Origin of the sequence: Pseudomonas sp. KU26590 (assembly GCF_026153515.1) — a bacterium.
In the GTDB taxonomy this organism is placed as follows: Bacteria; Pseudomonadota; Gammaproteobacteria; order Pseudomonadales; family Pseudomonadaceae; genus Aquipseudomonas.
Genome location: NZ_CP110644.1, coordinates 1264469 through 1495154, shown reverse-complemented (window position 1 = coordinate 1495154; position 230686 = coordinate 1264469). Strand labels below are relative to the sequence as shown.

The window sequence follows — 230686 nt, the reverse complement described above, 5'->3', positions numbered from 1 at the left end:
AGCCGGGGCGCATCATTTTGCGCACGCGCTTGAACCCGCCGTGGGCGGAAATTCAGGTTGAGGACAACGGCATCGGCATGCCGGAAAGCGTGCGCAAGCGCACCTTCGAGCCGTTTTTCACCACCAAGGAAATCGGCCAGGGCACCGGACTCGGGCTTTCGGTGTCGTATTTCATCATCACTAACAACCACAAAGGCCAGATGGAAGTGCATTCCACGCCAGGCCAGGGCACCTGCTTCACCTTGCGCCTGCCGCTGGTGGACAATTCGATAGATATGCCTGCACCACAGGTCATTGGTCAGAACGACCGGGAGTAGAACCATGGGATTTCGCTTGTCGAAAATTTACACGCGCACGGGTGACACCGGCGAAACGGGCTTGGGCGACGGCCGTCGGGTGCCGAAGGATCATCCGCGGGTCGAGGCCATCGGGGAAGCCGACTCACTGAACAGTGAGGTCGGCGTGTTGCTGGCGGGCCTGAGCACGGCAGTCGCGACTCATCCTGCGCTGCAGGAAGTCATCGACGTGCTGGCGCCGTGTCAGCATCGGTTGTTCGACCTGGGCGGCGAGCTGGCGATGCCGGAATATCAGGCGTTGAATGCGGCGGAGATCGAGCGTCTGGAGACGGCGATCGACCACTGGAATGAGGAGCTGGGGCCGCTGGAGAATTTCATTCTGCCGGGCGGCTCGACGCTGATCGCCCAGGCCCACGTCTGCCGGAGCCTGGCGCGTACGGCGGAGCGACGCTGTCAGCACCTGAACGCGGTTGAGCCACTGGCAGGGTTCGGGCTGGCGTACATCAATCGGCTGTCGGATTTGCTGTTTGTCGCGGCACGGATCATTGCCCGGCGCGAGGGGGTGGCGGAGATTTTGTGGGAGCCTGCGAAGAAGCAGCAGTGATCGCACAGAACGGTGCCTGTCGGATTCACGACGGAAGATGGACACCGCTTCTGTAGGAGCCGTCGGGGTGGCGCTCCACCTTGCTGGCGAACCGGGCATATCAATACCGGCAATGGGACTGAACGGACGCTTTCGCCAGCAAGCCGACTCCTACTGAATTGTGTTCGCTGCAGATAATGGGAATTGTCGAAATCCACTGTAGGAGCGCGCTTGCCCGCGAACGCGATCAGCCTGTGGCATCGATTTCGCGGACTCACCGCGTTCGCCAGCAAGCCGGCTCCTATGGAATTGTATCCGCCGCAGATAATGGGAATTGTCGAAATCCACTGTAGGAGCGCGCTTGCCCGCGAACGCAATCAGGCTGTGGCATCGATTTCGCTGACTCACCGCGTTCGCCAGCAAGCCGGCTCCTACAGGGTTAACGGTATTGTTAACTCTGCGGCCAGAACGCGCGAATTCCGGCCACACCCTGCGCACCACATTCCCACGCTTGCTGGCAAGCCGTCGGCCCTACCCCGCCCAGCAGATACACCGGCTTGCTGAAGCCCTCGATCATCTCGCGGGCCTTCTCCCAACCCAACGGCTGTGCATCGGGGTGGCTTTGTGTCGGCAGCACAGGCGAGAGCGTGACGAAATCCACGCCCATCTGCTCGGCCAGACTCAGCTCTTCGGCGTTGTGACACGAGGCCGCCAGCCAGCGGTCTTCAGGAAACGGACGGCCCTTGCTGGCGTACTTGCGCAGCTGTTCGCTGGTCAGGTGCCAGCCCGCCGCCGGAAAGTCACCCAGCCATTCGCGCGGCCCCTTGAGCATCAACTGCGCCTTGCCCGCGCACAGCCCAACGGCATCAACCGCGACGTCGCGGTATTTCGGGTCGTACATGTTCGGTGCCCGCAGTTGAACCATCTTGATCCCGCCAGCCACTGCCATGCGGATACCGCGCAGCAATTCCGGCGTTTCCAGATCGTCCGGAGTAATCAGGTATTCACCCGGCAAACGCGCGGCGGCCACGATCGGCCGATTCGCTGCCGGAAATTCATACTCGGCCAGTTCCCGCTGCGATACCCAGGCCAGCGGTTGCCCTTCAACGCCATGAGGCTCTCCGGTGAAGGATGAGACTTCCCAGACGTCCAGCAACACCTGCTTGTCCGGGTAGTCGTGTTTGATCTTGATCAGCGGACGCGCCGCTGTCACGACGATGCCCAGCTCTTCGTGCAGCTCGCGGGCCAGCGCTGCTTCGACCGATTCATCAGCCTCGACCTTCCCGCCAGGAAACTCCCACAACCCGCCCTGATGCTGTTTGTCGGCGCGGCGGGCGATGAGGATCTTGCCGTCGGTGCCACGGATAACCGCCGCGGCCACATGGATGCGTTTCACGTTCAACCTTCCTCCAGACCCGCTTTCTGCCAGCGCTTGAACTCAGGCCACTGATAAATCGTTTCGACGTAGGCCGCTGCGTCTGCCGGAAGCTCGACGCGATAGGTACGAAAGCGCACGGCGACCGGTGCGAAGAACGCATCGACGATGCCCGGCGTGCCGAACAGGAAACCCTCGCCCACACCCGACACCGCGCGGCATTCACGCCACAGCGCAACCAGGCGTTCGATGTCTGCCTGAGCTTCGACGGCGATGACTTCCAGCGCCTCGTCCTGACGCAAATCCATGGGCAAACGCGAGCGCAGTCCGACAAAGCCGCTGTGCATTTGCGCGCACGCTGACCGGGCCTGAGCGCGGGCGGCGACATCCGCAGGCCACAGACCTGCATCGGGGAAGCGCTCCGCCAGGTACTCACAGATCGCCAGCGAATCGACGATGGTGCCGTGCTCGCACTTCAGCGCAGGGACTTTACCGGTCGGCGAATGCTCCAGAATCAGGCGCGTAGTGTCAGCCTGATTCAGGCGAATCACCTGATCGGTGAATGCCTCGCCGGTCAGCGCAAGCGCCAGCCACGGACGCAGCGACCAGGAGGAATAACGTTTGTCGCCGATGATCAGGTGCAGGCTCATGTCTTGGCTCCGTTGAAACCGGTGGACTGGCTCGTGACTCAGGTGCGGTATTCCGCGTTGATCTTCACGTATTCGTGCGAAAGGTCAGTGGTCCAGATGGTTTCGCTGCAATCACCACGGCCCAGCTCGATGCGGATGGTGATTTCTTCCTGCGCCATCACCAGCGAGCCTTGCTCCTCAGTGTAGGTGCTGGCGCGGCTGCCTTTGCTGGCGATGCACACGTCACCCAGAAACACGTCGATCTTGCTGACGTCGAGGTTGGGCACACCGGCACGACCCACGGCGGCAAGGATCCGGCCCCAGTTCGGGTCCGACGCGAACAGCGCGGTTTTGATCAGCGGCGAGTGGGCCACGGTGTAACCGACGTCCAGGCATTCCTGATGATTGCCGCCGCCGTTGACTTCAACGGTCACGAACTTGGTCGCGCCCTCGCCGTCACGAACGATGGCCTGAGCGACGTCCATGCAGACTTCGAAGACCGCTTTTTTCAGCGCCTCGAACAGCGGGCCCTTGGCCTCGGTCACCGCCGGCAGGCCGGCCTGGCCGGTGGCGATCAGCATGCAGCAGTCGTTGGTCGACGTGTCGCCATCGATGGTGATGCGGTTGAACGACTTGTTGGCGCCGTCGCGAATCAGATCCTGAAGCACGCTCGGCGCCACCTTGGCGTCGGTGGCGATGTAGCCCAGCATGGTCGCCATGTTCGGACGAATCATGCCGGCGCCTTTGCTGATGCCGGTCACGGTGACGGTCACGCCATCAAGCACAAACTGACGGCTCGCGCCCTTGGGCAGCGTATCGGTGGTCATGATCCCGGTGGCGGCCGCGGCCCAGTTATCGACGGACAAATCATCCAGCGCCGCCTGCAGCGCGCCTTCGACCTTCTCGACGGGCAACGGCTCGCCGATCACGCCAGTCGAAAACGGCAGCACCGCGCTGGCGTCGACCCCGGTGATCTCGGCCAGCTTCGCGCAGGTGCGCTCTGCAGCCGCCAGGCCTGGTTCGCCGGTGCCGGCATTGGCGTTCCCGGTGTTGGTCAGCAAATAACGCACGGAGCCTTGCACGCGTTGTTTGGCGAGGATCACCGGCGCAGCGCAAAACGCGTTGAGGGTGAACACGCCCGCGACACTGGAGCCTTCGGCGCAGCGCATGACCACGACATCTTTGCGCCCCGGGCGCTTGATGCCGGCGGAAGCGATGCCGAGTTCAAAACCGGGAACCGGGTGCAGCGTCGGCAAAGGACCAAGACCAACAGCCATGAAGTGCGCTCCTTGAAAAACAGTCACGCCATGCGGCATTGCCGACACGGCTCGATTGATTGAAAAACGCCGCGACGGCTGGGCCGGTCGCGGCGTGATTTTACAGTTCAGCTACAGCCTGTCGCGGTGGGCGACTCAGCTGATCTGGCCGTGACAGTGCTTGAATTTCTTGCCTGAACCACACCAGCACAATTCGTTGCGACCCAGCTTCTGGTCGTTGCGAACCGGCGACAGCGCTGAAGCAGCGGCTACCGCCACGTCTTCACCCTCTTCAGCGAGCAGATCCGGCTGATCGAGGCCCGGCGCTTCGGGGTGCTGGAACTGCATGCGCTGCGCCAGCTCCTCGGCTTCGCGGCGCAGACGCGCCTCTTCGTCGGCCGGATCTTCGCGGCGAACCTGAACGTGGGACAGCACACGAATGGCATCGCGCTTGATCGAATCGAGCAGCTCCTGGAACAGGGCAAACGACTCGCGCTTGTATTCCTGCTTCGGGTTCTTCTGAGCGTAACCGCGCAGGTGGATACCGTGACGCAGGTGATCCATGGTCGACAGGTGGTCTTTCCACAAGTCGTCCAGCACGCGCAGGAGAATCTGCTTCTCGAACGTGCGCAGCGCCTCGGCACTGGCCTGGTCTTCTTTCTCGTTGTAGGACGCCAGAATCGCTTCCATCAACTTCGGACGCAGGGTGTCCTCGTTCAGGTGATCGTCTTCGTCGAGCCACTGCTGGATTGGCAGCTTCACGCCGAAATCGGTGCTCAGCGCGGCTTCCAGACCGGAGACGTTCCACTGCTCAGGCAACGACTGCGGCGGGATGTGCGCGGTGATGGTGGCGTCGAGGACTTCTTCGCGGAACTCGGCAATGGTGTCACCAATGTTGGTCGCAGCCAGCAGGCTGTTACGCATGTGGTAAATCACTTTACGCTGTTCGTTGGAAACGTCGTCGAACTCGAGCAGCTGCTTGCGGATGTCGAAGTTGCGGCCTTCGACCTTGCGCTGCGCTTTTTCGATCGCGTTGGTCACCATGCGGTGCTCGATCGCTTCGCCGGACTGCATGCCCAGCGCTTTCATGAAGTTCTTCACCCGGTCAGAGGCGAAGATGCGCATCAGGCTGTCTTCCAGCGACAGGTAGAAACGGCTCGAACCAGTGTCACCCTGACGACCGGCACGACCTCGCAGCTGGTTGTCGATACGACGGGATTCGTGGCGCTCGGAAGCGATCACGTGCAGACCACCCGCTTCGATCACTTGCTGATGGCGCTTCTGCCAGTCGGCCTTGATCTGCGCGATCTGCTCAGGGGTCGGGTCTTCCAGGCTGGCGACTTCGACTTCCCAGTTACCGCCCAGCAGAATGTCAGTACCGCGACCGGCCATGTTGGTGGCGATGGTCAGTGCACCCGGACGACCGGCCTGGGCAATGATTTCAGCTTCTTTTTCGTGGAACTTGGCGTTCAGAACCTTGTGCTCGATGCCTTCCTGCACCAGCAGGCGGGACATGTGCTCCGAGGTTTCGATCGTCGCTGTACCCACCAGCACCGGACGTTGCTCGGCCAGACAGGCTTTGATGTCGGTGATGATCGCCAAGTACTTCTCTTCGGCGGTCAGGTACACGAGGTCGTTGAAGTCTTTGCGCGCCAACGGCTTGTTCGGCGGAATGACCATCACGGCCAGGGCGTAGATCTGGTGGAATTCGAACGCTTCGGTGTCCGCCGTACCGGTCATGCCGGACAGCTTGTTGTAGAGACGGAAGTAGTTCTGGAAGGTGGTCGAGGCCAGGGTCTGGCTCTCGGCCTGAATGTTCAGAACTTCCTTCGCTTCGATGGCCTGGTGCAGGCCTTCGGACAGACGACGACCCGGCATGGTACGGCCGGTGTGCTCGTCGACCAGCAGGATCTGGCCGTCCTGAACGATGTATTCGACGTTGCGATGGAACAGCTTGTGGGCACGCAGACCGGCATAAACGTGGGTCAGCAGACCGAGGTTATGCGCGGAGTACAGGCTCTCGCCTTCCGCCAGCAAGCCGACTTCGGTGAGCATTTCTTCGATGAACTGGTGACCGGACTCGTTCAGCTCCACCTGACGGGACTTCTCGTCGATGGAGAAGTGACCCTGTTTGGTGACAACGCCTTCCACTTCCTCGATGTGCTGCTCGAGCTTGGGGATCAGCTTGTTGATTTCGGTGTAGAGCTTGGAGCTGTCTTCGGCCTGGCCGGAGATGATCAGCGGGGTACGGGCCTCGTCGATGAGGATCGAGTCGACTTCGTCGATCACGGCGAAATTCAGTTCACGCTGGAATTTGTCTTCCAGGCTGAACGCCATGTTGTCGCGCAGGTAATCGAAACCGAATTCGTTGTTGGTGCCGTAGGTGATGTCGGAGGCGTAGGCGGCGCGCTTCTCTTCCGGCGGCTGGAAAGGCGTAACTACGCCTACGGTCAGACCGAGGAATTCATACAGCGGGCGCATCCAGTTGGCGTCACGACGGGCCAGGTAGTCGTTCACCGTGACCACGTGCACGCCTTTGCCGGACAGTGCGTTGAGGTAGACCGCGAGGGTCGCGACGAGGGTCTTACCTTCGCCGGTCCGCATCTCGGCGATCATGCCTTCGTGCAGTGTCATGCCGCCGATCAGCTGGACGTCGAAGTGACGCATGCCCATGACGCGTTTACCCGCCTCGCGGCAGACCGCGAAGGCTTCGGGCAAGAGCTGGTCGAGGGTCTCACCTTTGGCTATGCGGGCCTTCAACTCGTCGGTCTTGGCGCGCAGCTGTTCGTCCGAGAGGGCGAGCATTTGCTCTTCGAAGCTGTTGACGACCTGGACCGTCTTGAGCATGCGCTTCACTTCGCGCTCGTTCTTGCTTCCGAAAAGTTTTTTTAACAAAGGTGCAAACATATCGAAAGGATCTTCCACACATAGGGATGGAGGGCGGCCCCGTGAGTCGCCCGAGCAGCCCTGATGGCCGCATGCGAACGAGCATTCTACCCGGAAATGGTGGTGAGGAAAGTGGCGTTATTCCACGATGCTGGCACAGCAATGTTACGGGGCAGAAGTACAATAGGGTCATTTCCCGTGACTTCAACCCATGCGCGTAAGAAGTTTTATTAATGTTTTTTCATGATCGCGCGGCGCATTTGCACCCGGGACGCCTGACGCAAAGGTGCTTCAACCGATTCTGCTAAGATCACGCCCTGGCAACACAAGGCACCCCATCATGGCATTTCGTCCCCTCCCCGCTCGCGTACCGGCTGTCCTTCTGCGCGAATCCCGGCCGCTCAAAGCCATCTTCAACCACGCCCAACGCCTCGCGCACTTGCAGCGCCTGCTGGAAAGCCAGTTGCAACCCGCAGCCCGCGAGCACTGCCACGTGGCGTCATGGCGCGAAGGCACGCTGCTGCTCATCGTCACCGACGGCCACTGGGCCACACGACTGCGTTATCAACAGAAGCGTTTGCAACGGCAACTGGTCGCGTTTACGGAATTCGCCAACCTCACCCGCCTGCAACTAAAGGTTCAGCCTGCAAGGACGCATCGTATCGCGGCCGGGCATACGCGCGATCTTTCCGTTGCAGCGGCCGAGACCATAACAGCCACGGCGGAAGGCATCACCGACCCGAAACTGCGTGCCGCGCTTGAGCGGCTGGCGGCGCATGCGGTGTCGAAGAAGGCTGGGGAATCCTAAGCTCAGAAAATGGCGGCGCTCGCACTGGCCCCTTCCCGGCTAAAGCCGGTCCTACATGAACACCGCGTGCGGTCAGTAGGACCGACTCCACCTGTAGGACCGGCTTCAGCCGGGAAGCCTTTGATCTGCTTAAACGCGCGTTTGATCTTGATCTTCATACGCAAGAGGTTCAGTCACCGCCAAACGCGACTTGGGTGCAGGCTGAACGCAGGTCTCGCGCAGTGGGCCGAGCCGCATGGATGCGGCGAGAGCGCCGTCAGGGCATGGATGCCCGTTCGGCGCGGGCCCACGGAGCGAGACCGGAGTGAAGGAACCCGACGAAGTCGGGCCAAACCATGAGCAAAGCGTTTTTGGTTACTTTTGGCTGGGCCGGCAATCCGGGCGCTCTTGCCAAAAGTGACCCGCCGTAAAGGCGGAACCATAATTTCAGCAAACACAAAATACGGATATGTACGCTAGCTAATTCAACGATCCGTAAATCGCTCTCGCGACCGTCGAAACGTTACCCACAAAAAAGGCCACCCGAAGGTGGCCTGAAAACATCAAAAACTAGGAAGAAGAGACTGTCTACACCGCCGCAACAGGGCGCATGTAAGAGATCGGTGCAGTGCTGGCATCTTCGAAGGTCACAACTTCCCAAGCGTCTTCCTGAGCGATCAACGCACGAAGCAAACGATTGTTCAGACCGTGTCCCGACTTGAAGCCCTGATACTCGCCGATCAGACTGTTACCCAACAGATACAGGTCACCGATGGCATCCAGAATCTTGTGCTTCACGAACTCGTCTTCATAACGAAGACCGTCCTCGTTCAACACGCCGTCCTTGTCCACGACGATCGCGTTTTCAACGCTGCCGCCCAGAGCCAGGTTGTGCTTACGCAGATATTCGATGTCTTTCATGAAACCGAATGTCCGCGCACGGCTCACTTCTTTAACGAACGAAGTGCTGGAAAAATCCACACAAGCCGTCTGTGTACGGTTCTTCAGATAAGGGTGATCGAAATCGATCTCGAACCCTACCTTGAACCCTTCAAACGGTAAGAACTTGGCGGACTTGCCGTCTTCTTCTACGCACACTTCTTTAAGTATGCGGATGAATTTCTTCGGTGCGTCCTGTTCTTCCAGGCCAGCCGATTGAATCAGGAATACGAAGGGACCTGCGCTGCCGTCCATGATTGGAACTTCGGAGGCAGAAAGTTCAACGTAGGCGTTATCGATGCCAAGGCCAGCCATGGCCGACAGCAAGTGCTCGACCGTATCGACCTTCACGTCGCCATTGAACAGCGTCGTGGAGAGCGTGGTATCACCCACATTCAACGCGTGAGCGTTGATCTGGACCACCGGCTCAAGGTCGGTACGGAAAAACACAATGCCAGCGTTCACAGGTGCTGGTTTGAGGGTCAGGTAAACCTTCTCCCCCGAGTGCAGGCCGATACCTGTGGCACGGATAATATTTTTCAGGGTGCGTTGTTTAATCATGGCATTGGCCGCTTCAGCGCGTATCGCGAATTAGTATCAACAAAGGCTGGCGATGATAGCAGACCCCGCCTTTGCTGAACACCAATCACCCTTATACCCCTGATAGAACCCATTAATCAGCCTGACGACGCAGGAACGCTGGAATGTCCAGGTAATCCAGATCGTCATGCGGATTCATCTTCGCCGCGGCTGTTGCGCCCGCGTGTGCCTGATTGCGCATCACGGTTGGACGGTCCAGATCGCGGTAGTTGACCGAAGGCAGCTCCTGGCGTGCGGCGTGTTGCTGCGCAGGTGCGGCTTGAGCGGTCTGCATGGTGTTGTCGATGACCTTCACAGGCTTCTCGATCTTTGCACCCAGGCCAGTGGCAACTACAGTTACGTGCAGCTCGTCGCGCATGTCCGGATCGATAACGGTACCGACCTTGACCATGGCGTGCTCGGAGGCGAACGCTTCGATGATGCTACCCACGTCGGAGTACTCACCCAGAGACAGGTCAGGACCGGCGGTGATGTTGACCAGAATGCCGCGAGCACCTTGCAGGTTCACGTCTTCGAGCAACGGGTTGCGGATCGCCGCTTCAGTGGCTTCACGCGCACGGTTCGGACCGCTGGCGCAGCCAGTGCCCATCATCGCCATGCCCATTTCGGACATCACGGTGCGTACGTCGGCGAAGTCGACGTTGATCATGCCCGGGCGCTTGATGATGTCGGAGATACCGCGAACGGCACCGGCCAGTACATCGTCAGCCTTGGCGAAAGCCGACAGCAGGCTGGCGTCTTTACCCAAGATAGTCAGCAGCTTCTCGTTGGGAATGGTGATCAACGAGTCGACGCTTTCGGACAGCGCGCGGATGCCTTCATCGGCGATCTGCATGCGCTTGCGGCCTTCGAACGGGAACGGACGCGTCACGACCGCAACGGTCAGAATGCCCATTTCCTTGGCCACTTCGGCAATGATCGGTGCAGCACCGGTACCGGTACCGCCGCCCATGCCGGTGGTGATGAAGACCATGTTGGTGCCTTGCAGCACTTCAGCGATGCGCTCGCGGTCTTCCAGTGCAGCCTGACGGCCGACTTCAGGATTTGCACCTGCGCCCAGGCCTTTGGTGACGCCGGTACCCAATTGCAGAATGGTACGTGCGCCAATGTTTTTCAGGGCCTGAGCATCGGTGTTGGCGCAGATGAACTCGACGCCTTCGATGTTGCTCTTGACCATGTGATTGACTGCGTTGCCGCCGCCACCACCAACGCCGATAACTTTAATTACCGGGCTTTGTGGGATGTTGTCTACGAGCTCGAACATGTTCCCTCTCCTTCAGTTCTCTAGTTTTATGTCGCCTGTTGCCTGCCTACCACTTTTTGAATCTTAGAAATTCCCCTGAACCCAGCGCTTGAGACGCTCTAACACTGGAGCCTTCGGTTCATCGCTATAACTGCTACCGGAGCCGGAAAGGCCGGACAGCGAGATGCCGTCAGACTGCTTTTGCAGTCCGTACAGCAACAGGCCGACGCCGGTTGAGTAAATCGGGTTGCGAACGACGTCCGCGAGCCCTTTGACGCTGTGCGGCACGCCGAGGCGGACCGGCATGTGGAAGATCTCTTCGGCCAGTTCGACCGCGCCTTCCATTTTCGAGGTGCCACCGGTCAGCACGATGCCGGCCGGGATCAAGTCTTCGTAGCCGCTGCGACGCAGCTCGGCCTGGATCAGGGTGAACAGCTCGTCATAGCGCGGCTCGACCACTTCGGCGAGGGCCTGACGGGACAGTTCACGGGGCGGACGATCGCCGACGCTTGGCACTTTGATGGTTTCGCCGGCGCCAGCCAGTTTGGCCAGGGCGCAGGCGTAGCGGATCTTGATTTCTTCGGCGTACTGGGTCGGTGTACGCAGCGCCATGGCGATGTCGTTGGTGACCTGGTCGCCGGCAATCGGGATCACCGCCGTGTGACGGATCGCGCCTTCGGTGAAGATCGCGATGTCGGTGGTGCCGCCGCCGATGTCCACCAGGCACACGCCCAGTTCTTTCTCATCGTCGGTCAGCACCGAGTAAGCCGAAGCCAGTTGCTCGAGGATGATGTCGTCGACTTCGAGGCCACAGCGGCGCACGCACTTCTCAATGTTCTGAGCGGCGTTCACCGCGCAGGTGACGACGTGAACCTTGGCTTCCAGACGCACGCCCGACATGCCCAGTGGCTCGCGAACGCCTTCCTGGTTATCGATGACGTAGTCCTGCGGCAGGGTGTGCAGCACGCGCTGGTCAGCCGGGATCGCCACGGCCTGGGCAGCGTCGAGCACGCGCTCAAGGTCGGCCGCGCTTACTTCGCGGTCGCGAATCGCCACGATGCCGTGGGAGTTCAGGCTGCGGATGTGGTTGCCCGCGACGCCGACGAACGCCGAGTGAATGCGGCAACCGGCCATCAGCTGCGCTTCTTCTACGGCGCGCTGGATCGATTGCACGGTGGATTCGATATTCACCACCACGCCCTTCTTCAGGCCGCGGGACGGGTGAGTGCCGATACCGACGATTTCCAGCGTGCCATCAGCCGCGACTTCGCCTACCAGCGCCACCACCTTGGAGGTGCCGATATCCAATCCGACGATCATTTTGCCGCTTTGCACGTTTGCCATGGGTCCTGCCTCTTATCAATTCTTCGCGACGGCGGGTTTGTCCGTCGTTGGCGCTGCTGCCTGTTCGCGCCAACCAACGGCCAGGCCGTTGTTGTAACGAAGGTCGACTCGCGCAATGTTCGTGATCTGGTCTTTCAGTGTCTTGTCGTAGATGGCGATAAAGCGGCGCATCTTCTCAAGCAGATTGCCTCGTCCCAGCAGCAGCTCCAGGCCTGGGCCTGCAGTGCCTGCGCCGGTGGTCAGAAACCAGCTGCCTCGCTCACGCAGTTCCAGGCGAGCGATGGAGAACCCCAACGGGCGCAACATCTGGCTCAGGACCTGGTACTGCTGCATCACCTGCTGTTGAGCCCGTTGAGGCCCGAACAACTGCGGAAGGTGTTCGTAGTTGGCCAGTTCACGCGGGGTGAATGCCTGACCCTGGTTGTTCAGCAGGGATTGATCGCCCCAGCGCGCAACCGGTAGTTGTTCTTCCAGCCGGATCACCACCTGATCCGGCCAGACGCGGCGGACCTCGGCGTGGGCGATCCACGGCATTTGCTCAAGCTCGGTGCGCATGCCGGCCAGGTCGACGTTGAAAAAGCTCGTCGCCACATACGGCGCAATGCGCTGCTGCACGGCCTGCTGGCTGATGTAGCTCAGGTCGCCCTGAACGTTGATCCGCGAGATCGGACGGTCGGCGTACGGCAACAGACGCTGGGCGGCTTCGTACGTCCCGAACCCCAGCACGACCAACAACACCGGCCACATCAGGCTGCGCAGGAAACCGAAGTTCGGCCGCGGCATGCGCGACGACATGGGCTCCTTGGCAACCATGCGGCTGGCACCACGCGGCACCGGCTTGTTGCGGCCGGCGGCGGATTGCTGATGACGAACCGTTGCGCCATGCATGATTTACCCTCGCACCTGGACGCTGTCGGCCAGAATCGCTAACACCAACTGTTGAAAATCGAGCCCGGCCGCGCGTGCAGCCATGGGCACAAGGCTGTGGTCGGTCATGCCGGGCACGGTGTTGACTTCCAGGAGCCAGAATTTGCCGTCGGCGTCCTGCATGACATCGGTGCGCGCCCAGCCGGCAATGCCGACCGCTTCACAGGCCCGAGCCGTGAGTGCCTTGAGTTCATCTTCTTTGGCTGCATCGAGGCCGCACGGGATCCGGTACTGGGTATCGGAAGCCAGGTATTTGGCGTCGTAGTCGTAAAAACTGTGGGGAGTACCCAGACCGATGGGAGGCAAGACCTGCCCACGCAGAGAGGCGATGGTGAACTCCGGACCTTCAATCCATTGCTCGACCAACACTTGCGAATCGTAGGTACGGGCGGCGTTCCAGGCGGCGATCAATTCGTCGACGCCGGTCACCTTGGCCATACCGATACTGGAACCTTCATGGGCGGGTTTGACGATCAAAGGAAAGCCCAGTTCCGTCGCCGCAGAAATACAATCCGCCTCACTGCACAGCACGGCATGGCGCGGCGTCGGCAAGCCGAGACTCTGCCAGACCTGCTTGGTGCGCAGCTTGTCCATCGCCAGCGCCGAAGCGAGGACGCCGCTGCCGGTGTAGGGGATTTCCAGGCATTCCAGCAGACCTTGCATGGTGCCGTCTTCGCCGCCACGACCGTGCAGCACGATGAACGCGCGATCGATTTTTTCGCTGACCAGCCGCTGCAGGAAATCCTCGCCCACGTCGATACCGAACGCGTCGACGCCTGCGCTTTGCAGGGCTTCAAGCACTGCACCGCCGGATTTCAGGGAAACCTCCCGCTCCGCGCTCTTGCCGCCGAACAGCACGGCGACGCGACCGAAGCCTTTTGGCTCCAGCGTCGAGAACAGGGCGGACTGCAGGGCGGCTGTCATTTCAGCTTACCTTCGGTTGAGGCCACGATGGCACCGGTGAACAGCGGGCTTTTCAGCAATTGCGGTGCGAGCCCGCCGATGTCGCCGGCGCCCTGGCACAGCAGGATGTCGCCAGCGCGCAGCAGCGGTTTGACCAGCGGTGCCAGCTCGACGCCACGCTCGATGTAGATCGGGTCAAGCTGACCACGCTGACGAATGCTGTGGGCCAACTGACGGCTGTCCGCACCCGGAATCGGTTCTTCACCGGCCGGATAGACTTCCATCAGCAACAGCACGTTGGCCTCGTTGAGGACCTGCACGAAGTCGTCGTACAGATCGCGGGTGCGGCTGTAGCGGTGCGGCTGGTAGACCATGACCAGACGACGGTCCGGCCAGCCACCGCGAACGGCATTGATCACGGCAGCCACTTCACGCGGGTGATGACCGTAGTCGTCGACCAGCATGACGTTGCCGCCTTCGACTGGCAGTTCGCCGTATACCTGGAAGCGACGGCCAACGCCCTGGAAGCCCGACAGCCCCTGAACGATGGCTTCGTCTGACACGCCCTCGTCAGTGGCGATGGCGATGGTTGCCAACGAGTTCAGCACGTTGTGCTTACCCGGCATGTTGACGGACACGTCCAGCGGATCGCGATCGCGGCGCAGCACGGTGAAGTGAGTGCGCATGCCATCCTGACGCACGTTAATCGCGCGCACGTCGGCGGCGTCATCGAAGCCGTAGGTCATGATCGGGCGCTTGACCGAAGGCAGGATGTCGCGCACCACCGGGTCGTCGATGCAGACCACCGCCAGACCGTAGAACGGCAGGTTGTGCAGGAATTCGACGAAGGTCTTCTTCAGTTTGTTGAAGTCACCTTCGTAGGTCGCCATGTGGTCGGCGTCGATGTTGGTGACCACGGCCACCATCGGCTGCAGGTGCAGGAAACTGGCGTCGCTTTCGTCGGCTTCGGCGATCAGGTAACGGCTGGTACCGAGCTGAGCGTTGGTGCCGGCAGCGTTAAGGCGGCCGCCGATCACGAAGGTCGGATCAAGGCCACCTGCCGCGAACACCGAAGCGATCAGGCTGGTGGTCGTGGTTTTGCCGTGGGTACCGGCGACCGCGATGCCATGGCGATAGCGCATCAGCTCGGCCAGCATTTCAGCGCGTGGCACCACAGGAATACGACGTTCAAGGGCCGTTGCCACTTCCGGGTTGGAGGTATTCACAGCGCTGGACACCACCAGCACGTCAGCCGTCGAGGCGTTCTCGGCGCGGTGGCCGATGAATATCTGCGCGCCAAACGACTCGAGACGCTCGGTCACCGGCGACGCCTTGAGGTCGGAACCGGACACGTCATAGCCCAGGTTCAGCAACACTTCGGCAATACCGCACATCCCCACGCCGCCGATGCCCACGAAGTGGATACGACGGATGCGGCGCATTTCCGGCTGTGGCATGGCGCGTTGATTCTCAACCATGGGCCACCTCCAGGCAGATGTCGACGACGGTGTTGGTGGCGTCAGGCTTGGCCAGTTGGCGAGCCGTGACGGCCATACGGTTCAATTGTTCGGGTTGCATCAAAACCTCTTTCAGGCGAGCGGCCATCTCGGCGGCGCCAGTTGTCGCTTGCGGCATGACGAAGGCAGCGCCCTCGCGAGCCAGATATTCGGCGTTGCGCGACTGGTGATCGTCGATCGCGTGGGGCAAAGGCACCAGCAACGACGGCAGCCCGGCAGCCGCCAGTTCACTGACGGTCAACGCACCTGCGCGGCAGACCACCAGATCCGCCCAGCCATAGGCTTGGGCCATGTCTTTGATGAAGGGGGCGACCTGCGCCTCGACACCGGCGGCGCGGTAACGCTCGGCGGTGACTTCATCGTGATGCTTGCCGGCCTGATGAAACACTTCAGGGCGGATATCGGCAGGCACTTGCGCCAGGGCTTCTGGCAGCAATTTATTCAGCGGCTCGGCACCCAGGCTTCCGCCCAGCACCAGCAAACGCGGCCGGCGACCGATCAGCGTCTGACGCGGCGTCTCGAAAAACAACTCGGCGCGCACCGGGTTACCGGTGGTGCGACGCTTGGCCGACGCGGCGAACGTCTGCGGGAACGCTTCACAGACCCGCGCGGCGAATGAAGCCAGGCTGCGATTGGCTGTGCCCGCCACGGCGTTTTGCTCGTGGATGATCAGCGGCACGCCAGCCAGCTTCGCCGCCAGACCGCCAGGGCCTGTCACGTAGCCACCAAAGCCGACGACGCAGACCGGCTTCAATTCACCCACGATCTTGCGCGCCTGCAACAACGCCTTGATCAACATGAACGGCGCCTTGAGCAACGACAGCCGGCCCTTGCCGCGCAAACCGGTGACGTTGATCAGGTGCAGCTTCAAACCTGCGGCGGGCACCAGTTCGTTCTCGATGCCGCGTGGTGTGCCCAGCCAATGCACGGTGTAACCGCGGGCCTGGAACTCACGGGCGCAGGCCAGCGCCGGGAACACGTGTCCGCCGGTGCCGCCCGCCATGATCAAAACGTTACCGGCGGCCATGGGTCGGCTCCTCGGCAAAGTCGCTTTCCTGGAACTCGGCCTCTTCACTGCCCATGTTGTTGCGCGATTCCCACTCGATGCGCAGCAACAGACCCAGGCTGGCGCAGCAGATGATCAACGAACTGCCGCCGTAGCTGAGGAACGGCAGGGTCAGGCCCTTGGTCGGCAGCAAACCGACGTTCACGCCGATGTTGATCAGGAACTGACCAATCCACAGGAAGGCCAGGCCGTACGCGGTGTACGCGGCGAAGAACTGCTTGGCGCGCTCGGCCCACATGCCGATGTACATCGCCCGGATACTGACGAACACGAACAGCGCGACCGTGGCGAGGGAACCCACCACGCCCAGCTCTTCGGCCAGTACCGAGAACACGAAGTCGGTGTGTGCTTCCGGCAGGTAGAACTGCTTCTGCACGCTGTTGCCGAGGCCGACGCCGAACCATTCGCCACGACCGAAGGCGATCAGCGCCTGGGTCAGCTGGTAGCCGGAACCGAATTGATCGGACCACGGGTCGGTGAAGGTAATCAGGCGCGCCATCCGGTAAGGCTGCGCCTGGACCAGAACGAACACTGCCGCAACCGCCAGGGCCACCATTAAACTGAAACGAAACAGACCGACGCCGCCGAGGAACAGCATCGCCGCCGCCGCGCCCATCATCACGACCGTGGCGCCGAAGTCCGGCTCCATCAGCAGCAGGCCAGCCATCGGCAGCAACACAATGAACGGCTTGAAGAAGCCCATCCAGCTTTCGCGCACTTCCTGCTGGCGACGAATCAGGTAACCGGCCAGGAAGATCACCACGAACACTTTGGCGATTTCCGACGGCTGCACGTTGAACATGCCGAAGCCGATCCAGCGCATCGACCCGTTCACCTCACGCCCGATCCCGGGCACGATCACCGCAATCAACAGGCCGAACGCGCCGATCAGCATCAACCAGCCCAGGCGCTGCCAGGTGGCAACCGGCACCATCATGGTCGCGACGCAGGCGATCAGACCGAGCACCAGATAGATCAGGTGACGGGTCATCATGTACAGCGCGTTGCCCGACTGCACTGCAGCCACTTCCGACGACGCGGAAGTGATCATCACCAGGCCCAGGCCCAGCAACGCGAGGCAACCGGCGAGCATCGGGAAATCGACGTCAACACCACGGCCGCTGATGATCGGCGACGGGTACGGCTTGATCACGCCAAAAATCATGACAAGTCCCCCACGGCCCGGGCGAACAGTTGTCCGCGCTCTTCGAAATTCTTGAACATGTCCAGGCTTGCGCAAGCAGGCGACAGCAACACGGCGTCCCCTTCCTGCGCGATATCAGCAGCACGTTGCACGGCTTCTTCCAATGTAGTGACGCGTACCAGAGGCACCGAATCGCCGAAGGTCGCAGCAAGCAAATCCGCATCGCGGCCCAGCAGAACGACGGCGCGACAATGGGCGGCAACCGGGGCTTTCAGCGGGGTGAAATCCGCGCCCTTGCCATCGCCGCCGGCAATCAGCACCAGCTTGCCGTCGATGTCGGCACCAAGACCTTCAATCGCTGCCAGCGCGGCGCCGACGTTGGTCGCTTTAGAGTCGTCGTAGTAATTCACGCCGTTGAGCTCACGCAGCCATTGGCAGCGATGAACCAGACCGGCAAATGTCTTGAGGCTGGCAAGCATGGCGTCAAACGGCAGACCCACCGCATGACCCAGCGCCAGCGCAGCCAGGGCGTTGGCCTGATTGTGGCCGCCGCGGATTTTCAGCTCCCGGACCGGCATCAGGTTGTCGAACTGGAAGGCCAGATGCTTCTCGCCGTTCTCTTCGCGCACGCCGAAGCCGTTTCTGTCGGGCTTGTTCAAACCGAAGGTCCAGCACGGCACGCCTTCGCCGATCAAAGGGCGGCTCAACGCGTCCTGACGATTGACCACCACCTGCCGCGCGCCACGGAAGATCCGGTGCTTGGCCAGGTGATAGGCCGGCAGGCCGCTGTAACGGTCCATGTGGTCTTCACTGATATTGAGCACGGTCGCCACTTCAGCGCCGAGCTGATCGGTGGTTTCCAGCTGGAAGCTCGAGAGCTCCATCACATACAGCTCAACGTCGTCGCTGAGCAGATCCAGCGCCGGCGTGCCAAGGTTGCCGCCCACCGCGACCCGCTTGCCCGCTGCCGCCGCCATCTCGCCCACCAGCGTGGTGACCGTGCTTTTTGCGTTCGAGCCGCTGATGGCCACGATGGGCGCTTTGGCATTGCGAGCGAACAGCTCGATGTCGCCGGACAGCTTAACGCCGCGCATCGCAGCCTGCTGCAGGGCCGGGGTCGCCAGCGCCAGACCGGGGCTGACGTACAGCTCATCGGCGCGGCACAGAAACTCAACGTCCAGTTCACCACAGCGCACTTCGACCTGCGGGTAGTCACGGCGCAATGTCGCGAGTTCTGGCGGATGCTCCCGCGTATCGGCGACAGCAAACGACACACCCCGGTTCGCCAGGAAGCGAACCAGGGACATGCCGCTCTTGCCGAGGCCGACAACGATGCGGAAGTGGTCAGAAGCGATCAGTGACACTCGTTCTACCTCAGTTTCAACGTGGCAAGGCCGACCAACACCAGAATCACGGTGATGATCCAGAAACGGACGATCACGCGCGGCTCGGGCCAGCCCTTGAGTTCAAAGTGGTGATGGATGGGCGCCATGCGGAAAACGCGGCGGCCGGTTAACTTAAAGGATGCGACCTGAATGACGACTGACAGGGTTTCCATTACGAAGACGCCGCCCATAATGAACAGGACGATTTCCTGACGGACGATCACCGCAATGGTGCCCAATGCCGCGCCCAGTGCCAGTGCACCGACATCGCCCATGAAGACCTGAGCCGGGTAGGTGTTGAACCAGAGGAATCCCAGACCTGCCCCGATCAACGCGCCACAGAACACGATCAATTCGCCCGCGCCCGGCACGTAAGGGATCAGCAGGTATTCCGCGAATTTCACGTTACCCGACAGGTAGCAGAAGATCCCCAGCGCGCCGCCGACCATCACGGTGGGCATGATCGCCAGACCGTCCAGGCCGTCCGTGAGGTTCACTGCGTTGCTGGAGCCGACGATCACGAAGTAGGTCAGCACGACGAAGCCAATGCCCAGCGGGATACTGAAGTCTTTGAGCATCGGGATCAGCAGCGTGGTTTCCACCGGCGATTGCGCAGTCATATAAAGGAAGATCGCTGCGCCCAGGCCGAACACCGATTGCCAGAAGTATTTCCAGCGGCTCGGCAGCCCGCGGGAGTTCTTCTCGATCACCTTGCGGTAGTCGTCGACCCAACCGATGGCGCCGAACAGCAGCGTGACAATCAGCACGACCCACACGTAACGGTTGCTCAGATCGGCCCACAACAAAGTGGCGATGCCGATTGCAGACAGAATCAGCGCGCCACCCATGGTCGGCGTGCCGGACTTGGAGAGGTGCGATTGGGGTCCGTCGTTGCGCACGGATTGGCCGATCTGCCTGCTCTGCAAGGCGCGGATCATCCAGGGGCCCAGGCACAGGGAAAGTGACAGTGCAGTGAGCACGCCAAGGATCCCGCGCAGGGTCAGGTACTGAAAGACCGCGAAGCCTTTGTAGAACTGTTGCAGATACTCGGCCAGCAGCAGCAGCATTAATGTTTCTCCAGGCGTGTTCCGCATAAAGCCGCTACGACGTTTTCCATCGCAGCGCTGCGTGAACCTTTAATCAAAATGGTGGTGTTTTTATCGTGCTCGGCGCCGAGCGCTTCGATCAGCTCGGCCTGAGTTTCAAAATGGCGGGCATCCTGCCCGAAAGCCTTGACCGCATGGGCCATCAACGGACCGACGGCATACAGCGCGTCGACTTTGCCGACCGCGTATTCGCCGACATCGCGATGGCCCTGCTCCGCCCAGGCGCCCAGCTCGCCGATATCGCCCAGCACCAGAACCTTGCGGCCCGGGAAACCGGTGAGGATATCGGTTGCGGCCGCCACGGACGTGGGGTTGGCGTTGTAAGTGTCATCAATGACGCGCATGCCGTTCGGCGCCAGTTGCGCGACGGTGCGGCCTTTGACCGGCTGTACGTTGTCGAGCCCGGCGACGATGCCCGGCAGCGATACATCCAGCGCGTGGGCAGCAGCAGCAGCGGCCAATGCGTTGGCAACGTTGTGCGTGCCCAGCAGATTCAATTGCACCGGTGCGGAGCCGTTCGGGGTGTTCAACGTGAACGCCGGGCAGCCACGCGCATCAATGCCCAGGTCGCTGGCATAGAAGTCGGCATGACTGTTTTTAAGCGCGAAACTCAACACCTTGCGTGCGCCGGCACGGGCCACCCAGATGTCGAACGCCTTGTCGTCGAGGTTCAACACCGCCACGCCGCGAGCGTCCAGGCCTTCGATGATCTCGCCCTTGGCTTCGACGATCTTCTCCGGGCCGCCAAACTCGCCCACGTGGGCAGTGCCGGCATTGGTCAGAACACAAACATGGGGCTTGGCCAGGCTGACCGTGAAAGCGATCTCGCCCACACGGGATGCGCCCAGCTCGATGACGGCAGCGTCGAATTCCGGCGCCAGTTCCAGCAGCGTCAGCGGGACGCCCAATTCGTTGTTCAGGTTGCCGCGCGTCGCCAACACAGGACCGCGCGTGCGCAGGATGCTCGCGAGCATTTCCTTCACGGTGGTCTTGCCGCTGGAACCGGTGATCGCGGCGACCGGCTTGTCCATAAAGGCATTGCGGTTCAGCGCGCCTAGTTGCGCGAGGGCTTTGCGAGTGTCGGTGACGATCAATTGCGGCAACGCACTGCCCGCAACCTCGCGCTCAACCAACGCGGCGACTGCGCCTTTGGCAGCGACTTGATCGAGGTAGTCGTGACCGTCGAAGCGCGGGCCGGTCAGCGCCACGAACAATTGGCCGGGTGTGATCGCGCGGCTGTCGATGCTGACACCGGAAAAACTGCAGTCATGGCCCACACGGCGCGCGTCGAGCGGCACGAGCAGTTCGCTGAACGAAAGCGGCTTAAGCATGTGCGGCCTCCCAGGCGTCGAGCGCGTTGGTGGCTTCTTCCAGATCGGAAAACGGCTGACGCTGTCCGTTCATTTCCTGGTAATCCTCATGGCCCTTGCCGGCCAGCACGATTACATCGGCAGCGGACGCCTGGGCGATGATCTGCGCGATGGCCTGACCGCGCCCGGCAACGAAATCGACTGCGTTAGCCGAGACGAATCCAGCACGGATGTCATCAAAAATACGAGCCGGGTCTTCGCTGCGCGGGTTGTCGTCGGTGACCAGCACTTTGTCGGCCAGACGCTCGACCACTTCGGCCATCAGCGGACGCTTGCCGCGATCACGATCGCCGCCGCAGCCGAACAGGCAGGTCAGTTGACCTTTTGCGTGTGGGCGCAACGCGGCGAGCACTTTTTCCAGGGCGTCAGGGGTGTGGGCGTAATCGACCACCACCAGCGGACGCGAGCCACCGCCCAGACGCTGCATCCGGCCAGCAGGGCCTTCCAGCGTCGGCAGTACTTTCAAAATGTCGTCCAGCGGGTAATCAAGACCCATCAACGCGCCGACCGCAGCCAGCACGTTGCTCAGGTTGAAACGGCCCAGCAGGCTGCTGCGCAAGGCATGACTGCCCTGAGGCGTTACCAAGGTCGCGCGTACGCCATCGTCATCGAAATGCGCATCGCGGCAGAACAGGTAAGCGCTGCTGTCTTCCTGGCTGTAGGTAATCAGACGCGAAGCGTGCGGCGCAGCGGCCAGCTGACGACCAAACCCGTCGTCGAGATTGACCACACGGCAGCGCAGGTCATTCCAGGCAAACAGCTTGGCCTTGGCGGCAGCGTAGGCCTCCATGGTGCCGTGGTAATCGAGATGATCGCGGGACAGATTGGTCATCACCGCCACGTCGAAAGCCAGCGCGGTAACCCGACCCTGATCCAGCCCGTGGGACGAGACTTCCATGGCAACCGCTTTGGCCCCGGCCCTTTTCAGGTCGTACAGGGTCGATTGCACGGAGATCGGATCCGGCGTCGTGTGAATGCCGCTTTTCAGCTCGCTATAGAAGCCGGTGCCCAGCGTGCCGATGATACCGCAGTGCTGCCCGAGCTTGTCCAGCGCCTGGGCCACCAGTTGAGTCACGCTGGTTTTGCCGTTGGTGCCGGTCACGCCGATCAGGTTCAGGTTGCGGCTCGGGTCGCCATAAAAGCGCCCGGCGAGGTCGGACAGCTGTGCTGCCAGGCCCTTGACCGGCATCATCGGGATGTCGGTGATCGGCAGCACCTTGGCGCCTTCGGCTTCATAGGCGATGGCCGCCGCGCCGTGTGCAATGGCGTCGGTGATGTGCTCACGGCCGTCGACCTTGAGGCCCGGAATCGCCAGAAACAGATCACCCGGACGCACCTTGCGGCTGTCCAGGGTCAGTTCGCGAATCAACAGATCGCGGTTGCACTGCGCAAACAGTTTGCTCAAATTCAAAGACATCAGCCACGCCCTCCCTTGACTGGGGCGGCGGCGGGCACAGCGTTGGCTTGCTGTTCAGGCGGAACCGGCGCGAGGTTGTCCGGGCGCACGTTCATCAAACGCAGCGTGCCCGACATGACCTTGCTGAAGACTGGAGCGGAAACCAGACCACCGAAGTAACCGCCCTTGCTCGGCTCATCGATGACCACAACGATCGCGTAACGCGGGTTGCTCATCGGGCCGAAACCGGCGAACAGCGAACGGTAGGAGTTTTCGGCGTAGCCCTTGGTGCCCACGGAGGTTTTCCGCGCAGTACCGGACTTGCCCGCCACGTGATACGACGGAACCCGCGCACGGTAAACGCCGCGCGGGTCTTCGATCACTTGCTGCAACATGCCCTGCACGGTCTTGGCCGTTGCTTCCGGAATAGCCTGCACCGATTCGGCGGGCGTGTCGGTCTTCAGAATGGTCAGCGGGACGATCTTGCCGTTGTTGGCCAGTGCCGCGTAAGCGTGCACCAGCTGCAGCGCCGTCACCGACAGACCGTAGCCGTAGGACAGCGTTGCGGTTTCAGCCTTGCGCCACTCGCGATAGTTCGGCAGGTTGCCGACGCGCTCGCCCGGGAAGCCGAGGCCGGTGTATTGGCCCAGGCCTACGCGCTGCATGGCGTGGAAAATCGCTTCGCCACCCACGTCGAACGCCACTTTACTCATGCCGACGTTACTGGAGTTGATCAGGATGCCGGTCAGGTCGAGGATCGGGCCTTCGGTTTTGGTCACGTCACGGATGGTGTATTTGCCGATCTGCAACGTGCCCGGGTACACCTCGACCTTGTCGCTCGGTTTCCAGCGACCGCTTTCCAGCGCGGCGGTCATGGAGATCGGCTTCATGGTCGAACCCGGCTCGAACACGTCGATGATCGCGCGGTTGCGCATCGCAGCCGGCACCATGGTGCGACGGTTGTTCGGGTTGTAGGTCGGCTGGTTGACCATCGCCAGCACTTCGCCGGTTTTCACGTCCATGATCACCAGGCTGCCGGCCTTGGCGTCGTTTTCCTGGATGGCGTTGCGCAGCTCGCGGGTTGCCAGGTATTGCAGGCGAAGGTCAATAGACAAAGCCAAGGTCTTGCCGGCCTTGGCGTTTTTCTTCACTTGCAGGTCTTTGATCATCCTGCCGCGCCGGTCCTTGATAACCTGCCGCTTGCCGGGGACACCGGCGAGCCAGTCTTCGTACGCCAGTTCCACGCCTTCACGGCCGTGATCATCGAGGTCGGTAAAGCCGACCATGTGAGCGGTGACATCGCCCGCAGGGTAGAAACGTCGAAATTCTTCCTTGCCGTACACACCCGGGACTTTCAAATCGAGTACCGACTGACCCTGTTCCGGGGTCAGGCCACGGACCAGATAGATGAATTCTTTGCTTGCCTGCTCATTGAGGCGATCCGTCAGCGCCTTGGGATCCTGCCCCAGAGCCTGCGCAAGCTGGACCCACTTGGTCTTGTCGGCCTGCATTTCGGACGGGTTCGCCCAAATGGTGGTGACCGGCGTACTGACGGCAAGGGGCTCACCGTTGCGGTCGGTGATCAGACCACGGTGGGCAGGAATCGAAACGGTACGCAAGCTGCGCGCATCGCCCTGTTCGATCAGGAAACGATGGTCGATTACTTGCAGGTCGACGATGCGGTAGCAGATCGCGATGACCATGACCGACAGCAGGCCGACTACGACACGGAACCGCCACGGGTAGAGCGCCCCTTCGAGTTTCATCATGGCGACACCATCCGGATGTCGGCGGCGTTCGGGATGCGCATTTTCAGCTGTTCGGTGGCCAGGGCTTCGATACGGCTGTGGGCAGTCCAGGTGCTTTGCTCAAGAATCAGACGGCCCCACTCGGCCTGCGCCTTGTCGCGCACGCTGAGTTCCCCGTAAAGGGAGTTGAGCAGCTGGCGGTTCCAGTGCGCGCTGTAGGCCACACCGATCGCCGAAACCAGCACGGCAACGTACAGCAGCAGCATAAAGAAGCTGCCGCCCGGCAGAGGTTTGAAGAACCCGCGGCTCATCGGAGTTTCTCCGCGACGCGCATGACGGCGCTGCGCGAACGCGGATTGGCGCGGGTTTCGTCATCAGACGCGAATTGCGCCTTGCCGATCAGCTTGACAAGCGGCTCGAAAGCCTGATGACGGATCGGCAGGTTGCGCGGCAGGTTGTCGGCTTCGCCCTTGACCAGCTTGCGCATGAACAATTTGACGATGCGGTCTTCTAGCGAATGGAAGCTGATGACCACCAGACGCCCGCCGACTTCGAGGGCTTCCAGTGCAGCCTCAAGGCCTGCTTCCAGATCACCCAGTTCGTTGTTGACGTGAATGCGCAGGCCCTGGAAGGCGCGGGTCGCAGGGTTCTTGCCCTTCTCCCACGCCGGGTTGGCGACTTTCAGCACTTCGGCCAGATCGCCGGTGCGCTCGAACGGTTGAGTCTCACGGCGGGCCACGACGGCACCGGCCATACGGCGGGAAAAACGCTCTTCGCCGTATTCTTTAAAAACGCGGGCGATTTCTTCGGCCGGTGCGGTGTTGACGAACTCGGCTGCGCTGACGCCGCGGGACGGGTCCATGCGCATGTCCAGAGGGCCATCGTTCATGAAACTGAAGCCGCGCTCGGGGTCGTCCAGTTGGGGCGACGAAACACCGAGATCAAGCAGGATGCCGCTGACCTTGCCTGCCAGACCGCGCTCTTGGGCTTCGGCGCCGAGTTCAGCAAAGCTGCGCTGCACAATGACAAAGCGGCCGTCTTCGGCCGCCAGCGTTTGCCCGGTGGCAATCGCTTGGGGGTCTTTATCGAATCCGAGAAGCCGACCCTCCGGCCCCAGGTTCTGCAATATAAGGCGGCTATGTCCGCCACGCCCAAAGGTGCCATCCAGATAGCAGCCATCGGCGCGCACCGCGAGAGCCTCGACGGCTTCTTCGAGCAGTACGGTGATGTGGGTAAAGCCGCTATTCGTAGTCACAGGATCAAATCACGCAGTTCATCGGGCATCGCACCCGGTTTTTGAATGGCCGCAAGGTCCGCATCAGCAAGTGCGTTCCAGGCGTCCTCATCCCACAGTTGAAACTTGTTGAGCTGGCCTACCAGCATCACTCGCTTATCGAGCTTGGCGTATTCACGCAAACGTGGCGGCACCAGGAAACGCCCACTGCCGTCCAGCTCCAGATCCACCGCATTACCGATCAACAGCCGCTGCAGACGACGGTTTTCTTCACGGAATGTGGCGAGCTCGCGCAGCTTGGCCTCAATCAGCTCCCACTCGGGAAGCGGATAGATGCACAAGCACGGGTCGACGGTATCAATGGTGACGATCATCTGGCCGGCGCTACGCGAATCCAACTCGTCACGGTACCGGCTCGGCATAGCGAGACGGCCCTTTGCGTCGAGATTGATTGCGTTTGCACCACGGAACACAGGCGCGATCTCCAAATATTATCTTTTTGCGGTCAAAAAACCCACTTCACGCCACTTTCCGCCACTTGCGCACACTATAGGAATGCGCCCACCACACCGTCAAGGCGACTTCACGAGGAAAACCCTTATAGGACGGATATTTAGGAGCACTTACGAAGGAGATGTGGCGGATTTCGGATCGGTCCTACGGATATTTCCTAGGACGAACAAACGGATGGCGTTCGAAGTTAAAGTGATTTGTAAGGTTTAAGATTTTTTTGGTATTACCAGAGGGGATAAATCGTACAAACGAGGGGGAGAAAAGGAGGTGGAGAGTCGATCTGTAAGCCGGGTTCTGTCGAGGACAGTCATTCCTCTACGATGGCCGTCACCGGACATCTTTAGCAACCTACCCGGTTCCAGCGCGGGCCACGCCTTGGAACCCTATTTGGTCTTGCTCCGAGTGGGGTTTACCTAGCCACGAACTGTTGCCAGACGTGCGGTGCGCTCTTACCGCACCTTTTCACCCTTACCGGCACCGAAGTGCTTAGGCGGTTATTTTCTGTGGCACTTTCCGTAGGCTCACGCCCCCCAGGCGTTACCTGGCACTCCGCCCTATGGAGCCCGGACTTTCCTCCCCCCTTCATTGCAGAACAATGAAAGGCAGCGACTGTCCAATCGACTCTCCGCCGCCAAGGTTAATGGGACGACGGCTCAAGAACAAGCTTTAATCGGGTTTCCGGCCATTTGCCACGCTGCCCGCGACATCCCGTCACACGCCTTTCTGTTTATCCAGCGCCACCTGATAAAGCAGGTTCTTGCGTACGCCGGTGATTTCCGCAGCCAGTGCGGCGGCACGCTTGAGGGGCATTTCCTCCAGCAGCAGATCGAGCACCCGCCGCGCTTCGGCGCCAATCACATCCTCGCCTTCGGGCTCGCTCCAGCCCGCCACGAGCACCACGCACTCGCCGCGCTGCTGATTACTGTCGCCCTCAACGAAGGCGCGCAGCTCGGAGAGCGGTAGCCCCTTGAGGGTTTCGAACGTTTTCGTCAACTCGCGTCCGAGCAACGCGGGACGGTCCGGGCCGAAGATCTCTTCCATGTCCTGAAGGCATTCGAGAATGCGATGGGGCGCTTCATAGAAGATAAGCGTGCGCGGTTCTTCTTTGACGAGTTCGAGCCGCGCCTTTCGGCCCACCGACTTGGCCGGCAAGAAGCCTTCGAAGATAAAGCGGTCTGACGGCAACCCCGCCGCCGAGAGCGCCGCGATCAAGGCGCAGGCGCCCGGGACCGGGATGACTTGAATACCTGCTGCCCGGGCCTGACGCACCAGATGGTAGCCAGGGTCGGAAATGAGCGGCGTGCCGGCATCGGAGATCAGCGCAACGTTATCGCCGGCCAGCAGGCGCGTGATGAAACGGCTGCCCTCCTCGCGCTCATTGTGCTCATGACAGGCAGCCAACGGCGTCGGAATGCCAAAGTGCTGCATCAGCCGTAACGAGTGGCGGGTATCCTCGGCGGCAATCAGCGAAACATCGCGCAGCACCTTCAAGGCACGGGCGCTGATGTCATCCAGGTTGCCGATCGGCGTGGCCACCACATAAAGCGAGCCTGTAGTGGAATTCGAAGCACCCGGAGCAGTCAAAGCGCACACCTCATGTTGTGTAAAAGCCTGCATTGTACAGGCTGCGGCCGACAAAACAGGATGTCGCACCCCGTGAGTCCAGAAAAGCAGCTCGAACGCCAGCAACAGGGCAGCGACTGCGCGACAGTCCGACTCAGGTCAACCGACGCGCCTGGAGACGATCAATATCGCCGCTTTAACGCCTTCAACGTCGCGCCCCGGCCAGTGCTTGGGTACACTTCCACGCTAATTTGCTCGAGTATCAGGAACAAACACATGATCGCTTGCCTGCGGCTGTTCTCTGCCCTCTGCCTGGCTGCCCTCTTGGCTGCCTGTGCCGGTTCGCCCTCCTCCAGCCTTGGCGAATTGCCACGCTCCCCCGATGCCAGCATCGAACAACTGCTCGAACAGGCGGCTGCGGCGAAGTCGCCTGATCAGGCAGCGTTGCTGAAACTGACGGCGGCCGACCTGGCAGCGCGCCAGAACAACCCGAGCCGCGCGGCGAGCATCCTTGAGCAGGTGCAGATGGACCAGCTCAAGACTGACAAACAGATCTACGCCAACACCCTGTCCGCCGAACTGGCATTGGGTCGCAGCCAGCCGAAAGCCGCGCTGACCGCTCTCAACCATCCAAGCATGCAGCATCTGGGCGAAATGCCGGTTGACCTGCAAACCCGCGCTCACACCGTTCGCGCCCGGGCGTTTGAGGCAGACGGCCAGACCCTCGCAGCCGCGAGCGAGCGCGTGTTCATGGGCCCGTTGCTGCAAGGCGACGCCCTGAACGCCAACAACGACGCTATCTGGACGCTGGTTGCCGCGCTGCCACCCGAGCAGCAGCAAAGCTCGGCCAACGATGACATGGGCGGCTGGCTGAGCTTGGCCCGCGCGGTCAAGGGCGCCGGCACGCTGGAACAGCAGCAGGCGGCCATCGACAACTGGAAAGCGCAGAACCCGCAGCACCCGGCGACACGTCAGCTGCCGACTGCCCTCGCGCAGTTGCGTGACCTGAAGAGCCAGCCGTTGACCAAGATCGCGTTGCTGCTGCCGCAGGACGGTCCTCTCGCCTCGGTCTCCCGCGCTCTGCGTGACGGCTTCATGGCGGCGAACTATCAAGCTCAGCAGGCCGGCGAGAAGCCACCTGCGATCGAAGTGTTCGACAGTTCCCGCGTGACCTCGATGGACGCCTTTTATGCGCAAGCCAAGGCGGCCGGCGTGCAACTGGTGGTCGGTCCGTTGGAGAAGCCGCTGGTTAAACAGCTGAGCGCTCGCCCTCAATTGCCGATTACCACGCTGGCGCTGAATTACAGTGATTCCGGCACTCAAGGCCCTGCCGAGCTGTTCCAGTTTGGGCTCGCCGCTGAAGACGAAGCCCGGGAAGTGGCGCGTCGTGCCTGGGCCGATGGCAAGCGCAGTGCGGTTGCCATGGTGCCGAAGGGCGAATGGGGTGATCGCGTGCTCGAGGCCTTCCGTCAAAGCTGGCAGGCCAAAGGTGGCACCTTGCTGGGTGCTGAGCGCATCGATCAGCCGGTCGCACTCGCTCAACAGGTCGCCGATCTGTTCCAACTGCGCAACAGCGAAGGCCGCGCCCAGCGCGTGCAAAGCGCCACTGGCACGCAGATGGCCGCTCAGCCTTCCCGTCGCCAGGACGTGGACTTCATGTTCCTCGCTGCAACGCCTCAACAGGCTCAGCAGATCAAACCGACCATGGTCTTCCAGTACGCTGGCGATGTTCCGGTCTATGCCACTTCGCACCTGTTCACCAACAGCGGCGACCCGGCGATGTACAACGACCTTAACGGCGTGCGCTTCTGCGAAACCCCGTGGTTGCTGAACGCCAACGACCCGCTGCGCCAGCAAGTGACCGCTCAATGGCCACAAGCCTCCGGCAGCCTTGGCCGTCTCTACGCCATGGGCATCGACGCGTACCGTCTGGCGCCGCGACTGACTCAGCTGAAAACCTTGCCTGAAAGCCGCATCGACGGCCTGTCCGGCAGCCTGGCGATCGGTCAGGGCCAACGCATCGAGCGTCAGCTGCCATGGGCAGAGTTTGTGGATGGCAAGGTTCAGCGCCTGCCGGACACCGCGCCTTGACCTCAGGCACCACCCGTCAAACTGCAGGGCGCGAGGCCGAAGCCTACGCCCTGCGTCACCTGCAACAGCATGGATTGCAGCTGATTACCCGTAACTGGTCATGCAAACGCGGCGAGCTTGATCTGGTCATGCTCGACGGCGATACAGTAGTATTCGTCGAAGTTCGGTATCGTCGCCACGCCGGTTGGGGTGGCGCGCTGGAAAGCGTCGATTTTCGCAAGCAGGAAAAGCTCACACTGGCGGCTCAATCCTTTCTGCAAAGCGAGGTGCGCTGGGCCGATTCACCGTGTCGCTTCGACGTCGTCGCGATCAATGGCGACCCTGGCACATCACCCGCGCTGAACTGGCTGACGAATGCGTTCGATTGCTGAAGATTCAGCACCCCCATGGGATTTGCAGCGTAAGATCAGCCGCTTTCTCTTTGCAGGACCGGCCTTAGCTTTGTAGGACCGGCTTTAGCTTTGTAGGACCGGCTTTAGCCGGGAAGCTTCTGCTGTCGCGCTTTATCCCTTACCAACCAACGAACCACACTGGCTCTTTTGCTCTTTGCTTTGCGGGCTGCACAGTTTTGTGCCGGGACGCCGATGACTTATCGGACGCCGCCCCGACCAGCCGCCCCTATTAAGGTTTTCATAGATGGACATGCAATCCCGAATTCGCCAGCTTTTTCAGGCCAGCATCGACACCAAGCAACAGGCGATGGATGTTGTTGCACCCCACATCGAGCAAGCCAGCCAAGTGATGGTCAACGCCCTGCTCAACGAGGGCAAGATGCTCGCCTGCGGTAATGGCGGTTCGGCTGGCGATGCCCAGCACTTTTCCTCGGAGCTGCTCAACCGGTTCGAACGCGAGCGACCGAGCTTGCCCGCCATCGCACTGACCACCGACACCTCCACCATCACCTCCATCGCCAACGACTACAGCTACAACGAAATTTTCTCCAAACAGATTCGTGCGCTGGGTCAACCGGGCGATGTGCTGCTGGCGATTTCCACCAGCGGCAATTCGGCGAACATTATTCAGGCCATCCAGGCCGCACATGATCGTGAAATGATTGTCGTAGCCTTGACCGGTCGCGATGGCGGCGACGTTGCGTCGTTGCTGTTGCCGGAGGACGTCGAAATCCGCGTCCCGGCAAAAGTCACCGCACGTATTCAGGAAGTCCACCTGCTGGCGATCCACTGCCTTTGCGACTTGATCGACAGCCAACTGTTCGGGAGTGAAGAATGATATCCAAACGTCTTAGCCTGCTGGCCCTGACGCTCTGCCTGGGCATCAGCGGATGCAGCTCGGTGATCAACGCCAGCCGCGAAGCGCCGATCGATGATGATCGCGGTACACGCACCTTCGGCAGCAAGATCGACGACTCACTGATCGAGACCAAGGTCTCGGTCAACATCGCCAAGGCCAGCCCTGATCTGGACAACGCCTCGCACATCGTCGTGACCAGCTTCAACGGCATCGTCCTGCTGGCAGGCCAGACCCCACGCGCCGACCTCAAGCAACTGGCGGAGCAAACCGCCAGCCAGGTGCAGAAGGTCAAGAAGGTCAACAACGAGCTGCAGGTCACCGGTCCGTCCTCGATGCTGGCGCGCAGCAATGACGCCTGGCTGACGAGCAAGATCAAAACCGAGATGCTCACCGACAGCGCCATCCCGGGCTCGCGCATCAAGGTCGTGACTGAAAACGGCATCGTCTACCTGCTGGGCCTGCTGACCCAGGCAGAAGCCACCCGCGCCACCAACCTGGTGCAAGGCGTCGGCGGCGTGCAGAAGATCGTGAAGCTGTTTGAGTACATCGACTGACGGTGTGGCAAGAGCCAAACGGCGCACACAAAAAAGGCGATCCCTCGGGATCGCCTTTTTTATTACCGCAGAAACGACTTACTTGACCACTTTCAGACTCGGCCGGCCCGTAGGGCGTGGTGGCTCGTCGTTCGGTGGCGGCATGTCGTCTTCGACGTCCAGACCTTCGTCTTCGTCCACAGCGGGCTCCAGGTCGAAGACCATGCCCTGCCCGTTCTCGCGGGCATAAATGCCCATGATTGCGGCAATCGGCACGTACAGGCTGTGGGGAACGCCACCGAAGCGGCCTTCGAAACTCACCGCGTCGTTGTCCATGTGCAGATGGCGAATGGCGCTCGGTGAAATGTTCAGAACGATCTGCCCGTCATTGGCAAAGCCTTGCGGGACTTGCACCGCCGGGTACTCGGCATTGACGAGTACGTGCGGTGTGCAATCGTTATCCACGATCCACTCATACAAAGCGCGGATCAGATAAGGGCGACTGGAGTTCATCTAACGGCTCCTAAGGCCTTAGCGCATATCGCGTTCGACACCAGACAGACTTGCCTGAAATGCCTCACGCGCAAATTGGCGCTCCATATAATCAAGCAGCGGCTTGGCGGGCCGCGGCAATTCGATACCCAGAATCGGCAGGCGCCAGAGTATGGGCAATAGACAGCAGTCGACCAGACTTTGCTCGTCGCTCAGGAAAAAAGGCTTATCCGCGAACAACGGCGACACGCCGGTCAGACTTTCGCGCAGCTCCTTGCGCGCCTGAACACGTGCGGCTTCTTTGCTGCGCGGGTCCAGAATCAGGTCCACCAGACCGCACCAGTCGCGCTGAATCCGGTGGATCAGCAAGCGGCTGTTGGCACGCGCCACCGGATAGACCGGGAGCAGCGGCGGATGGGGATAACGTTCGTCCAGGTATTCCATTACCACCGTCGACTCGTACAACGCCAGGTCACGATCGACCAGGGTTGGCACGCTGCCGTACGGATTCACCTCGATCAATTTGGGCGGGTGACGGCCCGCGACAACTTCAATGATCTCGGCGCTGACACCTTTCTCGGCGAGCACAATGCGCACGCGATGGGAATAGTGGTCGGCGGGGTCGGAGTAACAGGCCAACCGATTGGTCACGCCCATGGCGGTCCTCCTCGCTTGTAGATATTCAAAAAGCAGAAATACGGATGCGCCGCGAGGGCGCTTTCGGCGACGTCCACGATGATCGGGTGTTCAACGCGGGCGACAAGATAGCTCATTTACTCAAGGTAGATTCTGCAATCTTCAGCCCGCCACTATACCTGCTCTCCCCTCACTACCTGAAACAGCGCAGCGGCAGGTGGCCAAGACACGCGAATCAGACGTCCGCTCAGCGGATGTCTTTCCAGAATTCGCGCTTGAGCAGGTAGGCCAGGATGAACAGCACGGCGAGGTAAAGCAGCACGTAGGCGCCGATACGCTGGTGCTGCAGTTTGTCCGGGTTTGCCGAATAAGCGAGGAAGGTGACGAGGCTCTTCACCTTCTGGTTGAACTGTTCTTCGGTCAGCGTGCCGGTGTTGGGCATGACGATCAGTCGATCGCACGTCTGATGGGTCACCGGGGAGCCAGTCAGCGGATCGAACTGTTTTTTGCCGTCTTCGACACGCTGAATCTGCTGGCAGCCGAGCCTCTGACGCCCCTGAAGGCCTTCCAGCACGTTAGGCATGCCCACGTTGGGGGAAACCTTATTGTTCACGCCCCAAGGCCGTGCCGGGTCCTCATAGAACGAACGCAGGTAGCCATAGAGCCAGTCAGTCCCGCGAACGCGCGCGACGAGAGTCAGATCGGGCGGCGCGGCGCCGAACCAGGTTTTCGCATCCGCTGGCTGCATGCCGATGGTCATGTGATCGCCGATCTTCGCCCCGGCAGGCGCCAGCTTCTCCAGCATCAGCTCGTGGGAGATACCGAGATCGTCAGCAACGCGCTCGTAGCGCTGGAACTTGGCGCTGTGGCAACCCATGCAGTAATCGACGAATGTCCGGGCGCCATCCTGCAGAGCCGCCTTGTCCGAGACATCGATGTCGACGCTTTGCAGGTCCGCGCCGTGCTCATCGGCGAACGACAAGGCCGGCAACAGGGCAATGAGCAAGACAGCGAGCAGCATTTTCATCAGCTCGTCACCCTGTCCGGCACCGGCTTCGTCCGCTCCATTCGGGTGTAGAACGGCATCAAGATGAAGTAGGCGAAATACGTGAAGGTGCAGACCTGCGACAGCAATGCACGATCGGAGCTCGGCGGCAGTACGCCCAACACCCCGAGCGTCACGAAGGACACGCAAAACAGCAACAACCCCAGACGGCTCAGCCAGCCCTTGTAGCGCATCGATTTGACCGGGCTGCGGTCAAGCCACGGCAGCACGAACAGTACGGCGATGGCTGCGCCCATGGCCATGACGCCGAGAAGTTTGTCCGGGATGGCGCGCAAGATCGCGTAGAACGGCGTGAAGTACCAGACCGGCGCAATGTGCTCAGGGGTCTTGAGGGCGTTGGCCTGCTCGAAGTTGGGTTTCTCGAGGAAGTAGCCGCCCATCTCCGGGAAGAAAAACACCACCGAACAGAAGATGAACAGAAACACCACGACGCCGAGCAGATCCTTGACCGTGTAGTACGGGTGAAAAGGAATACCGTCCAGGGGTTTGCCGTTTTCATCCTTGTACTTATTGATGTCGACGCCGTCGGGGTTGTTCGAGCCCACTTCATGCAGCGCCAGAATATGCAGCACCACAAGCCCGACGATCACGATTGGCAAGGCGACCACGTGCAGCGCGAAGAAGCGATTGAGGGTGATGCCCGAGATCAGGTAATCGCCGCGAATCCACTGCGCGAGGTCGTCGCCGATAACGGGAATGGCGCCGAACAGCGAAATGATCACCTGAGCGCCCCAGTACGACATCTGCCCCCAGGGCAGCAGGTAGCCCGTGAACGCCTCCGCCATAAGCGCCAGATAAATCAGCATGCCGAAGATCCACACCAGCTCGCGCGGCTTCTGATACGAGCCGTACAGCAGCCCGCGAAACATGTGCAGGTAGATGACGATAAAGAACGCCGACGCGCCGGTCGAATGCAACAGCCGCAGGATCGAGCCGTATTCGACGTCACGCATGATGGACTCGACCGAGGCAAAGGCTCCCTCAGCCGTGGGCGTGTAACTCATCGTCAGCCAGATGCCCGTGAGGATCTGGTTGACCAGCACCAGCAGCGCCAGCGCACCGAAAATATAGAAGAAATTAAGGTTCTTGGGCGCGTGGTACTTGCTGAGATGATTTTCCCACAGTGAAGTCGCGGGAAGGCGTGCATTGATCCAGCCCATGAACTTGCTCATCACCCTTTCTCCTGATCGACGCCAATGACGATGACTGAGTCCGACTCGTAAGAATGCGGCGGCACGGGCAGATTCAGCGGTGCGGGCTGAGACTTATAGACACGTCCGGCCAGGTCGTACCTGGAGCCGTGGCAGGGGCAGAAATAACCGCCGACCCAATCCTTGCCCAAGTCGGCGGGGGCGACTTCGGGGCGAAACGTAGGCGAGCAGCCGAGATGGGTACAGATGCCGACCAACAGCAGGATTTCAGGTCGAATGGAACGGACCACGGGATCCACGTAAGAAGGCTGAGCAGAATCCTTTGATTCGGGATCGGAGAGCTGGCCGGTAAGCTCGCCCAGACTGGAAAGGATCGCGGGCGTGCGACGGACAATGAACACCGGCTGACCGCGCCATTCAGCGATCATCTGCTGGCCGGGCTCGATCTTGCTGATATTGACTTTCACAGGCGCTCCCGCCGCCCTGGCCTTGGCGCTCGGAAACCATGAGCCCACAAACGGCACTGCGGCGCCGACCGCTCCAGCTGCGCCTACCACAGACGTGGCCGTCACAAGAAAACGACGCCGGCCCGTATTAACGCCGTCATTGCCCATTGCGCCCTCTCCCGTCAGCATCCGAGATCTCCTTGGCCAGGCCCTCGAAATCAATAAAAGACAGCCATAAAAAAACGCCCAGCTTCGTATAGAAACTGAGCGTTCTTTTTGAACGGAAGCGAATTAACGCTTCGAGTACTGCGGACGCTTACGCGCTTTACGCAGACCGACTTTCTTACGTTCAACTTCGCGAGCATCGCGAGTTACGAAGCCTGCTTTGCGCAGAGCGCCGCGCAGGGTTTCGTCGTACTGCATCAGAGCGCGGGTGATACCGTGGCGGATTGCGCCAGCTTGACCACTCACACCACCGCCGATGACAGTGACGTAGATGTCGAATTTCTCGACAGTCTGAGTCAGTTCCAGCGGCTGACGAACTACCATGCGGGCAGTTTCGCGACCGAAGAACGAGTCCAGGGAACGGTTGTTGATGGAGATGTTACCGGTACCCGGACGCAGGAAAACGCGAGCGGTTGCGGTCTTGCGACGGCCAGTGCCGTAATTTTGAGTCGCCGACATAATGAACTATTCCGTTAAAACTTCAGTTCTTGGGGCTGCTGAGCAGTATGAGGGTGTGCAGCGCCCGCATAGACTTTCAGCTTACGATACATGTCGCGACCCAGCGGGTTCTTAGGCAGCATGCCTTTGACCGCGGTCTCGATCACGCGCTCAGGAGCTTTGGCGATCAGCTTTTCAAAGTTGATCGACTTGATCCCGCCCGGGAAACCGGAGTGAGAGTAGTAGATCTTGTCGGTGGTCTTGGCACCGGTCACACGGATCTGCTCGGCATTGATCACGACGATGTAGTCGCCAGTGTCAACGTGCGGCGTGTATTCCGGCTTGTGCTTGCCACGCAGACGGCTCGCGATTTCAGTGGCCAGACGACCCAGGGTCTGACCAGCAGCGTCGACGACGAACCAGTCGCGCTTTACTGTTTCCGGTTTAGCGGTAAAAGTTTTCATTCTTTATAGCCTCAAAGGCCGCCCTGAAAAATAGACGGCGGAGCATACTCATTAGTACGGTCTTTGACAAGTCAAAGGCCGCCGGGCACGAACGCTATAGGGGGCTCGGGTCAGCGCGTTCGATCGCAGCGGTTTCTTTTGGCGCGGGGCATCACTCCAGCGACAAAGAGGAGCGGAATTATGCAGATTGCGAAAAAAATTTCAACCTGCTTTTATGGCTCTTTTAAACAGGAGAGCCAAATGGACTACCGCCAACTGGGCAGAACCGACCTCAATGTCAGCGCAATCTGCCTCGGCACCATGACCTGGGGCGAGCAGAACAGCCAGTCCGAGGCCTTCGCGCAGATCGAACGTGCCAGGGCCGCCGGCATCAATTTCATCGACACCGCCGAGATGTATCCGGTCCCGCCGAAGAAAGAAACCTACGCCAGCACCGAGACCATCCTCGGCAACTGGTTCAAGCAGAGCGGCGACCGTGCCGACTGGATCCTCGCCAGCAAGATCGCCGGTCCCGGCAACGGCATCGATTACATCCGTGACGGTCAGTTGAAATTCAACCGCGATCACATCGTCGCGGCGCTGGATGCCAGCCTCAAACGCCTGCAGACCGATTACCTCGATCTGTACCAGCTGCATTGGCCTGAGCGCAGCACCAACTTCTTCGGCAAACTCGGTTACAACCACAGCGAGGAGCAGTTCACCCCGTTGCTGGAAGTGCTCGAAGCGCTGGACGAGCAGGTCAAGGCCGGCAAGATCCGCCACGTGGGTCTGTCCAACGAAACGCCGTGGGGCACCATGAAGTTTCTCGCTGAGTCAGACGCCCATGGCCTGACGCGCCCCGTGTCCATCCAGAACCCCTACAACCTGCTCAACCGCAGCTTCGAGGTGGGTCTGGCGGAAGTGGCGATTCGCGAGCAATGCGGCCTGCTGGCCTACTCGCCCATGGCGTTCGGCATGTTGTCCGGCAAATACGCCGACGGCGCCCGGCCTGCCACGGGCCGTTTGAGCCTGTACAGCCGCTTCACGCGCTACTTCAATCCGCAATCGGAAGCGGCCTGCGCGCGCTACGTTGCGCTGGCTCGCGAGCACGGTCTTGATCCGGCGCAAATGGCCCTGGCGTTTGTGACCGGGCGCAGCTTCGTCACCAGCAACATCATCGGTGCCACCACGCTGGAACAGCTGGAAAGCAACCTGGCGAGCGCGGAACTGGTGCTGTCGGATGAAGTGCTGGCGGGTATCGAGGCGATTCACAAGGATCAGCCGAATCCTGCGCCTTGATGGGTGATTAATTGTAGGAGCGCGCTTGCCCGCGAATAGCGTTTGATCAGTCACCGACGGTTTGACTGACCTACCGCCATTTCGCGGGCAAGCGCGCTCCTACAGGCCTGTGTCGAGCTTCACAGCGACCGGGCAATGATCTCTTTCATGATTTCATTGGTCCCCGCATAAATCCGCTGCACCCGCGCATCGGCCCACGCCCGGGCGATCGGGTATTCCCACATGAAGCCGTAGCCGCCATGCAGCTGCACGCATTCGTCCAGAACCCTGCATTGCAGGTCGGTGGACCAGTATTTCGCCATGGCCGCCGTTGGCACATCAAGCTTCCCTTCAAGATGCAACTCCAGGCATCGATCAATAAACGTACGACCAATCTGAACTTCGGTGGCGATTTCGGCCAGTTTGAAGCGGGTGTTCTGGAAGTCGATGATCGCCTTGCCAAACGCCTTGCGATCCCGCGTGTAGTCGAGTGTCCACTGCAAGGCGGCTTCGGCGGAGGCAATGGCGCTGATGGCGACCGTCAGACGCTCCTGCGGGAGCTCCTGCATCAAATACGCAAAACCCATCCCGGCCTGACCCAATAGGTTCTCCCTGGGCACTCTCACGTCCTGGAAGAACAATTCCGACGTGTCCTGCGCCTTCATGCCGACCTTCTCCAGTCGCTTGCCCTTCGCAAAACCGGGCGTGCCCGCTTCCACGACAAACAGACTGGTGCCCTTGGCGCCCGCCTTGGGGTCGGTCTTCGCGACGACGATCACCAGATCAGCGAGAAAACCGTTGGTGATGAAGGTCTTCGAACCATTGATGACGTACTCGTCGCCATCCAGCACTGCGGTGGTCTTGACCCCTTGCAGGTCAGAACCCGCGCCCGGCTCGGTCATCGCGATGGCGGTGACCAGCTCCCCCGAGACCAGTTTGGGCAAATACTTGAGCTTCAGCGCCTCGCTCCCGTAATGCAGGATGTACGGCGCGACGATGTCCGAATGCAGGGAAAAGCCGATGCCGGTCAGACCGAGGCGGGAGATTTCCTCGATCACCACCGTGGTGTAGAGAAAATCCGCCCCCATGCCGCCATATTCTTCGGGCAGGTGCGAACACAACATGCCCTGCTCCCCCGCCCGGTTCCACAGCGTACGGTCGATGTGGCCCTGCTTTTCCCACTGGGCATGAAAGGGCGCCGCATGCTGTTCGAAGAACCTACGGACGCTGTTGCGGAAAAGTTCGTGCTCTGAGCTGAAGAGTGTTCTAGCGAGCATGGGTGCACCTGATGCGGAGGATTGTCGGACAAAACCTCAGCAGAGCGTAGGCCCAGCGGGATGACGGCGACACTGGACACATCCGACAAAAAATAAGACGATCACGCCGTTGCTTGACCACTTTCCCATATAAGAACAAAAGACTATGTCTATCCGACCAAACGCGCCGTTGCGGCGTGTCAGCATCCTTGCGATCGATGGCATTTTTGCCTCCACGCTCATGCAAGCCAAAGACTTCTTTCACCTGGCCAGCCTGCGTTACGGCAAGCAGTTGGGACAGGGCTTCAAGCCAGCTTTCGAGACCCGACTGGTCAGCCCGGACGGCAAGGAAGTCCGCAGTTTCAGCGACGTCGTGATCCCTGTAGACGGTGTGCTTGAGCACAGCGACATCATCATCCTTCCCGCCTTTGTCGAAGACTTCGACACCCTGCGTGAGCGCTATCCGCAAATCCTGCCGTGGCTGCGTGAGCAACATGCGCGCGGCGCCGTGCTCTGCGGCGAAGCCAGCGGCGTGTTCTGGCTCGGCGATGCGGGGCTGCTCGATGGCAAGGAGGCGACCACTTACTGGCGCTTCTTCAACGAGTTCGCCGAACGTTTTCCGAAGGTGCTGCTGAATCAGGAAAAGCACCTCACCGACGCCGATAACTTGTACTGCGCAGGCGGCACGATCTCAGCGTGTGATCTTTATATTTACCTGATCGAGCGCTTCTGCGGCGCCCATGTCGCGCAGACCGTCGCCCGCGACATTCTCTATGAAGTGCAGCGCAGCTACGCACCGGGACGGATTGGTTTTGGCGGGCAGAAGCTGCATCAGGACGTGATTATCCTGCAGATTCAACACTGGCTCGAAGAGCACTTCGCCGACAAATTCCGTTTCGAGGATGTGGCCCGCGAGCACGGCATGAGCATCCGCAACTTCATGCGCCGCTTCCAGACCGCAACGGGCGACAAGCCGCTGCATTACCTGCAACGCCTGCGCATCGAAACCGCAAAGGGCTTGCTGTCAGGCTCACGCAAGAGCATCAAGACCATCAGCTACGAAGTGGGCTACGACGACGCCAGCTTCTTCGCGCGGCTGTTCCGTCAACACACCGACCTCTCACCGAACCAGTACCGGCAGCAGTTTCAGCAGGCAGCCTGAAAGCAGCTTCAAGCGGCAAGTTTCAAGCTGCAAGTCGTCCACATGACCTCTTGCAGCTTGTCGCTCGAAGCTTGCAGCTGCTGGCTAGGGCTTATGCGCCCGCGACAGGAATTCGTGGGACTGCATTTCAAGCAACCGGCTGAGCGTGCGCTGGAATTCGAAGTTCAGACGGCCGCCGGTGTACAGGTCTTTCAATTCGACTTCCGCCGAGATGATCAACTTGACGTTGCGGTCGTAGAACTCGTCGACCATGTTGATGAACCGACGCGCGATGTCGTCGGTGGTCACGGTCATCTGCTCGACACCGCTGAGCAGCACCGCATGGAAGATCTTGCCGAGTTCGATGTAGTCGTTCTGGCTACGCGGGCCGTCGCACAGTTCACGGAAGTCGAACCACGCCACGTCGTCGCACGTTCGGATCGCCTTGATCTGCCGATTCTCGATCATCAGCACATCGTTTTCGATGGCCTTGGTGCACTCTGGTGTCAGCGCGCGGAAGCTCTTGCGCAAGCTCTCCTCCGCCGCTTCGTTCAGCGGGAAGTGGAAAAGCTCGGCTTGCTCCAGGTGACGCAGGCGATAGTCGACGCCACTGTCGACGTTGACGATCTCGGTGTTCTGCTTGATCAGCGCAATCGCCGGCAGGAAGCGCGCACGCTGCAGACCGTCCTTGTAGAGACCGTCAGGGACGATGTTCGAGGTCGCGACCAGGGTCACGCCGTTCTTGAACAGCTCTTCCATCAGCGTGCCGAGGATCATCGCGTCGGTAATGTCCGATACGAAGAATTCGTCGAAACAGATCACCCGCGCTTCTTCGGAAAACTGCTTGGCGATAAGCGTCAGCGGGTTCTTCTCACCCTTGAGGTTTTTCATCTCCTCGTGGACGCGCTTCATGAAGCGGTGGAAGTGCGTGCGGGTCTTGTCTTCAAACGGCAGCGCTTCGAAGAAGGTGTCGACCAGATAGGTCTTGCCCCGGCCCACGCCGCCCCAGAAATACAGCCCTTTCACAATCGGGGCTTCTTTCTTGCCGAACAGCTTGCCCAGCAATCCCGGCTTGCGGTCATGGGCGGCGACCAGATCGTCGTAAAGACGCTGCAGATGGCGCACCGCATTCTCTTGCGCGGCGTCGTGGAAAAAGTCCGGACGCTTGAGGTCAGCTTGGTATCGTTCTAGAGGGGTCATAGTCGCTTGCAAGGGAGCAAAAACGGGCCGTCACTGTAGCGATGGCCCATTGGAATGGCAATTAATCCTGTTGTGGCGCGAGCGCCAGTTTCAGGCTCTCGATCGCGGCGTCACGGGCGGCGGCATCGGCGAACGCCGGGCTGTCGGCGACACAGGCATCATTCAGCCACAGGGTGAAGGCATCGCCTTCGGTCCGAATGTCCAGCGTACCGCCCTGCTGCAGTTGCTTGGTCACGGCACCGGCCGCTTTCCCGTCTGCGAAGTTACGCGACAGCAGCAGTTGCTCACCGTCGGCCGCCAGCAGCCGGAAGCGGAAGCTGCCGTCGTCTTCACGGAAACTGACGAAGCGCGCGCCTTTGCTGGTCTTCTTCTTGGTCGCCGTGACGGTTTGCGCGGCGGTACGGAATGAACGCAGGCCGACCGCTTCGCGCAGCTCGCCCAGAAACGGCGTGGCCACACGACGGGCCTTCTCGGCGCCTGCTTGCAGGATGTCTTCCAGATCGGCTGGTCGCTCGATCAGCCGATGGTAATTCTCGCGTGCTTCGCCCAACTCGGCGTCCAGCAACTGGAACAGGCGCTGCTTGGCATCGCCCCAACCCAAGCCCTGCAACAGGTCGGCGCGGAACTCGTCGCCTTGCTGTTTGCTGGCGAATGCCTGGTACAGCGTGAACAGGTGCGACGTTTCCGGATCCTTGGCTTCGCCCGGCAGGCGCGAGTCAGTAACGATGCGCGAAATCGCCTCTTTCATGTCCTTGGCGCTGCTGAACAGCGGGACTGTGTTGTCGTAGCTTTTCGACATCTTGCGGCCGTCCAGGCCAGGCAAGGTCGCGACGCTTTCTTCGATCAGCGCTTCCGGCATCACGAAGAACTCTTTGCCGTTGCCGAACAGGTGATTGAAGCGCTGACCGATGTCGCGCGCCATTTCGACGTGCTGGATCTGATCGCGACCGACAGGCACTTGATGGGCGTTGAACATCAGGATGTCGGCGGCCATCAGCACCGGATAGCTGAACAGCCCCATGGTGATACCGGCGTCCGGGTCTTCGCCGGCTTCGACATTCTTGTCCACCGAGGCCTTGTAGGCGTGGGCGCGATTGAGCAGACCCTTGCCGGCCACGCAGGTGAGCAGCCAGGTCAGTTCGGGGATTTCCGGAATGTCGGACTGGCGATAGAACGTCACGCGCTCGACGTCCAGCCCTGCCGCGAGCCAGGTCGCAGCGATTTCCAGACGCGAGCGCTGAATGCGCAGCGGGTCATCGCATTTGATCAGCGCGTGGTAGTCAGCCAGAAAGTAGAATGAGTCGGCGTCGCTCTGGCGGCTGGCAACGATAGCCGGGCGGATGGCGCCGGCGTAGTTGCCCAGGTGCGGCGTGCCGGTGGTGGTGATACCGGTCAGGATACGAGTGGTCATGGCTAGTCGCTTATTTTGGTGCTGCGATCAATTCGAAAGGCGCGGCAGGATCAGATCCTTGAGATCGGTCAGCTTGCCGTGAAAAAAGTGCCCGCATTCTGCCACTTTCAGCAGCTCATGGGGGCGCGGGAGTTTGTCAGACCAGTCGTATACGAGTTGTGGGTCAACGACTTCGTCAGTGTCGGGCTGAATGATCGTCAAAGCGCCCTTCTGAGCCAGGGCATCCACACTGGCGATGCGCATGACGGCGGGTGCGATCATGAACAGATGCTTCAGGGTTTCGCCTTCAGCCTCAAGACGCCCGCCCAGGGTCGCCGCCACGAAACCGCCGAAGGAAAATCCGAACAAGGTCATGGGCAGGTCGGGATGCTTGTCGCGCAGCCAACTCGCCGCTGCCTGTGCGTCGTCGACCTCGCCCTCGCCCATGTCAGAGCTGCCAGCGCTGGTGCCAACGCCACGATAATTGAAGCGCAGGGTGATCAGACCGGCATCGCGCGCGGTGCGCTGCAGGGTCGAGATCACTTTATTGAGCATGGTGCCGCCCTGAACCGGGTTAGGATGGCATATCAGCGCGATGCCTTTGGCCTCGTCCAGATCGAGGTACAACGCTTCGAGTGGGCCCACCGGGCCGTAGATGAATACAGGGGTCTCACGCATGAGCAAGAATGAACTCCGTGACCTTCAATTGGGTCGACTCGTCTAGCTGATTGTCTGTGGCTGGCAGGCTGGCGACACGTCGCCGCTATACAGCGCAGGTTCGAGCCGTTAACGTAAAGCAAAGCCGTTTATAGAGGAAGGACTCGTGGATTACTCGCTCTTAGTTTGGTTGCTGCCGACCATCGCCCTGGTGGTTGGTGTGATCATCGGTTTCTTCGTGGCGCGCGCGCTGCCCAATGCCGTGCCTAACGGAACTCAGCGCCAGCTGGATGACGTTCAGGAGCGTTTCGACACTTATCAGAATGAGGTGATCACTCACTTCAACAGCACGGCCAATCTGGTGCAGAAGCTGTCGCAAAGCTACCACGATGTTCAGGAGCATCTGGCCGAAGGCGCCAATCGCCTGGCCACCGACGACATCACCCGTCAACGCCTGCTGGCCGCGCTGCACCCGGACGCGCTCCATCCGCCACGCGATCGCCTGACGCCACCACGCACCGCCGCTGAACCGCCGAAGGACTACGCGCCCAAATCGGGTGACTCCCCCGGCATGCTGGATGAACATTACGGCTTGAAGAAGTAAGCGCTCACGCTTCACCAAAAGCCCGCCCCTGAGGTGATCAGGGGCGGGCTTTTTTGTGGGCGTTCGGCTCATGGGAATCCGGTATGTACGAGCTCCACGCCAGCCATGTCATCCCGATACGACGACGGATCAATGTAGGAGCGCGCTTGCCCACGAAGACGGTGTGTCAGTCGGCATGGATGTTTCTGACACGACGCCTTCGCGGGCAAGCGCGCTCCTACACTCCAATTGCGCCAGGCACCCCATCTGCGACCGGCCCAAATCCGAGCCGGCTTGCTGGCGAACCGGTTTTTTCATCCAAAATGGTGGTCCAAATGGCCGGACAACAAAAAACCCGCCATCACGGGCGGGTTTCTTGTAAGACAAAAAGCGTTTAGATCACGCCACGGGTCCGCAGCAGATCCAGCACTTGCTTAACGCTTTCTTCGACATTCAACGACTGCGTGTCGATGACCAGGTCGGCATCCAGCGGGACGTCATACGGGAAGGATTCACCCGGGATGTTGTCCTTGCCGGCGGCGTAGAGCCCCTGAGGGTCACGCTCGCGGCAGACTTGCGGCGACGCTTGAACGTACACGGTGATCAGTCGATCATCGCCGATCAGGGCCTTGGCATTCTGCCGACCGCCCGCGTCCGGCGCGACGAATGCCGCCAGGGTCAACAGGCCCGCCTCGTTGAACTGACGCGCAACGTGGGCGGCACGACGCCAGTTCTCGGTGCGACCAGCGCGATCCTGCGGCAAGCCTTTGTTGAGGTCGCGGCGCAGGTTCTGGCCGTCGAGCACGAACACCCCACGGCCCATGTCGAAAAGCTTGCGCTCCACGGCATACGCCAGCGTGCTCTTGCCCGCACCCGACAAACCGCTGAACAGCACGGTCGCCGGTTTCTGGCCGAAACGCTGAGCGCGTTCTTCAACAGAAACGTGGGCCAGCGCGCCGTGATGGCTTCCGCTACCCGCGGCCACCGGCTTGGCGATGATCATGCCCGCCGCCACGGTGCCGTTGGTCAAACGGTCGATGACGATGAACGCGCCCGTGGTGCGGTTGCTGTCGTAGCCGTCGAGGGCAATCGGCGCGTCCAGAGCGATTTTCACGCGGCCGATTTCATTCAGCTGCAGCGAACTGGCCGGGCCTTCTTCCATTGTGTTGACGTCAACACGATGGGTGATGCTGGCAATGGAGCCCGGCACGTAGGACGTGGCGCGTTTGATGTCGTATTTCTTGCCGGGAAGCATCGGCTCTTCGGCCATCCACACCAGCATGGCGTCGAACGCGTCGGCCACTTGCGGGACGTTGTCGGCATGCACCAACAGGTCGCCACGGGAAATGTCGATCTCGTCTTCCATGGTCAGCGTCACGGCCTGACCCGGGCCCGCGTGCTCCAGCTCACCTTCGAAGGTGACGATGGATTTCACACGGCTGCTCTTGCCGGAAGGCAGCACAACAACTTCGTCGCCCTTGTGCACGATGCCGCTCGCCAGGGTGCCGGCGAAACCGCGGAAGTTCAGGTTCGGACGGTTGACGTACTGCACCGGAAAACGCAGGTCGGTGAAATTGCGGTCGTTGGCGATCTCGACGGTTTCGAGAATCTCCATCAGCGACTTGCCGGTGTACCAAGGCGAACGCTCGCTCCGGTTGACCACGTTGTCGCCCTTGAGGGCCGACATCGGCACGAATTCCATGGTGGTCGGCTTCAGCGCAATGCGGTCGGCGAACGCCAGGTAATCGGCCTTGATCTGCTCGAAGATGTTCTCGTCAAAGCCATTGAGGTCCATCTTGTTGATGGCGACCACGATGTGCTTGATGCCCAGCAACGAGGCGATGTAGCTGTGGCGTTTGGTCTGGGTCTGCACGCCGTAGCGGGCGTCGACCAGAATGATCGCCAGGTCACAGGTGGACGCACCGGTGGCCATGTTGCGGGTGTACTGCTCATGGCCGGGGGTGTCGGCGATGATGAATTTGCGCTTGGACGTCGAAAAATAGCGGTACGCGACATCGATGGTGATGCCCTGCTCCCGCTCGGCCTGCAGGCCATCGACCAGCAACGCCAGATCGACTTCGTCGCCCGTGGTACCGGATTTTTTCGAATCACGGGTGATGGCTTCCAGGTGATCTTCGTAGATCATCTTGGAATCGTGCAGCAGACGCCCGATCAACGTGCTCTTGCCGTCGTCGACGTTGCCACAGGTCAGGAAACGCAGCATTTCCTTGCGTTCGTGCTGGCCCAGATAGGCGAGGATGTCCTCGCTGATCAATTCAGATTGATGGCTCATTGGGTTCAAGCTCCAAGCTGTAAGCTTCAAGCGGCAAGCTCGTCGGCATACAGCTAGTCAAAATTCTTCCGGTTCAAGTGAGCTTCAGCGTTTCGGCTTGAAGCTTCCAACTTGCTGCTTGCCGCTAGAAGTAGCCTTGGCGTTTCTTTTCTTCCATCGAGCCTGCGCCATCGTGGTCGATGACCCGGCCCTGGCGCTCGGAAGTTCGCGTCAGGAGCATTTCCTGAATGATGTCGGTGAGGCTGGTGGCCTCGGACTCGACAGCGCCCGTCAACGGGTAGTCGCCCAGTGTGCGGAAGCGGACCTTCTTCTTGACGATGCGCTGCTTGTCCTCGTCGGACAGGTGATTACGCAGGCGGTCGTCGTCGATCATGATCCAGGTGCCGTTCATCTCGATGACTTCGCGCTCGGCGGCGAAATACAGCGGGACGATCGGAATGCCTTCGAGGTAGATGTACTGCCAGATGTCCAGCTCGGTCCAGTTGGAGAGCGGGAACACGCGGATCGACTCGCCTTTGTTGACGTTGCCGTTGTACACATTCCACAGCTCGGGACGCTGGTTTTTCGGGTCCCAGCGGTGCTTGGTGTCGCGGAAGGAATACACGCGCTCTTTGGCGCGGGATTTCTCTTCGTCACGACGGGCACCGCCGAATGCGGCATCGAAGCCGTGCTTGTCGAGGGCCTGCTTGAGGCCCTGGGTTTTCATGATATCGGTGTGCTTGGAGCTGCCGTGGGTCAGCGGGTTGATACCCTGCGCGACGCCTTCCGGGTTCACGTGCACGATCAGGTCCAGGCCCATTTCCTCGACCATCTTGTCGCGGAAGCTATACATCTCCTGGAATTTCCAGCGGGTGTCGACGTGCATCACCGGGAACGGCAACTTGCCCGGGAAGAAGGCCTTGCGCGCCAGATGCAGCATCACGGCAGAGTCTTTACCGACGGAGTACAGCATCACCGGGTTATCGAACTCGGCAGCGACCTCGCGGATGATGTGGATGCTTTCCGCCTCCAGCTGTTTCAGATGCGTCAGTTTGTCGACCATGGTTACTCACGGGATAACGTACGTGTAGGGAGAGCCTGCGGGCTCTGTCGAGCGAGGCACTTTATCATGGGGCTTGATTCTATTCAGCGGCGGGGATAGATCGAAACGATCTATCCATATAGCTCAGGCTTTGGACGTCCATGCACGTTAAATTGGGTTTGGACAATCGATAAACAGATGTTCCAGGGCAAAGCGCCGCGCCAGATAGTCGCCCAGCGCCTGCACGCCATAACGCTCGGTGGCGTGATGGCCGGCGGCGATGAAGCTGATGCCGTTTTCCCTCGCACTGTGAAACGTCTGCTCGGACGCCTCGCCGCTCAAATACAAGTCCACGCCAGCCAGCACGGCCTGGTCGATATATCCCTGCCCTCCACCGGTACACCAGCCGACCCGGCGAATCATGCCATCGCCTTCGATCAGCAGCGGCTCGCGTCCCAACGCAGTCTGCACACGATGGGCGAAATCCCGTGGGGTCATCGCCTCGCTGAGTGAGCCGACCAGTCCGACGATGCGCGGATTGTCCGGGTCCAGCGGGCCTTCGACGGTGATCTCCAGTTGCTGGGCCAACTGAACGTTATTGCCCACGTCGGCGTGGAGATCGAGGGGCAAGTGATAGGACAGCAGGCTGATGTCGTGCTTGAGCAACGTTTTCAGCCGACGCTGTTTCATGCCGGTGATGCAGGGGTTTTCGCCTTTCCAGAAATACCCGTGATGCACCAACACCAGATCGGCATTGGCCTCCACCGCCGCGTCCAGCAACGCCTGACTCGCCGTAACGCCAGAGACGATCCGGCTGACCTGCGGCCGACCCTCGACCTGCAGGCCGTTGGGGCAATAATCCTGAATCCGCGCGCTACCGAGATAGCGGTCCGCTTCTTCCACCAGGGTGCTCAAGGCAACCGCCATAAAAGTCTCCTAAATATGCAGTTCAGACCGTGTCGGTCCTCGTATAATGCCGGCCATTATGGCGCAGCTAGGCGCTTCCACCTTCAGGACTCCGCTCAATGTTCAAAGCGCTGCGTTTTCTCGGCTGGCCCTTGCTCGCTGGTGTGCTTATCGCTTTATTGATTATCCAGCGCTACCCGGCGTGGGTCGGGCTTCCAAGCCAGGACGTCAATCTGCAGCAAGCGCCGCAGCAGGCCTTCGTGCAACAGGGCCCGGTCTCGTACGCAGACGCCGTCACCAACGCCGCCCCTGCCGTGGCCAATCTGTACACGACCAAAATGGTCAATAACAACAACAAACCGAACCATCCGCTGTTCGACGACCCGCAGTTTCGCCGGTTCTTTGGGGACAATCTGCCTAAACAAAAGCGCATGGAGTCGAGCCTCGGTTCGGCCGTGATCATGAGCCCGGAAGGCTACCTGCTGACCAACAACCACGTGACCTCTGGCGCTGACCAGATTGTCGTCGCCCTGAAAGACGGTCGCGAGACCATTGCCAAAGTGGTCGGCAGCGACCCGGAGACCGATCTTGCGGTCCTGAAGATTGATCTGAAAAACCTGCCTTCCATTACCCTGGGCCGTTCCGATGCTATCCGCATTGGCGACGTTGCCCTGGCCATCGGTAACCCGTTCGGCGTCGGCCAGACCGTGACCATGGGCATCATCAGTGCCACCGGTCGTAACCAACTGGGCCTCAACACCTACGAAGACTTCATTCAGACCGACGCGGCGATCAACCCCGGCAACTCGGGTGGCGCACTGGTGGACGCCAACGGCAACCTGACCGGTATCAACACAGCGATCTTCTCCAAATCCGGTGGCTCCCAAGGTATTGGTTTCGCCATCCCGACCAAGCTGGCGCTCGAGGTGATGAAGTCGATCATCGAGCACGGTCAGGTGATTCGCGGCTGGCTGGGCATCGAGGTACAGCCGCTGACCCAGGAGCTGTCGGAATCATTCGGGCTGAAGGATCGTCCAGGCATCGTGGTCGCCGGGATTTTCCGCGACGGGCCGGCGCAGAAGGCGGGCTTGCAACTGGGTGATGTGATTTTGAGCATCAACGGCGAGCCAGCGGGCGACGGGCGCCGCTCCATGAATCAAGTGGCGCGCACCAAGCCGACCGACAAGATCGCCATTCAGGTCATGCGCAATGGCAAGGAATTGAAACTGACCGCCGAAGTAGGCGTGCGCCCACCGCAGACAACGGCGCCTGCGGCGGAGAATTGATCGGTTGCCGTCAAGCAACCGTCAACTCAGCTCGACAAATCCCCCAACGCATCCACCAGCGCCTGATTCTGTTCAGGCGTGCCGATGGTGATGCGCAGGAACTGAGCGATGCGCGCCTGCGTGAAGTGGCGCACAATCACGCCCTGCTCGCGCACCTTCGCCGCCAGACTGGCAGCGTCATGCTGAGGATGACGGGTGAAGATGAAATTCGCCGCCGAGGGCAGGACTTCAAAGCCCTTGCTCTCCAATTGCTCAACGAGCGCTTCACGGCTGGCGATGACGCGCTGGCAGGTGCTTTCGAAATGCTCACGGTCATCGAAGGCCGCTGCTGCGCCGACAATCGCCATGCGGTCCAGCGGATAGGAGTTGAAGCTGTTCTTGACCCGCTCCAGCGCTTCGATCAGGTCCGGATGCCCCACCGCAAGGCCAACCCGCAGCCCGGCGAGGGAGCGCGATTTGGACAGCGTCTGGGTGACCAGCAGGTTCGGATAGCGATCCACCAGGCTGATCGCGGTTTCACCGCCGAAGTCGATATACGCCTCGTCGACGATCACCACGGAATCCGGGCTGTTCTTGAGGATCTGCTCGACGGCATCGAGGGCCAGCAGGCAGCCGGTGGGTGCGTTCGGGTTCGGGAAAATGATGCCGCCATTGGGACGCGCATAATCTGCGACGCGAATCTGAAACTGCTCGTCCAGCGGCACGGCTTCGTAATCGACGCCATACAGGCCGCAATACACCGGATAGAAGCTGTAGCTGATGTCCGGAAACAGCAGCGGTTTGTCCTGACGGAAGAACGCGTTGTAGGCGTGGGCCAGCACCTCGTCAGAACCGTTGCCCAGAAACACGCGATTGGCGTCGACGCCGTAATAACGCCCCACCGCCTGCTTCAGCAGATCGCTGTTGGGGTCGGGGTACAGACGCAGCTCGTCACTGACCGCAGCACGCATGGCGTCGATCGCCTTGGGCGACGGGCCATAGGGGTTTTCATTGGTGTTGAGCTTCACCAGTTTGGTCAGTTTGGGCTGCTCGCCGGGCACATAGGGCACCAGTTCGTTGACGAAGGGACTCCAGAATTTGCTCATGCTCAGTTGCCCTCTTGTTCGGTGTCGACGATGCGGTATTCGGCGCTGCGCGCGTGGGCGGTCAACGACTCGCCGCGTGCCAGCACCGAGGCCGTTTTGCCCAGTTCGGACGCACCCTGCTCCGAGCAGAAAATGATCGATGAGCGTTTCTGGAAATCGTACACGCCCAGCGGCGACGAGAACCGTGCGGTGCCCGAAGTGGGCAACACGTGGTTGGGACCGGCGCAATAGTCGCCCAGTGCTTCGGACGTGTGGCGGCCCATGAAGATCGCACCGGCATGGCGGATCTGTGGCAGCCAGGCCTCAGGATCAGCCACCGACAACTCCAGGTGCTCCGGCGCAATCCGGTTGGCGACTTCAATGGCCTGATTCATGTCGGCCACTTTGATCAAGGCGCCGCGGCCATTGATCGAGGTCTGGATGATTTCTGCGCGCTCCATCGTCGGCATCAGTTTGGCGATGCTGGCGGCGACGCGATCAAGGAAGTCCGCATCCGGGCTGACCAGAATCGCCTGGGCGTCTTCGTCGTGCTCGGCCTGGGAGAACAGGTCCATGGCGATCCAGTCCGGGTCAGTCTGGCCGTCGCACACCACGAGAATCTCCGATGGGCCGGCGATCATGTCGATCCCCACCTGACCAAAGACGTGGCGCTTGGCGGTGGCCACATAGATGTTGCCCGGGCCGACGACCTTGTCCACCTTGGGAACGCTTTCCGTGCCATACGCCAGCGCCGCAACGGCCTGAGCGCCACCGATGGTGAACACGCGATCGACGCCCGCGATGCACGCCGCCGCCAGTACCAGTTCGTTGAGTTCACCGCGCGGGGTCGGCACGACCATGACCACTTCGCCCACGCCAGCGACTTTGGCCGGAATGGCGTTCATCAACACCGAGGACGGGTAGGACGCCTTACCCCCCGGCACGTAAAGCCCGGCACGGTCCAGCGGCGTGACCTTCTGGCCGAGCACGGTCCCGTCGGCCTCGGTGTAGCTCCAGGAATCCTGCTTTTGCCGCTCGTGGTAACTGTGCACGCGGTCGGCCGCTTTTTCGAGCGCCTGACGCTGGGCCGGCGTGATGCGGGTCAGTGCCAGCTCCAGACGCTCGCGCGGCAGAATCAGGTCCGCCATCGACGCCACGTCCAGCCCGTCGAAACGGCGGGTGTATTCCACCAACGCCGCATCGCCGCGCTCGCGCACGTTCTTGATGATGTCCAGCACACGCTCATTGACCGAGTCGTCAGACACACTTTCCCAGCTCAGCAGATGATCCAGATGACGGGCGAAGTCCGGATCGGCAGCGTTGAGTCGGCGAATAGCGTTGGGAGTGGTCATAGCGTGAGCCTCAATGAATGGCGATTTCTCAGATGCCGATTTCAAATATCAGCATAGGCAGATGCCTAAGCTAGCAAGCCATCCGCGCGGGCACCTGAGAAATTTGGCTATGACACGGATAGCTGGGCGTGATCCTGTTTGGGGTCACGCGATACAGTCAACCGCGGTGTCGCGACTCCACGGCTGTGCGCAGGGTGTCGATCAGCGACTGAATACGGGCGTGCTGCATTTTCATGGATGCCTTGTTCACCACCAGACGCGAGCTGATGTGGGCGATCATGTCCTGGGGTTCGAGGCCATTGGCACGCAGCGTGTTGCCGGTGTCGACGACGTCGATGATCTTGTCGGCCAGGCCCACCAGCGGCGCGAGCTCCATGGAGCCGTACAGCTTGATGATGTCGACCTGACGGCCCTGTTCGGCGTAGTAGCGCTTGGCAACATTGACGAACTTGGTCGCCACACGCAGCCGTCCCTTGGGTTCGACGGCGCCTACCGCGCCTGCGGTCATCAGCTTGCACTGAGCGATTTGCAGGTCGAGGGGCTCATACAGCCCTTGGCCGCCGTATTCCATCAGCACGTCCTTGCCTGCGACGCCGAGATCGGCAGCGCCGTGCTCGACGTAGGTCGGCACGTCGGTCGCACGCACGATCAACAGGCGCACATCGGCCTGGGTCGTGGGGATGATCAGCTTGCGGCTCTTGTCCGGATTCTCGGTCGGCACAATGCCCGCCGCGGCGAGCAGCGGCAAGGTGTCGTCGAGGATACGGCCCTTGGACAGTGCGATGGTCAACATGGGAAACGTCAGTCCTTATCAGCAGCGCGTGCCGGGTCGCAACTGGCGCCCGACAACCTCCGGCTCAAGAAGCCAGAGTGAAACGAATCAGAAAGTCTTGGCGCAGTGGCCAGACACGCTGCCCAGGTCGATCAGATCGACCCGGGCGAACGCGCAGCAACTGACTAGCCCGGAACGCGACGGATCTTCGCGCCCAGCATCTGCAGTTTTTCTTCGATGCACTCGTAACCACGGTCGATGTGGTAGATGCGGTCGATCAGCGTGTCACCTTCGGCAACCAGCGCCGAAATGACCAGGCTCGCCGAAGCACGCAGGTCGGTCGCCATCACTGGCGCGCCTTTGAGCTTGGTGCAGCCGGTGACGATCGCGGTGTTGCCCTCGACCTGAATCTGCGCGCCCATGCGGTGCATTTCATACACGTGCATGAAGCGGTTTTCAAAGATGGTTTCGATGACCGTGCCCGTGCCCTCGGCGATGGCATTCAGCGAGATGAACTGCGCCTGCATGTCGGTCGGGAAAGCCGGGTACGGCGCAGTGCGCAAGTTGACCGCTTTCGGACGTTTGCCGTGCATGTTCAGCTCGATCCAGTTGCTGCCAGTGGTGATCTCGGCACCGGCTTCACGCAGCTTCTCGAGTACGGCTTCGAGAATCGTCGGATCGGTGTCCTTGAGTTTCACACGGCCGCCGGTTGCCGCCGCCGCCACCAGGTAGGTGCCGGTTTCGATACGGTCGGGCATGACGCGGTAGGTCGCCGAGCCCAGACGTTTGACGCCATCGATGGTGATGGTGTCAGTGCCGGCGCCAGAGACTTTACCGCCCATGGCGTTGATGAAGTTTGCCAGATCGACGACTTCAGGTTCACGGGCGGCGTTTTGCAGGACGCTGCGGCCGTTGGCCAGGGCAGCGGCCATCATGATGTTCTCGGTACCGGTCACGCTGACGGTGTCGAAGAAGAAGTGCGCGCCACGCAGGCCGCCTTCCGGCGCCTTGGCCTTGATGTAGCCGCCTTCGACGTCGATGATCGCACCCATGGCTTCAAGGCCACGGATGTGCAGGTCGACCGGACGCGAACCGATGGCGCAACCGCCAGGCAGTGCCACTTCGGCTTCACCGAAACGGGCAACCATCGGGCCGAGGACGAGAATCGACGCACGCATGGTTTTCACCAGTTCGTACGGCGCGACCAGGGTTTTGATGGTGCGAGGATCGATCTCGACGCTGAGCTTCTCGTCGATGATCGGCTCGATGCCCATGCGGCCGAACAGCTCGATCATGGTGGTGATGTCGTGCAGGTGCGGCAGGTTGGCGACGGTCACAGGACCATCAGCCAGCAGCGTGGCTGCAAGAATCGGCAGGGCAGAGTTTTTTGCCCCGGAGATGCGGATTTCGCCATCAAGACGAATGCCGCCAGTAATAATCAGTTTATCCATTGGAATCTCGACGCCATTAGGCTCAGGTGCGCTCGGCCCATGCAGCGCGGCTGAAAAATTTCATGGTAACCGCGTGGATGCTGCCATCGGCGATCCATGGGTTCAAATGCGTGTAGATCTGCTGCTGGCGCTTGACCGGGCTCAGTGCGGCCAGTTCGTCGCTGATCAGGTTCAGCTGGAAATTGCAGCCTTCGCCTTCAACTTCAACCTGGATATCTGGCAACTTAGCTTCCAGGAAGCTTTTAACTTCTACGGCCTGCATGCTTAACCTCTATCGGCGCCCTACGCGCGCGGGTCGGCCATCATACAAAAAAGCCCTCTCGTTGCGAACCCTACTTTGCAAAGGGCGGACGAGGGGCTTGATTGATGAAAGCAATTAATGATGCTGCAACAGCTCGGTCAACTCAGAGACTTTGGCGATTTCCTGCATGTCTTCTGGCAACGCCCGGACGGTGACTGACTTGCCCGCCGCCTGCGCATCACGCATGAAAGCGAGAAGTAATGACAAGCCGACACTGCTGGACTTTTCGACGCCGGAGCAGTCCAGTGTCAGCGCCGCAGCCGTGCTTGCCTTGATCAGCGCCGCGCCCTGCTCACGCAAGGCGGGGCCGGTCCGATAGTCGATCACGCCGGAGAGCATCAGCTCTCCGCCGCCAGCGGCAGTGACGGACGCTTGACTCATTTGACGACCTTGTCGCTGGAGGTTTCCGAGGTTTCCTTGGCTTTGGCGACTTCGCCAGCCCAACCGTCGATGGTCTTGTCCAGATTATTGCCGTTGCGCTGCATCGCGTCAGCGAACTGATCGCGGAACAGCTTGCCGATGTTGATGCCGTTGATGATCACGTTACGCACTTTCCACTCACCGCCGATTTTGACGAGGGTGTAGGAAACAGGGTAGACCGCGCCATTGTTGCCCTTGACCGACATGTCAACGGAGGTGCGATCAGCCGCTTCCTGCTTGGCAGGGGAAACAGTGATGCCCTGATTGTTGTACTCAAGCAACGCATTGCCATAGAACTGGATCAGGCTGCGCTTGAAGTTTTCCTGGAAGCGTTGCATCTGCGCCGGGGTGGCGTTGCGCGAGTACTTCACGGTCATGATGCTTTTGGAAATGCCGTCCGCGTCGATGACCGGGCCAACGATGCCGTTAAGTGCGTCGTAAAAGGCTTGCGGATTGGACTTGTAGGTTTCCTTGTTGGCGGACAGGTCAGCCAGCAATTGCTTGGTGGTGCGATCAACCAGGTCGTGGGCGGAAGCATCGGACGCTGCTGCGTTAGCAAACAAAGGCAGGGCGGCCAGCAGCACCAGAAGGCCACGGCGCAGAATCGAGATCATGAAAAAACTCCTCATTTGGCGTCTTTGCCCACTGAATTGAGCAGGAATTTACCGATCAGGTCTTCGAGTACCAACGAGGACTGGGTGTCATGGATGGTGCCGCCGTCTTTCAACAGCTGATCATCGCCGCCAACACTGATGCCGACGTATTTTTCACCCAGCAGGCCTGCGGTCAGAATGGAAGCGGTGGAATCCGAAGGCAGGTTGTTGACCCGCTTGTTCACTTCCATCGTCACACGACCGGTGAAGGTATCGTGATCCAGATCGATTGCAGTGACCTTGCCAATGTTCACACCGGCCATGGTCACTTTCGCTCTGACAGTCAAACCGGCGATATTGTCGAAATTTGCGTAAAGTTTATAAGTGTCGGTGCTGGCGCTGGCGCTCAAACCGCTGACGCGCAGGGCGAGCAGGAGCAAAGCCAGGATCCCGGCCAGCAGAAACAGGCCTACACCGGTTTCGAGGGTGCGGTTTTGCATCAGAAGTCTCCAAACATCAAGGCGGTCATAATAAAGTCCAGGCCCAGTACGGCCAATGAGGCGTAGACCACGGTCTTGGTCGTGGCGCGACTGATCCCTTCGGACGTGGGCTCGCAGTCATAGCCCTGGAACACGGCAATCCAGGTGACGACAAAAGCGAACACGACGCTCTTGATGACACCGTTGAGTACATCATCGGAAAACGAAACGCTGTTCTGCATGTTGGCCCAGAAGGAGCCTTCGTAGACGCCCAGCCAGTCGACCGCCACCCATGAACCACCCCAGATGCCGACCACGCTGAAAATCAACGCCAGCACCGGCAGCGAGATGAAGCCTGCCCAGAGACGCGGCGCGACGATGTATTTAAGCGGGTCGACGCCAATCATTTCGAGGCTGGACAGCTGCTCGGTGGATTTCATGTTGCCGATTTCAGCGGTGAGCGCAGAGCCTGCACGACCGGCGAACAATAGAGCGGTGACGACCGGGCCGAGTTCACGCAGCAATGTCAGGGCAACCATCTGCCCCACCGCCTGCTCGGAGCCGTACTTGGCAAGAATGCTGAAGCCTTGCAGCGCCAGCACCATGCCGATGAACACGCCGGACACGACAATAATGGCCAGTGACATGACGCCCACCGAGTGCAGCTGACGAAGGAGCAGCTGAAAACCGCCGCCGATTCCGCCGCGCCCAAGCAACGCATGAACCAGAAAAATACCTGAACGACCCAACACTGCAACTATATCGATCGCGGAACGCCCCATCAGGCGTACGCGATCCATTAAAGACTTTCTGCGCATCAGCGCTTCCCCAAAAGATCGTCGCGATAATCCGGCGCCGGATAATGGAAAGGCACCGGCCCGTCGGGATCACCCGTCATGAACTGACGTATACGAGGGTTATCCGACTGCATCAGTTCACTCGGCGTGCCCTGCCCCAGCACCTGACCGTCACCGACGACATAGAGATAGTCGGCAATGCTGGCGGTCTCGGCGAGGTCGTGGGACACGACGATGCTGGTGATCCCCAGGGCATCATTCAGCAGCCGGATCAGCCGAACCAGTACGCCCATGGCGATAGGGTCCTGGCCTACGAAGGGCTCGTCGTACATGAGGATCTGAGGATCCATCGCGATGGCACGTGCCAGCGCAACACGACGCTTCATGCCACCCGACAGTTCGTCGGGCATCAACTCGACTGCGCCACGAAGCCCGACCGCCTGCAGTTTCAGCAGGACGATGTCGCGGATCATGTCTTCAGGCAGCTTGGTGTGAACCCGCAACGGAAACGCCACGTTTTCGAATACGTCGAGGTCGGTGAACAGCGCGCCGCTCTGAAAGAGCACGCCCATATGCTTGCGCGCATCGAAAAGATCGCTGCGCGAAAGCTTTGGCAGATTCTGGCCATTGACCCAGACTTCACCGGCGCTCGGACGCAGCTGTGCACCCATCAAGCGCAGCAGGGTGGTTTTACCACTGCCCGACGGCCCCATGATGCCGGTGACTTTGCCCCGGGGGATGTGGATGTCCACATTATTGAAGATGCTGCGCGCACCGCGCTTGAAGGAAACGCCCTTCAGCTCGACCGCGTAGGCGTTATCGGCACTCATCTAAACTCCTTGCGATGCAACCTATCTCTCAGATGCCGCGTTCTGGACGAACGACACACTTTTGGAGGGGCCGAACAAGCGGCGGACTATACCACCGCTGTCCCACGCCGCCCAAGCGCCAACGTGTCGAGTCGTGAACAAAGGAGGATATAAAGCACGGTGTGGAAATTTCGCACCCATTGCCAGCCTTTATCACGCCGTTGCTGAAGGACGTGCCCCTTCATTAAACAAACAGCAACGATGAAGCGTGAGGCTTTTGAACATTGCCGCTATAATCCCCGGCTTTTGACCAAGCGACCCCTTCCGATATGTCCAATGCCCGTAACCTGATTGAATCGGCACAGAGCACCATCCGCCTTGAAATAGAAGCCGTGGAAGGTTTGCTTGCGCATATCAATGCCGATTTCGTCAGCGCGTGCGACATGATTCTGGGCAGTCAGGGCCGCGTGGTCGTGGTCGGCATGGGCAAGTCCGGGCATATCGGCAAGAAGATCGCCGCTACGTTGGCCAGCACCGGCACCCCGTCTTTCTTCGTGCACCCGGCCGAGGCCAGCCACGGCGACATGGGCATGATTACCAGCGCCGACATCATCCTGGCCCTGTCCAATTCGGGCACGACGGCCGAAATCGTCACGCTGCTGCCGCTGATCAAGCGTCTGGGCATCAAGATGATCAGCCTCACCGGCAACCCGGAATCAACGCTGGCCAAGGCCGCAGAAGTCAACCTCAATGCCCGGGTGGAAAAAGAAGCCTGCCCGCTGAATCTGGCGCCCACCTCCTCCACCACGGCGGCGCTGGTCATGGGCGACGCCCTGGCCGTTGCACTGCTGGACGCCAGAGGCTTCACCGCCGAAGACTTCGCCTTTTCCCACCCGGGCGGTGCGCTGGGTCGTCGGCTGCTGTTGAAGGTCGAGCATGTCATGCACACTGGCGCCAACCTGCCGCAGGTTGCCCGGGGCACGCCGGTTCGCGATTCGCTGATGGAAATGACCCGCAAGGGGCTGGGCATGACCGCCATCCTCGAGAGCGACGGCCGCCTTGCCGGTATCTTCACGGACGGTGACTTGCGTCGCACACTGGATCGCCCGATCGACATACGCCAGGCGACCATTGATGAAGTGATGACCGTCCATGGCAAGACTGTACGCCCGGAAATGCTCGCGGCCGAAGCCTTGAAAATCATGGAAGACAACAAGATCGGCGCACTCATTGTGGTCGACGAGAACGATCGCCCGCTTGGCGCGTTCAACCTTCAAGACCTGCTCCGTGCGGGAGTCATGTAAATGAGCGCCGATATGAATCACCTGATGCAACGCGGCAAGAACATCAAACTGGCGATCTTCGATGTCGATGGCGTACTCACCGATGGGCGCCTGTATTTCCTCGAAGACGGCAGCGAGTTCAAGACGTTCAACACCCTCGACGGCCAGGGCATCAAGATGCTCATCAACTCAGGCGTGACCACCGCCATCATCAGCGGGCGCAAGACCCCGGTGGTTGAGCGGCGCGCGAAGAACCTCGGCATCGCACACCTTTATCAGGGCCGCGAAGACAAACTCGTGGTCCTCGACGAGCTTTTGCAGCAACTGAATCTAAGCTACGACCAGGTCGCGTATCTGGGTGACGATTTGCCTGATCTGCCGGTCATTCGCCGGGTCGGTCTGGGCATGGCCGTAGCCAATGCTGCCAGCTTTGTCCGCGAGCACGCACATGGCACCACCCAGGCACGTGGCGGCGAAGGCGCTGCCCGCGAATTCTGCGAATTGATCCTGAAGGCTCAGGGCAACCTCGAAGCGGCTCACGCCGCCTACCTATAGAAGTGCATTTATGCTGAGCAAAAAGTTTCGTACGTTTCTGCTGTTCGGTGTGCTGGCACTGCTGCTGGCAGCGGTCGGCTACTGGAACATCAGTCCGGAAAGCTTCCTCGATCAACCCAAGAGTGCCGTGGATGAAAGCGCTGTCGATTACTACGCGACCAACGCCCACAGCATTCAGTACCTGCCCGACGGGACCATGCAGTACGACATGACCGCCGACAAGGTCGAGCACTTGAAAGCCACAGACATCACCCTGATGACCACGCCGGTGCTGCAGATGTATCGCGGTTCGACCTTCCCCTGGCACGTACAGAGCGTTCGCGCCGAAGTGTCCCCAGGGGGTGATCACGTCGAGCTGATCGACTCGGTGCGCATCAACCGCACCGACGAAAAGGACCGCACCACCATCATCACCAGCAGCCGCATGACTGTATTCCCGCAGAAGCAATATGCGGAAACTGCCCAACCCGTTAGAATCGACGGCCTTGGCGGTGTAACGACCGGCACGGGTATGAAAGCGTATCTGAAAGAAAGCAGGATGAACCTGCTATCCAACGTAAGAGGACAGTATGAGGCTCGTTAAAACCCTTCCTTTTTTGCTCGGCCTGGGCGCAGCACTGGGAAGCGCGAGCGCCTGGTCTCTGCCGACGGATCGCGATCAACCCATCCACATCCAGTCGGATGACGCGCAGCTGGACGACAAGCAAGGCATCGCCACTTACAAAGGCAATGTCATCATCACCCAGGGCACGATGAAGATCACCGGTAACACTGTGACCATCACCCGTACGCCGCAAGGCGACGTGGACGTGTTCACGTCCGTGGGCAACCTGGCTTATTACGAGCAGAAGCCATCGGTGGACAAGCCGATCGTTCAGGCTTGGGGCGTCACCATCCAGTACTTCGCGGCCCAGAACCGCATTGTGCTGATCGACAAGGCCAAAGTGGTCAACGACGGCAACACGTCCGAAGGCGAGAAAATCGTCTATGACACCGTCAAGCAGGTCGTGAACGCCGGTCGTGCCAATGGCACCAAGATCACCGCACCACGCCCTCGCATCGACATGGTCATCCAGCCGAAAAAGAAAACCGACCAGCAGAAGGCCCAGTAATGGCAACGCTGAAAGCCCAACACCTGGCCAAGGCCTATAAAAGCCGCCAGGTCGTACGTGACGTCAGCCTGTCCATCGAGAGCGGCCAGATCGTCGGCCTGCTCGGCCCCAACGGCGCCGGCAAGACCACCTGTTTCTACATGATCGTCGGCCTGGTTCAGGCGGATCAGGGTCGGGTCCTGATCGATGACCAGGACGTCAGCCATCAGCCGATGCACGGCCGCGCTCGCGCCGGTATTGGCTACCTGCCACAGGAAGCGTCGATCTTCCGCAAGCTCTCCGTCTCGGACAACATCATGGCGATCCTGGAGACCCGCAAGGAGCTCGATCGCGCTGCCCGCCGCAAGGAGCTGGAAAGCCTGCTGCAGGAATTCCACATCACCCACATTCGCGACAACCTGGGCATGAGCCTGTCGGGCGGTGAACGTCGCCGCGTGGAAATCGCACGCGCCCTCGCCACTTCGCCGAAATTCATTCTGCTCGACGAACCCTTCGCCGGTGTCGACCCTATCTCCGTAGGCGACATCAAGCAGATCATTCACCACCTCAAGGCCAAAGGGATCGGCGTGCTGATCACCGACCACAACGTGCGTGAGACGCTGGATATCTGCGAAACCGCCTACATCGTCAACGATGGGCAGCTGATTGCCGAAGGCGACGCCGAATCCATCCTGGCCAACCAGTTGGTCAAGGAAGTGTATCTGGGTCACGAGTTCCGCCTGTAACCGCAGTGATGACATGAGGTTGTGCGGTACCCCGCAACGTGCGCCGTCGCCGACCTCGTTTTTTAATTGTCATCACACTCTAGGCAAACCCTCCAGCTTCAGGCATATAATTTGCTTAAGTTGGCGCCCTCGGCGCCCTGCTAGTAAATGGCGCGCAGTGCGCCGGCGAATAAGGTGTTAAGCCCTGCCATGAAACCTTCGCTAGTCTTGAGAATGGGCCAGCAGCTGACGATGACGCCTCAGCTGCAACAGGCAATCCGCTTGCTTCAGCTGTCGACGCTGGATCTCCAACAGGAGATTCAAGAGGCGCTGGAGTCGAACCCGATGCTGGAACGGCAGGAGGAAGGCGACGATTTCGACAACGCCGACCCCTTGGCGGACACCGTAGAGCAAAAGCCCAACGCTGATGTTCAGGAACCCACCTACCAGGAATCGGCGCCCACCGTCGACAATCTGGATGAGGGCGACTGGAACGAGCGCATCCCCAATGAGCTCCCCGTCGACACCGCGTGGGAAGACGTCTACCAGACCAGCGCCAGCAGCCTGCCCAGCAACGACGATGACGAGTGGGATTTCACCACCCGCACCTCCGTCGGCGAGAGCCTGCAAAGTCACTTGCTCTGGCAGCTCAACCTCGCGCCAATGTCGGACACCGATCGCCTGATCGCCGTGACCCTGATCGACTGCATCAACAATCAGGGTTACCTCGACGAAACGCTTGAAGAAATGCTAGACGCTTTCGATCCCGAGCTCGATATCGAGCTGGATGAGATAGAAGCTGTTCTGCACCGTATCCAGCAGTTCGAGCCGGCAGGCATCGGCGCTCGCAACCTGAGCGAATGCCTGCTGCTGCAACTTCGCCAGTTGCCGGCCAAAACCAAGTGGCTGGCGGAAGCGCAGAAGCTGGTCAGCGACTACATCGATCTGCTGGGCAGCCGCGACTACGCGCAACTGATGCGCCGCATGAAGCTCAAGGAAGACGACCTGCGTCAGGTCATCGAACTGGTCCAGAGCCTCAACCCGCGCCCCGGCTCGCAGATCGAATCCAGCGAAGCCGAATACGTGGTGCCTGACGTCATCGTGCGCAAGGACAACGAGCGCTGGCTGGTGGAGCTGAACCAGGAATCCGTGCCGCGCCTGCGGGTCAATCCACAGTACGCAGGGTTTGTGCGTCGCGCCGATACCAGCGCCGACAACACGTTCATGCGCAATCAGCTGCAGGAAGCTCGCTGGTTCATCAAGAGCCTGCAAAGCCGCAACGAGACGCTGATGAAGGTGGCGACGCAAATTGTTGAACACCAGCGTGGCTTCCTCGAGTACGGCGACGAGGCCATGAAGCCGCTGGTTCTGCATGACATCGCTGAAGCGGTCGGCATGCATGAATCGACGATTTCCCGGGTGACCACGCAGAAGTTCATGCACACCCCACGCGGGATCTACGAACTCAAATATTTCTTTTCCAGCCACGTCAGCACCTCCGAAGGCGGCGAATGCTCGTCAACGGCGATTCGCGCGATCATCAAAAAACTGGTCGCCGCGGAAAATCAGAAAAAGCCGTTGAGTGACAGCAAGATCGCTGGTTTACTGGAAGCACAAGGCATTCAAGTGGCCCGTCGCACAGTCGCCAAGTACCGCGAATCCCTTGGGATCTCGCCGTCCAGCGAACGCAAGCGACTGATGTAGAGGTCACACGTCAAAGCGTTCCGGTGGCAGGCATTACGCCTGCCACTAATGCACTGGCAACGAAGGAGAAGCTGTATGCAAGTCAACATCAGTGGACACCAGCTGGAAGTGACTGAACCTCTGCGTACCTACATCGGCGAGAAACTCGCACGACTGGAACGCCACTTCGACAAGATCACGAACGTGCAGGTCACCATGGAGGTCGAGAAGCTCAAGCAGAAAATCGAGGCCACCCTGCATGTCCCTGGCGCTGAAGTGGTTGCCAACGCCGAACACGACGACATGTATGCAGCCATTGATCTGCTTGCCGACAAGCTTGACCGCCAACTCAAAAAACATAAGGAAAAACAGCAAAGTCTGCTGCAAGGCGCGACTGCTCGCTGACACTCCCCACCCATGATCCGACTTGAAAATATTCTGACCCCTGGCCGCTCACTCGTGAACGTGCCAGGCGGCAGCAAAAAAGCCGTACTCCAAAACATCGCCAGCCTGATCGGCAAGCAAGTGCCTGATCTTGATGAGCAGGTCGTGTTTGAAAGCCTCATTGCCCGTGAAAAGCTCGGCTCCACCGGCTTCGGCAATGGCATCGCCATTCCCCACTGCCGCCTGAAGGGCTGCTCGACGCCTGTCAGCGCCGTGCTGCATCTCGAGAAACCCATCGATTTCGACGCCATCGACGGCGCGCCGGTTGATTTGTTGTTTGTGCTGCTGGTCCCGGAAGCGGCCACCGATGCTCACCTGGAACTGCTGCGCCAGATTGCCAGCATGCTCGACCGTGATGAGGTGCGTAAGCGCCTGCGCGGCGCCAAAACCGACGAAGAGCTCTACAACGTCGTGCTCGACGTCCAGAACGGTCACTGATCATGCGCATGATCATCGTCAGCGGCCGCTCCGGCTCAGGCAAGAGCACGGCCCTCGACGTCCTTGAAGACAGCGGTTTCTACTGCGTCGACAACCTCCCCGCCGGCCTGCTCCCGGAGCTGGCCGAGCGCGCGCTGATCAACACCGAGCTGGCTGAGCCTTTACTGGCCGTCTCGATTGATGCGCGCAACCTGCCCAGCCACCTGACGCGATTCCCCCGCATGCTCGACGAGGTTCGCGCCAGGCACATCCAGTGCGACGTGCTGTTTCTCGATGCTGACGAATCAACCCTGCTCAAGCGCTTTTCCGAGACCCGCCGTCGTCACCCGCTGAGCACGGCAACGCGCTCGCTGGCCGAGGCGATTCGTGACGAGAAGACCCTGCTCGGTCCGATCATCGACCTGGCTGATCTGACGGTCGACACCACGCACCTGAATCTCTATCAGCTGCGCGACATTCTCAAGTTGCGCCTGCTGAACAAACCCGAACCGGGCACTGCCTTCCTCATCGAATCCTTCGGCTTCAAGCGCGGCATGCCCGTGGACGCCGACCTGGTGTTCGACGTGCGCTGCCTGCCGAATCCGTACTGGAAGCCTGAGCTGCGTGAGCAGTCGGGCCTCGACACGCCGGTTGCCGAGTACCTCGCGGCGCAACCGGACGTCGAAGAAATGTTTCAGGACATCTTTTCGTACCTTAATAAGTGGTTGCCGCGCTTCGCGGCCAGCAACCGCGCCTACGTCACTATTGCCATTGGCTGCACAGGCGGGCACCACCGCTCCGTCTACCTGACCGAACGTCTGGGTCAGGTGCTGCAGCAATCGCTCAAGAATGTTCAGGTCCGCCACCGCGACCTAAGCTGAAAGGACCTCCACCGCGATGCCCGCTCTAGAAATCACCATCATCAACAAGCTGGGTCTGCACGCCCGGGCCGCCGCCAAGTTCGTGGGTGTCGCTGGGAAATACCCTTGCCAGATCAGGGTCGGCCGCACGCCGGAGACCATGGTAGATGGCAAAAGCATCATGGCCGTCATGATGCTCGCCGCCGGCAAGGGCACCCAGATCCATTTGTCCACTGAGGGTGAAGAGGCCGATGCCGCGCTCAAGGGCCTGCAAGAGCTGATCAACAACAAGTTTGACGAAGGCGAATAAGCTTACGCCTGAGCGACGCGTCCATTACCGTCAGAGATGAGCGATGCCACTGTCATTCACGCGGACGTTTGTGCGAAGGAGCAGGTCGGGGTCCGAGAAGATGCTCCTTCTGGGCAGCGTTCTGGCGGTCGTGGCGATTATGGCAATCGTTGCGTGGCTGCTGTTCAGGGAGCTGGGCAGCGCCAACGAAGCCTCAGTGCGTGCGGCGAACAACGTCGTGCAGCTTATCGATGCCGACGTACAACGCAACGCCGAACTCTATGACACTTCGCTCCAAGGGCTGATCTCTGCATGGCTGCGACCGGACCTTGGGACCATCTCGCCTGAGTTGCGTCAGTTGGTACTCTTTGATCGAGCTACTGCCGCGCCTTACAAGGGTGATCTGGTCTTGCTGAACGAGACGGGGAGCATCATTGCCGACTCGACCTCGTTGACACCGCGTCAGGATAACTTCTCTGACAGGTCGAGTTTCCAGCATCACCGGGACAACAATTCCCTTGCACTGCTGGTCGACGGACCGTTTCGTACCCGATGGGGCTTCAAAGACCTGTGCATCAGTTTCAGCCGCCGCATCCCGTCAAATGACGGCAGGTTCGTTGGCGTGGCCAGCGCGTCCATGAGGCTGACTTACTTCGACCAGTTGTTTCGCACGCTGGACGTCGGCCCCGGGAGCACCATCAACTTGTTAGGTGCCAACGGGATACTCCTCGCCCGGCAGCCTGAATCCAATGGTCGTACCTATGTAGGCCAGGACTTCAGCATGCGTCAGAACTTCAAACGCGTGCTCTCGGAGGTCAACGGCAGTTTCACAGCGGTATCCGATCTTGACGGCGTTCAGCGCCTGTATACGTTTTCTCGGGTCGGTGATCTACCCCTCATTGTGGTAGTGGCGCAATCGCGGGACGACGTCTATGCCGTCTGGCAGCGCAATGCAATGTTGGTGGCGGGCGCCACTGGCCTGCTCTGCATCGGCATTCTGCTGCTGTCCTGGCTGCTGGGCCGGCAGTTGCGCCTGCGCGAGAACGCCGAGCGCGAACTGGCAGGGCTGGCGTCCACAGATGGGCTGACCGGTCTGGCAAACCGGCGCAGGCTGGATCAGGTGCTCAAGCAGGAGTGGGCGCGTGGCATGCGTTCAGGAAGGCCTTTGGCGCTGCTGATGATCGACGTGGACCATTTCAAGGCTTTCAACGATCGACACGGGCATCATGGTGGCGACGTTGCACTGCGCAGCGTTGCCCAGACGCTCGCTGCCAGCATCCGCAGGCCGGGTGACTTGGCTGCGCGCTACGGCGGTGAAGAATTCATGGTGGTGCTTCCTGAAACCGACAAGGCAGGTGCCTGTGTCATCGCAGAAAAGCTGCGTCTGGCGATCGAAGCGCTGCCGCCGTTCGCTGATGACACAGTACCCATCACCGTCAGCATCGGCCTTGCCACACATCTGCCGGCGACCCATGATTTACCCGAGCCACTGTTTCACGCCGCTGATCGGGCCCTGTACCGCGCCAAGAAAAACGGCAGGAATCGCGTGGAAGTCGAACCGTACGTTGCGCCCTCCTCCGAATTGCAGACATAAAAAAACGCCAGACTGGCTGGCGTTTTTCAAAGCTACTGCGAATTACTTGTTGGCAGCACGAACGGTATCACGCAGGGATTTGACCTTGTCGTGGTTCGCTTGCACGCCTTGCAGCTGGCGATGGATCAGGCTAGTGACGTTCACTGGCAAGTTCTTCTCGGTGGCTTCCTGTGCGGCCTTTTTGTAAGCCTTCAGGGCGTGGTCTTCACCGCTTTCGACTTCGTTGAGGACCGCTTCGTCGTTCTTGCCACTCAAGGCACTTTTCAGGTTGACCCACAGGCGGTGTGCGCCGCCGGCAATGCTGGAAGAATCTTCCGGATCGCCGCCCAGTGCGCGCACTTCAGCTTGCAGCTCGGCAACAGAGGTCTTGCAGCCAGAAGAGCGGGAAAGCAGGTAGGCCTTGATTTCCGGGTTCTTCGCATCTTCAGCAGCCGTGTGAAAACCTTTCTCACCGTCAATGCTGGTCTCGATCAAGTCATTCAAAACAGAGATGGCTTCTTTGTTGATATCCGACATTTTGCGGTTCCTTTCTGGCAGGTTTATCAAAGGTTTGGTTAACGAAACACTCGATAGAGGGAATATTGCACTGTGCGTGCCAGCTTTCGCGGATATATAAATCCTTTTATTTTCAATTGGTTAACAATATCAAGCGACAGTTGCACCGCGCTTTCTGCATGATCTGTGTGTTTGCGTAGTTGCAGAATGCACGTATCTTTCAAGTTCACTCGAACGGATAAGCGGTTAGCGGATGAATCCAGAGAAACTCAAGCTGTTGGTGACTCGCGAAATGCCGTTCGGCAAGTATCAGGGGCGATTGCTGGCGGACTTGCCAGGCGATTACCTGAACTGGTTCGCCCGCCAGGGTTTTCCAGCCGGCGAACTGGGCAGCCTGCTCGCGCTGATGCACGAGATTGATCACAACGGCCTCTCGGCATTGCTGGACCCTCTGCGCACCCGACCTCGCGAACCTCTGAGGCCGGGCCCTTCGAAAACGCCCATACGCTTTAACTGAAACGTCCATTGATAACAGCGAGCCGCGTGATGAACAGCACTGCATACGCAATAACGGAAGTGGCGGATGAACAGGCTCGGGACGAAGCGTTCTGGCAGCAGGTCGCGGCGCAGTACGACGTCGAGCCTGGGCCGGTCAATTTCGAATACGGCTATTTCGGCCGCATGACCCGCGCGGCACTCAAGGATTACGAGCAGAACCTCGCTTACGTCAATCGCAGCAACTCGGTCTATGTGCGGCAGAAGTTTGATACCGAGGACAGCGAGATCATTCGCGCCGACCTCGCCGATCTGCTCAACGTGCAGGCCCGCGAAGTGGCCCTCACCCGCTCCGCGTCGGAGGCGGTGCAAGCGCTGATTCGCAACTACAACGGTCTCGTAGCTGGCGACCAGGTGCTGATAAGCGACCTGGATTACAACAGCGTGCAGACCGGCATGCGCTGGCTGGCGAAGAACCGTGGCGTGGAGGTGATCGAAGTCACTCATCAGCACCCCGCAAGCCACGATGGGTTGGTGCAGACTTACCGCGAAGCGTTTGCAGCTCACCCACGACTCAAGCTGGTGGCGCTGACCTACGTCACCCACCGGACAGGGCTGGTGATGCCGGTGAAGGCCATCGCCGAACTGGCCAAGGCCCACGGCATCGACGTCGTTCTGGATGGCGCCCATGCGTTGGGCCTGCTGGATTTCGAACTGGCTGAGCTCGGCGTGTCGTTCGCCGGCTTCAACCTGCAGAAATGGATAGGCGCGCCGCTGAGCCTGGGCTTCATTTATGTGAAGCAGGAACGCCTGAGCGCCATCGACCCCGACATGGCAGACGAGCGCTACGGCGCGGACGACATCCTAGGGCGCGTGCCTTACGGGACGCCGAATATTCCGGCTCTCATGACACTGCCCATGGTGTTCGCCGACCATCGCGCCATGGGCGGTGCGCCGGCCAAGGGCGCACGTTTGGCTTATCTGCGAGACCTGTGGGTCACGCAAGCGCGCGCTATCGAAGGCATTGACGTGCTGACGCCGGACGACCCACGGCTGTATTGCGGGATCACGTCCTTTCGGTTCAGTCGCCATGCGGATCAGGAACTCATGGTCAAGCGCCTGCTCAATGAGCACGGTATTTTTGCCGTTGCACGGGAGGGTTCGGCCTGCGGGACGTGCATTCGCATCACACCGGGATTCACTACATCGGCAAAGGATGTTGAGCAATTGGTGGCAGCACTCCGCGCGCTGGCTTAGGGTCAACGCTTGAGAGCGCCGCGCCGGGATCAAAGCCCTCGGTGAGTCCGTAGAAAAAAAGACGGCGCCTTCATGACGAAGGCGCCGTAAATCCATCGAGAAACGAACTACAAAGGAGCGGCAAAGATAAACGCTGCTGCCTGGGCCTGTGCGGTACATATGTATTGCGTATGAACAGCGCAAAAAAAACGGCGCTCCCGACCAAGGAACACCGTAAAAAAGCCATGCAACAACGACTTCTGCAGCAACGCCCCGAAGGGTGTCATAAACGGATCATGCTCAGCAGTAAACCAGCCTCCACTTGAACAGAGGCTGTCGAAGCGTGCGCATGACCGGCGAATCCAGACTCAGTCGAACAACGCGATGGCTTCGGCAGTGGCGTCGGTAATACGCTGCCAGTCGCCGTTCTTCACCCACGCGTTGTCGATCATCCAGGTGCCGCCAACGCACATCACGTTGGGCAGCGCCATGTAGCTTTTCAGGTTGGTCGCACTGACGCCGCCGGTTGGGCAGAAGCGCACTTCCGGGAACGGACCGCCCAGCGCCTTGATCGCACCCACACCGCCACTGATTTCCGCCGGGAACAGCTTGAAACGACGATAACCCAGCGCGTAGCCAATCATGATTTCCGAAGCGCTGCTGATGCCTGGCAGCAGCGGCAATTCGCTCAGTGCGGCGGCTTCAAGCAGGTCTTGGGTGCTGCCGGGGGTGACGATGAATTGTGAACCCGCCTCCTCGGCCGCCTTGAGCATGTGGCGGTCGAGAATGGTGCCGGCGCCAACGCTCAGCTCAGGACGCGCATCACGCAGCATGCGAATGGCTTTGAGGCCAAACTCCGAGCGCAGGGTGATTTCCAGCGCATTCAGGCCGCCAGCGGCCAAGGCATCGGCCAGCGGCAGGACATCCTGTTCGCGGGCAATGGTAATGACCGGCAGAATCTTCGCTTTCGCGCAGAGTGCGTCGATCTGGGCAATCTTGCTCGCCATGCTATTGAACGGCTGTTTCACGTGGGTATTTTCCATGGCGGCTGATCCTTTGCTTATGGGCACCAGTAGATCTCTAGAGACGGGTTGAGGAACGCGCGCACCGGCATTTCGGCGAGGTCATCGCCTGCCAGTGCAGCGCGCAATGTGTCGAGTTTGGCCTGACCGGAAACGGACAGAATGGTGGTCGCTGCCGACGCCAGTACCGGACGCGTCAGGGTCAGGCGCTGATGCGGGACAGTCGGTGCGAGCATGGGCAGGCAACGACGGTCGCTGTTGAGGTCCAGCGCTTCCTTGAGGTGCGGGCTGTTGGGGAACAGGGACGCGGTATGCCCGTCATCACCCATCCCCAGAATCAGCACGTCGATCTTCGGCAGCTCTTTGAGCGCCTCGTCGGTTGCAGCCGCGGCTTCATCCACTGTCGTGGTCGGACGGTACAGGCTGAAGAACCCCGCCTCGGCCGCCGGCCCCTGTAACAGGAAACGCTTTAGCAGGCCTTCATTGCTGTCGGCGTGCTCGGTCGGCACCCAGCGCTCGTCGGCCAGACTCACGCAGACTTTCGACCACTGGAGCGGCTTCTGCGCCAGCGCCTTGAAAAACGCCACCGGGCTTTTGCCGCCCGACACCACCAACGTTGCCGTGCCGTGGGGATTACTGGAAATCGCCGCCGTCAGGCGCTCGGCCACGTAATCGGCCAGCGAGTTCGCCAGGACTTCGGGGTTATCGAATTCGTGGGCCTTCAGGCCCGCCGGAAATTCAAGTTCACATATCGCCATACCAGGACCTCCCGTCACGCGTAATCAAAGCAATGGAGCTCATCGGCCCCCAGGAACCGGCCGGGTAAGGCTTGGGCGCGTCGCCCGCTTTTTTCCAGCCAGCGATCAGCTGGTCGCACCATTGCCAGGCGTATTCGATTTCGTCTTTGCGCACAAACAGGTTCTGATTGCCACGCATGACCTCCAGCAACAACCGCTCGTAAGCGTCCGGCACACGGGCGCTGCGGTAGGCGTCGGAGAAGCTGAGTTGCAAAGGGTTGCTGCGCAGCTGCATGCCTTTGTCCAGGCCCTGATCCTTGGTCATCACTTGCAGCGAGATGCCTTCATCGGGCTGCAGGCGGATGATCAGGCGGTTGCTGATCTGCAAGCGCTGCTCGGGCGCAAAGATGTAATGCGGCGGCTCTTTGAAGTGGATCACGATCTGCGACAGCTTTTGTGGCATGCGCTTGCCGGTACGCAGGTAGAACGGTACGCCCGACCAACGCCAGTTGCGGATGTCGGCACGAATGGCGACGAACGTTTCCGTGTCGCTCTGGGTGTTGGAGTTTTCTTCTTCCAGATAACCGGGCACCGGCTTGCCGTCGCTGTAACCGGCGATGTATTGCCCGCGCACCACTTGGGTGGCCAGACGCTCCGGCGTGAACGGCGCCAGTGCCTTGAGCACCTTCACCTTCTCGTCACGGATGCTGTCGGCGGACAGGTCGCTGGGCGGGTCCATCGCGATCAGGCACAGCAGCTGCAACAGGTGATTCTGGATCATGTCGCGCAGTTGACCGGCCTGGTCGAAATAACCCCAGCGGCCTTCGATGCCCACCTTCTCCGCCACGGTGATTTCCACGTGGGAGATGTGGTTCTGGTTCCACTGCGTCTCGAACAGGCTGTTGGCAAAACGCAGGGCAATGAGGTTCTGCACCGTGTCCTTGCCCAGATAGTGGTCGATCCGGTAGATGCGGGTTTCAGGCAGAAACTGGGCAACGGCATCGTTGACGCGACGGGACGACGCGAGGTCGTGGCCGATGGGTTTTTCAAGTACCGCGCGGGTGCGATCGGTCAGGCCGACCAGTGCAAGGTTCTCGCAAATGGCGCCGTAGACCGAAGCTGGGGTCGCGAAGTAGGCAATCATGGTCGGCGCGTCGCCAACCGCTTCGGCGAGGGCGACGTAATCTTCGCCCTTGAGGAAGTCAACGTGCAGGTAACTCAGGCGGGCCTGAAAACGCTCCACGTGCTCGGTCTCAAGCTGCGCCTCGGGGACGAAGCGGCGCAGGCTTTTGTCGATGTAGGCCAGGTGCTCCTCGGGAGTGCCGGGCTCGCGGGCCAACGCAATAATTCGGGTCTCGGCATGCAGCAGTCCAGCTCGATCAAGCTGGTACAACGCAGGAAACAGTTTGCGTACCGCCAGGTCACCCAAGGCGCCAAACAACGCAAAAGTGCACGGTTCAACCGTAATCGAGAGCATAATGTTGGTTCTTTTATCAAGTTAAGCTACAAATACCTTTTTTAAAGGCGTTACTCAAGGCCGAATGTAGTAATAACCACAACATTTCCACCAGAACCACATTAGAGTGGTGATCACCACAGGCCCTCAGTACGATAGGCCACCTTTGCGACAGGCTAAAGGCCCAAATTCCCACTCTGCAAATAAAGGCTTGTTCACCGGCCTGTCGCCGTTTCATCAGAAGGACAAACAATGGACCGCATACGCAATCTTCTGGAGCAGATCCAGAGTCGTCTGGAAGAGCTGAACAAGGCTGAGCGCAAGGTCGCCGAGGCGATTCTGAGCAATCCGCAGCAGGCCACCCGCTTCAGCATCGCTGCGCTGGCGCAGGCGGCAAAGGTCAGTGAGCCAACGGTCAACCGCTTCTGCCGTTCATTCGATGTCAGCGGCTACCCGGAGCTGAAGTTGCAGCTGGCCCAGAGCTTGGCCAGCGGCGCCGCCTATGTCAGCCGCGCGGTGGAAGCCGATGACAACCCGGAAGCCTACACCCGCAAGATTTTCGGCAGCGCCATCGCGTCCCTCGACAGCGTGTGCCAGGTGCTTGATCCCAACCTGATCAGCAAAGCGGTCGACTTGTTGATTCAGGCGCGGCAGATCCACTTCTTCGGCCTCGGGGCTTCGGCGCCCGTCGCACTGGACGCGCAGCATAAATTCTTCCGCTTCAATCTTGCTGTCACGGCCCACGCCGACGTGCTGGTGCAGCGCATGCTGGCTTCGGTGGCCCACACCGGCGAGCTGTTTGTGATCATTTCCTACACCGGGCGCACCCGTGAACTGGTTGAAGTGGCGCGCATTGCTCGGGAGAACGGCGCATCAGTGCTGGGACTGACGGCGGCCGACTCGCCGCTGGCAAAAGCCAGCACCTTGAGCTTGAACATTCCGCTGCCGGAAGACACCGACATCTATATGCCCATGACCTCGCGGATCGTTCAGCTGACGGTGCTGGATGTGCTGGCGACCGGCATGACCCTGCGTCGGGGTGTCGACTTCCAGCCGCACCTGCGCAAGATCAAGGAAAGCCTCAACGCCAGCCGGTATCCGGCGGACGATGAGTTGAATTAAGGGAGTCGCTTATTTGTAGGAGCGCGCTTGCCCACGATGAGGCCGCCCCGCTGCATCTCTGTCGCTGGAGCAGTTTTCGCGGGCAAGCGCGCTCCTACAGGGGTTGCGGAGTCGATTGACCGCATTCGTCGCCACGTCGCTCAGTGCACCAAAGTCGCCTGCAGGCTCAAACTGGCGTGCTGCCCGGGCGCCAGGCTCAGGCAATCATCAACACCCGACGCCGCCTCGACCCGCAGAAAACCCATGGCTTCATCGCCACCCACACCGAGCAAGGGCCGGCTGCCCGGGTGCCAGACCACCGTGCTGTCGCTGTCGCCGGTGTCGATGCTCAGTCGCCGCTGCCAGGCGTCGTCCTGTAGCTCCAGCAGTCCGGCATGCTCAAACACCCGCTGACAACTGCCGTGCACCCGTAGCTCGCCCCTTTGCTCACAGGCGCTGCGGCTGAGTTCATCGTAACCCTGCGCACCGTCGAGCCCTTGCAACGCGACGTCCGCCACATCGCTGATGCGCCAGTAGGCGTGCAAGCCGTGGCCAAAGCGGCAAGGTTCGCTGTCGTCGTGACGCGTTTCCAGGCGCAGGTCCATCGCCTGCCCCAGCTCAGCGTAGAGATCGGCCTGCCAGTCCCACAGCTTGAGTTGCCAACGCAATGTCACACCCGCCTCGTGCTCATGGCTTTCGACCAGTTTCCAGTCGAGCAACCGGCCCCAGCCGTTGGCCGGCCAGCCGCTCTCGCCCGGGTGCCGCCCGACCCAGGGCCAACTGACCGGCACGCCGCCGCGGATCGCGCCGACCAGGGGCCAATGCGCGGCACACCACAGCCAGGGTCTCTGCCCGCAAGGTTCGAAATGCAACAGCTGCGCGCCCTGCCGACTGAACACGGCCTGGCACTGCGCATGGTTGATCACCAGCACATCACGCTGTTGGTAGCGTTCCCACTGAAAGGTCGGTTGCGGTCGCACCGAGGTGAAGAAACGCTGAAGAGGATGCTCGGTTGAGCCGGGATCCCTGAAGGGCATCGTTGTAGCACTCCAGATAGCGGTCACTCGTCACGCGAGAAAAAATGCTCCAAAGGCGGAGCCATTGCTACCGAATAAACAGCGCAAAAAAAACGGGCAGCCAGGCTGCCCGTAAAGCACACACGACCCTTGATCGTTAGTGGAGCGCGGAGGAGCGTCCGCTTTGACTTAGAACTTGGACTGAATCTTGATACCGGCAACCAGTGCGTTCTGGACTTCGTCCACACCGCCCGGGCTCTTCACGTACTGCAAGTTAGGACGCACGGTCAGCCAGTCGGTTACATGCACGCCGTAGTAGATTTCCGAGTTGTATTCGGTCTTCTGGATCGGCAGGTAGCCTGGGTTGTCGTAGTCTTCGATACCGTTGACGGCGTTGACCAGACGACGGTTGTCCTGGGCATCATCGTTCACGTGGATACGGGCGACGCCGATACCGATGTCATCCTTCGGACGTGCATCGAACGGGCCTTTGTAGACGAAGCCGACCTGCTGGTAGTTGTCGACGAAGTTGGTGGCTTTGTCATGCACCGTCGCGTTGGCGAAAATGCTCAGACCACGGGATGCGTCGCCGTTGTGAGCGGTCAGTTGTTGCTGAGCCACAACCCACCAGCCGTGCTTGTCTTTGTGAGACTTGAAGTTACCGCCAGCGGTCGCCTGAGGCTGACCGTCTTCGTTCTCGTAGAGATCGTCGGCACTCGGGTTACTCACGTAGTAGCCCAGACGGTATTCGCCTGGCAGCGAGTTGACGTTCGGCGACCACACCACTTCAACCGGTACGACGGTGCCTTTGGCGCCGCTGCCGCTGAGTTTGAAGCTGTTGCCGGTTTCGAGGTACGACGGGTTCTGCTCGTAGACACCGATCTGGGCGAACAACTCAGGCGTGATGTTGTACTTCACGCGTGCAGCCCACTGGCTGACAGGCCAGTTGTACCAGGTGTTTACGTAGTTACCGACCTGCGAGCCGCAGAACGAAAGGTTCTGGAAGTCGCAAGGGAAGCTGTTGAAGTCTTCGCCTTCACCGAAACGGCCGACCTTGATGTCCAGCTTGCCGTCGAAGTACTTCTGCTTGACCCACATCTGGGTCAGACGCCAGGTCTGGCCACGGCCCCAGACTTCCTGGGAGGAGCTGAGCGTGCCGGCACGCGGATCGCCGATACGGTCGTTGGAAATGTTTCTGCCGCTACGCTCGGTGATCGCGAGCTTGAACTCAGCGTCGTTCCAGCCGAGGATTTTCTGCAGGTCCATTTGTACGCCGAACGCGAACTGATCGCTGTAGCGGCCGGTCGTGTCGTCGTTGTAACCACCGTTGAGGTTGCTGGCGGCTTCGCCCACGTACTCGATCGGGAAGTCGTAACCCTTGTCGTACAGCTCTTGACGCAGACCACCCCAGTCACCGGTCATGTGCTCGCTGGCTTTGAAAGGCTCCATTGCAGAAGCCGCTCCGGAAATCGTCAGCGCGCTCAGGACAGACAACCCACCGATCAGCTGAAACTGGTTAAGCGACTTGTTACGTACCTTTTTCATCCCTTGGATCCTCGTTTTATTGTTATTAGCTTTTGAACAGCGTTGTAACCACGTACATCGTGTGCATGACGGGTTTTTTACGGCAGACATCCACCCGTCACAGGTGCTCGTTTTGTGCAGTGCTCCTGCACGTCGGGATCAGTTGCGGTTGAGCCGCGTGACATTCCCCATGTTCTCTACCGACTGACTCGGTGCCAGGACGCCAAGGCGCTCGCCGGTTTTCGCATCAAACAGCAGAACCTTCGCCGGATCGAACTGCAGCGTCAAGGTCTCGCCCACAGCGGGTGCAATATCCGGCGCCAGACGGCAGCAGACCTTGCTCTCGTTGAGGGTAACGAATACCAGCGTATCCGGACCGGTCGGTTCCGTCACCTGGACTTCGGCGCGAAGGGTCGGCAGACCTGCAGTATCACCGGACGCTAGCACGATCTGCTCGGGACGCAGGCCCAGAATCACCTCACGGTCCTCAAGACCGGCGTCGTTCATGCTCATCGGCAGCTCGCAACGGGCCTGACCGCTGTCGAGCAATGCGACCAGACGACCGTCTTTGCGTTGCAGGCGCAGCGGGATGAAGTTCATCGGCGGCGAGCCAATGAAGCTGGCCACAAAGAGGTTCGCCGGATCGTTGTAGATCTGCTTCGGCGTACCGAACTGCTGAATGATGCCGTCTTTCATGACCGCCACTTTGTCGCCCAGAGTCATCGCTTCGATCTGGTCGTGGGTCACGTAGACCGTGGTGGTCTTCAGGCGTTGGTGCATCAGCTTCATTTCGGTCCGCATCTCGACACGCAGCTTGGCGTCGAGGTTGGAAAGCGGTTCGTCAAACAGGTAGATCTTCGGACGACGGGCCAGCGCCCGGCCCATGGCGACGCGCTGTTGCTGACCGCCCGACAACTGCCCCGGCTTGCGGTTGAGCAGGTGTTCGATCTGCAGCAGCTTGGCGACCCGGGCGACTTCGGCGTCGATGTCGGCCTGATTCATCTTGCGAATCTTCAGCCCGAACTCGATGTTCTCACGCACGCTCATGGTCGGGTACAGCGCGTAGGACTGGAACACCATCGCGATGTCGCGATCCTTCGGGCTCATGCCGCTGACGTCCTGATCACCGATCATGATCGCGCCGCCGGTAATGTTTTCCAGCCCGGCGATGCAGTTCATCAGGGTCGACTTACCGCAGCCCGAAGGGCCGACCAGAATCAGGAACTCGCCTTCTTTGATGGAGAGTTCGATGTTCTTCAGGGTGTCCGGCAAACCGGCCCCGTAAGTCTTGTTTACATTGCGTAGTTCAAGCGTTGCCATGATTACCCCTTGACTGCGCCGGCCGTCAGCCCGCGCACGAAATACTTGCCTGCGACCACGTAGACCAGCAGGGTCGGCAGCCCGGCGATCATCGCCGCCGCCATATCAACGTTGTATTCCTTGGCGCCCGTACTGGTGTTGACCAGGTTGTTCAGCGCGACCGTGATCGGCTGCGAATCACCACTGGAGAACACCACACCGAACAGGAAGTCGTTCCAGATCTGAGTGAATTGCCAGATCAGGCAGACCATGATGATCGGCGTCGACATCGGCAGAATGATCCGACGGAAGATGGTGAAGAAGCCGGCACCGTCCAGTCGTGCAGCCTTGACCAGTGCTTCCGGGATGCTGACGTAGTAATTGCGGAAGAACAGCGTGGTGAACGCCAGACCGTAGACAACGTGAATGAACACCAGCCCCGTCGTGGTATTGGCCAGGCCCATCTTGCCGAGGGTGAAAGACGCAGGCAGCAGGACGGTCTGAAACGGCAGGAAGCAGCCGAACAGCAGCAGGCCGAAGAACAACTGCGAACCGCGGAAGCGCCACATCGACAGCACGTAGCCGTTCAGGGCACCAATGGTGGTGGAAATCAGCACCGCCGGAACGGTGATCAGGAACGAGTTCCAGAAATAGCCCTTTACCGTGGCCCAGGCTTTGATCCAGCCGATGGCAGTCACTTCGGTCGGCAAACTGAGCAGGTTGCCGCTGCCGATGTCTTCCGGCGATTTGAAGCTGGTCAACAGCATGACCACCAACGGCACCAGATACAGGAACACGGCAATGATCAGCACCGCGTAGATAGCGACGCGGCTCAGGCTGAGCGCAGGTTTGTTGGCGAGACTAGTCATTGCGCTTGGCCCTCAGCTCGGAATACAGATAAGGCACGAGGATGGCCAGAATCGCACCGAGCATCAGGATCGCACTGGCGGAACCCATGCCCATCTGGCCACGGCTGAAGGTGAACGAGTACATGAACATCGCAGGCAGGTCCGACGAGTAGCCCGGGCCACCGGCCGTCATCGCGGCCACCAGGTCGAAACTCTTGATGGCGATGTGCGCCAGAATCATCACAGCACTGAAGAACACCGGGCGCAGGCTTGGCAGCACCACCTTCCAGTAGATCTTCGGCATGCTTGCGCCGTCGATCTGCGCGGCACGGATGATCGACTGATCGACGCCGCGAAGGCCCGCCAGGAACATCGCCATGATGAAGCCCGATGCCTGCCATACCGCAGCGATCACCAGGCAGTAGACAACGCGGTCCGGATCGATCAGCCAGTCCAGGCGAAAGCCTTCCCAGCCCCAGTCACGCAGCAGTTTGTCCAGACCCATGCCCGGGTTGAGCAGCCATTTCCAGGCCGTACCGGTGACGATCATCGACAGCGCCATCGGGTACAGATAGATGGTGCGGATAAAACCTTCGCGGCGGATGCGCTGGTCCAGGAAAACCGCCAGCAGCACGCCCACCACCATGCTGATGCCGATGAACATGCCACCGAACACCGCAAGGTTTTTGCTGGCGACCCACCAACGGTCGTTGTCGAACAACCGCGCGTATTGCGCCAGACCCACGAATTTGTAGGTCGGCAGGAAAGTCGAGTTGGTGAACGACAGAACGAACGTCCACAGGATATAGCCGTAGAAGCCCACCAATACGATGAACATGCTGGGCGCCAGCACCAGTTTGGGTAGCCAGCGCTGCAGTGCATCGAACGGCGAGGCTTTGCTGAACACAGCAACAGAACTCATGGTGAAATCCAGTACAGAAAAATGAAGAGTGCGAGCGCGGCATCTGTAGGAGCGACCGGGGTGGCGATCCACCTTGCTCGCGAATACGGTGTGTCAGACGTGTATTGACTGACACACCGCAATCGCGGGCAAGCGCGCTCCTACAGACCTGCCGGCTACGCGCTATTTAGCAGACTTGATCGCAGCGCCCAACTTCTTCGCCGCGTCGGCCGGATCAGCTTTCGGGTCGTTAATGTAGTTGGTCACGACATCAAAGAACGCACCTTGCACGGCCAGCGTTGTGGCCATGTTGTGCGCCATGCTTGGCTGCAGGCCGCCGGTTTTGGCGTCCGCCAGGAAATCCTTGGCAGCGGTCTGGGCGCACGAGTCGAAACCGTACTTGCCCATGTCAGCCAGCATGTCGTTGCGAACCGGGATCGAGCCTTTGTTGATGCTGAAGACTTTCTGGAAGTTTTCACCCAGCACGATTTTGGCGATGTCCTGCTGACCGGCAGCAGTGCCCGCGTCCTTCTGCTTGAACACCGCCAGAGAGTCGATGTTGTAGGTGAACGCCTTGTCGGTGCCCGGGAACGCTACGCACTCGTAGTCTTTGCCAGCGACCTTCTTGGCGGCGGTCCATTCGCTCTTGGCCCAGTCACCCATGATCTGCATGCCGGCCTTGCCGTTGATGACTTTGGCGGCTTCCAGGTTCCAGTCCTGACCTTTGCCGTCGACATCCATGTAGGTGGCGACTTTCTTCAGTTCGGTCAGCGACTTGACCATTTCAGGACCGGTCAGCGCAGCATTGTCGAGGTCGACCAGTGCCTTCTTGTAACCGTCAGCGCCCATGACAGAGAGGACGACGGCTTCAAAAACGGTGCTGTCCTGCCAAGGCTGGCCGCCGTGGGCCAGAGGGATGAAGCCTGCCGCTTTGAGCTTGTCGCCCGCTGCGTAGAATTCTTCGAGGGTGGTGGGGGCTTTTTCGATACCGGCTTTCTTGAAGACTTCCGGGTTGATCCACAGCCAGTTGACGCGGTGGATGTTCACCGGCACGGCAACGTAATCACCTTCGTACTTCACGGTATCGGAGACTTTCTTGTCCAGCAGGCTGTCCCACTTCTCCTCTTTGGAGACGGTTTTCAGCACGTCGGTATCAAGCAGGCCGGTGGAGGCCCATTCCTGAATGTCCGGACCTTTGATTTGCGCAACGCCAGGCGGGTTGCCAGCAACGGCGCGACTCTTGAGAACGGTCATTGCGGTAGCACCGCCGCCGCCTGCGACAGCGCCGTCTTTCCAGGTGAAACCGTCTTTTTCAACTTGAGCCTTGAGCACATCGACAGCGGCTTTTTCGCCACCGGACGTCCACCAGTGCACGACTTCGACAGTGCCTTTGGCATCAGCCGCCATGGCGCTCAGAGGGAACAACGAGGCGAGGGAAATAAGTGCAGCGAGACGGGAAATCGAATTCATATCTGACCTTTCTTGTTGTTATGCATGAGCAAGTCGTGGCGCTTGCGCTGCGTGGATTCTAACCAAGGGCCCAGAGCGGACGGTAACGAAGGGATGCGCAATTGTCACAACCCTGTGACATTCCTGAAACGACTCAGCCCACTGTTGGAGCGCGCTTGCCCGCGAAAATTTTTTCCAGCAACACAAGAGGTGTTGAATGGGCTGCCGCCATCGCGGGCAAGCGCGCTCCTACTGGGGAGATCCGGCGCCGGATCACTCCAATCCACGCGGCAGATACAGCGTCACCCGCAACCCGCCCTCGCGGATGTTTTGCAACGTCACTTCGCCACCATGGCTATGGGCAATATTGCGCGCGATTCCGAGCCCCAAACCGTAGCCCTGCTGGTGTTTGCCGGCCAGCCGGAAGTGCGGCTCGAAAACTTGTTCCATTCGCTGCTCCGGCACACCCGGGCCCTCGTCTTCGACGTGCAGAATGAACGCATCGGCGTCGTCTTCAACGAACAGGTGCGCACGGTCGCCGTATTTGATCGCGTTATCGATCAGGTTGCCCATGCAGCGGCGCAGCGCCAGGGGCTTGCCGTAGTACATCGACATCGCCTTGCCCTGCAACGTGACACGGCCCCCGCCGTCGGGGGCGAGATACGGTTCGATCAGGCAATCCAGCGCGTGATTGAGGTCGACCGGCTCGATGTTCTCGTGAATGTCGGTGTCCTTCACACACTGCAACGCGCCTTTGACCAGCAGCTCCAGCTCATCCAGGTCGCGGGTGAATTTGGCCTGCATCTGTTCGTCTTCGAGCAGTTCGACGCGCAGCCGCAGACGGGTGATCGGGGTGCGCAGGTCGTGGGAAATCGCACTGAATAATTGGCCGCGCTCGGTCAGATATCGGCTGATGCGGTCGCGCATGGTGTTGAACGCGCGGGTCACTTCCACCACTTCACTGCCACCGCCCTCCACCACCGGCTCGACGTCGGCACCCAACGACAGATCCCGCGCAGCATGGGCCAGACGCTTGAGCGGACCGCTCTGCCAGTGCACCAACAGGCCGATGAAGACCAGCAGAAAAACACTCGTCAGGGCGATGAACCAGACCTGCTGAGACGGCAGACCTTCCGCTTCGAGCATGGTGTAGGGCTCAGGCAGCAGCGAGGCGATGTACAGCCATTCGCCGGGCGACAGCTCGATCTGCGTCACCAGCACGGGCGGGTTCACCGGTTCGAGGGTCAGCGCGTAATGGGCCCACGAACGTGGGAGTTCGTCGAGCCTCAAGCCGCTGTTAAAGATGCGCAGGTCTTCTGGACGCACGAAGCGCACGAGGATATCCGGATCGGCGCCGAGGTTTTGCCGCAGCACCTGGCCGACCATATCAATCACCGCCGTCTTGCGCACGGTAGGCTCAAGCACCTGCATGTCCAGCGGACGATCGTTGAGCGAGACGAAGAAACGCGTGCCACCCATGCTGCGCAGTTGATCAAGGACCAACGGCCGAAACGCGACAGGCAGCGAGCGGAAATAACTCACGCTCGCCGCCATGGAGAAACCCAGACTGCGGGCACTGGTGACCAGGCCTTCCATCTGCGTGGCGCGCAGTTGCGAGAGCCAGATCAGGCTGGACAGGGTTTGCGCCAGCAACACGGCGAACAAGGTCAGCAGCAACATGCGCCCGAGCAGCGAGCGCGGCACCGGCAAGCGGCGTTTCTTGTCGGTCACCATCAAGGACTAGTAACCGTTGCCGGCTTGGGGCAGCACATTGGCTGCCAACAGATAACCGCTGCCTCGTACGGTGCGGATCAACCGTGGCGCCTTGCCAGTGTCACGCAAACGCTGACGCAGGCGGCTCACCGCCATGTCGACGATGCGCTCCAGCGGCATCAGTTCACGACCACGGGTGGCGTTGCCGATGGTGTCGCGATCGAGAATCTGTTGGGGGTTGTCGAGGAACAGTTTGAGCAGCGCGAAATCGGCGCCCGACAAAATCACCTCTTCGCCATCGTTGTGAAACAGCCGGTGACTGACCATGTCCAGCCGCCATTCATCGAACACCAGCACTTCACCGCCGCTGCGCTCCTGGCCGAACTGGGCACGACGCAACAGCGCCTTGATCCGGGCCTGAAGTTCTCGAGGGCTGAAGGGCTTGGCCATGTAGTCATCGGCGCCGAGCTCCAGACCGATGACCCGATCGGCCTCGTCGGAGCTGGCGGTGAGCATGATGATGGGAATATGCGGCTGACGCGGATGCTGCCTGACCCAGCGACACAGGCTGAAGCCGTCTTCATCGGGGAGCATAACGTCGAGGATCAGCAGGTCGCTGGCCTCTTCGTTGAATGCCTGACGAAACTCGGCCCCATTGCCGACCGTGCGCACCTGAAAACCGGAACGGCTCAGGTAGGCTTGCAGCAACTCGCAAATCTCCTGGTCATCGTCGACCACCAGAATCGATTTACTGACAGCGTTCACATGGTCGTCCTTGTGAGCAATGGATTGTTGTTATAGGCACAAATAACACATCGGCCTGACGATCGGCTTCGCCAGTGAGCCGGTTGCCACGAAATCCATGGCAGGCATGAACCCTGTAGGAGCGCGCTTGCCCGCGATGACGTCAGCCAATCCAACACATCTGGGTTGCCGGAACTATTATTCGCGGGCAAGCGCGCTCCTACATGTCTAGCCCTGCGCGATCAGGGACTGATCCAGCGCCACGCCTGCGCCCATCAGGCCGGGGTATTCGGCCGTGACCAGCCAGACCGGCACGTCATTGAAATAATCCTTCATCAATCCCTTCTCGGCGAACGCCTTGTTGAAGCCGCTCTGCATGAAGAAATCAACGAACCGGGGAATCACGCCACCGGCAATATACACGCCGCCGCGTCCGCCGACAGTCAGTACGTTGTTGCCTGCCACGCGCCCGAGGAATACACAGAACTGCTCCAGCACTGCGCTGGCGACAGGGTCACCCTTGAGCGCCGCCGAGGTAATGGCCGCAGGGGATTTGAGTTCAGGCTCGATCTCGTCCAGTCCGCAGCTGACTTGATACAGCAGCAACAGCCCGGCGCCACTCAGAATCGTCTCGGCGCTGACGTGCTCGTGGGTTGCCATCAAGCGCATCCACAGCAGGGCTTCGCGAGGCGTGCCGATCGGCAGATCAACGTGACCGCCCTCGCCCGGCACGGCGGACCAACGCGCTTCACCGGTGCGAATCAGCGTACCGACCCCAAGCCCGGTGCCAGGCCCTATCACCACCCGCGCACCGTGAGGATCGCCTTTGCCATGACGCACGGTCAGGTACTCGTCGTCTTTCAGGCGGGTCATGCCCAGGGCCATGGCAGTGAAGTCGTTGACCAGGATCAGGTGGTCGATCTTCAGCTCGGCGCAGAACGCCTGCCGGTTGATCTTCCAGTGGCTGTTGGTGAAGTGGAAATCGTCGCCGGTCACCGGCCCGGCCACGGCCAGGCAAAGGGAGGTGACATCACCGCGCTGCAACTCCAGGTCCTGCAGATAGACCGTCAGGGCCTTTTCAGGACTGGCGTAATCGACCGTCGCGAACACGCGAATCGAATGCAACTGGTCGTCTTCCCAAATGGCAAACCGCGCATTTGTGCCGCCGATATCACCCACCATCGCCAATGTCACTTGAGCGTCTCCAGATTCGAAGTAAAGGCGCTGGCGCCCTTCTCTGCCGAGCTGAAGGCCATGCGCATGAAGCCGAACAGTTCGCGCCCGCTGCCCACGTTGTGTGACAAGCGACCGATTGCCGGCTCTCTGGCGGCCAATTCTGCCGGTTCGACCAGAACTTGCAACGTTCCTTTCACGCCATCGACACGAATGAGATCCCCGTCACGCACCAACGCCAGCGGCCCGCCGTCGGAGGCTTCCGGGCAAACGTGAATCGCCGCCGGGATTTTCCCGGACGCCCCAGACATACGCCCGTCAGTAATGAGCGCCACCTTGAAACCACGGTCCTGCAGCACGCCCAGGAACGGCGTCATCTTGTGCAGCTCCGGCATGCCGTTGGAGCGCGGGCCCTGGAAACGCATCACCGCGACAAAGTCGCACTCCAGCTCACCGGCCTTGAAGGCGTCGGCGAGGTCTTGCTGGTCTTCGAACACTTTGGCGGGGGCTTCGACGATCTGGTGCTCCAGCGCAACGGCGGAGACTTTCATCACGCCACGGCCCAGGTTGCCTTCCATGACCCGCAGGCCGCCTTCGGCCGAGAACGGACGCGCGATGGGGCGCAGGACGTTTTCGTCGAGGCTTTCGATCGGGCCATCGCGCCACACCAGTTTGCCTTCTTCCAGGAACGGCTCTTGGATGTAGCGACGCAGGCCACGGCCCATCACCGTGTTGACGTCTTCGTGCATCAAGCCTGCATCAAGCAGCTCACGAATCAGGAACGACATACCGCCGGCGGCCTGGAAGTGGTTGATGTCGGCTTTGCCGTTCGGGTAGACGTGGGACAGGGTCGGCACCACTTCAGACAGATCGGCCATGTCCTGCCAGGTCAGCTGAATGCCCGCGCACTGGGCAATCGCCGGCATGTGCAGCGTGTGGTTGGTGGAACCGCCCGTCGCGTGCAGGGCAACAATCGAGTTGACCAGCGAACGTTCGTCCACAATCTCTCCGAGAGGGATGAAGTCGCCGCTTTGTTTGGTCAGACGCGTGACCTGGAACGCCGCCTCGCGTGTCAGGGCATCGCGTAGCGGCGTGTAGGGATTGACGAAAGAGGCGCCCGGAAGATGCAGACCCATGACTTCCATAATCAACTGGTTGGTGTTCGCCGTGCCGTAGAACGTGCAGGTGCCCGGGCCGTGGTAGGACTTCATTTCCGAATCCAGCAGCTCTTCACGGGTGGCTTTGCCTTCGGCGTAGCGCTGACGCACGTCGGCTTTCTCCTTGTTAGAGATACCCGAGACCATCGGCCCGCCCGGCACGAAGATCGTCGGCAGATGACCAAAGCGCAGCGAGCCCATCAGCAAGCCCGGAACGATCTTGTCGCAGATGCCCAGCATCAGCGCGCCGTCGAACATGTTGTGGGACAAGGCCACCGCCGTTGCCATCGCAATGACTTCTCGGCTGGCGATACTCAACTCCATGCCCGGCTCGCCCTGGGTGACGCCGTCACACATGGCCGGAACGCCACCGGCAAACTGCCCCACCGAGCCGATTTCACGCAGCGCTTTTTTGATCTGTTCGGGGAAGTGTTCGTACGGCTGATGCGCGGAGAGCATGTCGTTGTAGGAAGAGACAATGGCGATGTTGGCCGCATTCATCATGCGCAGGCTGTTCTTGTCTTCGGGACCACATGCCGCGACGCCGTGGGCGAAGTTGGCACATTGCAGCTTGCCACGCATCGGCCCGTCGCTCGCCGCACCCCGGATCAATTGCAGGTAGCGTTGACGGGTTTCACGGCTGCGAGCAATCAGCCGTTCGGTTACCTCAAGGACGCGGGGATGCATGTCATGGACTCCAGGCTAGCGGATGTTGTCACCCGTTCAGGCGCTTTCACCAGGCTGCGATCAAATCCGGTACTCAGACGAGAGCGGCGGCAAGCATTTGATTTTCAGCCAGTTGTGACGGCCAGACGGGTTTCTATTTGTAGATAAAACAAAATACTGCCACTAAAAGGGGTTGTTTTCTATTTTTATGAGAATAATCTTGTAATTCCAACAACAAATTCCTGAGGACGGGTGTATGACTCTCCGCATCGCAATCAATGGCTTTGGCCGAATCGGCCGCAACGTCCTACGCGCACTTTATACCCAAGGTTACCGTCAGGACCTGCAAGTCGTCGCCATCAATGACCTGGGCGACAGCGAGATCAACGCCCACCTCCTGAAATTCGACACAGTGCACGGGCAATTCGACGGCACCGTTGAACACGATCAGGAAAGCCTGACCGTTAATGGTGACCGAATTGCAGTCAGCGCCATTCGCAACCCGGCCGAGCTGCCGTGGAAATCCCTGAACATCGACGTGGTGTTCGAATGCACCGGCTTGTTCACGGATCGCACCAAGGCGGCCGCGCACATCACCGCCGGCGCCAAGAAAGTGATTATTTCAGCACCGGCCAAAGGCGCCGATGCGACGATCGTTTACGGCGTTAACCATGACGTGCTGCGCCAGTCCCATCAGGTCATCTCCAACGCATCCTGTACGACCAACTGCCTGGCGCCGGTCGCCCAGGTGCTGCACCGTGAGTTGGGCATCGAGAGCGGCCTGATGACCACCATCCACGCCTACACCAACGACCAGAACCTGATCGACGTCTACCACACCGATCCGTACCGCGCGCGTTCGGCGACTCAGTCGATGATCCCGAGCAAGACCGGCGCTGCCGAAGCGGTAGGTCTGGTGCTGCCGGAACTGGCGGGCAAGCTGACCGGCATGGCCGTGCGTGTGCCGGTGATCAACGTGTCGCTGGTCGACCTGACCATTCAGCTCAAGCGCGACGCGACGGCCGAAGAGGTCAACGCGATCATGAAGGAAGCGGCGCAGCATTCGAAGATCCTCGGCTACAACACCCTGCCGCTGGTTTCCCACGACTTCAATCACAACCCGCTGTCGTCGATCTTCGACGCGAACCACACCAAAGTCAGCGGTCGCCTGCTGAAGGTACTGGCGTGGTACGACAACGAATGGGGCTTCTCCAACCGCATGCTGGATAACTGCCTGGCGTTGATGAATGCCGAGTAAGTAACGGAATCAACCTATGTAGGAGCGGGCTTGCTCGCGAAGACGGACTCCAAGCCGCTGGATAGTCAGCGGATGCACCCATCTCTTCGCGATCAAACTCCCTCCCTCAGTAATGATCGCCGTCCCCATGCACCGCCCTTACAATCTGTGCAAATCCCTGCCTTGACCGGACCTCTAGATGATAAGCATTATCATCTGATGAATTCTGGTCGGGTGTCCCCGTGACTCAGTCGCACTTCAATACTGTCTTTCTCGCCCGACGAACCATGCTGTTGCGCACGCTTCAGCGCATGGTCCGCAGCCACACCACCGCTGAAGACCTGCTCCAGGAAACTTACCTGCGTGTCACCCGCGCGCTCAACGAGCGGGCCATCGAGCACCTCGAACCCTTCGTCTTCCAGACCGCGCGCAATCTGGCGCTGGATCATCTGCGTGCCAGACGTATTCACGCGCGCACCATCATCGACGATGCGCCCATAAGCGACATCCACAATGTCGTCGCCCCCGAATCCGCGCTGGAGGATGCTGCCCACGCCAACCGGCTGCTGGAAAGCCTCAGCGCGAGCCTGGAAACCCTGACGCCCCGGCAGCAGAAAATCTTTACCCTCAGTCGGCTCCACGGCGCGAGTTATCTGGAGATCGCCGAACAGTTGGAGGTGTCCACCAGCACCGTGCAAAAAGAACTCAAGCTGGTCATGACACTTTGCATGAGTGTGGCCGCACGTCTGGATCGCTGAGTTCCATCCGTAAGAATCGTCAGCTGGTGGTTCAGAGTGACGCTACACTGCCGGCCAAACCGAGGACCCGAGGACGCTGCTTGACGGACGCCCAATCACCCCGCCGCGCTCAAGCCGACGCAGCGCGCGCTGCCGAGACGATGGATCAGGCCCTGACCTGGCTGATCGAACTGGAAATCGCCGATGCGGCAACACACGCGCGATTTCTGGAATGGCTCGAGGCCGATCCTGCCCACAGCGAAGCGTTCGCCAGCGCCGAAGCCGTGTGGCATTCGCAAGCAGTGCTTGATGCAGCAGCGGTGCTGGCTGCGCGGAAAAAAAATAGCGCCTGATGATGCGCTGGCAAGACAGCGGCGCTATTGCTCCACATCTGATGATGTTCAACTGACCCGATTTATTTTTACGCGATAGCCGCATCCCGTTCGTCTAGTCATAGCCAATGCAACTGATTCCTATTTGAATCATCTCGCAACAACTATGACGACCCGCACGACAGGGAGCGCTATCCATGCTGTCCAGTTTCAACCCCGCACCACCCTTCTCGCCCACCACCACTCACCCTTTCGGGCTTTCGCTGCTGACGATCGCCATGTTCGCTGCAGCCCTGCACAGCCCCGCCGTCGCTGCCGCCGAGCAGAGTGATGCGTTGGAACTGGAGCAAATTACAGTCAGTGCCACGCGTCAGGCGCAGTCGGTGGATTCGGTGCCCAGCACGGTGACGGTGCAGGACCGCGCAACGCTGGATCGGCGCAACGTCAACAGCATTCGCGACCTTGACGCGACGAGTCCGGTGTTTCCGTGGGTGGGGCCGGCCAGCGTGCGGGCACCAGCGGCTACAACATTCGTGGCATCGATGGCGACCGGATCCTCACGCAGGTGGACGGCGTCGAAGTGCCGGACAACTTTTTTCAGGGCCCTTTTGCCAACACCCATCGTAATTACGTGGATCCGGAGATCATCAAGCGCGTCGAGATCCTGCGCGGGCCTGCATCGGCGCTGTATGGGAGCAGCGCCATCGGCGGCGCGGTGAGTTATTACACCCTCGACCCCGAGGACATCATCAAGTCGGGGAAGGACGTCGGCGCCCGCCTGAAAACCGGCTACAGCTCGGCGGACAACAGTTGGCTGAATTCGTCTACGGTTGCCGGCCGCGCGGGGGACTTAGACGGCTTGCTGCACGTCAGTCAGCGCAACGGCCACGAAACCGAGTCCTACGGTGAGCATGGCGGCACAGGGCTGTCACGCACGAAGGCCAACCCGGAAGACGCCCGCGCCACCAATGTGCTGGCCAAGCTGGGCTGGAACTACGGCGACAATGATCGTCTGGCGTTCACTTACGAGAAGTACAAGGACGACACCCATACGAATCAGAAGAGTGTGGTGGGCGGGCCTTTCAATGCCGGTGTTGGCTTCGGCTACTACGGTTCACGTGAAGGGAACGACGTTATCACCCGAGAGCGGTTTGGCCTGGAAAACAGCTTTGCGCTGGACAGCGTGTTGGCTGACAACGCCAAGTGGAGCTTGAACTACCAGATTGCCAAGACTGATCAAAATACCTTTGAAAGGTATCTGCCCTCTAACCCCAGAAGCGGGGCGGTTTTGCGAGATGTCTGGCGCACCCGCGACACCCAGTACAAGGAGCGCCAGTGGATCCTCGACGCACAGCTGGATAAAGCGTTCGACATGGGCGACACCCAGCACTTGCTGACGTACGGCACGACCCTCAAGCAACAGAAGGTGACGGGACTTCGGACAGGGTCAGCCACCTGTGCGTCGGTCCTCGGAACCTGCCGCACCGTCGGCGCACCCAGTACCAACCCGCTGGATATCGTTGCACCCACCAATGACTTCCCGAACCCGACGATCACCACCTACGCCTTGTTCGCCCAGGATCAGATCAAGTGGGGCGACTGGACCTTCATGCCCGGCGCCCGCTACGACTACACCACGCTCGAACCAGACGCCACAGATTCATTCCTCAAGAGCGTCAACCTGGCCAGCAAGAGCGAGTTCGACGACAGCACGAAAAAATGGCATCGCCTGTTACCCAAGCTCGGGCTGACGTATGCGTTCAACGACGCCTACACCTGGTACGGCCAGTACGGCGAGGGTTTCCGCACGCCGAGCGCCAAGGCGTTGTATGGCCGCTTCGAGAACACCCGGGGCAATTACGTCGTCGAACCCAATCCCGACCTGAAACCGGAGACCAGCAAAAGCTACGAGACCGGGCTGCGCGGTCACTTCGACGAAGGTACGTTTGATCTCGCGCTGTTCTACAACACGTACCGCGACTTCATTAATGAAGACGCGGTGATTCCAGCCAATTCCACCACCACGACCTTCCAGACCAACAACATCAAGCACGCCACCATCAAGGGCGTCGAGCTCAAGGGTCGTTTGAACCTGGACAGCTTCGGCGCACCCGAAGGCCTCTACACCCGAGGCTCGCTGGCCTATCTGTACGGTCGCAACAACGACACCGGCCAGCCCATCAACAGCATCAACCCGCTGACCGGCGTGCTGGGCCTGGGTTATGACCAGAACACCTACGGCGGCTTGCTGAACTGGACGCTGGTCAAGCGCAAGACGCGGGTCGACGCCAGCAATTACTACGCCCCCGACGGGGCGACCCGGTTCAAGACCCCTGGCTTCGGCCTCGTCGATCTGACGGGCTATTACAAAGTCACTAACGACGTCACGGTCAGCGGCGGTCTGTACAACCTCGCGGACAAAAAATACTGGCTGTGGGATGACGTGCGCGACTACGACAACGTCGGCGAAGCAGGCGCCACCGCCCCCGCCAACCTCGACCGCCTGACCCAGCCAGGACGCAATTTCGCCGTCAACGTGGTGTGGGACATCTGACCGATCCCCGTTGCAGGAGTGTGATTTTTTACGCGCCTGCAACGCTCGTTCCTCTTGTTAACAAGCGCCTCTTTTACAAGGAAGACCCCATGACCGAAAACTCGATTCGTCGCTCGCAACGACTGAACCAGATCACCCACGCCCCCCATGAACAACTGGACAAAGCGGTGAAAGCCAACGCGCCGTTCGAAACACTGGCCAGCTACAGCCGATTCCTCAGCGCCCAATACCTGTTTCAGGAAGAGCTGAAAACGCTGTACACGCACCCGCAGTTGATCGCGTTGATTGCCGATCTGCCCGATCGATGCCGCGCCGAACAGGCCAAGGCTGATCTGCTCGACCTTCAGATTGCCATCCCTGGCCCGGTCGCCGGCGCCGTCGAAGCGCCGAGCCTCGCCGAAGCGCTGGGCTGGCTGTTCGTGTCGGAGGGCTCGAAGCTGGGCGCCGCGTTTCTGATCAAACGCGCCGAGACTTTGAACCTCAGCGAGACCTTCGGCGCCCGTCATCTGGGTGAACCCGCGGGCGGTCGCGCCGAAGGCTGGAAGCGCTTTATCAGAATCATTGACGATCTGCCGCTGAACGCAGAGCAGGAGCGCGAAATAGACCGCGGCGCGGTGGCGGCCTTCGAACGTTTCAACGTGCTGTTGCAACACGCCTACGCTCCAGCGTCTGAAGCGGAACCCGCCTGACACCGGGCCTTTTGCGCTCGGCACTGATAAGCTGAGCGCCTTTTGCGGGACCTGAAAATCCCGCAACACCTGCTCACTCTGCATTACCGAGACCATGACCAGTACCCCACCCGGCAGCAAACTGTCCCGCATCCTGTTTGGCATTCTCGCCTACGTGAGCCTGACCATCGGCATCATCGCGATTTTCATTCCGGGCCTGCCCACCACCGAATTCATTCTGCTGGCGGCCTGGGCGGCGACCCGAAGCTCACCGCGCTTGAGCGCCTGGCTTGAAAACCATCGGCTGTTTGGGCCGATGCTGAGCAACTGGCGAAACGGCAAGATGATTGCGCGCAGGGCCAAGATCAGCGCCACGGTCACCATGCTGATCTGCGCGGTTATGATGCTGGTGGTACTGAAACACAATTGGTGGATCTACTTCGCCGTGGCCGGAATGGTGCTGGTCAATCTGTGGATCTGGTCACGGCCCGAGCCTTCGCGCCTTCAGCCGGAAAAGTGAGGTGTAGGACCGGCTTTAGCCGGGAAGAGGCCGGTTTGAACACTCTCTACTGAGGTATGGCGTCTGACGCTTTCCCGGCTAAAGCCGGTCCCACAAACAGCGCGCGGCATATGAGCCTGAACCCGAGGCGACCCGCAGCGGTCTGTCCTCTTAGGTCCATCACCTTTTCCCGGAGCCATCGCTATGTTCGAGCCAGGTCATCTGCACATCGTCCACCCCGCTCTGCAGCCACACGACGTCGGCTACGACCTTCATATCCGTTACGAAGTCAGCGAGACCGATTCGGGTCCGGGCATGCAGTTCACCCTGGAAGGCGAGATCAGTGGCAAGGCGGTCAACGAAACATTCGAGCTGCCCAAGGACAAGGCCTACAACTTCGCCAGCGAGGCCTCGCGCAGGCTGGAAAAGCATGGCCTGCCAAGAACCACTGACCTGCACGCGATGCACGGGGAATACGACCAGATGTTCGAAGACATCCGTCACAAGCTCGACATGAAGTCAGGTGATCCGGTTAAGCCGGAGCATCTGGAATAACCAGGCGCGCTCAACGGTCTCGGAATAGGCAGTGAGATTACTGGCATAATCGCCCCCCTCACTCCCGCGAACCCTTTCCTTCCCCATGCGCATTCACGTCACGTTCATTGACCGCGTCGGCATCACCCAGGAAGTGCTGGCCATTCTCGGCGCGCGCAACCTGAACCTCGATGCCGTGGAAATGGTGCCGCCCAACGTCTATATCGATGCACCGACGCTGAGCCATGACGTGCTTGAAGAACTCAAGGACCGGCTGTTTCGCGTGCGCGGCGTGGAAGCGATCACGTTGGTCGACATCCTTCCCGGCCAGCGCCGTCATCTGCAACTGGACGCACTCTTGGCGGCAATGACCGACCCGGTACTTGCCCTCGACAGCGCCGGCCATGTGTTGCTGGCCAACCCGGCGCTGGTGGCGTTGTATGGCCGGGAACCGGCGGGCGAGTCGATTGGCGAGCTGTTTTCCGATGCGGGCCTGCAAGCGGCGCTGCTGGAAAACGGCTTTCGCCTGCCACTGCGGGAAGTGACACTGAATGGCGAGGCCTTGCTGCTGGACGCCACACCGATCACCGACGCGGGCGCGCTACTCACCCTTTATCTGCCAAGCCGGATCGGCGAACGCCTGTCGGCACTGCACCACGATCACGCCGAAGGTTTCGACGCGCTGCTGGGCGATTCCGCGCCGATTCGCACCCTCAAGGCGCGGGCGCAACGGGTCGCGGCACTGGATGCGCCACTGTTGATTCAGGGCGAAACCGGTACGGGCAAAGAACTGGTGGCGCGGGCCTGTCATGCGGTGAGCGCGCGCAACGGAGCGCCTTTTCTTGCACTGAACTGCGCGGCGTTGCCGGAGAACCTCGCTGAAAGTGAACTGTTCGGCTACGCCCCCGGCGCCTTTACCGGTGCGCAGCGGGGCGGCAAACCGGGCCTGATGGAGCTCGCCAACAAAGGCACGGTGTTTCTCGACGAGATCGGCGAGATGTCGCCGTACCTGCAAGCCAAACTGCTGCGCTTCCTTAATGACGGCAGCTTTCGCCGGGTCGGCGGCGACAAGGAGGTGAAGGTCAACGTACGCATCCTGAGCGCCACCCACCGTGACCTGGAGAAGATGGTTGCCGAGGGTACCTTCCGCGAAGACCTGTTCTATCGCCTGAACGTCCTCAACCTGGACGTGCCGCCGTTGCGCGAGCGCGGTCAGGACATCCTGATGCTGGCGCGCTATTTCATGGAGCAGGCCTGCACGCAGATTCAGCGACCGGTCTGCCGCCTTGCGCCGACCACCTACCCTGCCCTCCTTGGCAATCGCTGGCCGGGCAACGTGCGTCAGTTGCAGAACGTGATCTTCCGCGCGGCCGCTATCTGCGACAGCTCGCTGGTCGACATCGGCGACCTCGACATCGCCGGTACTTCGGTGGCAAGGGGCAGTGATGGCGAAATCGAAAGCCTTGAAGCGGCGGTCGAGCATTTCGAAAAGTCGCTTCTAGAGAAGCTCTACAGCCAGTACCCCTCAACCCGCCAACTGGCCGCGCGATTACAGACATCCCATACCGCAATTGCCCATCGGCTGCGCAAATACGGTATTCCCGGCAAATCTTAGTACGCAGAACTTTGGGCTCAATGCCGCCTGCATATTCCGCTTGGTCTTGCAGATGGCCATAGGACGGTTTGCTGGCGAATGGGTCTCACATCCACGGATACTTTGACCGCCAACAACGGGTTCGCCAGCAAGCCGGCTCCTACAAATCGCATTCAACGAAGAACCTTGGCACGATATCGAAACACCGTATCGAAATCATTCCGCTCGCTCAACGTCGATACCCGGTGCCGCGGCCCTAGGCTCAGTCCACCCATGCCCTCAAGTCGCGTATTGATTTCGTTCCAGTCGTTTTCAATCCACCCACCGCGCCTGTCGCCACAGCCCAACGTTTAAGGGCCCTTCCCCACCTTGGCCGCAAACTTGCTATGCACTCCCCCATCACGCCCGGGCATAACGGGCGATTTATCATCTGGGGAGATTTCATGAGCGAGTTGCGTTTTACCGAAGACCACGAGTGGCTGCGCGCCGAAGCTGACGGCAGCGTCACAGTCGGCATCACCGCCTTTGCGCAGGACGCACTGGGTGACGTGGTTTTCGTGCAACTGCCGGAGCTGCAGTCCTACGACAAAGGCGCCGAAGCGGCCACCGTCGAATCGGTAAAAGCCGCCAGCGGCGTGTACATGCCCCTCGATGGCGACGTCGTCGAAACCAACCCGGTGCTGGACGCCAACCCCGAACTGGTCAACGAAGACCCGCTCGGCCAGGGCTGGTTCTTTCGCTTTATTCCTTCCAATCCCGATGCTGTCGGCCAACTGCTGACCCAAGACGCCTATGATCGTCTGATCAAAGCCAACGCCGAAGCCTGAGGAGCGCGCAATGACTGATCGTATTGAATTGAGCACCGCCAACGAGTTCATCGCCCGCCACATCGGCCCGCGTGCCGCTGACGAAAAAGCCATGCTCACCATGCTGGGCTATGACTCCGTTGACGCGTTGACCGCCAGCGTCATCCCTGAATCCATCAAGGGCACCAGCGTTCTCGGCTTGTCCGCCGGGCAAAGCGAAGCCGACGCGCTGGCCGACATCAAAGCGATTGCCGGCAAGAATCAGCTGTTCAAGACGTACATCGGCCAGGGTTACTACAACACCCACACGCCGGCGCCGATCCTGCGCAACCTGCTGGAAAACCCGGCGTGGTACACCGCTTACACGCCGTATCAGCCGGAGATTTCCCAAGGCCGTCTGGAGTCCCTGCTGAACTTCCAGACCCTGATCAGTGACCTGACCGGCCTGCCGATTGCCAACGCCTCGCTCCTCGACGAAGCCACTGCCGCCGCCGAAGCCATGACCTTCTGCAAACGCCTGAGCAAGAACAAAAGCAGCAATAAGTTCTTCGCCTCCGCCCACTGCCACCCGCAGACCCTCGACGTGCTGCAAACCCGCGCCGAGCCGCTGGGCATTGAAGTGGTCGTCGCGGACGAAGCGCAACTGACCGACGTCAGCGAGTTCTTCGGCGCGCTGCTGCAATACCCCGCCAGCAGTGGCGACGTGTTCGACTATCGCGAGTTGGTCGAGCGCTTCCATGCCGCCAACGCCTTGGTCGCCGTGGCGGCCGATCTGCTGGCCCTGACCCTGCTCACCCCGCCCGGCGAATTTGGCGCTGACGTGGCCATCGGCAGTGCGCAGCGCTTCGGCGTGCCGCTGGGTTTCGGTGGTCCGCACGCAGCCTACTTCTCGACCCGCGACGCCTATAAGCGCGACATGCCCGGCCGACTGGTCGGTGTGTCCATCGACCGCTTCGGCAAGACCGCCCTGCGTCTGGCCATGCAAACCCGCGAACAACACATTCGTCGCGAGAAGGCCACCAGCAACATCTGCACCGCGCAGGTGCTGCTCGCCAACATCGCCAGCATGTACGCCGTGTACCACGGGCCGCGCGGCCTGACCCGAATCGCCAACCGCGTACATCACCTGACCGCGATTTTCGCCCAGGGCCTGACCCAACTGGGCTTGAAGGCCGAGCAGTCGTTCTTTTTCGACAGCATCACCCTGAAAACCGGCGCCAAGACCGCCGATTTGCACGCCAAAGCGCGCGCTCACGAGATCAACTTGCGTGAAGTAGACGCCGAGCGCCTGGGCGTTTCGCTGGACGAAACCACCAAGCAAGCCGACGTCGAAGTGCTGTGGTCCCTCTTCGCAGGCGAAGGCCAGGCCCGGCCTGATTTCGCCGCGCTGGCAGACAGCGTCGAAACGCGCCTGCCTGCCGAGCTGAAGCGCCAGTCGGCGATACTCAGCCACCCAGTGTTCAACCGCTACCACTCCGAAACCGAGCTGATGCGCTACCTGCGTCGCCTCGCGGACAAGGACTTGGCGCTGGACCGCACGATGATCCCGCTGGGCTCGTGCACCATGAAACTCAACGCCGCCAGCGAAATGATTCCGGTGACATGGGCCGAATTCGGCAACCTGCACCCGTTTGCCCCGGCCGAGCAAAGCGCCGGTTATCAGCAACTGACCGACGAACTGGAAGCGATGCTCTGCGCCGCCACCGGCTATGACGCGATCTCTCTGCAGCCGAACGCTGGCTCTCAGGGTGAATACGCGGGCCTCCTGGCGATCCGCGCTTATCATCAGAGCCGCGGTGATGAGCGTCGCGACATTTGCCTGATTCCGTCATCGGCCCACGGCACCAACCCCGCCACGGCCAACATGGCCGGTATGCGCGTGGTCGTGACCGCTTGCGACGCACGCGGCAACGTTGATATCGAAGACCTGCGCGCCAAGGCCATCGAGCACCGCGAACACCTCGCCGCGCTGATGATCACCTACCCGTCGACCCACGGCGTGTTCGAAGAAGGCATCCGCGAAATCTGCGCCATCGTTCATGACAACGGCGGCCAGGTGTACATCGACGGCGCCAACATGAACGCCATGGTCGGCCTCTGCGCACCGGGCAAGTTTGGTGGCGACGTGTCTCACCTCAATCTGCACAAAACCTTCTGCATCCCCCACGGCGGCGGCGGCCCGGGCGTCGGCCCGATCGGCGTGAAATCGCACCTGGCCGCCTTCATGCCGGGTCACGCCCGAATGGAACGCAAGGAAGGCGCGGTCTGCGCGGCGCCGTTCGGCAGCGCGAGCATCTTGCCGATCACCTGGATGTACATCCGCATGATGGGCGGCGAAGGCCTCAAGCGCGCCTCGCAACTGGCGATCCTCAACGCCAACTACATTTCCCGCCGTCTGGAAGAGCACTACCCCGTGCTCTACACCGGCAGCAACGGCCTGGTCGCCCACGAATGCATTCTCGACCTGCGTCCGCTGAAGGAAACCAGCGGCATCAGTGTTGATGACGTCGCCAAGCGCCTGATCGACTTCGGCTTCCACGCGCCGACCATGTCTTTCCCGGTCGCAGGCACGTTGATGATCGAGCCGACCGAAAGCGAATCGAAAGAGGAGCTGGACCGCTTCTGCGACGCGATGATCAAGATCCGCGAAGAAATCCGCGCGGTCGAAAGCGGCGTGCTGGACAAGGACGACAACCCGCTGAAAAACGCGCCGCACACCGCCGCTGAACTGGTGGGTGAATGGAGCCACCCTTACAGCCGCGAGCAGGCCGTTTACCCGGTGGCGTCGTTGATCGAGAGCAAATACTGGCCACCGGTCGGTCGCGTCGACAACGTGTTCGGCGACCGCAATCTGATCTGCGCCTGCCCGTCCATCGAAGACTACGCTTAACCAAGCCACAAGCTTCAAGCCGCAAGCTACAAGTGAAAGCCGATCAGCTTTTACTTGCGGCTTGTAGCTTGCTGCTTGCTCCTGCTTCACCTCCCGGAACCCCATCATGTCGCTGAGCGTATTTGACCTGTTCAAGATCGGCATTGGTCCCTCCAGTTCCCACACGGTGGGCCCGATGCGAGCAGCGGCGCGATTTGCCGAAGGCTTGCAGCGCGATGGCCTGCTGGAAACCATCATCTGCGTCAAAGTCGAGCTTTACGGCTCACTCGGCGCCACCGGCAAAGGCCACGGCAGCGACAAAGCCGTACTGCTGGGCCTTGAAGGTGAGCACCCGGACACCGTCGACACCGAAACCGTCGCCGCTCGACTGCAACAGATTCGCAGCACTGAGCGCCTGAACCTGCTCGGCCAGCACAGCATCGAATTCATCGAAAAGCATCACCTGGCGATGATTCGCAAACCCTTGGCCTATCACCCCAATGGCATGATTTTCCGTGCCTTCGATGCCTCCGGCCTACAAGTCCGCAGCCGCGAGTACTACTCCGTCGGCGGCGGTTTCGTGGTGGATGAGGAAGCCGCTGGCGCAGACCGCATCGTGGAAGACCAGACGCGGCTGGTGTACCCCTTCAAAACCGCACGGGATCTGATGCTGCATTGCACCGCCAGCGGGCTTTCGATCAGCCAGGTGATGCTGGCCAACGAAGCCGCGTGGCGCTCCGAAGCAGAAACCCGCCAGGGCCTGTTGCACATCTGGCAGGTCATGCAGGACTGCGTAGAAGCGGGCTGCCGCAACGAAGGCATCCTGCCGGGCGGCCTGAAGGTCAAACGGCGTGCGGCGGCGCTGCATCGCCAACTGTGCAACAACCCGGAAGCCGCGCTGCGTGATGCGTTGTCGGTGCTCGACTGGGTCAATCTGTACGCGCTGGCGGTCAACGAAGAAAACGCCAACGGTGGCCGTGTGGTCACCGCGCCCACCAACGGCGCGGCCGGGATCATCCCGGCGGTGCTGCATTACTACATGCGCTTCATCACCGGGGCGAACGAGGACGGCGTCGTGCGCTTCCTGCTCACGGCGGCGGCTATCGGCATTCTCTATAAAGAGAACGCGTCGATCTCCGGCGCCGAAGTCGGCTGTCAGGGCGAAGTCGGCGTGGCCTGCTCCATGGCGGCCGGCGCGCTGTGCGAGGTTCTGGGCGGCAACGTTCAACAAGTGGAAAACGCCGCTGAAATCGGCATGGAACACAACCTCGGTCTGACCTGCGACCCGATTGGCGGCCTTGTTCAGGTGCCGTGCATTGAACGCAACGCGATGGGTTCGGTAAAGGCCATAAACGCGGTGCGTATGGCGTTGCGCGGCGACGGCCAGCACTTTGTCTCGCTGGATAAAGTGATCCGCACCATGCGCCAGACCGGCGCCGACATGAAAAGCAAATACAAGGAAACAGCCCGTGGCGGGCTGGCCGTGAACATCATCGAGTGCTGATCCCAGCCCAAAATCATAGGGTCCCCTGCCCTGCGCGGGGAACCCGGAACCGCTTTCAAGGAGTGACCCCATGACCACCGAATTACTGAAGACCCCGCTCAACGCCCTGCACCGTGAACTCGGCGCGAAGATGGTCGAGTTCGCCGGCTACGACATGCCTGTTCAGTACCCCGCCGGCGTCATGAAAGAACACCTGCACACCCGCGACCAAGCCGGGTTGTTTGACGTTTCGCACATGGGTCAGATCCTGTTGAGCGGCGCGAATGCAGCCAAAGCGCTGGAAACCCTGGTGCCGGTGGACATCATCGATCTGCCGGTCGGCATGCAGCGTTACGCGATGTTCACCAACGAAAACGGCGGCATTCTCGACGACTTGATGGTCGCCAATCTGGGTAACGATCAGCTCATGCTGGTGGTCAACGCCGCCTGCAAGAACCAAGACCTGGCGCACCTGCAGCAACACATTGGCAGCCAGTGCGACATTACCCCGCTGTTCGACAAACGCGCACTGCTGGCGCTGCAAGGTCCGCAGGCCGTCACCGCACTGGCGCGGCTGGCGCCGGAAGTCGCAAAAATGACCTTCATGCAGTACACCTCGACGAAGATCGACGGCTTCGACTGCTACGTCAGCCGCTCGGGCTACACCGGTGAAGACGGTTACGAGATTTCGGTGCCGGCTGATAAGTCAGAGTCCCTGGCGCGTCGACTGCTCGCGGAGCCGGAAGTGGCGCCGATTGGCTTGGGCGCGCGCGACTCGCTGCGACTGGAGGCTGGCCTTTGCCTCTATGGCCATGACATGAATACCGAGACCACGCCGATCGAAGCCAGCCTGCTGTGGGCGATTTCCAAGGTGCGTCGTGCCGACGGTGCGCGTGCAGGCGGTTTCCCCGGCGCCGACAAGATCTTCGCCCAGCACCAAAGCGGTGCGGCGCGCAAACGTGTAGGCCTGTTGCCACAAGAGCGTACGCCCGTGCGTGAAGGCGCTGAAATTGTCGACGCCGAGGGAACGACCATCGGGACGGTCTGCAGCGGCGGCTTTGGCCCGACCCTTAGCGCGCCGCTGGCAATGGGTTATGTCGACGCCGGTTTTACCGCGCTGGAAACACCTGTCTGGGCAATCGTCCGCGGCAAGAAAGTCCCCATGCAAGTGACTAAAATGCCTTTTGTTCCGGCACGTTACTTCCGGGGCTAAGTAACATCGTCAAAAAATGCGGCACCGCAACAGTGCATTAAACTGTGCGGATGCCGCAGTCTGGCGCCAGCGTTAAGTGCATTCGAACTGTCAAAATATTGAACTTCGATCACCCTCTAAACATTAAAAACTATCGATCCTCCGCGCGTGGTTAATGTTTTCAAAAAAGCCGGAAACCCCCATGAATACTGGCCCAAACGGGGCTTGTTTTTTCGGCGAGAGTTAGCGTAGAGTTTCTCGACTGTGTTTGCATGGGTCGCTGGGATCGTGACCCGGGCAGTAGCGCCAAAAGCAATGCTACATCCCGCTCTACGTTTCTTCTTCCTGCAACCAGCCCAGTACTCTATCGTGTGAAAGAGACTGTCATTAATTTTTATGCGCTTGGGAATAAGAAAATGTCTACACGTCAGAGCGGCACCGTTAAGTGGTTTAACGATGAAAAAGGTTTTGGTTTTATCACGCCCGAAAGCGGTCCGGATCTGTTCGTCCATTTCCGCGCTATCCAAGGCAACGGCTTCAAAAGCCTGAAAGAAGGCCAGAAAGTGACGTTCGTCGCGGTGCAAGGCCAAAAAGGCATGCAGGCTGACGAAGTACAAGCTGAAGCCTGATTAGCCGACGCAAAAAGCCTCTGATGGCCAACGTCAGGGGCTTTTTTATGCTTGCGATTCCGTAAACTGTCCGCTCCCGTGTTAACGAGCGCTGCCATGACCTCAGCCAATAATGACGCGCAGGTGTTACGCCCCCAGGGCGACTTTCCCACCGTGGGACTGGGCCGGCGCATGGCTGCGATCAGCTACGACGCGCTGCTGTGCGTGGCGCTGATGATGGTCACCACCTTTATCTACAAACTGGTCTGGATGGGGTTTGTCGGCGAAGCCAGGCTGCGCCAGCTCTCCGAATCCGGCGCGCTCGACGCCGACCCGCTGCTGTCCTCGATTCTGCTGATCACGCTGTTCGGCTTTTTCGCCACATTCTGGACCCGCGCGGGCCAGACGCTGGGCATGCAAGTCTGGGGGATACGCGTGCAGAACGCCGATGGAACCGCCATCAGCCTGTGGCAAGCGCTGCTGCGCTTCGTCGTCGCCATCGCATCGTGGCTGTGTGCGGGGCTGGGTTTCTTCTGGAGCCTGTTCGACAAGCACCAACGCTGCTGGCATGACCTGTATTCGGAGACGCAACTGGTGCGGGTGCCCAGAAGGAGGTAAGCCCGCCCAGGGAAAGCCGACACTGCCACCGTTCACCTTATAGATACGGTCCGTAGCAGCCGGCTTGCTGGCGAAACCGATCAACCGGTTCCATCTCCAGCGACTGACACGACGCGTTCCCCAGCAAGCCGGCTCCAATGTTTGGGGAGTCAGCCAGCGAGAGGTAAAGCGCTCAACGTCACGGGCAAGCGTGCCTACCGCGAGTGTGCGACCGCTGAACAGTATCGGTACTGCGAAAATCCGTAGGAGCCGGCTTGCTGGCGAAATCGATCAACCGGTGCCATTTCCAGCGACTGACACGACGCGTTCGCCAGTAAGCCGGCTCCTACAGAGTTGGGAGAGTCAGCCAGCGACAGGTAAAGCGCTAAACGTCACGGGCAAGCGCACCTGCCGCGAGTGTGCGACCGCTGAACACTATCGGTACTGCGAAAATCCGTAGGAGCCGGCTTGCTGGCGAAACCGATCAACCGGTGCCATTCCAGCGACTGACACGACGCGTTCGCCAGCAAGCCGGCTCCTACAGCGTTTCGTGTACATCCGCTGGTTATCAGCCTCGGCAAATTCTGTGGAGAAACACACTGGCGGACGCCGCCCCTTCCTGTGCAATGCGCCCACAAAAAAGCCGACCCTGAGGTCGGCTTTTTCATGACGCGGCGTGATCAGCCCGCGCGACGCAGCAACCAGATGCCCGCCAGGGCGCACACACCCGCCGGCACCAGTACGGCGAAGAGCGGCGAGAAGCCGAACACCAGGCTCGACGGGCCCAGCAGATCCTGAGCGATGCGGAAAGTGAAGCCCACGAGCACGCCCGTGAAAACTCGCTGCCCCAGTGTTACAGAGCGCAACGGCCCGAAGATGAAGGAAATCGCCATCAGCACCAGCGCGACGGTCACCAGCGGCTGGAGAATCTTGGTGTAGAACGCCAGCCAGTAACGACCGTTGCTCAACCCCTGATCGGCCAGATAATGCGCGTAGCTATAAAGCCCGGTCATCGACAGCGACTCAGGCGGCAGCACCACTGTGCTCAGCAACTGCGGGCTCAGCGCGACGTCCCAGCGCTCTTCGGGCGCGGTGACCACTTCGGTGCGACCGTCGTGGAAGACCGTTGTGGTGACGTCCTTCAGCAGCCAGTAATCGGTCTTGAAGTTGGCCTGCCTGGCGAAGCTCGACGTCAGCATGTGGCGCTGGTCGTCGAAATGGTAACGGGTGACGCCGTACAGCAGACCGTTGGGTTGCACCGTGTTGATGTGGATGAACTCCTCACCCTGGCGGTGCCACAGACCGTGTTTGGCGCTCTGCGCGTCGCCGGTGCCTTGAGCCAGCGAGCGCGCGGCCTGGGCCGAGGCTTCGGTCACCGGCGCCAGGTACTCGCCGATCAATAGCCCGGCCACCATCAACACCAGCATGGGTTTCATGACCGCCCAGACGATACGGCCGATCGACACACCGGCGGCACGCATGATGGTCAGTTCGCTGTTGCTGGCCAATGCGCCGAGACCGATCAGACAACCGATCAGCGCGGCCATCGGCAGCATGTCATAGAGCCGGCGCGGCGCCGTCATCACGACAAAACTGCCAGCATCCCAGAAGGTGTAGGTGTCGCTGATGTCAGCCATTTCGTCGATGAAGGCGAACAACGAGGCCAGCCCGAGGATGATCCCCAGTACCGCGAGGATCGCCATGAACACGCTTTTGCCGATGTAACGATCGAGCTTAACCATGAGCCACCCCCGACATGCTGCGGCGACTCGCAAGCTTCAGGCGCAGCGGCTCCCAGTAGAGCAACGCAAGTCCGATGGCCAGGAACAGCGCATGCACCCACCACAGGCCGAGGCCCATCGGGATCTTGCCTTTCTCCAGCGCACCGCGCGCAGCAATCAGGATGGTGAGATAAGCCATATAAAGAAGAATCGCCGGAAGGAGCTTGAGGAAGCGGCCCTGTCGCGGGTTGACCCGAGCCAGCGGCACCGCCATCAGCGTCACTATGAATACCAGAATCGGCAGCGAAACCCGCCATTGCAGCTCGGCCCGGTTGCGCAGGGTGTCTTCGCCAGTCAGCAGTTCGCCGGTGGAGATGGCATCGCGGTCGGTCACCTCATCGCTGATGTCCGGCTTGGGCAGCAAGGCGCCGTAGGTATCGTATTTGATCGCGCGGTAATCGGCCTGACCGGGGTTGCCGTCATAGCGATAGCCGTTGTCCAGAATCAGGTAACGCGTGCCATCGGGCTTGATTTCCTGCCGGCCTTTTTCCGCGACCAGCACGGTGATGCCGTGGTCTTTCTTCTCGTCGAGCTTCTTCTCGGAGATGAACACGCCACCCAGGTTGATGCGGTCGTCGCTCATGGTCTCGGTATAGGTCACGCGGCTGCCGTCACGCAGAAGCTGGAAACGGCCCGGCACCAGCGTGTCGAACTCGGTCATCGCGTCCTGCTTGTTGATCAGCAACTGGAACTGCGTGGCGCCCTGGGGCGCGAGGCTGAAGCTGAGCCAGGCCACCAGCAGTGAAACCAGCGCGGCGGGCGCGAGGGTAATCAGCAGCAGGCGTTGCTGGCTCATGCCGGTGGCGGCCAGTACGGTCATTTCGCTTTCGAGGTACAACCGGCCATAGGCCAGGAGAATCCCGAGGAACAAGCCCAGCGGGAGGATCAGTTGCAGGAAGCCCGGCAGACGGAAACCCATGATCAGAAACAGGACACCCGGATCGAGTGCACCCGATGCAGCCTGGGCCAGGTATTTGATGAAGCGGCCGCTCATGATGATTACCAGCAGCACAGCACTGACAGCGCTCAGGGTAACCAGCACTTCTCGGGACAGGTAACGGAAGACAATCAAACCAGACACTCCAGGGTTGTCACGCTAAGGCGGCATGACAATGAAATGGATCAGCCATGATGCGCGCGACGGCGAACCACCAAAAAAATATGCGGCATTATCCTGTGATTGGGTGTGTCTGTCACTGCGCGCGCGGGATACTTCTTTAACCGGCACACGCGCGCACCCGGACGGGGTTGTCATCCATTGGCTAGCAGGGTCAAACTGCGGGCCTTGCCGCAGGCATGCCGGTGTAAATACCTCTGCGCCGCTGCCGAGCCGTGTGCTCAAGTGCGATAACTCACAGTTTATTCGGGGACCCCGACATGGAATTGGTTGTTAAAAGCGTCAGTGCAGAAACCTTGAAGACCGCCACGCTGGTGGTCGCCGTCGGTGAAGGCCGCACGCTGAGCGATACCGCGAGCACCCTCGACACCCTGAGCGGCGGCGCCATCAGCGCAGTCCTCAAGCGCGGCGACCTGTCAGGCAAGATCGGCCAGAGCCTGTTGCTGCACAGCCTTCCCAACCTGAAAGCCGAACGCGTATTGCTGGTCGGTTCGGGCAAAGAGCCGGAATTGAGCGATCGTCAGTTCCGCAAAATCATCAGCGGCGCACTCAGCACCCTGAAAAGCCTGGGTGGCGTTGATGCCGGCTTCGACCTTGACCAGTTGAACGTCAAGCATCGCGACGTCTATGGCAAGAACCGCCTGCTGGTCGAAACCCTGGCCGACGGCGAATACGTCTTCGATCGGTTCAAGAGCCAGAAAGTCGATCCTCGCGCCCTGAAAAAAGTCACCCTGCTGACCGCCAAGGCCAACGTCGCCGACGTTGAACGTGCGGCCAAACACGCACAGGCCATCGCTGCCGGCATGGCGGTCACCCGCGACCTGGGCAACATGCCGCCGAACATCTGCCACCCGACCTATCTGGGCGAGCGGGCCAAGGCGATGGGCAAAGCCAACAAGGGCCTCAAGGTCGAAGTCTTCGATGAGAAAGACATCGAAAAGCTGGGCATGGGGTCGTTCCTGGCGGTCGGTCAAGGCAGCGCTCAGCCGCCACGCCTGATCGTCATGCAGTATTCCAACGGCAAGAAGAGCGAAAAGCCTTTCGTGCTGGTCGGCAAGGGCATCACCTTTGACACCGGCGGCATCAGCCTCAAGCCGGGCCTGGGCATGGACGAAATGAAGTTCGACATGTGCGGCGCCGCGAGCGTGTTCGGCACGTTGAACGCTGTGCTTGAACTGCAACTGCCGATCAATCTGGTGTGCATCGTCGCGGCGGCTGAAAACATGCCGAGTGCCAACGCCACGCGCCCGGGCGACATCGTCAAAACCATGAGCGGCCAGACCGTCGAAATCCTCAACACTGACGCCGAAGGCCGTCTGGTGCTGTGCGATGCGCTGACCTACGCCGAGCGCTTCAAGCCACAAGCCGTGATCGACATCGCTACCCTGACCGGCGCTTGCGTCGTTGCGCTGGGCGGCCACACGTCGGGCCTGCTGGGCAACAGCGACGCGTTGATCAGCCAAGTGCTGGAAGCTGGTAAACGCGCCGACGACCGCGCCTGGCAACTGCCGTTGTTCGATGAGTATCAAGAGCAACTGGACAGCCCGTTTGCCGACATCGCCAACATCGGCGGCCCGAAAGCCGGCACCATCACCGCGGCCTGCTTCCTCTCGCGCTTTGCCAAAGCCTACGAGTGGGCGCACCTGGACATCGCCGGTACGGCATGGCTGAGCGGCAAGGACAAAGGCGCAACGGGCCGTCCGGTTCCGCTGCTGACCCAATACCTGATCGACCGCGCTGGCGTTTAAGCCGCTGCAAACGCGCCGGCCTCCCCGGTCGGCGCGTTCAGCGTTCTGGAATCACCCATGACCCAAGTCGATTTCTACATTCTGCCGAGTGCCGACCCCGTCGCGCGCCTGGACTTCGCCTGCAAACTCACCGACAAGGCCTGGCGCCTCGGCCATCGGGTGTACCTGCATTGCAGCGATGCCGGGCAACGCGAGGAACTGGACGCCCGACTGTGGCGCTTCCGGGGCGAAGCTTTCGTTCCCCATGGCGCGGTCGAAGACGATCAGGACGCTCCCGTGGCGCTGGGTATCGGCAGCGACCCCGGCCAACATCAGGATCTGCTGGTCAATCTCGACCTGCGCATCCCGGAATTTTTCAAACGATTCGCGCGTGTCGCCGAGATCGTTGTCGAGGATCCCGCCATTCGCCTCGCGGCGCGCGAGAGTTTTCGCTTCTACCGCGAACAGGGCTATCCTCTGCAAGATCACCGGCTGCAGCGTCTTTGAGCACACGATGGATAATTCAAAACACCTGAAAGATTCAGCGCACCTGCTGGATGACCTCGAGTCCATTCGCCAGTTGCTGGGCGATGACCCGGCCCAGCCTCCCCTGCTGACCGAGTCCGTGCACAGCGACGAGCAGATTCCGCTGCTGTTCGACGTGGTCAGCGGCCAGGTCGTGACGCCCGATGAGCATCGTGCGAGCGTCAACGACATTCCCTTGCTCACGCCCGAGCCGGTTGCGGCTATTACACCTCCGGCGCCAACTGGCAACGCGTCGAGCGCCAGGGCGCCGAACGCTGAAGCGCTGCTGCACCTGGACTCGGAATTGCGTGCCGCTGCGCAGTTGATCATGCAAGACGTGATCGACGACTTCGCCCCGCACATCGAGAACGAAATCAAACGCCGTCTGGATGCGCGGATGGAACGGCTGCTGAGTCAATACAACAGCTGAACCTTTCCTCTTTCCCGACCCGGGATCGTGGGCAAGCGCAGTCCTACAGATGCCCGCGACGATTCCGGGCATCACCGCTCGTAGCACCCGACCTACCGCTTGTAGCTTGACGCCGCCTTGAAAAGCTATACTCGTCGGCTTTTCCGACTCAAAGCAGATCAGGTTCCCGCCTCGCATGGACAAGACCTACCAGCCGCACGCCATCGAAACTTCCTGGTACCAGACCTGGGAGTCCGAAAACTATTTCGCTCCGCAAGGCGCGGGCGACTCGTACACCATCATGATTCCGCCGCCGAACGTCACCGGCAGCCTGCACATGGGCCACGGTTTCAATAACGCGATCATGGACGCCCTGATCCGCTTCCGCCGCATGCAGGGTCGCAACACCCTGTGGCAGCCAGGCACCGATCATGCCGGTATCGCCACGCAAATGCTGGTGGAGCGTCAGCTCGAAGCCCAAGGCTTGAGCCGTCACGATCTGGGTCGCGACAAATTTCTCGAAAAAGTCTGGGAATGGAAGGATCAGTCCGGCGGCAACATCAGCCGTCAGATCCGTCGCCTCGGCTCGTCGGTCGACTGGAGCCGCGAGCGCTTCACGATGGACGACGGTTTGTCCGAAGCCGTTAAAGAAGCCTTCGTGCGCCTGCATGAAGACGGCCTGATCTACCGTGGCAAACGTCTGGTCAACTGGGACACCAAGCTGCACACCGCGATCTCCGACCTCGAAGTGGAAAACCACGACGAGAAGGGGCATCTGTGGAACCTGCGCTACCCATTGGCCGATGGTGCGAAGACCGCTGAAGGTCTGGACCATCTGATCGTCGCCACGACCCGTCCGGAAACCATGCTCGGTGACGCGGCCGTCGCCGTGAACCCCAACGATGAGCGTTACAAGGCGCTGATCGGCAAATTTGTCGAGCTGCCGCTGGTCGGCCGTCGTATCCCGATCATCGCGGACGACTACTGCGACCCTGAATTCGGCACCGGCTGCGTGAAGATCACCCCGGCCCACGACTTCAACGACTACGACGTCGGCAAGCGCCACAACCTGCCGCTGCTGAACATCTTCGACAAGAACGCTGCCGTTCTGCCCGCTGCACAGGTGTTCAACCTCGATGGCACGCTGAACGACACCGTCGATGGCACGCTCCCTGCCGAGTACGCCGGCCTCGACCGCTTCGAGGCACGCAAGCAGATCGTCGCCGCGTTCGACGCCGCCGGCCTGTTGGTCAGCGTTGACGACCACGCATTGAAGGTGCCGAAAGGCGACCGCTCCGGGACCATCATCGAGCCGTGGCTGACGGATCAGTGGTACGTGTCGACCAAGCCGCTGGCTGAACCCGCCATTGCCGCCGTTGAAGACGGCCGCATCGCCTTCGTGCCCAAGCAATACGAGAACATGTACTTCTCGTGGATGCGCGATATTCAGGACTGGTGCATCAGCCGTCAGCTCTGGTGGGGCCACCGCATCCCGGCCTGGTACGACGAGTCCGGCAAGGTTTACGTAGGCCGCGACGAAGCCGAGGTTCGCGCCAAGCACAATCTCGGTCCAGACGTTGCGCTGCAACAGGATAACGACGTGCTCGACACCTGGTTCAGTTCCGGCCTGTGGACGTTCTCCACGCTGGGCTGGCCGGAGCAGACCGACTTCCTGAAAACCTTCCACCCGACCGACGTGCTGGTGACCGGTTTCGACATCATTTTCTTCTGGGTTGCCCGGATGATCATGCTCACCATGCATCTGGTGAAGAACGAAGACGGCACCGCGCAAGTGCCGTTCAAGACCGTTTACGTGCACGGTCTGGTGCGTGATGGCCAGGGCCAGAAGATGTCCAAGTCCAAGGGCAACGTCCTTGATCCCCTGGACATCATCGACGGCATCGAACTTGAAGCCCTGGTGCAGAAGCGTACCTCCGGCATGATGCAGCCCAAGCTGGCCAAGAAGATCGAGAAGCAGACCCGCGACGAGTTCGCCGAAGGCATCGCCAGCTACGGCACCGATGCCCTGCGTTTCACCTTCTGCTCGCTGGCCTCCACAGGCCGCGACATCAAGTTCGACATGGGCCGCGTCGAAGGCTATCGCAACTTCTGCAACAAGATCTGGAACGCCGCGCGTTACGTGCTCGACAAGGGCGAAGACTGTGGTCAGAACGGCGAAGCGTTCGAGCTCTCGTTGCCGGATCGCTGGATCATTTCGCAGCTGCAGCGCACTGAAGCCGAAGTGACCCGTCAGCTGGATCAGTTCCGTTTCGACCTTGCAGCACAAGCGCTATACGAGTTCATCTGGAACCAGTATTGCGACTGGTACCTGGAGCTGTCCAAGCCGGTTCTGTGGGACGAGAACGCGCCGATCGAGCGTCAGCGTGGCACCCGTCGCACGCTGGTGCGTGTGCTGGAAGTCGCACTGCGTCTGGCCCATCCGTTCATGCCATTCATCACCGAAGAAATCTGGCAGCGCCTCGCGCCGCTGGCCGGCGTTGAAGGCAAGACCATCATGCTGCAACCGTGGCCGGTGGCGAACGATGCGCGCATCGACGTCGCGGCCGAAGGCGACATCGAGTGGCTCAAGAGCCTGATGCTCGGCGTGCGCAATATCCGTGGCGAAATGAACATCGGCCCGGGCAAGCCGCTGCAATTGTTCCTCAAGAACGTCAGCGCCGAAGACCAGCGCCGCCTGAACGAGAACGAGCACCTGCTGAAGAAGCTGGCAAAGCTGGAGTCGTTCACCGTGCTGGAAGCCGGCGCCGAAGCACCACTGTCCGCGACCGCACTGGTCGGTGAGATGGAAGTGCTGGTGCCGATGGCTGGTCTTATCGACAAGGACGCCGAACTGATGCGTCTGGACAAGGAAATCCAGCGTCTGCAGGGCGAAGTACAGCGGGTTGGCGGCAAGCTGTCCAATGCCGCGTTCGTCGACAAGGCGCCGCCCGAGGTGATCGCCAAGGAACGCGCGAAGATGGCCGAAGCCGAACAGGCGCTGGGCAAACTGGCCGAGCAGCACGCGCGGATCGCGAGTTTGTAAGGACCATCTGCTAAATGAAATGCGCTGCCATCCTGCAACCGGGCTGGCAGTCGCAACGAAGTCTTTGTAGGAGCGCGCTTGCCCGCGATGAGGCCAGCCCAGACGCCATCAGTCCATCTTCGGGACTGCGGTGTTCAATCCGACGTCATCGCGGGCAAGCGCGCTCCTACAGGGGTGCGGTGTCTGTCACCTGAATTGATACCCATGACAAATCCACTGCACACCAAACCTCCACGCAAGCTCCCAGGCAAGAAAGCCAAACCTGCTCAACAGCCCAAGCCCTCCGCCCCGCGTGAAAAAGCCACCCTGCACCCGCGCAACCGCCATCAGGGTCATTACGACTTTCCGCGCCTGATCAAAAGCAGCCCCGAACTGGGCAAGTTTGTGATCCTCAATCCCTACGGCAAAGAAAGCATCGACTTCGCCAACCCGGCCGCCGTGCGGGTGTTCAACCGCGCTTTGCTCAAGGCTTTCTACGGTATCGCCCACTGGGATATTCCGGCGGACTACCTCTGTCCGCCGATCCCGGGGCGCGCCGATTACCTGCACTTTCTGGCGGACCTGCTGGCGGAGCACAATGACGGCATCATCCCGCGCGGCGGTTCTGTCTCAGCGCTGGATATTGGCACCGGCGCCAACTGCATCTACCCGCTGATCGGTCAGGGCGAATACGGCTGGTCATTTCTGGGGTCGGACATCGACAAGATTGCCCTTGCCTCAGCGACCACCATCGTCAAAGCCAACGGTTTGAGCAAGAACATCAGCTTTCGAGAGCAGCTCAACCCTAAACACATCCTGACCCACTTGCTGCAGCCCGATGAACGCTTCGACATCAGCGTGTGTAACCCGCCCTTCCACGCCTCCGCTGAACAAGCGTTAAGCGGCAGCCAGCGCAAATGGAGGGCCTTGGGCAAGGCAGACCCCAAACGCAAGTTGCCGGTGCTGAATTTCGGCGGCCAGGCGGCGGAGCTGTGGTGTGAAGGTGGCGAGGCGCGCTTTGTGACGCAGTTGATCAGCGAAAGTGCTCAGGTGGCGGCGCAGGTGTTGTGGTTCAGCACGCTGGTGTCCAAGGCTTCGAACCTGCCCCTGATTCAGAGCACGCTGAAAAAAGCCGGGGCCGTTGAGAGCCAGACGGTGGAGATGGGCCAGGGTCAGAAACAGAGCCGCTTCGTCGCCTGGACCTTTCAGGACAAAGCGCAGCAAGCGGATTGGCGGGCCAAGCGGTGGAGTTCACCCGTCTAGGTCGTCAACGACTGCAGCGATAACCGAATCGCAGGCACAAAAAAACCGTGTCCGGATCACTCCGTCACACGGTTTCCTCAACCAAGCAGCGTTTTCGCTTACTTGTTGACCGAGTCAGTCAGTACTTTGGCGGGTACGAACTTGACCACTTTCTTGGCGGCGATTTCGATGGCTGCGCCAGTCGAAGGGTTGCGGCCAGTGCGTGCTGGACGCTCGGTGACTTTCAGTTTGCCGATGCCTGGCAGAGTGATTTCACTACCGTTTTCCAGTTGGTCAGCGACGATTTGACCCAATTGGTCGAGAGCGTTGCGCGCGGTGGTTTTCGGCGCGTCGATTGCTTCTGCGATATCGGCGATCAATTGGTCTTTAGTCAGAGCCATGGTGGTGTTCCTTCCCTATCAAATTCGAATGGTTTGCAGAGTGTGGTACAGACGCGAAATGTAGATACTGTAAACGGCCTTTGGTTCGGCCGAACGCCCACAAACTGCACGCCTGGCGCGCTTGGGCGCTCAGGACCGGGCAAAACTAGCACAGCGCAACGCAAATATCCGCCCCTACCTACCCATTTGGTCAGCTTTATCGCCCGAGAGGCGTAAAAAAGTCATATTAATGGGCCCAGGTCAGCGTTTTCGGCCCTTCCAGAGCGTTCCGCCCCCCGTCTGCGGTACACTTGCCGACTTTCGCACGGGCCTGGTCTGGTCCCGTTCAGTTCCACTTCAGCCGCCGAGAAATCCATGCCGATCCGTCACGCCATCGTCCACCTGATCGACAAAAAACCCGACGGTACGCCCGCCGTGCTCCACGCCCGGGACTCGGAGCTCGCCGAGTCGCAGGCCATCGAGAACATGCTGGCGGACCTTAACGAGAGCTATAACGCCAAACAGGGCAAGGCCTGGGGCTTGTTCCATGCCGAGTCCGGCGCGCACCCGTTCAGTGGCTGGCTGAAGGAATACCTGGATCAGGGCAAGGATTTCACCCAGTTCAGCCGCATCGCGGTCGAGCACCTGCAGAAGCTGATGGAAGAGTCGAACCTGTCGGTCGGCGGCCACGTGCTGTTTGCTCACTACCAGCAGGGCATGACCGAATACCTGGCCATCGCGCTGCTGCACCACAGCGAAGGCGTGGCCGTGAACGAAGCCCTGGATGTGACGCCCTCTCGGCATCTGGACCTGGGCCAACTGCACCTGGCGGCTCGCATCAACATTTCCGAGTGGCAGAACAACAAGGCATCCAAGCAGTACATCTCGTTCATCAAGGGCAAGAACGGCAAGAAGGTCTCCGAGTACTTCCGCGACTTCATTGGCTGCCAGGAAGGCGTCGACGGCCCAGGCGAAACACGCACTTTGCTTAAGGCCTTCAGTGATTTCGTCGAGAGTGAAGATCTGCCCGAGGACTCCGCCCGCGAAAAGACCAAAACACTGGTCGATTACGCCAGCAGCCAGAGCAAGATGGGTGAGCCTATGGGGCTGGAAGAGCTGTCCGGCCTGATCGACGAAGACCGCCCCCGCGCCTTCTACGATCACATCCGCAACAAGGATTACGGCCTGTCGCCCGAGATTCCTGCCGATAAACGAACCCTCAATCAGTTCCGCCGCTTCACCGGCCGCGCCGAAGGTCTGTCGATCAGCTTTGAAGCACACCTGCTGGGCGACAAGATCGAGTACGACGAAGAGAAAGGCACGCTGATCATCAAGGGCCTGCCGACCCAACTGACTGATCAGTTGAAAAGGCGCTGACCGAGATGCTGGCCCGTACCCTGAAAAAATTCATGCTGATCATGCTGGTGGTCGTGGTTTACCAGAACTGGGGCAAGATCGAGAACTTCGTACATCCCTCCTCCGGTTTACCTGCACAGGTTCAGGCAAATGCCAAGGTCACGCTGTATGCCACCGACTGGTGCGGCTACTGCAAACAGACCCGACGCTTCCTCGACAGCAAGGGTATTCCCTACACCGAATTCGACATCGAGAAAGATCCGGCCGCACGCAAGGCATACGAAGCACTCGGCGGCAGGGGTATTCCTCTGATCGACGTGAATGGCACGCTGATCAGAGGTTTTTCACCCGATGCGATTCTTGCGGCGCTGATGTGAATGAACGCGGTTTGTCACTGGCCTATGGGTACATCACTTGATCCGCGACAATGTATTGAAAACGACTGGCCGGCGCAGCGGTGAAGTCGAGTTTCAAAATGGGAACGCGTTTGCCGGTGGCGGCCATTTTCTGTTGGAACGCCTGGGCAACCCCTTTCGAGCCCGCCCGTTGGACGTCATAGAAAAAGGCAACGATCCATTTGCGCATCAGTTCGTTTGTGCCAGGCAAACTGCTGGTGTGCCCGGCATTGTAGAGCATGACTTCATTCCAATAGGCTAAAGGATTACCATTCACCAGCTTGTTATGCGAAGCGATCATTTGACGCCAAGAGAGCGAACTATCGGCATTCCACGAGCATTGTTTCCAATGCAAATATCCGTTGCGCGCCAGATGCGCTTCATATTGAGATGCCGAGGTATAGCCTTCTTTGTCGTTACAACTTCCCCATGGGCGATCAGCGATAGGACTTCCCACACCCGTGTTCTCATAGTCACAACCAAGATAGTGCCTGTCAGTGCCGTCTCTGGTTGTCCAGGCGTCGAAAGGGTACACGCACTTCACTACCGGGTTATGGTTAGGGAACGTGGGATAGGTAATACCAGGAACTGCGGTGGCTAAAACATCTGCAGGACTCAGTAATATAAAGCCCGCCCCCTTGTATAAAATCCGCGTATTCAAATCATGTCGAATCCAGGCATAAGAGGTGGCACGGAGATCGAGAGCGAGGGGACTGGACTCCCAAGGAGGAAAATTGCCGTTATCGGTCGTACGCAGCAACACGCCCGAGCAGAAGTAAAGCCCGCGCGCAGCACCATTGCCGTACTCGGTGCACGAGGTGGTGTCCTCGTTGTAATTCTTGTTAATTAACGCGGTGATGCCCGGCCCGTCACTCAGTGAGGTCTGCACACCCAACTGTTTTCCCTGTACGCCACCCTGTTCAACCAGCTGGACAGGTTCATTCTGGGTAGCGCAGCCTGAGACCAAGAGAAAAAGCACTATAAGCGTTTGCTGGATCCGTTTCATTTTTCAGCTCCTTTGACTCACACCATTCAAACTTCCTGCTCAACCCAACGGTAGTTGCGGACATTACGATTATTAGATCGTTTCGAAATTGAGCTCATTGCCATTCGCGATGGCCGCTGACAGTCGAGACTCGGTAGCGTGTTTCGCGATAAGGCCATGTGCTGTTATCGCGAAGAAACCAGGCACTGCCACTATGCCTAACGCTTTTATTAACGCACTGGACAGCTGTCAGAACTGACAGTAGAAACACGCGATTTAGCGGTGTACTTTTAAAACATCAGGACCTTTTCAACCACTGATATTCGTTTGGCTGTCCGACGATCGCGGCGGCGAATGCACTTGCAGGGAGCAGAACCATGAGCACTTTCCATAACAGGCTGTTTGCTGCCTATTTGATTATCGCTTTATCAGGCTGCGTGTCGCACGACACATCAAACTCTGAGGGACCGCCTCAGACCGCCATTCAAACGTCTGCCGTGATAACACCCGCCGCGCAACTTCAAAAGCCCGCGCAGGTCCTTGCCGATGTGAATACCAACTACAAAGAAACCACTACCGACTGCCGAGAGTACGGCAGCAACAAGCCGCGCGGTCATTACTATTGCAGCGGTGTAACGCTGCGGACCGTGGACAACAGTAATTTCAATCCCTGGATCTACAGCCCATCCTCCATCGCGATAGGCGCGACCTCTTATTCATGGCTACGCAGAGGGGTGATTCAGACCCGCTTGTACCATCCAGCAGGCTTTATCCTGCGCAACCGCATTGACGCCATCGCACACGGCTTGCCAGGCCTGGAATCCGGGTTTATCTGCCTGTATCCCTATGACGCGTCGACCTCTACCGCGAACGGCCATAAGGGCTGCGGCTATCGAGGCAAGCAGTCTCCGCCCACCACACCAGCGAAGCCTGACGATGATAATTCTGCCTATGCGTGGGGCTCCTGCGAGGGCATGGGCATCACCACCGCAACCCAATGGGATCAACACTTTCAGAGCGTTGGCCAGCAGACATTCAGGCAATGTTCATGGAACATCGACAGTCAGCATGGCTGGAACAACATGATCGCCTCGCGGGATGATTTTCCGGCCTTGCAAAATGTCTGGAATGAAATACTGCTGAATAATTATGGCGATGGCAGCCAGATGCCCAAGTACATCGCCGCCTATTTTTATGACGTGAGCAGGGCGGGAGGGCTGGCTGCTGCGCAAGCCTTCCAGGTCAAGATGAATAATGCCGGCTACAACGTTCCGATCCTGCGGTTGAATTTTGCCAATGCCGGGGGCGATATTTTCAGCTACAGCGCTGCAGACCAGGCCGTTGCGCAGTAGCTGAACGGCCCCGGCTCATCCATGACAAGCCGGGATTGTCTTCAGGCGGCCTTGATTTGAAAACCGAAGCGCGGGAAGTGCACATGCACGGTGCCCGCGCGGTCGTCTTCGCGGCGCAGGATGATCTCTTCGCGCCCGCTGAATACCAACTCTCCCGCCACTGCGTCAACGCCGTAATCAACCGCAGACACGGTGACCTGCTGGCCGACGGTAAAACCGTTGGGGTCAGTGAAGACCTCGTCAGGCAGCGCTGCAGGCGTAGCAGCACGCGCGATTTCGACGGCCTCGCCCGAATTCAGTTCACTCGGGGCACCATGACCGAACGCAATGACGCGCTCGTACCAGCTCAACACGGCCGGATAGGCATCCACGAGCGGGGCAGTGACAGGCGTTTGCTTCAGGAACCATAAGGTGTGGGCCACCGAGAAATCTGCAATCGAGGGCGCGCCGAGAAGGAAGTCACCATTGCGCTCAAGCTGGGTTTCCAGCCGCGCCATCAGTGTTGGCCATTGATGCTGCGCCACTTCCAGCGGAACGCGATTGGCACTGCCGCCATCGAACAACGTGGCGCGGTCGGCAACGAATGCCTTCACAGCCTCAGGCGGGACCTTGGCGAAACGCGCAGCCATGGAGGCCGGTTGAAACACCAGACTGACGGAATGCAGAAACAGCACTGAATCCGCCCACGCTGCCAGGCTCGCTGCGGAGAACTCCTGACCTTCCGGGTAAAAGGTCGGCGAGGACTTTTCCTGCTCCAGACGCCGGGCGATCAACGCGGTGTCGCAGTAGATGTCGGCGCCCACTTGCAGGACAGGTGTTTTGCGATAGCCGCCGGTGAGGGGCATGAGGTCGGGCTTGGGCATGATCGGCGGAATGTCGACCGAGCGCCATGACAGGCCTTTGAAGCCCAGCATCAGACGGGCTTTTTCGGCGAACAGTGACATTGGATAGTGATGAAGAATCAACTCAGACATGCTTCGGGCCATCCGCAGGAGGAAACCGCCAGCTTAGCCTCCTACGCCATCACGGCATACCCGCTCACGCTGATGGCGCGGCATCACTCGGCTGGATGTAGCTGGTGGCCAGACATTCCTTGGCGCTTTTACGCAGCTTTTTGATCAACCGTTCCTGCCGCAAGGCGTCGCCCTTGTCGCGACAGGCCTCCACATACACCAGCGCCATCGCCGGGCTCGAACTGAAGAAGCGCGCACCTTTGCCGCTCTGATGCTTGATGAAGCGCCGGTGGGGGTCAGTGCTGATGCCGCAGTACAACGCGCCGTTCGCGGCTCGCACCAGATACACGAACCAGGATTTGACCGGCGGGTCCTCCGGTATGGATGCGATGGGGATTTCGACTTCAGGCATGCAGGACCGCGGAACAGTTACCAACGATGAAGAGGCTGCCAAGGTTTCAGCGGCCGGCTTGAAAGGCTTTTAGCCCCTTCTGCCCTTGAGCGCGGATGGCGTTTTGCACCAACGGCGTCCAACCCAGCAACAGGCCCTTGGCCCCTAGCGCCTGACGCGACCAGCGCCACAGATCGAACTGATCGTGGTGCTCGCAGATCTTGCCGTCGCGAAAGACGAACCGCGCCTGGATGTCGTTGACCACCGTGCGCCCGGTCTGGCTGAACAGGTAAGTCGCGACCCAGTGCGCAGCGCCAGTCGTGGCATCGGCACGGACGTGATCGAACACGACCGAGAAATCACGGGCGCGGGAGGTCAGCATGCGCCACATGTCGCCGGCATCGCGCCCGCGCAGCTCGCCAAACACCGGGTCGGAAAACACCACGTCTTCGCTATAGCACGCGGCCATCGCCTCGGCGTCCAGACGGCTGAACGCCTCGTAAAAGCGCGTGATCAACGCGCTGTTGTGCTCGCTGGAAAAGGTCTCGCTCATGGGAACGCCGTCCATGGAAATAGGGTGCGTGCACGATAAGCGGCAAATCAGCCTTTTGCCACCTGCATTCCCATGGAAATGCCGCCTCTCACACTGTCTCGCTGGTGACGCCAACGTAAAGCGCGCGCCCGGCGCCAAGGCCGGCGATGATCGCGGCGACGCCGATGATGCCGAAGATCCAGCCCACCGAATCCCAGTTGCCGGTCCAGTCATGCACGACACCTACCGCAAATGGGCCGAGCGACGCCAGGGTGTAGCCGAAGCCCTGGGCCATGCTCGACAGGTTGGCGGCGACGTGGGAGTCGCGCGAGCGCAACACGATCAGCGTCAGTGCCAGGCTGAACGTCCCGCCCTGACCCAGCCCAAGCACGATGGCCCAGGCCCACAATTGCTCAAGCGGCGCATACAGACAGCCGAACAGACCGGCCAGGGTCAGCAGCATCACCAGCACGATCGCAACCCGCTGATCCTTGCCGCGTGTGGCCAGCCACGGCGCGGTCAACGAGCTAACCAGTTGCACCATGATCGACCCCGACAGCAGCAGGCCCGCTTCGGTGGCGGTGAGGCCGCGACCCATGAGGATCGACGGCAGCCAGCCGAACACGATGTAGGCCAGCGACGATTGCAAGCCCATATAAAGGGTGACTTGCCAGGCCAGAGGATCGTGGCGCAAACCGCGAACGCGGTAGGCCACCTGATGCTGGCCATGGCGCTTACGCGTCTGCGGCCACCAGAAGACTGCGGCGAGAATCGCCGGCACGATCCAGAAGCCCAGGCCCAAGGTCCAGTCGCTGCCGTCGCCATTACCCAGCGCTTCGCTCAACGGGACGGTAGAGCCCGCCGCAACCGCAGCGCCCAGGCACAGCGCCATGGTGTAAACGCCCGTCATGGCGCCGGCCTGTTTGGCGAAGTCGCGCTTGACGATGCCCGGCAGCAATACCCCGATGATGCCAATGCTGGCCCCGGCCATGATGCTGCCGGCGAACAGACCGAACTCGCCCAATGAGCTGCGCAGAATGATGCCGCACGCCAGCGTCAGGAGAATGCCCAGCACCACGCGCTCACTGCCGAAACGCCGCGCAAGCATTGGCGCAAGTGGCGCGAACAGACCCAGACACAACACCGGCAGTGTGGTCAGCAAGCCGGCCGTGGCCGCAGAAAGTCCCAGACTTCGTGACACTTCGCTCAACAACGGCGCCATGCTCGACAACGCCGGACGCAGATTCAGCGCCACCAGCACCAGGCCCAACAACAGGAACCATGGGCGTTTGAGCACCGGGTGATCCTGCTGCACTTGCTCGTCGTCGGCTTCTGCATCAATCAGCAGTTCGTCGATGTCGTGGGGGGTCGAAGCATTGGAACGGGGACTGCTCGCCGTCGGCGCCTTGGTCGTCATGGGATTCTCGTGGGGGCAGGAGGGTGTAACAGCGCATTGCGCAAAGAAGTAATCCTGTTGGAGATCGGCAGAGAACACAAGTTTTACGGGGATTGGGTACAGTTTTGTAGCCCACGCGAATCGACCGCCCACAAAAAACCCGGGCACTGGGCCCGGGCTCTTTGTATTGCTGCTACTGACTCAATGCAGAATCTGACTCAGGAACAGCCGTGTACGATCGCTCTGCGGGTTATCGAAGAAGTCGTTTGGCGCGGCTTGTTCGACGATCTCGCCTTTGTCCATGAAGATCACGCGGTTGGCCACGGTGCGGGCGAAGCCCATTTCGTGGGTCACGCAGAGCATGGTCATGCCTTCTTCCGCCAGGCCGACCATGGTGTCGAGCACCTCTTTCACCATTTCCGGATCCAGGGCCGAGGTCGGCTCGTCGAACAGCATGATTTTCGGCTTCATGCACAGCGCACGGGCGATTGCCACACGCTGTTGCTGACCGCCGGAGAGCTGACCCGGGTACTTGTGCGCCTGCTCCGGAATACGCACGCGCTCCAGATAATGCATGGCGATTTCCTCGGCCTTGCGCTTGGGCATCTTGCGCACCCACATCGGCGCCAGCGTGCAGTTCTGCAGGATGGTCAGGTGCGGGAACAGGTTGAAGTGCTGGAACACCATGCCGACTTCGCGACGAATCGTCTCGATCTGCTTCAAGTCCGAGGTCAGCTCGGTGCCATCGACCACGATGCGACCCTGCTGGTGTTCTTCCAGACGGTTAAGGCAGCGAATGGTCGTCGACTTGCCCGAGCCCGACGGGCCGCACAAAACGATGCGCTCGCCCTGACGTACGTTCAGGTTGATGTCTTTCAACACGTGGAACTGGCCGTACCACTTGTGTACGCCTTCCATCCGGATCATGCCTTCGGCGCCCAGAGGCTTACTGATAGCTTCACTCATCACAAAACTCCTAACGCTTGTGGCCTGTGTCCAACTTACGCTCCAAATGCATGGAGTAGCGGGACATGCCGAAACAGAAGATCCAGAACACCAGGGCCGCGAACACGTAACCCTCGGTCGCCATGCCGAGCCACTTCGGGTCGGCGGCAGCTTGTTTGACGCTGTTGAGGAGGTCGAACAGGCCGATGATGATCACAAGGCTCGTGTCCTTGAACAACGCGATCACGGTGTTGACCAAGCCGGGAATCACCATCTTCAGAGCCTGCGGCAGAATCACCAGCCCCATGCGCCGCCAGTAACCGAGGCCCATGGCCGCAGCCGCTTCGTACTGACCCTTCGGAATGGCCTGCATGCCGCCCCGTACCACTTCGGCCACGTACGCCGACTGGAACAGAATCACGCCGATCAGCGCGCGCAGCAGCTTGTCGAAGTTCATGCCTTCAGGCAGGAACAACGGCAGCATCACCGACGACATGAACAGCACGGTGATTAATGGAACGCCTCGCCAGAACTCGATGAACGTCACGCATATCACGCGAATGGCCGGCATTTCGGAGCGACGCCCCAAGGCCAGGACCACACCCAGCGGCAACGCGCCGGCGATACCCACCGTGGCGATCACCAGGGTCAGCATCAAGCCGCCCCACTGACTGGTGGCGACCGGGTCCAGGCCGAACACGCCGCCATGCAGCAGGAAGTAGGCAATGATCGGGTAGATGAACAGGAACGACAGGCCGTAAATCGCCTTGCGCGGCATCATTTTGATGAACAGCGGTGCTACGCCGATGATCGCCAGCCAGACGGTCAGATCAACCCTCCAGCGCAGTGCCTGCGGGTAGTAGCCGTACATGAACTGGCCGAAGCGCTGTTCGATGAACACCCAGCAGGCGCCGGCCTTGGTGCAGTCTTCGCGCGTGGTGCCGACCCAGTTGGCGTCGAAGATGGCCCAACTCAGCAGCGGTGGGATAACCAGCCAGATCAGGTAGATCGCGAACAGGGTCAACAGCGTGTTGATCCAGCTCGAGAACAGGTTCTGGCGCATCCATGCCACCGGGCCGAAGACTTTGCTCGGCGGTGGCATGTCGGGTTTGAAAGTATGGGATGTCATGCGCGTTTCCTCACCGCTCGATCAGCGCAATGCGCTTGTTGTACCAGTTCATCAGCAGAGAAATGCTGATACTGATCGCCAGGTACACGCTCATGGTGATGGCAATGACTTCGATGGCCTGTCCGGTCTGGTTGAGCACGGTACCGGCGAACAGCGAAACCATTTCCGGATAACCGATACCTGCGGCCAGCGAAGAGTTCTTCGCCAGGTTCAGGTATTGGCTGGTCAATGGCGGGATGATCACCCGCAGCGCCTGCGGAATGATGACCTTGCGCAGCGTCGGCCCTGGACGCAGGCCCAGCGAACGTGCCGCTTCGGTCTGGCCGTGGCTCACGGACTTGATGCCCGAGCGCACGATTTCGGCAATGAATGCCGCCGTATACACCGTCAGCGCCAGGGTCAGCGCCAGCAGTTCAGGGATCAACACCCAGCCGCCGACAAAGTTGAAACCCTTGAGTTCTGGCACTTCCCAATGCACCGGCGCACCGAAGATCAGCGCGCAGAGCGCCGGGATCACGATGAACAGCGCAAGGCCTGCCCAGAACTTGTGGAACGGTACGCCCGTGGCTTCGAAACGCTTGTTCGCCCAGCGTGTCATGAACACGATGGCGACAATGGCCAATACCACGCTGATCAAGAATGGCCACGCGGCATCGGTGGCAATCGCGGCAGGCATGTTCAGGCCACGGCTGCTGACGAAGAACGAACCGAGAAACCCGTGGGCAGCCCGCGGACCCGGCAGGGTCAGGAACACCGCGAAGTACCAGAACAGGATCTGCAGCAACGGCGGAATGTTACGGAAGACTTCAACGTATACCGTCGCCAGCTTGTTGATGATCCAGTTGTTGGACAGCCGCGCGACGCCAACGATGAAGCCCAGCAGGGTCGCGAGGATCACGCCGATGAACGTCACCAGCAGCGTGTTGAGCAAACCGATCAGGAAAACCCGCGCGTAGGTGTCCGACTCCGTGAACGGAATCAGGTGCTGCGCGATGCCGAAGCCGGCACTGTTTTCAAGGAAACCGAAACCTGAGGTGATACCCCGGTGTTGCAGGTTGGTCTGGGTGTTATCGAACAGATACCAACCCATCGCGACTACGGCGACAACCGTAATTATCTGAAATAGCCACGCACGCACTTTAGGGTCGCTGAGGCTGAGCCTCTGCTTTGGTGCGCTGATTTGATTTTGCATGGAGTGCCCCGGAAGAAATGCAACAAAGCGCCCGGCTGCGATTCACGCAGCCGGGTGCAGGTCAATCAACGCACAGGTGGTGCGTATTGAATGCCGCCAGCGTTCCACAGAGCGTTCTGACCGCGAGCGATCTCCAGAGGAGTGCCTGCGCCCAGGTTCTTCTCGAAGATTTCGCCGTAGTTACCGACTTGCTTGACGATCTGCACGACCCAGTCTTTCTTCAGCTTCAGCTGCGGACCGTAGTCGCCGTCGGCACCCAGCAAGCGGGCCACGTCTGGGTTCTTGGTCGACTTGGCTTCAGCTTCGACGTTCTTGGACGTGATGCCCGCTTCTTCAGCGTTCAACAGCGCGAAGCCAACCCAACGAACGACGGTGGTCCAGTCTTCATCGCCACGGGCGACAACAGGGCCCAACGGTTCTTTGGAGATGGTTTCAGGCAGAACGACGTAGTCCTTCGGCGAAGCCAGCTTGGAGCGCTGTGCGTAGAGCTGGGATTTGTCGGAGGTCAGCACGTCGCAACGACCGGATTCCAGCGACTTGGCGCTTTCGTCGGAGGTGTCGAAAGTGATCGGGGTGTACTTGAGGTTGTTGGCGCGGAAGTAGTCCGACACGTTCAACTCAGTGGTGGTACCGGCTTGAATACAGATGGTCGCGCCGTCCAGTTCCTTGGCACTTTTTACGCCCAGCTTGCTATTGGCCAGAAAGCCAACGCCGTCGTAATAAGTGACGAAGCCCGGAAACACCAGACCCATGCTCGCGTCGCGGGAGCTGGTCCAGGTGGTGTTACGCGACAGGATGTCGATTTCGCCGGACTGCAGCGCGGTGAAGCGCTCTTTGGCGTTCAGCTGGCTGAACTTGACCTTGGTCGCGTCGCCAAAAATCGCAGCAGCGACAGCGCGGCAGAAGTCGGCGTCGATGCCCTGGATCTTGCCACTTGCGTCCGGAACCGAGAAGCCTGGCAGACCGTCACTGACGCCGCACTGAATAAAGCCCTTCTTCTGAATGGCGTCCAGCTTGGCACCCGCTTGAGCGAACCCGGTCAGACCGAGCGCTGCAGCGGCGGCCACTACAGCCAGGGTGGATTTCAACATCTTCATTCAAACCTCCAGTTTGCTCTTTGTTGTGTAGGAGCCTCAGCCCCGTCGCACCCTTGTGAGGCATTCATGACCCGTGCTGGCTTGTTTTTGGGTCATGCGACGTTGAACCCGTTTACCGCCATCGACGCCAGGCAATCTGGTCATCGCATGTTCGGCATGTTACGCGTCCAGCAGATTGAAGCCCCATGATGTCCTTGAACCCCGAGGTTCAAAGCGAATCGTGCCGGGAATCCTGCTCGATGATTCCTTGCTGCCTCTGACGCAACACTCGGCTGTCTGCTTAATAGCCTATTAGTGTTACCGCCCGAGGTGAGCGCCTTCACTCCGCGGGTTGTGTAGCAAAGCTCGTACCACCATGCTGGCAATGTCGAATTAGCGACAGGTGAAGATCAAAACTTGTAACCTTGCGACATCCTGACTACCCCGCTGACGACCCGACGCACCGCCTTAAAGCGCTGCGCTGACGGGACCGCACACTAATGGAGCACACATGACTGAACCGTTGATTATCGAGCCGGAACTGGCAGCCGATGCCTGCGTGATCTGGCTGCACGGCCTGGGCGCTGACCGCTACGATTTTCTGCCGGTCGGCGAGATGCTGCAGAAGACGCTGAAGAGTACGCGGTTCATTCTGCCGCAGGCGCCGACCCGGGCCGTTACCATCAACGGCGGCTACGCAATGCCCAGCTGGTATGACATCAAGGCGATGAGCCCGGCCCGCGCCATCGACAGCGATCAGCTGGAACATTCGGCCCAAGGCGTCATCAAGCTGATCGAACAGCAACGCGACAGCGGCATCGACCCGGCCCGAATCTTCCTTGCAGGGTTTTCACAGGGCGGCGCCGTGGTGTTGCACACCGCCTTCCTGCGCTGGGAAGGCCCCCTTGGCGGCGTGCTCGCGTTATCCACTTACGCACCGACTTTCAGCGACGAGATGAGTCTGTCCGCCAGCCAGCAACGCATCCCGGCCTATTGCTTGCACGGCAGCAATGACCCGGTGGTTCTGCATGCCATGGGGCGAGCGGCCTATGAGCATTTGAAGGCACAGGGCGTCACCGTGACATGGCAGGAATACCCAATGGAGCACGAAGTGTTACCGCAGGAAATTTCCGATATAGGTGTCTGGCTCGCGGATAAGCTTCGCTAGCCCACTCATTTGATCCTTCCAATTGCGTTGCGGATTTGCTAGGACACTACGCCGCGCCGGGTTCTTGCTTTACACTCCCCGGCGTACATTCCTAAATCAATCGATGAGATCACCGTGCTCAAAGCACTTAAAAAGATGTTCGGAAAAAGCGAGGCTGAGCCGCTCGCGCCTGCTGCTCCCCTCCCCGTCCCCCAGCGCCAGACCGAAAGCGTCTCGCGGGAACCGTCAACAGCAGAAGTGCACGTGCCAACGCCCGAGCATTCGGCAGCCACCGCACCGGCCGTTACATCGCCCGTCAGGGCCGAACGCCCGCGCCGTGAACGGGCGCCCAAGCCCGTCGTCATCCCCTGGAACCTCGAAGACTTCGCCGTCGAGCCCCTGGAAGGCAAAACCCGTTTCCACGATTTTCCTCTTGCCCCCGAACTGATGCACGCCATCCAGGACCTGGGCTTCCCGTACTGCACGCCGATCCAGGCCGGCGTTCTGGGTTACACCCTCAAAGGCCGCGATGCCATCGGCCGCGCCCAGACCGGCACCGGCAAGACCGCCGCCTTCCTGATTTCCATCATTACCCAGCTGACCCAGACGCCTCCGCCGAAAGAGCGCTACATGGGTGAGCCCCGTGCGCTGATCATTGCGCCGACTCGCGAGTTGGTGGTGCAGATCGCCAAGGACGCCGAGGCGCTGACCAAATACACCGACCTCAACGTGATGACGTTTGTGGGCGGCATGGATTTCGACAAGCAGCTCAAACACCTCGAAGCGCGCCACTGCGACATCCTGGTCGCCACACCAGGCCGTCTCCTTGACTTCGCCCAGCGCGGCGAAGTGCATCTGGACATGGTTGAGGTGATGGTGCTGGACGAAGCCGACCGCATGCTCGACATGGGCTTCATCCCTCAAGTGCGCTCGATCATTCGCCAGACCCCGCACAAGGGCGAGCGCCAGACGCTGCTGTTCTCCGCCACCTTCACCGAAGACGTGATGAACCTGGCCAAGCAGTGGACGACAGATCCTGCGATTGTCGAGATCGAATCCCTGAACGTCGCCAGCGACACCGTCGAGCAGCACATCTATGCCGTCGCCGGGGCCGACAAGTACAAGCTGTTGTTCAACCTGATCAATGATCACGGTTGGGAGCGGGTAATGGTGTTCGCCAACCGCAAGGATGAAGTGCGACGCATCGAAGAGCGTTTGGTACGCGACGGCATCAATGCCGCGCAGCTGTCAGGCGACGTGCCCCAGCACAAGCGCATCAAGACACTGGAAGGCTTTCGCGAAGGCAAGATTCGTGTGCTGGTGGCCACCGACGTCGCCGGGCGCGGCATTCACATCGACGGCATCAGCCACGTGATCAACTTCACCCTGCCGGAAGTACCGGACGACTACGTACACCGCATTGGCCGGACTGGTCGCGCAGGCGCAGACGGCGTGTCGATCAGCTTCGCCGGTGAAGACGATTCGTATCAGCTGCCATCGATCGAAGAGAAGCTGGGTCGCAAGATCAGCTGCGAAACGCCGCCGACCGTGTTGTTACGGCCGGTGGTGCGTGTGCAGCGGGCGATTCCTGCGGCGGATGACGCCACGCATCTGTAGGAGCGTGGCTTGTCCCGCGATCGGCGACGCAGTCGTCGCAATGGCTGGGAATGGGGCTATAGCTGACACACCACATTTGCTGGCCTGACTGCCGGCTCCCGGCAGATCGCGGGACAAGCCGCGCTCCTACAACGCTGAGTTTGCAGTCTACTTCCAGCGATCCGCTGCCTTGTGATCGCTGTCGCGCCCTTCGACCCAGCGCGGTCCTTCTGACGTGTTTTCCTTCTTCCAGAACGGCGCTCGAGTCTTCAGGTAGTCCATGACGAAATCGCAGGCTTCGAATGCCGCCTGGCGATGGGCGCTGGCTGCCGCGACGAACACGATCGGCTCGCCCGGCTGCAACTCGCCCACCCGATGAATCACTTCCAGCTTGAGCAACGGCCAGCGCTGCTGCGCTTCATCGACGATCTTGAGCAGCGCTTTCTCGGTCATGCCGGGGTAGTGCTCGAGAAACATCCCCGCTACCTCACGGCCGTCGTTGAAGTCACGGACGTAGCCGACAAAGCTGACCACCGCACCCACGCCAACGTTGGCGTCGTGCATGGCGTTAACTTGCGCGCCGGGATCGAACGCGGCGGCTTGCACTCGCACGCCCATATCAGCCTCCGGTGACGGTCGGGAAGAACGCCACTTCATCGCCCGGCTCAACGGGCGTGTCCAGAGAGCACAGCTCCTGATTGCGGGCGCACATGATGCCTTTCTCGCTCAGCACTTCCCACACACCGCCCCGCTCCAGCAAATGCTGGCGCACGGCATCGATGGTGGCGAACGCGCCTTCGAGGTGCTCGCTTTCGGTGCCGAGGGTTTCGCGAAAGCGCGCGAAGAACTGGACTTGAACATGAATGGTCATTGGGCGCTCACCTGTTCGTCGGCGATGAAGTGCCCGCTCTTGCCACCGAGTTTTTCGAGCAGCCGCACGTGCTCGATGGTCATGCCGCGGTCCACCGCCTTGCACATGTCGTAGATTGTCAGGGCCGCGATGCTGGCGGCAGTCAACGCTTCCATTTCCACCCCGGTCTGGCCGGAGAGTTTGCAGCGGGCAACGATGTGCACGGTGTCAGGGCTTTGGGCGTTGAGTTCGACCTTCACGCCCGTGAGCATCAACGGGTGGCAGAGAGGAATCAGATCGCTGGTTTTTTTCGCGGCCTGGATGCCGGCAATGCGTGCGACGGCAAATACATCCCCTTTGGGATGCCCACCTGCGACGATCATTTGCAGGGTTTCGGGCAGCATGCGCACGCGCGCTTCGGCCACGGCTTCACGGAACGTCACGTCTTTTTCAGTGACGTCGACCATGTGGGCGCGACCTTGGGAATCGAGATGAGTAAGCACGGGATGACTCCTGGACAGGAGCGGGGATTGTAACGCCGATGCGACCCGAACTGTAGGAGCGCGCTTGCCCGCGAAGGCGTCGTGTCAGTCAACATCTCCACAACTGATCTGACGCATTCGCGGGCAAGCGCGCTCCTACAAATTCATAATCATTTTACAAATGGCTCTCCGCGTATTCAGCCAGGATCGAGCGTGGAACACCTTGCAGACTGATGTGCACGCCGTTGGGGAAATCCTTGAAACGCTCCGTCAGGTAGGTCAGCCCCGAACTGGTGGCCGATAGATAAGGCGTGTCGATCTGCGCCAGATTGCCCAGGCAGACCACTTTGGAACCGGCGCCGGCACGGGTGATGATGGTTTTCATCTGGTGCGGCGTGAGGTTCTGGCATTCGTCGATAAGGATCAGGCTCTGCTGGAAACTTCGGCCCCGGATGTAGTTGAGGGATTTGAACTGCAGCGGCACCTTGCTCAGGATGTAATCGACGCTGCCATGGGTGTTTTCATCGTCCATGTGCAACGCTTCCAGGTTGTCGGTGATCGCGCCAAGCCATGGTTCCATTTTTTCTGCTTCGGTGCCGGGCAGAAAGCCGATTTCCTGGTCGAGCCCCTGCACGCTACGGGTGGCGATGATACGGCGATAACGCTTGCTGACCATGGTCTGCTCGATGGCAGCGGCCAGGGCGAGAATGGTCTTGCCCGAACCGGCGGCGCCGGACAAGTTGACCAGGTGAATGTCCGGATCGAGCAGCGCGAACAGCGCCAGGCCCTGATAGATGTCGCGCGGTTTCAGCCCCCACGCTTCCTGGTGCAGCAGCGGCTCCTGGTGCATGTCGAGCAACAGCAACTCATCAGGCTTGACGCCTTTGACCCACCCCACGAAGCCTTGCTCATCGATGATGAATTCGTTGATGTGCACAGATGGAATCTGCTCGATCATCTGCACTTTGTGCCAGGTACGACCATGATCCTGACGGGTGTCGACTTTGCTCACCCGGTCCCAGAAAGAGCCGGTCATGTTGTGGTAACCGCGGGACAGCATCGACACGTCGTCGACCAGTTGGTCGGTGCTGTAGTCCTCGGCCTCGATGCCGCAGGCCCGCGCCTTGAGGCGCATGTTGATGTCTTTGGTGACCAGTACGATGCGTGTGTCCATTTTCCGCGCATGCAGGTCAATCAACTGGTTGATGATGATGTTGTCATTGAGGTTGTCTGGCAGCAGCCGGTTGGGCTCTTGCCGCTTGTTCATGAGGATGGACAGATAACCTTTGAATACGCCTGTACCGCGATCGATCGGTACGCCTTTTTCGACCTCCTCCGGGGTCGCTTCGCCGAGTGTCTTGTCAATCAACCGGATCGCCTGCCGACATTCAGCAGCCACCGAGTGCTTGCCCGCCTTGAGCTTGTCCAGTTCTTCCAGGACCGTCATGGGAAGTGCGACGTGATGTTCTTCGAAATTCAGAAGCGCGTTTGGATCATGGATCAATACGTTGGTATCGAGCACGTAGAGGATTGGCTGGTTAGAGGAAGGGGTGCGTCCGTGGTCATCCATACTCGCTCACCTTTGTAGTAGCCAAGTGACGCAACACACAGCGATGCCGCGCCACGAAAAGGCCGCCGGGGCTTTCCCCTTGAGGCAGGAGAAAATTGCGCAAAGTGGAGTCTGGAATGACGCCACCTGTGTTGCAGGGTTCGGCGGTCTGTTGTCGTAATACCGCAAAACCGATGACATAAAAACGCGTTTCGGCGCTTTTTGAAGTTTATTTTTCTGGGGGTAAATTAGGCCTTGGCGGATGGGTCAGCCGCGTTTACAGTCGGAAGTCCGGTCTGGGACAAATCCTCAGAAATTTGCGACATCTCCCCTTCGTTATTCCCTCTCTTTCACCGGCGGCAACGCCTGATCAACCGCTGCACCCGGCTGCTCGGCCGGCTCCTCCGGGGCGTCATCGTCCGGCGTGTCATCCTCTTCATCCGGCACATCTTCTTCGTCCGCCAACTGCTGCGGATAGATATGGCAGTCTTCCCACATCACACCGCTTTGCGCGGTATTGGCCATCAGCCATGGCACCGCCTGCTGCGGCTTGTCCGTGCTGTCATGGAACACCACATTGCCGCGCCGCCACAGCAGCATCAGCGTGAGCACCCGATTGGCCGCCTGCTCGGCGCTGATGCGTCCGGTGCTGTCCTGGGAATCGATGTTCCACAGCGAGACCCGCAGCTGCTGTTCACGGAAGAACGGCGCGCTGTCCGCACGACGATGGCCATAGGGCGGGCGGAACAGCGGCACGAAGTTGTCAGGCAGCACCTGCTGAACCAGCGCGGCCGTACGTTCGATGGAGTTCTGCCAGTCGCGCCAGTGGGCATGGGACCTGAACTCCCAGCCTTGCAAGCCGACGCATTGCTGCCGGTAGACGTTTTGCAGCGCTTGCGGCGAGGTGTTGTCGAGACGACTTTGCAGGCTTTTGCCCAGGACAAAGAAGGTCGCAGTGATCTTCTGCTGGCGCATGAAGTCAGCCAGCCAGTCCGTGGCGCCATCAGCGACGGTCGGACCGCTCTCGAAATTGAGGAGAAAGGTCCGGTCCGGCATTTCCTCACCGCTGAGTTCGTCGGAGTTGTAGCGCTCGATCTCGCTGCTGGTCTGCGGAAACAAGGCGGCCATGCGCAACAGTTCGTTGAGATAACGCTGGCTGAAAGCATCGGCCGGCGCTGCCCACCGCGCATAGAAGGAATCATCGGCGACTTTATATTCGGCGGCGCGCTGGCGCAGCATCGGCACATCATCGACCAGCACGCAGAACGATGCGTCGGCTTCACAGGTTTTTTCAGCGAATGTCCAGTTCTCGAACAGGCGCGTCCATAACCGTGTGCGGATCAGGTTCACCGTCGGCAGGTTGATCTGACGCAGGCCCAGGCGCGCACCCAGCTGGGCATCGCTGAGATTTTCGCTTTCCAGCAGCTGGTGGGCGAAGCTGAGAATTTGCGCGCGAGAAGCGACGTCGAACAGCTGCGGCGTTTCCAGAGCCTCCGGCCAGACTGCGCGATCCAGCATCGCAATATCGCCCGTGGCCGCCTGTGCGTTGAGCCCCAGCAAGCAGGCTCCGATCAATAACAGCATGCGCAACACGACGTGCTCCCAATCCTTGATAAAGAGGCCGAAAACCGGCGAGGCACTATAGCGGATTTGCCTTGGGCCAGATTGCCGGATTCGTGCACCGCTGCTGCAGGAGCGCGCCTATCGACACCATAGCTGGAGTGATCCGCGCGCAAGCCCTAGAATCGCCCGACGATTAAAGGAGACCTGCCCATGCTGATGGTGATTTCCCCAGCCAAAACCCTCGATTTCGAAACGCCGCCCACCACCAAGCGCTACACCCAGCCGCAATTTCTGGATCACTCCGAGGCGCTCATCAGCCAGCTGCGTGACCTGACCCCGGCGCAGATCGGTGAGTTGATGCACCTGTCCGACAAGCTCTCGGGCCTCAACGCCGCTCGCTTCGGCAGCTGGAATCCAGAATTCACCCCAAAAAACGCCAAACAGGCGCTGCTGGCTTTCAAGGGCGACGTGTACACCGGTCTCGACGCCGACACCCTGAGCGAACCCGATCTGACTTACGCCCAGAAGCATCTGCGCATGTTATCCGGGCTCTATGGGTTGCTGCGTCCTCTTGACCTGATGCAACCGTACCGGCTGGAAATGGGTACAAAGCTGGCGAACGCGAGGGGCAAGGATCTTTACGCATTCTGGGGCGACCGTATCAGCGAGTGGCTGAACGAAGCGCTGAAAGAACAAGGCGACGACGTGCTGCTCAACCTGGCGTCGAACGAATACTTTTCGGCGGTCAAGCGTCCGGCACTTAATGCCCGGGTGATTGAAACCGAGTTCCGCGACCAGAAAAACGGTCAGTACAAGATCATCAGCTTCTATGCCAAGAAGGCCCGGGGCATGATGACTCGCTTCGTGATTTCCGAGCGCATCAGCAAGCCCAAGGACCTGACGCAGTTCGATGCCCACGGCTATCGATACAGCAAAGAGCTGTCCTCCCCGGACAAGCTTATTTTCCTGCGCGATGAGCAAGACGCCTGATTAGCACCTCCCCTCCCCTGCGCCCGGACGCATGCCTGTCTCGAACAGTTGACGGGCATCGCAACGCCACTTAATCCCCACTTCGGTGCGTTTCAAAACGGCATCTATCCAGCCGTTTTAAAGCGAAACCATTAATCCCATCATTCGAATGCGTCCATCCACCCAACCGGTTGCAAAGACTAACAGCGGTTATCGCCGCAAATTCCCACACTTGGTTAGTTCATAACCCACAGTTTGCGCGGACGAACGGTAGTGCTGGCGACTAATTGGCGCCAACAATAAGGCGAAAACTAACGCGACTTTTTTTTCTCAAAAATTTAACAACTTTTTTTAGCCATGACTGCCTTCCGCTTTGAACTAGTGACACTAGCGTTCCAACCCCGCTCAAAGCCCCGTGAACTCTAGGCCAAACCGGCAGTGCCAGCACCTTAAAAGCATCGAAAACGTCCCCGGTGTTACGAAAAATCTCAAAAACAGGACGAGCGGCCCGGAACTTATGGTGAATGCCCACGCTCCTACTTCCCGTAACAATTCTCGTCCCCCGTGTAGGACATCTCTTACATGGCACATGGACAGATCTGGAAGTTGCTTCTCAACGAAGTTAGACCTGTCGGTCAAGTGGTACGTACAAGGAGTCACGCACCAAACTAGTTGAAGTGAATTGAGCTAGCACCATTCGGGTGCCCGCAGTCGTGAATCGGGCTGATTCATCGGGAAACGGCCAAAAGCCTTGTCCTTGAGCGCCTGACCGCGACGCGCAAACCATCCGTTGGAGTGCCTGCCACATCCCAGATCGGGAACCTATATAAATATGTATGGGCTACTCGACGCTTTTGATCTGTAGCATTTGGGTTTGCCTTTCATATAGGTAACTCACCCCTTAATTCTGCCTGTGCTTGTCCCGCGACATTCATTTGCCGTGCGTGCGAGTGCGCAAAAGTTGTAAGACAGTTTTTATATTCGGCCAACTAATGGCGTAAACATCGAGGAGATTACTATGCGTATCAGCATCTTTGGTTTGGGCTATGTCGGTGCAGTCTGTGCGGGCTGCCTCTCGGCGCGTGGTCATGATGTTGTTGGCGTGGACATCTCCGCCGCCAAGATCGATCTGATCAACAACGGCAAGTCGCCAATCGTTGAGCCAGGTCTGGGCGAGTTGCTGCAAACCGGCATCAAGACCGGCAAACTGCGCGGCACCACCGACTTCTCCGAAGCCATTCGTGCCACTGACCTGTCGATGATCTGCGTCGGCACGCCAAGCAAAAAGAACGGCGATCTGGAGCTGGACTTCATTGAATCGGTCTGCCGCGAAATCGGCTTGGTACTGCGTGACAAGAGCACCCGTCACACCATCGTCGTGCGCAGCACCGTTCTGCCGGGCACTGTCGCAAACGTTGTCATCCCCATCCTCGAAGACTGCTCGGGCAAGAAAGCCGGCGTTGACTTCGGTGTTGCGGTCAACCCTGAATTCCTGCGTGAAAGCACCGCGATCGCTGACTACGACCGTCCTCCGATGACCGTTATCGGCGAATTCGACAAAGCGTCCGGCGACGTTCTGCAGTCCCTGTACGAAGAACTCGACGCACCGATCATCCGCAAGGACATCGCCGTTGCCGAGATGATCAAGTACACCTGCAACGTATGGCACGCGACAAAGGTCACCTTCGCCAACGAAATCGGCAACATCGCCAAGGCAGTCGGCGTCGACGGCCGTGAAGTGATGGACGTGGTCTGCCAGGACAAGGCTCTGAACCTGTCGCAGTACTACATGCGCCCAGGCTTCGCGTTCGGCGGTTCCTGCCTGCCGAAGGACGTCCGCGCCCTGACCTACCGCGCCAGCACCCTGGACGTTGAAGCACCCCTGCTCAACTCCCTGATGCGCAGCAACGTTTCCCAGGTTCAGAACGCTTTCGACATCGTCGCTGCCAGCGACACTCGCAAAGTCGCTCTGCTGGGTCTGAGCTTCAAGGCCGGTACCGATGACCTGCGCGAAAGCCCACTGGTCGAGCTCGCAGAAATGCTGATCGGCAAGGGCTACGACCTGAGCATCTTCGACAGCAACGTCGAATACGCTCGCGTTCACGGCGCCAACAAAGACTACATCGAGTCCAAGATCCCGCACGTTTCGTCCCTGCTGAACTCGGACTTCGACGCGGTCATCAACAACTCCGACGTGATCATCCTGGGTAACCGCGACGAGCGCTTCCGTGCACTCGCCAACAACGCGCCAGCCGGCAAGCGTGTGATTGACCTGGTGGGCTTCATGAAAGGCACTACCACCGAAAACGGTCAAATCGAAGGTATCTGCTGGTAACACACAGCGAGCTGCAAGCCACGAGCTGCAAGTTTCAGGCTTCATCCCTCCCGTCCCGGGCGTCAGCGCCTGCGACGGGAGGTTTGGAGCTTGCGGCTTGAGGTTGCAACTGACTTAGGGATACACACTATGCAAAGGCTGAAGCACGGCTTCCTCCAGGCCGCAGGTTGGCTGTTTTATCTGACGTTGCTGGCGGCCATCGCCATGGCGCTGCCTGCATCGCTGTTTGACTCGCACTCCAAAGATTTCATTTTCCTGATCGGTATCGTCGGCATCTGGCGTTACTCGATGGGCGCAACGCACTTCGTGCGCGGCATGATTTTCCTGTACATCGTCTACCCGCACCTGCGCCGTAAAGTGCGCAAGCTGGGCAAGGCAGCCGATCCGTCCCACGTGTTCCTGATGGTTACCAGCTTTCGTATCGATGCGCTGACCACCGCTCAGGTGTACAGCTCGGTGATCCGCGAAGCCATCAACTGCGGCTTCCCGACCACCATCGTGTGCTCCCTGGTGGAAATGTCCGACGAGCTGCTGGTCAAGGCACTGTGGGCCAAGTACAACCCGCCCGAGCACGTGAAGCTCGACTTCGTGCGCATCGCCGGTACCGGCAAGCGTGACGGTCTGGCGTTCGGTTTCCGCGCCATCTCCCGCCACATGCCGGACGACCGCGCCGTGGTTGCGGTGGTCGACGGTGACACCGTTCTGGCCGAAGGCGTGGTGCAGAAAACGGTTCCGTGGTTCCAGCTGTTCGGCAACGTTGGCGGCCTGACCACCAACGAGTTCTGTGAAGTACGCGGCGGTTACATCATGAGCGAGTGGCACAAGCTGCGTTTCGCTCAGCGTCACATCAACATGTGCTCGATGGCGCTGTCCAAGCGCGTCCTGACCATGACCGGCCGCATGTCGGTGTTCCGCGCCACCGTGGTGACAGACCCGATGTTCATCGCTGACGTGGAAAGCGATTCGCTGCAGCACTGGCGTCTGGGCCGCTTCAAGTTTCTGACCGGCGACGACAAGTCCAGCTGGTTCAGCCTGATGCGCCTGGGCTACGACACGTTCTACGTGCCGGATGCCGCAATCAACACCGTTGAACACCCGCCGGAAAAGAGCTTCCTGAAGGCCAGCCGCAAGCTGATGTATCGCTGGTACGGCAACAACCTTCGGCAGAACTCCCGCGCGTTGGGTCTGGGCTTCGGTCGCCTCGGGGTCTTCACCAGCATCGTGCTGTTCGACCAGCGCGTGTCGATGTGGACATCGATCCTTGGCCTGACCGTCGCCATGCTGGCCAGCCTGAAATTCGGCATCGAATATCTGCTGGCGTACCTGCTGTGGATCGGCATCACCCGCCTGATCCTGACCCTGCTGCTGTCGTGCAGCGGGCACAAGATCGGTCCGGCGTATCCGATGATTCTCTATTACAACCAGATCGTCGGCGCACTGATGAAGATCTATGTCTTCTTCCGTCTTGACCGACAGTCCTGGACCCGCCAGGACACAAAACTGAGCCGCGACATGGCCAGCTTCCAGGGTTGGTTCAACACCTGGTCGTCGCGGACCATGACTTTCTCGGCTGGCAGCATCTTCGTTGCCGTGCTGCTGACAATGGTCTGACCGGGCCTCTGACCGAAACAATGGATCAACTCGATTAATCAGGAATTACCACCATGAATACAGCCGTGAATGCCAATGTCGTACATGAATCCGAAGCCCAGCGTCAGCACGCACGGGTCAAGATCCCGGCCAAACTGCGACTGCTCAATGGTCAGCCGAACGCCCCGCTGGTGCGTGTCGAAGACCTTTCCGCAGGCGGTCTGAGCTTCGTTGCTCCTGCCAACCTGCGTCCAGGCGTCGGTGAGGTCATCAAGGGTCGTCTGCAGTTCCTGATCGACAACCTCGGTCTGGCCATGGACGTCGACCTGCAAGTGCGCACCATCGATTCGGGCACCGGCCGTGTCGGTTGCCAGTTCCAGAATCTGGAATCGCAAGACATCTCGACCCTGCGTCACCTGATCACTTCGCACCTGTCGGGCGATCTCATCAGCATGGGCGAAGTGCTGGCGACCCTGCAGCGCGATAACTTCACCAAGGCACGCAAATCCAAAGACAGCGGCAGTGGCCTGAGCGCTTTCGGTCGTCTGCGCGCCGTGACGTTCAGCGTCGGTATCTTCGCTGTCGGTCTGATTGCATTCGGCTTCGTCGCCAAATCGGTCTACGGCATGTACTTCGTCAGCCACTCCACCTCCGGCCTGGTCAGCGTACCTAGCCTGGATGTCACCATGCCCCGTGAAGGCACTGTGACCAGCCTGGTCGCTCCGAACGGCAACATCGCCAAAGGCGCACCGCTGGCCACCTTCAACACCAGCATGCTGGACATGTTGAAAGGCAACCTGGACCCGGACGAAATGCAGCCGGCCAAAATCGAAGAGCTGTTTGGTCGTCAACTGGCCGGCACCATGACCAGCCCGTGCGATTGCGTCGTGGCCAAGCAACTGGTCGCCGACGGTCAGTACGCAAGCAAAGGTCAAGTGATCTTCCAGATGGTCCCGCGCAACGTTGCCGCCAATGTCGATGCTCGCTTCACCTACCGTCAGTTCGCCGATGTACAGCCGGGCGCTCGCGTGACCTTCCAGGTTGCTGGCGAAGCCGGCGACCACAGCGGCAAGATCGTCAGCGCCACGGCGCTGAGCCCTGCTGACCTGTCTTCCGACATCCGCGTTCAGATCCAGCCTGACGAAGCCATCAACAGCAGCCTGGCAGGTCGTCCGGTTGAAGTGGTGAGCACCCGCGGCCCGTCGCTGAACTGGTTGATCGATAAAGCCACGGCGGCAGGTTTCTAAACATGGCTAGCCCACTACGAAGCTTGTCAGCCCCTACATTGTTGAGCCTGGCGATCGCTATCGGTTTGGGCGGCTGTGCCGGCCTGCCCGATCAGCGCCTGGCCAACGAAGCCCTGAAACGCGGCGACACCGCGCTGGCGGAGCAAAACTATCGGCAACTGGCGGACCTGGGCTATAGCGATGCACAGGTCGGTCTCGCGGATATCCAGGTGGGTACCCGCGACCCGGAGCTGATCAAGCAGGCCGAGGCAACCTACCGTGCCGCAGCCGCCACTTCGCCTCGGGCGCAATCGCGTCTGGGAAAGTTGCTGGCGGTCAAGCCGAACTCCACCGAAGCCGAGCAACGTGAAGCCGAAGGTCTGTTGAAGAAGGCCTTCGCCAATGGCGAAGCCGGCACGCTGATCCCGCTGGCGATGCTCTATCTGCAATACCCGCACACGTTCCCGAACGTGAACGCGCAGCAGAAGATCAACGAATGGCGCGCCACCGGTTACCCGGAAGCGGGGCTGGCCCAGGTGCTGCTATATCGCACCCAAGGCACTTACGATCAGCATCTGGCTGACGTTGAAAGCATCTGCAAGCAAGCGCTGCACACCACTGACGTTTGCTACACCGAGCTGGCGACGGTCTACCAGAAGCGCGGCGAAGCCGACAAACAGGCTGCGTTGATCCAGCAAATGCAAAGTGGCTACGCCATGGGCAGCGTGCCTGCCATGCGTGTCGACAGCGTCGCTCGCGTGCTGGGCGATTCGACCCTCGGCAAGCCGGACGAAAAGACCGCGCAGTCGCTGCTGGAGAACGTCGCCCCCGGTTACCCCGCTTCGTGGGTCAGCCTGGCGCAGTTGCTGTACGACTTCCCCGAGCTGGGTGACGTCAACAAGATGATGGAATACCTGGACAACGGCCGTGCTGCGGATCAACCGCGCGCCGAGCTGCTGCTGGGCAAGCTGTATTACGAAGGCAAGCTGGTCTTGCCGGATGCGAAGAAAGCCGAAGAGCACCTGACCAAGGCCGCTGCGACGCAAATCTCCGCGCATTACTACCTGGGTCAGCTGTACCGCCGGGGTTATCTGGGCCATCCAGAGCCGCAGAAAGCTGTCGACCAGTTACTGACCTCCGCACGCGGTGGCCAGAACAGCGCCGACTTCGCCCTCGCGCAGTTGTTCTCGCAAGGCAAAGGCATCAAGCCTGATCCGGTCAACGCATGGGTCTTCGGTCAGCTCGCACTGGCTCAGGGCACGCCGCAAGCGACGGATCTTGTGCAACAACTGAACGAACAATTGCCGCCTGAGAAGCGCGCTCAGGCGCAGAGTCTTCTCCAGCGAGAACAGCAGGTCCGCGGCACAACGGCGCAAAACGCGTTGGCCTTGCAGACACTGCAAGAAGAAAAAGACGGCGGGGACGCACCTCTATGAAGCTTAAGTTGAACCCTCTGATGGCGGCCGGATTCGGCCTGGGTTTCTCCCTGATCTGGGCCACGCCGACGCTGGCAGCCCTGACCGACACTCAGAATTTCGGCATCGAAGTCAAAGCGACCGGCCAGATGGAAGACGACCGTGACCTCGGCACCCGTAGCGGTGGCGACGTCAACGGTGTCGGTCTGGATCTGCGTCCATGGGCGTATGGCGAGTGGGGCAACTGGAGCGGTTACGCGATGGGCCAGGTCGTCACCGCTACCGACACCATTCAGACCGACCCGCTGGATCAGCAGGTCACTGACGCCAACGGCCAAAGCGCCCAACGCTCACGCAGCACGTCGAGCAGCCGCAAAGTGGATGACAGCTACGCTGCCCTGCGCGAATTCTGGATCGGCTACAGCGGTTTCACGCCTTACCCTGGCGAGATCCTGAAAGTCGGTCGTCAGCGCCTGCGCAATGACGACGGTCAGTGGCACGACACCAACATCGAAGCGGTGAACTGGACCTTCGACACCACCCTGCTCAAGGCAGAAGTGGGCGCCGCCCAGCGCTTCAGCGAATACCGCACCGACCTGACCGAACTGTCGGCACAGGACAAGGATCGCTCGCACCTTTATGGCGATGTGGAATACCAGTGGACGCCAGGCCAATGGGCTGGCGTTCGTGCACACCACAGTCATGACGGCGGCAGCCTGAAACAACAGGGCTCAGCCATCGACGACCTGGACAAGACCTCGCGTGGCGACCTGACTTGGCTGGGTCTGCAGGCCAACAGCGACGCGTACAACTACCGCAACCTGAACACCGTCAACTATTGGGGCAGCCTGACCTGGCTGACCGGCGATCGCGACCGCATCGGCACCACCTACAACGCTGCTGAAGATCAGTACGTGGCCGGTGAGAAGAACAACGAAAACGTCAACGGCTGGGCGACCGACCTGGGGCTGCGTTTCCGTCTGGACCCAATGTGGCAAGTGGGCGGCGCTTACTCCCGCGCCAGCAAGAACTACGAGCAGAACGGTCTGGAAAGCAACCGCTCGAACTGGACCGGTACCCGCTCGCGGGTGCATCGCTTCGGTGAAGCGTTCCAGGGCGAAATGGCCAACGTAGAGTCCGGCTCGCTGTTCGCGTCCTGGCAGATGCAGGACGAGTACGACGCCTCGCTGATCTACCACAAGTTCCGTCGCGTCGACGGCCATTCGGGCATCGGCGGCGCGGGTATCAATCCGGCTCAGGAAAACGTCGACGCCGATGGCGTCAGCACGTTCGCCTCGCTGCCGCTGGAAGACGGCCGCAAGGACCTGGGCCAGGAAATGGACCTTGTCGTCACCAAGTACTTCAAGCAAGGCCTGCTGCCGGCTGCGGTAAGCCAGTCGTTCGACGAACCGTCGGCGCTGATACGTCTGCGTGCGGGCGTGTTCAAACCGGGCGATGCGTACCACAGCGGTGTAGACGAATACATGCACCGCGCCATCGTCGACGTCATCTGGCGCTTCTGATGCAAGCCGCGATAGGAGTGCAATGAGATGAACAGTCAAGCAAGCAGATTGCGTCACCGGGCATGGCCCTATGCCCTGCTGGAAAGCGCTGTGCTGAGCAGCGCCTTGCTGCTCGCCAGCACTGCGGCCATGGCCAACAGTCCGTTGCCGGTTCCCGCCCCTGCGGCGCATCCGGCGGATAACAAGGAAGTGGTGGTCAAGGGCCTGCATCAGGCCAAGACCTACACCATCACCAGTCCGCCTATCGAGCCGCTGTTGATGGACAAACCCAAACTGCCTGACCTCTCGGGGTACACCCTGCAGGCCATGCAGAAAAAGATCGTGCGCAGCAAGCCGGGCAAGGTTGCGATCAAGCGCATGATGCTGGAAGACTCGCTGAAGGAGTTCGTCGGCGGTGACAACAAGATGGCCGAATGGGTAGCCCGTCAGCACGGGATTCCACAGGCCATCTTCATCGAAGACGGCTACATGACGCTGCAGGAGCTGGCGAAGAAGGTGCCTAAACAGTACCTGAGCGAAACCTCGCCGGGCGTGTTCCTTGCACGTCTGCCGATCGTCGTCGGCAAGAATGGCATCTTTGAAATCGACAAGAAGACCACCGAGCTGCGCCTGTCTCAGGACGCCGGTGCGTTCATCGTCAACGACAACCTGCTGTTCATGTCGGACACCAAGCTGACCGGCTGGAACGAGAAAGCCAACGGCCCGTCGACGTATAAGTCGCCGAAGGAATTCCGCCCGTTCCTGCTGTCCTGGGGCGGTACCCAGACCTACATGTTCAACACCAAAGTGGCGAGCCTGGGTTACAACAACAGCAAGTCGTACGGCATCAGTATTTCCCAGTACACGCCGAACATGAAGGCGCAGATGAACCGCGCCGAGCCGACCGGCTGGATCGTCAATTCAGACTTCTCGGACATGTGGTACGGCTTCTACTGTTATGAGACCCGTGACTTCGTGGTCAAGGGCAGCACCTACCACGACAACATCATCTACGGCATCGACCCCCATGACCGTTCCCACGGTCTGATCATTGCCGAGAACACGGTGTACGGGACCAAGAAAAAGCACGGGATCATCGTCTCCCGTGAGGTGAACGACAGCTTCATCATCAACAACAAAAGCTACGACAACCACCTGTCCGGCATCGTCCTTGACCGTAACAGCGTGAACAACCTGGTGGCCTACAACGAGATCTACCGCAACCACACCGACGGCATCACCTTGTATGAGAGTGCCGACAACCTGCTGTGGGGCAACCGCGTGTTCGCCAACAAACGTCACGGCATCCGGGTGCGCAACAGCACCAACATCAAGCTGTATGAAAACCTGGCCATCGGTAACGGTTTGATGGGGGTCTACGGCCACATCAAGGACCTGTCGGACACTGACCGCGACATCAAGCTCGACCCGTTCGATGCCGAAGTCTCGCTGATCCTGGTCGGCGGCGAACTGACCTCCAACGGTTCAGGCCCGATGTCCATCGACTCGCCCCTGAGCGTCGAGCTGTACAAAGTCTCGATGCTCGCACCGACCAAATCCAGCGGGATCACCTTCAACGGTGTCATGGGCGAACGTCAGGACGAAATCCTCGATCTGCTGGTGCGCCAGCAGAAAGCCGTGTTGATCGACCCGGTCGAAAGCCAGAAACAACTCCGGGACTGAGGAAGCTATTTCTATGCACGCACATTTGATCAAACTGCTCAGCCTCTCGGGCCTGACCGCTGCACTGTTCGCCGCCAGCAATGGCGCGTACGCAGCGGACACCACTGCCCCGAGCTTCACGGCCGAGCCTTGCTGCAGTCTGTGCCCTGAAGCGCACGACGAAAAAAACTACGTCAGCCGCTACCAACAGAACTTCACCACGCTGGTTCAGGCCCAGGGTGACTGGTTGTTCCGGACCCGTGAAGACCTGCGCACCGAATTCGACACCACGCCTGAAGGCTATCGCCGCATGCAAATGCTGCACGACGCTTTCAAGAGCAAGGGTGTAGAGCTCGTCGTCGTTTATCAGCCAACGCGGGGCCTGGTTGATCGCAACAAGCTGTTCCCGGCCGAGCGCGACAAGTTCGACTACAACACCGCGCTGCGCAACTACCAGGCCATGCTCGGTCGTTTCGCGAAAATGGGCTACACCGTGCCGGACCTGTCGCCGTTGACCAACGAGCAACAGGCCCACGATTTCTACTTCCGCGGTGACCAGCACTGGACGCCCTATGGCGCTCAGCGCACGGCGAAAATCGTCGCTGACTCCGTGAAGAAGATGCAGGCGTTTGCAGGCGTTCCGCGTCGTGAGTTCGAGACCCACCTGTCAGGTCGCATGGGCAAGAAGGGCACTCTTCACAATATGGCCGGTCAATTGTGCGGCACGAGTTACGCCATCCAGTACATGGACCAGTTTGAGACGGAACCCAAAGGCGAAGCTGCCGACGGCGACCTGTTTGGTGACTCCGGCAACCCGGAAATCACGCTGGTCGGTACCAGTCACAGCGGGAAGAACTACAACTTCTCCGGCTTTTTGCAGGAATACATGGGTGCTGATGTGCTGAACGTCGCCTTCCCCGGCGGCGGCCTCGAAGGTTCGATGCTGCAGTACCTGGGCAGCGAAGACTTCCAGAAACACCCACCGAAGATTCTCATCTGGGAATTCTCGCCGCTTTATCGCCTGGACCAGGAGACCATCTATCGCCAGATGATGTCGCTGCTGGACAACGGCTGTGAAGGCAAACCGGCGGTCATGAGCGCCAGCACCACCCTCAAACCAGGGATCAACGAGTTGCTGGTCAACGGCAAAAACGGCATCAAGGATGTGCGCAACGGCAGTAATCAGATCGATATCAAGTTCGCCGACAACTCGGTGAAAACCCTTCAGGCGCGCCTCTGGTACATGAACGGTCGTCACGAAGATTTGAAGATCGAGAAACCTGAAACATCTGAAACCGACGGGCGCTTCTCCTTCGAACTGCGCGATGACAAAGACTGGGCTGACCAGCAATTGCTCGCACTGGAATTGCAGGGTCCGGAAGCGGGCGCTGCGCCACAGCAGGTCGAAGCGAAAGTATGCAAACGCAACGTGTTCCCGAATGTCGCGCATCAAACCGCGCAAGCCGGGTTATGAGGCTCTTATGCACACTCCAAAACTGATGCTCCCTACCCTTCTGTCGCTGGCGATGATGTCTTCGGCACTGTTCGCCACCGGCGCCAGCGCTGCGTCGACACTCGTGCCGCCGCAGGGTTACTACGAGGGTGTCGAGAAATTCAAGACGGGTCAGGGCAAGTTCAACTGTGATGCGGCACCGCAGCCCTACACCGGCCCGCTGCAGTTTCGCAGCAAATACGAAGGCTCGGACAAGGCCCGCGCCACGTTGAACGTCGCTTCCGAAGAGGCCTTCCGTGATGCGACCAAAGACATCACGAACATGGAGCGCGCCACCAGCAAAGTGGTGATGCAGTACATGCGTGACGGTCGGCCCGAGCAACTCGATTGCGCGCTGAACATGCTGACCACCTGGGCCAAGGCCGATGCGCTGGAGTCCACCGATTTCAACCACACTGGCAAGTCGATGCGCAAATGGGCATTGGGCAGCATGTCATCCGCCTATCTGCGCCTGAAGTTTTCCGAATCGCACCCTTTGGCCACCCGCCAGCAGGAAGCGCAGGTCATTGAAGCCTGGTTCAGCAAACTGGCGGATCACGTGGTCAGCGACTGGAACAATTTGCCGCTCGACAAGACTAACAACCACTCGTACTGGGCCGCCTGGGCCGTGATGTCCACGGCAGTGGCGACTAATCGCCAGGACCTGTTCGACTGGTCGGTGAAGGAATTCAAGATCGGCGCCAATCAGGTGGACCCGCAAGGTTTCCTGCCGAACGAACTCAAGCGTAAACAGCGTGCGCTGGCGTACCACAACTATGCGCTCCCGCCGCTGGCCATGATCGCGAGTTTCGCCCAGGCCAACGGTGTCGATCTGCGTCAGGAAAACAACGGTGCGCTCAAGCGTCTGGGTGATCGCGTGCTGGCTGGCGTGAAGAACTCAGGCAGCGAATTCGCCGCCCGCGATGGCGAAAAGCAAGACATGACGGATCTGAAAACCGACATGAAATTCGCCTGGCTGGAACCCTACTGCTCGCTGTATGACTGCGGCCCGGACGTGCTTGAACAGAAACACAAGATGCAGCCGTTCAAGAACTTCCGCCTCGGCGGCGACCTGACCCGCACTTATGACCCGACCCATGAGAAGGGTGACAAGGGCGGTTCGTAAGAGCCTCCACGTGAAAATGTAGGAGCGCGCTTGCCCGCGAAAGCGATTTTCCAGACGACATGACTGTGTCGGATGTACTGGCCTGATCGCGGGCAAGCGCGCTCCTACAGAATCGGCGTCGGTCGTTCGGATTTACGTTTCACCCCTCCATTTTTCATGGGGGGTTTGGGGGGTTTCGGCCCTTGATGTTGGACAAATGGAGAGATAAAGGATGGTTTTCTCATCCAACGTGTTCCTGTTCCTGTTCTTGCCGGTGTTTCTCGGCTTGTACTACCTGAGCGGGCAACGCTATCGCAACCTGCTGCTGCTGGTCGCTAGCTACGTGTTTTATGCGTTCTGGCGAGTGGACTTTCTGGCACTGTTCGCAGCAGTGACGCTGTGGAACTACTGGATCGGGCTGCGCGTAGGCGATGCCGGGGTCAGAACCAAGCCGGCACAGCGTTGGCTGCTGCTCGGTGTGGCGGTCGACCTGTGCATCCTCGGCTATTTCAAATACGCCAACTTCGGCGTCGACAGCATCAACGCGATGATGACGTCGATCGGTCTTGAGCCGTTCATCCTCACCCATGTGTTGCTGCCGATCGGTATCTCGTTCTACATCTTCGAGTCCATCAGCTACATCATTGACGTTTACCGTGGCGATACGCCGGCAACGCGCAACCTCATCGACTTTGCGGCGTTCGTGGCAATCTTCCCGCACCTGATTGCAGGGCCGGTACTGCGTTTCCGCGACCTGGTCGACCAGTTCAACAACCGCACGCACACCGTCGACAAATTCTCCGAAGGCTGCACGCGGTTCATGCAGGGTTTCATCAAGAAAGTTTTTATTGCCGACACCCTGGCAGTGGTCGCCGACCACTGCTTCGCCCTGCAGAACCCGACCACGGGTGACGCATGGCTTGGCGCGCTGGCGTACACCGCTCAGCTGTACTTCGACTTCTCCGGCTACAGCGACATGGCCATCGGCCTGGGTCTGATGATGGGTTTCCGCTTCATGGAAAACTTCAAACAGCCCTACATCAGCCAGTCGATCACCGAGTTCTGGCGTCGCTGGCACATCAGCCTGTCGACCTGGCTGCGTGACTATCTCTACATCACGCTGGGCGGCAACCGTGGCGGCAAGGTCGCGACCTATCGCAACCTGTTCCTGACCATGCTGTTGGGCGGTCTGTGGCATGGCGCCAACATCACTTACATCGTCTGGGGCGCCTGGCACGGTGTGTGGCTGGCAATCGAAAAAGCCATTGGCCTGAACACCGCGCCGCGCACGTTCAACGTCGTTCGCTGGGCCTTCACCTTCCTGCTGGTGGTCATGGGCTGGGTCATCTTCCGCTCGGAAAACCTGCACGTTGCCGCCCGCATGTACGGCGCCATGTTCAGCTTCAGCGATCTGGGCCTGTCGGAACTCAACCGCGCCAGCCTCACCGGCCTGCAAGTGGCGACCCTGGTCGTGGCGTACATCACCCTCGCCTTCTTCGGCCTGCGTGATTTCTACCGCAACCGTGCTCCAGCCAAGCCGACCGACAAGGCTGTACAAATCGATGGTCCTGCCGCTGCCGAGCCAGGCCTGATCAAGGCCGTGCCGGGCGACAAGCCGGGCAGCATTCATCAACCGGGTTACATCGTCGGCACCGAAGCGCAGGTTCAGCCTGCCTACTGGACCGTCGACTGGTCGCGCTATGTCATGCGCGCCCTGATCCTGCTGATGTTCGTTGCATCGATCCTGAAACTCTCGGCGGCCAGTTTCTCGCCGTTCCTTTACTTCCAGTTCTGAGGAGCCTGACATGACCCGTTCATTACGTTTCCTCTACATCTTCCTGTTCCTGGCGATCCTTCTGGTGCTGGGCCTGTGGTCGCTGCGCAGCTTCGTCGGGTTCTCTACGTCGAAGGAAACCACTGTGCTCAATGGTCAATGGGCCAAGGCAGTGGAAACCCATTACGACGAAGCATTTCCGATCAAGCGTCTGGGCACCAACCTCTGGGCGGCGCTGGACTACAAGGTGTTCAACGAAGGTCGTCCGGGCGTGATCCTGGGCAAAGACCAGTGGCTGTACACCGACGAAGAATTCGACGCCGTTGCCAATAGCGAGCAGAACGAGGCGGACAACCTGGCGATCATTCAGGGCGTGCGTGACACCCTGAAAAAGCAAGGCACCCAGCTGGTGCTGGCGATCATTCCGGCCAAGACCCGTCTGTACCCGGAGCACGTCGGTGACAACAAACCAGCCACGGTCCACACCGACCTGTATCAGCAGTTCCACGCCCAAGTGAATCAGGCCGGCATCCTTGCCCCTGATCTGCTCACTCCGCTGCAAAGCGCCAAGGAGAAGGGCCAGGTGTTCCTGCGCACCGACACTCACTGGACGCCGATGGGCGCGGAAATCGTTGCTCAACAGTTGGGTGACGTGATCAGCAAGCAAGTGCCGCTGAACGTTGAACCGCAGAACTTCGTCACCGAAGCCAAGACGACCGAACCCTACAAGGGCGATCTGACCAACTTCCTGCCGCTGGATCCGCTGTTCAGCAACCTGCTGCCCAAGCCGGACGACCTGCAACAGCGCAGCACCAACCCGGCTCAGGCTAATGCAGAAAGCGGTGACGCCCTGTTCGCGGACAACTCGGTTGCCGTGGGTCTGGTCGGCACCAGCTACAGCGCCAACCCCAACTGGAACTTCGCCGGTGCGCTTAAGCAGGCCCTGCACACAGACGTCGTGAATTACGCCGAAGACGGCCATGGCCCGATCCTGCCGATGCTCAAGTATCTGCAGACCGACGCCTTCAAAAGCAGCCCCCCGCAGGTGCTGATCTGGGAATTCCCGGAACGCTACCTGCCCGCTCACAACGACCTGACCGAGTTCGACCCACAGTGGATCGCTGAACTCAAAAAGGCCCGTGACCCCCAACAGAATCTGGCGGACAACGCCAACAACTCCGAGTCGCCCCACCGGGCGCAAAACTGAGAGGACTACTCACAATGACTTCGCAGAACCCAATGCCAGTTCGTTCGAGCAAAACCAACCTGCTGAAAACCTGCGTGCTGGCCGCGAGCCTGGGCTTCGTATCCCTTTCCGCATTCGCCGGTGGCGACGCCGCTCTTTATGGCCCGACCGCACCAAAAGGCTCGACCTTCGTGCGTGTGTACAACGCCAGCAGCAGCGAAATCTCCGCCAGCGTCGGCAACACCAGCCTCAACGAAATCGGCCCATTGGCCAGCAGCGACTTCGGCTTCATGCCGCAGGGCGACTACACCGCCAAAGTCGGCAGCCAGTCGCTGCCGGTGAAACTGGCCAGCGATCACTACTACACCATCGTCAACAACACCTCAGGTGCTGCGCAACTGGTTGAAGAGCCGCCGTTCAAGAACAAGCAGAAGTCCCTGGTTCGCGTACAGAACCTGAGCGACAAGGCGCTGACCCTGAAAACCGCTGACGGCAAGACCGACGTGGTCAAGGCTGTGTCTGCCAAGGGTACCGGCGAGCGCGAAATCAACCCGGTCAAAGTCAGCTTCGCGCTGTTTGACGGCGACAAGAAAGTGGCTGACCTGAAGCCCGTTGCACTGGAGCGCGGTGAAGCCGCCGTGCTCTACGTCACCGGCAGCGGCAGCAGCCTGTCGCCAGTCTGGGTCAAGCGCCCGACGGGCACTCAGTAACACATTCGATACTGGCCGAGAGGCCGCAGGCAGCGCGCGTGATCACCCGCGCGCAGCCACGGATTTACGGGATTAAGCGTTCGGCGTCAGGCACTGCGGAGCAAGCAGACAGCCAGGAGGGCGCCGGGCGATGCAAGACAAAAACCAGAAAGACCGAAAAGCCCTACAGCCCATTCGAACGATTTTTGCTAACGGAGAAACAAAATGATTCCAGTGATCTTGTCAGGTGGCAGCGGTTCCCGACTCTGGCCTCTTTCGCGTAAACAGTTTCCTAAACAGTTCCTTGCATTGACCGGCGAACACACTCTGTTCCAACAGACCGTCGAGCGCCTGCAATTCGACGGCATGCAGCACCCGGTTGTGGTGTGCAACAAGGATCACCGCTTCATCGTCAACGAGCAGCTCAGCGCATTGGGTCTGGAAACTCAGGCCGTGATCATGGAACCGTTTGGCCGCAACACTGCGCCTGCCGTTGCCATCACCGCGATGATGCTGGCCAACGAAGGTCGCGATGAATTGATGCTGGTTCTGCCAGCCGACCACGTCATCGAAGATCAGAAGGCCCTGCAGCGCGCACTGGCCCTGGCCACTGTTGCTGCAGAACGCGGCGAAATGGTGCTGTTCGGTATTCCGGCGACCAAGCCTGAAACCGGCTACGGCTACATCAAGTCCACCGCCGATGCCTTGCTGCCGGAAGGCGTCAGCCGCGTGCAGCAGTTCGTTGAAAAGCCCGATGAACAACGCGCCCAGGAGTTCGTCCAGGCCGGCGGTTACTACTGGAACAGCGGCATGTTCCTGTTCCGCGCCAGCCGTTACCTGGAAGAGCTGAAAAAGCACGATCCGGACATCTACGACAACTGCCTGCTGACCCTCGAGCGCAGCAAGCAGGAAGGCGACAGCATTTCCCTGGACGAGGCGAGCTTCGCCTGCTGCCCGGACAACTCCATCGACTACGCCGTCATGGAAAAAACCCAGCGCGCGTGCGTGGTTCCACTGGATGCGGGCTGGAGCGACGTTGGCTGCTGGGGATCCCTGTGGGACGTACACGCCAAAGATGAGAACGGCAACGTTGCCAAGGGCGATGTCGTCATTCAGGACAGCCGCAACTGCATGATTCAGGGCAACGGCAAACTGGTCACCGTGATCGGCCTGGATAACATCGTTGTCGTCGAAACCAAAGACGCCATGATGATCGTCCACAAAGACAAGGTTCAGGGCGTCAAGCAACTGGTCAACACACTGAACGAGCAAGGCCGCAGCGAAACCCAGAACCACCTCGAAGTCTATCGCCCGTGGGGCTCATACGACTCCGTGGACATGGGCGGGCGTTTCCAGGTCAAGCGCATTTCCGTCAAGCCGGGCGCCAGCCTGTCGCTGCAGATGCACCACCACCGTGCTGAACACTGGATCGTTGTATCGGGTACCGCTCAGGTCACCTGCGACGACAACGTGTTCCTGCTGACCGAAAACCAGTCGACCTACATCCCGATTGCCTCGGTTCACCGCCTGCGCAACCCGGGCAAGATCCCGCTGGAAATCATCGAAGTCCAGTCGGGTAGCTATCTGGGCGAAGACGACATCGAACGTTTCGAAGACGTCTACGGCCGCTCCACCCCAGGCATCGAAGCCGGCGTGAAGACCCAGACCATCGCGCGTTAATACCGCTTTACCGAGTAGTACTAGCCCCCGTCAGCTCTCTGCGTATTCCCCATCCGCAGAGGGTTTTCGGGGGCTTTTTTGTGCGTTCCATACCAGCGAATCTAAATCAACTTAACCACCATTAGCTCAACCCCCTCCCCTTTCGGTACGATGCCCGCATCTGTAATCGCGAGATCGACACGATGATTTTCGGCGCCGTACTCCTGTTCACCTGGCTGGTCCTGCTCCTGCGCTACCCCTCCAAGGCCCTGCCCGTTTCCCTGGCAGCAGCGGTTGGGTTGGGCGTCGTGGCGGCGTTTGTGGTCTGGGAAGACAGCCGCGATGAGCAGCGCCTTGAGCGCCTGCAAATGCGCGTGAACTATGCCCCGCAGCAATGCCCGACGGGTCGCCCGTTGCTGGTGCTGATCGATAACGGCAATAAGGTTTCCCTCACCGAGCTGCGCTGGAAGATCGCGGCCTACGCGCCGGGCGATACCGTCAACCTGGCCGAAGACACTTACACCTCGCCGCGCTATCGCGGGCCGGGTGACTTGTTGCCCGGCAGCCAATGGCAAGATTGTCTGCCAATGCCGCCGCTGCGCCCGGGTTATCGCCCGCAGACCCTGGAGTTTCGTGCCGAACGCCTGCAAGGCACGTTCTCCGGCTGAGTGCCGCCCCTCTCTTTTTTCAAGGACTGAACCATGTCTGTGATGTTGATCACCGGATGTTCCAGCGGCATCGGCCGCGCCATGGCGGATACCTTCAAAGCGGCGGGCCATGAAGTCTGGACAACCGCACGCAAACCGGAGGACGTGCAGGCGCTGACCGCGTCAGGTTTCCGTGCTGTGACGCTGGACGTCAATGACAGCGCCGGGATTGATCGGCTGGTCACCGAGCTTGATCAGCACGGCAGAGGGCTCGACGTGTTGATCAACAACGCAGGCTACGGCGGCATTGGCCCGCTGCTGGATGGCGGCGTCGAGGCCGTGCGCAGGCAGTTCGAGACCAATGTGTTTTCCGTCGTCGGCGTGACGCGCGCGCTGTTTCCAATGCTGCGCCGCAACAAGGGATTGGTGGTCAATATCGGCAGCGTTTCAGGCGTGCTGGTGACGCCGTTCGCTGGCGCGTATTGCGCCTCAAAGGCCGCCGTCCATGCCATGACCGACGCATTGCGTATGGAACTGGCGCCCTTCGGGATCCGCGTGATGGAAGTCCAGCCTGGCGCCATCGACACCCATTTTGCGCAAAACGCCAGCCACGAGGCCGAGCAGGTGATTCACGAGAACTCGCCGTGGTGGCCGTGGCGTGAAGGCATCCGCGCCCGGGCCAATGCATCCCAGGGCAATCCGACACCCGCCGCCGACTTTGCCCGCGACGTGCTCACCGCTGTGCAACGTCGCCATCCACCGCGTCTGTTGCGATCCGGTAACGGCAGCCGCGCGCTACCCCTGATGGAACGGCTGCTGCCCAAGGCCTTGCTCGAATGGATTCTGAGCAAGCGTTTCAAGCTGGATAAAAAATACTGACTGCCACCGCCGGCTTCTGTAGGAGCGTGGCTTGTCCCGCGAACTGGCGCGAAGCGCCAGCAAGACCAAGCGTCCCGGTTATAACTGATGCACTGCATTCACTGTTATTACTGTCGCTGCGCAACAGATCGCGGGACAAGCCACGCTCCTACATCCTCCGGCGCGACACATCTGGCGTACCGCGCAGCTCAACGTGCTATCGCGTTGAATCTTGCGTTTCGGGATTCACAATCACCGTGCAGGTAATCCCTGCCGCCAGCACAACCCCTTCCGGCACGTGATCCAGGTGAATGCGCACGGGCACGCGCTGGGCCAGTCTTACCCAGTTGAACGTCGGGTTGACGTCAGCGATCAGCTCGCGGCTCTCCGGGTTATCGCGGTCGTAGATGGCGTGGGCGATGCTCTCGACGTGGCCCTTCATCACTTCGCCGCTCATCAACTGCATGTCCGCCGGATCGCCGATCCTGACGTGGGGCAGCTTGGTCTCTTCGAAGAACCCGTACACCCAGAACGAATTCATATCGACTACGGCCATCTTCGCCTCGCCGATGCGCGCGTAGTCGCCGCGGTGCACGTTCAAGTTGGTGACATAGCCGTCCACCGCCGCCAGCACTTTGGTGCGCTGCAGGTTCAGTTGCGCGGCGTCGAGCTGGGCAACCGCGAGTTGATAATCCGCCTGGGCAGAGGTTGCGACATTGCTGGCGTCTTCGCGGCTTTCGGCGGAAATCACCAGGGCGTCCATGTCCTTGCGACGATTGGCGTTGACCTTGCGCATCTCCCACGTGGCCTTGCGCGACGCCACCATGGCCTCGGCCTGCTTCACCGCCAGCTGATAATGCTCAGGGTCGATCTGCATCAGCAGATCGCCTTTTTTCACCGGCTGGTTGTCCTTCACCGGCACATCGATCACCACCCCACTGACGTCGGCAGCGACGTTGATCACGTCGGCGCGCACCCGACCGTCGCGGGTCCACGGCGTGTCCATGTAGTGAATCCACAGCAGCCGGCCGATCCAGATGGCCAGGGCCAGAATCAACAAAGTCGCGATCAGACTGAAGAGCTTTTTCATCTCAACCAATGTGCCTCAACGGTAAACAGTGAGCGCCATGGCGCCGAAAATGCAGCTGAACAGGCTCAGACGCAGCAGCGCCGGATGCCAGAAAAAACGGTACAGGTCGAGCCCGGACATGAAGCGGTCCAGCGCCCAGGGAAGCACCATGGCGACCACAAACATGACGGTCACGGTCGGCATGTAAACGCCGTGGAAGGCGAGTTCACGAGGCATTGAGTTGTCCTTGCGGCGAGACCAAAGCCACCTGCTCTGACTGAACGCCCGCCAGCGGCGATTGCGGGTCCAGCAAGCAGGTACGAATAAAGTGCAGGTAGCTTTTCACCCGGCGCAACGCCGAAGTGTCGAAGTGCGGCGCGAAGGGCTCGTCGGTGTTCTGCACGCAGACGATGGCGTGATCGACGGCCGACAGGCTGCGCGCCAGGTTGTGGCGATCGGGCTGGATGAACAGACGAATCAACGAGCGGCCCATGCCGCGAATCGCCTGCCGCCAGGGCTGCCATTCGGCATAGCTCGGGTGTACCGGCAGAATGTCCTGCTCGCGGCGCAGCTCGATGATCGCGTGGCCGATCTCCAGCACCACGAACATCCAGCGCAGCAGGTTGCGTTGCACTTCGGGTTTGCCGGCGGCCAGGCCATAGGCCTGATGCATCAGATCGCGGGTGCGGCTTTCAAAGCTGGAGCGAATCCCGCGCAGCGGCGCGCTGATGGCAAAACTGACTTGCTGACGCAGATTCCCTTCCAGCCGCTGCCACAACCAGCGACTGTTCGGCGGCAGAATGATTGCCCCCGCCGCCGCGCACAGCAGCATGCCAAGGACCATGGCGATGTAGTCATTGATGAAGGCGTAAGGGTTGTAGACCGTGAGGTTGTCCGGCGCCGAACCAATGCTGAAGAAAATCAGCAGCCCCAGCCCATATCCGACCCACTGCGGCCGTGTGGTCAGGAAGGTGCCGAGCACGAACACTGGCGCCAGCACCATGCACAGCAAGGGAAAACCATCGATGCGCGGCAGCACGAAAAAGGTGATGAAAAACCCCAGCACCGCACCCAAAAAGGTCCCGCACGCCATCTGAAACGACATGCGCCTGGGGTTCGGCGTTGTCGCGGAAAGCGCCACGGTGGCAGCAGATACCAGGGTCATCGACGCACCACTCGGCCAGGCCGTCGCGACCCAATACACCGACATCACGGCGAGAATAAACGTCGCGCGCATGCCGGATGCCAACGAAGACAGCCAACTGGTGGTGGACACGAACGGCTCGACCCATTTCTCCCGCGCATGGCGGTGATCGGCCAGGGATGCATGGGTCTGGGCGTAGTCGTGCATGTCGTCGACAAAGCGATACAGCAACTCATACGCGGTGTGGAAATCCAGCAGGTCATCGTCGCTGGGCTCGGTCCTGACGAACTCGGCGCGCAGGCTGCGCACGTGCTCGGGCAGGTCAGCCTTGTACACGCTCAAGCGGTTGGCGAGCAGCGCGGCGTCGGCGTTGGTCAGCGCGCGCCCGGCGAAGGGCTCCAGCAACCGAGTCAGCGCACTCAGGCCCGGCTCGATGGCCTGAACCGCCGGTGTCACGCCGCGCCGACGCAAGCGTTCGAGCAGTTGATGCAAGGCGTTGAAGCGCGTGGTGATGGTCATGAACTCGCTGTTCAGGCGATTCAAGCGGCCGTTGCGGCGGCGCATGTGCGGGTCTTCGAATACCGTGACCGCGCGCAGGCCTTCGAGCCCCACGGCGTCGGCGATGAAGCGCACGTTGCTGGCTTCGAACGAGGCGGGATCGCTTTCACCGCGCAGGCCGGTGATGACGAATTGGGCGAAGGTGCCAAAGCGCTGATACAAGGTGTTGCGCATCGCCGCGCCGGCGCTTTGCGGCAGGATCGCGGCGCTGACCAATGTCGAGCAGACGATGCCGAGGGAGATTTCCAGCACCCGCCACATGGCCGCCATGAACGAGGTGTCCGGGTGCGCGAGCGAGGGCAGCCCGGTCATTGCGGCGGTGTAGCCGGCCAGCACGAATCCGTAGGCGCGGAAGTTGCGATAGCGCGCGGCGCCGGCGCAGCAGAAGCCGACCCAGATCGCCAGACTGCCGAGGAACGACTCGCTGTTTTGCGCGAACAGCGCCATCAGCGTGACCATCACCACGGAGCCGGCGAGCGTGCCGAGCAAACGGTAGAAACTCTTGGCAAACACCTGCCCGCTCTGGGGCTGCATGACGATGAACACGGTGATCATGGCCGTGCGCGGCTGCGGCAGCTCCAGGCGCATGGCGATCCAGTACGTGAGGAATGCCGCGGTCAGCACCTTGCAGATATAGATCCAGGTCACGCCATCGCTGCGCGCCCAATCGTTGAGGCCACGACGCCATTCGAGGGATTTGAGCCAATTCAGGGATCGCACCATCTCAATTCAAGCCCTGTGGTGGCTGATCCGACGCATTCGCGGGCAAGCGCGCTCCTACAGGTGACCGCGTTTCGGCAGGCCCATCGGCGTGGGCAAAGGATCGCGTTTCGGCAGGCCCGTCCGCGTAGGCAAAGGATTGCGTTTCGGCAGGCCCGTCCGCGTAGGCTAAGGATTGCGTTTCGGCAGGCCCACCCATGTCGATGTCCGATCGCGCGTTATCGGGCAAACACATTCCACTGTAGGAGCGCGCTTGCCCGCGATGGGGCCCGTCCACGCGATAAATGATCATCTGGCTCACCGATCAAACACCGCCAATGACACCGGCGTTTTCGGCGCAGCGGTCCTTTCCGGCGCAGGCGAATCATTACCGGCCATCAACCCGCCGCCCAGCGCCACCACCAATTCCGCGTGCACCGTCAGGCGTTCGGCCTGGACGTGTTGCTGCACCTGTTGCTGATGGAACAACAGCGTCTGGGCGTTGAGCACATTGAGGTAATCGGTCAGGCCGCGTTTATAGGCAATCATCGCGATGTCGTAGGTTTTCTGCGCGGCGGCCACCGACTGATCGGCGAACTGCTGTTGCTTGTCCATCGACTCGCGGCGAATCAGTTGATCGGAGATGCTCTTCAGCGCCATCACCAGGGTCTGGTTGTACTGGGCGACAGCTTCGTCATAACCCGCTGACGCCACGCCCAATTCGGAACGCAAACGCCCGCCGTCGAAGATCGGCAAGGTGATCGCCGGGCCCACGCTGTAGTTGAATTTCTTGCCAGCGAGGAATTCCAGCATGCCGCCGCCGGTGGCCATGTAACCCAGGCTGCCCATCAGATCGACGTTCGGATAAAACCCGGCATGAGCGACATCAATGCCCCGCGCTTGCGCCGCCACCCGCCAGCGACTGGCGACCACATCCGGACGCTGCCCCAGCAATTCAGCAGGCAGCGCAGAGGGCAACTTCAGCGCGGCGTTCAGCGACAGCGTCGGGCGCTGCAGACTCGCGCCCTCGCCCGGTCCTTTGCCGGCCAGCGCCGCGATCTGGTTGCGGCTCAAAGCAATCGCCTCGTCCAGCGCGTCAATCTGGCGATGGGTTTCGGGCAGCGGAGTTTCGGCCTGGCTGACTTCGAAATGGGTGCCGATGCCGCCTTTCAGGCGACGCTGGGCCAAGTCAACGATTTGCTGCTGTTGCGCGAGGGTCGCTTCGGCAATGTCACGCTGGGCGTAGTTGAGCGACAGCTGGATGTAAGCGCGGACGAGGTTGTCCTGCAATTCCAGCTGCGCCTGACGCTCCTGGGCGGCGCTCATGTGCGCCATGTCCAGCGCCTGTTCGGAGTGATTGCTCTCCTGGCCCCACAGGTCTAGGGAATAACTCAGGCCCAGCGAGGCGTTATTGTCCCACGTGCTGGTGTTCGACAGCTCACCCGGGCCGTAGAACTGATCCGTCGGCCAGTTGTGCCGTTTCAGCGTGCTGTCGCCGGAGATGTGCAGGGATTCAGCCGATTCCGCGATGCCCGCCATGGCCTTGGCCTGACGCACCCGCGCCGCAGCGATCGCCAGGCTGGGGCTGCCGAGGGCGGCCAGTTCGATCCAGCGATTGAGTTGTTCGTCGCCATAGGCGCGCCACCACTGACCGGCCGGCCAGTGGGCGTCTTTGTCGGCCGCCTTGATGGCGTCGTCGGTGGCCAGCGCGTCGGGCGACAACGCTGTGCCTTGAGGGGCGATTCCGCCAGTTCCGATGCAGCCGCTGATGAGTAACGTTAAAGCCCACACAATGAGGGGCTTGAGCCCTCTGACGAGACGACGCGGCACTGCTGCAATTACCTGAATGGAGGGGAATCTATGATGCGGGGATTCTAGGGGGCGTCTAGCCCGGCGATAAGCCGGGACTTCTGCGAATCTTTGTTACGCAACCGGAGATAATCCTTTGGTATGGCTGACATGGATCAGTTACTTCATGTCACAATTTGCCATCTCACCTGAGAACGGCCAATGGACACTCTGCAAAACATGCGCGCCTTCACTTGCGTGGCGCAAGCGGGCAGCTTCACCGCTGCCGCTGCTCAACTGGACACCACCACCGCAAACGTTTCGCGCGCTGTCTCCAACCTCGAAGCCCACCTGCAAACCCGCCTCCTCAACCGCACCACGCGACGCATCGCCCTGACTGAAGCGGGCAAGCGTTACCTGCTGCGCTGCGAACAGATTCTCGGCTACGTGGAAGAAGCAGAAGCCGAAGCCAGCGACGCCCATGCGCGCCCGGCCGGGCAGCTGAAAGTCCATTCGATGACCGGCGTAGGCCAGCATTACGTCATCGACGCAATTGCCCGCTATCGGCGCAATCACCCGGACGTGTCGTTCGACCTGACCATGACCAACCGCGTCCCGGACCTGCTCGAAGAGGGTTACGACGTGTCTATCGTGCTCGCCAGTGAGCTGCCGGATTCGGGCTTCGTCTCCCAGCGATTGGGCATCACGTACAGCATCGTTTGCGCATCGCCCGCCTACATCAAAGCGTTCGGCATGGCACACCGGCCGGCTGATTTGCTCAATCATGCTTGCCTGCGTCTGGTCAGCCCGGTGTTCCCGCTGGAAAAGTGGGCGTTCGACGGCCCCGAAGGCCAGGAAACCGTGACCATCGGCAACTCGCCGTTTCTGGTGAATTCGGCCGACGCCATGCAGGCGGCGATCAGCAGCGGCATGGGCATCGGGATTCTGCCGATCTACTCAGCCATCGAAGGGTTGCGTAATGGCTCGCTGGTGCGTGTTCTGCCGCAGTACCGGTCCCACGAGCTGAACCTGTACGCGATCTATCCGTCGCGGCAGTACCTGGATGCGAAGATCAAAACCTGGGTGGAGTACTTGCGCGGCTCCCTGCCGGAAATCATGGCGGCCCATGAAGCGGACCTGCAGACCCATGTGTTGCCGGCGACGGTTTAACGCTCCGCCGCAACGGGCCACATATCCCTCTGCCTCGCCAATCCCTCGGCAAGAATGTTAGCGTGCTACGCAATGCCCTTCTGAACTTCCGAGAGAAGCTATCCGATGAAAAAGACCGTCCTTGCCTTCAGCCGCGTGTCCCCGGAAATGGCCGAACGCCTGCAGCAAGACTTCAACGTGATCATCCCCGACCCGAAAAAGGGTGATCTGAACCAGCAGTTCAACGAAGCCCTGCCCCACAGCCACGGCATGATCGGCGCCGGTCGCAAGCTGGGGCGCGAGCAGTTGGAGAACGCGAAGCAGCTGGAAGTGGTGTCGAGCATTTCGGTCGGCTACGACAACTACGACGTCGGCTACCTCAGCGAACGCGGCATCATGCTGACCAACACCCCCGACGTGCTGACGGAAAGCACCGCCGATCTGGGCTTCTCGCTGATCATGAGCAGCGCCCGCCGCGTCGCCGAACTGGACGCCTACACCAAAGCCGGGCACTGGAAACGCAGCATCGAGGCGCCGCATTTTGGCACCGACGTCTACGGCAAGACGCTGGGCATCGTGGGCATGGGCAACATCGGCGCGGCAGTCGCGCGGCGGGGTCGTCTGGGTTTCAACATGCCGATCCTGTACAGCGGCAACAGCCGCAAGAGCGCCATCGAGCAAGAGTTGGGTGCGCAATTCCGCACGCTGGATCAGTTGCTGGCCGAGTCGGACTTCGTCTGTCTGGTGGTCCCGCTCAGCGAAAAGACCACGCACCTGATCAGCACTCGCGAGCTGTCGCTGATGAAGAAGAGCGCGATTCTGGTGAACATCGCCCGCGGTCCGATCGTCGACGAGCCGGCGCTGATCAAAGCGTTGCAGGACGGCACGATTCGCGGCGCCGGCCTGGATGTCTACGAAAAAGAGCCGCTGGCTGAATCGCCACTGTTCGCCCTGAGCAACGCGGTCACGCTGCCCCACGTCGGTTCGGCGACTGACGAAACCCGCCAGGCCATGGCCGACCGCGCCTACGCCAACCTGCGCGCCGCGCTGCTGGGCGAGAAACCGCAGGACCTGGTGAATGCGCAGGTGTGGAAGGGATAACCTCACTGTGATGATCATTCCCACGGTCCCCGTGGGAATGCCGCTCCAGGCGCTCCGCGCCAGCCAGCCTCTCACGCCAGTTTCGCACCCACCGGCACAATCACCTTCGGCTTCCTGAACACCAGCACGTTCCCGGCCATCACCAACACCAGTCCCATCAACGCGGGGGCGGTCCATTGGTAGCCTTCGGCAAACGCTGACACATTCAGCGCCACCACCGGAAACAGCACGGTGCAGTACGCCGCGCGCTCAGGGCCCATGCGGCCGACCAGGGTGAGGTAGGCGGTAAAGCCAATCACCGAACCCGGGATTACCAAATACAGCAACGAGCCGATGTACCGCGCGTTCCACTCAAACGCGAACGGCGTGCCGCTGAGCACGCAATACACGCACAGCATCGTCGCGCCATACAGCATGCCGTAGGCGTTGGTGGTCAGCGGACGCAGCCCCGCCTTCTGTTGCAGGCTGGAAAGCATGTTTCCCGCCGAGAAACTCAGCGTGCCGAGCAGGGTCAGCGCCAGGCCGATCAAGGTCTCGCGACTGGCGCTGTGCCCGGCCAACTCCGGCCAGAACAGGCACGCCAGACCGATCAGCCCCAAGGTGCCGCCCATCACCACGTTGCGTGCGATCTTCTGTTTGAAAAAGATCCGGGCGTTGAGCGCGTTCCACAGTGTCGCGGTGGAAAACATCACTGCCACCAGACCGGTCGGGATCCACTGGCTGGCGGTGTAAAAGCACATGAAGTTGACGCAAAACAGGCACAGCCCTTGCGCCAGGCAGATGAGCTGCCCGCGACGATTGACCTTCTGCAGTTTCCCGGTCACCAGCAACAGGGCGAAGATGATCAGTGCCGCGAGGCCAAAGCGGTAGACGATCGACACCGGGATGGCGACTTCGCCCAGTTGCAGTTTCAAGGCGATCCAGGTCGTGCCCCAGATCAAAACGGTCAGCAGATACAACGTGATGTTCATGTCGGGCTCCCCAGTGAAGCCTCAGTCTGGCGGCCGGGGTCTGTGCTCACTTGCAGAAACTTGCGCATTTGATCGTCACTCCGCTGGCAGGGGGCAATGCTCGGAGTAGGATGCGAGGCGTAGAGGAGTCCCCATGTCGTCACTTGAAACCATCCAAGTCTTTCAATCCCTGAACAACTCGCCCCACGCGCAGTTGGAAAAGTGCGCGCCCCTGGGTGACGGGCTAATGGCGGCGTTGTGGAACAACCGTCATGACGCTCAGACCTACCACGCGCCGACGCACCACACGTTGTCGTGTTACATCGACGGCGGCACCGGGACGTTCCGCCGCGATCAGCCGGACCAAAAAGGCGCCCCGGACAAGATCTGCACGCTGCCCGCCGGCCATCAGTCTTCCTGGGTGGTGAACGGTGAAATCCGCCTGGCGCATTTGTATATCAGCCCCGAACAGTTCGCCCTCAATTGCGTCACGCTGCTGGATCGCGAGCCGCGCCAGTTGGCGTTGCAGGAGCACACGTTTCTGGACGATCCGTTGCAGGCCGAGCGCTTTCATCGTCTGATCCGCATGGACTGGAGCGAGCCCGGCGACCGTATGCTCACCAGCAGCCTGGCCCATGAGCTGCTCGATCACATGGTCCTGCGCCAGGTCGGGCTGCGCGAAGGGTTACGCTTGAAGGGCGGATTGGCCCCGCACTTGCGCCGTCAGTTGGTGGAGTTCATCGAGCTGAACCTGGCCGAGCCGTTAAGCCTCGGGCAATTGGCAGGCATGTGCGCGCTGTCGGATTACCACTTCGCGCGGATGTTTCGCGAAAGCTTCGGCCTGCCGCCCCATCAATACCTGCTCGCCCGGCGCCTCAACCGCGCCCGGGAACTGCTGCGCTCGACGCGCAAGCCGTTTGGCGAGATCGCGCTGGAATGCGGCTTCGCGAGTGCCAGCCACTTCAGTAACCGGTTCAAACAGTCGGTGGGCGCGACGGCGGGCGAGTACCGGGTTGCGTTTCAGTCGCGTTAAAACTCCAGCGTCGTCGCCATCACCACCTGCCGCGAATCCCCCAGCGACACGAAATAACGGCTGACCGCCGAGCTGTAATAAGTGCGATCGAACAGGTTCTTCACGTTCAGCTGAAACTTCACTTTCTGCCCGTCCAGACGGGTTTCGTAAGTCACGAAGGCATCGGCGACGGTGTAGCCGGGCAGATCAAAATCATTATCCGGATTCCCCGCGCGTTCGCCGACGTAATGGGCCCCTGCTCCCGCCCGCAGCCGGCTGGCACCCAGCACGGCGCCGAAGTCGTACACCGCCGAGACCGAGCCGCTGTGCCGGGGCACGTTCTGCAGGCGATTGCCCTTAAATGTCGGGTCTTCAACCACCCAGGCATCAGTGAAGGCATAACCGCCAATCAGGCTCCAGCGTTCTGACAGCTGCCCGCTTACGTCCAGTTCCACTCCGCGCGAGCGTACTTGACCCGCCGTGGTGTAGACCGTGTTCGCCGTCAGCGAGTCGAAATTCGCCACCAGCACGTTGCGCTTTCGGATGTCGAACAGCGCCAGCGTCGCACTGATGCCATCGGAATCATCCCACTTGGCGCCCAGCTCCCACGCTTTCGATTCTTCGGGCAGCGTCGCCGAATCCAGCACGGTGCCGCCCGCCAGCGTGGCGATGCTGGAATTGGGCTTGAACGCCTCGGTGTAACTCCCATACACCGACAGTTCATCGCTGTAGCGGTAAACAAGGCCTGCTCGAGGAATCCATTTCTGCCCGTTTAAATCGGTATTGCGCGTGAACGGCGAGCCTTTGCCTGCCTGCTGATCGAACACTTGATAGCGCGCGCCCGCGACGAAAATCCAGCGGTCGGTGAGGTGTACGGAATCCTGAACAAATACCGAGTCGCTGCGCAGGATGTCGAGCTGATGGCTGTCCGCCGCACTGACCTGAGTACCCTCCGCTTCCAGGCCATACACCGGATTCACATAGCTGAACGTGCTTTGGCTTTTCTGGCGGATCAGTTCACCTCGCGCGACTTTGCGGTATTCGTCGTCGACGCCGATCAGCAGTTCATGCCGCAAGCCCGCCAGCGAGGTATCGCCGTTCAGGGTCAGGGTGGTGAAGCGATCGGTGCTCAGGGCGTTGCCGGTCCCGTCGATGGAGCGGGTCAGCGTGCCGGTTGCCGGGTCGACGGCGGTCACCCGCACTTGGCTGGCGTCGTAGGTCTCGCGGTTGTAGCTGTAACCGAGGTGGCCCTTCCAGGTCTCGTCGAAGGTGTGGTCGACCTCGAATCGATACAGGTCCGAGCGCCCTTCCATGTTGTTGAAGGGCTCGTCCAGACGGCGGGTCGCGGGGATGTTCAACGGACGATTGGTGCGCGGGTCGATTGCCGTGCCGCGATCAAACGGCGAGAGAAATTCCCGGTGCTCGTAGGACGCCAGCACTTCGGTGTCATCGCCATACCAGGCAAGGGACGGCGCCACCAACGATTCCCGGTGCACCCCGTAATTGCGCCAGTAATCTTCGTCCTCGTGGTCGACGATCAAGCGATAAGCCAGCCCGGTCGATGCCCCTTCAGCACCGTCAATGGCGCCGGTGCTATCAAGTGTGCCGCTGCTGCCGTTTTTGCCTGCGCCGTAGCTTGAACCCCGCGCCGTCAGCGCGTTAGCCGACTGCAACTGCGGACGCTTGCTGACCACATTGATCACCCCGCCAGGGTCCTGAATGCCATACAACAGCGACGCCGGCCCCTTGAGGACTTCGACGCGTTCGGCGGTGGCATTCAGGTTGCGGCCCTGCACCACCGGCATGCCGTCGCGCATGATCGAACCGTCGCGATTGTCACCAAAACCGCGCTTCATCAGCGTGTCCTGGGTGCTGCCGAGGGTGTTGCCCTGGGTCACGCCACTCACGTTGGCCAGCGCATCGTCGAGGTTGCGCGGCGCCTGATCGCTCAGCACCTGCGCCGGCACAACGCTGACCGCCTGCGGGTTTTCCAGCGGCGGGGTTGCGCTGCGCATCACTGATGTCACAGCAGGCGGCTGATAGCGGTAAACGGCACTGCGAGTGGAATCGACCTGCGTCGCGCCGAGGGTAATCGCACCTTCAGCGGGCCGGGATTGCAGGGTAAAGGTGTCGTCGGTGGCACGGCGGAACGTGAGGCCGGACGTGCTCAACAGCACGCCTAATGCCTGTTCCGCACTGAACGAGCCCATCAACGCCGGGGCATCTATTGTGTAGGGCGCATCTTGGGTGTAAATCACGCCCTGCCCTGTTACCCGACTGAAATCCCTGAGCGCCTGGGGCAGCGGTTTGGCTGGGATCGAAAAGTCATAGGCCGGCATGGCTGCCTGGACGCACGCGCTCCAGACCGCCACCACCGAAACGCCACACCACCTTGTCACATCGATCAACCCCGTTTGAATGCGATACACCTCAACAACTCGCTTGCGATCAACGAATCACAATGACCCGCCCGAGCGCTTCGTACTGCTCAAAACCAACGACGGATTTCAACGCCGCCAGCACGGCCTGCGGATCGCGACTGGAGAAGCTGCCGCTGACGGTCTTCGCAGCCAGTTGATCGTTGAGCAAAATGATTCGCCCCGGGTAATACCGGTTCAGGTCGCTGATGACATCAGCCAGCGGTGTGCGGGCGTAGTTGAGCCAGCCCTGACGCCAGGCCAGCTGGCTTTCGCTGTCGACAGGCTGCGTATCACCTGTGCGCTCGCGGTCATAACTCACGCGCTGACCGGCCGTCAGGACCTGCTGCGGCGCATCGGCGGCCGCCTTCACCCCAACGCGCCCGGAAAGTACGGTGACTTGCGCACCGGCAGGCTGCAGGCGCACCTCGAACTGCGTGCCCAGCACCCGGGTTTCCCCGCTTCCGCCCTCGACCACGAAAGGCTTGCCGGTGTGGGTGACTTGGAAGAATGCGGCGCCACGGCGCAACTCGACGTGCCGCTCGCCCGCGTCGAAATGCACGGCGATCGCGCTGTCGGCGTCCATCGTGACCTGCGACCCGTCGGCCAGCGTCACGCTCCGGACCTGCCCCGGTGCCGACACATAATCGGCGCCCAGATCATCTGCCCAGCGCTGCGGATTCCAGCCCAGCCCGACGCTCACCATCAGCACCAGACACGCCGCCATCGCAAGCGCTGCTGACCAGCGCGGCAGCCTTCGCGGCGTGGGCGCGTCTATTTTTCGCAGCAAGGCATCGAGCGCGATGGCGTCTTCGCCGGCCAGTGTGGCGGCAGGCTCTTCGCTGAGTTCCCACAGCACCTGAGCCTGGGCGTAGGCCTCGGCATGGTCCGGACTGGCGTGCAGCCAGCGGCTGAAACGCGCCTGATCGGCGACCGTCGGTTGGTTGTGCAACACACTGAGCCAGCTCAGGGCCGTGGTGTGAGGATCGTCATTCGGATGAGGAAAGGCGTTCATCGACGTGCGCCTCCGGATTTGCCAACCAGCGGCACCCGAGCGACATCCTGATTGACGCTCGCCTTGCAGGCCTGCAGGGCGCGCATCATGTGTTTCTCCACGGCACTCTGCGAAAGGCCCATGGCCTTGGCGATTTCGGCGTACTTGCGCCCGTGGATACGGTTGAGCAGGAAGATCTGCCGGGTTTTCTCCGGCAATCCGCGCAGCGCCGTTTCGATGTGGCGCAGATCGTTGCTCGCCTCCAGCGCCGCCTGGGGTTCGTCAGTCTCGGGCCGATGGGCATCTGGCAGCAGCTCGTCACTGAGCCGGGCGCGAGTGCTTTCATTGCGCAGATGGTCAATGGCGATATTGCCGGCGCAGCGCAGCAGGTACGTGTTGAGCTCCTCGACCTGCACCAGCGGACGCCGCCAGAACCTGAGAAACAGGTCCTGCACCAGGTCCGCCGCCGTCGCCCGGCAGCCCACTCTTCGGCTGACCAGCGCCTCCATTTGCGGGCGCTGGGAAAGAAACACCTCCAGAAACCGCGCGCGTGCAGCCTTCGGGGCCTCGTGGTCGAGGTCCTGACACGTTGAGTTCGAGGACGGAGGCGGATCGATCATGATTCAGGCACGAGGTAGGGAGAGGATGCGAGGCGCGATATTAATGATAAATATTCTCATGCGCAAAAGATGTCCGACGAATCTCGCAACAAATCTGTTGCGCCTGAGCGCTGACCCTGAAAAGGCGCGGCCCAGCAAAAATGGACTTGCCGGTCGAGTTCCCGCATTCGCGAAATATATTCTCGGTTCCAAGGGGTTGAATTGTTCGTGGATCGGCGCCAACACTGTGAATGAGGGCAGACGAAAAACACCTCGTCCAGACTCTCCCGAGCAAGCCAAAGTAAGGGAAGAACTATGCAAATCCAGGTCAACAGCGATAACCACATCGAAAACAGCGTCCGTCTGGAGGAGTGGGTACGAACCACGGTTGAAACTACGCTCGAACGATACGAAGAGGATCTGACCCGCGTTGAAGTCCACATCAACGACGAAAACGGCGACAAGCCCGGCCCGCATGACATCCGTTGCCAGATGGAAGCCCGGCCAAAAGGACACCAACCTATTTCCGTGACCCACAAAGCCGATTCGATCGATCAGGCAGTGGATGGCGCAGCGGTCAAACTGGACCACGCCCTGGAACACCTTTTCGGAAAACTGCGCGGCAACAAACGCGGCGCGGCGCCTGTGATTGAAAGCGATCCGGATGACGAGCCCGTCAGTGCTGATGCGTTGCTCGAAGAAGAATTTCTCGAGAAGGATGAAGCATTGCACGGCTGATGCAGCAGCCTTGAGACACTGAACTGCTGAATGAGGGGCGGGCCTGGAAACGGGCCCGCCCCTTTTTTTGCGCGTTTATTAATTGCCGAGAGCCCGAATGGAGCGCTGCGATAAACCTGCGAAAGTTCGCTTCCAACGCTACGCACACAAAGAAGGCATCAGGCGCGCTAATGGTGCTGGCCGGGAATTGACCAAGCCGTTGGCCACTACAAGATGGACCGCTGAAACAGTGACCTGCTTCTCGATTCAGGGCCTTGCGGTCCGCCTGCCGGGAGCATTCGCACCTTTCGTCCCTTGTGGCCCAAACCCTGCAAGCTTTGTATCGTCGAGCTTACACCTCACCTGCACGCCGCGAGCTTATTGGCTCCGCGCGCAGTGACTCGCTCAATGGGACGACGTTTCAACGGACCACTTATGGATATCACCGCGACTTCAGCGAGCGCGGCCAGGGCAGGAATCATTAACCGTTGATCGGCTTCAAGAACTAAAGGGATTCACCCCCAGTCAACTTATGCAGATCGTTAACAGGTAACAGGCCATGGATAACCCTTTTCAACTGATCACCGACGCCTTCCATCCCGACTACCGGGTCAACTTGAGTATTCAGGGCCTCGACGGGACCATCATGCTGACGCTGTCGAATGAGTCAGGTGTGGTCGCCAAACGCCTGCTGAGCGCCGAACAACGCAACTCGCCCAAGCGTCTGCGTCGCTTGATCGAAAGCATCCAGTTCGGCATTGCCATCGAACAAGGCCATAGCGCCATCAAGATTCTGGCGGCCATGACCGACGGCGACCTCAAGCAACTCTCGCCGCCGCCCACACGAACCCGCTTCCTCAGCCGTCCGCAGCTGACTGCCGGTATCTGATTGTTTGATGCGTATGGAGTGAGGTGATATCTATCGCCTCTCCAGCGCAGCCTCTTCGGGGCATCACTCTCGATGCGCCCTGCCACCCGCCGATGATCGCCCACTCCCCTGTAAGTCCCGCCGATTCAGCCCCCAGACAGAAAGCACCTGTTACAACAAACCTGTAGCAAGCCGGCTGCCCGTTACAAAAAACGGCGAGCAGCAGAGTCTGGACAAGTCTGAGGTGACGATATGTCTCTACGATACATAGCGCTGATTGGCGCGCTGGCCCTGGCGACCGGCTGCGTGGAAGAAAGAGTGGTGCACGAGCGAAGGGTGGTTGATCGACCCGCGCCCCGCGCCGAATACGTTGAAGTCGTCGCCCCGCAAGCGCCGCCCGTGCGCGTCATCGAAGAAGAACCCGGCCCTCGCCCGGGCTATGTCTGGTCACGTGGCTACTGGCGCTGGAACGGCAACCGCTACGTCGCCGAGCATGGCCACTGGGAAGCGGTACGGCCGGGCTATCGCTATCAACATCCGTACTGGGAAAGCCGGGGCGATGGCTGGCATTACCATGTGGGCGTCTGGGTAAACTGACGGCCTGCCCCACGCAAAAATGCCCCGCTGAGACGGGGCATTTTTTATGGATTTGCTGGTGGATAGGTCATCGAAAGCAGTTCATTGGTTGCAAGCAATGGTCTCCAAGGCGCGCTGAGGCTTTCCTAAGCAGAGCCGCACCAACCTCAGCATTTGGGCAATATCACGACAATTGCGACCAGGCAGATGACGGTGGTCAGCTAAAGTCTGCAGCAAAGCGAAATCGGCAATAAGGACTGATTATGGATATTCAAGCGTTAAGACAAGCCGCCATAGAACTGCGGAAACAACTGGAACTGTATAAAGAAAAAGAGCCAGCGGCACTGGCCTTGTACGGACAAATGGAGCATTTGATATCCGCCGCTGAGCGTGGTGAGATCACTACTCAGGTTGAGGCACGGGATATACCAGGCGGTCGCTTAATGGATGAATCAAATCTCCGGAAATATCGCGATCTCTCTGGGGCCTACAGCAACTTTTATGTTGAACTCATCGAAGGTCGTGACATGCTCAAAATGATAGAAGAAATCATGAATCAGGTCAGAAAATAAAAGAGTCTTGCTCTATTAACCCTGGACGATATTAACTCTCCGAAGACGTACCGCTGCTTCTCGGCGCTGGGTACTAACCGCATGCACGCCAAACGCCAAGCATTAGTCAGACAAGCGTGGAATGAGCCCTTAACGATAAGGACTCGCCTCATCACTAATCCACTTTCTCCTGCACCGAAGGATACCTCGACGAGGAATACCTCACGACCAGAATCGAGAACGCCAGCAACAGCACGCCGCCGCAGACGTAGATAATCCCCAGATCCGGCGCCTTGTGGTGCGACACGTCACTGATTAGCAAGCGAATCAAAGCGGTCACGCCGATATAGAGCAAGAAGCGCAGGGGCATGTGGTTGGTCTTGAAATAAATCCCGACCATCGCGCCCAGTTCGAGGTAGATGAACAACAGCAGAATATCGTCCACCGCGATGTATTCTTGCCCGAGCATGCCGATGAAAGCCTTGATCGCGGCGTAGGCGGTCACCGCGCCAATGCCGAACAGCGCCAGATAATGAAACGCTTCCACGGCCAAGTTGCCCAGGCTGTTGGCGCCGCCATGAAGCTTCGCCCGCATTCGATCTGCCCATCTCACACCCGCCATCCCTCACCTCCCCTGACCAAAACAAAAGTGTTCATAACGAGCGCTGCGGTTCAGCGCAGCAGTGGATCTGTCGACGCAGGGCTATGGCCGCGTTGATGTTCACGATGTAGTTCCTTGAGTGACCGGGCAGGGATGATGCTCCGCGCGCATGACACTTTACTCATGCGCGGCCTGGCTGTAGGCAAGCATTAATAGGGCCATCGGCTAAGGTTGAGAACGTGACCAGATGTCGCAAGGCCGCGCCTGGCAAAAAAGTGAGCGCGCACCCCCTACCCAAGCCAAGGCGATTCGCCTATGCTGCGCACTGTATAAATACACAGTAAAAAGACGGAGCACGCTGTCTTTGCATCATCCGTCGGCCGAAGCGTTGAGCGCCCGGGCTGATCCCTTACACCTCTGGAAATGACGACGAGGCCAACAATGGCTGTTGAAACCCTTTACCGCAGTACCCGTGATTTGGAGACTACGTTCGTGGACCGCAAACTCGCCGATGCCCATGATCAGATGCTGGAACTGGCAGAACTGCTCACCGATGTATTGATGAAGAACGTCGCAGGCCTCTCCGAAAAACACGCAGAAGATGCCAGCATTTTCATGGCGAAAAATCGCGCCGTCTTCGCTGCCGCATTCAAGAGCAATGCCCTGGCACTCAACGAACTGGCACCTGCGGCGGAAAAGGCAGAGTAATCAGGCCTGCGAATTCGGGTTCAGCACGCTGAATGCAGGTTTACCACGCAAGCGACTCACTCCATGTCCAGCAACCGCTCTGCCAACTCATCCGCCACCCGTGCGGGTGAGCGCTTTTCAGCTTGCGCATGGGCAAACACCTCGGTCAGCCGCGTGCCGATCAGAGACAGATGCGAGGTGATGGTGCCCGGGCTTTGCCCCTGATGATGCAGCGCGACATAGATCAGGCCGCCGGAATTGATCACGTAATCCGGGGCATACAGAATGCCTCGCGCTTCCAGTTGGTCGGCAATTGCGGCGCAGCTCAGTTGATTATTGGCACCACCCGCGACTGCGGCGCAGCGCAACTTGGTCACACTGTGGCTGTTGAGCACGCCGCCCAGCCCGCACGGTGCAAGGATGTCGCAAGGGGTGCTGAGCAGCGCTTCGATGGCAATCGGCTTGGCGCCCAGTTCCTCCATGGCGAGCTGAACCTTGCCGCTGTCCAGGTCCGCCACCAACAACTCGGCGCCTGCCGCATGCAGCTGTTCTGCGAGCGCGTAACCCACATGCCCCAACCCCTGAATCGCCACGCGCAGACCTTCCAGGTTTTCGCTGCCCAGTCTTGCCATTGCAGTCGTGCGAATCCCCGCGTACAAGCCCAGCGCGGTGTGTGCTGACGGGTCGCCGACCGCCGTGGTGCTGGTGACGTGCTGGGTGGATTGGGCAATGCAGTCCATGTCCTCTCGCGAGGTGCCGCTGTCCATGGCCGTGACGTAACGGCCGTCGAGGGTCTGCACGAATCGTCCGAACGCCTCGAACAAGGCAGCCCGATCAGGGACGTGGGCCGGACGCATGATCACTGCCGTTCCACCGCCCAGTGACAACCCGGCGAGCACAGCTTTGTAGCTCATGTTCCTCGCCAGCTGAATGGCGTCCTCAATGGCACTTTCTTCGTTTGGATAGGACAGGTAGCGACACCCTCCCATCGCCGGACCTTTCTGGCTGCTGTGGATCGCAATCACCGCCTTCAGGCCGGTGCGCGGTTCAACCATCATGTGCAGTGATTGCACGCGTGAGCTTTGCATGAGAGCGAACATGGGCACTGCTCCCTTTTCCGTACTGCCGAGTATAGGCGCTGGTTGAAAAAAAGAAGGCCGGTGCGGGCGGATCCGGACGACGGACTGCCGTTCAACGCGTGCGATGAATCAACGCTGGACGAAGGCAACGGCCAAGGCTAAAACTGAGCCATCAGTACAATTCTTCTCAGCCGTCTTATCCTGCCGGAGAAGTCGATGAATCCGCGCCAGCAATGCATTGCCTGTCTTGAACGGACCCCGCCGTCCACGTTTGAAGCCGCTTCGTGGATCGCCTCAGAGCATGAAGGCCAGGTTGATTTCCAGATCATCCGCGACCAGCTCACCGCTCTGGAACGCAGCGTCAGCGCCGCGCTTCCTTTATTGCCGGCCACAGAGCTTGCCCAGCCATTGCTGCGGCAACTGGCGACGCTGGGATTTCAGCAGGACGATGCTGCTCAGCCCAAACCGCAGGCTGCCTTGATTCACAAGATACTCGAACGTCGTCGCGGCCAACCTCTGGGGCTGGCGCTGATTGCGCTGGAGCTCGCCAGGCGTCTGGAGATCCCCCTTGAGGGCGTGAATTTCCCGGGGCATTTTCTGCTGCGTGTGCCCGGCGCCGACCATACGCTAGACCCTTGCGGCGGGCGCAGGCTTTACCCGAAGGATTGCCGGGAATTGTTGCTACGCCAGTTCGGCGCAGACATGCCGCTGCGGGCTGAGCACATGAAAACCGCGACGCCCGCGGCGATGGTGCAGCGACTGTCGCGAAACCTGCGGTACCTGCATCAGCTAAACGACGACTTGATCGCCGCACTCAAGGACGCGACCCGCGTGATGGAACTGGGCCAGGCCAACACCAGCGATTATCTCGCCCGTGCCAGCCTGTATCAGCATCTGGAATGCCCGCAGGCCGAACGGTTCGACCTGGAGCATGCATTGATGTTGAGTGATGACCCGGTTCAACGGATGCGGCTCACTCAGCGTCTGGTTCAGCTGCCCGGCATGGGCGCGCTGCACTGAAAATCAGGAACGAGCCAGCGAGCCGGTGCTGTTTTTCGCCTTTTCCAGCTGTTTCAACTTCTCGGCCTTGCGCATCGATCGTACCTGCCTGCCCGCCTTGAAGGCACCGAAGGCCGCTTTGGCGAAAAACCCGCGCGCGCGCTCTCGATCGCCATCCTGATAGGCCTGGACGCCGCGATACAAATCCACTGAAGCATGAACGGCCGTCCACACCAGTTTGGTCATGGGATGAAGGTCAGCCAGATAGCCGCCGTATTTACGTATGAAGGTATACGTGTTGAGCAGGCGCCGTTCGGCGACGCTCTCGGTTTGGGCATCAATATCAACGATCAAGTGCTGCACGGCGATACCGTGCAACCCTTCCAGGCTTCTGATCGGAGTTGAATGGCTGACCGTGTAAGGCTTGCCATCTATCACCGGTGACATCTCAAGCTTTTGCATGAGCGTGCCAATGATGCGCTGTGCTCTGTAAGGCACCCGATCATAGTAATAACGAGTCATGCCTGGCCGCGCGACGGAGCGCACGACGTCCTCTTCCTGACGGAACAGATGGCCGTCCGGCGCCCCGGGCGTGTAGACCCATGCCCCCAGCCGAGCATTGTCCTGGTCCGGTTTGAAGACGTAAATACCGGCAAAGGTTTTGTGCTCCATCATCAGGAGATGGAGAGTCCCGGGCGTTTGGGCAGTGTTTCCGACGATGCTGCTGTCCAGGCTTGAGGCCATTCTGACAAGCCACATGTAGTGATCGGGAGTGAGACGGCCTGCCATGTATTCGGTCAGCGCGTCACGGCGCAGCTCATAATGTGTCTTGCGCGCGAACAGTCCGCGAACCCTGGGTGGCGGGGAGTTGGTCAGCCCTTGGGTATGCCGGCGCAAGTCGGTGATGTATTCATCTGCGTAATTGGACCCACGGATCATCTGATCCACGAACGCCCCTGAAAGCGCGGACACATCCTGACCAATGGAGGAGTACACCGCAGCGTCGGGGCCGAAGGCGTAGTCTTCTTCCGAGTAACCCACCATGAACAGGTCGGTCAGGCACCGCAGCGTTGTATACCGTCCAAAATCCGGTTCCCCATTGCCCGTGCTGCCTTCCAGGTCAAAAAACACGGTGTCCGGGTCGATGCGTCCCGGTACGCCCGAAGCCTTCAGATGCTTGTCGATCAAGCGCTCGCACTCCTGACGAGCAGCGGCGCGCCATGGAATGACGCCGAAACCGTCATAGGCTTTTTGCAATGCCGAGATCCGCTGTTCCAGCACCACCGCCGCCATCCGATCCTGCCGGGTGATGTACCGCGCACGCGCACTGGACACGATCCGATTACGCGTCAACATCTGCTCGATCTTGTAGTGACTCAAGCTCGACAACGCCCCAGTGAAAGAGGAAGCGTCGACGGTGACGAACTGAACACTGTCCACATTCCAGGCTGAAGGCTTCAGCCGAAGGCTTTCAATGTAAGGCACGACGTGCTGATCCGCATTGACCACGGTCTGATCCAGCAAGTACTGGGCACCTCGGGCGCAGGCCGTCCAGCCGCCGACTTCAAACGACAACTTGCGCCAGTTGTCGAAGTCGAACACATCGCGCCCACTCGGATGCCCCGGGGCGTACAGCACATAAAACGCGTCATCGCCGTTGGTCTCCCGGATGACCACCGCATCTTCCAGTCTGCGGTCGCCGCCCTTCAAGTACAGGGCTCCGACACTCAATGCCCGGTTGCTGCCGAAGTTCGACTGCGCTCGCTCGATCAACGCAAGACCGCGATCGGAAAGATGACCCTGGAGTTTCGCCGCCCACGCACTCAAGGCGATGGTGCTGGCACGTAGTGCTGCCATGGCGTCCAGGGTGGCCTGCTCGCGATAACGGTGCTCCAGCTCGCTTTCGAAGCGTTGTTTCAGATCAAGGTCTTTCAGCAAACGGCAGATGAAGTCGAAGTCCAGTCGCGGGTGTGAATACGCGGGATCAACCTCGACACCGGGGCTCAGTCGCGCGTCCAGCTCCGGCAGCCCCTCGAGGGCAAATCCCAGCAATGTATGGGTGTACACCGCGTTGAGGGGCCCGGTGGCGAACGGCATTTCGTCTGGCAGATTAATCGTCACTCGCGACGGATCGACGGTAAAGCCCAGATGCTTCATCAAGTAATCAGCGATCTCGTTGCGAGCATAGATCTCGGGAGACTCGGTTCCCGCCATCTGTGCCTGCATAAGCCCTTCACACCGTGCCTGCTCGGCGGCGAGGGTGTCGTAGCGAAGACGGTCTTCAGGGGCCGCGAACCTGATCCAGTCGGGGAGACGTCGCTCCTGGATAAACGCCAGCAGGTCGAGGTAGCGGACATTCAGCGCCTCCTCCAGATCGTCAAGGCGGGTGGCGTCATCGAACATGCGCAGCCGTGCCGCGGGCTCGGCATCCATCGACGGTGCGTGAGCGAGCAGGTGGTTGAGGTCACTCAGCTGTTTTTCACGCAAGCGACTGATCAAATGGCTCGCGGGCTTTTCTTTGAGCAGCGAATACTCCGCTTGCAGCGCGCCTGCCGGGTTGCTGTCCAGCGAACTCTGGTCTTGGAGGGACAGGCACCCTGCCAGCCGATACTCAGTGGCATTCTGCTCCAGACGTTGCGTCAGCGCCGCGCTCATCGCTGTGAGTGTGGCGAACTTCTCCACTCCACCCGCCGGGCTAAACAGGTAGACGCCCATAGGGCTGTCATCCTCAGTCAGCGGGATGACATCGACATCGTTTACAGCCGCAGCGTAAACCCCTGCAAGGGGCAGCAGCCCGCCCTGCGAAGTGCGCAACGACACGGCATAACGACCTTTGGCATCGGCGTCCCCGACAACGCGCAGCAGACGGGTTTCGTCTTGAGTATTCAGCTCACCTCTGCCTACGGCTAACCGAATGGCGTGACCGAAAACCCAGGACTGCAGCGTCCCGAAGACTTCCTCACGTGTCCCGGTGACAGCACTTTCACCGGGAATGGTTTTGAACATCGGTTCGTCCACTTCCCAATACGCATTGAGACTGAACTTCAAATAACCGGGCATCTTGTTGATCAGGTCTGCGCACATTGTCCTGAACGCGCCAAGTGGAAACCCAGGCAACGTATAAGCGACATGGGCGGAGTCTTTTCGCATAGAGAGGACGGCCTGTGGGTCATCAAGGTAAACCCTGTCTCCCATGAGGGCGTGTAGCAGGGTATCGGTCAGACACAGCGGGGCAGGATCGGCTCCCCCGGCATACTGCCTGTGAATGAACAGCGCGTCAGGGTTAGGAAACGGCGTGACTTCGCCAAGTTGCTCGGCCAGCACCTGCCTGGCAGTCTCGCGCAAAGTGGGAGCGTGGCGCAGTTGCGAAACGATCAGCGCTGACAGTTCGGCCTCGTTATTTGCGTGATCGACCAGCGAACCCGGTTTCGGGCGGGGATAGTGGTTAAAAATAGAATCAGTCATCGTTACAGCTCCAGGATGACTGCCCGCGCCACCAAGGCATCCAGCCAAAGTGTGAAATACGTGAGCAGCCCAAAAGAGCTGTTATTTAAAGTGCTGTATCGCTGACCGATGGAATAACTATTGATGCCACGCGGCACCCTGCGCCGACGAGCTATGCAGGAAAAAGCGTCATTCGCTGATAATCCGCCGCGCACTCCTACTGTTACTGTGGCTGTAACACTGCTTGTCAAAAAGCCAACTGTTTCAGTAACAGTAAACCCCTTAACCTTCGCGCCATCTGAGCACAGCCCCCAAGGCCTTCGCAGGAACGCTGTTTTTGCACGGACTGGATGTGCTCGCCCCGCGTCACCGACGTTGTGTTTTGAAGCTCCTGAATTCGACGTCTCATTTTGCCGCTGCGATTGCAGCGGTTTTTTTTTGCTTTGCGTTCAAGTGACGATTTCTCAGAACCCTTACGCCAGCGCGGGTCCATCCTTCCCTCTCAAAAACAAAGCTCAGAAAAATCCCACAGCATTTCTAGCGACATTCCTACACAACGTTCTGTTTAAACATTAGTCATCGGCGAGGTGCAGACCGCGCGACGATACCCAACAATAAATGGCTAATGGAGCTCTAACATGTTCAAGAAAAAAATGACTTCACTGATTCTGGTGGCAAGCCTGGTGTCGCTTGCTGGTGTAACTGCAGCGCAACCTGCTGCAAGCACGATGAATTTCTGCACCAAGATTTCAGGCGCTATTCCGGCCGGCACCGTTAACCCAAATGAGGAACGGGTGATCTATGGGCCGTACACAGTGACCTGCGGGACGACTTCCCATCACTTCAATGTGACAGGCGCTTCAGGACAAGTTCCTGTGTTCGTCCAACAGCTTCAAGGTGGCAGTTGGTCTTCGATAACTAGACCGATGTACGACCCATCAGGCTTGTTCGGTGCTGGCACATTCCGGCTGGTGATAGATAACCGACAAAGTCCTAAGTCAACCAGCTACTCCGGAAGCTACGTCGTCCCCATGTAACAGCTGAAGGCCTGGGACACACTGGCTGTGCCCCAGGCCGCACCTACATCCTTCAGGCACGAATATTCACCAATGAACGCTCGCGAGGACGCTTAGCATGTTCCTCCAGTGCCATCAGCACAGAAACAGCGGCGTTCAGATCCACCACGGCGCCTTTCGCCATTTCATTGCCTTGCTTGATAGAGTCCTGCAGTCGATCGAATTGCTGGGTGAAGAACTCATACGCATTGACCTCCTTGTCCATATTGATCTCGTTTCCCAGCGCATCAAACTCGACATTGATGCTAGACATAGAGCCAATAAGGTCTCCATCAATAATTCCCTGCTCGGCCAGTAAAACGCCGATTTCCATCAGTTGCCTGTTACTGGTCTTACGCGGATCAAATCCAGCCAGATTGATGTTCAAGCCCTCCAGCTTTTTAACATCAGGGATGCTCTTGTCCGCCCAATACTGACGTACCTTCTGCTTTACCGCTTCCTCCTGAGGATTAAGCCCGGACCTCGCATTGAACTGCTTATCCGGGACAGCGCTGTATACCCTGAGCCGCTCTTGCACCTTGCTCAAATTGCCAATCATAAAACCTCCTGAAAATCGGTTGATCCTCAGGAGTGTCGGGCGAGCTCTGGTGGGGTTGAGGCTGAAAAAGCGAAGACGGAATCATTGCCTGATTCAGAGACCGTTCCTACATCGCTGCAAATAAGCCTCCTACAAAAACGGCCCGTTCGATCGCCCGAACTGGCCGCTTATAGATCCAACAACGATCAGGCAAATTTCTGCAAATTGGCCATCATTTCCTTGAGCGCTTCGACGTTGTCAGCCGGATGCACCGCATCGCTGAAGTCACTGATGGTCTGCCACTGCGCCGCGACGTCCTCCGGTGAAAAGCCTGCGTGTGGGTCGAAGCCGGCGCCCAGACTGCGTTCCCAGCGGACTTTGCCGATCCAGCCGCCACCCACTTCATACAGGCCGGCACTTTCCTGGCACTGCTCACTGCCCAGGTACACCACCAGAGGGCTTACCAATTCGGGTTTGAGCAGCTCGAACACGCTGGCCGGGATCAGGCCTTCGGTCATGCGGGTGCCGCCGGTCGGGGCGATGGCGTTGACGAGGATGTTGTTTTTGCGCCCTTCAACCGCGAGCGTGCGCGTCAAACCGTACAGGCCGAGCTTGGCCATGCCGTAGTTGGCCTGACCGAAGTTGCCGTAGATGCCGGAAGTGGACGAGGTGAAGATGATGCGGCCGTAGTTCTGGTCCCGCAAATGGGGCCAGGCGGCGTGGGTGACTTTGTAGGCGCCTTCGACATGCACGCGGTAAACCAGATCCCAGTCGGCGTCTTCCATTTTGGCGAAGCTTTTGTCGCGCAGAATGCCAGCGTTGTTGACCACGACGTCTACGCGGCCGAAGGCATCGAGAGCATTCTGGACGATCTTGTCGCCGTCGGTGACCGAATCATGATTGGCAACCGCCTCGCCGCCTGCTTCACGAATTTCCGCAACCACCCGATCCGCCGCCGAGGCATTGGCGCCTTCGCCATGGGCGGAGCCGCCAAGGTCGTTAACGATCACCCGCGCGCCGTGTTGCGCGAACAACAATGCGTGAGCTCGCCCCAGTCCGCCGCCCGCTCCGGTGACGATCACCACTTTGTCTTCGAAACGTACGGACTCGCTCATGTTGCTCTCCCCAATGATGAAGCCGCTCTGCATACAAAGCCCCGGACTCATCAGGGGTCAGCGGAAGCAGATGCGGGCGTAATGGTCATCGAGTGTCAACGACTCGGAGTCGGGTCACAATCAACACGGGACACGCTGAATAGTGATCAATAACGCTGGGGGATGGCATGGGCATGTCTCGGCCGGGACGGGGTCGTCAAGCGCACGCCACTCAGCTATTCAGTTGCCCGATGAACGCTGCCAGCCAGGGCTCGGCATCGCTTTCCGGCGTGACGGTCTCGCTGGCGTCCAGACGCAGCATCTCCTGCACCTCACGGATCCCCAGTTCGCCGAAGAGCTCGCGCATCAACTCGCCGCCCGCACAAAATGTATCGCCGTAACTCGCATCGCCCAAGGCGATCACGCCGCCGGGCAACCCGCGCCATGCAGCAGGCAGCGCGTCGCGGATTTGGTGGTAGAGCGGCTGAATATTATCCGGCAGCTCGCCCATCCCGGTGGTCGAGCTCACTGCCAGCAGGGCTTGGGGTGCAAAGGCCTGCAAATCGGCAAGGCTGGTGCGCGGATTGAACAGCACCTCGTGCCCTGCATCCTTGATGATCTGTTGGGCGTGGCGGGCGACCTCTTCAGCCGAGCCATACACCGAGCCCGCAATAACGGCGACTTTCATGGGTTAATCCTGTGACGGGTAAAATCGTGCGGCATTATGCCTCAGCTCGGCGCGATGTCTTGGACTCCCTACCACATCGCGCTGCCAAACGGCATGCCAGGTGATGAGCGAGGCATTGATGCAAATGACTTTCAACCCTGCTCGAAATCTCCTGTCCGATCTCTATTCTCTGTACTACTTTCAGATCAGTGCTGTGGCCGAAACGGTGAAACGGTCATATCCTCGGCACAAGGGGTCGAGTTTAATGCCGAACGGGCGCAAGCTCGGCTGGAGAATGAAATCCTGAAGGGGTAACATGCCGCAACTGACGAACGGTCACAACCAAAGGGCGAACCATCGGTCTGCTCTTCCAATAACCGGTTAATCGAGCTTGATCATGCAGCGCGACAATATCCTCACGCCGGATGAACTGGAGTTCATCCAGAAGATGCAGCACAACCCCACGCTGAATCTGGGCGACAAATCCAGCAGTCTGGTGGTGAATGGCGGCGTGCAGATTCAGGATCTGCTGACTCGCCTGGCGGCCCATGAGCAAGTCACGATTCAGGCCCAGTTCGATAATCAGCAAATGACCTTCCCGCTGCATCTGGTGGAAGACGAATTTCATGCGCTGCATCTGGAGCTGGGTGCGCCGAGCATCTTCGAGGAAGGCCCACGTATTCGTCCATGGCGCCTGATGCTGCCTGAGCCGATGCCGCTGGAGACCGCAAAGGGCTCGCTCACCGCACTCTGGGTTCATGAAATCTCGTTCAAGGGCATCCTGCTGGAGATGCGCAAGCAGACCAAGCCGCCGAAGTCATTCGCCGCGTGGTTCACGCCCCAGGGTTATGAGCCAATCGCCTTGCGTGGCACCTTCGAACGCCTGAATCATCATGGTCTTGCGGCATATCGGTTGAGTCAGAACAGTAAAGAAGACACTGAACGCCTGCGTCAGTACATCCTTCAGGAACACCGCAAGATTCACCCCTCCATGCATCTCTAGGATTGCCTGATCAGGCGATCCTTCGCAGCACCCTCTTCCGTCCGACAAACACCTCTGGCTTTATCGCAAGATTCAGGAATAATCCTTGCTTGCTTCTTCCAGTGAAGCTGACGCATCGCCACCACCCCGGCGCCACGTCATGTGATTTCCCTACCCGGGAACCTCACGTGTTTATCGGAGATACACAATGTCTACCTCACCCGTCACGCTGATGGTTGCCCGTCGCGTCGCCCATGGCCGCTATCAGGAGCTGATTGCCTGGCTGCATGAAGGCGAACAACTCGCTACAGACTTTCCCGGCTATCTCGGGTCAGGCGTGCTCGCTCCGCCGCCCGGGGATGACGAATTCCAGATTATTTTCCGCTTCGCCGACCAAGCCACCATGCACGCCTGGGAGCATTCTGCCTCCCGACGCTCCTGGCTGGTGCGCGGCAGTGGCCTGTTTGCCAAGAATTCAGTGCACCGGGTGAGCGGCATCGAAGGCTGGTTTGGCGCTGTCGGTCAGCGCCCGCCGCGCTGGAAGCAAGCCGTTGCCATCTGGCTGGCGTTCTTCCCGGTGTCGCTGATCTTCAACTTCGCGCTGGGCCCGCTGCTCAGTCAGCTGGACTTGTTTCCGCGCATCATGATCAGCACCTTGATCCTTACGCCATTGATGGTGTTCTGGTTTATCCCGCTGTCGACCCATCTGCTGGCGGGGTGGTTGCACAGCAATACCCCAGCTCAGGTCAACGGAACCGAGCCGGCGTCTCCTCACTAGCCTTCGGCGACAAGCGTTCTCACGGCAGCTGCGGCGAATGCCGGCCATACAATCCACGGCGCAGGACCGCCTCAAAAACATGTACAGCTTTCTGTAGTTGTACAAGAACCGACCGTTGGGGTAACTTTGCTCCACGGTCGTTTTCGATGGTGCACGCGAGCATCCACTGTTCGCCATTCAGCACCGATTCGCCCGACCTCCCTCCCCGTTGATGAATGCGTGACGACCATGGCCTGCTCCCCTGCCCCTGTCTTGATCACTGGCGCCAGCCAGCGCGTCGGTCTGTATTGCGCCGAACGTCTGTTGGCGGAAGGCCAGCCTGTGATCGTCACCTACCGCAGCGAGCGGCCGGGCGTGGAGCATTTAAGGGCGCTCGGCGCCGTGGTGCTTCAGGCTGATTTTTCGTCCGAGACGAACGTCCTGGATTTCATCGACCGACTCAAAGAGCAGACGGACAGTCTCAGGGCCATCGTGCACAACGCGTCCGACTGGCTGGCCGAGACACCGGGGAATGAGGCGGATGTGTTCGTGCAGATGTTCAGTGTTCACATGCTGGCGCCCTACCTCATCAACCTGCACTGCGCTGAGTTGTTGCGGCGCTCGGAGACGGCCGACATTATTCACATCAGCGACGACGTCACGCGCAAGGGCAGCAGCAAGCACATCGCTTACAGCGCCAGCAAGGCAGGCCTGGAAAACCTGACCCTTTCCTTCGCAGCCCGTTATGCGCCCCATATCAAGGTCAACGGCATCGCCCCGGCCATGCTGATGTTTCAACCCGACGACGATGCGGCATACCGCGCGCGCACCCTGGAAAAATCGGCTTTGGGGATCGAGCCCGGCGCCGAGGTCATTTACCAGAGCGTGCGCTATCTGCTGGATAACCCCTACGTCACCGGCACCACTCTGACCGTAAACGGCGGACGGCACGTCAAGTAAGCCGCCCCGAGGAACCATTGATGACCCTGTCACTGCCACAGCATTACCGTGAAATCCTCGTCGGCCTGGGTGAAGATCCTGAACGCGAAGGCCTGCTGGATACGCCCAAGCGCGCCGCCAAGGCGATGCAATACCTGTGTCACGGCTACGAGCAGACGCTGGAAGAGATCGTCAACGGCGCGCTGTTTGCCTCCGCAAGCGACGAGATGGTGATCGTCAAAGACATCGAGCTGTATTCGCTGTGCGAGCATCACCTGCTGCCCTTCATTGGCAAGGCCCACGTGGCGTATATCCCCACCGGGAAAGTCCTCGGCCTGTCGAAAATCGCGCGCATCGTCGATATGTACGCGCGACGCCTGCAGATTCAGGAAAACCTGACGCGGCAGATCGCCGATGCGATTCGGGACGTGACCAAGGCGGCAGGCGTCGCCGTGGTGATCGAGGCTCAGCACATGTGCATGATGATGCGCGGCGTTGAAAAGCAGAACTCGACCATGAACACCTCGGTGATGCTCGGCGCCTTCCGCGAGTCGACCACGACCCGCATGGAATTTCTGCAATTGATCGGACGGAGCAAGTAGTCCATGGCAAGACTCGAACCCGGCACCGCACGCATCAGGGTCAAAGACTTGTGCCTGCGTACCTTTATCGGCATCAACGAAGCCGAAATCCTCAACAAGCAGGACGTGCTGATCAACCTGACGATCCTGTACGCGGCCCAGGAAGCGGTGCGCGACAACGACATTGATCACGCGTTGAACTACCGGACCATCACCAAGGCCATCATCCAGCACGTCGAAAGCAATCGCTTCGCCCTGCTTGAGCGCCTGACCCAGGAAGTGCTCGACCTGGTGATGACCCATGAAGAAGTGCAATACGCCGAGGTCGAAGTGGATAAGCCCCACGCGCTGCGGTTTGCCGAATCGGTGTCGATCACCTTGGCGGCAGCGCGCTGATTCCTGCGCTCGCCTTTGCGGGTGCGCGCTTGCCCGGCCTGACTGCCACTCTTATCATCCGCCCATCTTTACTTCCGACAGAGCACACCATGACCGAGCAACAACGTCTTGAACTTGAAGCCGCCGCTTTCCGCCGTCTGGTTGCGCACCTGGACAGCCGCAAGGACGTGCAGAACATCGACCTGATGAACCTCGCCGGTTTCTGTCGCAACTGTCTGTCCAAGTGGTACAAGGCCGAGGCCGACGAGAAGCAGATCGACATCACCCTGGATGACGCCCGCGAAGTGGTTTACGGCATGCCGTACAGCGAGTGGAAATCCACGTACCAGAAAGAAGCCAGCGCCGAGCAGCAAGCCGCGTTCGCCAAGGAACCGAAGCATGACTGACCTGAACGCCCTGCGTGCCAGCATCGCGAGCGGCCATCACTTGTTCGCCGACACGCTGGCCTTCATCGCCGCGCATTACGATTATCAGCCTCAGGCGTTCAGCAATGGCCCGATGGAAAACGCCGCTGGCCAGAACGAAGGCTCGTGCAAGACCCTCGGCCTGGCGCTGCTGGAAGGCCTGAGCAATGAAGAAGCGCTGCTGGCTTTTGGCGAGCACTACCGTTCTGTGCTCGATACACCGGAAGGCTCCGACCACGGCAACATTCGGGCGCTGATTGCCAACGGACTGGCCGGCGTGAAGTTCTCGGCCGAGCCGCTCAAGCCCAAGGCATGACCGCAGGTTTTTCGGCGATAAGGCGCGTTTGCCAGATATAAAAAAACCGGCTCAATGAGCCGGTTTTTTTCAGCTGGAGATCAGGTCAGAACGAAACGTTCGCCAGGCCATCCAGATAGCGCTCGACGTCCAGTGCAGCCATGCAGCCTGCGCCAGCCGACGTGATCGCCTGACGGTAGACGTGATCCGCCACGTCGCCGGCAGCGAAAACGCCGTCAACGCTGGTGGCTGTCGCATTACCTTCGCGACCGCCTTGAACGACCATGTAGCCGTCTTTCAACGCCAACTGACCGTCAAACAGGCTGGTATTCGGCGTGTGGCCGATGGCGATGAACACGCCGTCGACGGTCACTTCAGCATAGCTGCCGTCGTTGTTCTTCAAGCGCGCACCGGTAACGCCCATGTTGTCGCCCAGGACTTCGTCCAGGGTGGCGTTGAGTTTGAGCTCGATCTTGCCCTCGGCAACGCGTGCATGCAGCTTGTCGATGAGGATCTTCTCGGCGCGGAAGGTATCGCGACGGTGAACCAGGGTGACCTTGCTGGCGATGTTGGCCAGATACAGGGCTTCCTCGACGGCCGTGTTGCCGCCGCCGACCACAGCGACCGGCTTGTTGCGATAGAAGAAACCGTCACAAGTCGCGCAGGCCGACACACCCTTGCCCATGAACGCTTCTTCGGACGGCAGACCCAGATAACGGGCGCTGGCGCCGGTGGCGATGATCAGCGCGTCGCAGGTATAAGTGGCATTGTCGCCCTTCAGGCTGAACGGCTTGCCGGCCAGATCCACTGCATTGATGTGATCGAAAACGATCTCGGTCTCGAAACGCTCGGCGTGTTCACGCATACGCTCCATCAACGCCGGGCCGGTCAGGCCATGGGGATCGCCCGGCCAGTTGTCGACTTCGGTGGTGGTGGTCAACTGACCACCCGCCTGCATCCCGGTGATCAGCAACGGCTTGAGGTTGGCGCGCGCGGCATAGACTGCAGCGCTGTAACCGGCAGGGCCGGAGCCGAGAATAATCACTCGCGAATGACGTACATCAGACATGACACACTCCTATTGACCGGCCATCGTTACGCGTGGTCGGAGTCACTGGATCTGAACCGGCGTACCGGTTGAGAGGATTGGGACTGACGAGGCCTGCGCCGCACGGGAGGCGCCCGCCGATCCTGAGAACATGAAGCTGCCACTCGGGGCACAGCAACGGTGAAAGTTGGCCGCAAGCTTATCGGGGCGGAGAAGATTAAGGAAATATCGTTTCACAATCCAGCTCATAGGCCCGCCCTATGTGCGCCCTGTGCTTTGGACATTGCAGTCCTGCATAGACTTTACCGCTGCACGATTGTTTCAGCGAGTGTCGCCCCTGCCGCTGCGCTTCCGCCCCCGTCGCAAAGCCGGTAAGGTCGGCGCGATATCACTGCCTGGAGGCACACATGCCTGCACCCGCCCTGTCTGGCCCGCAATACCTGCGCGAAGGCCTGAAACTGATCCTGAGCCCTGGCCTGCGCCTATTCGTCCTGTTGCCGCTGGCGATCAATCTGGTGTTGTTCAGCGCCATGATCTACTTCGCCGGCCACGAATTCAGGCTCTGGGTCGACTCCTTCATGCCGACCCTCCCCGGCTGGCTCAGCTTTCTCAACTACATCCTGTGGCCGCTGTTCGTGGTGCTTGTTGCGCTGATGGTGTTCTTCACCTTCACCATGATCGCCAACATCATCGCCGCCCCGTTCAATGGCTTTCTTTCAGAGAAAGTCGAAGTGGTGCTGCGCGGGACGGATGATTTTCCCACGTTCAGCTGGGGCGAGCTGCTGGAAATGGTCCCGCGCACCCTGAGCCGGGAAATGCGCAAACTGGGCTACTTCCTGCCCCGTGCCATTGGCCTGTTCATCCTTTCATGGATCCCCGTGGTGAACCTCGTCGCCGCGCCGCTGTGGCTGATGTTCGGCGTCTGGATGATGGCTATCCAGTACATCGACTACCCCGCCGACAACCACAAAATGAGCTGGCAAGACATGCTCGCCTGGCTGCGCGCCAAGCGTTGGCAGAGCATGAGCTTCGGCGGGATTGTTTATCTGGTGCTGCTGATTCCGGTGGTGAACATCCTGATGATGCCGGCGGCGGTGGCCGGTGCGACGTTGTTCTGGGTGAGGGAGCGTGGGGCGGAGACGCTGGCGGAGCGCGTTCGCTGATGCAGAGAAAAGGCCTCGATTGAGGCCTTTTTTGTATTACATGTTTGCTGAGCTCAGCCAGGCGTAGATCTGCACTAACAGTGCCCAATAACAGATGCCCGTCACCGCCCAGACCACATCCCCAAACGTGAAGCAGATCCTGCGACTTTCTCCGGACTTGCCATCCAAACGGTTGATGAACGATTGCACCCTCAGGGTGATCAAGAACTGGCCCAGCCCCGTAAAGGTGTAGACCCCTATGGTCGGGATGAGCCCGAACGCTGCGGATGGACTGCTACCCCAGCCCGATGCGTAACCAGTGACAATGGAAGGGGTAAACGCAAGAAGGTAGATCCCTGCTGCGTAGGCTCCCCAGTAAGGTATACCGCCTCGCCCCGCCTCTTTTAGCGCGGCATTTACTTTGCTGAACAACGATGGAATGTAGAAAAAACAGAAAACCGTGCGCAGAACCGGCCAGATCGGTTTCGCAGAATACGCTTTGTACCGCGACCAGTTTTTGTAAAACCAGTAGAGCCCGTACAGCCCGCACGTGATGAACATCATCACCGTCAGCTTGACCAGCGACACGGTATAGAACGGTGGCCCGCTCGTAGGAAAAGCCGTCAAATCGGCAGCAGGTGGCGTGTTGAATGGCTCGGACACAGTGTTTCCTCCAGAAGTGAGGCGACGCATGCTAAAGGCGGAAACACTCTTTTAATCAACCTCGGGAAAATCAGGACGATTCCTACGACGGTATTCCCCACTTCCCACAGCCTTCCTGTTTAACCATGGACATGCCCACTCCGGGCGAGGAACCGCACGCCTACCTACTCTGGTTGGCGCACCACCACTCAAGGAGCATCCATGCGTATAAACCCTGTTTCTGTGTTCGCGCATACCTCAGTAGACAGCGGCAATTCGGTTTCGAACAAGCCAAGCAATCCCCCCGCGAGCACGTTCGCGGGGGTCCTGCGAGAGGCAGCACCCAGATCCCCTGCTATTAGCGAGCAAGCTAGACTCGAAGAACGCGCGCAGGGGCGCAAACGATCGTTGGAAGTAGCGAAGGCTAATCCTGAAGAGGGCAAAAAAATAGCTCATGGGTATGCCTTTAACTATTTAGCTCACGCTTTGCTAGACGTATCGGACAGGCCCAATATCCGTTATTCCGGAACCGGAGAACTGGTAACGCCGAAGACAGAAGCTTACTTCGCTAAAATCAGCCAAGAGATGCAACGTCAGTGTGCAAACTTGTACCGACAAGAAATAAAAAAAGGCACATCTGCTGATCAGATTCTGGAAAAAATTTTTGAGTTTCACGACTCAATGCCAAAAGAATTCCAAGACATGCTTGGACTATAGAATGACTCGCACTCACTTACGGTGAGTGCGAGTATAAGCTGTTACCTCACCAATCTATCGTGAGCTTTCCCAAAAGACCGGCCACTGGCACACGTCCAGGGTCGGACAACATAAACTCGTAGTAAAAAGGCTGAAAATGCTTGAACTTAGTTGTTGAGCCTACACGTTGCCGGGAAACGTCAATGCACCTGCTAGGTCCTTGACAAAGTTGAACCTGAAGCCCGCGCGGCCATCCGTGCACATTCCAGTTCCAACTGATACTTTTGACTGATTGGCCGATGCGCAGCCCAGCGGCTGTTGGCAGATGCGCTTTATATACGCAATTTTTAGAATGCAGGGTTGGTAGCTTTACAGTAGAGGTGGAACTTCCAGCAAGAGCCTGAGGTGATAACACAGCTGCCGCAAATGCAAAGCTCGCAGCAACAGCAATACCGTTCAACCGTTTAGAGTTTTTCATACAAATACTTCCTGAAATAAAGGGACGAACATCGAACTCAAGCGTGAGTTCCGATAAACGTTTATCGATTAACAACTCACCAATAGATTTGAGAAGCTCGATCCCCTGACGTTATTCAGGAAGGGGGCGTAGTCAACAGCAAAACTTGTAATAAAGAGCAACTAGGAAATATCCTACTTACCTATCAGACTAATAATCCATCTTAGAAATACCGCTTAGCATTATTTCCCTTATTTCCCTTATTTCCCTTATTTCCACTTCATTCCTACCAACACTCCTAGCAGTCACAAATCCATCACCCAACCGCCACACAAGCGCAATGACCCGCTCAGAAACTGATGTCATGAGTAAATCCCTGCGTATTACCCTGATCACCGAAACGTATGCACCGGAAATAAACGGCGTGGCCAATACGCTCAGCCGTTTATGCGACGGTCTGCGCCTGCGGGGGCATCGGGTTGAGGTGATTCGGCCACGGCAAAGCGAGGACGAGCTGCGCGCGGCTGGCGAGGATTTGATGCTGTGCCGTGGCTGGCCGATTCCGGGGTATCCCGGTTTGCAGTGGGGGCAGTCGTCGATGCACAAACTGCTGCGCCGCTGGCAGCGCAATCGCCCTGACGTTTTGTATATCGCCACGGAAGGACCGTTGGGGTTGTCGGCGCTGCGTGCGGCGCGGCGACTGGGGATTGCCATCGTCAGCGGGTTTCACACCAACTTTCAACACTACACGCGGCAGTACGGGCTGAGCTTCGTCACTCGCCTGCTGACGACTTACCTGCGCTGGTTTCATAACCGCTCCAACGCCACCCTCGTGCCCAGCGTCACGCAGAAAACCGAACTTGAGCGCCGAGGCTTCGAGCGGTTGGAATTGCTGTCGCGGGGCGTTGACTGCCAGTTGTTTCACCCGTCAAAGCGTTCGAGTGCGCTGCGTGAAAGTTGGGGCCTCGAACCGGGCGATACGGCGGTCCTGCATGTCGGACGGCTGGCCGCCGAGAAAAACCTGGGGCTGCTGAAAACCACCTTTGACGGGCTGGTCAGCACCTACCCCGAGAAAAACTTGCGGCTGGTGATTGTCGGCGATGGACCGGTCCGGCCGACGCTGCAGCGTCAGCTGCCTAACGCCATCTTCTGCGGCACCCAGCGCGGGGATGCACTGGCCGCTCACTATGCGTCGAGTGACTTGTTTCTGTTTCCGAGCCTGACGGAAACCTTCGGCAACGTGGTGCTGGAAGCGTTGGCATCAGGCTTGGGCGTGGTCGCGTACGACGAAGCGGCAGCGGCCCAACATATCCGCCACGGCCATAACGGCGCGGTGGCGATGCCCGGGGATGAGGATGGCTTCATTGATGCCGCAAGGTGGATGCTGGAAGACGACGAAACCTTGCGCCGGGTCAGGCTGAATGCCAGGCAGCACGCGAGTCGCCAGGGATGGGCCGGGATTATCGACTCATTCGAGACCTACCTGCGGGCCGCGAGCGAAACGCAGGATGGGGTTGTTATAGGGGTCTAGTCACTCATCAAGACCAGAACCGGACCGTCACTCCAACCGCCCCAAGGCTTCACGGCTGAACGGCAAAATGTCGTGCTCGCGGCCTTCCTTCACTTTCATCGCCCAGTCCGGGTCGACCAGCAACGCGCGGCCTACCGCGACCAGATCGAACTCCTCGTCACCCAGACGCTTGAGCAGGTTTTCCAGGCTCGCGGGCTGGGCGACTTTGTCGGTGTTGACCATGAACTGCAGAAACTCGCCGTCAAGTCCGACGCTGCCTACGGTGATGGTCGGTTTACCGGTGAGTTTGCGCGTCCAACCGGCCAGGTTCAGGTCGGAGCCTTCGAACTCGGGCTCCCAGAAACGCCGCGTTGAACAGTGGAAAATGTCGACGCCCGCGTCGGACAGCGGCTGGAGGAACGCGCCGAGTTCCTCCACCGTTTGCACCAGCCGTGCGCTGTAATCCTGCTGCTTCCACTGCGAGTAACGAAAGATGATCGGGTAATCCGGACCTACTGCTGCTCGCACGGCCTGAATCAGTTCGATGGCGAAGCGTGAGCGGTGTGCGAGGTCGCCGCCGTATTCGTCGGTACGCTGATTGGTGCCTTCCCAGAAAAACTGATCGACCAGATAGCCATGGGCGCCATGGATTTCGACGCCGTCCATGCCGATGGCCTTGGCGTCCTTCGCCGCCTGGGCGAACGCCGCGATCACCTCGTCGATGTCTTGCTTGCTCATGCCATGAACGACAACGTTGCCGTCCTTGAGCTTCTCGGTCGGCCCATAGGCCGGCACCGTGCCATCCGGCTCAGTGCCCAGACGGCGCACAGCGCCCACGTGCCAGAGTTGCGGCACAATCTTGCCGCCTGCCTGATGAACCGCTTCCACCACCTTGCGCCAGCCGTCCAGCGCCGCTTCGCCGAAGAACTGCGGCACGTTGGGGTAGCCATTCGAAGCCTTATGCCCGACCGTCGTGCCTTCGGTAATGATCAAGCCCACGCCCGCGGACGCGCGACGACGGTAATACTCGATGACGTTGGCATTCGGTACGCCGCCGGGTGAAAACGACCGGGTCATCGGTGCCATGACGATGCGCGTCGGCAACTCGAGGCTGCCCATATGGAAGGGTTTGAACAAGGCTTGAACAGGCATGCGGGCGTCCTCGGCATTCTGGAAATATGATGAAGGTCATACAGAATGGGCCGAAGCACAGGGGATACGAAGCACTATTGACTGGAGTGATTAAGGCTCAGAAGAGAGACGCTGAAGGGCGATACCAGGGAGTGCCTTTTCGATCGCGCTTACCACCTTGGCGTCATCCGGGGCAGTGCTCGGGGAGAAGCGCGCCAGGACACGGCCATCCTTACCAACAAGAAACTTCTCGAAGTTCCAGGTGATGTCGCCAGGAAACTCGGCGCCTTCGCCCGCGAGCATCTGATAAAGCCGATGGCGGTGAGGTCCGTTGACTTCCAGCTTGTCGCCCAGCGGAAAGGTCACGCCATAGTTCAGCGAGCAGAACGTCTGAATTTCTCCCTGGGTACCAGGTTCCTGACCGGCGAACTGATTGCACGGCAACCCGAGGACGCTGAAGCCCTGGTCTTTGTACTTCTGATACAGGGTTTCCAGCGCAGCGTATTGCGGCGTGAGGCCACACTTGGACGCGACGTTGACCACCAGAACCACTTTGCCCTTGAGCGGGGCGAGGGGCAGCTCCTGGCCATCCAGAGCCTTCAACTTCAGCTCGTGAAATACACTCATGACAACTCCCCTAGAAACCCTTGGCCGAAAAAGGCGCCCTGTCAGACCGCAAAAACAAACGTTTTCACAAGACCGCGAGGACGCCTGGCCAGCTCACTCAGCTTAGCAGGACAATCAGTGCTGATGACCACCTTCGCCGTGCACGTGACCGTGGGCCATTTCTTCTTCGCTCGCATCACGGATGGCAACGATCTTCACCTCGAAGTTCAATCGTTGACCGGCCAGCGGGTGGTTACCGTCGACAGTCACGTCGTCGCCGTCCAGATCGCGTATGGTCACGATCTGCATCTGGCCGTCCGGCGCCGAAGCGTGGAACTGCATGCCGACTTCCAGCTCGTCTACGCCTTCGAACATGCTGCGATTGAGGGTGCTGACCAGCTCGGCGGAGTATTCGCCGTACGCATCTTCAGGCTCGATGGCCACTTTCAGTTCGTCGCCGACTTCCTTGCCATCCAGCGCCTTTTCCAGACCCGGGATGATATTGCCTGCGCCTTGCAGGTAAACCAGCGGCGCGCCGCCGGCAGAACTGTCGATGACCTCACCAGCGTCATTGGTCAGGGTATAGTCGATGGAGACAGCCTTATTGGCGGCGATCGGCATGGGGCGAGACCTTTTGCAAATAGATATGAGCGGCCAAGTCTAACCAAGCACTCGCGCGAAAGCGAACGCAACTCAGACGGACGGCCCCGATTGGAATCCCCGAAAGCCCCCTCCCCCCGCTCTATCATTACCGGCTTCGTTCAGGACCCGGACGGTCACTGGGTGGTAATGCTCTCCTGCGGCCACACCCAGCATCTGCGCCACGACCCGCCCTGGCAATCCCGCGCCTGGGTGCTCGATCCGGTGCAGCGCCAGGCAACAATCGGCCAGTCCTTTCACTGCGGCTGGTGCGCGTCGGGGTCAGATAACGATAACCTTGGGCCCCGTTGAGACGCTGCGACTGAACAGCGTCCTGGTTTATCCGGTCCGATGGCTGAATTCATAGCGCCATGACCCTTGCACTGCTCATTTTCGAGAAGCCCGCATGCAGACTTTCTTTATCGCGCCCACAGATTTCGGTGTGGGCCTGACGTCCATCAGCCTGGGGCTGGTGCGCACTCTGGAGCGCGCCGGGCTCAAGGTCGGTTTTTTCAAGCCGATCGCCCAGCCTCATCCCGGGGATCTGGGCCCGGAACGCTCGACTGAGCTGATCGCCCGCACCCACGGCCTCAAGCCGCCCAAACCGTTGGGGTTGGCCCACGTCGAACGCATGCTCGGCGAAGGCCAGCTGGACGAGCTGCTGGAAGAAATCATCAATTTGTATCAAGAGGCATCGATTGGCCGCGACGTGCTGATCGTGGAAGGCATGGTCCCGACACGCAGCGCCAGCTACGCCGCGCGGGTCAACCTGCACATGGCCAAGGCGCTGGATGCGGAAGTCATTCTCGTATCGGCCCCGGAGAACGAAGTGCTGACCGAGCTTTCCGGCCGCGTCGAGCTGCAGGCGCAGATGTTCGGCGGCCCGAAAGACCCGAAAGTGCTCGGCGTGATCCTCAACAAAGTGCGCACCGACGAGAGCATGGAAGCCTTCTCGGCGCGGCTCAAGGAACACTCGCCGCTGTTGCGCAGCGGTGATTTCCGCCTGCTCGGCTGCATCCCGTTTCAGGCTGACCTGAACGCCCCGCGCACCCGCGACGTCGCCGATCTGCTCGGTGCGCAAGTGATCAACGCTGGCGATTACGAGCAGCGGCGGATGTCGAAGATCATCATCTGCGCCCGCACAGTGCTCAACACGCTGCAACTGCTCAAGCCGGGCGTGCTGGTGGTCACCCCGGGGGATCGTGACGACATCATTCTGGCCGTGAGCCTGGCGACCCTGAACGGCGTGCCGTTGGCCGGCCTGTTGCTGACCAGCGACACATTGCCCGACCCGCGCATCATGGACCTGTGCCGAGGCGCGCTGCAGGCCGGGTTGCCGGTGCTGTCGGTGAGCACCGGTTCGTACGACACCGCGACGCAGCTCAATCAGTTGAACAAGGAAATCCCCATCGATGACCGCGAGCGCGCGGAGATCATCACCGATTTCGTCGCCAGCCATCTGGATGCCAACTGGCTGCATCAGCGCTGCGGCACCCCGCGCGAGATGCGCCTGTCGCCCGCAGTGTTTCGTTATCAACTGATCCAGCGCGCCCAGGCGGCAAACAAACGCATCGTGTTACCCGAAGGCGCCGAGCCGTTGACCGTGCAAGCGGCGGCGATTTGTCAGGCCCGGGGAATTGCCCGCTGCGTGCTGCTGGCCAAGCCCGAGGAAGTGAACGCCGTGGCGCGAGCCCATGGCATCGAACTGCCTCAGGGGCTGGAGATTCTCGATCCGGATCAGATCCGCGAGCGCTATGTCGGGCCGATGGTTGATCTGCGCCGCAGCAAAAACCTCAACGCGCCGATGGCCGAGCAGCAACTGGAGGATCCGGTGGTGATCGGCACCATGATGCTGGCCCTCGACGAAGTGGACGGGCTGGTATCGGGCGTCATTCATTCGACCGCCAATACCATTCGGCCCGCACTGCAGCTGATCAAGACGGCGCCGGGCTGCACCCTCGTTTCATCGGTGTTTTTCATGCTGTTTCCAGAGCAGGTGCTGGTGTACGGCGACTGCATCATGAACCCGCACCCGACCGCCACCGAGCTGGCGGAGATCGCCGTGCAGAGCGCGGATTCGGCCGTGGCGTTTGGCCTGTCACCGCGGGTGGCGATGATCAGCTACTCCAGCGGCAATTCGGCCAGTGGCGAGGAAGTGGAAAAGGTCCGCGAAGCCACGCAACTGGCGCGCGAGACCCAGCGCGGTCTGTTGATCGACGGGCCACTGCAATACGATGCCGCCGCCAACGAGCACGTCGCCCGGCAACTGGCGCCGGACAGCCCGGTGGCAGGTCGCGCCAATGTGTTCGTGTTCCCGGATCTGAACACGGGCAACACGACCTACAAAGCGGTGCAGCGCAGTGCGGACTGCGTGAGCCTCGGCCCGATGCTGCAAGGCCTGCGCAAGCCGGTCAATGATCTGCCGCGCGGCGCTCAGGTCGACGACATCGTCTATACCATTGCACTGACGGCGATTCAGGCGGCCACCTTGCCGCAGTAACATTGCGCTGCAATATCGCTTGCCCACAATAACCCCGCCGGAACCCACCGGCGGCTGACTGACCCGGAGTTCGATTCACATGGATTTCCTGCCCGCCCCTTTGCGCGGCGTCATCGCCTCGTTGCTGTTGGCGCTCAACACGATTCTCTGCTGCACGCCGCTGTTCGTCGTTGCCATCTTCAAGTTGTGCCTGCCCTTCCCGGCCGCGCAAAAGGTGACCGACTGGCTGATGAGCCATATCCACGAAGCGTGGATCAGCAACAACAACGCCTGGATGGATTTGCTCGGTCACACCCGCTGGCACCTGAGCGGGCTGGAAAGCCTGGACTATCAGCACTCGTACCTGGTGACGAGCAATCACCAGAGCTGGGTCGACATCATGGTGCTGCAGTACGTGCTGAACCGGCGCATCCGACCGCTCAAGTTCTTCCTCAAGCAGGAGCTGATCTGGGTGCCGGTGATTGGCCTCGCCTGGTGGGCGCTGGGCTTTCCGTTCATGAAGCGCTACAGCAAGGCGTATCTGGCCAAGCACCCGGAAAAGAAAGGCAAGGACCTGGCCACCACCCGCCGCACCTGTGCGAAGTTTCGCAACAACCCGGTGGGCATTTTCAACTTCGTCGAAGGCACGCGCTTCACTGAAGCCAAGCATGCACAGCAGAACTCACCGTTCCGCTATCTGTTGAAACCCAAGGCAGGCGGCATCGCTTTTGTGCTGGACGCCATGGGCGAGCAACTGGAGTCCATCGTCAACGTGACCATTCATTACCCGGCCGGTCGGCCAGGGTATTGGGACTTGCTCTGCGGGAACGTTCGCGAAGTGGTCGCGCATTTCGAAGAAGTGCAGATCCCGCCGCAGTTCATTGGCAAAAGCTACGATCAGGACGATGCCTACCGCCTGGAGTTTCAGCAGTGGATCAACCGGCTGTGGGAAGACAAAGACGCGCTGCTCGCGCAGATGCATGAACGCTATCCAGGCTAAATGCCCGTAGGTCCAAACGCAAAAACCCCGGCTCAATGGCCGGGGGTTTTGGTTTCACGTCGCGCTATTACTGCTGCTGTTGGTATTGCTGGCCAGGAATCGGCTTGAGGTTGACCTCAACGCGGCGGTTCTGGGCGCGGCCGTTGACGTCGGCGTTGCTGGCGATCGGCGAATCAGGACCGGCACCACGTACCGACAGGTGGGCGGCATCAACCCCTTGGGAGGTCAGGTAAGTCGCCACGCTTTGGGCGCGCTGCTGCGACAGGTCCATGTTGTGCTGGCGGCTGCCGGTGCTGTCGGTGTAGCCGATGATTTCAATCATGTTCTGGTTGTACTGCTTCAGCGAACCGGCCAGGTTGTTCAGCGGCGAGTAGAAGCTGCTGGCAATGGCCGAGGAGTCGGTGGCGAACGTGATGTTGCCCGGCATCACCAGCTTGATGTTATCGCCTTCGCGTTGAACCTGAACGCCGGTGTTGGCCATGCTGGCGCGCAGAGCGGCCTCCTGCTTGTCGGCGTAGTAACCGTAACCGGCCGAGGCAGCACCCGCCACAGCAGCGCCGATCAGGGCACCTTTGCCACGGTTGTTGTGATCGATGGCAGCGCCGGCGACGGCGCCGGCCAGCGCACCCAGGCCGCCGTACTTGGCGGTCTTGCTCATGCCGCCCGAGTTCTGCGCCTGTCCCTGATTGTCGTATGGATTCTGCGTCGCGCAGCCGGAAAGCACTGTCAGTGCGGTGGCAGCAATGATCAAACGGCGAAAGGTCAACATCAAGGAGAGCTCCTGTTTTGCTTTTCTACGGCCACACATAAAGGCCGACGATTTGGGCGATTAGAGCACGGTCCCCGTCAAAAATTCCTTAACGCGGGCTGAACCGCCTGCGCACGGCCAAAGGCAGGATTTCTTGAATAAAAAAAGCAAATATTTATGTGCGTTTTGAACATGCTGTTCATCGTATTTATCCGTCGAGAAATGCGTCGGACAACGCGGATAACGTATGCAACCTTATGAATAAGATAGGTATTTAGTAGGCAGCAGGGTAATTCCCACAACATTTTAGGGAGTTTAATTTCCCCAACACTTTCCTATACTGGCTATGCGCAAGTACAGGGAAGCGCAGTGATGAAGCAGACAACAAAGATCGCATTCACTTTCAGGCAAGGCAGCGCTGTATTGACGCGCAAGAGCTGACTCTATGCTAAGAAAAATACCCGTTTCCGAACTCACGCTGGGCATGTATATCCACGAGTTCTGCCGCCCGCGGATTAATGATCCGTTCTGGACCGCGCACGTCGAACGCGAACTTATCGACGACGCCGTACTGCGGCACATTCAGGGGTCGACCCGTGAAGTCTGGATCGATACCCGTCTTGGCAAAAGCCCTGCCGACAGCACGCCAGCCGAACAGACTTCCCCCGAGTGCCCCGACCCCGCCGAAACCGCGCCTTGCAGCCTTGAGCAGGAACTGGCCCGTGCGCGTCTGATTTGTGGGCGCGCGAAAGCGCTAGTGATGACCATGTTCAGCGATGCCCGGATGGGCCGGGCGATGAACACCGAAGACGTCGATCTGTTGGTCGAAGAAATTTCCACGTCCGTGATGCGCCATCCCCACGCGCTCATTAGCTTGTCGCGTCTGAAGACAACCGATGAATACACCTACATGCATTCGGTGGCGGTGTGCGCATTGATGGTCGCGCTCGCGCGGCAGATGGATATGGATGAGGACCAGGTGCGTGAAGCCGGCGTTGCCGGCCTGATGCATGACGTCGGCAAAATGATGATCGACTCGGCCATTCTCAATAAGCCCGATCGCCTGACCTACGAAGAGTACGAAGTCATGAAGCACCATCCGCAGGCCGGTCTGGAAATCCTCCAGGGCTGCGAGCGGGTGACACGACTGGTGATGGACGTGTGCCTGCATCATCACGAAAAGGTCGATGGAAGCGGTTATCCAGACGGATTGAAAGACGAAGAGATCAGTCTGCTGGCGAAAATGGGCGCTATTTGCGATGTCTATGACGCGGTGACTTCGGACCGGCCCTACAAGAAAGGCTGGGACGCCGCACATTCGGTTCGCGAGATGGCGTCCTGGAAAGGCCACTTCGACGCGAAGGTGTTTCAGCACTTCGTCAAGACCGTCGGCATTTACCCCGTCGGCGCGTTGGTCCGCCTGAAAAGCGAGCGCCTGGGGGTGGTGGTCGAACAGGATGAAAAATCCCTGCTGCACCCGAAAGTGAAAGTCTTTCTGTCCACCCGGACCCGGATGCCCTTCGAGCCGCACGTCATCAACCTCGCCAGCCCTTCGGTACAAGACGGCATCCTGAAATTCGAACTGGCGGAAGACTGGGGCCTTCTGGACGTGGCCAGCATGTGGGCCGGTCAGCCTGCCGCTTGAACCTGCTGTCGAGCTGACCGGCGCTATTGAGCCTCAGAGACTGGTCGCCGCCGGCATGCGTCGCAACGGAATAATGCCCACCTGCATACCGAAGGGTCTGAACACCGCATTGAGTGTCTGCACCGTCGGATTACCCTCGTCCTGCTCGATCTGGCGCAGCGTGCGCAGCGAGATTTTGCACATGCTCGCGAACTGCTCCTGGCGCAATCCTGTGATTTCGGTCCGCAGCCGCTTGACCGCAACGCCCATTGAAACGGTCCCGTCCAGCAACTGATTCCGAAGCTCGTCGAGGATGATGCCGCGCTGGCGTATTTCGTCGCTCATAGCAGGCCCCATTCCTTGAGCGTCGTATCCAGTCGCCCCAGCCTGATGCGCGGATGACTGAAGGTTTTTTGCGGCAAGCCCATTTCATTCAACAAATCAGGCAATGCCCGCAGACGCTTGGCATCAGTTTTGAGGCTTTCAAACAATTCCTCGGGGTCGGCCCAGGCGGATAACGCTCGGCAGGCTTCTCGCCAGTCCACCTCACCGGCACGCTCGATGGGATCAGGCCATTTGGTGGTACGGGTCACGCCTTCATCGTCCATGACCATGGGCGCCAGGTCGTAAATCGGCGCCAGCGAGAGTCGCTGTTCGTCCCGCAGGATCGACGTATTGCGCCCATGATTGTCGCTGTTTCCCAGAATCTGATTGATCAGGTCGCGGCGTACGTACTCGGCAACCAGTTGAGGAATGTCCCCCTGCTGAGCATTCGCCGACCAGGCATTGGCCAGTGCAGCGACCGCCTGCACGTGCGTCATGTACGCGCCAGGGCGGGTGATGTTGGCGAGCGAGTACACCGACTCGACAGCCAGGCGGCGCACGCCACGCTCATCGACACTTCGGTCGAAGCGCTTCATCCACAGGCTGGGCTTGCGGGCCTCTTCAAGGCTCATGCCGTCACAGGGAACGGTGTTTTCACCGACGCGTTCAAGGGCCTGGTAATAGCAAAACTCGCTCCTGAGAATGGTGCGATCGGTCTCGTCGCCTTTGTTGCGAGAGAATTTCACGAACCAGTGTTGACGGACTTCGCTGTCGGCGAGCGTTGCATCAGGGTGCATGAGCCCCTGCGCGTCCTCGGCCAGCAATAGCTTCGGCGCCTCGCCGCCCGCTCCCGTCGCGCCCCCCACTGCGGCGCCTTGTTCATAAGCGTATTCGAGAAAGCGGCTGTCTCGGGCGACCACCTCACTCCGATCAAAACCGAGGCTGCCGGCCCTGGGTAATGCTTCGAACGATTCCTTGATGCGCAGATGCCCGACGGGCGCCGGGGTACAGCGCTGCAAGAGCACCAGATCGGCCGGGGTGTTCTCACCCTCCGGCAATGCCAGACGCGCGAGTAAGAACCGCCGCGCCGCTCCGGCCGGAACGATGTCGTGCAAAAACGCTGGCAGTCCAGCCGTCCTGAACAAATCCCAACCCAGTGGGACTCGAGCGCTAACGGATGGCGTGGTCGGACGTTCGAGGGCCTCCAGGTGGTCGATCAGAAATGCTTGCTCATAAGCAAAGGTGCACGGGCTGCTCTGCCCTGCTTCCGGCTTCTCGATGTCGAAACGCATCGCATCGTGCCATCGTCCCGACAGGTAAAGTTGGAGGGTCAGCTGCATGGAATGCTGCTCGGCAATTTAATGCCTAAACCTTAAGGCTGAAGCGCCGAAAAGGCAATTAAATGCCTAAAATGAGTGTTCTTTGAAAGAAATCGGTATTTAAGTGCCGATCAATCAGCCCAGTAATCCCAGTTCTTGCGCCCGAGCAACGGCTTGGGTCCGTCGCTCGACGCCCAATTTGCCGTTGATGTGGCTGGCGTGGGTTTTGACGGTGTGCAGGGAAATGAACAAGCGCTCGCTGATCTCCTGATTGGAGCAACCTTGCGCGATCAACTGCAGCACGCTGAGTTCGCGGGCGCTGAGGTGGTCGCCGCCGTTGCAGGCGGGCAGCTCGCTGATGACGCGCAGGCAAGGTAATCCCTGACCGGACGCAGCTTCCGGAAGTTGCTGAAGCAGGTAATCGACCAGCCGGCAGGAGGGGCGTTTGTGCAGTTGCTCGCGCAGCCAGTCGGGATGACCACGGATCAGGCGCTGAAACGGTAAAACGGCACCACCCGTGGCGAGCAGAAGGCTCTGTTGAAAAAGCTCATCGGCCTCAGGCCCGCGTGATGTGTCGAGCAACAACAGGATGTGCTGACTCAGCGCATTGAGGCCGAGCAGTCCTGCGCCGATCCGCTGGGCATACGCCACCAGACCGTGCAGCCGCGCCATCGCCTCTTCGGTACGGCCCTGAATGTGGTCAAGGACCGCTCGCAGGGTTTCGATCTGCTGAGGCAGTTGCGGCGAGCATTCGGGGGCGGCGGCGGGTTGGTTGCCGCCGTAGGTCTGCCCCAGTCGAAGCAGCCAGGCGTCGGCCAGGTCGATGCGGCCCTGGGCCAGCCACAGTTCGCATTTGGCGAGGGTGATCATTGCCAGGTAATACACCGGCGGCACGTCCCAGATGTGCATCAGCCGCTCGGCCTCGGCCAGTTCGGCGAAGGCTTCGGCGTAGCGCCCTTCGCGTCCTTCCATTCCGGCAATCACGCAGTGGCCGATCAGTACGCTGATGTCACGGCAGGCGCGCGCCTCGGCCAGCCCGGCATTCAAGCGTTCGCGCCCTGCCTCCGGTTGAAGGAACTGCACCAGCAAATACCCTTCGTACAGCGTCAGCCGCGCGCGCACCGCGTACAGCTTTTGTGAAGACAGGCCATTCAAACGCCGCAAGCCCTGGCGCACTTCCTCCATCGAGCGAAGGGTCTCGCCACGGGCCTGCAACGTGCGCGCGCGGTCGTAGTGCGCCAGCGCTTCAAACAACGGGTTGGCCACCCGCTGCGCCAGCTCCAGTGCATCACGGTTCAGCGCCCGGGCGCGCCATAAATCACCATCCGTGATGGCCAGATTCGCCAGCGTCGACAGGCACAGCAAACGCTGGCCATAACGTTTGAGCGGCAGACTGACCAACGCTTCGCTGCAATAACGCCGGGCCGTTTCACTGTCGCCGCGGCCTCGGGCGATGATTCCGCTCAGCGCCAGCCACTGCGCCAGCATCGAGTTTTGCGCGGTCGCGGAAGGGGCCGGCAGAAATCGACTGAGGTGATTGCCCAGCTCCTCGGCCGCGTCCAGCTGACACGCCAGGCCCAGGGCCCAGGCGTACAGCACGATCAAACGCGGCGTGCTGACCAACAGGCTGTCAGGCAAGTCCATTTTCCAGCGCAGCAGCATGCCGACGTTTTGCTCGGCGAGCAGTTGTTCTTCGGACAGGTTCTGCACCAGATTGGCCGCCACATCCAGATGCCCCGCACGCAACGCCTGTTCAATGGCTTCGTCGAGCAAGCCCTGGTCGCTAAACCAGCGGCAGGCATTCAGATGCACGCGCCTTTGTTGCGGCGTGACGCTGGGTCCGGCACGCGCCCGCAGCAGGTCAGAGAACAAGTGGTGATAGCGAAACCAGCGACCGTGCTCATCCAGCGGGACGAGAAACACCTGATGTGCTTGCAGGTACCCAAGCATTTCGTCGCTGTCGTGGCTGTCGCGCGCGGCATTGCACAGGGCGCCGCTAAAGCGCTCCAGACAGGCGGTTTCATAGAGAAAGGCCTGAACGTCGGCTGGCAGGCAATCGATGACCTCTTCGAGCAGGTAATCACGGATCAGCCCTTCCCCGCCGTTGAGCCCCTGGGTCAGCGCGTTACTGCCCGCTTCGTTGGCCGCGAGCAGCCAGAATCGCAAGCCGGCCACCCAGCCCTCGCTGCGTTGCAGCAAGGCGTGCAGTGCTTCATCGCTCAATCCATTGCGCTGTGGATCCAGCACTGCCAGCGACTCGTCGTCAGTCAGCCGCAGATCCTGCTCGGACAATTCCAGCAATTGACGGGACAGACGCAGCCGCGCGAGGTGCCAGTTTGGCCGCTGGCGGCTGGTGACCATGATGTTAATGCCCGCAGGCAGATGATTGAGCAGAAATTGCAGGCAGCGATCCAGCACGGGGCCCTGCACCAGGTGATAGTCGTCGAGCACCAGCAACAGCGGCTTGCTCAACATCAGGTGCATCGCCAGCTCGTCCAGCAAACCGTCCAGCCACTCTTCGAAGGCGAACGGCTGGTGACGCTGACGCATTTTCAGAAGGCCGAGGGCCTGGCCGCCAAGTTGAGGAAAGAACTGCTGGAGACCGCAGAGAAGACGTTCGAGAAACCGGCCCGGGTCGCTGTCCCGGTGGCTCAGCCCCAGCCAGAGGTTCTGCCACTGCTCGGGCAAGCTCTCGCAGAACTCCACCGCCAGTGAGCTTTTTCCGAAACCGGCCGGCGCGCTGATCAACAGAAGGCGCCCGGAAAGACCCGCACTCAGCCGCTCGCACAATCGAGGTCTCGATACATAACCTTCAGGCAGTGGCGGACGGAAGAAACGGCCTTCCAACGCAGTGACGGCGTGATTTGCGAATCCTTGCAAACGCGACAGATCAGTCATGGCCGGCTCTTGTTGGAGTGCTTGTTGTTCGGCGTTCAGATGTCGGGAGACTAGCGGCTATGTGTAGCCTTTTGGACATTGTTAGACGAAAGACTGTAAGAAAACATATCCAATCAACAGGGCGAATGTTGGTTTATATGTCTGGGGAGGTACATGTTTGCTCGTCAGCCGACGTTTAATCGGCGCTGCGCGCTGAGCCTGAAGCGCGGCCGCAGCGTTGAATCCAGACGAAAAAAAACACCCCGACCACTCGGGGTGTTTCCTTTCTGCGCCATGGGGTTCAGCCATAGGGTGCAACAGGGGAGGACTTCAGTGCGCTGTAGCTGTGATCAACGTTGCACGCTCTCCGCTTATCCGTTCAGCCGTTAGCGCACACCTTCCTGGCGCAGCGCGTTGGGCTGGAAGTCGCTGACGGTGGCGGTAAAGCCGAAGTCATAGGCTTTTTTCTCTTCGTTCTTCATGCCCAGCGCCAGGTAGCGGCCTGATTGCAGGTCGTACAGCGCTTCCAGGGCGTACCACGGCACTTGTTTGTCGTAGTAGTTTTCGGCGTGGGCTTCAGCCACGCGCCACAGTTGACCACGACCGTCGTAGTGATCGATGACCGCTGCCTGCCAGGTGTCTTCGTCGATGAAGAAGTCACGTTTGGCGTAGATGTGGCGCTGGCCTTCTTTCAGCGTGGCGGTCACGTGCCAGACGCGACGCAGTTCATAGCGCGCCAGGTCCTGATTGATGTGGCCGGCCTTGATGATGTCGGCGTATTTCAACTTCGGATCGTCGAGCTTGTAGCTGTCGGACGCGATGTACATCTCCTGCTTGCCGATCAGCTTCCAGTCGTAGCGGTCCGGCGCGCCGTTGAACATGTCGAGGTTGTCGGAGGTGCGCAGGCCGTCGGCGGCGGTGCCCGGCCCGTCATAGGACACTTGCGGCGCACGGCGTACACGACGCTGACCCGCGTTATATACCCATGCCGCACGCGGCTCTTTGACCTGATCGAGGGTTTCGTGCACCAGCAGCACTGAACCTGCGAGACGCGCCGGCGCCGTCACTTCCTGTTTGAAGTAGAACAGGATGTTGCCCGGATTCTTCGGATCGAAATCCTTCATCTTGTCGCGGAAGACGAACTCGTCGTGGAAATACACCGGGTTGAACGAGCCGTTGGTTTGCGGCGTCGCCTGGGTAACCAGACGCGAGACGCTGCCGCCGCGATAACGGGTGATGTGGTTCCAGATCACCTCCAGGCCGTCTTTCGGAATCGGGAAAGGCACTGCGGTTTCGAAATTCTCCAGGCCGTTGCCGCCGCCCACCAGTTTGGTGTTAGTGGCGTTTTTCTTGATGGCGGCGAACACGTCAGCGGGCACAGTGGCGCCACGGTGGGACGGGTAAACCGGCATCTTGAAGGTGTCCGGGTAACGCTTGAACATCGCGTACTGGCCCGGGGCAAGTTTGTCCTTGTACTGATCCACGTTCTGCGCAGTGATGGTGAACTGCGGTTTTTCGTTGGCGTACGGGTTGGCCAGGAAACCTTTGTCGTCCACGGCGCCGGCATTGGTGGGCATCGGGCTCCAGGCCGGAATGGTGTTGGCCGCGTTGCCGGCTTTTTCCGCGCCCATCGGCGTCAGCGTGGTGCCCAGCTTGGCGGCGTCGGCGTCGGACACCGCAGCCATCACGCTGGTCGCCAACAACGACAGCCCCAACACGCCCACCTGCAACAGACCCTTCGTGATTTTCATTTTCATTATTGTCCTTAGAAGTTCATGCCGAAGCTGAGGGCTACGAAGTCGCGGTCGTCCACGGTGGTGTACTTGCCGTCGAAGAAGTTGGTGTAGGAAAGGTTGGCGGTGTAGGTGTTCTGGTACTCGGCGTCGAGGCCCAGACTCACGGCCTTGCGACCTTCCTCGAAATTGCCGCCAGGGCCCGGCGAGTAGCCGTCGACGTCGTGGGACCAGGCCACGCTCGGCCGCAGGTTCACACCGGCGAACACGTTGTTGTAATCCCAGATGGCGCGCGCGCGATAACCCCAGGAATCGGCGGTGGTGAAGCCATCGTTTTCACAGTAACGGCTGAGGTTGTTCTGTGCCGCAGTGCCCAGGGTGCTGGCGTTGAGGGTCTGGCATTGACCATTCGGGAGCGGGCCAGGGCCGTAGCTCGGGTCGCGGCCATAACGCAGTTTCGATGTGCTTTCCAGACCGCCGACGTGGGTCCAGCCCACCTCACCTACTACGGTCAGACGTTCGGCGCCCATCACCTGGTCGAAGAAGTGCGTGAAGGTGGTCTGCGCCTGGCTGATTTCCTTGCGGCGATAGCCTTTCTGGTCCTGGCCAGGCGCGCCCTGCAGCAGCGACACGTTCGAGTTCAGCGGCGACAGGCCGGAATACAGAATGTCGGTGGTGTTCAACTGCACCGGTGCGTTCGGGCGATAGCTGACTTCGCCGCTCCACGCCGTGCCGGTGGGCAAGGTGGTAGAGAAGCTCAGGCCGAACAGGTGAATGTCTTCCGGGTATTCGACGTAGTAGCTGGAGTTGCCGGCGACCACGACGGGCAACAGTGTCGGTGCAAGGGCCGCCGCAACGCCCCGGGGAACGCCATTGCTCGCCAGCCCGCCAACCAGACCTGCTGCACTGTAGGCGCTTGCCGGCCCGCCCTTGCCGCTGAAGATCGGCAGACGGCTGTGGTAATTCATGTAATAGGCGCCGAACTCGGTGTCCAGCGGCTCGAAGTTGTAGTGCATGGCCAAGCCATACTGGCCGCTATCGCGGGCATCGCGATCAGGGCCGCGGGCAACCACGGCGCCCTCGTCAGGATTTCCGAAGCTCACGCCGCGGGCCGCCAGTGTTGCTTGAACAGGGGCACGCAACGCGGCAGGCAGGGCCGCATTGAGGCTGTTGCGGGTACGCAGTACGGCCAGGTTGCTGTTGCAACCGTCCGCGATCACGTCCGGTTGCGAGAAGAAGGTGCCGCAGTTGTCGACGACGGTCTGGTCCCATTCCAGCTGGTAAAAGCCTTCTGCCGACAGGTTTTCGGTCAGGCTTTGCGACAGGTAGAACATGTTGACCGGAATCAGGCCTTCCTTGATTTCCGAGCCAGGGCGACGGAACGCGGACACGTCGACCGGGTTGATGCTGTTGATGCCGCCCTGGATGAAGGTACTTTCACCCCAACTGACGACTTGTTTGCCCAGACGCACCGAACCCGGCTCGTCGGCAATGGAATAGTTGTGATAGACGAATGCATCGAGCAGCTCGAAACCTGAGGATTTGGCAGCTTCCTTGCGGCCGGAATCGCTGATGTCCTTGAAGTCGCGGCCTTCGTCCTTGAGCTCGAAGTCGTACCAGTACTTGCCCCGCAGGAACACACCGGTGTCGCCGTACTTCAGCTCCAGATCGTGAATACCCTTGAAGATCTTCGAAAACGTTTCGCCGCTTTTGAAGTTCAAGTGACCGTCGTCGGAGGTTTGCGAAAGACCGTGACCGCCGTTGTTGGAGCCGATCAGGTTCTTGTTGGCATTCTGGGTGGACCAGCTCGCCCCCACAGAGAGCGACGAGTCGAAGTTGCCTTCGATTTCCCCGATATTGAAACTGACGCCGAATGCAGGACCGGCGAGCGTAGAAGCGAGGCTGACGGCCAGGGGCAATTTAGCCCGGCGCCAGAACTGGTTAGCTGATGTCATCGACGCTACTCCATGTGCTTTTATTTTTATGGCAGTGGGTGCTTCCAGAAACGACTCAGGCGGACGGGCCGCAGTGCCTGGGTGTCAACGCCGATCGGGCAGCCAATCAACTGCGAAACGATCGATGCGCTTTTCTCCGGTACCAACCTACTGCCGACTATAGCCAGCAGGTGCTGCTGCTTGATCCCTCTAAAGTGTGATTTGCAGCGTCAACGCCTCGGGCACACCGATGCCCGAGTGGCAGATCACAATGCAGGGGGAGCATGGCTGAAAAAAGAGAATTGGCAAGGAAGACGCCGGGTTAGAGCCTTCGCGGCACATTCTCAGGGTAATTAACCGATGAAAGCGGCCGCGAAGAAAAGCGTCATAGCGTGGAGAGGAAAGCGCTGTTACTGCCTTGCCATTCGAGGATGTTCTGGCGGATCTGCTTCTTGTCGAGCTTGCCAACACTGGTCTTGGGAATTTCGGTAACAAGGGCGATCTGGCTTGGAATGGCCCACTTGTTAATGTGCCCCTGCTCCACAAACGGCTTGAGATGTTCCTTCAGGGTCTTTGCATCAAGGACGTGCCCCTCGCGAGCCACCAGCAACGCAAACGGTCGCTCGCCCCATTGAGGATCGGCGATGCCCACCACGGCGACTTCGCGCACACCGGGATGACGACTGCAGAGATCCTCCAGTTGCAGCGAAGACACCCATTCACCGCCGGTCTTGATGACGTCTTTGATGCGGTCGCGAATGTCGATCCCGCCCATGCTGTCCAGCGTCGCCACGTCGCCGGTGTGCAGCCAGCCGCCGGCCCACAGTTCTGCGCCCTTCTCCGGCTCGCGGTAATAACCTTCACTCAGCCACGGCGCGCGCAGTACCAGCTCGCCCTGGGTCTCTCCGTCGGAAGGCAGGAAATTGCCCTCACCGTCGACAATCGCCGCCTCAACCAGCACGCCCGGCGCGCCCGCCTTGATCCGGTACGTGATGCGTTCGTCTTCACTGGCGGCCATCAGGTCGTCGTTCAGGTGCGCAACGGACACCAACGGCCCGGTCTCGGACATGCCGTAGGCCGCAGACAGCTGAATGCCCTTGGCCTTGGCCGCTTCGTACAGCGAACGATTCAGCGAGCTGCCGCCGATGATGATGTGCCAGCCCGTGAAGTCCATGTTCTGGGCCGCTTTGGCGTTGAGGACCATTTGCATGATGGTGGGCACGCAGTGGGAAAACGTGACCTTTTCTTTTTGCCAGAGCTCCACGAGTAATTCGGGATCGTAGCGGCCGGGATAGACCTGTTTCGCGCCGAGCATGGTCGCGGCATACGGCACCCCCCACGCATGCACGTGGAACATCGGCGTGATGGGCATGTAAACCTTGTCGCCGCCGAGAATGCCTTCGACACTGCCCATGATCGTCGCGACGGCCAGGGTGTGAAGGACCAGTTGCCGATGGGTGAAATACACGCCCTTGGGATTGCCCGTCGTGCCGGTGGTGTAGAACGTGGTCGCCACCGAATTCTCGTCGAAATCCTCGAACTGATAGTGCGGGCTCGCGGCGGCCAGCAACGCTTCGTATTCGCCGACAAGATTGGGCAGGTCGGCGGTAGCGCCATCGGTGTCGGTCAGTAACAGTGTTTTTTCGACCGTCGTCAGTTGCCCGGCGATGGCGTTGTAGAGGGGCACGAATTCGCTGTTGACCAGCACGAGTTTGTCTTCGGCGTGGTTCATGGTGAACAGGATCTGCTCGGGCGAAAGCCGGACGTTTATCGTGTGGATCACCGCGCCAATCATCGGGATGGCGAACATGCATTCCAGGTAACGATGGCTGTCCCAATCCATGACCGCCACGGTGTCACCCGCCCTCACGCCCGCCGCCGTCAGCGCACCGGCCAGCCGGCAGATGCGCTCGTTGAGCATCTGATACGAGTAGCGCGAATGGTCCCGGTAAACGATTTCACGGGTTTTTTCGTAGCGCACGCCGGACAGCAGCAGTCGCTTGATCAACAGAGGGTACTGGTACGCCCCTTCGGCGGGCGGAATCACGCGGGTGTGCAGCATAGGAATCCCTTTTCACGGTGCAGGTGCGGGCTTGTAAATATGCACTTTAGGGCCTTGGCGCGTCGATCGGATCAGCCGAAGGGATGAATCGTTGGTCTGAGACTCCTGAAAATACCAACTTGGCCTAGGAAATTCTGGACCGATATAAAGAATTTTTTCGATGTAGCCGAGATCATAAGAAAGGTGTCATTGGAATACTTGACCGCCCAAGAATGTTACAACGTTGCTAAATGACGATGCGACAGAGGTCAGGATTGATTTTCTTCGGGTGAAGCTTTAGCTTTCACGCTCAGTATTGGCCATTATGAGAGATAGGTGTGGACAAAAAATTGCTTGACGAAACCAGCAAGTTTTTAAGTTATGTCTTAAGGCATGAGCCAGAAGCCATCGGCTTGGAGCTGGATTCAGATGGATGGGCCGATATCGATGCGCTAATCCTGTGCGCCTCGAGAGATAATCGCGTTATTGACCGAGACCTGTTGGAAAAGGTGGTTAACGAAAGCGAGAAGAAAAGATTTATTATTTCAGAAAGCCGACAACTTATCCGAGCCGCGCAAGGTCATTCAACTCGCACAGTAAATCTTCAACACAAGCAGATAATACCGCCCACACTCCTCTACCATGGTACGGCCGCCAGATTCTTGGAATCAATCTATGAGAAAGGACTCAGTCCGGGAGTACGTCATCATGTGCACCTGTCGGAAAGCCCAGAAACTGCACATTCCGTAGGGCTTCGCTATGGCAAGCCAGTTGTCCTGAAAATTGAAGCCCTTCGAATGCATGAAATGGGCTTCAAGTTTTATAAGGCCGAAAACGCAGTGTGGCTAATCGATGAAGTCCCTGCGGAGTGGCTTCCTCTCAAGACTGGTCTATAACTTCGAATGACTGCGCTACAATGTGAAGTGCTGCCCCTTCAGATTGAAGATACAACCGAAAGTGCCTAAAATTGGCCGAGCTAGACATTTTATTAGCGATATCCACGATTTCTGAGCTTTTATACTCAACCAAGCAACTCAGCAACGATAAATCCCTGTCGTCAGGGCAACTAAAAAAGCTATGACCCGGGAACGGAGTCTTTACAAAATAGCTAGGCCAGAAAAATCGAAGGCTTTTCTTTACCCGTGTAGGCGCAGGAAGCTCCGGATCGTAATATATATCGAGTGTAAGATAGTTCTCAGCATAAGACATTGAAAAATCATCTTCACCATCTGAAGGTAGAAAGGTATCAAGATCTAAAAGCTTTTGGGGTTGAGATAGTTTCATTAATTATTACCTTCTTGCATTAAGTACGGAGCCGCCGTAATTCTTTCTAAGCTGCTCTTTGACAAGCTCATCGAAAGTTGTATTCTCAAAAGCTACAACACCTGTTTTATTAGCCCCATACCACTGACTCTTGGGTATACCAGCATTTATAAGCGCTGTTGAGCTTCGGGTATTTGCTATGACATTGTGCCCATCAACAACAACGTAATCAAGAGGTACTTGCCTAGGGGTTATGGCGCCAGTCTCCAAGGCACTCGTGAGATCGGACACTGTATTTATAGGCTGCCCTGCAGCCATAGAATAAATATTTTGTCCGTCTTTGCTAAACGCCTTGGTCGGCTTAGACATTTTTTGTGCGAACACACTGTCTTCCAATACACCTAAAACTGGATTTCCTTTAGGAGGTGGTTCGTCGTCTTTTTTATCATTTTTTGGTTTTTCTGGCTGTATCGGGGCGCTAGTTTCTTGATCTTTTTTAGTAATTTCTGGCCTTTCTGGCTGCTTTTTAAGCTGGGCTTCAAGTTCTTGTTTAGCCAATGGTATCTGCTCGCGTACTCGCAATTCAGGAAGTGCCAACAAGCCTTGTTCATTCCGAGCTAACCAACCAGCAATCTCTTTGTTAGTCATGTCTGCTTGAAGCTTTGCGCTACGCGCGGCAATGCTGTCCAGGCTGCTCACGGCTCCAGCCTTAATCTGTCCTCTAGAGATATAAGTAACAATGGCTGTCAGCAACAGCATTACCAACTGCTCCTGACCTCTGGCAAGCTTCCTCGCTGCTGCGTCTATACGCTCGTCAACTATCCATGCGGACGCGCCTGTAGGGTCAAGTCCGGCAGGTCTGACGCCATCTTCAGCATTCCATGCGGTAACGATGCCCTCATAAATGCTTGCGAGACAAGGAGGTAGCCCCTGGTAGAAATAATCGGCGATGGCTGAAAGCCCCATCCCCAACAGAATCAAGTTGCCAACTTGCGCGCCTATGCCCCCACCCACCACAGCTCCCGGTAACGCACCCGCTCCAAACGCTAGCGATCCAGCCGCCCCACCGGCAACGGCCCCTACAGCTACGCTGCCGCCCATGATCATGGCGACCTCTTTAACCAATTGCAGCAACGTGGGCAGGATATCGGCGATGTTGATGGATGCCCATTTGCGCGTCAGATCTAATTGGATAATGGGATAGGACTTGGCCATCGCCGACCTGACCGATTCGATGCGGTTTCCCCCTACACTGCCGTAGGCCAGAGTGGCCTCGGTGCTCACGCGTCGAGCGAAGCCATTCCAACTGCCGAGTGTGCTTTCCCAGCCCTGATCTAACGACTGGTTTAAATTACCGAACTTTTCTTCAAGATTACGCGCTATATCATCCCAACTGGGAACATCGGTTAGAAAATTCATTTAATCATCCCTGCCGTCTAAAGGCGGTAGTACCCGACCTAATTCCTTAAACAGTGGTACTTCACTAAACCCAACATCAATGCATCTCCGTCAACGCCAGCTTCAAACCCAGCGCAACAAGCACCCCACCCATCGCCCGATCAAACCAGTGGCCCATCCGCGCGAAACCGGCGCGAATCCGAGGCTGGCTGAACAGGCGTGCCACCAGGCAGAACCATGCGCCGGTCGCGAATGCCAGATAAACGCCATAGCCCGCCTGAACCAGCATCGGCGTGTGCGGGTTGATCACGACGGTGAACAGCGACAGGAAAAACAGCGTCGCTTTCGGGTTAAGGCCGTTGGTGACGAACCCGGCCGTGAAGGCGCCGCGCGCGGTGCGCTCGCCTTTGGCGATGTTCACGGGCGCATCCGATGCGCTCGCAGGTTTGGCGCGCAGCGCTTTGATGCCGATGTAAATCAAGTAGGCCGCCGCCGCCCATTTCAAGGCATTGAACAGGACGATGGACTGCGAAACGATCAAGCCAATCCCCAGCAGCGAATAGCCGACGTGCAGAAAAATCGCGGTGCCCACGCCCATCGCCGTGTAGGTCCCTGCCTTGCGACCATGGGTCACGCTTTCGCGCACGACGACCGCGAAATCCGGGCCGGGGCTGGCGACGGCCAGCAGGTGAATCAGCGCAACGGTTAAAAATTCCGTCAAGTACATTGAAGTTCTCCAGGCGTTATGGCGAGCGGCAGGCTCTGGTAGGCTCGTCACATTACGCTTCCCACCCACCGAGCAAAAGGTACAGCTGATGCCCAGTCAACGCCGAGCAGTTTTCCTGGATCACACCTCTCTGGATCTGGGGGATCTCGACCTCGCGCCGTGGCGTGAAACCTTCAGCGAACTGGTGCTCCATGCAAGCACCACAGCCGGTCAGGTGGCCGAGCGTTTGAAGGACGCCGACGTGGCGATTTCCAACAAGATCATGATCGATGCCGCCACGTTCGCCGCCTGCCCTAAGCTGAAACTGGTGCTGGTGACCGCAACCGGCGTCAACAATGTCGACCTGGATGCCGCGCGCAAACATGGCGTGGTGGTCACTAACTGTCAGGGCTATGGCACCCCTTCCGTGGCCCAGCACACGCTGATGCTGCTGCTGGCGATGGCCACCCGCTTGCCCGATTATCAACAGGCCATACACCAGGGTGAGTGGCAGAAATCGAAGCAGTTCTGCTTGCTGGACTTCCCTATCGTCGAGCTGGAAGGCAAGACGCTGGGGCTACTGGGTCATGGCGAGCTGGGCGGCGCGGTCGCAAAGCTGGCCGAAGCCTTCGGCATGCGCGTGCTGTCGGGTCAGATCCCCGGCCGCCCTGCCCGAGCTGATCGCGTGCCGCTGAATGAGCTGCTGCCCCAGGTCGATGCCCTCACCCTGCACTGCCCGCTCAACGACCATACCCGGGACATGATTGGCGCCCATGAGCTGAGCCTGCTGAGACCGAAAGCTTTCATCGTCAACACCGCGCGCGGTGGCTTGATCAACGAACAGGCACTGGCCGATGCCCTGCGCAACGGCCATCTCGGCGGCGCGGCCACCGACGTGCTGACCGTCGAGCCTCCGGTCAACGGCAACCCGCTGCTGTCGGGTGATATTCCGCGATTGATCATCACGCCCCACAGCGCATGGGGCAGCCAGGAAGCACGGCAGCGCATCGTCGGCCAGATCAACGAAAACGCTCTGGCATTTTATGCAGGCGCGCCGGTCCGGGTCGTGAGCTGACACCTGGCGCTTCGCAGGCCCGCCGATCCGCCGATCCGCCGCACAGGGCACGTGCGCGGCTTGGCAGGCCTGTTAAACTTCGCCCCTTTTTTCGAGGAGCCGATGATGGACCCGCGCAGTGAAGTGTTACTCCGGCAGGCCGACTTGTTTCGGGGCTCCTTGTTGCTGACCGGCCTCCCCGCCGACGATCTGCTGAGCACGCTGCCCAATGCCCGCGGCTGGAGCTGGCACGCTGGCGACTTCGACACCCTCGGTACGCGGTTTCCCGAGCGTGTGCACTTCGGCACCGAAGCGCCGACAGAACCCTTTGAAGCTGCGGTGCTGTTTTTGCCCAAGGCCCGCGATCTCGCCGATTACCTCATCAACGCGCTCGCTTCGCGCCTGGCCGGACGTGAGCTGTTTCTGGTCGGCGAAAAACGCGGCGGCATCGAAGCCGCCGCCCGCCAGCTGAGCCCTTTCGGCCGCACGCGCAAACTCGACAGCGCCCGTCATTGCCAGCTCTGGCAAGTCACCGTCGAAACGCCTCCGCCAGCCGTCGAACTCGACAGCCTGGCTAAACGCTTCGACATTGAAATCGAAGGCGGCGCGTTGAAGGTGGTGAGTCTGCCGGGGGTCTTCAGCCACGGCCGTCTGGACCGGGGTTCGGCGCTGCTGCTGGAAAACATCGACCGGCTTCCCGCCGGACATTTGCTCGACTTCGGCTGCGGCGCGGGCGTTCTCGGTGCGGCGGTGAAACGCCGTTACCCCGAAACACGTGTGACGATGCTGGATGTCGATGCGTTCGCCACCGCCAGCAGCCGGCTGACCCTGTCCGCCAACGGCCTTGAAGCGGAGGTGCTGACGGGCAACGGAATCGACGCCGCGCCGAGCGATCTGGACGTGATTCTGACCAATCCGCCGTTCCACACCGGCGTCCATACCGATTACGCCGCGACCGAAAACCTGCTGAAAAAAGCACGCGAACATCTGAGAAAAGGCGGCGAACTGCGCCTGGTAGCCAATAGTTTCCTGCGCTATCAGCCGATCATCGAGTCGCATCTGGGGCCGTGCGCGATCATGGCCGAGGGCCAGGGTTTCCGGATTTACCGTGCGAAACGTGCGTGATAATTAGCGCTTGCCGAACACGAAACGTGTAGGCAGAATCCGCTCCGTCCTAGGGGAGTAGTCTCCCACGAGCGCCATGCTCGTCCGGCACGCATCAACATACTTGGTCCTCAGACCATGGTGCGTGCGACCCCAGATCCGCTCAGACGGATCGGTGGTTTGACAAGACCTATGACACGAACATCCTGACCCGGGGCGGGGAGGTTGTACGTGTCATAGCCGTGTTGACCCGCCCCTTAGGAAAACCCTGATGCTGGAATCCCTGTTGGTCCCCACCGCTGTCGTCGCACTGGCTGAAATCGGTGACAAGACCCAACTCCTCGCGCTCGTTCTCGCCGCTCGCTTCCGCAAGCCCTGGCCCATCATCGCCGGGATTGTCGCCGCCACGCTGGCCAACCACGCTGCGGCCGGTGCCGTTGGCGCCTGGTTCAGCAGCTACCTCTCCGACGCCGTCCTGCACTGGATCCTTGCCGCGAGCTTTACCGCCACGGCGCTGTGGACCCTGGTTCCGGACAAGCTGGACGACGACGAAGCCAGTACCGGGCGCAAGTTCGGCCCCTTCCTGACCACGCTGATCGCGTTCTTCATCGCGGAAATCGGCGACAAGACGCAGATCGCGACTGTCATGCTGGCGGCGCAATACCCAAGCTTGTGGCTGGTGATCCTCGGCACGACGCTGGGCATGTTGCTGGCCAATGTGCCGGTGGTGCTGGCGGGTAATTTTGCGGCAGAGAAACTGCCACTGACGCTGATTCGTCGTCTGGCCGCAGGAGCGTTTTTCATTCTGGCGATCGTTGCGGTGTACAAGGCGATGCAGATCAGCGGCTGGGTGTAGTCACAGACCCCATGCCCTTGCAGGAGTGAGATTGCTCGCGATGCTCTTCAATCGTTCCGCAGATACGCGGCGACCGTTCGAGGATCGCGAGCAAGCTCACTCCTACAGCGTTTCATGCACCCAACCGCTCCGAAAAACGCCGCGCAAGCTCACACCTATCGGGATCAGGCGCTGATCAACCCTTCGGCGCCTGCTGATACAACGGCATCACTTTCGGAATAGCCGCCTGCAGCGAGGCGATCCGGTTGGACGAGGCCGGGTGGGTGCTCATGAACTCCGGCTGCGACGCGCCGCCTTGGGCTTCCATCTTCTGCCACAGCGTGATCGCGGCGTTCGGGTTGTAACCGGCGCGAGCCGCGAGTTCGAGGCCCAGCAGGTCCGCTTCGTTTTCATTGGCGCGGCTGTTCGGCAGCGTCAGGCTGTAATCGACCACGGTATCGGCCAATGCCAGACTGTCCTGCCCCAAACCCAGTAACGCACCGGCGCCCTGCTTCGCCATCTGCACACCATAGGCCTTGGACATGGCTTCACGGCCGTGTTCGCGCAATGCGTGGGCGATTTCGTGGCCCATGACTGCCGCCAGCTCGTCATCGCTGAGCTTCAGCGTATCGATCAGGCCGCTGTACACGATGATCTTGCCGCCGGGACCGCAGTTGGCGTTCAGCTCATCGCTTTTGATCAGGTTCACGTCCCACTGCCACTGCGCCGCGTCGGGCCGCAATTTCGGCGCTTGTGCGATCAGTCGCTTGGCGATGGCCTGGACGCGCTTGCCCTCGGCGCTGCTGTTGTCGAGCACGCCTTTGGATGTGGCTTCGCTGACCGTCTGCTGATAGGACTGGGCGTACATCTTGTTGACTTCATCCGTCGACAACATGCTGAACATGTATTGCTTGCGCTCGACACCCACCGAATCGCCGGTGGTGGTATTGACCGCCTGACACCCGGCCATCAACAAAACTGCCGTCACACCACAAAGAGCAAAAATCCTGCGCATTTCGTATCTCCATTGAAACAATCGCGCCATCCTAGGCAATCCGCAGGCCTAGCACCAGATGCCAGCCGTCTGCCAGGCGAAAAGGCCCAAGAAAATCGCGCCTGTGTAACAGGGAAGAAATAACGGGATCGCGGTTCATACCGCAAGAGACAGTGCTACAACGGCGTCAGGCATTCCGGCGCGTTGAGCTTCGGATCGTTCACCAGATTGGCCAACGGCCGTTCGCGCAGCTGCGTTTGCGGGGCGGCGAGCATCGCTTGCAGGGTAATCAGCGGGCAGTCCGGATCAAGCCAGGCGCGCTGCCCTTCTTCGTCGAGAATCAACGGTCGACGCTGATTCATGGCCGACTGCGTGACCACCGCAACGCTCAGGTAGGTGTGGCCTTCGACGGGATAGGCTTCCCAGATCGCGGCGAAGTACAGCGTCGATCCTTCGGCCGGCGTCAGCCAGAACGGCCGCTTGCGCACGCTGCCACGCCATTCATAAAAGCCGTTGGCCGGCAGCAGGCAGCGTCGTTCGCGAAAAGCCTGCTTGAACATCGGCTGTTCAGCCACGGTCTCGGCGCGGGCATGGGCCGGCGTGCGCGACATGTCGGTCAGCCAGGGCGGCGTCAGCCCCCAACGCGCCCTCGCCACCTCGCGTCCGCGCTCGGCGCCCGCCTCGACCTGCGCTGCCCGGACCATCAAGACGGACGCGGCAGGAGAAATATTCCACTGCGCTTGCTGGTCGCTCGGAAATCCGGGCAAGGCCGCAAAGGCAGGCGACCAACGAAACAGCGCATAACGTCCACACATGGGTTCAGCACAACTCTTTTTGAAAGCGAATGAGGCGCGCGCGAACGGGATTCAGCACAGCAACACATCGGGGTAGCTGTCCGGCTCGTCACCGGGCAGCGGAAAAGCGGCATTGTACTCGGTGATCAACTGACGCGCCTGCTCGGCCTGGTCGTCATCGACCGTCAGGCCCAGCAACCCGAACGCTGGCAATTCCCCAACAGCGCCCAGCAAATGACGCCCGGTGATGTGGGACTCGATGCCTTCACTGGCGAGCATCGCCTGCAGCAGCTCGCCTTCCATCAGGTGTTCGGGCTCATAAATCTTGCGCATCACTCGTTCTCGCTGCGCACGTCCAGCGTCCATTCTTCCCCATCGGTCTGCAGACTGAAGTTGATTGGCCGACAGCAGACGGGGCAATCCTCAATGTAGGTCTGATCGCCGCCGGACAGATCCAGCACCGCCTCCACCGGTTCGCCGCAATAAGGGCAGTCGTAATCCTGTATTTCCTGCATAACAGTCTCCGGGCACAGTTTTGCGTATAATCGCCGACTTGTTTGCGGGTCGAGCTTTATTCCTCAGCATCCGGGCATCAGCCTGAGTCGACACTTTTAGCGAAGCCGCCTTGTTGCGCGGCCGCCGCCCAGGCATCACGCCTGTGGTGTCGTGACTCGCTGCTGCAACGGACTCGACCTCCTTTACCTTAGCCGTTTCCGACAAGAGAGCATGATGGGCGAATTCGATGCCATCCGACCGTACGACGACAGCGAAGTAAAAGCCGTGCTTGATCGGCTGCTGGGCGACAAAGCGCTCCTCGCGATCCTCACGCACTTCCGATTTCCGCGCCTGGCCGGCTCCCTCGGCTGGATTCTGCAACCGGCCATCGCGCGCAAGCTGCGTCGCCAGTTCGCCGGCATCGACACCGTCGCCGCCCTGCAGGACAAGGTCGAGCATTACGTCGATCACACCATCGAACGCGCCACTGACGGTGTGACCTACACCGGCGTCGAGCAGTTCAAGTCCGGGGTTGCGTACCTGTTTCTGGCCAACCACCGCGACATCGTGATGGACCCGGCTTTCGTCAACTATGCGGTCTACCACGCGGGCCTGCCAACGCCGCGCATCGCCATTGGCGACAACCTGCTGCAGAAGCCTTTCGTCAGCGACCTGATGCGCCTGAACAAGAGCTTCATCGTGCACCGCTCGATCATCGGGCGTCGCGAGAAAATGGCGGCCTACCAGTTGCTGTCGGCGTACATCAATCATTCGATCCGCAATGACTGCCAGTCGATCTGGATCGCCCAGGCGGAAGGCCGCGCCAAAGACGGCGACGACCGCACCGAGTCGGCCATCCTCAAGATGTTCCACATGAGCCGCAAGGACGAGCCGTTTGGCGAAGTCATTCAGTCGTTGAACCTGACGCCGGTGTCGATCAGCTATGAATACGACCCGTGCGATCACGCCAAGGCGCGGGAGCTGTACATCCGCGCCACCACTGGCAGTTACACCAAAGTGCCGGGCGAGGACGATGTCAGCATTGCGCTGGGGATCACCGGCTACAAAGGCCGTGTGCACGTCAATTTTGCCCCGCCGATCACCGAGCTGTTCGAGGACACCAAGCTGCTGGCCATCGAGATGGACCGGCAGATCCTTGGCGGCTATCGACTGTTTCCGGTGCACTACCTGGCGTACGCGCAGTGGGCCGACGCCGAGCCAGCGCTGAAGGTGCCGAAGGCCGCCGACGTGTTCCCGGCGGACGAGTTGGGGCGCGCAGAAGATGAATGGCAGCGCCGCCTCAATGGCTGCCCTGCCGAGCACCGTCCGTTTCTGATTCAGCAATACGCCATGCCGGTGCGCAATCAGTACCGGGTGAAGGCCGGGTTGCCGCTTTAAGGCCCCCTTCCCTTCCACGAATAAACGGCGCTCTCAAGGCGCCGTTTTTCGTTGTGCGCCTCCGTTGCTTTGGCGATATCAGCCTTCACAAATGTGTCACCGCCGACACACTCAAGCGTAAGACTTGCTCGCTAAGGTCGTCGCCTATCCAAACGAGTGAAGGCGTACGCTATGCGATCCAGCAAACCGGTTGCCCATGTCATGGTGTCTTCCCTGGTACTTTCATTGCTCGCCGTGTCGGTTCAGGCAGCGAGCCGTGCGGGAGACAACACCATCAACGGCGTTGACCTGCTTTCCGGATTCGACACGTTGTGGACGACCGGCGCGACTTGGGACACAGGCACGCCGACCGCCTTGGGTCAGAGTCTGCTAAGGCGCAATCTGCAAATTGTGGTCGACCGCGCCAACTCCCGCACCCTCGCCCAGGAAACCGCCGCCTACTTCGATGACCGCCGTGACCAGAGCTACAGCGCCATCAGCGGCCTCGGCTCGTTGAGCGCTGCCTACAAGGCAGGCGCTGGAGCCTTCACGACCATCACGCAATTCGACGACAGCAACAAAACCGTCAAATACGACGATAAAGGCAACGGCGCAGGCAGTTCGTCTTCGGCGCTGGGCAAAGTCGTCGATCTGGTCGGGGCTGTACGCAACGATGCTTCGACCACCCCCGCCAAATCCCACTATTTGTACCCGCGACCATGGCGGCAAAGTCTGGACGGTCAGAGCCTGGCCTTCGTGGTGGCGCCCTCCCTGCGCCCGGCAGAAAGCCCCACGCCTGCGGGCGACTCGGGTTTCCCCAGCGGCCATACCAACGCCGCGTACCTGTCGTCTTACGCACTGGCCTACGCCATTCCCGAGCGTTTCAGCGAGTTGATGCTGCGCGCCTCGGAAATTGGCGACAACCGCATTGAAGCCGGCATGCATTCGCCGTTCGACGTGATGGGCGGGCGCATCACCGCGACGTATTTCGCCATCGACAACCTCTCCAACCCGGCCAACGCCCAACTGCGCGCCGATGCTCGCGCACAGGCACTGACCTATTTCACGGCGCAGTGCGGCGGTGACGTCAACAACTGCATGGCAACCATCGACCCGGCAACCGATCGCACGTCTCAACATGCTCAGGACAAGGCGCTGTTCACCTCGCGCATGACCTACGGCTTCGATCCGGTTGGCCCGACCAACCTGGCCGCCGTGGTGCCGACCAACGCCGAAGTGCTGCTGGAAACCCGCTTCCCGTACCTGGACGCCAGTCAGCGCCGCGAGATACTGGCAACCACCGAGATTTCGTCCGGCTATGCGGTGATCGATCAGTCGGGAGGCTACGGTCGTCTGAACCTGTACGCAGCGGGCGATGGTTATGCGGCGTTCAATTCCAACGTCACGGTCAACATGGACGCCAGCCTCGGCGGCTATAACGCCATCGACGCCTGGCGCAACGACATCAGCGGCAGCGGCGGGCTGATCAAGAACGGCAGCGGCAATCTGATGCTGACCGGCAACAACACTTACTCGGGCGGCACCGTGATTAACGGTGGCGTGCTGACCGGCCATGCCAAAGCGTTCGGTAGCGGCACGATCACCGACAACGCGACGCTGGTCGTCGATCAGTCAACCAACGACACCCTCGCCAACACCCTCACGGGCAACGGTGCGTTGATCAAACGTGGCGTCGGCTCGCTGAACCTGACCGGCAACAACAGCCTGTCCGGCGCAACAACAGTGCAAGCGGGTCGGCTGGCGGTCAATGGCAACCTGGGCAACTCCATCGTTAGCGTGCAGCAAGGCGCAACGCTGGGTGGCAACGGCACCGTCGGCGGCATCAATGTCGCTCAGGGCGGCGTGGTTGCACCGGGTAACTCGGTCGGGCAACTGAACGTCAACGGCGACGTCAACCTTGCTCAGGGCTCGGTCTACCAGGTCGAATCGGACGCCAACGGCAAAGCCGACCGCATCGTCGCCAGCGGCCGTGCAACCCTCAACAACAGCACGCTGTCGCTGGTTGAAGGCGGTAACTGGCTGGCGGCGAGCCGTTACTCGATTCTCTCGGCGGCCGGTGGCGTCAGCGGTGCGTTTGCCAACGTGCAAACCAACTATGCCTTCCTCACCCCGACGCTGAGCTACACGGCGACCGATGTCGGGCTGACGCTGGACCGTAACGCACAGACCTTCGCCAGCCTGGCGACGACCCGCAATGCCAGAGCCGTCGCGCAAGGGCTGGACAGCGCCGGTGCTGGCAACGCGCTCTGGCGTCAGGTGGTGCAAGACGACGCCTCGACCGCGCAGGCCACCTTCAAGGCGCTGTCCAATGAACTGCATGCGTCGACGCAGTCCGCGCTGATCGAAGACAGCCGCCTGGTGCGCAACGCGGTGAACGATCGCTTGCAGCAAGCGCAGTCCGCACCGGCACTGGGCAGCACGACGCAGACCCTCGCCGGTGATGATTCCCGTGGCGTGGTGTGGACTCAAGCCATCGGCGCGACCGGCAAAACCGACAGCACCGGTGATGTGTCGGGTCTCGACACGCACACCAGCGGCATGCTGTTCGGCGCTGACGTGCCACTGGATGACACCTGGCGCGTGGGCGCGATAGCCGGTTTCAGCAACAGCAGCTTCGACCTGCGCCATGCGTCCGGCTCCACTGACAGCGACAACTACCATCTGGGCGTCTATGCCGGCGCCAAGTGGGGCCAACTGGGCCTGCGCCTCGGCGCGATACGCACCTGGCACGAGCTGACGGCCAAGCGCACGCTGGACTTGCCGGGTGCTTCCGAGCGACTCAAGGAAGATTACAACGCAGCGACCAATCAGGTATTTGGCGAGCTGGGTTACACCATCGAACTGGGCAACGCGCAGCTTGAACCCTTCGCCAACCTCGCCCATGTGCGACTGGACACCGATTCCTTCGATGAGAACAGCAACGCGATCAGGCTGGAGAACAAGTCTCAGGACAACAACATCACCTTCAGCACCCTCGGCCTGCGTGCCGCCACTCGCTTGAACGCTGGCAGCATCGCAATCAAACCCAACGCGACACTGGGCTGGCGTCGTGCCTACGGCGACGTGACACCAGAGAGCCGCGCGGCCTTCAGCGGCGGCGACACCTTCGAGCTCTCCGGCGCACCGATCGCACGCAACGCAGCGGTGCTCGGCGCGGGTGTCGATCTGGGGTTGAGCGACACGCTGAGTGTGGGGCTGAGTTACAACGGGCAGGTGAGCAGCGATGCGTCGGATCAGGCGTTGAATGCGCGGGTGACGCTGGCTTTCTAAGCGATCACAGCTTCGTGCTCACCCACGACAGCAACAGCGCGAACGCCAGGCAGGCGGTGCCGAACCGGTAGCTAAGACGGATCATGCGAAGGGTGGGTACATCCATCAGGTGCATGGGCTCGTCGATCGGGGCTTGTTCGGTGAGGTGGTGCAGGTGGGCCATCTCCCGCTGCTCGCGGGTGCGCGTGGTCTGCAGCAGCCAGATGCCGGGGCCGGCGGCAAGCAATGCGCAGAGGTTGATGGCGAGACCGGGGGCGTGATGGATGAGCGACATGGTGCCTCGATGGCGCCGCATTGAAGGCGCCGCAGACTCTGTTTGGACCTGCCGCTCACACTAGTCGCTGTCACCTTAACGTCACCTGAACCGGGCACTGTGTGGGACCTCAAACCGACCCACCGCCACGGAGAGCGTCATGCTGCACGCCCACAACCAGGACCGCCTTTATCTCATCGCCCCCAGCGACGAACAGGAAGCATTGATCGACGCACTGGCGTTCAACGTCCAGGACAGGCATTGGCTGGTGTACTGCGCGCTCGGCGGCCATGCGCACAACGATCTGCCGGAAGTGGACCTGCAGACCGGTTTCAGTTTTCTGGATTTCTATCAGGCGGCTTGAACGCCCCGCGATGAAAATCCCGAGTGACCCCGCTGAATAAACAAAAGCCCCGGCTTCTCGCGAAACCGGGGCTTTTTTGTGCATCAGAATCAGGCGTTGAGTTTATTGCCCGAGGGTGCGGCCAATCGTCTGATCCTGGAACAGGCGAGTCAGGGCGTCACTGAGTACGTCGCTGATCAGCTTGGTGTTGGTCTCTTCGTTCGGCGCCATGCCGAAACGTTGATCCGTCGAAGCCGCATAACGGCCGCTGTAGTTACGGCCGCCATTCTGAACGTCAGCACGGAACGTGGAGCTGATGTTGGCTTCGGTGACGTACAGGCCTTCTTTCGGCGATTGATACTTCAAGTCTGCCAGGGTGACGGTCAACTGCGGACCGCTACCGTTCGGCACTGGCGTGAAACCGAGCAGCCGCACGCCCGCTTCAGCCTGAGCCTGCAACCTTGGCAGCAACTGCTGACCGTTGACCGTGATCGAACTGGTTTCCGGGTACAGGCCACCACGCGTGCCCAGCGTCTGCGACTGACGACCGTCAACCACGCGCACGACCACTTGCTGACCATGACCGACCGGGGCCAGTTGAGCGTTCAGCTTGGGTTCCGGGGTGAGGGATTGCGGGCTGTGGGCACAGCCCGCCAGGGTCAGACTGCCAGCGGCAAGCAAACCGAACAGAACGCGACGCAACATGCTCATTTCTCCATGGGCCAAGGCACAAAATGTGCCGCAGTATAGCGACCTCCCAAGGCCGCTCACTAGGGTAAAGATACGACAGAGTGCCATCCCGCCGGTTCCTGCCAGGCGGAAATGCTCACACGTTCGAAATCAACACAATTGCGCAATCGCAACGTCACAGCGATGTCATGCCCGCCGGCCATACTTTTTTCAACTCTCCAGCAAGGAGTCCTGCCATGGACTTTCTTTGGTCGTTGTTCTCGTCGCGCCGCCGTCATCGCCACTTTGCACGTCTGGACCCCCACGGCATCTGCCTGGCGTTCAAGCACTGCACCGAAACGCCTTGCGGTCAGGGCTGGGTCGAAGTCCACGAGGCAAACCTGTGCTGGCTGCAACGCCCACTCCCTGTCAGCGCCCGCGTGACTTCCCGGTCACGTGCGATTACCGCCCGGCATATGCTCAGCATCTGACCGGAAGGCGAATAAAAGTCATTTTTTCTGGATCATTTCTGCCCGTTTCATCGCTATAATCTTCCCCCGATTATAAGGACGTCTCCTGATCGGGCCTCGCAGCATCGTCGATAGCCACTATCGACTCCTCCGTACCGCCCACAGAGAGCCTTCCACACAGACATGTGCAGCCCGATGTGGCCGCGGCGCAGACGCCGGATCGTCGATCATTCGAACGTCCTGCGCCAGTCCTTGCCTCACATCGCGTATGAACCTGATCTGCCAGAGCTGCCATCGCGCAGCCCTTTTTGAGGTTCGCGTCTCCAAAAGAGCGTGAAAAAAACGGGTTTTCACAACTTCACAAGAGTGTGGCAAGCAAATGAATAGTTTCGCGTTTGTAAATGCACCGTTAGCGTCTGACCCAGCCCCCTTGCAAAGGACCGACCGCAACGCAGTCTCCGTCAAACGAGCCTGAAGCCTGTCCGATACGGATTTGGTTGCACAACCGGACGCCTTGACGATAGTCGAATGGCTGCACGGGCCGAAAAATGCGTTCATGCTTGCCTTATAAAAGCATCAACCAGGCTCGTTCGGTGGCGTCCGCTGAAGATGCAAAAAATTGCGAAGAATCGGACATGGCGATCCCGGCCAGGTTGAACGAGGCACTGCGCGAACACCGCGCCGCCCGAACCTGGCGACTGACCACGGGAACCCATGCCGTCAATTTGGTGCTGCAGATTTTGGAGACGCGTTAATGGCGCATAACGAAGCAGTCGACGTAGTGCTGGTCGGGGCAGGCATCATGAGTGCCACCCTCGCCGTACTGCTCAAAGAGCTGGACCCGAACCTCAAGGTTGAAGTCGTCGAGCTGATGGATTCCGGTGCTGCAGAGAGCTCCAACCCCTGGAACAACGCAGGCACCGGCCACGCCGGGCTGTGCGAGCTGAACTACACGCCGGAAGCGGCCGATGGCTCGATCGACACCAAGAAAGCGATCCACATCAACACCCAGTTCGAAGTCTCGAAGCAATTCTGGGCCTATCTGGCCCGTAAAGGCACGTTCGGTGCTTCGCGCTCGTTCATCGCGCCGGTTCCGCACCTGAGCTTCGTGCAGGGCGAAAAAGGCATGACGTACCTGAAAAAACGCTACGAAGCGCTGCGTACGCACCACGCCTTCTCTTCGATGGAATACACCGAAGACAAAGCCAAGTTGGCCGAGTGGATGCCGTTGATGATGCCCGGCCGTCCTGCCGATGAGCCCATCGCGGCGACGCGGGTCATGCACGGCACCGACGTCAACTTCGGCAACCTGACCAATATGTTGCTCAAGCACCTGGCCAGCGCACCCGATGCGCAGGTCAAGTACTGCAAACGCGTCACCGACCTAAGCCGCAAGGGCGACGGCTGGACCGTCACCATCAAGGACGTGAACAGCGGCAGCACCCGCGACATCGACGCCAAATTCGTGTTCCTGGGCGCGGGCGGTGCGGCGCTGCCATTGCTGCAGATGTCCGGCATTGAGGAAGGCAAGGGGTTCGGCGGCTTCCCGGTGAGCGGCCAGTGGCTGCGTTGCGACAACCCTGAAGTGGTCAAGCGCCATCAGGCCAAGGTGTACAGCCAGGCGGCGGTGGGTTCGCCGCCAATGTCGGTGCCGCACCTGGACACCCGCGTCGTCGACGGCAAGACATCCCTGCTGTTCGGCCCGTACGCCGGTTTCACCACCAAGTTCCTCAAACACGGTTCGCTCATGGACCTGCCGCTGTCGATCCGCGTGGCCAACATCGCGCCGATGCTGGCGGTGGCCCGCGACAACATGGACCTGACCAAGTACCTGATCAGCGAAGTGCGGCAGTCGATGGAGCAGCGGCTCGATGCACTGCGCCGTTTCTATCCGGAGGCCAAGGCCGAAGACTGGCGCCTGGAAGTGGCCGGCCAGCGCGTACAGATCATCAAGAAAGACCCGAAAAAAGGCGGCGTTTTGCAGTTCGGTACCGAGTTGGTGTCGGCCAGTGACGGTTCCCTCGCGGCACTGCTGGGCGCCTCGCCGGGCGCTTCGGTGACCGTTTCGATCATGCTGGATCTGATCGAGCGTTGCTTCCCGGACAAAGCCCGCACCGAGTGGGCCGCCAAACTGAACGAAATCTTCCCGGCTCGCGAAAAGGCACTGGAAACCGACGCGCAGCTTTACCAGCGCGTCAGTGCTCAGAGCGATGCCAGTCTGGATCTGGTGCAGAACAGCGAAGCAGCCACTTTCGCCTGATCGTGGGTTGCTTCAAAAAGCTGTAAAAGAAAACCCCGCCACATCAGGCGGGGTTTTGCTTTTTGCATTAAGTGGGACCTGCCTCAGCTGCAGAGCGGCCCTGCAGCATCAACATCACTTCATCACGAACCTGACGGAATACGCCTGCATCGAGTTCGTCCCTTTGGTCACCGATGCGATGCATTCCGCCGGTACTTTCCCGATCGATCTGCCCGTTGCGGATTTCTCCGGCGCCGGCGAGATGGAGACCCAACTGAAGACCACTTCGTGGGCCGCCCTGAACTCACAGGTTTTGCCTTCGCCACTCACCCGAAAACTTGCAGAATCATTACGCGGATTCTTCAGCGGGACCGACACAGAGGCGGTGGGTGTGTCAGCCGCAAAGCCATAGCCGGTGTAATCCGTATTGGCCGGGGCCCAAGTGGCCGATACCAGCGCGAGGTCGATGCCTGACTGATTCCACAGTTCAATGTTGAGCTGGATTTTAGTTGGGTAAGCTGCTTGAGCGGATACTGCCGCGACCATCATTGCGATTGCGGCGATGGTGCGAGTGAAGCACGTCAGTCGATTTTTCATTGCATGAATTCCCTTTCAATCATTGATGCGAGCGTCCTGCTCGCGTTCCTGTGAGCGTTGTCACAGGGCTGAGTATGATTCAGCGCGTCGCTTTCGGTAGTCGCAAACGCCGAAGGATGCGGTAGGAAGGGTCTTTCGATTGTGTAGTGACAGCGCGGAAGCAGGAGCCTGCTCTCGTGGAAGGGGTGCATCGGGCGCCGAAGGATGACGCCCGGGAATTGCGCGATTCAGCCTTTCGCCTTCTCGATCAACTCGATGTATTCCTCGGCATTGCGTTGATCCTTGATCAGCGCAGTGAAGTCATTGCCGTGCTCGTCTTTGCCATCGAGATCGTAACCGGCTTCCTTGAAGAACGTCAGAAACCGCCCGAAGTCATCGACGCGCAGGCCGCGGTAGGCCTTGATCAGCTTGTGCAGCGACGGCGACGTGGCGTCGACCGGCTCGAAATCCAGGAACAGCTTGATCTGGGCGTCGCCGATTTCATCGCCAATCACCTGCTTCTTATCTTTACGCATTGCTGACTCCAACTGACTTGCGGGACATTTCTCGGGCGGGCAGTTTACCCCCCGCCCGGTCGCGGGCTCAACGCGCGCGTACGCTGGCGGTGTGCAGGTCGGCCCAGACGTGACCGTTGGCATAGCTGAGAAACTGGCAGTAGACCTTTTCGTTGCGCAGCAAATCCACAAGCACGCGGTATTGCATCGCCGGGTAATACAGCGTCAACGTACGTGAAGGTTCGTCGTAAGTCGGTTTCTTCAGGCTTTTGCTTTCGCCGTCGAAGTGGATCAGCACTTCGGTGATGGTCGCGCCCTTGTTCATGGGCTTGCCCTTCAGCCGCAGGATCAGCGGCGAGGTGACCGGGATCGGCTGCTGATTGGACTGGCGCTGGCTGCCCACCACCACTGAATACTCGGTGATCTGCAGCAATTGCTGCTGCTCGGGTTCGCCCTCGCGCACGGACAACTCGTCCGGCGGCAAGTACTGCGCGTGCATGGGTTCGGCGAGCGCGGAGAGTGGCAGCGTCAACAGCAACATCAACGCAGCGGTACTTCGAAACGATACCGTCATGGGCGCCTCCCGAAAAAGTGGGGGGCACTCTAGCATGTGCCGCGCATTGACCCGGACACCTGTAGGAGCGTGGCTTGTCCCGCGATCTGCCGGGAACCGGCAGCAGACCAGACGATTGATGGCATCAGCAAATGCGCCACAGCCTTCACGACGACTGCGTCGCCGATCGCGGGACAAGCCACGCTCCTACAACAGCTCTCCGGTAATCACCAGGATCTTCGGCAGACACAGAAGCTGTAGATCGGTTCGGGGGTTCGTTACATGCCCTTCACGGCATAGATCCCGGCAGCGTTGCGCCAGTAGCCTTTGTAGTCCATGCCGTAACCGAAGATGTAGCGGTCGATGCACGGCAGGCCGACAAAATCGGCTTTCAGGTCAGGACGCGCTTTGCGGTCGTGGTCCTTGTCGATCAGCACCGCGGTGTGAACAGCACGCGCACCGGCATGTTTGCAGAAGTCGATGATCGCGCCGAGGGTGTGACCTTCGTCGAGGATGTCGTCGATGATCAGCACATCGCGGTCGATGAACGAGACTTCAGGCTTGGCTTTCCAGAACAGGTCACCGCCGCTGGTTTCGTTGCGATAGCGGGTGGCGTGCAGGTAGGACGCTTCCAGCGGGAAGTTCAGATGAGTGAGCAGCTTGCCGGCGAAGATCAGGCCGCCGTTCATCACGCAAAATACCACCGGGTTACGGTCGGCCAGCACGCCATTGATTTGCTCGCCGACGCGGGCGATGGAGGCTTCAACTTCGGCCTCGTTGTAAAGGCAGTCAGCCTCGCGCATGACTTGACGGATATGCTCGAGATCAGCGGACATGACGCTCTCCAAGGGGGCTGTGTAAGGAAAAGCGGGCAAAGGTACGCATCCGCCGACATCAGGGCAAGTGTTTCTGGACTAACGTTGCACTGCCGTTCCAAAAATGTCGGCGCCCGAACCTAACCGTCAGGACAAGTTACAGCTGAATAGATTAATCTAAGCCGTTTTTTTTGCCCGCCCGCTGGAGCCTTTCCCCTATGCCCATTCGTGAGATCCGCCATCCGCTGATCCGCCACAAGCTCGGCCTGATGCGCCGTGCCGATATCAGCACCAAGAATTTTCGTGAACTGGCTCAGGAAGTCGGCGCGCTGCTGACGTACGAAGCGACCAAGGATCTGCCGCTGGAAACCTACGACATTCAGGGCTGGGCCGGCACGGTCCAGGTCGAGAAGATCGCCGGCAAGAAGATCACCGTGGTGCCAATCCTGCGGGCCGGCATCGGCATGCTTGAAGGCGTGCTCAGCCTGATCCCCGGCGCCAAGGTCAGCGCGGTAGGCGTCGCGCGCAACGAAGAAACCCTCGAAGCCCACACGTACCTGGAAAAGCTCGCCCCCGAGATCGACCAGCGTCTGGCGCTGATCATCGACCCGATGCTCGCCACCGGCGCTTCCATGGTCGCCACCATCGACCTGCTGAAAAAAGCCGGCTGCCGCGACATTCGCGCGATGGTCCTGGTGGCCGCGCCGGAAGGCATCGCTACCGTCGAGAAGGCGCACCCGGACGTCAATATCTACACCGCGTCCATCGATCAGCAACTGAACGAACACGGCTACATCATTCCGGGCCTGGGCGACGCCGGTGACAAGATTTTCGGCACCAAGCAGAAGGACGCCTGATGAAGCCGGATGAGTTCAACGATCCACTCTGGCGCACGATATTGTCGGGCGCGCAGATGCTGTTCGTGGCATTCGGCGCGCTGGTCTTGATGCCGCTGATCACCGGCCTCGACCCTAACGTGGCGCTGTTCACGGCAGGCCTGGGCACCCTGTGCTTCCAAGTGGTGACAGGGCGCCAGGTGCCGGTCTTCCTTGCGTCGAGCTTTGCCTTCATTACCCCGATCATTCTCGCCAAGGGCCAGTTCGGCCTCGCGGCGACCATGGGCGGCGTCATGGCAGCGGGCTTCGTCTACACCTTCCTTGGCCTGGCCGTGAAGATCAAAGGCACCGGGTTCATCGACCGCCTGCTGCCGCCGGTAGTGATTGGCCCGGTGATCATTTCCATTGGTCTGGCGATGGCACCCATTGCCGCCAACATGGCCATGGGCCGGACAGGTGACGGCGCCGCAGAGCTGATCCCGTACAACACCGCCATCATCATTTCGATGGCGGCGCTGCTGACGACCTTGATCGTTGCAGTATTCGGCAAAGGCATCTTCCGCCTGGTCCCGATCATCTCGGGCGTGCTGGTAGGTTTTGCGCTGTCGTTCTATTTCGGCGTGGTGGATGTGGCTAAGATTGCCGCCGCGCCATGGCTGGCGTTGCCGCACTTCACGGCGCCGGAATTCAACTGGCAGGCGATCCTGTTCATCGTGCCGGTGGCGCTGGCCCCGGCCATCGAGCACATCGGCGGCGTGATTGCAGTGGGCAGCGTGACGGGACGCGATTACCTGAAGAAACCCGGCCTGCATCGCACCTTGCTGGGTGACGGCATCGCGACAACTGTGGCCGGCGCTTTCGGCGGCCCGCCCAACACCACCTACGCCGAAGTAACCGGCGCGGTGATGCTGACCAAAAACTACAACCCGAAGATCATGACCTGGGCGGCGGTTTTCGCCATTACCCTGGCCTTCGTCGGCAAGTTCGGCGCGTTGCTGCAGAGCATTCCGGTGCCGGTCATGGGCGGGATTCTGTGCCTGCTGTTCGGCTCGATCGCGGCGGTGGGCATGAACACGCTGATCCGCCACAAGGTTGATCTGGCCGAAGCGCGCAATCTGGTCATCGTGTCCGTCACGCTGGTGTTCGGCATTGGCGGCGTGCTGATCGGCACCGGCAACGGCCCTGATGATTTCGGTATGAAAGGCATCGCGCTCTGCGCCGTGACCGCCATCGTGCTGAACCTGATACTGCCGGGAAATGACGCGTGGAAGAACAAGCACCTGGATGATCAGTTGCCGTAGTTCGGAAGCGTTATGAAAAAGGGGCATCACTCACGTGATGCCCCTTTTTTTGCTGAGAATCTGCAGGAGTGAGCATGCTCGCGAACGCGGTAGATCAGGTTCATCGATGTCGACTGGACGGACGTCTTCGCCAGCAAGCCGCCTCCTACAGTGGATCTTGCTCACACCTGAGACAGTCAGCGTATGCCCAATCTGAGCCGGTTTGCTGGCGAATGCGATGTATCAGATTCATAGATGGCGACTGGACACACGCCTTCGCGGGCAAGCGCGCTCCTACAGTGGATCTTGCTCACACCTGAGACAGTCGGTGTATCCCCAATCTATAGGAGCCGGCTTGCTGGCGAATGCGGGTGTCGCGACACATCCATGGCGACTGAACACACGCCTTCGCGGGCAAGCGCGCTCCTACAGTGGATCTTGCTCACACCTGAGACAGTCAGCGTATGCCCAATCTGAGCCGGTTTGCTGGCGAATGCGATGTATCAGATTCATAGATGGCGACTGGACACACGCCTTCGCGGGCAAGCGCGCTCCTACAGTGGATTTTGCAAACACCTGAGCTCGCGTTATTACACGACCATCGCCGGTGCCTTTTCGCACAATGTATTCAGCGCCTTCGCCCAGTTCGGGTCATCGTTCAGGCATGGAATCAGCACCAGCTCCTCGCCCCCCGCTTCCCTGAACTGCTCGGCACCACGATCACCGATCTCTTCCAGCGTCTCGATGCAGTCCGCGACAAACGCCGGGCACATGACCAGCAGCTTCTTCACGCCTTGAGCCGCCAGCTCGGCCAGGTGCGGTTCGGTGTAGGGTTCGATCCACTTGGCGCGGCCCAGACGCGACTGAAACGACACCGACCACTTGCCATCGGGAATTCCCATCAGCTTGGCGAACTCTACCGCTGAACGCATGCACTGCGCGCGGTAGCAGACGGCGAGCACCTCAGGCGACGCCGTTTCACAGCAGTTGCCGCTCTTGAAACAGTGATTGCCCGTCGGGTCGAGCTTGGTGAGATGCCGCTCGGGCAGACCGTGAAAACTCAGCAACAGATGATCGTAATCCTGCTGCAAATGCGGCCGCACACTGGCCACCAGGGCATCGAGGTATTCCTGCTGATTGAAGAACGGCTTCAGCAGCGAGAAGTCGAAATTCAGCTTCCTGGCACTGACAACGCGTTTGGCTTCTTCAATCACCGTGGTCACGGTGCTGTCGGCAAACTGCGGATACAGCGGCGCCAGCGTGACCTTTTTGATGCCCTGGGCTGCCAGGCGCGTGAGCACAGTTTCAATCGAAGGCTCGCCGTAACGCATCGCCAGTTCGACCGGGCCGTGTTTCCACTCATTGACCATGGCCTGCTGAAGTCGCTTGCTCAGCACTACCAGCGGCGAACCCTCATCCCACCAGATTGACGCGTAAGCATGGGCGGACTGCTCCGGGCGCTTGATCAGAATCAGTGAGACGATCAGGCGACGCACTGGCCACGGCACGTCAATAACGTAAGGGTCCATCAGGAACTGATTGAGGTAGCGGCGCACGTCAGCGACCGACGTGGACGCCGGTGAGCCCAGGTTAACCAGCAATAAAGCGTGATCGGTCATGCAACACCTTGATGTCAGTGGCGGCCCAGAAGATTTTCCAGGGCCGCGCGCAGATCAGTGAATCGGAAAGTGAAACCCGCCTCTTGCAGACGGTCTGGCCGAGCGCGTTGACCGCCCAGCAGCAGGATCGACAGCTCGCCCAGCAACAAACGAAGCGCGACGGCCGGCATCGGCATGAATGACGGGCGGTGCAGCACAGACGCAAGCGTCTTGGCGAAATCCCGATTGCGGGCCGGTGATGGCGCGCAGGCATTATAAGGACCTCGTGCGTCGTCCCGGTTCATCAGAAAATCAATCAGGGCGATTTGATCCTCGATGTGAACCCACGGCATCCATTGGCGTCCGTTGCCGATCGGCCCGCCCATGCCCATCTTGAACGGTGGCAACAGACGTTGCAGCATGCCGCCTTCGTCGGCCAATACCAGACCGGTGCGCACCAGCACCACGCGAATGCCCAAGGTTTCGGCACGTTGCGCGGTCTCTTCCCAGGCAATGCACAGGCGGCTGGCGAAATCTTCACTGACCGGTTGCGCGCTTTCGTCGAGCTCGCGCTCACCGCCGTCGCCATACCAGCCGACGGCCGAACCTGAAACCAGCACCTCGGGCTTCTGCTCGCGCCGCTCCAGCCAGGTGACGAGTTGCTCGGTCAGGGTGATGCGGCTGTCCCACAGCAATATTTTGCGTTTGCGCGTCCACGGGCGGTCGGCGATGGGCGCGCCCGCCAGATTGACCACCGCATCGACGTGCTGGCTGCCAATGTCATCAAAGTGGGCAACCCCGCGAACATTGGCGCCGCACAGCCGCGCCACTTCATCGGGTTTGCGACTCAGGACCGTCAGTTGATGGCCCTGCGCGAGCCAGTGTTTACACAAACGACGCCCTATCAAGCCTGTACCGCCGGTCAGCAAGATGTGCATGACTGAGTTCCTTACGTGGCGTTCATCGCAATTGCGGAGTCTATTTCTGCACAAGCCATGAGCTCGTGCGCGGAGTCATCACTCCACTTTAGGTCAGGTTACGGCGATCCACTCCACTGCTGCTCTTTAGGACAGCCCGATCGCGCAGTTGAACGATTGAAGTAAAGCGTCAGACTTGTCAGCGAGCCCCTGGAAAGGTCTGCGTCCTGCGTGTGCAGGGCGACAACTTATACCGAAAAACGGCATTGTACAGCTTTTGCCTGAGGCGTAGTCTGTGCAGACAAGGTAACGAGGCCCCTATGACTGTCCCCATCGCAATCATCGGTACCGGCATCGCCGGACTCTCCGCCGCTCAGGCGCTGCAAGCTGCCGGGCATAGCATTCATCTCTTCGACAAAAGCCAAGGCAGCGGCGGGCGGATGTCCAGCAAACGCAGCGATGCCGGCGCACTGGACATGGGTGCGCAGTACTTCACTGCCCGCGACCGTCGCTTCGCCGCCGCCGTGCAGCAATGGCAGGCCGAGGGCCACGTGGCCGAGTGGAAGCCGCTGCTCTACAACTATCACGGCGGAACACTCAGCCTGTCACCCGACGAGCAAGTGCGCTGGGTAGGCGCGCCGCGCATGAGTGCAATCACCCGGGCCATGCTCGGCGACATGCCGGTGACCTTTTCCTGCCGCATCACTGAAGTCTTTCGTGGCGAACAACACTGGAATCTGCTGGACGCCGACGGCCAAAGCCATGGCCCGTTCAGTCAGGTCGTGATTGCCATCCCCGCGCCCCAGGCCACCACCCTGCTGGCCGACGCACCGAAACTGGCAAGCGTCGTCGCTGGCGTGAAGATGGAGCCGACCTGGGCGGTCGCGCTGGCCTTCGACACCCCGCTGGACACGCCGCTCGAAGGCTGCTTCGTGCAGGACAGCGCCATCGACTGGCTGGCCCGCAATCGCAGCAAACCCGGGCGCGACAGTCAGATGGACACCTGGATTTTGCACGCCACCAGCGCCTGGAGCCGCCAGCATGTCGACATGCCCAAGGAAGAGGTCATCGACCAGCTGCACGGTGCATTTGCCGAGCTGATGAATTGCGCGATACCGGCCCCGGCGTTCACCCTC

General features: G+C 60.0%; 216 protein-coding genes, 1 other RNA gene, 3 pseudogenes and 1 riboswitch (2 of these 221 cut by a window edge). Of the genes and pseudogenes, 101 read left to right on the top strand and 119 right to left on the bottom strand.

Features of this window, described 5'->3' with window-relative positions; genetic code table 11:
* Positions 1–317 carry the final stretch of a sensor histidine kinase gene (locus OKW98_RS06805; protein WP_265388484.1) on the top strand. Its footprint begins 1732 nt before the window's first position, so the window shows 317 of its 2049 coding nt (coding positions 1733–2049); its start codon lies off the left edge, out of view; its stop codon occupies positions 315–317.
* A gap of 4 nt (positions 318–321) precedes the next feature.
* Positions 322–900 (top strand): cob(I)yrinic acid a,c-diamide adenosyltransferase, encoded by a 579-nt coding sequence (locus OKW98_RS06800; RefSeq protein WP_265388483.1) that lies wholly within the window; start codon positions 322–324, stop codon positions 898–900.
* Positions 901–1330: 430 nt separating this feature from the next.
* On the opposite strand, the gene OKW98_RS06795 is transcribed toward OKW98_RS06800, so the two are convergent.
* From OKW98_RS06795 to secA, 4 genes are all read right to left on the bottom strand, one after another.
* Complete coding sequence (locus tag OKW98_RS06795; protein WP_265388482.1) at positions 1331–2275, bottom strand: Nudix family hydrolase; 945 nt, start codon at positions 2273–2275, stop codon at positions 1331–1333.
* A 2-nt stretch (positions 2276–2277) separates the two neighbouring features.
* Positions 2278–2904, bottom strand: coding sequence for a glutathione S-transferase family protein (locus OKW98_RS06790; RefSeq protein ID WP_265388481.1), 627 nt, complete (start codon positions 2902–2904; stop codon positions 2278–2280).
* Positions 2905–2942: 38 nt separating this feature from the next.
* Positions 2943–4160 carry a bifunctional glutamate N-acetyltransferase/amino-acid acetyltransferase ArgJ gene (argJ, locus tag OKW98_RS06785; RefSeq protein WP_265388480.1) on the bottom strand — a complete coding sequence of 406 codons (1218 nt, stop codon included), beginning with the start codon at positions 4158–4160 and terminating at the stop codon, positions 2943–2945.
* 135 nt (positions 4161–4295) lie between these two features.
* Positions 4296–7046, bottom strand: coding sequence for a preprotein translocase subunit SecA (secA, locus tag OKW98_RS06780; protein ID WP_265388479.1), 2751 nt, complete (start codon positions 7044–7046; stop codon positions 4296–4298).
* Between the two features lie 319 nt (positions 7047–7365).
* On the opposite strand from secA, the gene OKW98_RS06775 reads away from it, so the two are divergent.
* A complete protein-coding gene (locus OKW98_RS06775; protein WP_265388478.1) occupies positions 7366–7833 on the top strand; it encodes a DUF721 domain-containing protein in 468 nt (155 codons plus the stop codon).
* Between the two features lie 567 nt (positions 7834–8400).
* On the opposite strand, the gene lpxC is transcribed toward OKW98_RS06775, so the two are convergent.
* From lpxC to rsmI, 18 genes are all read right to left on the bottom strand, one after another.
* Complete coding sequence (lpxC, locus tag OKW98_RS06770) at positions 8401–9312, bottom strand: UDP-3-O-acyl-N-acetylglucosamine deacetylase (protein ID WP_065992158.1); 912 nt, start codon at positions 9310–9312, stop codon at positions 8401–8403.
* A gap of 112 nt (positions 9313–9424) precedes the next feature.
* Positions 9425–10615 carry a cell division protein FtsZ gene (gene ftsZ / locus OKW98_RS06765; protein WP_265388477.1) on the bottom strand — a complete coding sequence of 397 codons (1191 nt, stop codon included), beginning with the start codon at positions 10613–10615 and terminating at the stop codon, positions 9425–9427.
* Between the two features lie 63 nt (positions 10616–10678).
* A complete protein-coding gene (gene ftsA / locus OKW98_RS06760) occupies positions 10679–11938 on the bottom strand; it encodes a cell division protein FtsA (protein WP_265388476.1) in 1260 nt (419 codons plus the stop codon).
* A 15-nt stretch (positions 11939–11953) separates the two neighbouring features.
* The gene (locus tag OKW98_RS06755) at positions 11954–12826 is read right to left on the bottom strand and encodes a cell division protein FtsQ/DivIB (RefSeq protein WP_133772219.1); all 873 of its coding nucleotides are present in this window, start codon (positions 12824–12826) and stop codon (positions 11954–11956) included.
* A gap of 3 nt (positions 12827–12829) precedes the next feature.
* Positions 12830–13789: a D-alanine--D-alanine ligase gene (locus OKW98_RS06750; RefSeq protein ID WP_265388475.1), complete on the bottom strand. Its 960-nt coding sequence runs from the start codon at positions 13787–13789 to the stop codon at positions 12830–12832.
* Positions 13786–15246 (bottom strand): UDP-N-acetylmuramate--L-alanine ligase, encoded by a 1461-nt coding sequence (gene murC / locus OKW98_RS06745; RefSeq protein ID WP_265388474.1) that lies wholly within the window; start codon positions 15244–15246, stop codon positions 13786–13788. The genes OKW98_RS06750 and murC overlap by 4 nt, the downstream gene beginning before the upstream one ends.
* Positions 15239–16312 (bottom strand): undecaprenyldiphospho-muramoylpentapeptide beta-N-acetylglucosaminyltransferase, encoded by a 1074-nt coding sequence (gene murG / locus OKW98_RS06740; protein WP_265388473.1) that lies wholly within the window; start codon positions 16310–16312, stop codon positions 15239–15241. The genes murC and murG overlap by 8 nt, the downstream gene beginning before the upstream one ends.
* The gene (ftsW, locus tag OKW98_RS06735) at positions 16299–17516 is read right to left on the bottom strand and encodes a putative lipid II flippase FtsW (protein WP_416148115.1); all 1218 of its coding nucleotides are present in this window, start codon (positions 17514–17516) and stop codon (positions 16299–16301) included. The genes murG and ftsW overlap by 14 nt, the downstream gene beginning before the upstream one ends.
* Positions 17513–18859 (bottom strand): UDP-N-acetylmuramoyl-L-alanine--D-glutamate ligase, encoded by a 1347-nt coding sequence (gene murD, locus OKW98_RS06730; RefSeq protein ID WP_265388472.1) that lies wholly within the window; start codon positions 18857–18859, stop codon positions 17513–17515. Before murD ends, ftsW begins: the two co-directional genes overlap by 4 nt.
* Positions 18860–18864: 5 nt before the next feature.
* A complete protein-coding gene (gene mraY, locus OKW98_RS06725; protein WP_265388471.1) occupies positions 18865–19947 on the bottom strand; it encodes a phospho-N-acetylmuramoyl-pentapeptide-transferase in 1083 nt (360 codons plus the stop codon).
* Entirely contained in the window at positions 19947–21317 is a 1371-nt protein-coding gene (locus OKW98_RS06720) for a UDP-N-acetylmuramoyl-tripeptide--D-alanyl-D-alanine ligase (protein WP_265388470.1), read from the bottom strand. Before OKW98_RS06720 ends, mraY begins: the two co-directional genes overlap by 1 nt.
* Positions 21310–22773, bottom strand: a complete 1464-nt coding sequence (locus OKW98_RS06715; RefSeq protein ID WP_265388469.1) for a UDP-N-acetylmuramoyl-L-alanyl-D-glutamate--2,6-diaminopimelate ligase — start codon at positions 22771–22773, stop codon at positions 21310–21312. Before OKW98_RS06715 ends, OKW98_RS06720 begins: the two co-directional genes overlap by 8 nt.
* A complete protein-coding gene (locus tag OKW98_RS06710; protein ID WP_265389666.1) occupies positions 22773–24518 on the bottom strand; it encodes a peptidoglycan D,D-transpeptidase FtsI family protein in 1746 nt (581 codons plus the stop codon). Before OKW98_RS06710 ends, OKW98_RS06715 begins: the two co-directional genes overlap by 1 nt.
* On the bottom strand, positions 24518–24811 hold the full coding sequence (gene ftsL, locus OKW98_RS06705) for a cell division protein FtsL (RefSeq protein WP_265388468.1): 294 nt from the start codon (positions 24809–24811) through the stop codon (positions 24518–24520). The genes OKW98_RS06710 and ftsL overlap by 1 nt, the downstream gene beginning before the upstream one ends.
* Entirely contained in the window at positions 24808–25755 is a 948-nt protein-coding gene (gene rsmH / locus OKW98_RS06700) for a 16S rRNA (cytosine(1402)-N(4))-methyltransferase RsmH (protein ID WP_265388467.1), read from the bottom strand. The genes ftsL and rsmH overlap by 4 nt, the downstream gene beginning before the upstream one ends.
* Positions 25752–26207, bottom strand: coding sequence for a division/cell wall cluster transcriptional repressor MraZ (gene mraZ / locus OKW98_RS06695; RefSeq protein ID WP_192171890.1), 456 nt, complete (start codon positions 26205–26207; stop codon positions 25752–25754). The genes rsmH and mraZ overlap by 4 nt, the downstream gene beginning before the upstream one ends.
* Before the next feature lie 307 nt (positions 26208–26514).
* An RNA gene (gene rnpB / locus OKW98_RS06690) (RNase P RNA component class A) lies at positions 26515–26872 on the bottom strand.
* Positions 26873–26958: 86 nt separating this feature from the next.
* Entirely contained in the window at positions 26959–27864 is a 906-nt protein-coding gene (gene rsmI, locus OKW98_RS06685; protein ID WP_416148434.1) for a 16S rRNA (cytidine(1402)-2'-O)-methyltransferase, read from the bottom strand.
* A gap of 222 nt (positions 27865–28086) precedes the next feature.
* Between rsmI and OKW98_RS06680 the strand changes: the two genes are divergently transcribed.
* The 4 genes from OKW98_RS06680 (at position 28087) to OKW98_RS06665 (ending at position 31706) form a co-directional block, all read left to right on the top strand.
* The gene (locus OKW98_RS06680) at positions 28087–29901 is read left to right on the top strand and encodes a penicillin-binding protein activator (RefSeq protein ID WP_265388466.1); all 1815 of its coding nucleotides are present in this window, start codon (positions 28087–28089) and stop codon (positions 29899–29901) included.
* Positions 29898–30272, top strand: coding sequence for a YraN family protein (locus tag OKW98_RS06675; protein ID WP_265388465.1), 375 nt, complete (start codon positions 29898–29900; stop codon positions 30270–30272). Before OKW98_RS06680 ends, OKW98_RS06675 begins: the two co-directional genes overlap by 4 nt.
* Positions 30273–30537: 265 nt before the next feature.
* Entirely contained in the window at positions 30538–31131 is a 594-nt protein-coding gene (locus OKW98_RS06670) for a phosphoheptose isomerase (RefSeq protein WP_065992135.1), read from the top strand.
* On the top strand, positions 31128–31706 hold the full coding sequence (locus OKW98_RS06665; protein ID WP_265388464.1) for a BON domain-containing protein: 579 nt from the start codon (positions 31128–31130) through the stop codon (positions 31704–31706). Before OKW98_RS06670 ends, OKW98_RS06665 begins: the two co-directional genes overlap by 4 nt.
* A 78-nt stretch (positions 31707–31784) precedes the next feature.
* Here the strand turns inward: OKW98_RS06665 and OKW98_RS06660 are convergent, their stop codons facing one another.
* The 7 genes from OKW98_RS06660 to rplM all read right to left on the bottom strand — a co-directional run bounded on the left by OKW98_RS06660 (position 31785) and on the right by rplM (position 36603).
* A complete protein-coding gene (locus OKW98_RS06660) occupies positions 31785–32198 on the bottom strand; it encodes a ClpXP protease specificity-enhancing factor (RefSeq protein ID WP_265388463.1) in 414 nt (137 codons plus the stop codon).
* An 18-nt stretch (positions 32199–32216) separates the two neighbouring features.
* Positions 32217–32834, bottom strand: a complete 618-nt coding sequence (locus OKW98_RS06655) for a glutathione S-transferase N-terminal domain-containing protein (RefSeq protein ID WP_074884434.1) — start codon at positions 32832–32834, stop codon at positions 32217–32219.
* A gap of 226 nt (positions 32835–33060) precedes the next feature.
* Positions 33061–33840: a cytochrome c1 gene (locus tag OKW98_RS06650; protein ID WP_265388462.1), complete on the bottom strand. Its 780-nt coding sequence runs from the start codon at positions 33838–33840 to the stop codon at positions 33061–33063.
* A complete protein-coding gene (locus OKW98_RS06645; RefSeq protein ID WP_265388461.1) occupies positions 33840–35051 on the bottom strand; it encodes a cytochrome b in 1212 nt (403 codons plus the stop codon). Before OKW98_RS06645 ends, OKW98_RS06650 begins: the two co-directional genes overlap by 1 nt.
* On the bottom strand, positions 35051–35644 hold the full coding sequence (petA, locus tag OKW98_RS06640; protein WP_265388460.1) for a ubiquinol-cytochrome c reductase iron-sulfur subunit: 594 nt from the start codon (positions 35642–35644) through the stop codon (positions 35051–35053). Before petA ends, OKW98_RS06645 begins: the two co-directional genes overlap by 1 nt.
* Before the next feature lie 123 nt (positions 35645–35767).
* The gene (gene rpsI / locus OKW98_RS06635; protein ID WP_065992123.1) at positions 35768–36160 is read right to left on the bottom strand and encodes a 30S ribosomal protein S9; all 393 of its coding nucleotides are present in this window, start codon (positions 36158–36160) and stop codon (positions 35768–35770) included.
* A gap of 14 nt (positions 36161–36174) precedes the next feature.
* Complete coding sequence (rplM, locus tag OKW98_RS06630) at positions 36175–36603, bottom strand: 50S ribosomal protein L13 (protein ID WP_019693576.1); 429 nt, start codon at positions 36601–36603, stop codon at positions 36175–36177.
* 240 nt (positions 36604–36843) lie between these two features.
* Between rplM and OKW98_RS06625 the strand changes: the two genes are divergently transcribed.
* On the top strand, positions 36844–37881 hold the full coding sequence (locus tag OKW98_RS06625) for an NADP(H)-dependent aldo-keto reductase (protein WP_265388459.1): 1038 nt from the start codon (positions 36844–36846) through the stop codon (positions 37879–37881).
* Between the two features lie 119 nt (positions 37882–38000).
* Here the strand turns inward: OKW98_RS06625 and OKW98_RS06620 are convergent, their stop codons facing one another.
* Positions 38001–39137: an acyl-CoA dehydrogenase family protein gene (locus tag OKW98_RS06620; protein WP_265388458.1), complete on the bottom strand. Its 1137-nt coding sequence runs from the start codon at positions 39135–39137 to the stop codon at positions 38001–38003.
* Between the two features lie 244 nt (positions 39138–39381).
* Between OKW98_RS06620 and OKW98_RS06615 the strand changes: the two genes are divergently transcribed.
* A complete protein-coding gene (locus OKW98_RS06615) occupies positions 39382–40278 on the top strand; it encodes a GlxA family transcriptional regulator (RefSeq protein WP_265389664.1) in 897 nt (298 codons plus the stop codon).
* 84 nt (positions 40279–40362) lie between these two features.
* On the opposite strand, the gene zapE is transcribed toward OKW98_RS06615, so the two are convergent.
* From zapE to OKW98_RS06600, 3 genes are all read right to left on the bottom strand, one after another.
* The gene (zapE, locus tag OKW98_RS06610) at positions 40363–41457 is read right to left on the bottom strand and encodes a cell division protein ZapE (protein ID WP_265388457.1); all 1095 of its coding nucleotides are present in this window, start codon (positions 41455–41457) and stop codon (positions 40363–40365) included.
* A gap of 61 nt (positions 41458–41518) precedes the next feature.
* The gene (locus OKW98_RS06605) at positions 41519–42868 is read right to left on the bottom strand and encodes a tryptophan--tRNA ligase (protein ID WP_265388456.1); all 1350 of its coding nucleotides are present in this window, start codon (positions 42866–42868) and stop codon (positions 41519–41521) included.
* Between the two features lie 27 nt (positions 42869–42895).
* On the bottom strand, positions 42896–43525 hold the full coding sequence (locus OKW98_RS06600) for an alpha/beta hydrolase (RefSeq protein ID WP_265388455.1): 630 nt from the start codon (positions 43523–43525) through the stop codon (positions 42896–42898).
* Between the two features lie 145 nt (positions 43526–43670).
* Here OKW98_RS06600 and OKW98_RS06595 point away from each other — a divergent pair, with 145 nt between their 5' ends.
* Positions 43671–44108 carry a YhcB family protein gene (locus OKW98_RS06595; RefSeq protein WP_265388454.1) on the top strand — a complete coding sequence of 146 codons (438 nt, stop codon included), beginning with the start codon at positions 43671–43673 and terminating at the stop codon, positions 44106–44108.
* Positions 44109–44481: 373 nt separating this feature from the next.
* Here OKW98_RS06595 and cysN read toward each other — a convergent pair whose 3' ends face one another.
* From cysN to OKW98_RS06580, 3 genes are all read right to left on the bottom strand, one after another.
* Positions 44482–46380 carry a sulfate adenylyltransferase subunit CysN gene (gene cysN / locus OKW98_RS06590; RefSeq protein WP_265388453.1) on the bottom strand — a complete coding sequence of 633 codons (1899 nt, stop codon included), beginning with the start codon at positions 46378–46380 and terminating at the stop codon, positions 44482–44484.
* Positions 46381–46504: 124 nt separating this feature from the next.
* Positions 46505–47422: a sulfate adenylyltransferase subunit CysD gene (gene cysD, locus OKW98_RS06585; RefSeq protein ID WP_265388452.1), complete on the bottom strand. Its 918-nt coding sequence runs from the start codon at positions 47420–47422 to the stop codon at positions 46505–46507.
* A gap of 147 nt (positions 47423–47569) precedes the next feature.
* Positions 47570–48328: a Nif3-like dinuclear metal center hexameric protein gene (locus OKW98_RS06580; RefSeq protein WP_265388451.1), complete on the bottom strand. Its 759-nt coding sequence runs from the start codon at positions 48326–48328 to the stop codon at positions 47570–47572.
* A 98-nt stretch (positions 48329–48426) separates the two neighbouring features.
* Between OKW98_RS06580 and algW the strand changes: the two genes are divergently transcribed.
* Positions 48427–49593 carry a Do family serine endopeptidase AlgW gene (algW, locus tag OKW98_RS06575; RefSeq protein ID WP_265388450.1) on the top strand — a complete coding sequence of 389 codons (1167 nt, stop codon included), beginning with the start codon at positions 48427–48429 and terminating at the stop codon, positions 49591–49593.
* Between the two features lie 26 nt (positions 49594–49619).
* Here the strand turns inward: algW and hisC are convergent, their stop codons facing one another.
* From hisC to OKW98_RS06525, 10 genes are all read right to left on the bottom strand, one after another.
* Positions 49620–50678 (bottom strand): histidinol-phosphate transaminase, encoded by a 1059-nt coding sequence (hisC, locus tag OKW98_RS06570; protein WP_265388449.1) that lies wholly within the window; start codon positions 50676–50678, stop codon positions 49620–49622.
* A gap of 2 nt (positions 50679–50680) precedes the next feature.
* The gene (gene hisD, locus OKW98_RS06565; RefSeq protein WP_265388448.1) at positions 50681–52009 is read right to left on the bottom strand and encodes a histidinol dehydrogenase; all 1329 of its coding nucleotides are present in this window, start codon (positions 52007–52009) and stop codon (positions 50681–50683) included.
* Positions 52010–52166: 157 nt separating this feature from the next.
* Complete coding sequence (gene hisG, locus OKW98_RS06560; protein ID WP_065992096.1) at positions 52167–52802, bottom strand: ATP phosphoribosyltransferase; 636 nt, start codon at positions 52800–52802, stop codon at positions 52167–52169.
* A gap of 164 nt (positions 52803–52966) precedes the next feature.
* Positions 52967–54232: a UDP-N-acetylglucosamine 1-carboxyvinyltransferase gene (murA, locus tag OKW98_RS06555; RefSeq protein ID WP_265388447.1), complete on the bottom strand. Its 1266-nt coding sequence runs from the start codon at positions 54230–54232 to the stop codon at positions 52967–52969.
* A gap of 22 nt (positions 54233–54254) precedes the next feature.
* Positions 54255–54494 (bottom strand): BolA family protein, encoded by a 240-nt coding sequence (locus tag OKW98_RS06550; RefSeq protein WP_037014766.1) that lies wholly within the window; start codon positions 54492–54494, stop codon positions 54255–54257.
* Positions 54495–54608: 114 nt separating this feature from the next.
* Positions 54609–54914, bottom strand: a complete 306-nt coding sequence (locus tag OKW98_RS06545) for an STAS domain-containing protein (RefSeq protein ID WP_265388446.1) — start codon at positions 54912–54914, stop codon at positions 54609–54611.
* Positions 54911–55567 carry an MlaC/ttg2D family ABC transporter substrate-binding protein gene (locus OKW98_RS06540; RefSeq protein ID WP_265388445.1) on the bottom strand — a complete coding sequence of 219 codons (657 nt, stop codon included), beginning with the start codon at positions 55565–55567 and terminating at the stop codon, positions 54911–54913. Before OKW98_RS06540 ends, OKW98_RS06545 begins: the two co-directional genes overlap by 4 nt.
* An 11-nt stretch (positions 55568–55578) precedes the next feature.
* Positions 55579–56046 carry an outer membrane lipid asymmetry maintenance protein MlaD gene (gene mlaD, locus OKW98_RS06535; protein ID WP_265388444.1) on the bottom strand — a complete coding sequence of 156 codons (468 nt, stop codon included), beginning with the start codon at positions 56044–56046 and terminating at the stop codon, positions 55579–55581.
* Positions 56046–56843: a lipid asymmetry maintenance ABC transporter permease subunit MlaE gene (mlaE, locus tag OKW98_RS06530; protein ID WP_265388443.1), complete on the bottom strand. Its 798-nt coding sequence runs from the start codon at positions 56841–56843 to the stop codon at positions 56046–56048. The genes mlaD and mlaE overlap by 1 nt, the downstream gene beginning before the upstream one ends.
* Positions 56843–57652: an ATP-binding cassette domain-containing protein gene (locus OKW98_RS06525; protein WP_265388442.1), complete on the bottom strand. Its 810-nt coding sequence runs from the start codon at positions 57650–57652 to the stop codon at positions 56843–56845. Before OKW98_RS06525 ends, mlaE begins: the two co-directional genes overlap by 1 nt.
* A gap of 308 nt (positions 57653–57960) precedes the next feature.
* Between OKW98_RS06525 and OKW98_RS06520 the strand changes: the two genes are divergently transcribed.
* From OKW98_RS06520 to OKW98_RS06470, 11 genes are all read left to right on the top strand, one after another.
* On the top strand, positions 57961–58935 hold the full coding sequence (locus OKW98_RS06520; RefSeq protein ID WP_265388441.1) for a KpsF/GutQ family sugar-phosphate isomerase: 975 nt from the start codon (positions 57961–57963) through the stop codon (positions 58933–58935).
* Positions 58936–59469, top strand: a complete 534-nt coding sequence (locus OKW98_RS06515) for a KdsC family phosphatase (RefSeq protein ID WP_265388440.1) — start codon at positions 58936–58938, stop codon at positions 59467–59469.
* Between the two features lie 10 nt (positions 59470–59479).
* Positions 59480–60052 carry an LPS export ABC transporter periplasmic protein LptC gene (gene lptC, locus OKW98_RS06510; RefSeq protein WP_265388439.1) on the top strand — a complete coding sequence of 191 codons (573 nt, stop codon included), beginning with the start codon at positions 59480–59482 and terminating at the stop codon, positions 60050–60052.
* Entirely contained in the window at positions 60039–60581 is a 543-nt protein-coding gene (gene lptA, locus OKW98_RS06505; protein ID WP_265388438.1) for a lipopolysaccharide transport periplasmic protein LptA, read from the top strand. The genes lptC and lptA overlap by 14 nt, the downstream gene beginning before the upstream one ends.
* Positions 60581–61306, top strand: a complete 726-nt coding sequence (gene lptB / locus OKW98_RS06500; protein WP_074884367.1) for an LPS export ABC transporter ATP-binding protein — start codon at positions 60581–60583, stop codon at positions 61304–61306. The genes lptA and lptB overlap by 1 nt, the downstream gene beginning before the upstream one ends.
* 189 nt (positions 61307–61495) lie before the next feature.
* Positions 61496–62989, top strand: coding sequence for an RNA polymerase factor sigma-54 (locus OKW98_RS06495; RefSeq protein ID WP_265388437.1), 1494 nt, complete (start codon positions 61496–61498; stop codon positions 62987–62989).
* A gap of 75 nt (positions 62990–63064) precedes the next feature.
* Complete coding sequence (hpf, locus tag OKW98_RS06490) at positions 63065–63373, top strand: ribosome hibernation-promoting factor, HPF/YfiA family (protein WP_037014798.1); 309 nt, start codon at positions 63065–63067, stop codon at positions 63371–63373.
* A 12-nt stretch (positions 63374–63385) separates the two neighbouring features.
* Positions 63386–63850: a PTS IIA-like nitrogen regulatory protein PtsN gene (ptsN, locus tag OKW98_RS06485; protein ID WP_265388436.1), complete on the top strand. Its 465-nt coding sequence runs from the start codon at positions 63386–63388 to the stop codon at positions 63848–63850.
* A gap of 2 nt (positions 63851–63852) precedes the next feature.
* Positions 63853–64710, top strand: a complete 858-nt coding sequence (rapZ, locus tag OKW98_RS06480) for an RNase adapter RapZ (RefSeq protein WP_265388435.1) — start codon at positions 63853–63855, stop codon at positions 64708–64710.
* A gap of 16 nt (positions 64711–64726) precedes the next feature.
* Positions 64727–64999, top strand: coding sequence for an HPr family phosphocarrier protein (locus OKW98_RS06475; protein WP_265388434.1), 273 nt, complete (start codon positions 64727–64729; stop codon positions 64997–64999).
* Positions 65000–65099: 100 nt separating this feature from the next.
* A complete protein-coding gene (locus OKW98_RS06470) occupies positions 65100–66572 on the top strand; it encodes a sensor domain-containing diguanylate cyclase (RefSeq protein WP_265388433.1) in 1473 nt (490 codons plus the stop codon).
* 42 nt (positions 66573–66614) lie between these two features.
* On the opposite strand, the gene OKW98_RS06465 is transcribed toward OKW98_RS06470, so the two are convergent.
* Positions 66615–67088, bottom strand: coding sequence for a ferritin-like domain-containing protein (locus OKW98_RS06465; protein ID WP_265388432.1), 474 nt, complete (start codon positions 67086–67088; stop codon positions 66615–66617).
* 232 nt (positions 67089–67320) lie between these two features.
* Here OKW98_RS06465 and OKW98_RS06460 point away from each other — a divergent pair, with 232 nt between their 5' ends.
* Both OKW98_RS06460 and OKW98_RS06455 read left to right on the top strand, forming a co-directional pair.
* The gene (locus OKW98_RS06460; protein ID WP_133772135.1) at positions 67321–67584 is read left to right on the top strand and encodes a DUF3820 family protein; all 264 of its coding nucleotides are present in this window, start codon (positions 67321–67323) and stop codon (positions 67582–67584) included.
* 29 nt (positions 67585–67613) lie between these two features.
* Positions 67614–68819, top strand: coding sequence for an aminotransferase class V-fold PLP-dependent enzyme (locus tag OKW98_RS06455; RefSeq protein ID WP_265388431.1), 1206 nt, complete (start codon positions 67614–67616; stop codon positions 68817–68819).
* Positions 68820–69166: 347 nt separating this feature from the next.
* Here the strand turns inward: OKW98_RS06455 and OKW98_RS06450 are convergent, their stop codons facing one another.
* From OKW98_RS06450 to zwf, 3 genes are read right to left on the bottom strand one after another with little or no spacing between them, the layout of a single operon-like run.
* Positions 69167–69841 (bottom strand): bifunctional 4-hydroxy-2-oxoglutarate aldolase/2-dehydro-3-deoxy-phosphogluconate aldolase, encoded by a 675-nt coding sequence (locus OKW98_RS06450; RefSeq protein ID WP_265388430.1) that lies wholly within the window; start codon positions 69839–69841, stop codon positions 69167–69169.
* Between the two features lie 17 nt (positions 69842–69858).
* On the bottom strand, positions 69859–70578 hold the full coding sequence (pgl, locus tag OKW98_RS06445; RefSeq protein WP_265388429.1) for a 6-phosphogluconolactonase: 720 nt from the start codon (positions 70576–70578) through the stop codon (positions 69859–69861).
* Positions 70565–72034, bottom strand: a complete 1470-nt coding sequence (gene zwf / locus OKW98_RS06440) for a glucose-6-phosphate dehydrogenase (protein ID WP_265388428.1) — start codon at positions 72032–72034, stop codon at positions 70565–70567. The genes pgl and zwf overlap by 14 nt, the downstream gene beginning before the upstream one ends.
* A gap of 240 nt (positions 72035–72274) precedes the next feature.
* Here zwf and OKW98_RS06435 point away from each other — a divergent pair, with 240 nt between their 5' ends.
* Entirely contained in the window at positions 72275–73135 is an 861-nt protein-coding gene (locus tag OKW98_RS06435) for a MurR/RpiR family transcriptional regulator (protein WP_265389663.1), read from the top strand.
* A 140-nt stretch (positions 73136–73275) separates the two neighbouring features.
* On the opposite strand, the gene OKW98_RS06430 is transcribed toward OKW98_RS06435, so the two are convergent.
* The 10 genes from OKW98_RS06430 to edd all read right to left on the bottom strand — a co-directional run bounded on the left by OKW98_RS06430 (position 73276) and on the right by edd (position 85625).
* Complete coding sequence (locus tag OKW98_RS06430; RefSeq protein ID WP_265388427.1) at positions 73276–74151, bottom strand: D-hexose-6-phosphate mutarotase; 876 nt, start codon at positions 74149–74151, stop codon at positions 73276–73278.
* A gap of 168 nt (positions 74152–74319) precedes the next feature.
* Positions 74320–75675, bottom strand: a complete 1356-nt coding sequence (locus OKW98_RS06425) for a carbohydrate porin (protein WP_265388426.1) — start codon at positions 75673–75675, stop codon at positions 74320–74322.
* A gap of 138 nt (positions 75676–75813) precedes the next feature.
* Positions 75814–76974, bottom strand: coding sequence for an ABC transporter ATP-binding protein (locus tag OKW98_RS06420; RefSeq protein WP_265388425.1), 1161 nt, complete (start codon positions 76972–76974; stop codon positions 75814–75816).
* A gap of 2 nt (positions 76975–76976) precedes the next feature.
* The gene (locus tag OKW98_RS06415; RefSeq protein ID WP_265388424.1) at positions 76977–77822 is read right to left on the bottom strand and encodes a carbohydrate ABC transporter permease; all 846 of its coding nucleotides are present in this window, start codon (positions 77820–77822) and stop codon (positions 76977–76979) included.
* Complete coding sequence (locus OKW98_RS06410; RefSeq protein ID WP_037014845.1) at positions 77815–78723, bottom strand: carbohydrate ABC transporter permease; 909 nt, start codon at positions 78721–78723, stop codon at positions 77815–77817. Before OKW98_RS06410 ends, OKW98_RS06415 begins: the two co-directional genes overlap by 8 nt.
* A 162-nt stretch (positions 78724–78885) precedes the next feature.
* Entirely contained in the window at positions 78886–80172 is a 1287-nt protein-coding gene (locus OKW98_RS06405) for an ABC transporter substrate-binding protein (RefSeq protein ID WP_265388423.1), read from the bottom strand.
* Positions 80173–80424: 252 nt separating this feature from the next.
* Positions 80425–81885 (bottom strand): ATP-binding protein, encoded by a 1461-nt coding sequence (locus OKW98_RS06400; RefSeq protein ID WP_322114180.1) that lies wholly within the window; start codon positions 81883–81885, stop codon positions 80425–80427.
* Between the two features lie 6 nt (positions 81886–81891).
* Positions 81892–82629: a response regulator gene (locus tag OKW98_RS06395; protein ID WP_265388422.1), complete on the bottom strand. Its 738-nt coding sequence runs from the start codon at positions 82627–82629 to the stop codon at positions 81892–81894.
* 207 nt (positions 82630–82836) lie between these two features.
* Entirely contained in the window at positions 82837–83790 is a 954-nt protein-coding gene (locus tag OKW98_RS06390) for a glucokinase (RefSeq protein WP_416148431.1), read from the bottom strand.
* Positions 83791–83798: 8 nt separating this feature from the next.
* The gene (gene edd, locus OKW98_RS06385) at positions 83799–85625 is read right to left on the bottom strand and encodes a phosphogluconate dehydratase (RefSeq protein WP_265388420.1); all 1827 of its coding nucleotides are present in this window, start codon (positions 85623–85625) and stop codon (positions 83799–83801) included.
* A 235-nt stretch (positions 85626–85860) separates the two neighbouring features.
* Here edd and gap point away from each other — a divergent pair, with 235 nt between their 5' ends.
* The 14 genes and pseudogenes from gap (at position 85861) to OKW98_RS06315 (ending at position 101335) form a co-directional block, all read left to right on the top strand.
* Positions 85861–86862 carry a type I glyceraldehyde-3-phosphate dehydrogenase gene (gene gap, locus OKW98_RS06380; protein WP_265388419.1) on the top strand — a complete coding sequence of 334 codons (1002 nt, stop codon included), beginning with the start codon at positions 85861–85863 and terminating at the stop codon, positions 86860–86862.
* 221 nt (positions 86863–87083) lie between these two features.
* Entirely contained in the window at positions 87084–87599 is a 516-nt protein-coding gene (locus tag OKW98_RS06375) for an RNA polymerase sigma factor (protein WP_265388418.1), read from the top strand.
* Between the two features lie 80 nt (positions 87600–87679).
* Positions 87680–87931: a FecR/PupR family sigma factor regulator gene (locus tag OKW98_RS06370; protein WP_265388417.1), complete on the top strand. Its 252-nt coding sequence runs from the start codon at positions 87680–87682 to the stop codon at positions 87929–87931.
* 314 nt (positions 87932–88245) lie between these two features.
* Positions 88246–90464, top strand: a pseudogene (locus tag OKW98_RS06365) (TonB-dependent hemoglobin/transferrin/lactoferrin family receptor); the annotation flags it as partial.
* An 89-nt stretch (positions 90465–90553) separates the two neighbouring features.
* Positions 90554–91153, top strand: a complete 600-nt coding sequence (locus OKW98_RS06360) for a biliverdin-producing heme oxygenase (RefSeq protein WP_265388416.1) — start codon at positions 90554–90556, stop codon at positions 91151–91153.
* A 94-nt stretch (positions 91154–91247) separates the two neighbouring features.
* On the top strand, positions 91248–91652 hold the full coding sequence (locus OKW98_RS06355) for a YbaN family protein (protein ID WP_265388415.1): 405 nt from the start codon (positions 91248–91250) through the stop codon (positions 91650–91652).
* Between the two features lie 183 nt (positions 91653–91835).
* Positions 91836–92186 carry a DUF5064 family protein gene (locus OKW98_RS06350; RefSeq protein WP_265388414.1) on the top strand — a complete coding sequence of 117 codons (351 nt, stop codon included), beginning with the start codon at positions 91836–91838 and terminating at the stop codon, positions 92184–92186.
* 85 nt (positions 92187–92271) lie between these two features.
* A complete protein-coding gene (locus OKW98_RS06345; RefSeq protein WP_265388413.1) occupies positions 92272–93780 on the top strand; it encodes a sigma-54-dependent transcriptional regulator in 1509 nt (502 codons plus the stop codon).
* 422 nt (positions 93781–94202) lie between these two features.
* Positions 94203–94586, top strand: a complete 384-nt coding sequence (gcvH, locus tag OKW98_RS06340; RefSeq protein WP_265388412.1) for a glycine cleavage system protein GcvH — start codon at positions 94203–94205, stop codon at positions 94584–94586.
* A gap of 10 nt (positions 94587–94596) precedes the next feature.
* Positions 94597–97455 (top strand): aminomethyl-transferring glycine dehydrogenase, encoded by a 2859-nt coding sequence (gene gcvP / locus OKW98_RS06335; RefSeq protein ID WP_265388411.1) that lies wholly within the window; start codon positions 94597–94599, stop codon positions 97453–97455.
* A 106-nt stretch (positions 97456–97561) separates the two neighbouring features.
* Entirely contained in the window at positions 97562–98938 is a 1377-nt protein-coding gene (locus tag OKW98_RS06330) for an L-serine ammonia-lyase (protein WP_265388410.1), read from the top strand.
* Positions 98939–99008: 70 nt separating this feature from the next.
* Positions 99009–100130, top strand: coding sequence for a glycine cleavage system aminomethyltransferase GcvT (gcvT, locus tag OKW98_RS06325; RefSeq protein WP_265388409.1), 1122 nt, complete (start codon positions 99009–99011; stop codon positions 100128–100130).
* Between the two features lie 395 nt (positions 100131–100525).
* The gene (locus OKW98_RS06320; RefSeq protein ID WP_003227496.1) at positions 100526–100738 is read left to right on the top strand and encodes a cold-shock protein; all 213 of its coding nucleotides are present in this window, start codon (positions 100526–100528) and stop codon (positions 100736–100738) included.
* Between the two features lie 96 nt (positions 100739–100834).
* Positions 100835–101335 (top strand): RDD family protein, encoded by a 501-nt coding sequence (locus OKW98_RS06315; protein ID WP_265388408.1) that lies wholly within the window; start codon positions 100835–100837, stop codon positions 101333–101335.
* A 659-nt stretch (positions 101336–101994) separates the two neighbouring features.
* Here OKW98_RS06315 and lptG read toward each other — a convergent pair.
* Positions 101995–103056, bottom strand: coding sequence for an LPS export ABC transporter permease LptG (gene lptG / locus OKW98_RS06310; protein ID WP_265388407.1), 1062 nt, complete (start codon positions 103054–103056; stop codon positions 101995–101997).
* Positions 103049–104167, bottom strand: a complete 1119-nt coding sequence (lptF, locus tag OKW98_RS06305) for an LPS export ABC transporter permease LptF (RefSeq protein WP_265388406.1) — start codon at positions 104165–104167, stop codon at positions 103049–103051. Before lptF ends, lptG begins: the two co-directional genes overlap by 8 nt.
* Before the next feature lie 305 nt (positions 104168–104472).
* Between lptF and OKW98_RS06300 the strand changes: the two genes are divergently transcribed.
* The 5 genes from OKW98_RS06300 to rlmF all read left to right on the top strand — a co-directional run bounded on the left by OKW98_RS06300 (position 104473) and on the right by rlmF (position 111158).
* Positions 104473–105960, top strand: coding sequence for a leucyl aminopeptidase (locus OKW98_RS06300; RefSeq protein ID WP_265388405.1), 1488 nt, complete (start codon positions 104473–104475; stop codon positions 105958–105960).
* Between the two features lie 57 nt (positions 105961–106017).
* Complete coding sequence (locus OKW98_RS06295) at positions 106018–106446, top strand: DNA polymerase III subunit chi (protein WP_074884259.1); 429 nt, start codon at positions 106018–106020, stop codon at positions 106444–106446.
* Positions 106447–106453: 7 nt separating this feature from the next.
* Positions 106454–106894: a DNA polymerase III subunit chi gene (locus tag OKW98_RS06290; protein ID WP_265388404.1), complete on the top strand. Its 441-nt coding sequence runs from the start codon at positions 106454–106456 to the stop codon at positions 106892–106894.
* 175 nt (positions 106895–107069) lie between these two features.
* Positions 107070–109916, top strand: a complete 2847-nt coding sequence (locus OKW98_RS06285; protein WP_265388403.1) for a valine--tRNA ligase — start codon at positions 107070–107072, stop codon at positions 109914–109916.
* A gap of 204 nt (positions 109917–110120) precedes the next feature.
* Positions 110121–111158, top strand: coding sequence for a 23S rRNA (adenine(1618)-N(6))-methyltransferase RlmF (rlmF, locus tag OKW98_RS06280; protein ID WP_265388402.1), 1038 nt, complete (start codon positions 110121–110123; stop codon positions 111156–111158).
* A 98-nt stretch (positions 111159–111256) separates the two neighbouring features.
* On the opposite strand, the gene OKW98_RS06275 is transcribed toward rlmF, so the two are convergent.
* Positions 111257–111538, bottom strand: a complete 282-nt coding sequence (locus OKW98_RS06275; protein ID WP_037014905.1) for an HU family DNA-binding protein — start codon at positions 111536–111538, stop codon at positions 111257–111259.
* A gap of 354 nt (positions 111539–111892) precedes the next feature.
* Here OKW98_RS06275 and yejK point away from each other — a divergent pair, with 354 nt between their 5' ends.
* On the top strand, positions 111893–112894 hold the full coding sequence (yejK, locus tag OKW98_RS06270) for a nucleoid-associated protein YejK (RefSeq protein ID WP_265388401.1): 1002 nt from the start codon (positions 111893–111895) through the stop codon (positions 112892–112894).
* A gap of 5 nt (positions 112895–112899) precedes the next feature.
* Entirely contained in the window at positions 112900–113250 is a 351-nt protein-coding gene (locus OKW98_RS06265; RefSeq protein ID WP_265388400.1) for a glutaredoxin family protein, read from the top strand.
* Between the two features lie 22 nt (positions 113251–113272).
* Here OKW98_RS06265 and OKW98_RS06260 read toward each other — a convergent pair whose 3' ends face one another.
* The gene (locus tag OKW98_RS06260) at positions 113273–114274 is read right to left on the bottom strand and encodes a hypothetical protein (RefSeq protein WP_265388399.1); all 1002 of its coding nucleotides are present in this window, start codon (positions 114272–114274) and stop codon (positions 113273–113275) included.
* A gap of 356 nt (positions 114275–114630) precedes the next feature.
* Here OKW98_RS06260 and OKW98_RS06255 point away from each other — a divergent pair, with 356 nt between their 5' ends.
* Positions 114631–115605, top strand: a complete 975-nt coding sequence (locus OKW98_RS06255; RefSeq protein ID WP_265388398.1) for a hypothetical protein — start codon at positions 114631–114633, stop codon at positions 115603–115605.
* Between the two features lie 41 nt (positions 115606–115646).
* Here OKW98_RS06255 and OKW98_RS06250 read toward each other — a convergent pair whose 3' ends face one another.
* From OKW98_RS06250 to OKW98_RS06215, 8 genes are all read right to left on the bottom strand, one after another.
* Complete coding sequence (locus tag OKW98_RS06250) at positions 115647–116579, bottom strand: glutathione S-transferase family protein (RefSeq protein ID WP_265388397.1); 933 nt, start codon at positions 116577–116579, stop codon at positions 115647–115649.
* A gap of 64 nt (positions 116580–116643) precedes the next feature.
* Positions 116644–116970, bottom strand: coding sequence for a GIY-YIG nuclease family protein (locus OKW98_RS06245; RefSeq protein WP_265388396.1), 327 nt, complete (start codon positions 116968–116970; stop codon positions 116644–116646).
* A gap of 46 nt (positions 116971–117016) precedes the next feature.
* Complete coding sequence (locus OKW98_RS06240; protein WP_265388395.1) at positions 117017–117502, bottom strand: nuclear transport factor 2 family protein; 486 nt, start codon at positions 117500–117502, stop codon at positions 117017–117019.
* 88 nt (positions 117503–117590) lie between these two features.
* The gene (locus OKW98_RS06235; RefSeq protein WP_265388394.1) at positions 117591–118898 is read right to left on the bottom strand and encodes a CynX/NimT family MFS transporter; all 1308 of its coding nucleotides are present in this window, start codon (positions 118896–118898) and stop codon (positions 117591–117593) included.
* A 180-nt stretch (positions 118899–119078) separates the two neighbouring features.
* Entirely contained in the window at positions 119079–119843 is a 765-nt protein-coding gene (locus tag OKW98_RS06230) for an amino acid ABC transporter ATP-binding protein (protein ID WP_037014923.1), read from the bottom strand.
* A gap of 10 nt (positions 119844–119853) precedes the next feature.
* Positions 119854–120951, bottom strand: coding sequence for an amino acid ABC transporter permease (locus tag OKW98_RS06225; RefSeq protein WP_265388393.1), 1098 nt, complete (start codon positions 120949–120951; stop codon positions 119854–119856).
* 10 nt (positions 120952–120961) lie between these two features.
* Entirely contained in the window at positions 120962–122143 is a 1182-nt protein-coding gene (locus OKW98_RS06220; protein WP_265388392.1) for an amino acid ABC transporter permease, read from the bottom strand.
* 65 nt (positions 122144–122208) lie between these two features.
* A complete protein-coding gene (locus OKW98_RS06215; protein ID WP_265388391.1) occupies positions 122209–123240 on the bottom strand; it encodes an amino acid ABC transporter substrate-binding protein in 1032 nt (343 codons plus the stop codon).
* A 490-nt stretch (positions 123241–123730) separates the two neighbouring features.
* On the opposite strand from OKW98_RS06215, the gene OKW98_RS06210 reads away from it, so the two are divergent.
* The gene (locus OKW98_RS06210) at positions 123731–124387 is read left to right on the top strand and encodes an alpha/beta hydrolase (protein WP_265388390.1); all 657 of its coding nucleotides are present in this window, start codon (positions 123731–123733) and stop codon (positions 124385–124387) included.
* A 297-nt stretch (positions 124388–124684) separates the two neighbouring features.
* Positions 124685–125983: pseudogene (rhlB, locus tag OKW98_RS06205) on the top strand (ATP-dependent RNA helicase RhlB); the annotation flags it as partial.
* A gap of 147 nt (positions 125984–126130) precedes the next feature.
* Here the strand turns inward: rhlB and moaE are convergent.
* The 5 genes and pseudogenes from moaE to OKW98_RS06180 form a co-directional block, all read right to left on the bottom strand.
* A complete protein-coding gene (moaE, locus tag OKW98_RS06200; protein ID WP_265388388.1) occupies positions 126131–126580 on the bottom strand; it encodes a molybdopterin synthase catalytic subunit MoaE in 450 nt (149 codons plus the stop codon).
* Between the two features lies 1 nt (position 126581).
* Positions 126582–126833 (bottom strand): MoaD/ThiS family protein, encoded by a 252-nt coding sequence (locus OKW98_RS06195; RefSeq protein WP_416148093.1) that lies wholly within the window; start codon positions 126831–126833, stop codon positions 126582–126584.
* Positions 126830–127315 (bottom strand): cyclic pyranopterin monophosphate synthase MoaC, encoded by a 486-nt coding sequence (gene moaC / locus OKW98_RS06190; protein WP_265388387.1) that lies wholly within the window; start codon positions 127313–127315, stop codon positions 126830–126832. Before moaC ends, OKW98_RS06195 begins: the two co-directional genes overlap by 4 nt.
* Before the next feature lie 154 nt (positions 127316–127469).
* The gene (locus OKW98_RS06185; protein WP_265388386.1) at positions 127470–128864 is read right to left on the bottom strand and encodes a PhoH family protein; all 1395 of its coding nucleotides are present in this window, start codon (positions 128862–128864) and stop codon (positions 127470–127472) included.
* A gap of 411 nt (positions 128865–129275) precedes the next feature.
* A pseudogene (locus OKW98_RS06180) lies at positions 129276–130433 on the bottom strand (polysaccharide deacetylase family protein); the annotation flags it as partial.
* 183 nt (positions 130434–130616) lie between these two features.
* Here OKW98_RS06180 and yaaA point away from each other — a divergent pair.
* The 15 genes from yaaA (at position 130617) to OKW98_RS06105 (ending at position 150536) form a co-directional block, all read left to right on the top strand.
* Positions 130617–131396 (top strand): peroxide stress protein YaaA, encoded by a 780-nt coding sequence (gene yaaA / locus OKW98_RS06175; RefSeq protein ID WP_265388385.1) that lies wholly within the window; start codon positions 130617–130619, stop codon positions 131394–131396.
* Positions 131397–132393: 997 nt separating this feature from the next.
* A complete protein-coding gene (locus tag OKW98_RS06170; protein WP_265388384.1) occupies positions 132394–133710 on the top strand; it encodes a nucleotide sugar dehydrogenase in 1317 nt (438 codons plus the stop codon).
* A 129-nt stretch (positions 133711–133839) separates the two neighbouring features.
* Complete coding sequence (gene alg8, locus OKW98_RS06165; protein ID WP_265388383.1) at positions 133840–135321, top strand: mannuronan synthase; 1482 nt, start codon at positions 133840–133842, stop codon at positions 135319–135321.
* Between the two features lie 53 nt (positions 135322–135374).
* Complete coding sequence (locus OKW98_RS06160; RefSeq protein ID WP_265388382.1) at positions 135375–136547, top strand: alginate biosynthesis protein Alg44; 1173 nt, start codon at positions 135375–135377, stop codon at positions 136545–136547.
* Positions 136548–136549: 2 nt separating this feature from the next.
* Complete coding sequence (gene algK, locus OKW98_RS06155) at positions 136550–137962, top strand: alginate biosynthesis TPR repeat lipoprotein AlgK (RefSeq protein WP_265388381.1); 1413 nt, start codon at positions 136550–136552, stop codon at positions 137960–137962.
* Positions 137959–139464, top strand: a complete 1506-nt coding sequence (locus OKW98_RS06150; protein WP_265388380.1) for an alginate export family protein — start codon at positions 137959–137961, stop codon at positions 139462–139464. The genes algK and OKW98_RS06150 overlap by 4 nt, the downstream gene beginning before the upstream one ends.
* A 27-nt stretch (positions 139465–139491) precedes the next feature.
* Positions 139492–141126, top strand: a complete 1635-nt coding sequence (gene algG, locus OKW98_RS06145; protein ID WP_265388379.1) for a mannuronan 5-epimerase AlgG — start codon at positions 139492–139494, stop codon at positions 141124–141126.
* A 13-nt stretch (positions 141127–141139) separates the two neighbouring features.
* Positions 141140–142579 carry an alginate O-acetyltransferase gene (locus OKW98_RS06140; protein WP_265388378.1) on the top strand — a complete coding sequence of 480 codons (1440 nt, stop codon included), beginning with the start codon at positions 141140–141142 and terminating at the stop codon, positions 142577–142579.
* Positions 142580–142586: 7 nt separating this feature from the next.
* Positions 142587–143723: a mannuronate-specific alginate lyase gene (locus tag OKW98_RS06135; protein ID WP_265388377.1), complete on the top strand. Its 1137-nt coding sequence runs from the start codon at positions 142587–142589 to the stop codon at positions 143721–143723.
* A 211-nt stretch (positions 143724–143934) separates the two neighbouring features.
* Positions 143935–145497, top strand: a complete 1563-nt coding sequence (locus OKW98_RS06130) for an MBOAT family O-acyltransferase (RefSeq protein WP_265388376.1) — start codon at positions 143935–143937, stop codon at positions 145495–145497.
* Positions 145498–145507: 10 nt separating this feature from the next.
* Positions 145508–146683 carry an alginate O-acetyltransferase gene (locus tag OKW98_RS06125; RefSeq protein ID WP_265388375.1) on the top strand — a complete coding sequence of 392 codons (1176 nt, stop codon included), beginning with the start codon at positions 145508–145510 and terminating at the stop codon, positions 146681–146683.
* Between the two features lie 32 nt (positions 146684–146715).
* Positions 146716–147372 carry an alginate O-acetyltransferase AlgF gene (locus tag OKW98_RS06120; protein ID WP_265389660.1) on the top strand — a complete coding sequence of 219 codons (657 nt, stop codon included), beginning with the start codon at positions 146716–146718 and terminating at the stop codon, positions 147370–147372.
* 204 nt (positions 147373–147576) lie between these two features.
* On the top strand, positions 147577–149031 hold the full coding sequence (locus OKW98_RS06115) for a mannose-1-phosphate guanylyltransferase/mannose-6-phosphate isomerase (RefSeq protein WP_265388374.1): 1455 nt from the start codon (positions 147577–147579) through the stop codon (positions 149029–149031).
* 182 nt (positions 149032–149213) lie between these two features.
* Positions 149214–149678, top strand: a complete 465-nt coding sequence (locus OKW98_RS06110) for a multidrug transporter (protein WP_265388373.1) — start codon at positions 149214–149216, stop codon at positions 149676–149678.
* Positions 149679–149711: 33 nt separating this feature from the next.
* Complete coding sequence (locus OKW98_RS06105; RefSeq protein ID WP_265388372.1) at positions 149712–150536, top strand: SDR family oxidoreductase; 825 nt, start codon at positions 149712–149714, stop codon at positions 150534–150536.
* 196 nt (positions 150537–150732) lie between these two features.
* Here OKW98_RS06105 and OKW98_RS06100 read toward each other — a convergent pair whose 3' ends face one another.
* The 4 genes from OKW98_RS06100 to OKW98_RS06085 form a co-directional block, all read right to left on the bottom strand.
* A complete protein-coding gene (locus OKW98_RS06100) occupies positions 150733–151605 on the bottom strand; it encodes an HlyD family secretion protein (RefSeq protein ID WP_265388371.1) in 873 nt (290 codons plus the stop codon).
* Positions 151606–151620: 15 nt separating this feature from the next.
* A complete protein-coding gene (locus OKW98_RS06095; protein ID WP_265388370.1) occupies positions 151621–151821 on the bottom strand; it encodes a DUF1656 domain-containing protein in 201 nt (66 codons plus the stop codon).
* Complete coding sequence (locus OKW98_RS06090) at positions 151811–154009, bottom strand: FUSC family protein (RefSeq protein ID WP_265388369.1); 2199 nt, start codon at positions 154007–154009, stop codon at positions 151811–151813. Before OKW98_RS06090 ends, OKW98_RS06095 begins: the two co-directional genes overlap by 11 nt.
* A 294-nt stretch (positions 154010–154303) precedes the next feature.
* Positions 154304–155815 carry an efflux transporter outer membrane subunit gene (locus OKW98_RS06085; RefSeq protein WP_265388368.1) on the bottom strand — a complete coding sequence of 504 codons (1512 nt, stop codon included), beginning with the start codon at positions 155813–155815 and terminating at the stop codon, positions 154304–154306.
* Positions 155816–155995: 180 nt separating this feature from the next.
* Between OKW98_RS06085 and OKW98_RS06080 the strand changes: the two genes are divergently transcribed.
* Positions 155996–156943 carry a LysR family transcriptional regulator gene (locus OKW98_RS06080; protein WP_265388367.1) on the top strand — a complete coding sequence of 316 codons (948 nt, stop codon included), beginning with the start codon at positions 155996–155998 and terminating at the stop codon, positions 156941–156943.
* A gap of 105 nt (positions 156944–157048) precedes the next feature.
* On the top strand, positions 157049–158023 hold the full coding sequence (locus OKW98_RS06075; RefSeq protein WP_265388366.1) for a 2-hydroxyacid dehydrogenase: 975 nt from the start codon (positions 157049–157051) through the stop codon (positions 158021–158023).
* Positions 158024–158094: 71 nt separating this feature from the next.
* On the opposite strand, the gene OKW98_RS06070 is transcribed toward OKW98_RS06075, so the two are convergent.
* Positions 158095–158994 (bottom strand): DMT family transporter, encoded by a 900-nt coding sequence (locus tag OKW98_RS06070; RefSeq protein ID WP_265388365.1) that lies wholly within the window; start codon positions 158992–158994, stop codon positions 158095–158097.
* Positions 158995–159127: 133 nt separating this feature from the next.
* On the opposite strand from OKW98_RS06070, the gene OKW98_RS06065 reads away from it, so the two are divergent.
* Positions 159128–160006: a helix-turn-helix domain-containing protein gene (locus OKW98_RS06065; RefSeq protein WP_265388364.1), complete on the top strand. Its 879-nt coding sequence runs from the start codon at positions 159128–159130 to the stop codon at positions 160004–160006.
* Here the strand turns inward: OKW98_RS06065 and OKW98_RS06060 are convergent.
* The 3 genes from OKW98_RS06060 to OKW98_RS06050 form a co-directional block, all read right to left on the bottom strand.
* Positions 160003–162324 (bottom strand): TonB-dependent siderophore receptor, encoded by a 2322-nt coding sequence (locus tag OKW98_RS06060; RefSeq protein WP_265389659.1) that lies wholly within the window; start codon positions 162322–162324, stop codon positions 160003–160005. The genes OKW98_RS06065 and OKW98_RS06060 overlap by 4 nt on opposite strands.
* Positions 162325–162433: 109 nt before the next feature.
* Positions 162434–163417 (bottom strand): FecR family protein, encoded by a 984-nt coding sequence (locus OKW98_RS06055; protein ID WP_265388363.1) that lies wholly within the window; start codon positions 163415–163417, stop codon positions 162434–162436.
* Positions 163414–164016, bottom strand: a complete 603-nt coding sequence (locus OKW98_RS06050; protein WP_265388362.1) for an RNA polymerase sigma factor — start codon at positions 164014–164016, stop codon at positions 163414–163416. The genes OKW98_RS06055 and OKW98_RS06050 overlap by 4 nt, the downstream gene beginning before the upstream one ends.
* Before the next feature lie 294 nt (positions 164017–164310).
* Between OKW98_RS06050 and OKW98_RS06045 the strand changes: the two genes are divergently transcribed.
* From OKW98_RS06045 to OKW98_RS06030, 4 genes are all read left to right on the top strand, one after another.
* Positions 164311–164733: an HPF/RaiA family ribosome-associated protein gene (locus tag OKW98_RS06045; RefSeq protein WP_265388361.1), complete on the top strand. Its 423-nt coding sequence runs from the start codon at positions 164311–164313 to the stop codon at positions 164731–164733.
* A 538-nt stretch (positions 164734–165271) separates the two neighbouring features.
* Positions 165272–165601, top strand: a complete 330-nt coding sequence (locus OKW98_RS06040; protein ID WP_265388360.1) for a DUF3509 domain-containing protein — start codon at positions 165272–165274, stop codon at positions 165599–165601.
* Positions 165602–165832: 231 nt separating this feature from the next.
* Positions 165833–166177 (top strand): hypothetical protein, encoded by a 345-nt coding sequence (locus OKW98_RS06035; RefSeq protein WP_265388359.1) that lies wholly within the window; start codon positions 165833–165835, stop codon positions 166175–166177.
* A gap of 242 nt (positions 166178–166419) precedes the next feature.
* Entirely contained in the window at positions 166420–166728 is a 309-nt protein-coding gene (locus OKW98_RS06030) for a hypothetical protein (protein WP_265388358.1), read from the top strand.
* A gap of 154 nt (positions 166729–166882) precedes the next feature.
* Here the strand turns inward: OKW98_RS06030 and OKW98_RS06025 are convergent, their stop codons facing one another.
* Entirely contained in the window at positions 166883–167302 is a 420-nt protein-coding gene (locus tag OKW98_RS06025) for a phosphate-starvation-inducible protein PsiE (RefSeq protein ID WP_416148085.1), read from the bottom strand.
* 447 nt (positions 167303–167749) lie between these two features.
* On the opposite strand from OKW98_RS06025, the gene OKW98_RS06020 reads away from it, so the two are divergent.
* Entirely contained in the window at positions 167750–168016 is a 267-nt protein-coding gene (locus OKW98_RS06020; RefSeq protein ID WP_265388357.1) for a YebG family protein, read from the top strand.
* A 56-nt stretch (positions 168017–168072) separates the two neighbouring features.
* On the opposite strand, the gene OKW98_RS06015 is transcribed toward OKW98_RS06020, so the two are convergent.
* The gene (locus tag OKW98_RS06015; RefSeq protein ID WP_265388356.1) at positions 168073–169095 is read right to left on the bottom strand and encodes a Glu/Leu/Phe/Val dehydrogenase family protein; all 1023 of its coding nucleotides are present in this window, start codon (positions 169093–169095) and stop codon (positions 168073–168075) included.
* A gap of 195 nt (positions 169096–169290) precedes the next feature.
* On the opposite strand from OKW98_RS06015, the gene OKW98_RS06010 reads away from it, so the two are divergent.
* The gene (locus OKW98_RS06010; RefSeq protein WP_265388355.1) at positions 169291–170094 is read left to right on the top strand and encodes a SirB1 family protein; all 804 of its coding nucleotides are present in this window, start codon (positions 169291–169293) and stop codon (positions 170092–170094) included.
* Positions 170095–170097: 3 nt separating this feature from the next.
* On the opposite strand, the gene OKW98_RS06005 is transcribed toward OKW98_RS06010, so the two are convergent.
* Positions 170098–173538, bottom strand: coding sequence for a dermonecrotic toxin domain-containing protein (locus OKW98_RS06005; RefSeq protein ID WP_265388354.1), 3441 nt, complete (start codon positions 173536–173538; stop codon positions 170098–170100).
* Positions 173539–174155: 617 nt separating this feature from the next.
* On the opposite strand from OKW98_RS06005, the gene OKW98_RS06000 reads away from it, so the two are divergent.
* Positions 174156–174554: a hypothetical protein gene (locus OKW98_RS06000; protein ID WP_265388353.1), complete on the top strand. Its 399-nt coding sequence runs from the start codon at positions 174156–174158 to the stop codon at positions 174552–174554.
* A 52-nt stretch (positions 174555–174606) separates the two neighbouring features.
* Here OKW98_RS06000 and OKW98_RS05995 read toward each other — a convergent pair whose 3' ends face one another.
* From OKW98_RS05995 to OKW98_RS05985, 3 genes are all read right to left on the bottom strand, one after another.
* Complete coding sequence (locus OKW98_RS05995; RefSeq protein ID WP_265388352.1) at positions 174607–175131, bottom strand: hypothetical protein; 525 nt, start codon at positions 175129–175131, stop codon at positions 174607–174609.
* 185 nt (positions 175132–175316) lie between these two features.
* Positions 175317–176225 (bottom strand): SDR family oxidoreductase, encoded by a 909-nt coding sequence (locus OKW98_RS05990; protein ID WP_265388351.1) that lies wholly within the window; start codon positions 176223–176225, stop codon positions 175317–175319.
* Positions 176226–176436: 211 nt separating this feature from the next.
* Positions 176437–176892 carry a flavodoxin gene (locus OKW98_RS05985; RefSeq protein ID WP_265388350.1) on the bottom strand — a complete coding sequence of 152 codons (456 nt, stop codon included), beginning with the start codon at positions 176890–176892 and terminating at the stop codon, positions 176437–176439.
* Between the two features lie 376 nt (positions 176893–177268).
* On the opposite strand from OKW98_RS05985, the gene OKW98_RS05980 reads away from it, so the two are divergent.
* The 7 genes from OKW98_RS05980 (at position 177269) to OKW98_RS05950 (ending at position 181246) form a co-directional block, all read left to right on the top strand.
* Positions 177269–177874, top strand: coding sequence for a hypothetical protein (locus OKW98_RS05980; protein WP_265388349.1), 606 nt, complete (start codon positions 177269–177271; stop codon positions 177872–177874).
* 187 nt (positions 177875–178061) lie between these two features.
* A complete protein-coding gene (locus tag OKW98_RS05975) occupies positions 178062–178631 on the top strand; it encodes an antibiotic biosynthesis monooxygenase (RefSeq protein ID WP_265388348.1) in 570 nt (189 codons plus the stop codon).
* Between the two features lie 228 nt (positions 178632–178859).
* A complete protein-coding gene (gene folM / locus OKW98_RS05970; protein ID WP_265388347.1) occupies positions 178860–179570 on the top strand; it encodes a dihydromonapterin reductase in 711 nt (236 codons plus the stop codon).
* A gap of 20 nt (positions 179571–179590) precedes the next feature.
* Positions 179591–180151 carry a GTP cyclohydrolase I FolE gene (folE, locus tag OKW98_RS05965; RefSeq protein WP_265388346.1) on the top strand — a complete coding sequence of 187 codons (561 nt, stop codon included), beginning with the start codon at positions 179591–179593 and terminating at the stop codon, positions 180149–180151.
* Positions 180152–180154: 3 nt separating this feature from the next.
* Entirely contained in the window at positions 180155–180526 is a 372-nt protein-coding gene (gene folX / locus OKW98_RS05960; protein ID WP_122535279.1) for a dihydroneopterin triphosphate 2'-epimerase, read from the top strand.
* Positions 180527–180615: 89 nt separating this feature from the next.
* Positions 180616–180912 (top strand): DUF1244 domain-containing protein, encoded by a 297-nt coding sequence (locus OKW98_RS05955; protein ID WP_074884095.1) that lies wholly within the window; start codon positions 180616–180618, stop codon positions 180910–180912.
* Positions 180905–181246 (top strand): HopJ type III effector protein, encoded by a 342-nt coding sequence (locus tag OKW98_RS05950; RefSeq protein WP_108120652.1) that lies wholly within the window; start codon positions 180905–180907, stop codon positions 181244–181246. The genes OKW98_RS05955 and OKW98_RS05950 overlap by 8 nt, the downstream gene beginning before the upstream one ends.
* A gap of 85 nt (positions 181247–181331) precedes the next feature.
* Here OKW98_RS05950 and trxB read toward each other — a convergent pair whose 3' ends face one another.
* Positions 181332–182294: a thioredoxin-disulfide reductase gene (gene trxB, locus OKW98_RS05945; protein WP_074884087.1), complete on the bottom strand. Its 963-nt coding sequence runs from the start codon at positions 182292–182294 to the stop codon at positions 181332–181334.
* 386 nt (positions 182295–182680) lie between these two features.
* Between trxB and cysZ the strand changes: the two genes are divergently transcribed.
* Complete coding sequence (cysZ, locus tag OKW98_RS05940; protein ID WP_265388345.1) at positions 182681–183436, top strand: sulfate transporter CysZ; 756 nt, start codon at positions 182681–182683, stop codon at positions 183434–183436.
* A 36-nt stretch (positions 183437–183472) separates the two neighbouring features.
* Here the strand turns inward: cysZ and OKW98_RS05935 are convergent, their stop codons facing one another.
* Positions 183473–184078, bottom strand: a complete 606-nt coding sequence (locus OKW98_RS05935) for a hypothetical protein (RefSeq protein ID WP_265388344.1) — start codon at positions 184076–184078, stop codon at positions 183473–183475.
* Positions 184079–184279: 201 nt separating this feature from the next.
* On the opposite strand from OKW98_RS05935, the gene OKW98_RS05930 reads away from it, so the two are divergent.
* Positions 184280–184774 carry a hypothetical protein gene (locus OKW98_RS05930; RefSeq protein WP_265388343.1) on the top strand — a complete coding sequence of 165 codons (495 nt, stop codon included), beginning with the start codon at positions 184280–184282 and terminating at the stop codon, positions 184772–184774.
* A gap of 46 nt (positions 184775–184820) precedes the next feature.
* Here the strand turns inward: OKW98_RS05930 and OKW98_RS05925 are convergent, their stop codons facing one another.
* On the bottom strand, positions 184821–185231 hold the full coding sequence (locus OKW98_RS05925; RefSeq protein WP_265388342.1) for a flagellar protein FlhE: 411 nt from the start codon (positions 185229–185231) through the stop codon (positions 184821–184823).
* Between the two features lie 343 nt (positions 185232–185574).
* Here OKW98_RS05925 and OKW98_RS05920 point away from each other — a divergent pair, with 343 nt between their 5' ends.
* A complete protein-coding gene (locus OKW98_RS05920; protein WP_265388341.1) occupies positions 185575–186741 on the top strand; it encodes a glycosyltransferase family 4 protein in 1167 nt (388 codons plus the stop codon).
* 27 nt (positions 186742–186768) lie between these two features.
* On the opposite strand, the gene OKW98_RS05915 is transcribed toward OKW98_RS05920, so the two are convergent.
* From OKW98_RS05915 to OKW98_RS05905, 3 genes are all read right to left on the bottom strand, one after another.
* Complete coding sequence (locus OKW98_RS05915; RefSeq protein ID WP_265388340.1) at positions 186769–187872, bottom strand: NADH:flavin oxidoreductase; 1104 nt, start codon at positions 187870–187872, stop codon at positions 186769–186771.
* A 90-nt stretch (positions 187873–187962) separates the two neighbouring features.
* A complete protein-coding gene (locus tag OKW98_RS05910) occupies positions 187963–188478 on the bottom strand; it encodes a glutathione peroxidase (protein ID WP_265388339.1) in 516 nt (171 codons plus the stop codon).
* Between the two features lie 114 nt (positions 188479–188592).
* A complete protein-coding gene (locus tag OKW98_RS05905; RefSeq protein WP_265388338.1) occupies positions 188593–189078 on the bottom strand; it encodes an FKBP-type peptidyl-prolyl cis-trans isomerase in 486 nt (161 codons plus the stop codon).
* On the opposite strand from OKW98_RS05905, the gene OKW98_RS05900 reads away from it, so the two are divergent.
* The 3 genes from OKW98_RS05900 to OKW98_RS05890 all read left to right on the top strand — a co-directional run bounded on the left by OKW98_RS05900 (position 189061) and on the right by OKW98_RS05890 (position 192575).
* Positions 189061–189408 (top strand): DUF3565 domain-containing protein, encoded by a 348-nt coding sequence (locus OKW98_RS05900; RefSeq protein ID WP_322114179.1) that lies wholly within the window; start codon positions 189061–189063, stop codon positions 189406–189408. The two genes, OKW98_RS05905 and OKW98_RS05900, sit on opposite strands and share 18 nt — an antisense overlap.
* A gap of 94 nt (positions 189409–189502) precedes the next feature.
* On the top strand, positions 189503–191596 hold the full coding sequence (gene pta, locus OKW98_RS05895) for a phosphate acetyltransferase (RefSeq protein WP_265388337.1): 2094 nt from the start codon (positions 189503–189505) through the stop codon (positions 191594–191596).
* 79 nt (positions 191597–191675) lie between these two features.
* Positions 191676–192575: an acyltransferase gene (locus tag OKW98_RS05890; protein ID WP_122536158.1), complete on the top strand. Its 900-nt coding sequence runs from the start codon at positions 191676–191678 to the stop codon at positions 192573–192575.
* Positions 192576–192642: 67 nt separating this feature from the next.
* Here OKW98_RS05890 and OKW98_RS05885 read toward each other — a convergent pair whose 3' ends face one another.
* Positions 192643–193344, bottom strand: coding sequence for an OmpA family protein (locus OKW98_RS05885; RefSeq protein WP_265388336.1), 702 nt, complete (start codon positions 193342–193344; stop codon positions 192643–192645).
* A gap of 424 nt (positions 193345–193768) precedes the next feature.
* Here OKW98_RS05885 and OKW98_RS05880 point away from each other — a divergent pair, with 424 nt between their 5' ends.
* Positions 193769–194968 (top strand): HD-GYP domain-containing protein, encoded by a 1200-nt coding sequence (locus OKW98_RS05880; protein ID WP_265388335.1) that lies wholly within the window; start codon positions 193769–193771, stop codon positions 194966–194968.
* 33 nt (positions 194969–195001) lie between these two features.
* Here OKW98_RS05880 and OKW98_RS05875 read toward each other — a convergent pair whose 3' ends face one another.
* The 6 genes from OKW98_RS05875 to OKW98_RS05850 form a co-directional block, all read right to left on the bottom strand.
* On the bottom strand, positions 195002–195292 hold the full coding sequence (locus OKW98_RS05875; protein WP_265388334.1) for a helix-turn-helix transcriptional regulator: 291 nt from the start codon (positions 195290–195292) through the stop codon (positions 195002–195004).
* A complete protein-coding gene (locus OKW98_RS05870; protein ID WP_265388333.1) occupies positions 195289–196611 on the bottom strand; it encodes a type II toxin-antitoxin system HipA family toxin in 1323 nt (440 codons plus the stop codon). The genes OKW98_RS05875 and OKW98_RS05870 overlap by 4 nt, the downstream gene beginning before the upstream one ends.
* Positions 196612–196725: 114 nt before the next feature.
* Positions 196726–199488 carry a LuxR C-terminal-related transcriptional regulator gene (locus OKW98_RS05865; RefSeq protein WP_265388332.1) on the bottom strand — a complete coding sequence of 921 codons (2763 nt, stop codon included), beginning with the start codon at positions 199486–199488 and terminating at the stop codon, positions 196726–196728.
* 365 nt (positions 199489–199853) lie between these two features.
* Positions 199854–201218 carry a DUF1329 domain-containing protein gene (locus tag OKW98_RS05860; protein ID WP_265388331.1) on the bottom strand — a complete coding sequence of 455 codons (1365 nt, stop codon included), beginning with the start codon at positions 201216–201218 and terminating at the stop codon, positions 199854–199856.
* A 14-nt stretch (positions 201219–201232) separates the two neighbouring features.
* Positions 201233–203155 (bottom strand): DUF1302 domain-containing protein, encoded by a 1923-nt coding sequence (locus tag OKW98_RS05855; RefSeq protein ID WP_265388330.1) that lies wholly within the window; start codon positions 203153–203155, stop codon positions 201233–201235.
* A 364-nt stretch (positions 203156–203519) separates the two neighbouring features.
* Positions 203520–205196 carry a fatty acid--CoA ligase gene (locus OKW98_RS05850; protein ID WP_265388329.1) on the bottom strand — a complete coding sequence of 559 codons (1677 nt, stop codon included), beginning with the start codon at positions 205194–205196 and terminating at the stop codon, positions 203520–203522.
* A 317-nt stretch (positions 205197–205513) separates the two neighbouring features.
* On the opposite strand from OKW98_RS05850, the gene OKW98_RS05845 reads away from it, so the two are divergent.
* The gene (locus OKW98_RS05845) at positions 205514–206071 is read left to right on the top strand and encodes an RNA 2'-phosphotransferase (protein ID WP_108120638.1); all 558 of its coding nucleotides are present in this window, start codon (positions 205514–205516) and stop codon (positions 206069–206071) included.
* On the opposite strand, the gene OKW98_RS05840 is transcribed toward OKW98_RS05845, so the two are convergent.
* From OKW98_RS05840 to OKW98_RS05830, 3 genes are all read right to left on the bottom strand, one after another.
* Complete coding sequence (locus OKW98_RS05840) at positions 206055–206459, bottom strand: hypothetical protein (RefSeq protein WP_146175908.1); 405 nt, start codon at positions 206457–206459, stop codon at positions 206055–206057. The genes OKW98_RS05845 and OKW98_RS05840 overlap by 17 nt on opposite strands.
* A 6-nt stretch (positions 206460–206465) precedes the next feature.
* A complete protein-coding gene (locus OKW98_RS05835; protein WP_108120637.1) occupies positions 206466–207857 on the bottom strand; it encodes a DUF6861 domain-containing protein in 1392 nt (463 codons plus the stop codon).
* Positions 207858–207933: 76 nt separating this feature from the next.
* Complete coding sequence (locus OKW98_RS05830) at positions 207934–208563, bottom strand: LysE family translocator (protein WP_265388328.1); 630 nt, start codon at positions 208561–208563, stop codon at positions 207934–207936.
* A gap of 88 nt (positions 208564–208651) precedes the next feature.
* Between OKW98_RS05830 and OKW98_RS05825 the strand changes: the two genes are divergently transcribed.
* From OKW98_RS05825 to OKW98_RS05815, 3 genes are all read left to right on the top strand, one after another.
* Complete coding sequence (locus tag OKW98_RS05825; RefSeq protein ID WP_265388327.1) at positions 208652–209617, top strand: 2-hydroxyacid dehydrogenase; 966 nt, start codon at positions 208652–208654, stop codon at positions 209615–209617.
* A gap of 105 nt (positions 209618–209722) precedes the next feature.
* Positions 209723–210721, top strand: a complete 999-nt coding sequence (locus tag OKW98_RS05820) for a class I SAM-dependent methyltransferase (RefSeq protein ID WP_265388326.1) — start codon at positions 209723–209725, stop codon at positions 210719–210721.
* A 40-nt stretch (positions 210722–210761) separates the two neighbouring features.
* Positions 210762–210881, top strand: a riboswitch (yybP-ykoY riboswitch).
* Between the two features lie 90 nt (positions 210882–210971).
* Positions 210972–211556 carry a TMEM165/GDT1 family protein gene (locus tag OKW98_RS05815; protein WP_265388325.1) on the top strand — a complete coding sequence of 195 codons (585 nt, stop codon included), beginning with the start codon at positions 210972–210974 and terminating at the stop codon, positions 211554–211556.
* A 175-nt stretch (positions 211557–211731) separates the two neighbouring features.
* Here the strand turns inward: OKW98_RS05815 and OKW98_RS05810 are convergent, their stop codons facing one another.
* The 4 genes from OKW98_RS05810 to OKW98_RS05795 form a co-directional block, all read right to left on the bottom strand.
* Positions 211732–212550 (bottom strand): M48 family metallopeptidase, encoded by an 819-nt coding sequence (locus OKW98_RS05810; RefSeq protein ID WP_265388324.1) that lies wholly within the window; start codon positions 212548–212550, stop codon positions 211732–211734.
* Positions 212551–212705: 155 nt separating this feature from the next.
* Positions 212706–213344, bottom strand: coding sequence for an SOS response-associated peptidase (locus OKW98_RS05805; RefSeq protein WP_265388323.1), 639 nt, complete (start codon positions 213342–213344; stop codon positions 212706–212708).
* 51 nt (positions 213345–213395) lie between these two features.
* Positions 213396–213656, bottom strand: a complete 261-nt coding sequence (locus OKW98_RS05800) for a DUF2007 domain-containing protein (RefSeq protein WP_265388322.1) — start codon at positions 213654–213656, stop codon at positions 213396–213398.
* A complete protein-coding gene (locus OKW98_RS05795; RefSeq protein ID WP_237250611.1) occupies positions 213656–213838 on the bottom strand; it encodes a CPXCG motif-containing cysteine-rich protein in 183 nt (60 codons plus the stop codon). The genes OKW98_RS05800 and OKW98_RS05795 overlap by 1 nt, the downstream gene beginning before the upstream one ends.
* A 214-nt stretch (positions 213839–214052) precedes the next feature.
* Between OKW98_RS05795 and OKW98_RS05790 the strand changes: the two genes are divergently transcribed.
* Positions 214053–215216 carry a 1-acyl-sn-glycerol-3-phosphate acyltransferase gene (locus OKW98_RS05790; RefSeq protein ID WP_265388321.1) on the top strand — a complete coding sequence of 388 codons (1164 nt, stop codon included), beginning with the start codon at positions 214053–214055 and terminating at the stop codon, positions 215214–215216.
* A 171-nt stretch (positions 215217–215387) separates the two neighbouring features.
* Complete coding sequence (locus OKW98_RS05785) at positions 215388–218486, top strand: autotransporter domain-containing protein (protein ID WP_265388320.1); 3099 nt, start codon at positions 215388–215390, stop codon at positions 218484–218486.
* A 4-nt stretch (positions 218487–218490) separates the two neighbouring features.
* Here the strand turns inward: OKW98_RS05785 and OKW98_RS05780 are convergent, their stop codons facing one another.
* Entirely contained in the window at positions 218491–218760 is a 270-nt protein-coding gene (locus OKW98_RS05780; RefSeq protein WP_108120630.1) for a hypothetical protein, read from the bottom strand.
* A 139-nt stretch (positions 218761–218899) separates the two neighbouring features.
* Here OKW98_RS05780 and OKW98_RS05775 point away from each other — a divergent pair, with 139 nt between their 5' ends.
* Complete coding sequence (locus tag OKW98_RS05775; protein WP_065991803.1) at positions 218900–219103, top strand: hypothetical protein; 204 nt, start codon at positions 218900–218902, stop codon at positions 219101–219103.
* A gap of 102 nt (positions 219104–219205) precedes the next feature.
* On the opposite strand, the gene OKW98_RS05770 is transcribed toward OKW98_RS05775, so the two are convergent.
* Positions 219206–219787, bottom strand: coding sequence for a YajG family lipoprotein (locus tag OKW98_RS05770; protein ID WP_265388319.1), 582 nt, complete (start codon positions 219785–219787; stop codon positions 219206–219208).
* Between the two features lie 221 nt (positions 219788–220008).
* Here OKW98_RS05770 and OKW98_RS05765 point away from each other — a divergent pair, with 221 nt between their 5' ends.
* The 3 genes from OKW98_RS05765 (at position 220009) to mqo (ending at position 222481) form a co-directional block, all read left to right on the top strand.
* Positions 220009–220242 carry a hypothetical protein gene (locus tag OKW98_RS05765; RefSeq protein ID WP_265388318.1) on the top strand — a complete coding sequence of 78 codons (234 nt, stop codon included), beginning with the start codon at positions 220009–220011 and terminating at the stop codon, positions 220240–220242.
* A 539-nt stretch (positions 220243–220781) separates the two neighbouring features.
* The gene (locus OKW98_RS05760) at positions 220782–220976 is read left to right on the top strand and encodes a hypothetical protein (protein WP_133771915.1); all 195 of its coding nucleotides are present in this window, start codon (positions 220782–220784) and stop codon (positions 220974–220976) included.
* Positions 220976–222481, top strand: coding sequence for a malate dehydrogenase (quinone) (gene mqo, locus OKW98_RS05755; RefSeq protein WP_265388317.1), 1506 nt, complete (start codon positions 220976–220978; stop codon positions 222479–222481). Before OKW98_RS05760 ends, mqo begins: the two co-directional genes overlap by 1 nt.
* A gap of 114 nt (positions 222482–222595) precedes the next feature.
* Here the strand turns inward: mqo and OKW98_RS05750 are convergent, their stop codons facing one another.
* The 4 genes from OKW98_RS05750 to OKW98_RS05735 form a co-directional block, all read right to left on the bottom strand.
* Positions 222596–223057, bottom strand: coding sequence for a hypothetical protein (locus OKW98_RS05750; RefSeq protein ID WP_265388316.1), 462 nt, complete (start codon positions 223055–223057; stop codon positions 222596–222598).
* A 227-nt stretch (positions 223058–223284) separates the two neighbouring features.
* The gene (locus tag OKW98_RS05745) at positions 223285–223572 is read right to left on the bottom strand and encodes a PA4642 family protein (protein WP_265388315.1); all 288 of its coding nucleotides are present in this window, start codon (positions 223570–223572) and stop codon (positions 223285–223287) included.
* A 67-nt stretch (positions 223573–223639) separates the two neighbouring features.
* Positions 223640–224125, bottom strand: coding sequence for a hypothetical protein (locus OKW98_RS05740; RefSeq protein WP_265388314.1), 486 nt, complete (start codon positions 224123–224125; stop codon positions 223640–223642).
* Positions 224126–224382: 257 nt separating this feature from the next.
* A complete protein-coding gene (locus tag OKW98_RS05735; protein WP_037018287.1) occupies positions 224383–224940 on the bottom strand; it encodes a hypoxanthine-guanine phosphoribosyltransferase in 558 nt (185 codons plus the stop codon).
* A 197-nt stretch (positions 224941–225137) separates the two neighbouring features.
* Here OKW98_RS05735 and upp point away from each other — a divergent pair, with 197 nt between their 5' ends.
* Both upp and OKW98_RS05725 read left to right on the top strand, forming a co-directional pair.
* The gene (upp, locus tag OKW98_RS05730) at positions 225138–225776 is read left to right on the top strand and encodes a uracil phosphoribosyltransferase (RefSeq protein WP_265388313.1); all 639 of its coding nucleotides are present in this window, start codon (positions 225138–225140) and stop codon (positions 225774–225776) included.
* On the top strand, positions 225776–227056 hold the full coding sequence (locus OKW98_RS05725; RefSeq protein ID WP_265388312.1) for a uracil-xanthine permease family protein: 1281 nt from the start codon (positions 225776–225778) through the stop codon (positions 227054–227056). The genes upp and OKW98_RS05725 overlap by 1 nt, the downstream gene beginning before the upstream one ends.
* A 569-nt stretch (positions 227057–227625) precedes the next feature.
* Here the strand turns inward: OKW98_RS05725 and hemH are convergent.
* Both hemH and OKW98_RS05715 read right to left on the bottom strand, forming a co-directional pair.
* Positions 227626–228654: a ferrochelatase gene (hemH, locus tag OKW98_RS05720; protein ID WP_265388311.1), complete on the bottom strand. Its 1029-nt coding sequence runs from the start codon at positions 228652–228654 to the stop codon at positions 227626–227628.
* 14 nt (positions 228655–228668) lie between these two features.
* The gene (locus OKW98_RS05715) at positions 228669–229571 is read right to left on the bottom strand and encodes a TIGR01777 family oxidoreductase (protein ID WP_265388310.1); all 903 of its coding nucleotides are present in this window, start codon (positions 229569–229571) and stop codon (positions 228669–228671) included.
* A 299-nt stretch (positions 229572–229870) separates the two neighbouring features.
* Here OKW98_RS05715 and OKW98_RS05710 point away from each other — a divergent pair, with 299 nt between their 5' ends.
* On the top strand, positions 229871–230686 hold the 5' portion of the coding sequence (locus OKW98_RS05710) for an NAD(P)/FAD-dependent oxidoreductase (RefSeq protein WP_265388309.1). Its footprint extends 171 nt past the window's final position; the window shows 816 of its 987 coding nt (coding positions 1–816); the start codon lies at positions 229871–229873; its stop codon lies beyond the right edge, outside the window.

Bases quoted from the DNA above. Each gene is read 5' to 3' on its own strand.
- OKW98_RS06800 (WP_265388483.1), top strand. From the start codon at position 322: ATGGGATTTCGCTTGTCGAAAATTTACACGCGCACGGGTGACACCGGC.
- OKW98_RS06790 (WP_265388481.1), bottom strand. From the start codon at position 2,904: ATGAGCCTGCACCTGATCATCGGCGACAAACGTTATTCCTCCTGGTCG.
- argJ (WP_265388480.1), bottom strand. From the start codon at position 4,160: ATGGCTGTTGGTCTTGGTCCTTTGCCGACGCTGCACCCGGTTCCCGGT.
- secA (WP_265388479.1), bottom strand. From the start codon at position 7,046: ATGTTTGCACCTTTGTTAAAAAAACTTTTCGGAAGCAAGAACGAGCGC.
- OKW98_RS06775 (WP_265388478.1), top strand. From the start codon at position 7,366: ATGGCATTTCGTCCCCTCCCCGCTCGCGTACCGGCTGTCCTTCTGCGC.
- lpxC (WP_065992158.1), bottom strand. From the start codon at position 9,312: ATGATTAAACAACGCACCCTGAAAAATATTATCCGTGCCACAGGTATC.
- ftsZ (WP_265388477.1), bottom strand. From the start codon at position 10,615: ATGTTCGAGCTCGTAGACAACATCCCACAAAGCCCGGTAATTAAAGTT.
- ftsA (WP_265388476.1), bottom strand. From the start codon at position 11,938: ATGGCAAACGTGCAAAGCGGCAAAATGATCGTCGGATTGGATATCGGC.
- OKW98_RS06755 (WP_133772219.1), bottom strand. From the start codon at position 12,826: ATGCATGGCGCAACGGTTCGTCATCAGCAATCCGCCGCCGGCCGCAAC.
- OKW98_RS06750 (WP_265388475.1), bottom strand. From the start codon at position 13,789: ATGACAGCCGCCCTGCAGTCCGCCCTGTTCTCGACGCTGGAGCCAAAA.
- murC (WP_265388474.1), bottom strand. From the start codon at position 15,246: ATGGTTGAGAATCAACGCGCCATGCCACAGCCGGAAATGCGCCGCATC.
- murG (WP_265388473.1), bottom strand. From the start codon at position 16,312: ATGGCCGCCGGTAACGTTTTGATCATGGCGGGCGGCACCGGCGGACAC.
- ftsW (WP_416148115.1), bottom strand. From the start codon at position 17,516: ATGATTTTTGGCGTGATCAAGCCGTACCCGTCGCCGATCATCAGCGGC.
- mraY (WP_265388471.1), bottom strand. From the start codon at position 19,947: ATGCTGCTGCTGCTGGCCGAGTATCTGCAACAGTTCTACAAAGGCTTC.
- OKW98_RS06720 (WP_265388470.1), bottom strand. From the start codon at position 21,317: ATGCTTAAGCCGCTTTCGTTCAGCGAACTGCTCGTGCCGCTCGACGCG.
- OKW98_RS06715 (WP_265388469.1), bottom strand. From the start codon at position 22,773: ATGTCTTTGAATTTGAGCAAACTGTTTGCGCAGTGCAACCGCGATCTG.
- OKW98_RS06710 (WP_265389666.1), bottom strand. From the start codon at position 24,518: ATGAAACTCGAAGGGGCGCTCTACCCGTGGCGGTTCCGTGTCGTAGTC.
- ftsL (WP_265388468.1), bottom strand. From the start codon at position 24,811: ATGAGCCGCGGGTTCTTCAAACCTCTGCCGGGCGGCAGCTTCTTTATG.
- rsmI (WP_416148434.1), bottom strand. From the start codon at position 27,864: ATGCAGGCTTTTACACAACATGAGGTGTGCGCTTTGACTGCTCCGGGT.
- OKW98_RS06680 (WP_265388466.1), top strand. From the start codon at position 28,087: ATGATCGCTTGCCTGCGGCTGTTCTCTGCCCTCTGCCTGGCTGCCCTC.
- OKW98_RS06670 (WP_065992135.1), top strand. From the start codon at position 30,538: ATGGACATGCAATCCCGAATTCGCCAGCTTTTTCAGGCCAGCATCGAC.
- OKW98_RS06665 (WP_265388464.1), top strand. From the start codon at position 31,128: ATGATATCCAAACGTCTTAGCCTGCTGGCCCTGACGCTCTGCCTGGGC.
- OKW98_RS06660 (WP_265388463.1), bottom strand. From the start codon at position 32,198: ATGAACTCCAGTCGCCCTTATCTGATCCGCGCTTTGTATGAGTGGATC.
- OKW98_RS06655 (WP_074884434.1), bottom strand. From the start codon at position 32,834: ATGGGCGTGACCAATCGGTTGGCCTGTTACTCCGACCCCGCCGACCAC.
- OKW98_RS06650 (WP_265388462.1), bottom strand. From the start codon at position 33,840: ATGAAAATGCTGCTCGCTGTCTTGCTCATTGCCCTGTTGCCGGCCTTG.
- OKW98_RS06645 (WP_265388461.1), bottom strand. From the start codon at position 35,051: ATGAGCAAGTTCATGGGCTGGATCAATGCACGCCTTCCCGCGACTTCA.
- petA (WP_265388460.1), bottom strand. From the start codon at position 35,644: ATGGGCAATGACGGCGTTAATACGGGCCGGCGTCGTTTTCTTGTGACG.
- rpsI (WP_065992123.1), bottom strand. From the start codon at position 36,160: ATGTCGGCGACTCAAAATTACGGCACTGGCCGTCGCAAGACCGCAACC.
- rplM (WP_019693576.1), bottom strand. From the start codon at position 36,603: ATGAAAACTTTTACCGCTAAACCGGAAACAGTAAAGCGCGACTGGTTC.
- OKW98_RS06625 (WP_265388459.1), top strand. From the start codon at position 36,844: ATGGACTACCGCCAACTGGGCAGAACCGACCTCAATGTCAGCGCAATC.
- OKW98_RS06620 (WP_265388458.1), bottom strand. From the start codon at position 39,137: ATGCTCGCTAGAACACTCTTCAGCTCAGAGCACGAACTTTTCCGCAAC.
- zapE (WP_265388457.1), bottom strand. From the start codon at position 41,457: ATGACCCCTCTAGAACGATACCAAGCTGACCTCAAGCGTCCGGACTTT.
- OKW98_RS06605 (WP_265388456.1), bottom strand. From the start codon at position 42,868: ATGACCACTCGTATCCTGACCGGTATCACCACCACCGGCACGCCGCAC.
- OKW98_RS06600 (WP_265388455.1), bottom strand. From the start codon at position 43,525: ATGCGTGAGACCCCTGTATTCATCTACGGCCCGGTGGGCCCACTCGAA.
- cysN (WP_265388453.1), bottom strand. From the start codon at position 46,380: ATGAGCCATCAATCTGAATTGATCAGCGAGGACATCCTCGCCTATCTG.
- cysD (WP_265388452.1), bottom strand. From the start codon at position 47,422: ATGGTCGACAAACTGACGCATCTGAAACAGCTGGAGGCGGAAAGCATC.
- OKW98_RS06580 (WP_265388451.1), bottom strand. From the start codon at position 48,328: ATGGCGGTTGCCTTGAGCACCCTGGTGGAAGAAGCGGACCGCTATCTC.
- algW (WP_265388450.1), top strand. From the start codon at position 48,427: ATGTTCAAAGCGCTGCGTTTTCTCGGCTGGCCCTTGCTCGCTGGTGTG.
- hisC (WP_265388449.1), bottom strand. From the start codon at position 50,678: ATGAGCAAATTCTGGAGTCCCTTCGTCAACGAACTGGTGCCCTATGTG.
- hisD (WP_265388448.1), bottom strand. From the start codon at position 52,009: ATGACCACTCCCAACGCTATTCGCCGACTCAACGCTGCCGATCCGGAC.
- hisG (WP_065992096.1), bottom strand. From the start codon at position 52,802: ATGTTGACCATCGCACTGTCCAAGGGCCGTATCCTCGACGACACCTTG.
- murA (WP_265388447.1), bottom strand. From the start codon at position 54,232: ATGGATAAACTGATTATTACTGGCGGCATTCGTCTTGATGGCGAAATC.
- OKW98_RS06550 (WP_037014766.1), bottom strand. From the start codon at position 54,494: ATGCAGGCCGTAGAAGTTAAAAGCTTCCTGGAAGCTAAGTTGCCAGAT.
- OKW98_RS06545 (WP_265388446.1), bottom strand. From the start codon at position 54,914: ATGAGTCAAGCGTCCGTCACTGCCGCTGGCGGCGGAGAGCTGATGCTC.
- OKW98_RS06540 (WP_265388445.1), bottom strand. From the start codon at position 55,567: ATGATCTCGATTCTGCGCCGTGGCCTTCTGGTGCTGCTGGCCGCCCTG.
- mlaD (WP_265388444.1), bottom strand. From the start codon at position 56,046: ATGCAAAACCGCACCCTCGAAACCGGTGTAGGCCTGTTTCTGCTGGCC.
- mlaE (WP_265388443.1), bottom strand. From the start codon at position 56,843: ATGCGCAGAAAGTCTTTAATGGATCGCGTACGCCTGATGGGGCGTTCC.
- OKW98_RS06525 (WP_265388442.1), bottom strand. From the start codon at position 57,652: ATGAGTGCCGATAACGCCTACGCGGTCGAGCTGAAGGGCGTTTCCTTC.
- OKW98_RS06520 (WP_265388441.1), top strand. From the start codon at position 57,961: ATGTCCAATGCCCGTAACCTGATTGAATCGGCACAGAGCACCATCCGC.
- OKW98_RS06515 (WP_265388440.1), top strand. From the start codon at position 58,936: ATGAGCGCCGATATGAATCACCTGATGCAACGCGGCAAGAACATCAAA.
- lptC (WP_265388439.1), top strand. From the start codon at position 59,480: ATGCTGAGCAAAAAGTTTCGTACGTTTCTGCTGTTCGGTGTGCTGGCA.
- lptA (WP_265388438.1), top strand. From the start codon at position 60,039: ATGAGGCTCGTTAAAACCCTTCCTTTTTTGCTCGGCCTGGGCGCAGCA.
- lptB (WP_074884367.1), top strand. From the start codon at position 60,581: ATGGCAACGCTGAAAGCCCAACACCTGGCCAAGGCCTATAAAAGCCGC.
- OKW98_RS06495 (WP_265388437.1), top strand. From the start codon at position 61,496: ATGAAACCTTCGCTAGTCTTGAGAATGGGCCAGCAGCTGACGATGACG.
- hpf (WP_037014798.1), top strand. From the start codon at position 63,065: ATGCAAGTCAACATCAGTGGACACCAGCTGGAAGTGACTGAACCTCTG.
- ptsN (WP_265388436.1), top strand. From the start codon at position 63,386: ATGATCCGACTTGAAAATATTCTGACCCCTGGCCGCTCACTCGTGAAC.
- rapZ (WP_265388435.1), top strand. From the start codon at position 63,853: ATGCGCATGATCATCGTCAGCGGCCGCTCCGGCTCAGGCAAGAGCACG.
- OKW98_RS06475 (WP_265388434.1), top strand. From the start codon at position 64,727: ATGCCCGCTCTAGAAATCACCATCATCAACAAGCTGGGTCTGCACGCC.
- OKW98_RS06470 (WP_265388433.1), top strand. From the start codon at position 65,100: ATGCTCCTTCTGGGCAGCGTTCTGGCGGTCGTGGCGATTATGGCAATC.
- OKW98_RS06465 (WP_265388432.1), bottom strand. From the start codon at position 67,088: ATGTCGGATATCAACAAAGAAGCCATCTCTGTTTTGAATGACTTGATC.
- OKW98_RS06460 (WP_133772135.1), top strand. From the start codon at position 67,321: ATGAATCCAGAGAAACTCAAGCTGTTGGTGACTCGCGAAATGCCGTTC.
- OKW98_RS06455 (WP_265388431.1), top strand. From the start codon at position 67,614: ATGAACAGCACTGCATACGCAATAACGGAAGTGGCGGATGAACAGGCT.
- OKW98_RS06450 (WP_265388430.1), bottom strand. From the start codon at position 69,841: ATGGAAAATACCCACGTGAAACAGCCGTTCAATAGCATGGCGAGCAAG.
- pgl (WP_265388429.1), bottom strand. From the start codon at position 70,578: ATGGCGATATGTGAACTTGAATTTCCGGCGGGCCTGAAGGCCCACGAA.
- zwf (WP_265388428.1), bottom strand. From the start codon at position 72,034: ATGCTCTCGATTACGGTTGAACCGTGCACTTTTGCGTTGTTTGGCGCC.
- OKW98_RS06430 (WP_265388427.1), bottom strand. From the start codon at position 74,151: ATGCCCTTCAGGGATCCCGGCTCAACCGAGCATCCTCTTCAGCGTTTC.
- OKW98_RS06425 (WP_265388426.1), bottom strand. From the start codon at position 75,675: ATGAAAAAGGTACGTAACAAGTCGCTTAACCAGTTTCAGCTGATCGGT.
- OKW98_RS06420 (WP_265388425.1), bottom strand. From the start codon at position 76,974: ATGGCAACGCTTGAACTACGCAATGTAAACAAGACTTACGGGGCCGGT.
- OKW98_RS06415 (WP_265388424.1), bottom strand. From the start codon at position 77,822: ATGACTAGTCTCGCCAACAAACCTGCGCTCAGCCTGAGCCGCGTCGCT.
- OKW98_RS06410 (WP_037014845.1), bottom strand. From the start codon at position 78,723: ATGAGTTCTGTTGCTGTGTTCAGCAAAGCCTCGCCGTTCGATGCACTG.
- OKW98_RS06405 (WP_265388423.1), bottom strand. From the start codon at position 80,172: ATGAATTCGATTTCCCGTCTCGCTGCACTTATTTCCCTCGCCTCGTTG.
- OKW98_RS06400 (WP_322114180.1), bottom strand. From the start codon at position 81,885: ATGGTGACCGACAAGAAACGCCGCTTGCCGGTGCCGCGCTCGCTGCTC.
- OKW98_RS06390 (WP_416148431.1), bottom strand. From the start codon at position 83,790: ATGGTGGGTGATATCGGCGGCACAAATGCGCGGTTTGCCATTTGGGAA.
- edd (WP_265388420.1), bottom strand. From the start codon at position 85,625: ATGCATCCCCGCGTCCTTGAGGTAACCGAACGGCTGATTGCTCGCAGC.
- gap (WP_265388419.1), top strand. From the start codon at position 85,861: ATGACTCTCCGCATCGCAATCAATGGCTTTGGCCGAATCGGCCGCAAC.
- OKW98_RS06360 (WP_265388416.1), top strand. From the start codon at position 90,554: ATGACCGAAAACTCGATTCGTCGCTCGCAACGACTGAACCAGATCACC.
- OKW98_RS06355 (WP_265388415.1), top strand. From the start codon at position 91,248: ATGACCAGTACCCCACCCGGCAGCAAACTGTCCCGCATCCTGTTTGGC.
- OKW98_RS06350 (WP_265388414.1), top strand. From the start codon at position 91,836: ATGTTCGAGCCAGGTCATCTGCACATCGTCCACCCCGCTCTGCAGCCA.
- OKW98_RS06345 (WP_265388413.1), top strand. From the start codon at position 92,272: ATGCGCATTCACGTCACGTTCATTGACCGCGTCGGCATCACCCAGGAA.
- gcvH (WP_265388412.1), top strand. From the start codon at position 94,203: ATGAGCGAGTTGCGTTTTACCGAAGACCACGAGTGGCTGCGCGCCGAA.
- gcvP (WP_265388411.1), top strand. From the start codon at position 94,597: ATGACTGATCGTATTGAATTGAGCACCGCCAACGAGTTCATCGCCCGC.
- OKW98_RS06330 (WP_265388410.1), top strand. From the start codon at position 97,562: ATGTCGCTGAGCGTATTTGACCTGTTCAAGATCGGCATTGGTCCCTCC.
- gcvT (WP_265388409.1), top strand. From the start codon at position 99,009: ATGACCACCGAATTACTGAAGACCCCGCTCAACGCCCTGCACCGTGAA.
- OKW98_RS06320 (WP_003227496.1), top strand. From the start codon at position 100,526: ATGTCTACACGTCAGAGCGGCACCGTTAAGTGGTTTAACGATGAAAAA.
- OKW98_RS06315 (WP_265388408.1), top strand. From the start codon at position 100,835: ATGACCTCAGCCAATAATGACGCGCAGGTGTTACGCCCCCAGGGCGAC.
- lptG (WP_265388407.1), bottom strand. From the start codon at position 103,056: ATGGTTAAGCTCGATCGTTACATCGGCAAAAGCGTGTTCATGGCGATC.
- OKW98_RS06300 (WP_265388405.1), top strand. From the start codon at position 104,473: ATGGAATTGGTTGTTAAAAGCGTCAGTGCAGAAACCTTGAAGACCGCC.
- OKW98_RS06295 (WP_074884259.1), top strand. From the start codon at position 106,018: ATGACCCAAGTCGATTTCTACATTCTGCCGAGTGCCGACCCCGTCGCG.
- OKW98_RS06290 (WP_265388404.1), top strand. From the start codon at position 106,454: ATGGATAATTCAAAACACCTGAAAGATTCAGCGCACCTGCTGGATGAC.
- OKW98_RS06285 (WP_265388403.1), top strand. From the start codon at position 107,070: ATGGACAAGACCTACCAGCCGCACGCCATCGAAACTTCCTGGTACCAG.
- rlmF (WP_265388402.1), top strand. From the start codon at position 110,121: ATGACAAATCCACTGCACACCAAACCTCCACGCAAGCTCCCAGGCAAG.
- OKW98_RS06275 (WP_037014905.1), bottom strand. From the start codon at position 111,538: ATGGCTCTGACTAAAGACCAATTGATCGCCGATATCGCAGAAGCAATC.
- yejK (WP_265388401.1), top strand. From the start codon at position 111,893: ATGCCGATCCGTCACGCCATCGTCCACCTGATCGACAAAAAACCCGAC.
- OKW98_RS06265 (WP_265388400.1), top strand. From the start codon at position 112,900: ATGCTGGCCCGTACCCTGAAAAAATTCATGCTGATCATGCTGGTGGTC.
- OKW98_RS06260 (WP_265388399.1), bottom strand. From the start codon at position 114,274: ATGAAACGGATCCAGCAAACGCTTATAGTGCTTTTTCTCTTGGTCTCA.
- OKW98_RS06255 (WP_265388398.1), top strand. From the start codon at position 114,631: ATGAGCACTTTCCATAACAGGCTGTTTGCTGCCTATTTGATTATCGCT.
- OKW98_RS06250 (WP_265388397.1), bottom strand. From the start codon at position 116,579: ATGTCTGAGTTGATTCTTCATCACTATCCAATGTCACTGTTCGCCGAA.
- OKW98_RS06245 (WP_265388396.1), bottom strand. From the start codon at position 116,970: ATGCCTGAAGTCGAAATCCCCATCGCATCCATACCGGAGGACCCGCCG.
- OKW98_RS06240 (WP_265388395.1), bottom strand. From the start codon at position 117,502: ATGAGCGAGACCTTTTCCAGCGAGCACAACAGCGCGTTGATCACGCGC.
- OKW98_RS06235 (WP_265388394.1), bottom strand. From the start codon at position 118,898: ATGACGACCAAGGCGCCGACGGCGAGCAGTCCCCGTTCCAATGCTTCG.
- OKW98_RS06230 (WP_037014923.1), bottom strand. From the start codon at position 119,843: ATGAGTGAAGCTATCAGTAAGCCTCTGGGCGCCGAAGGCATGATCCGG.
- OKW98_RS06225 (WP_265388393.1), bottom strand. From the start codon at position 120,951: ATGACATCCCATACTTTCAAACCCGACATGCCACCGCCGAGCAAAGTC.
- OKW98_RS06220 (WP_265388392.1), bottom strand. From the start codon at position 122,143: ATGCAAAATCAAATCAGCGCACCAAAGCAGAGGCTCAGCCTCAGCGAC.
- OKW98_RS06215 (WP_265388391.1), bottom strand. From the start codon at position 123,240: ATGAAGATGTTGAAATCCACCCTGGCTGTAGTGGCCGCCGCTGCAGCG.
- OKW98_RS06210 (WP_265388390.1), top strand. From the start codon at position 123,731: ATGACTGAACCGTTGATTATCGAGCCGGAACTGGCAGCCGATGCCTGC.
- moaE (WP_265388388.1), bottom strand. From the start codon at position 126,580: ATGGGCGTGCGAGTGCAAGCCGCCGCGTTCGATCCCGGCGCGCAAGTT.
- OKW98_RS06195 (WP_416148093.1), bottom strand. From the start codon at position 126,833: ATGACCATTCATGTTCAAGTCCAGTTCTTCGCGCGCTTTCGCGAAACC.
- OKW98_RS06185 (WP_265388386.1), bottom strand. From the start codon at position 128,864: ATGGATGACCACGGACGCACCCCTTCCTCTAACCAGCCAATCCTCTAC.
- yaaA (WP_265388385.1), top strand. From the start codon at position 130,617: ATGCTGATGGTGATTTCCCCAGCCAAAACCCTCGATTTCGAAACGCCG.
- OKW98_RS06170 (WP_265388384.1), top strand. From the start codon at position 132,394: ATGCGTATCAGCATCTTTGGTTTGGGCTATGTCGGTGCAGTCTGTGCG.
- alg8 (WP_265388383.1), top strand. From the start codon at position 133,840: ATGCAAAGGCTGAAGCACGGCTTCCTCCAGGCCGCAGGTTGGCTGTTT.
- OKW98_RS06160 (WP_265388382.1), top strand. From the start codon at position 135,375: ATGAATACAGCCGTGAATGCCAATGTCGTACATGAATCCGAAGCCCAG.
- algK (WP_265388381.1), top strand. From the start codon at position 136,550: ATGGCTAGCCCACTACGAAGCTTGTCAGCCCCTACATTGTTGAGCCTG.
- OKW98_RS06150 (WP_265388380.1), top strand. From the start codon at position 137,959: ATGAAGCTTAAGTTGAACCCTCTGATGGCGGCCGGATTCGGCCTGGGT.
- algG (WP_265388379.1), top strand. From the start codon at position 139,492: ATGAACAGTCAAGCAAGCAGATTGCGTCACCGGGCATGGCCCTATGCC.
- OKW98_RS06140 (WP_265388378.1), top strand. From the start codon at position 141,140: ATGCACGCACATTTGATCAAACTGCTCAGCCTCTCGGGCCTGACCGCT.
- OKW98_RS06135 (WP_265388377.1), top strand. From the start codon at position 142,587: ATGCACACTCCAAAACTGATGCTCCCTACCCTTCTGTCGCTGGCGATG.
- OKW98_RS06130 (WP_265388376.1), top strand. From the start codon at position 143,935: ATGGTTTTCTCATCCAACGTGTTCCTGTTCCTGTTCTTGCCGGTGTTT.
- OKW98_RS06125 (WP_265388375.1), top strand. From the start codon at position 145,508: ATGACCCGTTCATTACGTTTCCTCTACATCTTCCTGTTCCTGGCGATC.
- OKW98_RS06120 (WP_265389660.1), top strand. From the start codon at position 146,716: ATGCCAGTTCGTTCGAGCAAAACCAACCTGCTGAAAACCTGCGTGCTG.
- OKW98_RS06115 (WP_265388374.1), top strand. From the start codon at position 147,577: ATGATTCCAGTGATCTTGTCAGGTGGCAGCGGTTCCCGACTCTGGCCT.
- OKW98_RS06110 (WP_265388373.1), top strand. From the start codon at position 149,214: ATGATTTTCGGCGCCGTACTCCTGTTCACCTGGCTGGTCCTGCTCCTG.
- OKW98_RS06105 (WP_265388372.1), top strand. From the start codon at position 149,712: ATGTCTGTGATGTTGATCACCGGATGTTCCAGCGGCATCGGCCGCGCC.
- OKW98_RS06100 (WP_265388371.1), bottom strand. From the start codon at position 151,605: ATGAAAAAGCTCTTCAGTCTGATCGCGACTTTGTTGATTCTGGCCCTG.
- OKW98_RS06095 (WP_265388370.1), bottom strand. From the start codon at position 151,821: ATGCCTCGTGAACTCGCCTTCCACGGCGTTTACATGCCGACCGTGACC.
- OKW98_RS06090 (WP_265388369.1), bottom strand. From the start codon at position 154,009: ATGGTGCGATCCCTGAATTGGCTCAAATCCCTCGAATGGCGTCGTGGC.
- OKW98_RS06080 (WP_265388367.1), top strand. From the start codon at position 155,996: ATGGACACTCTGCAAAACATGCGCGCCTTCACTTGCGTGGCGCAAGCG.
- OKW98_RS06075 (WP_265388366.1), top strand. From the start codon at position 157,049: ATGAAAAAGACCGTCCTTGCCTTCAGCCGCGTGTCCCCGGAAATGGCC.
- OKW98_RS06070 (WP_265388365.1), bottom strand. From the start codon at position 158,994: ATGAACATCACGTTGTATCTGCTGACCGTTTTGATCTGGGGCACGACC.
- OKW98_RS06065 (WP_265388364.1), top strand. From the start codon at position 159,128: ATGTCGTCACTTGAAACCATCCAAGTCTTTCAATCCCTGAACAACTCG.
- OKW98_RS06060 (WP_265389659.1), bottom strand. From the start codon at position 162,324: ATGCCGGCCTATGACTTTTCGATCCCAGCCAAACCGCTGCCCCAGGCG.
- OKW98_RS06055 (WP_265388363.1), bottom strand. From the start codon at position 163,417: ATGAACGCCTTTCCTCATCCGAATGACGATCCTCACACCACGGCCCTG.
- OKW98_RS06050 (WP_265388362.1), bottom strand. From the start codon at position 164,016: ATGATCGATCCGCCTCCGTCCTCGAACTCAACGTGTCAGGACCTCGAC.
- OKW98_RS06045 (WP_265388361.1), top strand. From the start codon at position 164,311: ATGCAAATCCAGGTCAACAGCGATAACCACATCGAAAACAGCGTCCGT.
- OKW98_RS06040 (WP_265388360.1), top strand. From the start codon at position 165,272: ATGGATAACCCTTTTCAACTGATCACCGACGCCTTCCATCCCGACTAC.
- OKW98_RS06035 (WP_265388359.1), top strand. From the start codon at position 165,833: ATGTCTCTACGATACATAGCGCTGATTGGCGCGCTGGCCCTGGCGACC.
- OKW98_RS06030 (WP_265388358.1), top strand. From the start codon at position 166,420: ATGGATATTCAAGCGTTAAGACAAGCCGCCATAGAACTGCGGAAACAA.
- OKW98_RS06025 (WP_416148085.1), bottom strand. From the start codon at position 167,302: ATGCGGGCGAAGCTTCATGGCGGCGCCAACAGCCTGGGCAACTTGGCC.
- OKW98_RS06020 (WP_265388357.1), top strand. From the start codon at position 167,750: ATGGCTGTTGAAACCCTTTACCGCAGTACCCGTGATTTGGAGACTACG.
- OKW98_RS06015 (WP_265388356.1), bottom strand. From the start codon at position 169,095: ATGTTCGCTCTCATGCAAAGCTCACGCGTGCAATCACTGCACATGATG.
- OKW98_RS06010 (WP_265388355.1), top strand. From the start codon at position 169,291: ATGAATCCGCGCCAGCAATGCATTGCCTGTCTTGAACGGACCCCGCCG.
- OKW98_RS06005 (WP_265388354.1), bottom strand. From the start codon at position 173,538: ATGACTGATTCTATTTTTAACCACTATCCCCGCCCGAAACCGGGTTCG.
- OKW98_RS06000 (WP_265388353.1), top strand. From the start codon at position 174,156: ATGTTCAAGAAAAAAATGACTTCACTGATTCTGGTGGCAAGCCTGGTG.
- OKW98_RS05995 (WP_265388352.1), bottom strand. From the start codon at position 175,131: ATGATTGGCAATTTGAGCAAGGTGCAAGAGCGGCTCAGGGTATACAGC.
- OKW98_RS05990 (WP_265388351.1), bottom strand. From the start codon at position 176,225: ATGAGCGAGTCCGTACGTTTCGAAGACAAAGTGGTGATCGTCACCGGA.
- OKW98_RS05985 (WP_265388350.1), bottom strand. From the start codon at position 176,892: ATGAAAGTCGCCGTTATTGCGGGCTCGGTGTATGGCTCGGCTGAAGAG.
- OKW98_RS05980 (WP_265388349.1), top strand. From the start codon at position 177,269: ATGCAGCGCGACAATATCCTCACGCCGGATGAACTGGAGTTCATCCAG.
- OKW98_RS05975 (WP_265388348.1), top strand. From the start codon at position 178,062: ATGTCTACCTCACCCGTCACGCTGATGGTTGCCCGTCGCGTCGCCCAT.
- folM (WP_265388347.1), top strand. From the start codon at position 178,860: ATGGCCTGCTCCCCTGCCCCTGTCTTGATCACTGGCGCCAGCCAGCGC.
- folE (WP_265388346.1), top strand. From the start codon at position 179,591: ATGACCCTGTCACTGCCACAGCATTACCGTGAAATCCTCGTCGGCCTG.
- folX (WP_122535279.1), top strand. From the start codon at position 180,155: ATGGCAAGACTCGAACCCGGCACCGCACGCATCAGGGTCAAAGACTTG.
- OKW98_RS05955 (WP_074884095.1), top strand. From the start codon at position 180,616: ATGACCGAGCAACAACGTCTTGAACTTGAAGCCGCCGCTTTCCGCCGT.
- OKW98_RS05950 (WP_108120652.1), top strand. From the start codon at position 180,905: ATGACTGACCTGAACGCCCTGCGTGCCAGCATCGCGAGCGGCCATCAC.
- trxB (WP_074884087.1), bottom strand. From the start codon at position 182,294: ATGTCTGATGTACGTCATTCGCGAGTGATTATTCTCGGCTCCGGCCCT.
- cysZ (WP_265388345.1), top strand. From the start codon at position 182,681: ATGCCTGCACCCGCCCTGTCTGGCCCGCAATACCTGCGCGAAGGCCTG.
- OKW98_RS05930 (WP_265388343.1), top strand. From the start codon at position 184,280: ATGCGTATAAACCCTGTTTCTGTGTTCGCGCATACCTCAGTAGACAGC.
- OKW98_RS05925 (WP_265388342.1), bottom strand. From the start codon at position 185,231: ATGAAAAACTCTAAACGGTTGAACGGTATTGCTGTTGCTGCGAGCTTT.
- OKW98_RS05920 (WP_265388341.1), top strand. From the start codon at position 185,575: ATGAGTAAATCCCTGCGTATTACCCTGATCACCGAAACGTATGCACCG.
- OKW98_RS05915 (WP_265388340.1), bottom strand. From the start codon at position 187,872: ATGCCTGTTCAAGCCTTGTTCAAACCCTTCCATATGGGCAGCCTCGAG.
- OKW98_RS05910 (WP_265388339.1), bottom strand. From the start codon at position 188,478: ATGAGTGTATTTCACGAGCTGAAGTTGAAGGCTCTGGATGGCCAGGAG.
- OKW98_RS05905 (WP_265388338.1), bottom strand. From the start codon at position 189,078: ATGCCGATCGCCGCCAATAAGGCTGTCTCCATCGACTATACCCTGACC.
- pta (WP_265388337.1), top strand. From the start codon at position 189,503: ATGCAGACTTTCTTTATCGCGCCCACAGATTTCGGTGTGGGCCTGACG.
- OKW98_RS05890 (WP_122536158.1), top strand. From the start codon at position 191,676: ATGGATTTCCTGCCCGCCCCTTTGCGCGGCGTCATCGCCTCGTTGCTG.
- OKW98_RS05885 (WP_265388336.1), bottom strand. From the start codon at position 193,344: ATGTTGACCTTTCGCCGTTTGATCATTGCTGCCACCGCACTGACAGTG.
- OKW98_RS05880 (WP_265388335.1), top strand. From the start codon at position 193,769: ATGCTAAGAAAAATACCCGTTTCCGAACTCACGCTGGGCATGTATATC.
- OKW98_RS05875 (WP_265388334.1), bottom strand. From the start codon at position 195,292: ATGAGCGACGAAATACGCCAGCGCGGCATCATCCTCGACGAGCTTCGG.
- OKW98_RS05870 (WP_265388333.1), bottom strand. From the start codon at position 196,611: ATGCAGCTGACCCTCCAACTTTACCTGTCGGGACGATGGCACGATGCG.
- OKW98_RS05865 (WP_265388332.1), bottom strand. From the start codon at position 199,488: ATGACTGATCTGTCGCGTTTGCAAGGATTCGCAAATCACGCCGTCACT.
- OKW98_RS05860 (WP_265388331.1), bottom strand. From the start codon at position 201,218: ATGAAAATCACGAAGGGTCTGTTGCAGGTGGGCGTGTTGGGGCTGTCG.
- OKW98_RS05855 (WP_265388330.1), bottom strand. From the start codon at position 203,155: ATGACATCAGCTAACCAGTTCTGGCGCCGGGCTAAATTGCCCCTGGCC.
- OKW98_RS05850 (WP_265388329.1), bottom strand. From the start codon at position 205,196: ATGCTGCACACCCGCGTGATTCCGCCCGCCGAAGGGGCGTACCAGTAC.
- OKW98_RS05840 (WP_146175908.1), bottom strand. From the start codon at position 206,459: ATGAAACTATCTCAACCCCAAAAGCTTTTAGATCTTGATACCTTTCTA.
- OKW98_RS05835 (WP_108120637.1), bottom strand. From the start codon at position 207,857: ATGAATTTTCTAACCGATGTTCCCAGTTGGGATGATATAGCGCGTAAT.
- OKW98_RS05830 (WP_265388328.1), bottom strand. From the start codon at position 208,563: ATGTACTTGACGGAATTTTTAACCGTTGCGCTGATTCACCTGCTGGCC.
- OKW98_RS05825 (WP_265388327.1), top strand. From the start codon at position 208,652: ATGCCCAGTCAACGCCGAGCAGTTTTCCTGGATCACACCTCTCTGGAT.
- OKW98_RS05820 (WP_265388326.1), top strand. From the start codon at position 209,723: ATGGACCCGCGCAGTGAAGTGTTACTCCGGCAGGCCGACTTGTTTCGG.
- OKW98_RS05815 (WP_265388325.1), top strand. From the start codon at position 210,972: ATGCTGGAATCCCTGTTGGTCCCCACCGCTGTCGTCGCACTGGCTGAA.
- OKW98_RS05810 (WP_265388324.1), bottom strand. From the start codon at position 212,550: ATGCGCAGGATTTTTGCTCTTTGTGGTGTGACGGCAGTTTTGTTGATG.
- OKW98_RS05805 (WP_265388323.1), bottom strand. From the start codon at position 213,344: ATGTGTGGACGTTATGCGCTGTTTCGTTGGTCGCCTGCCTTTGCGGCC.
- OKW98_RS05800 (WP_265388322.1), bottom strand. From the start codon at position 213,656: ATGCGCAAGATTTATGAGCCCGAACACCTGATGGAAGGCGAGCTGCTG.
- OKW98_RS05795 (WP_237250611.1), bottom strand. From the start codon at position 213,838: ATGCAGGAAATACAGGATTACGACTGCCCTTATTGCGGCGAACCGGTG.
- OKW98_RS05790 (WP_265388321.1), top strand. From the start codon at position 214,053: ATGGGCGAATTCGATGCCATCCGACCGTACGACGACAGCGAAGTAAAA.
- OKW98_RS05785 (WP_265388320.1), top strand. From the start codon at position 215,388: ATGCGATCCAGCAAACCGGTTGCCCATGTCATGGTGTCTTCCCTGGTA.
- OKW98_RS05780 (WP_108120630.1), bottom strand. From the start codon at position 218,760: ATGTCGCTCATCCATCACGCCCCCGGTCTCGCCATCAACCTCTGCGCA.
- OKW98_RS05775 (WP_065991803.1), top strand. From the start codon at position 218,900: ATGCTGCACGCCCACAACCAGGACCGCCTTTATCTCATCGCCCCCAGC.
- OKW98_RS05770 (WP_265388319.1), bottom strand. From the start codon at position 219,787: ATGTTGCGTCGCGTTCTGTTCGGTTTGCTTGCCGCTGGCAGTCTGACC.
- OKW98_RS05765 (WP_265388318.1), top strand. From the start codon at position 220,009: ATGGACTTTCTTTGGTCGTTGTTCTCGTCGCGCCGCCGTCATCGCCAC.
- mqo (WP_265388317.1), top strand. From the start codon at position 220,976: ATGGCGCATAACGAAGCAGTCGACGTAGTGCTGGTCGGGGCAGGCATC.
- OKW98_RS05750 (WP_265388316.1), bottom strand. From the start codon at position 223,057: ATGAAAAATCGACTGACGTGCTTCACTCGCACCATCGCCGCAATCGCA.
- OKW98_RS05745 (WP_265388315.1), bottom strand. From the start codon at position 223,572: ATGCGTAAAGATAAGAAGCAGGTGATTGGCGATGAAATCGGCGACGCC.
- OKW98_RS05740 (WP_265388314.1), bottom strand. From the start codon at position 224,125: ATGACGGTATCGTTTCGAAGTACCGCTGCGTTGATGTTGCTGTTGACG.
- OKW98_RS05735 (WP_037018287.1), bottom strand. From the start codon at position 224,940: ATGTCCGCTGATCTCGAGCATATCCGTCAAGTCATGCGCGAGGCTGAC.
- upp (WP_265388313.1), top strand. From the start codon at position 225,138: ATGCCCATTCGTGAGATCCGCCATCCGCTGATCCGCCACAAGCTCGGC.
- OKW98_RS05725 (WP_265388312.1), top strand. From the start codon at position 225,776: ATGAAGCCGGATGAGTTCAACGATCCACTCTGGCGCACGATATTGTCG.
- hemH (WP_265388311.1), bottom strand. From the start codon at position 228,654: ATGACCGATCACGCTTTATTGCTGGTTAACCTGGGCTCACCGGCGTCC.
- OKW98_RS05715 (WP_265388310.1), bottom strand. From the start codon at position 229,571: ATGCACATCTTGCTGACCGGCGGTACAGGCTTGATAGGGCGTCGTTTG.